At 58.6% G+C, this 223,790-nt stretch carries 212 protein-coding genes, 5 tRNA genes and 2 other RNA genes (2 of these 219 running past the window's edge); 137 read left to right on the top strand and 82 right to left on the bottom strand.

Annotated elements, in window-relative coordinates; all coding sequences use genetic code 11:
- Positions 1–1,436, bottom strand: partial view of a methyl-accepting chemotaxis protein McpU gene (gene mcpU / locus ACZ5A6_RS09245; RefSeq protein ID WP_065659165.1) — the 5' portion only. It extends 655 nt beyond the left edge of the window; the window shows 1,436 of its 2,091 coding nt (coding positions 1–1,436); its start codon is at positions 1,434–1,436; the stop codon falls past the left edge of the window.
- A 329-nt stretch (positions 1,437–1,765) separates the two neighbouring features.
- Here mcpU and ACZ5A6_RS09240 point away from each other — a divergent pair, with 329 nt between their 5' ends.
- A complete protein-coding gene (locus ACZ5A6_RS09240; RefSeq protein WP_174061048.1) occupies positions 1,766–3,163 on the top strand; it encodes an MATE family efflux transporter in 1,398 nt (465 codons plus the stop codon).
- 39 nt (positions 3,164–3,202) lie between these two features.
- Here ACZ5A6_RS09240 and carA read toward each other — a convergent pair whose 3' ends face one another.
- Positions 3,203–4,408, bottom strand: coding sequence for a glutamine-hydrolyzing carbamoyl-phosphate synthase small subunit (gene carA, locus ACZ5A6_RS09235; protein WP_003513375.1), 1,206 nt, complete (start codon positions 4,406–4,408; stop codon positions 3,203–3,205).
- Positions 4,409–4,747: 339 nt separating this feature from the next.
- Between carA and ACZ5A6_RS09230 the strand changes: the two genes are divergently transcribed.
- The 4 genes from ACZ5A6_RS09230 (at position 4,748) to ACZ5A6_RS09215 (ending at position 11,130) form a co-directional block, all read left to right on the top strand.
- Positions 4,748–5,197 (top strand): GatB/YqeY domain-containing protein, encoded by a 450-nt coding sequence (locus tag ACZ5A6_RS09230; RefSeq protein ID WP_174061144.1) that lies wholly within the window; start codon positions 4,748–4,750, stop codon positions 5,195–5,197.
- A gap of 382 nt (positions 5,198–5,579) precedes the next feature.
- Entirely contained in the window at positions 5,580–7,565 is a 1,986-nt protein-coding gene (gene dnaG / locus ACZ5A6_RS09225) for a DNA primase (protein WP_003513370.1), read from the top strand.
- 394 nt (positions 7,566–7,959) lie between these two features.
- A complete protein-coding gene (rpoD, locus tag ACZ5A6_RS09220) occupies positions 7,960–10,014 on the top strand; it encodes an RNA polymerase sigma factor RpoD (RefSeq protein WP_003513359.1) in 2,055 nt (684 codons plus the stop codon).
- A 195-nt stretch (positions 10,015–10,209) separates the two neighbouring features.
- Positions 10,210–11,130 carry a DUF930 domain-containing protein gene (locus ACZ5A6_RS09215; RefSeq protein WP_065687160.1) on the top strand — a complete coding sequence of 307 codons (921 nt, stop codon included), beginning with the start codon at positions 10,210–10,212 and terminating at the stop codon, positions 11,128–11,130.
- A gap of 178 nt (positions 11,131–11,308) precedes the next feature.
- Here the strand turns inward: ACZ5A6_RS09215 and ACZ5A6_RS09210 are convergent, their stop codons facing one another.
- Positions 11,309–13,861 carry an HWE histidine kinase domain-containing protein gene (locus ACZ5A6_RS09210; protein WP_003513355.1) on the bottom strand — a complete coding sequence of 851 codons (2,553 nt, stop codon included), beginning with the start codon at positions 13,859–13,861 and terminating at the stop codon, positions 11,309–11,311.
- Positions 13,862–14,113: 252 nt separating this feature from the next.
- On the opposite strand from ACZ5A6_RS09210, the gene ACZ5A6_RS09205 reads away from it, so the two are divergent.
- Entirely contained in the window at positions 14,114–14,539 is a 426-nt protein-coding gene (locus ACZ5A6_RS09205) for a secondary thiamine-phosphate synthase enzyme YjbQ (RefSeq protein WP_065687162.1), read from the top strand.
- A gap of 159 nt (positions 14,540–14,698) precedes the next feature.
- The gene (locus ACZ5A6_RS09200) at positions 14,699–15,076 is read left to right on the top strand and encodes a hypothetical protein (protein WP_065687163.1); all 378 of its coding nucleotides are present in this window, start codon (positions 14,699–14,701) and stop codon (positions 15,074–15,076) included.
- Between the two features lie 171 nt (positions 15,077–15,247).
- On the opposite strand, the gene ACZ5A6_RS09195 is transcribed toward ACZ5A6_RS09200, so the two are convergent.
- Positions 15,248–15,991, bottom strand: a complete 744-nt coding sequence (locus ACZ5A6_RS09195; RefSeq protein ID WP_003513348.1) for an SIMPL domain-containing protein — start codon at positions 15,989–15,991, stop codon at positions 15,248–15,250.
- Positions 15,992–16,169: 178 nt separating this feature from the next.
- Here ACZ5A6_RS09195 and ACZ5A6_RS09190 point away from each other — a divergent pair.
- Positions 16,170–16,245: transfer RNA gene (locus ACZ5A6_RS09190), tRNA-Ile, on the top strand.
- A 156-nt stretch (positions 16,246–16,401) separates the two neighbouring features.
- Here the strand turns inward: ACZ5A6_RS09190 and ACZ5A6_RS09185 are convergent.
- Together ACZ5A6_RS09185 and ACZ5A6_RS09180 are read right to left on the bottom strand one after the other, a co-directional pair.
- Complete coding sequence (locus tag ACZ5A6_RS09185) at positions 16,402–16,764, bottom strand: hypothetical protein (protein WP_003513347.1); 363 nt, start codon at positions 16,762–16,764, stop codon at positions 16,402–16,404.
- Between the two features lie 212 nt (positions 16,765–16,976).
- Positions 16,977–17,609, bottom strand: coding sequence for an outer membrane protein (locus tag ACZ5A6_RS09180; protein WP_003513345.1), 633 nt, complete (start codon positions 17,607–17,609; stop codon positions 16,977–16,979).
- 387 nt (positions 17,610–17,996) lie between these two features.
- Here ACZ5A6_RS09180 and ACZ5A6_RS09175 point away from each other — a divergent pair, with 387 nt between their 5' ends.
- Positions 17,997–18,449, top strand: coding sequence for a hypothetical protein (locus ACZ5A6_RS09175; protein ID WP_003513344.1), 453 nt, complete (start codon positions 17,997–17,999; stop codon positions 18,447–18,449).
- A 202-nt stretch (positions 18,450–18,651) separates the two neighbouring features.
- On the top strand, positions 18,652–19,212 hold the full coding sequence (locus ACZ5A6_RS09170) for a dual specificity protein phosphatase family protein (protein ID WP_003513343.1): 561 nt from the start codon (positions 18,652–18,654) through the stop codon (positions 19,210–19,212).
- Positions 19,213–19,311: 99 nt separating this feature from the next.
- Here the strand turns inward: ACZ5A6_RS09170 and ACZ5A6_RS09165 are convergent, their stop codons facing one another.
- Positions 19,312–20,571, bottom strand: a complete 1,260-nt coding sequence (locus ACZ5A6_RS09165; RefSeq protein ID WP_003513342.1) for an AGE family epimerase/isomerase — start codon at positions 20,569–20,571, stop codon at positions 19,312–19,314.
- Between the two features lie 179 nt (positions 20,572–20,750).
- On the opposite strand from ACZ5A6_RS09165, the gene metH reads away from it, so the two are divergent.
- Positions 20,751–24,524: a methionine synthase gene (gene metH, locus ACZ5A6_RS09160; RefSeq protein ID WP_019565253.1), complete on the top strand. Its 3,774-nt coding sequence runs from the start codon at positions 20,751–20,753 to the stop codon at positions 24,522–24,524.
- Positions 24,525–24,593: 69 nt separating this feature from the next.
- On the opposite strand, the gene ACZ5A6_RS09155 is transcribed toward metH, so the two are convergent.
- Positions 24,594–25,925 carry an MFS transporter gene (locus ACZ5A6_RS09155; RefSeq protein ID WP_174061049.1) on the bottom strand — a complete coding sequence of 444 codons (1,332 nt, stop codon included), beginning with the start codon at positions 25,923–25,925 and terminating at the stop codon, positions 24,594–24,596.
- Positions 25,926–26,004: 79 nt separating this feature from the next.
- Positions 26,005–26,781: an AAA family ATPase gene (locus tag ACZ5A6_RS09150; RefSeq protein ID WP_112496398.1), complete on the bottom strand. Its 777-nt coding sequence runs from the start codon at positions 26,779–26,781 to the stop codon at positions 26,005–26,007.
- 200 nt (positions 26,782–26,981) lie between these two features.
- Here ACZ5A6_RS09150 and ACZ5A6_RS09145 point away from each other — a divergent pair, with 200 nt between their 5' ends.
- Positions 26,982–27,626, top strand: coding sequence for a hypothetical protein (locus tag ACZ5A6_RS09145; RefSeq protein WP_174061050.1), 645 nt, complete (start codon positions 26,982–26,984; stop codon positions 27,624–27,626).
- A gap of 47 nt (positions 27,627–27,673) precedes the next feature.
- Here the strand turns inward: ACZ5A6_RS09145 and ACZ5A6_RS09140 are convergent, their stop codons facing one another.
- The 6 genes from ACZ5A6_RS09140 to ACZ5A6_RS09115 form a co-directional block, all read right to left on the bottom strand.
- Positions 27,674–28,717 (bottom strand): zinc-dependent alcohol dehydrogenase family protein, encoded by a 1,044-nt coding sequence (locus ACZ5A6_RS09140; RefSeq protein ID WP_112290469.1) that lies wholly within the window; start codon positions 28,715–28,717, stop codon positions 27,674–27,676.
- A gap of 75 nt (positions 28,718–28,792) precedes the next feature.
- Positions 28,793–29,851, bottom strand: a complete 1,059-nt coding sequence (locus ACZ5A6_RS09135; RefSeq protein ID WP_174061051.1) for an ABC transporter ATP-binding protein — start codon at positions 29,849–29,851, stop codon at positions 28,793–28,795.
- Between the two features lie 13 nt (positions 29,852–29,864).
- On the bottom strand, positions 29,865–30,647 hold the full coding sequence (locus tag ACZ5A6_RS09130; RefSeq protein WP_003513330.1) for an ABC transporter permease: 783 nt from the start codon (positions 30,645–30,647) through the stop codon (positions 29,865–29,867).
- Positions 30,644–31,528: an ABC transporter permease gene (locus ACZ5A6_RS09125; RefSeq protein WP_038491680.1), complete on the bottom strand. Its 885-nt coding sequence runs from the start codon at positions 31,526–31,528 to the stop codon at positions 30,644–30,646. The genes ACZ5A6_RS09130 and ACZ5A6_RS09125 overlap by 4 nt, the downstream gene beginning before the upstream one ends.
- A 202-nt stretch (positions 31,529–31,730) precedes the next feature.
- Positions 31,731–32,837 carry an ABC transporter substrate-binding protein gene (locus tag ACZ5A6_RS09120; RefSeq protein ID WP_003513325.1) on the bottom strand — a complete coding sequence of 369 codons (1,107 nt, stop codon included), beginning with the start codon at positions 32,835–32,837 and terminating at the stop codon, positions 31,731–31,733.
- Positions 32,838–33,125: 288 nt separating this feature from the next.
- Positions 33,126–34,004 carry a MurR/RpiR family transcriptional regulator gene (locus tag ACZ5A6_RS09115; protein ID WP_003513323.1) on the bottom strand — a complete coding sequence of 293 codons (879 nt, stop codon included), beginning with the start codon at positions 34,002–34,004 and terminating at the stop codon, positions 33,126–33,128.
- A 177-nt stretch (positions 34,005–34,181) separates the two neighbouring features.
- On the opposite strand from ACZ5A6_RS09115, the gene ACZ5A6_RS09110 reads away from it, so the two are divergent.
- The 9 genes from ACZ5A6_RS09110 (at position 34,182) to ACZ5A6_RS09070 (ending at position 43,890) form a co-directional block, all read left to right on the top strand.
- Positions 34,182–34,955: an N-formylglutamate amidohydrolase gene (locus ACZ5A6_RS09110; protein ID WP_013636542.1), complete on the top strand. Its 774-nt coding sequence runs from the start codon at positions 34,182–34,184 to the stop codon at positions 34,953–34,955.
- Positions 34,956–35,167: 212 nt separating this feature from the next.
- A complete protein-coding gene (locus tag ACZ5A6_RS09105; RefSeq protein WP_003513319.1) occupies positions 35,168–36,682 on the top strand; it encodes an amino acid permease in 1,515 nt (504 codons plus the stop codon).
- 64 nt (positions 36,683–36,746) lie between these two features.
- Positions 36,747–38,111, top strand: a complete 1,365-nt coding sequence (locus ACZ5A6_RS09100; protein WP_013636540.1) for a glutamine synthetase family protein — start codon at positions 36,747–36,749, stop codon at positions 38,109–38,111.
- Between the two features lie 18 nt (positions 38,112–38,129).
- Positions 38,130–39,518 carry an aldehyde dehydrogenase family protein gene (locus tag ACZ5A6_RS09095; RefSeq protein WP_013636539.1) on the top strand — a complete coding sequence of 463 codons (1,389 nt, stop codon included), beginning with the start codon at positions 38,130–38,132 and terminating at the stop codon, positions 39,516–39,518.
- Positions 39,515–40,660, top strand: coding sequence for an iron-containing alcohol dehydrogenase (locus ACZ5A6_RS09090; RefSeq protein WP_003513312.1), 1,146 nt, complete (start codon positions 39,515–39,517; stop codon positions 40,658–40,660). The genes ACZ5A6_RS09095 and ACZ5A6_RS09090 overlap by 4 nt, the downstream gene beginning before the upstream one ends.
- Positions 40,661–40,669: 9 nt before the next feature.
- Entirely contained in the window at positions 40,670–41,053 is a 384-nt protein-coding gene (locus ACZ5A6_RS09085) for a hypothetical protein (protein WP_464110915.1), read from the top strand.
- 161 nt (positions 41,054–41,214) lie between these two features.
- On the top strand, positions 41,215–41,931 hold the full coding sequence (locus ACZ5A6_RS09080; RefSeq protein ID WP_038491666.1) for a ParA family protein: 717 nt from the start codon (positions 41,215–41,217) through the stop codon (positions 41,929–41,931).
- 59 nt (positions 41,932–41,990) lie between these two features.
- Positions 41,991–42,638 (top strand): TetR/AcrR family transcriptional regulator, encoded by a 648-nt coding sequence (locus tag ACZ5A6_RS09075; RefSeq protein ID WP_211415288.1) that lies wholly within the window; start codon positions 41,991–41,993, stop codon positions 42,636–42,638.
- A gap of 46 nt (positions 42,639–42,684) precedes the next feature.
- Positions 42,685–43,890 (top strand): MFS transporter, encoded by a 1,206-nt coding sequence (locus tag ACZ5A6_RS09070; protein ID WP_019565262.1) that lies wholly within the window; start codon positions 42,685–42,687, stop codon positions 43,888–43,890.
- Between the two features lie 70 nt (positions 43,891–43,960).
- Here ACZ5A6_RS09070 and ACZ5A6_RS09065 read toward each other — a convergent pair whose 3' ends face one another.
- On the bottom strand, positions 43,961–45,352 hold the full coding sequence (locus ACZ5A6_RS09065; protein WP_003513302.1) for a L,D-transpeptidase family protein: 1,392 nt from the start codon (positions 45,350–45,352) through the stop codon (positions 43,961–43,963).
- 156 nt (positions 45,353–45,508) lie between these two features.
- Here ACZ5A6_RS09065 and ACZ5A6_RS09060 point away from each other — a divergent pair, with 156 nt between their 5' ends.
- The 3 genes from ACZ5A6_RS09060 to ACZ5A6_RS09050 all read left to right on the top strand — a co-directional run bounded on the left by ACZ5A6_RS09060 (position 45,509) and on the right by ACZ5A6_RS09050 (position 47,214).
- On the top strand, positions 45,509–46,342 hold the full coding sequence (locus ACZ5A6_RS09060; protein ID WP_112391989.1) for an aldose 1-epimerase family protein: 834 nt from the start codon (positions 45,509–45,511) through the stop codon (positions 46,340–46,342).
- 142 nt (positions 46,343–46,484) lie between these two features.
- Entirely contained in the window at positions 46,485–46,823 is a 339-nt protein-coding gene (locus tag ACZ5A6_RS09055; protein WP_003513297.1) for a protein tyrosine phosphatase family protein, read from the top strand.
- A gap of 49 nt (positions 46,824–46,872) precedes the next feature.
- A complete protein-coding gene (locus ACZ5A6_RS09050) occupies positions 46,873–47,214 on the top strand; it encodes a RidA family protein (RefSeq protein ID WP_003513295.1) in 342 nt (113 codons plus the stop codon).
- A 211-nt stretch (positions 47,215–47,425) separates the two neighbouring features.
- Here the strand turns inward: ACZ5A6_RS09050 and ACZ5A6_RS09045 are convergent, their stop codons facing one another.
- From ACZ5A6_RS09045 to ACZ5A6_RS09030, 4 genes are all read right to left on the bottom strand, one after another.
- Positions 47,426–48,190, bottom strand: a complete 765-nt coding sequence (locus ACZ5A6_RS09045; protein WP_464110914.1) for a HugZ family pyridoxamine 5'-phosphate oxidase — start codon at positions 48,188–48,190, stop codon at positions 47,426–47,428.
- Positions 48,191–48,257: 67 nt separating this feature from the next.
- The gene (locus ACZ5A6_RS09040; RefSeq protein WP_162701135.1) at positions 48,258–49,925 is read right to left on the bottom strand and encodes a thiamine pyrophosphate-binding protein; all 1,668 of its coding nucleotides are present in this window, start codon (positions 49,923–49,925) and stop codon (positions 48,258–48,260) included.
- Positions 49,922–51,124 (bottom strand): succinate--glutarate CoA-transferase, encoded by a 1,203-nt coding sequence (gene caiB / locus ACZ5A6_RS09035; protein WP_174061054.1) that lies wholly within the window; start codon positions 51,122–51,124, stop codon positions 49,922–49,924. Before caiB ends, ACZ5A6_RS09040 begins: the two co-directional genes overlap by 4 nt.
- 100 nt (positions 51,125–51,224) lie before the next feature.
- On the bottom strand, positions 51,225–52,196 hold the full coding sequence (locus ACZ5A6_RS09030) for an alpha/beta fold hydrolase (RefSeq protein ID WP_174061145.1): 972 nt from the start codon (positions 52,194–52,196) through the stop codon (positions 51,225–51,227).
- A 127-nt stretch (positions 52,197–52,323) separates the two neighbouring features.
- On the opposite strand from ACZ5A6_RS09030, the gene ettA reads away from it, so the two are divergent.
- The 3 genes from ettA to metF all read left to right on the top strand — a co-directional run bounded on the left by ettA (position 52,324) and on the right by metF (position 56,057).
- Entirely contained in the window at positions 52,324–53,973 is a 1,650-nt protein-coding gene (gene ettA / locus ACZ5A6_RS09025) for an energy-dependent translational throttle protein EttA (protein ID WP_003513287.1), read from the top strand.
- Positions 53,974–54,136: 163 nt separating this feature from the next.
- A complete protein-coding gene (locus tag ACZ5A6_RS09020) occupies positions 54,137–55,150 on the top strand; it encodes an ArsR/SmtB family transcription factor (RefSeq protein WP_097100608.1) in 1,014 nt (337 codons plus the stop codon).
- A gap of 1 nt (position 55,151) precedes the next feature.
- Positions 55,152–56,057 carry a methylenetetrahydrofolate reductase [NAD(P)H] gene (gene metF, locus ACZ5A6_RS09015; protein WP_013636527.1) on the top strand — a complete coding sequence of 302 codons (906 nt, stop codon included), beginning with the start codon at positions 55,152–55,154 and terminating at the stop codon, positions 56,055–56,057.
- A gap of 465 nt (positions 56,058–56,522) precedes the next feature.
- Here metF and ACZ5A6_RS09010 read toward each other — a convergent pair whose 3' ends face one another.
- From ACZ5A6_RS09010 to ACZ5A6_RS08980, 7 genes are all read right to left on the bottom strand, one after another.
- Positions 56,523–57,749 carry a lytic murein transglycosylase gene (locus tag ACZ5A6_RS09010; RefSeq protein ID WP_003513276.1) on the bottom strand — a complete coding sequence of 409 codons (1,227 nt, stop codon included), beginning with the start codon at positions 57,747–57,749 and terminating at the stop codon, positions 56,523–56,525.
- A gap of 122 nt (positions 57,750–57,871) precedes the next feature.
- A complete protein-coding gene (locus ACZ5A6_RS09005) occupies positions 57,872–58,651 on the bottom strand; it encodes a glycoside hydrolase family 25 protein (RefSeq protein WP_035251825.1) in 780 nt (259 codons plus the stop codon).
- Positions 58,652–58,916: 265 nt separating this feature from the next.
- Positions 58,917–59,633, bottom strand: coding sequence for a class I SAM-dependent methyltransferase (locus ACZ5A6_RS09000; RefSeq protein ID WP_003513272.1), 717 nt, complete (start codon positions 59,631–59,633; stop codon positions 58,917–58,919).
- Positions 59,630–60,880, bottom strand: a complete 1,251-nt coding sequence (locus tag ACZ5A6_RS08995) for a BtaA family protein (RefSeq protein ID WP_003513269.1) — start codon at positions 60,878–60,880, stop codon at positions 59,630–59,632. The genes ACZ5A6_RS09000 and ACZ5A6_RS08995 overlap by 4 nt, the downstream gene beginning before the upstream one ends.
- Positions 60,881–61,172: 292 nt before the next feature.
- On the bottom strand, positions 61,173–62,252 hold the full coding sequence (locus tag ACZ5A6_RS08990) for a transglycosylase SLT domain-containing protein (RefSeq protein ID WP_174061055.1): 1,080 nt from the start codon (positions 62,250–62,252) through the stop codon (positions 61,173–61,175).
- Between the two features lie 125 nt (positions 62,253–62,377).
- Positions 62,378–63,013, bottom strand: coding sequence for a LysE family translocator (locus ACZ5A6_RS08985; protein WP_464110913.1), 636 nt, complete (start codon positions 63,011–63,013; stop codon positions 62,378–62,380).
- Positions 63,014–63,064: 51 nt separating this feature from the next.
- The gene (locus tag ACZ5A6_RS08980) at positions 63,065–64,276 is read right to left on the bottom strand and encodes a pyrophosphate--fructose-6-phosphate 1-phosphotransferase (RefSeq protein WP_003513264.1); all 1,212 of its coding nucleotides are present in this window, start codon (positions 64,274–64,276) and stop codon (positions 63,065–63,067) included.
- Between the two features lie 318 nt (positions 64,277–64,594).
- Here ACZ5A6_RS08980 and ACZ5A6_RS08975 point away from each other — a divergent pair, with 318 nt between their 5' ends.
- The 6 genes from ACZ5A6_RS08975 to rnpB all read left to right on the top strand — a co-directional run bounded on the left by ACZ5A6_RS08975 (position 64,595) and on the right by rnpB (position 69,991).
- Complete coding sequence (locus ACZ5A6_RS08975; RefSeq protein WP_013636520.1) at positions 64,595–65,335, top strand: J domain-containing protein; 741 nt, start codon at positions 64,595–64,597, stop codon at positions 65,333–65,335.
- Complete coding sequence (locus ACZ5A6_RS08970; protein ID WP_174061057.1) at positions 65,332–66,111, top strand: N-acetylmuramoyl-L-alanine amidase; 780 nt, start codon at positions 65,332–65,334, stop codon at positions 66,109–66,111. Before ACZ5A6_RS08975 ends, ACZ5A6_RS08970 begins: the two co-directional genes overlap by 4 nt.
- Positions 66,112–66,358: 247 nt before the next feature.
- Entirely contained in the window at positions 66,359–66,898 is a 540-nt protein-coding gene (locus ACZ5A6_RS08965; protein ID WP_025594054.1) for a lytic transglycosylase domain-containing protein, read from the top strand.
- 186 nt (positions 66,899–67,084) lie between these two features.
- A complete protein-coding gene (locus ACZ5A6_RS08960) occupies positions 67,085–68,272 on the top strand; it encodes an NAD(P)/FAD-dependent oxidoreductase (RefSeq protein ID WP_174061058.1) in 1,188 nt (395 codons plus the stop codon).
- A gap of 66 nt (positions 68,273–68,338) precedes the next feature.
- Complete coding sequence (locus ACZ5A6_RS08955) at positions 68,339–69,529, top strand: FAD-dependent oxidoreductase (protein WP_464110912.1); 1,191 nt, start codon at positions 68,339–68,341, stop codon at positions 69,527–69,529.
- 56 nt (positions 69,530–69,585) lie between these two features.
- Positions 69,586–69,991, top strand: an RNA gene (rnpB, locus tag ACZ5A6_RS08950) — RNase P RNA component class A.
- Between the two features lie 26 nt (positions 69,992–70,017).
- On the opposite strand, the gene ACZ5A6_RS08945 is transcribed toward rnpB, so the two are convergent.
- The 3 genes from ACZ5A6_RS08945 to ACZ5A6_RS08935 are packed head-to-tail and all read right to left on the bottom strand — an operon-like array spanning position 70,018 to position 72,184.
- The gene (locus ACZ5A6_RS08945) at positions 70,018–71,175 is read right to left on the bottom strand and encodes a glutathionylspermidine synthase family protein (RefSeq protein WP_003513255.1); all 1,158 of its coding nucleotides are present in this window, start codon (positions 71,173–71,175) and stop codon (positions 70,018–70,020) included.
- Position 71,176: 1 nt separating this feature from the next.
- Positions 71,177–71,773 (bottom strand): DUF1190 domain-containing protein, encoded by a 597-nt coding sequence (locus tag ACZ5A6_RS08940; RefSeq protein ID WP_003513247.1) that lies wholly within the window; start codon positions 71,771–71,773, stop codon positions 71,177–71,179.
- 9 nt (positions 71,774–71,782) lie between these two features.
- Entirely contained in the window at positions 71,783–72,184 is a 402-nt protein-coding gene (locus ACZ5A6_RS08935; protein ID WP_003513245.1) for a DUF350 domain-containing protein, read from the bottom strand.
- A gap of 621 nt (positions 72,185–72,805) precedes the next feature.
- Here ACZ5A6_RS08935 and mraZ point away from each other — a divergent pair.
- From mraZ to ACZ5A6_RS08870, 13 genes are all read left to right on the top strand, one after another.
- Positions 72,806–73,246 (top strand): division/cell wall cluster transcriptional repressor MraZ, encoded by a 441-nt coding sequence (mraZ, locus tag ACZ5A6_RS08930; RefSeq protein WP_013636515.1) that lies wholly within the window; start codon positions 72,806–72,808, stop codon positions 73,244–73,246.
- A 14-nt stretch (positions 73,247–73,260) separates the two neighbouring features.
- Entirely contained in the window at positions 73,261–74,286 is a 1,026-nt protein-coding gene (gene rsmH, locus ACZ5A6_RS08925) for a 16S rRNA (cytosine(1402)-N(4))-methyltransferase RsmH (protein WP_026330778.1), read from the top strand.
- Between the two features lies 1 nt (position 74,287).
- Complete coding sequence (gene ftsL / locus ACZ5A6_RS08920) at positions 74,288–74,848, top strand: cell division protein FtsL (RefSeq protein ID WP_019565277.1); 561 nt, start codon at positions 74,288–74,290, stop codon at positions 74,846–74,848.
- Positions 74,848–76,590: a peptidoglycan D,D-transpeptidase FtsI family protein gene (locus ACZ5A6_RS08915; RefSeq protein WP_003513230.1), complete on the top strand. Its 1,743-nt coding sequence runs from the start codon at positions 74,848–74,850 to the stop codon at positions 76,588–76,590. The genes ftsL and ACZ5A6_RS08915 overlap by 1 nt, the downstream gene beginning before the upstream one ends.
- 59 nt (positions 76,591–76,649) lie before the next feature.
- Positions 76,650–78,110, top strand: a complete 1,461-nt coding sequence (locus ACZ5A6_RS08910) for a UDP-N-acetylmuramoyl-L-alanyl-D-glutamate--2,6-diaminopimelate ligase (protein ID WP_174061059.1) — start codon at positions 76,650–76,652, stop codon at positions 78,108–78,110.
- A complete protein-coding gene (locus ACZ5A6_RS08905) occupies positions 78,107–79,540 on the top strand; it encodes a UDP-N-acetylmuramoylalanyl-D-glutamyl-2,6-diaminopimelate--D-alanyl-D-alanine ligase (protein ID WP_026330779.1) in 1,434 nt (477 codons plus the stop codon). Before ACZ5A6_RS08910 ends, ACZ5A6_RS08905 begins: the two co-directional genes overlap by 4 nt.
- Before the next feature lie 23 nt (positions 79,541–79,563).
- Positions 79,564–80,664: a phospho-N-acetylmuramoyl-pentapeptide-transferase gene (gene mraY / locus ACZ5A6_RS08900; protein WP_003513226.1), complete on the top strand. Its 1,101-nt coding sequence runs from the start codon at positions 79,564–79,566 to the stop codon at positions 80,662–80,664.
- Positions 80,665–80,667: 3 nt separating this feature from the next.
- Positions 80,668–82,077 (top strand): UDP-N-acetylmuramoyl-L-alanine--D-glutamate ligase, encoded by a 1,410-nt coding sequence (gene murD, locus ACZ5A6_RS08895; protein ID WP_038491619.1) that lies wholly within the window; start codon positions 80,668–80,670, stop codon positions 82,075–82,077.
- A 4-nt stretch (positions 82,078–82,081) separates the two neighbouring features.
- Entirely contained in the window at positions 82,082–83,236 is a 1,155-nt protein-coding gene (ftsW, locus tag ACZ5A6_RS08890) for a putative lipid II flippase FtsW (protein ID WP_003513223.1), read from the top strand.
- A 6-nt stretch (positions 83,237–83,242) separates the two neighbouring features.
- Complete coding sequence (murG, locus tag ACZ5A6_RS08885) at positions 83,243–84,379, top strand: undecaprenyldiphospho-muramoylpentapeptide beta-N-acetylglucosaminyltransferase (RefSeq protein WP_026330780.1); 1,137 nt, start codon at positions 83,243–83,245, stop codon at positions 84,377–84,379.
- Complete coding sequence (murC, locus tag ACZ5A6_RS08880) at positions 84,376–85,791, top strand: UDP-N-acetylmuramate--L-alanine ligase (protein WP_038491615.1); 1,416 nt, start codon at positions 84,376–84,378, stop codon at positions 85,789–85,791. Before murG ends, murC begins: the two co-directional genes overlap by 4 nt.
- The gene (gene murB / locus ACZ5A6_RS08875; RefSeq protein WP_174061060.1) at positions 85,788–86,753 is read left to right on the top strand and encodes a UDP-N-acetylmuramate dehydrogenase; all 966 of its coding nucleotides are present in this window, start codon (positions 85,788–85,790) and stop codon (positions 86,751–86,753) included. The genes murC and murB overlap by 4 nt, the downstream gene beginning before the upstream one ends.
- 200 nt (positions 86,754–86,953) lie before the next feature.
- On the top strand, positions 86,954–87,796 hold the full coding sequence (locus ACZ5A6_RS08870) for a GGDEF domain-containing protein (protein ID WP_013636508.1): 843 nt from the start codon (positions 86,954–86,956) through the stop codon (positions 87,794–87,796).
- A 68-nt stretch (positions 87,797–87,864) separates the two neighbouring features.
- On the opposite strand, the gene ACZ5A6_RS08865 is transcribed toward ACZ5A6_RS08870, so the two are convergent.
- A complete protein-coding gene (locus ACZ5A6_RS08865; RefSeq protein WP_003513212.1) occupies positions 87,865–89,169 on the bottom strand; it encodes an MFS transporter in 1,305 nt (434 codons plus the stop codon).
- A 542-nt stretch (positions 89,170–89,711) separates the two neighbouring features.
- Between ACZ5A6_RS08865 and ACZ5A6_RS08860 the strand changes: the two genes are divergently transcribed.
- The 7 genes from ACZ5A6_RS08860 to recN all read left to right on the top strand — a co-directional run bounded on the left by ACZ5A6_RS08860 (position 89,712) and on the right by recN (position 98,744).
- Positions 89,712–90,638, top strand: a complete 927-nt coding sequence (locus tag ACZ5A6_RS08860; RefSeq protein WP_065659192.1) for a D-alanine--D-alanine ligase — start codon at positions 89,712–89,714, stop codon at positions 90,636–90,638.
- Positions 90,626–91,558 carry a cell division protein FtsQ/DivIB gene (locus ACZ5A6_RS08855; protein ID WP_003513210.1) on the top strand — a complete coding sequence of 311 codons (933 nt, stop codon included), beginning with the start codon at positions 90,626–90,628 and terminating at the stop codon, positions 91,556–91,558. The genes ACZ5A6_RS08860 and ACZ5A6_RS08855 overlap by 13 nt, the downstream gene beginning before the upstream one ends.
- The gene (ftsA, locus tag ACZ5A6_RS08850) at positions 91,555–92,886 is read left to right on the top strand and encodes a cell division protein FtsA (protein ID WP_003513208.1); all 1,332 of its coding nucleotides are present in this window, start codon (positions 91,555–91,557) and stop codon (positions 92,884–92,886) included. Before ACZ5A6_RS08855 ends, ftsA begins: the two co-directional genes overlap by 4 nt.
- A 92-nt stretch (positions 92,887–92,978) precedes the next feature.
- The gene (gene ftsZ / locus ACZ5A6_RS08845) at positions 92,979–94,724 is read left to right on the top strand and encodes a cell division protein FtsZ (protein WP_174061061.1); all 1,746 of its coding nucleotides are present in this window, start codon (positions 92,979–92,981) and stop codon (positions 94,722–94,724) included.
- Positions 94,725–94,995: 271 nt separating this feature from the next.
- Positions 94,996–95,952 carry a UDP-3-O-acyl-N-acetylglucosamine deacetylase gene (gene lpxC, locus ACZ5A6_RS08840; RefSeq protein WP_003513204.1) on the top strand — a complete coding sequence of 319 codons (957 nt, stop codon included), beginning with the start codon at positions 94,996–94,998 and terminating at the stop codon, positions 95,950–95,952.
- A gap of 236 nt (positions 95,953–96,188) precedes the next feature.
- Positions 96,189–97,055, top strand: coding sequence for an outer membrane protein assembly factor BamD (locus tag ACZ5A6_RS08835; RefSeq protein WP_003513201.1), 867 nt, complete (start codon positions 96,189–96,191; stop codon positions 97,053–97,055).
- Between the two features lie 15 nt (positions 97,056–97,070).
- Entirely contained in the window at positions 97,071–98,744 is a 1,674-nt protein-coding gene (gene recN, locus ACZ5A6_RS08830) for a DNA repair protein RecN (protein WP_112290509.1), read from the top strand.
- On the opposite strand, the gene ACZ5A6_RS08825 is transcribed toward recN, so the two are convergent.
- Positions 98,741–99,355 (bottom strand): LysE family translocator, encoded by a 615-nt coding sequence (locus tag ACZ5A6_RS08825; RefSeq protein WP_013636505.1) that lies wholly within the window; start codon positions 99,353–99,355, stop codon positions 98,741–98,743. The genes recN and ACZ5A6_RS08825 overlap by 4 nt on opposite strands.
- Positions 99,356–99,485: 130 nt before the next feature.
- Here ACZ5A6_RS08825 and ligA point away from each other — a divergent pair, with 130 nt between their 5' ends.
- Both ligA and ACZ5A6_RS08815 read left to right on the top strand, forming a co-directional pair.
- Complete coding sequence (ligA, locus tag ACZ5A6_RS08820; RefSeq protein ID WP_112682112.1) at positions 99,486–101,660, top strand: NAD-dependent DNA ligase LigA; 2,175 nt, start codon at positions 99,486–99,488, stop codon at positions 101,658–101,660.
- Between the two features lie 64 nt (positions 101,661–101,724).
- Entirely contained in the window at positions 101,725–102,618 is an 894-nt protein-coding gene (locus ACZ5A6_RS08815) for an aminoglycoside phosphotransferase family protein (RefSeq protein ID WP_113472953.1), read from the top strand.
- 4 nt (positions 102,619–102,622) lie between these two features.
- Here ACZ5A6_RS08815 and ACZ5A6_RS08810 read toward each other — a convergent pair whose 3' ends face one another.
- On the bottom strand, positions 102,623–103,147 hold the full coding sequence (locus ACZ5A6_RS08810; protein ID WP_113291175.1) for a GNAT family N-acetyltransferase: 525 nt from the start codon (positions 103,145–103,147) through the stop codon (positions 102,623–102,625).
- Between the two features lie 193 nt (positions 103,148–103,340).
- Positions 103,341–104,273 carry a DMT family transporter gene (locus ACZ5A6_RS08805; RefSeq protein WP_025594031.1) on the bottom strand — a complete coding sequence of 311 codons (933 nt, stop codon included), beginning with the start codon at positions 104,271–104,273 and terminating at the stop codon, positions 103,341–103,343.
- A gap of 196 nt (positions 104,274–104,469) precedes the next feature.
- On the opposite strand from ACZ5A6_RS08805, the gene gcvA reads away from it, so the two are divergent.
- The 3 genes from gcvA to ACZ5A6_RS08790 are packed head-to-tail and all read left to right on the top strand — an operon-like array spanning position 104,470 to position 106,562.
- Positions 104,470–105,372, top strand: a complete 903-nt coding sequence (gene gcvA / locus ACZ5A6_RS08800) for a transcriptional regulator GcvA (protein ID WP_003513188.1) — start codon at positions 104,470–104,472, stop codon at positions 105,370–105,372.
- Between the two features lie 43 nt (positions 105,373–105,415).
- The gene (locus ACZ5A6_RS08795) at positions 105,416–106,024 is read left to right on the top strand and encodes a 3'-5' exonuclease (protein WP_013636498.1); all 609 of its coding nucleotides are present in this window, start codon (positions 105,416–105,418) and stop codon (positions 106,022–106,024) included.
- 46 nt (positions 106,025–106,070) lie between these two features.
- Complete coding sequence (locus ACZ5A6_RS08790) at positions 106,071–106,562, top strand: CreA family protein (protein WP_003513184.1); 492 nt, start codon at positions 106,071–106,073, stop codon at positions 106,560–106,562.
- 213 nt (positions 106,563–106,775) lie between these two features.
- Here the strand turns inward: ACZ5A6_RS08790 and ACZ5A6_RS08785 are convergent, their stop codons facing one another.
- Positions 106,776–107,243 carry a chemotaxis protein CheW gene (locus ACZ5A6_RS08785; protein ID WP_003513183.1) on the bottom strand — a complete coding sequence of 156 codons (468 nt, stop codon included), beginning with the start codon at positions 107,241–107,243 and terminating at the stop codon, positions 106,776–106,778.
- An 85-nt stretch (positions 107,244–107,328) separates the two neighbouring features.
- Here ACZ5A6_RS08785 and ACZ5A6_RS08780 point away from each other — a divergent pair, with 85 nt between their 5' ends.
- The 3 genes from ACZ5A6_RS08780 (at position 107,329) to ACZ5A6_RS08770 (ending at position 109,342) form a co-directional block, all read left to right on the top strand.
- Positions 107,329–107,625, top strand: a complete 297-nt coding sequence (locus ACZ5A6_RS08780; RefSeq protein ID WP_236776079.1) for a hypothetical protein — start codon at positions 107,329–107,331, stop codon at positions 107,623–107,625.
- Between the two features lie 143 nt (positions 107,626–107,768).
- Positions 107,769–108,368: a cytochrome oxidase assembly protein Sco gene (gene sco / locus ACZ5A6_RS08775; protein ID WP_003513179.1), complete on the top strand. Its 600-nt coding sequence runs from the start codon at positions 107,769–107,771 to the stop codon at positions 108,366–108,368.
- Positions 108,369–108,463: 95 nt separating this feature from the next.
- On the top strand, positions 108,464–109,342 hold the full coding sequence (locus ACZ5A6_RS08770) for a 50S ribosomal protein L11 methyltransferase (protein WP_003513177.1): 879 nt from the start codon (positions 108,464–108,466) through the stop codon (positions 109,340–109,342).
- 150 nt (positions 109,343–109,492) lie between these two features.
- On the opposite strand, the gene ACZ5A6_RS08765 is transcribed toward ACZ5A6_RS08770, so the two are convergent.
- On the bottom strand, positions 109,493–109,666 hold the full coding sequence (locus tag ACZ5A6_RS08765) for a hypothetical protein (protein WP_003513176.1): 174 nt from the start codon (positions 109,664–109,666) through the stop codon (positions 109,493–109,495).
- A gap of 338 nt (positions 109,667–110,004) precedes the next feature.
- Here ACZ5A6_RS08765 and ACZ5A6_RS08760 point away from each other — a divergent pair, with 338 nt between their 5' ends.
- The gene (locus ACZ5A6_RS08760; protein ID WP_174061062.1) at positions 110,005–111,846 is read left to right on the top strand and encodes an aminopeptidase P family protein; all 1,842 of its coding nucleotides are present in this window, start codon (positions 110,005–110,007) and stop codon (positions 111,844–111,846) included.
- Here the strand turns inward: ACZ5A6_RS08760 and ACZ5A6_RS08755 are convergent.
- On the bottom strand, positions 111,843–112,157 hold the full coding sequence (locus ACZ5A6_RS08755; protein WP_112290522.1) for an AzlD family protein: 315 nt from the start codon (positions 112,155–112,157) through the stop codon (positions 111,843–111,845). The two genes, ACZ5A6_RS08760 and ACZ5A6_RS08755, sit on opposite strands and share 4 nt — an antisense overlap.
- Positions 112,154–112,873, bottom strand: a complete 720-nt coding sequence (locus tag ACZ5A6_RS08750) for an AzlC family ABC transporter permease (protein WP_065702360.1) — start codon at positions 112,871–112,873, stop codon at positions 112,154–112,156. Before ACZ5A6_RS08750 ends, ACZ5A6_RS08755 begins: the two co-directional genes overlap by 4 nt.
- Before the next feature lie 181 nt (positions 112,874–113,054).
- On the opposite strand from ACZ5A6_RS08750, the gene ACZ5A6_RS08745 reads away from it, so the two are divergent.
- The gene (locus ACZ5A6_RS08745) at positions 113,055–113,291 is read left to right on the top strand and encodes a DUF2164 domain-containing protein (RefSeq protein ID WP_174061063.1); all 237 of its coding nucleotides are present in this window, start codon (positions 113,055–113,057) and stop codon (positions 113,289–113,291) included.
- A 7-nt stretch (positions 113,292–113,298) separates the two neighbouring features.
- Here ACZ5A6_RS08745 and pncA read toward each other — a convergent pair whose 3' ends face one another.
- Positions 113,299–113,925, bottom strand: a complete 627-nt coding sequence (gene pncA / locus ACZ5A6_RS08740) for a bifunctional nicotinamidase/pyrazinamidase (RefSeq protein ID WP_013636493.1) — start codon at positions 113,923–113,925, stop codon at positions 113,299–113,301.
- A 455-nt stretch (positions 113,926–114,380) separates the two neighbouring features.
- Between pncA and ACZ5A6_RS08735 the strand changes: the two genes are divergently transcribed.
- On the top strand, positions 114,381–115,667 hold the full coding sequence (locus ACZ5A6_RS08735) for a DUF2778 domain-containing protein (protein WP_065662313.1): 1,287 nt from the start codon (positions 114,381–114,383) through the stop codon (positions 115,665–115,667).
- Between the two features lie 52 nt (positions 115,668–115,719).
- Here the strand turns inward: ACZ5A6_RS08735 and ACZ5A6_RS08730 are convergent, their stop codons facing one another.
- The 4 genes from ACZ5A6_RS08730 to choX form a co-directional block, all read right to left on the bottom strand.
- Entirely contained in the window at positions 115,720–116,145 is a 426-nt protein-coding gene (locus ACZ5A6_RS08730; protein ID WP_003513163.1) for a DMT family transporter, read from the bottom strand.
- Complete coding sequence (locus ACZ5A6_RS08725; protein WP_003513161.1) at positions 116,142–116,624, bottom strand: DMT family transporter; 483 nt, start codon at positions 116,622–116,624, stop codon at positions 116,142–116,144. The genes ACZ5A6_RS08730 and ACZ5A6_RS08725 overlap by 4 nt, the downstream gene beginning before the upstream one ends.
- Positions 116,625–116,734: 110 nt before the next feature.
- Entirely contained in the window at positions 116,735–117,565 is an 831-nt protein-coding gene (locus ACZ5A6_RS08720) for an alpha/beta fold hydrolase (RefSeq protein ID WP_038491582.1), read from the bottom strand.
- Complete coding sequence (choX, locus tag ACZ5A6_RS08715) at positions 117,562–118,500, bottom strand: choline ABC transporter substrate-binding protein (protein ID WP_464110911.1); 939 nt, start codon at positions 118,498–118,500, stop codon at positions 117,562–117,564. Before choX ends, ACZ5A6_RS08720 begins: the two co-directional genes overlap by 4 nt.
- Positions 118,501–118,601: 101 nt before the next feature.
- On the opposite strand from choX, the gene betI reads away from it, so the two are divergent.
- The gene (gene betI, locus ACZ5A6_RS08710; RefSeq protein WP_113157311.1) at positions 118,602–119,198 is read left to right on the top strand and encodes a choline-binding transcriptional repressor BetI; all 597 of its coding nucleotides are present in this window, start codon (positions 118,602–118,604) and stop codon (positions 119,196–119,198) included.
- Between the two features lie 163 nt (positions 119,199–119,361).
- Here the strand turns inward: betI and ACZ5A6_RS08705 are convergent, their stop codons facing one another.
- The 3 genes from ACZ5A6_RS08705 to ACZ5A6_RS08695 form a co-directional block, all read right to left on the bottom strand.
- A complete protein-coding gene (locus tag ACZ5A6_RS08705; protein WP_113157310.1) occupies positions 119,362–120,174 on the bottom strand; it encodes a glycosyltransferase family 25 protein in 813 nt (270 codons plus the stop codon).
- A 103-nt stretch (positions 120,175–120,277) separates the two neighbouring features.
- A complete protein-coding gene (locus tag ACZ5A6_RS08700; RefSeq protein ID WP_025594016.1) occupies positions 120,278–122,752 on the bottom strand; it encodes an ATP-dependent helicase in 2,475 nt (824 codons plus the stop codon).
- 101 nt (positions 122,753–122,853) lie between these two features.
- Positions 122,854–123,264 carry a carboxymuconolactone decarboxylase family protein gene (locus tag ACZ5A6_RS08695; protein ID WP_464110910.1) on the bottom strand — a complete coding sequence of 137 codons (411 nt, stop codon included), beginning with the start codon at positions 123,262–123,264 and terminating at the stop codon, positions 122,854–122,856.
- Positions 123,265–123,489: 225 nt separating this feature from the next.
- On the opposite strand from ACZ5A6_RS08695, the gene ACZ5A6_RS08690 reads away from it, so the two are divergent.
- Together ACZ5A6_RS08690 and ACZ5A6_RS08685 are read left to right on the top strand one after the other, a co-directional pair.
- Positions 123,490–124,656 (top strand): efflux RND transporter periplasmic adaptor subunit, encoded by a 1,167-nt coding sequence (locus tag ACZ5A6_RS08690; RefSeq protein WP_065659206.1) that lies wholly within the window; start codon positions 123,490–123,492, stop codon positions 124,654–124,656.
- Positions 124,653–127,802, top strand: a complete 3,150-nt coding sequence (locus tag ACZ5A6_RS08685; protein ID WP_174061065.1) for an efflux RND transporter permease subunit — start codon at positions 124,653–124,655, stop codon at positions 127,800–127,802. The genes ACZ5A6_RS08690 and ACZ5A6_RS08685 overlap by 4 nt, the downstream gene beginning before the upstream one ends.
- Positions 127,803–127,856: 54 nt before the next feature.
- Here ACZ5A6_RS08685 and ACZ5A6_RS08680 read toward each other — a convergent pair whose 3' ends face one another.
- Positions 127,857–128,759, bottom strand: a complete 903-nt coding sequence (locus ACZ5A6_RS08680) for a hypothetical protein (protein WP_174061066.1) — start codon at positions 128,757–128,759, stop codon at positions 127,857–127,859.
- A gap of 295 nt (positions 128,760–129,054) precedes the next feature.
- Here ACZ5A6_RS08680 and ACZ5A6_RS08675 point away from each other — a divergent pair, with 295 nt between their 5' ends.
- Both ACZ5A6_RS08675 and ACZ5A6_RS08670 read left to right on the top strand, forming a co-directional pair.
- Positions 129,055–130,467: an FAD-binding oxidoreductase gene (locus tag ACZ5A6_RS08675; RefSeq protein WP_065659209.1), complete on the top strand. Its 1,413-nt coding sequence runs from the start codon at positions 129,055–129,057 to the stop codon at positions 130,465–130,467.
- 91 nt (positions 130,468–130,558) lie between these two features.
- Positions 130,559–134,269: an AsmA family protein gene (locus tag ACZ5A6_RS08670; protein WP_174061067.1), complete on the top strand. Its 3,711-nt coding sequence runs from the start codon at positions 130,559–130,561 to the stop codon at positions 134,267–134,269.
- A gap of 120 nt (positions 134,270–134,389) precedes the next feature.
- Here the strand turns inward: ACZ5A6_RS08670 and ACZ5A6_RS08665 are convergent, their stop codons facing one another.
- The 5 genes from ACZ5A6_RS08665 to ssrA form a co-directional block, all read right to left on the bottom strand.
- Positions 134,390–134,719, bottom strand: coding sequence for a hypothetical protein (locus ACZ5A6_RS08665; RefSeq protein WP_141193292.1), 330 nt, complete (start codon positions 134,717–134,719; stop codon positions 134,390–134,392).
- 234 nt (positions 134,720–134,953) lie between these two features.
- A complete protein-coding gene (locus ACZ5A6_RS08660; protein WP_003513131.1) occupies positions 134,954–135,163 on the bottom strand; it encodes a ribbon-helix-helix domain-containing protein in 210 nt (69 codons plus the stop codon).
- A gap of 116 nt (positions 135,164–135,279) precedes the next feature.
- The gene (locus ACZ5A6_RS08655) at positions 135,280–135,483 is read right to left on the bottom strand and encodes a DUF4169 family protein (protein WP_038491548.1); all 204 of its coding nucleotides are present in this window, start codon (positions 135,481–135,483) and stop codon (positions 135,280–135,282) included.
- 44 nt (positions 135,484–135,527) lie between these two features.
- Positions 135,528–136,040, bottom strand: a complete 513-nt coding sequence (locus ACZ5A6_RS08650) for an SspB family protein (RefSeq protein ID WP_141193291.1) — start codon at positions 136,038–136,040, stop codon at positions 135,528–135,530.
- Between the two features lie 229 nt (positions 136,041–136,269).
- Positions 136,270–136,642: a transfer-messenger RNA gene (gene ssrA / locus ACZ5A6_RS08645) on the bottom strand.
- 141 nt (positions 136,643–136,783) lie between these two features.
- On the opposite strand from ssrA, the gene ACZ5A6_RS08640 reads away from it, so the two are divergent.
- The 7 genes from ACZ5A6_RS08640 (at position 136,784) to ACZ5A6_RS08610 (ending at position 143,339) form a co-directional block, all read left to right on the top strand.
- Positions 136,784–137,092 (top strand): DUF2853 family protein, encoded by a 309-nt coding sequence (locus tag ACZ5A6_RS08640; RefSeq protein WP_003513125.1) that lies wholly within the window; start codon positions 136,784–136,786, stop codon positions 137,090–137,092.
- A 93-nt stretch (positions 137,093–137,185) separates the two neighbouring features.
- Positions 137,186–137,980 carry a thymidylate synthase gene (locus tag ACZ5A6_RS08635; RefSeq protein ID WP_013636479.1) on the top strand — a complete coding sequence of 265 codons (795 nt, stop codon included), beginning with the start codon at positions 137,186–137,188 and terminating at the stop codon, positions 137,978–137,980.
- A complete protein-coding gene (locus tag ACZ5A6_RS08630) occupies positions 137,977–138,504 on the top strand; it encodes a dihydrofolate reductase (protein WP_019565314.1) in 528 nt (175 codons plus the stop codon). The genes ACZ5A6_RS08635 and ACZ5A6_RS08630 overlap by 4 nt, the downstream gene beginning before the upstream one ends.
- Positions 138,505–138,647: 143 nt before the next feature.
- A complete protein-coding gene (hflK, locus tag ACZ5A6_RS08625) occupies positions 138,648–139,769 on the top strand; it encodes an FtsH protease activity modulator HflK (protein ID WP_003513120.1) in 1,122 nt (373 codons plus the stop codon).
- A gap of 1 nt (position 139,770) precedes the next feature.
- Positions 139,771–140,694: a protease modulator HflC gene (hflC, locus tag ACZ5A6_RS08620; RefSeq protein WP_003513118.1), complete on the top strand. Its 924-nt coding sequence runs from the start codon at positions 139,771–139,773 to the stop codon at positions 140,692–140,694.
- Positions 140,695–140,955: 261 nt separating this feature from the next.
- Entirely contained in the window at positions 140,956–142,500 is a 1,545-nt protein-coding gene (locus tag ACZ5A6_RS08615) for a Do family serine endopeptidase (protein ID WP_174061068.1), read from the top strand.
- An 89-nt stretch (positions 142,501–142,589) separates the two neighbouring features.
- Positions 142,590–143,339, top strand: a complete 750-nt coding sequence (locus ACZ5A6_RS08610; RefSeq protein ID WP_080798197.1) for an SDR family oxidoreductase — start codon at positions 142,590–142,592, stop codon at positions 143,337–143,339.
- A gap of 24 nt (positions 143,340–143,363) precedes the next feature.
- Here the strand turns inward: ACZ5A6_RS08610 and ACZ5A6_RS08605 are convergent, their stop codons facing one another.
- Both ACZ5A6_RS08605 and serB read right to left on the bottom strand, forming a co-directional pair.
- Positions 143,364–143,936, bottom strand: a complete 573-nt coding sequence (locus tag ACZ5A6_RS08605; RefSeq protein WP_174061069.1) for a GNAT family N-acetyltransferase — start codon at positions 143,934–143,936, stop codon at positions 143,364–143,366.
- Positions 143,933–144,823, bottom strand: coding sequence for a phosphoserine phosphatase SerB (serB, locus tag ACZ5A6_RS08600; RefSeq protein ID WP_065659214.1), 891 nt, complete (start codon positions 144,821–144,823; stop codon positions 143,933–143,935). The genes ACZ5A6_RS08605 and serB overlap by 4 nt, the downstream gene beginning before the upstream one ends.
- On the opposite strand from serB, the gene miaA reads away from it, so the two are divergent.
- A complete protein-coding gene (gene miaA / locus ACZ5A6_RS08595) occupies positions 144,822–145,718 on the top strand; it encodes a tRNA (adenosine(37)-N6)-dimethylallyltransferase MiaA (RefSeq protein ID WP_174061070.1) in 897 nt (298 codons plus the stop codon). The genes serB and miaA overlap by 2 nt on opposite strands.
- Before the next feature lie 8 nt (positions 145,719–145,726).
- Here the strand turns inward: miaA and ACZ5A6_RS08590 are convergent, their stop codons facing one another.
- Positions 145,727–147,733: an ATP-binding protein gene (locus ACZ5A6_RS08590; RefSeq protein ID WP_081626695.1), complete on the bottom strand. Its 2,007-nt coding sequence runs from the start codon at positions 147,731–147,733 to the stop codon at positions 145,727–145,729.
- 381 nt (positions 147,734–148,114) lie between these two features.
- Here ACZ5A6_RS08590 and ACZ5A6_RS08585 point away from each other — a divergent pair, with 381 nt between their 5' ends.
- The 4 genes from ACZ5A6_RS08585 (at position 148,115) to ACZ5A6_RS08570 (ending at position 151,525) form a co-directional block, all read left to right on the top strand.
- The gene (locus ACZ5A6_RS08585; RefSeq protein ID WP_013636474.1) at positions 148,115–149,908 is read left to right on the top strand and encodes an acetolactate synthase 3 large subunit; all 1,794 of its coding nucleotides are present in this window, start codon (positions 148,115–148,117) and stop codon (positions 149,906–149,908) included.
- 19 nt (positions 149,909–149,927) lie between these two features.
- A complete protein-coding gene (ilvN, locus tag ACZ5A6_RS08580; RefSeq protein WP_003513099.1) occupies positions 149,928–150,500 on the top strand; it encodes an acetolactate synthase small subunit in 573 nt (190 codons plus the stop codon).
- Between the two features lie 133 nt (positions 150,501–150,633).
- On the top strand, positions 150,634–151,002 hold the full coding sequence (locus tag ACZ5A6_RS08575) for an ArsR/SmtB family transcription factor (protein ID WP_003513097.1): 369 nt from the start codon (positions 150,634–150,636) through the stop codon (positions 151,000–151,002).
- Positions 150,995–151,525, top strand: a complete 531-nt coding sequence (locus ACZ5A6_RS08570) for an SRPBCC family protein (protein WP_003513094.1) — start codon at positions 150,995–150,997, stop codon at positions 151,523–151,525. The genes ACZ5A6_RS08575 and ACZ5A6_RS08570 overlap by 8 nt, the downstream gene beginning before the upstream one ends.
- Positions 151,526–151,679: 154 nt before the next feature.
- Here the strand turns inward: ACZ5A6_RS08570 and ACZ5A6_RS08565 are convergent, their stop codons facing one another.
- The gene (locus ACZ5A6_RS08565) at positions 151,680–152,525 is read right to left on the bottom strand and encodes an aldo/keto reductase (RefSeq protein WP_013636471.1); all 846 of its coding nucleotides are present in this window, start codon (positions 152,523–152,525) and stop codon (positions 151,680–151,682) included.
- A 162-nt stretch (positions 152,526–152,687) separates the two neighbouring features.
- On the opposite strand from ACZ5A6_RS08565, the gene ACZ5A6_RS08560 reads away from it, so the two are divergent.
- The gene (locus tag ACZ5A6_RS08560; RefSeq protein ID WP_065659219.1) at positions 152,688–153,281 is read left to right on the top strand and encodes a LysE family translocator; all 594 of its coding nucleotides are present in this window, start codon (positions 152,688–152,690) and stop codon (positions 153,279–153,281) included.
- A 62-nt stretch (positions 153,282–153,343) separates the two neighbouring features.
- On the opposite strand, the gene ACZ5A6_RS08555 is transcribed toward ACZ5A6_RS08560, so the two are convergent.
- Genes ACZ5A6_RS08555 through ACZ5A6_RS08545 form a run of 3 tightly spaced genes read right to left on the bottom strand, consistent with a single transcriptional unit; the run spans position 153,344 to position 155,050 of the window.
- Entirely contained in the window at positions 153,344–154,132 is a 789-nt protein-coding gene (locus ACZ5A6_RS08555) for an anti-sigma factor family protein (RefSeq protein ID WP_174061072.1), read from the bottom strand.
- Positions 154,129–154,686 (bottom strand): RNA polymerase sigma factor, encoded by a 558-nt coding sequence (locus tag ACZ5A6_RS08550; protein ID WP_174061073.1) that lies wholly within the window; start codon positions 154,684–154,686, stop codon positions 154,129–154,131. The genes ACZ5A6_RS08555 and ACZ5A6_RS08550 overlap by 4 nt, the downstream gene beginning before the upstream one ends.
- Positions 154,670–155,050 (bottom strand): COG4315 family predicted lipoprotein, encoded by a 381-nt coding sequence (locus ACZ5A6_RS08545; RefSeq protein ID WP_075807749.1) that lies wholly within the window; start codon positions 155,048–155,050, stop codon positions 154,670–154,672. The genes ACZ5A6_RS08550 and ACZ5A6_RS08545 overlap by 17 nt, the downstream gene beginning before the upstream one ends.
- Before the next feature lie 133 nt (positions 155,051–155,183).
- On the opposite strand from ACZ5A6_RS08545, the gene ACZ5A6_RS08540 reads away from it, so the two are divergent.
- On the top strand, positions 155,184–155,543 hold the full coding sequence (locus tag ACZ5A6_RS08540) for an ArsR/SmtB family transcription factor (RefSeq protein ID WP_019565324.1): 360 nt from the start codon (positions 155,184–155,186) through the stop codon (positions 155,541–155,543).
- Positions 155,540–156,022 (top strand): SRPBCC family protein, encoded by a 483-nt coding sequence (locus ACZ5A6_RS08535; RefSeq protein ID WP_174061074.1) that lies wholly within the window; start codon positions 155,540–155,542, stop codon positions 156,020–156,022. Before ACZ5A6_RS08540 ends, ACZ5A6_RS08535 begins: the two co-directional genes overlap by 4 nt.
- A gap of 6 nt (positions 156,023–156,028) precedes the next feature.
- Here ACZ5A6_RS08535 and ACZ5A6_RS08530 read toward each other — a convergent pair whose 3' ends face one another.
- Positions 156,029–156,511, bottom strand: a complete 483-nt coding sequence (locus ACZ5A6_RS08530) for a DUF2269 family protein (RefSeq protein WP_035198571.1) — start codon at positions 156,509–156,511, stop codon at positions 156,029–156,031.
- Positions 156,511–157,797: an SDR family oxidoreductase gene (locus tag ACZ5A6_RS08525; protein ID WP_174061075.1), complete on the bottom strand. Its 1,287-nt coding sequence runs from the start codon at positions 157,795–157,797 to the stop codon at positions 156,511–156,513. Before ACZ5A6_RS08525 ends, ACZ5A6_RS08530 begins: the two co-directional genes overlap by 1 nt.
- Positions 157,798–157,921: 124 nt before the next feature.
- On the opposite strand from ACZ5A6_RS08525, the gene ACZ5A6_RS08520 reads away from it, so the two are divergent.
- Positions 157,922–159,049, top strand: a complete 1,128-nt coding sequence (locus ACZ5A6_RS08520; RefSeq protein ID WP_003513075.1) for an ATP-dependent DNA helicase — start codon at positions 157,922–157,924, stop codon at positions 159,047–159,049.
- 107 nt (positions 159,050–159,156) lie between these two features.
- Here ACZ5A6_RS08520 and ACZ5A6_RS08515 read toward each other — a convergent pair whose 3' ends face one another.
- Entirely contained in the window at positions 159,157–159,852 is a 696-nt protein-coding gene (locus ACZ5A6_RS08515; protein ID WP_026330785.1) for a MerR family transcriptional regulator, read from the bottom strand.
- Positions 159,853–160,085: 233 nt separating this feature from the next.
- Here ACZ5A6_RS08515 and ACZ5A6_RS08510 point away from each other — a divergent pair, with 233 nt between their 5' ends.
- Positions 160,086–160,841 (top strand): pyridoxine 5'-phosphate synthase, encoded by a 756-nt coding sequence (locus ACZ5A6_RS08510; RefSeq protein ID WP_003513071.1) that lies wholly within the window; start codon positions 160,086–160,088, stop codon positions 160,839–160,841.
- A gap of 71 nt (positions 160,842–160,912) precedes the next feature.
- On the top strand, positions 160,913–162,178 hold the full coding sequence (locus ACZ5A6_RS08505) for an NAD(P)/FAD-dependent oxidoreductase (protein WP_003513069.1): 1,266 nt from the start codon (positions 160,913–160,915) through the stop codon (positions 162,176–162,178).
- Between the two features lie 146 nt (positions 162,179–162,324).
- Here the strand turns inward: ACZ5A6_RS08505 and ACZ5A6_RS08500 are convergent, their stop codons facing one another.
- Complete coding sequence (locus ACZ5A6_RS08500) at positions 162,325–163,371, bottom strand: NAD(P)-dependent alcohol dehydrogenase (RefSeq protein WP_003513067.1); 1,047 nt, start codon at positions 163,369–163,371, stop codon at positions 162,325–162,327.
- Between the two features lie 187 nt (positions 163,372–163,558).
- On the opposite strand from ACZ5A6_RS08500, the gene ACZ5A6_RS08495 reads away from it, so the two are divergent.
- From ACZ5A6_RS08495 to ilvC, 3 genes are all read left to right on the top strand, one after another.
- A complete protein-coding gene (locus tag ACZ5A6_RS08495) occupies positions 163,559–164,467 on the top strand; it encodes an AraC family transcriptional regulator (RefSeq protein WP_174061077.1) in 909 nt (302 codons plus the stop codon).
- A gap of 152 nt (positions 164,468–164,619) precedes the next feature.
- Positions 164,620–165,273 carry a TetR/AcrR family transcriptional regulator gene (locus ACZ5A6_RS08490; protein ID WP_003513063.1) on the top strand — a complete coding sequence of 218 codons (654 nt, stop codon included), beginning with the start codon at positions 164,620–164,622 and terminating at the stop codon, positions 165,271–165,273.
- 44 nt (positions 165,274–165,317) lie between these two features.
- Positions 165,318–166,337 carry a ketol-acid reductoisomerase gene (gene ilvC, locus ACZ5A6_RS08485; RefSeq protein ID WP_003507583.1) on the top strand — a complete coding sequence of 340 codons (1,020 nt, stop codon included), beginning with the start codon at positions 165,318–165,320 and terminating at the stop codon, positions 166,335–166,337.
- Between the two features lie 73 nt (positions 166,338–166,410).
- Here the strand turns inward: ilvC and ACZ5A6_RS08480 are convergent, their stop codons facing one another.
- Both ACZ5A6_RS08480 and ACZ5A6_RS08475 read right to left on the bottom strand, forming a co-directional pair.
- A complete protein-coding gene (locus ACZ5A6_RS08480; protein WP_464110909.1) occupies positions 166,411–167,442 on the bottom strand; it encodes an endonuclease/exonuclease/phosphatase family protein in 1,032 nt (343 codons plus the stop codon).
- Between the two features lie 109 nt (positions 167,443–167,551).
- Positions 167,552–168,004, bottom strand: coding sequence for an RbsD/FucU family protein (locus ACZ5A6_RS08475; protein ID WP_003513061.1), 453 nt, complete (start codon positions 168,002–168,004; stop codon positions 167,552–167,554).
- Between the two features lie 265 nt (positions 168,005–168,269).
- Here ACZ5A6_RS08475 and ACZ5A6_RS08470 point away from each other — a divergent pair, with 265 nt between their 5' ends.
- From ACZ5A6_RS08470 to ACZ5A6_RS08450, 5 genes are all read left to right on the top strand, one after another.
- Complete coding sequence (locus ACZ5A6_RS08470) at positions 168,270–169,514, top strand: aminotransferase-like domain-containing protein (RefSeq protein WP_013636460.1); 1,245 nt, start codon at positions 168,270–168,272, stop codon at positions 169,512–169,514.
- Between the two features lie 309 nt (positions 169,515–169,823).
- On the top strand, positions 169,824–170,807 hold the full coding sequence (locus ACZ5A6_RS08465) for an ABC transporter substrate-binding protein (protein ID WP_174061078.1): 984 nt from the start codon (positions 169,824–169,826) through the stop codon (positions 170,805–170,807).
- Positions 170,808–170,816: 9 nt separating this feature from the next.
- Positions 170,817–172,511: an ABC transporter permease gene (locus ACZ5A6_RS08460; RefSeq protein WP_174061079.1), complete on the top strand. Its 1,695-nt coding sequence runs from the start codon at positions 170,817–170,819 to the stop codon at positions 172,509–172,511.
- Positions 172,499–173,527 (top strand): ABC transporter ATP-binding protein, encoded by a 1,029-nt coding sequence (locus ACZ5A6_RS08455; RefSeq protein ID WP_333703745.1) that lies wholly within the window; start codon positions 172,499–172,501, stop codon positions 173,525–173,527. Before ACZ5A6_RS08460 ends, ACZ5A6_RS08455 begins: the two co-directional genes overlap by 13 nt.
- Positions 173,528–173,694: 167 nt before the next feature.
- Positions 173,695–174,804: an endonuclease/exonuclease/phosphatase family protein gene (locus tag ACZ5A6_RS08450; RefSeq protein ID WP_112959361.1), complete on the top strand. Its 1,110-nt coding sequence runs from the start codon at positions 173,695–173,697 to the stop codon at positions 174,802–174,804.
- 18 nt (positions 174,805–174,822) lie between these two features.
- On the opposite strand, the gene ACZ5A6_RS08445 is transcribed toward ACZ5A6_RS08450, so the two are convergent.
- Positions 174,823–176,562 (bottom strand): GGDEF domain-containing protein, encoded by a 1,740-nt coding sequence (locus ACZ5A6_RS08445; protein ID WP_464110908.1) that lies wholly within the window; start codon positions 176,560–176,562, stop codon positions 174,823–174,825.
- 207 nt (positions 176,563–176,769) lie between these two features.
- Between ACZ5A6_RS08445 and ACZ5A6_RS08440 the strand changes: the two genes are divergently transcribed.
- A tRNA-Thr gene (locus ACZ5A6_RS08440) sits at positions 176,770–176,845 on the top strand.
- A gap of 55 nt (positions 176,846–176,900) precedes the next feature.
- On the opposite strand, the gene ACZ5A6_RS08435 is transcribed toward ACZ5A6_RS08440, so the two are convergent.
- Positions 176,901–177,254 (bottom strand): nuclear transport factor 2 family protein, encoded by a 354-nt coding sequence (locus ACZ5A6_RS08435; protein WP_013636454.1) that lies wholly within the window; start codon positions 177,252–177,254, stop codon positions 176,901–176,903.
- Positions 177,255–177,571: 317 nt separating this feature from the next.
- On the opposite strand from ACZ5A6_RS08435, the gene ACZ5A6_RS08430 reads away from it, so the two are divergent.
- Positions 177,572–178,174: a J domain-containing protein gene (locus ACZ5A6_RS08430; protein WP_003513049.1), complete on the top strand. Its 603-nt coding sequence runs from the start codon at positions 177,572–177,574 to the stop codon at positions 178,172–178,174.
- A gap of 19 nt (positions 178,175–178,193) precedes the next feature.
- Here the strand turns inward: ACZ5A6_RS08430 and ACZ5A6_RS08425 are convergent, their stop codons facing one another.
- Both ACZ5A6_RS08425 and ACZ5A6_RS08420 read right to left on the bottom strand, forming a co-directional pair.
- A complete protein-coding gene (locus tag ACZ5A6_RS08425) occupies positions 178,194–178,805 on the bottom strand; it encodes a DUF922 domain-containing Zn-dependent protease (protein WP_112752165.1) in 612 nt (203 codons plus the stop codon).
- A 157-nt stretch (positions 178,806–178,962) separates the two neighbouring features.
- Entirely contained in the window at positions 178,963–179,418 is a 456-nt protein-coding gene (locus tag ACZ5A6_RS08420) for a PRC-barrel domain-containing protein (RefSeq protein WP_003513045.1), read from the bottom strand.
- 140 nt (positions 179,419–179,558) lie between these two features.
- Here ACZ5A6_RS08420 and ACZ5A6_RS08415 point away from each other — a divergent pair, with 140 nt between their 5' ends.
- Entirely contained in the window at positions 179,559–179,993 is a 435-nt protein-coding gene (locus ACZ5A6_RS08415; protein WP_065660774.1) for a DUF1801 domain-containing protein, read from the top strand.
- Between the two features lie 12 nt (positions 179,994–180,005).
- On the opposite strand, the gene ACZ5A6_RS08410 is transcribed toward ACZ5A6_RS08415, so the two are convergent.
- Positions 180,006–180,974 (bottom strand): alpha/beta hydrolase, encoded by a 969-nt coding sequence (locus tag ACZ5A6_RS08410; RefSeq protein ID WP_065687214.1) that lies wholly within the window; start codon positions 180,972–180,974, stop codon positions 180,006–180,008.
- A 31-nt stretch (positions 180,975–181,005) separates the two neighbouring features.
- Positions 181,006–183,987: an excinuclease ABC subunit UvrB gene (uvrB, locus tag ACZ5A6_RS08405; RefSeq protein WP_003513042.1), complete on the bottom strand. Its 2,982-nt coding sequence runs from the start codon at positions 183,985–183,987 to the stop codon at positions 181,006–181,008.
- A gap of 241 nt (positions 183,988–184,228) precedes the next feature.
- Between uvrB and ACZ5A6_RS08400 the strand changes: the two genes are divergently transcribed.
- A complete protein-coding gene (locus tag ACZ5A6_RS08400; protein ID WP_003513041.1) occupies positions 184,229–184,582 on the top strand; it encodes a DMT family protein in 354 nt (117 codons plus the stop codon).
- Positions 184,583–184,643: 61 nt separating this feature from the next.
- On the opposite strand, the gene ACZ5A6_RS08395 is transcribed toward ACZ5A6_RS08400, so the two are convergent.
- On the bottom strand, positions 184,644–185,027 hold the full coding sequence (locus ACZ5A6_RS08395) for a winged helix-turn-helix transcriptional regulator (RefSeq protein WP_003513040.1): 384 nt from the start codon (positions 185,025–185,027) through the stop codon (positions 184,644–184,646).
- 154 nt (positions 185,028–185,181) lie between these two features.
- Between ACZ5A6_RS08395 and ACZ5A6_RS08390 the strand changes: the two genes are divergently transcribed.
- Positions 185,182–185,793 (top strand): NAD(P)-dependent oxidoreductase, encoded by a 612-nt coding sequence (locus ACZ5A6_RS08390; RefSeq protein ID WP_013636447.1) that lies wholly within the window; start codon positions 185,182–185,184, stop codon positions 185,791–185,793.
- Positions 185,794–185,805: 12 nt separating this feature from the next.
- On the top strand, positions 185,806–186,282 hold the full coding sequence (locus tag ACZ5A6_RS08385) for a nuclear transport factor 2 family protein (protein ID WP_065659230.1): 477 nt from the start codon (positions 185,806–185,808) through the stop codon (positions 186,280–186,282).
- Positions 186,283–186,458: 176 nt separating this feature from the next.
- On the opposite strand, the gene ACZ5A6_RS08380 is transcribed toward ACZ5A6_RS08385, so the two are convergent.
- From ACZ5A6_RS08380 to rlmB, 5 genes are all read right to left on the bottom strand, one after another.
- Positions 186,459–187,823 (bottom strand): PepSY-associated TM helix domain-containing protein, encoded by a 1,365-nt coding sequence (locus ACZ5A6_RS08380; protein WP_174061103.1) that lies wholly within the window; start codon positions 187,821–187,823, stop codon positions 186,459–186,461.
- A gap of 48 nt (positions 187,824–187,871) precedes the next feature.
- A complete protein-coding gene (locus ACZ5A6_RS08375) occupies positions 187,872–188,288 on the bottom strand; it encodes a DUF2946 family protein (RefSeq protein ID WP_003513036.1) in 417 nt (138 codons plus the stop codon).
- A gap of 99 nt (positions 188,289–188,387) precedes the next feature.
- Positions 188,388–188,981, bottom strand: a complete 594-nt coding sequence (locus tag ACZ5A6_RS08370) for a hypothetical protein (RefSeq protein ID WP_174061104.1) — start codon at positions 188,979–188,981, stop codon at positions 188,388–188,390.
- 6 nt (positions 188,982–188,987) lie between these two features.
- On the bottom strand, positions 188,988–189,380 hold the full coding sequence (locus tag ACZ5A6_RS08365) for an acyl-CoA thioesterase (protein ID WP_038491466.1): 393 nt from the start codon (positions 189,378–189,380) through the stop codon (positions 188,988–188,990).
- A gap of 76 nt (positions 189,381–189,456) precedes the next feature.
- Positions 189,457–190,344, bottom strand: a complete 888-nt coding sequence (rlmB, locus tag ACZ5A6_RS08360) for a 23S rRNA (guanosine(2251)-2'-O)-methyltransferase RlmB (protein ID WP_003513033.1) — start codon at positions 190,342–190,344, stop codon at positions 189,457–189,459.
- Between the two features lie 209 nt (positions 190,345–190,553).
- Between rlmB and ACZ5A6_RS08355 the strand changes: the two genes are divergently transcribed.
- Positions 190,554–190,638, top strand: a tRNA-Tyr gene (locus ACZ5A6_RS08355).
- 26 nt (positions 190,639–190,664) lie between these two features.
- A tRNA-Gly gene (locus ACZ5A6_RS08350) sits at positions 190,665–190,738 on the top strand.
- A 69-nt stretch (positions 190,739–190,807) separates the two neighbouring features.
- Here the strand turns inward: ACZ5A6_RS08350 and ACZ5A6_RS08345 are convergent.
- Both ACZ5A6_RS08345 and ACZ5A6_RS08340 read right to left on the bottom strand, forming a co-directional pair.
- The gene (locus tag ACZ5A6_RS08345) at positions 190,808–191,002 is read right to left on the bottom strand and encodes a hypothetical protein (protein WP_013636443.1); all 195 of its coding nucleotides are present in this window, start codon (positions 191,000–191,002) and stop codon (positions 190,808–190,810) included.
- 119 nt (positions 191,003–191,121) lie between these two features.
- Positions 191,122–191,448 (bottom strand): BA14K family protein, encoded by a 327-nt coding sequence (locus ACZ5A6_RS08340; RefSeq protein WP_174061105.1) that lies wholly within the window; start codon positions 191,446–191,448, stop codon positions 191,122–191,124.
- Positions 191,449–191,772: 324 nt separating this feature from the next.
- Between ACZ5A6_RS08340 and ACZ5A6_RS08335 the strand changes: the two genes are divergently transcribed.
- Positions 191,773–192,222, top strand: a complete 450-nt coding sequence (locus tag ACZ5A6_RS08335; protein WP_003513030.1) for a hypothetical protein — start codon at positions 191,773–191,775, stop codon at positions 192,220–192,222.
- 1,055 nt (positions 192,223–193,277) lie between these two features.
- Here ACZ5A6_RS08335 and ACZ5A6_RS08330 read toward each other — a convergent pair.
- Positions 193,278–193,910, bottom strand: a complete 633-nt coding sequence (locus ACZ5A6_RS08330; RefSeq protein ID WP_003513029.1) for a TerC family protein — start codon at positions 193,908–193,910, stop codon at positions 193,278–193,280.
- A 432-nt stretch (positions 193,911–194,342) separates the two neighbouring features.
- Between ACZ5A6_RS08330 and tuf (ACZ5A6_RS08325) the strand changes: the two genes are divergently transcribed.
- The 12 genes from tuf (ACZ5A6_RS08325) to rpoC all read left to right on the top strand — a co-directional run bounded on the left by tuf (ACZ5A6_RS08325) (position 194,343) and on the right by rpoC (position 209,293).
- The gene (tuf, locus tag ACZ5A6_RS08325) at positions 194,343–195,518 is read left to right on the top strand and encodes an elongation factor Tu (protein WP_013636434.1); all 1,176 of its coding nucleotides are present in this window, start codon (positions 194,343–194,345) and stop codon (positions 195,516–195,518) included.
- A 343-nt stretch (positions 195,519–195,861) separates the two neighbouring features.
- Complete coding sequence (locus ACZ5A6_RS08320; protein WP_174061106.1) at positions 195,862–196,668, top strand: glycosyltransferase family 2 protein; 807 nt, start codon at positions 195,862–195,864, stop codon at positions 196,666–196,668.
- Between the two features lie 241 nt (positions 196,669–196,909).
- Positions 196,910–196,985, top strand: a tRNA-Trp gene (locus ACZ5A6_RS08315).
- A 184-nt stretch (positions 196,986–197,169) separates the two neighbouring features.
- Positions 197,170–197,370 (top strand): preprotein translocase subunit SecE, encoded by a 201-nt coding sequence (gene secE / locus ACZ5A6_RS08310; RefSeq protein ID WP_003507689.1) that lies wholly within the window; start codon positions 197,170–197,172, stop codon positions 197,368–197,370.
- Between the two features lie 21 nt (positions 197,371–197,391).
- Positions 197,392–197,922: a transcription termination/antitermination protein NusG gene (gene nusG, locus ACZ5A6_RS08305; RefSeq protein WP_003519353.1), complete on the top strand. Its 531-nt coding sequence runs from the start codon at positions 197,392–197,394 to the stop codon at positions 197,920–197,922.
- Between the two features lie 144 nt (positions 197,923–198,066).
- On the top strand, positions 198,067–198,498 hold the full coding sequence (gene rplK, locus ACZ5A6_RS08300; protein WP_003519352.1) for a 50S ribosomal protein L11: 432 nt from the start codon (positions 198,067–198,069) through the stop codon (positions 198,496–198,498).
- 2 nt (positions 198,499–198,500) lie between these two features.
- On the top strand, positions 198,501–199,196 hold the full coding sequence (gene rplA / locus ACZ5A6_RS08295; RefSeq protein WP_464110907.1) for a 50S ribosomal protein L1: 696 nt from the start codon (positions 198,501–198,503) through the stop codon (positions 199,194–199,196).
- Between the two features lie 357 nt (positions 199,197–199,553).
- On the top strand, positions 199,554–200,072 hold the full coding sequence (gene rplJ / locus ACZ5A6_RS08290; RefSeq protein WP_003519348.1) for a 50S ribosomal protein L10: 519 nt from the start codon (positions 199,554–199,556) through the stop codon (positions 200,070–200,072).
- A gap of 59 nt (positions 200,073–200,131) precedes the next feature.
- Entirely contained in the window at positions 200,132–200,509 is a 378-nt protein-coding gene (gene rplL, locus ACZ5A6_RS08285) for a 50S ribosomal protein L7/L12 (protein WP_003519347.1), read from the top strand.
- Positions 200,510–200,538: 29 nt separating this feature from the next.
- Positions 200,539–200,706, top strand: a complete 168-nt coding sequence (locus ACZ5A6_RS08280) for a hypothetical protein (RefSeq protein WP_153793990.1) — start codon at positions 200,539–200,541, stop codon at positions 200,704–200,706.
- 64 nt (positions 200,707–200,770) lie between these two features.
- Positions 200,771–204,907 (top strand): DNA-directed RNA polymerase subunit beta, encoded by a 4,137-nt coding sequence (gene rpoB, locus ACZ5A6_RS08275; RefSeq protein WP_013636439.1) that lies wholly within the window; start codon positions 200,771–200,773, stop codon positions 204,905–204,907.
- Between the two features lie 180 nt (positions 204,908–205,087).
- Entirely contained in the window at positions 205,088–209,293 is a 4,206-nt protein-coding gene (gene rpoC / locus ACZ5A6_RS08270; RefSeq protein ID WP_003519344.1) for a DNA-directed RNA polymerase subunit beta', read from the top strand.
- Between the two features lie 100 nt (positions 209,294–209,393).
- Here the strand turns inward: rpoC and ACZ5A6_RS08265 are convergent, their stop codons facing one another.
- Together ACZ5A6_RS08265 and ACZ5A6_RS08260 are read right to left on the bottom strand one after the other, a co-directional pair.
- Complete coding sequence (locus ACZ5A6_RS08265; RefSeq protein WP_174068495.1) at positions 209,394–210,518, bottom strand: helix-turn-helix transcriptional regulator; 1,125 nt, start codon at positions 210,516–210,518, stop codon at positions 209,394–209,396.
- 263 nt (positions 210,519–210,781) lie between these two features.
- Complete coding sequence (locus ACZ5A6_RS08260) at positions 210,782–211,075, bottom strand: hypothetical protein (protein ID WP_003519341.1); 294 nt, start codon at positions 211,073–211,075, stop codon at positions 210,782–210,784.
- A 530-nt stretch (positions 211,076–211,605) separates the two neighbouring features.
- Between ACZ5A6_RS08260 and rpsL the strand changes: the two genes are divergently transcribed.
- The 21 genes from rpsL to rplF all read left to right on the top strand — a co-directional run.
- Positions 211,606–211,977 carry a 30S ribosomal protein S12 gene (gene rpsL, locus ACZ5A6_RS08255; protein ID WP_003507760.1) on the top strand — a complete coding sequence of 124 codons (372 nt, stop codon included), beginning with the start codon at positions 211,606–211,608 and terminating at the stop codon, positions 211,975–211,977.
- 77 nt (positions 211,978–212,054) lie between these two features.
- Positions 212,055–212,525, top strand: a complete 471-nt coding sequence (gene rpsG, locus ACZ5A6_RS08250; protein ID WP_003507761.1) for a 30S ribosomal protein S7 — start codon at positions 212,055–212,057, stop codon at positions 212,523–212,525.
- A gap of 34 nt (positions 212,526–212,559) precedes the next feature.
- Positions 212,560–214,659, top strand: coding sequence for an elongation factor G (gene fusA / locus ACZ5A6_RS08245; RefSeq protein WP_003519335.1), 2,100 nt, complete (start codon positions 212,560–212,562; stop codon positions 214,657–214,659).
- A gap of 66 nt (positions 214,660–214,725) precedes the next feature.
- The gene (gene tuf, locus ACZ5A6_RS08240) at positions 214,726–215,901 is read left to right on the top strand and encodes an elongation factor Tu (protein ID WP_013636434.1); all 1,176 of its coding nucleotides are present in this window, start codon (positions 214,726–214,728) and stop codon (positions 215,899–215,901) included.
- 313 nt (positions 215,902–216,214) lie between these two features.
- Complete coding sequence (rpsJ, locus tag ACZ5A6_RS08235) at positions 216,215–216,523, top strand: 30S ribosomal protein S10 (protein WP_003507767.1); 309 nt, start codon at positions 216,215–216,217, stop codon at positions 216,521–216,523.
- Positions 216,524–216,689: 166 nt separating this feature from the next.
- On the top strand, positions 216,690–217,331 hold the full coding sequence (gene rplC, locus ACZ5A6_RS08230; protein WP_003516149.1) for a 50S ribosomal protein L3: 642 nt from the start codon (positions 216,690–216,692) through the stop codon (positions 217,329–217,331).
- Positions 217,332–217,343: 12 nt separating this feature from the next.
- Positions 217,344–217,964: a 50S ribosomal protein L4 gene (rplD, locus tag ACZ5A6_RS08225; protein ID WP_003516147.1), complete on the top strand. Its 621-nt coding sequence runs from the start codon at positions 217,344–217,346 to the stop codon at positions 217,962–217,964.
- Positions 217,961–218,254, top strand: coding sequence for a 50S ribosomal protein L23 (locus ACZ5A6_RS08220; RefSeq protein ID WP_003495178.1), 294 nt, complete (start codon positions 217,961–217,963; stop codon positions 218,252–218,254). Before rplD ends, ACZ5A6_RS08220 begins: the two co-directional genes overlap by 4 nt.
- 43 nt (positions 218,255–218,297) lie before the next feature.
- On the top strand, positions 218,298–219,134 hold the full coding sequence (gene rplB, locus ACZ5A6_RS08215; RefSeq protein WP_003516146.1) for a 50S ribosomal protein L2: 837 nt from the start codon (positions 218,298–218,300) through the stop codon (positions 219,132–219,134).
- Between the two features lie 15 nt (positions 219,135–219,149).
- On the top strand, positions 219,150–219,428 hold the full coding sequence (rpsS, locus tag ACZ5A6_RS08210) for a 30S ribosomal protein S19 (protein ID WP_003507772.1): 279 nt from the start codon (positions 219,150–219,152) through the stop codon (positions 219,426–219,428).
- 2 nt (positions 219,429–219,430) lie between these two features.
- The gene (rplV, locus tag ACZ5A6_RS08205; RefSeq protein ID WP_003495184.1) at positions 219,431–219,820 is read left to right on the top strand and encodes a 50S ribosomal protein L22; all 390 of its coding nucleotides are present in this window, start codon (positions 219,431–219,433) and stop codon (positions 219,818–219,820) included.
- Entirely contained in the window at positions 219,820–220,551 is a 732-nt protein-coding gene (rpsC, locus tag ACZ5A6_RS08200; protein ID WP_003516138.1) for a 30S ribosomal protein S3, read from the top strand. The genes rplV and rpsC overlap by 1 nt, the downstream gene beginning before the upstream one ends.
- Before the next feature lie 38 nt (positions 220,552–220,589).
- A complete protein-coding gene (gene rplP / locus ACZ5A6_RS08195; RefSeq protein WP_003516136.1) occupies positions 220,590–221,003 on the top strand; it encodes a 50S ribosomal protein L16 in 414 nt (137 codons plus the stop codon).
- Positions 221,004–221,015: 12 nt separating this feature from the next.
- Positions 221,016–221,216: a 50S ribosomal protein L29 gene (gene rpmC / locus ACZ5A6_RS08190; protein ID WP_003495193.1), complete on the top strand. Its 201-nt coding sequence runs from the start codon at positions 221,016–221,018 to the stop codon at positions 221,214–221,216.
- Positions 221,217–221,227: 11 nt separating this feature from the next.
- On the top strand, positions 221,228–221,464 hold the full coding sequence (rpsQ, locus tag ACZ5A6_RS08185) for a 30S ribosomal protein S17 (protein WP_003495195.1): 237 nt from the start codon (positions 221,228–221,230) through the stop codon (positions 221,462–221,464).
- Between the two features lie 234 nt (positions 221,465–221,698).
- Complete coding sequence (rplN, locus tag ACZ5A6_RS08180; RefSeq protein ID WP_003495199.1) at positions 221,699–222,067, top strand: 50S ribosomal protein L14; 369 nt, start codon at positions 221,699–221,701, stop codon at positions 222,065–222,067.
- Positions 222,068–222,079: 12 nt separating this feature from the next.
- On the top strand, positions 222,080–222,388 hold the full coding sequence (rplX, locus tag ACZ5A6_RS08175; RefSeq protein WP_003516133.1) for a 50S ribosomal protein L24: 309 nt from the start codon (positions 222,080–222,082) through the stop codon (positions 222,386–222,388).
- Positions 222,381–222,935 carry a 50S ribosomal protein L5 gene (gene rplE / locus ACZ5A6_RS08170; protein ID WP_003495201.1) on the top strand — a complete coding sequence of 185 codons (555 nt, stop codon included), beginning with the start codon at positions 222,381–222,383 and terminating at the stop codon, positions 222,933–222,935. Before rplX ends, rplE begins: the two co-directional genes overlap by 8 nt.
- Positions 222,936–222,968: 33 nt before the next feature.
- Positions 222,969–223,274: a 30S ribosomal protein S14 gene (rpsN, locus tag ACZ5A6_RS08165; RefSeq protein ID WP_003495202.1), complete on the top strand. Its 306-nt coding sequence runs from the start codon at positions 222,969–222,971 to the stop codon at positions 223,272–223,274.
- A 12-nt stretch (positions 223,275–223,286) separates the two neighbouring features.
- Positions 223,287–223,685 carry a 30S ribosomal protein S8 gene (gene rpsH / locus ACZ5A6_RS08160; RefSeq protein WP_003516131.1) on the top strand — a complete coding sequence of 133 codons (399 nt, stop codon included), beginning with the start codon at positions 223,287–223,289 and terminating at the stop codon, positions 223,683–223,685.
- A 43-nt stretch (positions 223,686–223,728) separates the two neighbouring features.
- On the top strand, positions 223,729–223,790 hold the 5' end (the start) of the coding sequence (gene rplF / locus ACZ5A6_RS08155; protein ID WP_003516129.1) for a 50S ribosomal protein L6. It continues 472 nt past the right edge of the window; only the first 62 of its 534 coding nucleotides appear in the window; it begins with the start codon at positions 223,729–223,731; its stop codon lies off the right edge, out of view.

The following is a 223,790-nucleotide window of genomic DNA, read 5'->3' as shown; positions in this document are numbered from 1 at the left end:
GTGGTTATTTCCTCAAGTGCGGCCGCAGTCTCCTCGACAGAGGCGGCCTGCTGCTCGGTGCGCTTGGCCAGATCGTCGGCAGACTGGCGGATTTCTCCAGCACCGGCATCGATTGCGCGTGCATTCTGGCCGACTGTGCTCAAGGCAACGTTCAGCTTGGCGACGGAGTTGTTGAAGTCGTCGCGCAAGCGGTCGATGCGGGTCACGAAAGGTGTCTCGATCCGGTAGTTGAGGTCGCCGTTCGAAAGGTGCGTCAGTCCCTTTGCCAGCGAATCGACTGCGAACTGGATGTCGGCCGCGTCTTTCGCCGCCAGTCGTTCGCGGTCGTTGCGCTCCTGTTCGGAAAGCGTGCGGTTCTGTTCGGCGTCGCCTTCAAGACGCAGACGTTCCGTGGCGTTCGATTTGAATACGGCAACCGCCGCAGCCATCGAGCCGATCTGGTCACTGCGCTCCTGGCCGGGAATGGCGACATCGAGATTGCCGGCGGCAAGCCTTTCCATGGCAGCAGTCATCTGCGTGACGGGGCGAACAATGAAACGGCTGAGAACGGTTGCCAGAAGGGCGATCATGATCGCGGCGGCAAGGATCGTAGCGATGGTTGCCGCGAGGCGAAATTGGCCGATCGCGCTATAGGCGACGTCGGAATCGACAACGAAACCGAGATACCAATCGACCGAGGGCAGACCAGCGACGGGAATGAAGCTGGTGATCTTGCCCTTGCCGTCGATCTCGGTTTGCGAAATCGCGGAAGAAATTGCCGGTGTATCAACCTTGAAGAGATCGGTCAGCGGCTTGTCGACGAATTTCGCATCGGGATGCATGAGGATCTTGCCGTCCTTGCTGACGAGGAAGGCGTATCCATCCTTGCCGGCATCCACCGACTTGATCATCGTGACCAGCGAATCCAGCGAGAAGTCGCTACCCGTCACGCCGGCCAGCTTGCCGTCGATGGACACGGGAATGGCGGCAGTGATGATAAGGCCGCCGGTCGACGCATCGCTATAGGGCTCGGTCAGTACTGGCTTGCCGGCCTTGACGGCGTCCAGATACCAGGGGCGCTTGCGCGGGTCGTAGCCTTCCGGCAATGGCAATTTCGGGAAAGTCGTGAAACTGCCGCTTTCGGCATTGCCGAAATAGGTGGACATGAACTGAGCCGTCAGCACGTCGTTCTGGAGGAACTGCAGTTTGGCGTCGTCATCTGGGAGCTTGGCGAGCGTCTTCGCAACCGTTTCGGTCAGCATGATGCGGCCGTTCAGCCAGTTGGCGATGCTTTGCGCTGCCTGCTTGCCGGACGAATCGATATTTTCCGCCACGGCTTGCGTTGTCACCTGGTGCTGAAGACTGTCGATATAGAAGGAAAAGCCGGCAAAAGCGGCAACGACAAGCGATGATGCCGCAAACAGAATGCGCGTCATGAGATTGGTTTTTTTGGGCAAGCTACACGTCCTTGGAACCAGATGTGCCCATTCGGCTCATCTTGGAAAATAATGGGAAAGACATGCCTCAATGGCGGGAATATTCTGCGTCATGCAGCTTATGGTTTGAAAGAACTTCGCGATATTCTAATGCGTAAAGTGAAATGGTAAAATTCGGCTAAATTTGTTTTATGTCACGCCGTTTCGGCCCAAGTGGACGTAAAATTGCCGTTCTGCGTAAATTTTGATCATTGATCCGCAAAGGTTGCGTGCAGGAAGGGAATATTTTATTCATCACCTGCTGCCATTGCGCAATTCGCGGGCAATGGCCAAAATTCAGGTGAATTACAATGTCTTCGTCGGTTGTTGCAGAAACCGTTCCCTCTGGATCGGGGTCGTGGCTTTCGCATTTCAAGGCTACGCTTGCGCTTGGAATTCCGCTTGTCGGTGCGCAGCTCGCGCAGCTTGGCATCCACACTACAGATATGGTCATCGTCGGTCAGCTCGGAGCTGAGAAGCTGGCGGCCATGGTGCTGGCCGGGCAGTTCTTCTTCGTTGTCTTCATTTTCGGTTCGGGATTTTCCGTGGCCGTGGTGCCAATGGTAGCGCAGGCTTACGGGCAGGGCGATGCGACGGCTGCCCGCCGCTCGCTGCGCATGGGCATGTGGGTGGCAATCGCGTACTGGATTCTTGCCTTGCCGATATTCTTCAATGCTGAGCGCATTCTGGTCTATCTCGGGCAAAACCCCGAAGTTGCGGCGTTGACCGGCCATTATCTCACCATCGCCAAGTTCGGCCTTTTGCCGGCGCTGCTTTTTTACGTGCTGCGCGGGCTTGTCAGTGCCATCGGCCGTGCGGGCATCATTCTGTATGTCACCATCATCATGTTGGTGCTGAATGGCTTGATGGCCTATGCGCTGGTCTTCGGCCATTTCGGATTGCCGGTGATGGGCATGAACGGCGCGGCCGTCGTTGCCGTCATCGTCAATGCCTTCAGCTTCATCTTCATCGTCGCTTATGTGCAGACGCGTGAGGAAACCAGGAAATACGAGCTGTTCGTGCGCTTCTGGCGGCCGGACTGGCATGCGCTGTTCGAAGTGCTGCGCCTTGGCCTGCCTATCAGCATCACCATCCTTGCCGAAGTGACGCTGTTTGCGGCCGCTTCGATCCTGATGGGACAGATTGGCACCGTGCAGCTTGCGGCGCATGGAATCGCCCTGCAGCTTGCCTCCATCGCTTTCATGATCCCGCTCGGCCTGTCGCAGGCGGCGACCGTGAGGGTCGGTGTCGCGTTCGGTCAGGGTGATTTCAGGAACCTCGTGCGCGCCGCCATCATGGTCTACGCGATTGCCTGCGGCATTGCCGTTTGCGGCGGCATCCTGTTTGCGGCTGTTCCGGAATTTCTCGCGAAGTGGTTTCTTGACGCGAAGTTGCCGGAAGCGGCGGAAGTGCTTGCCTACGCAAGCAGCCTCGTGGTGATCGCCGGCATCTTCCAGTTGGTCGATGGTATCCAGGCTGTGACAGCAGGTTTGCTGCGCGGATTGAAGGATGCGCGCATTCCGGCGATGCTGGCGCTGATTTCCTATTGGCCGATCGGGCTGGCGCTGGCCTGGACCATGGCCTTTCCGCTCGGCTTTGGCGGACGTGGCGTCTGGTTCGGTTTCGTGATCGGCCTTTCGACGGCGGCCGTTCTCCTGACTATACGTTTCGTCATTCTGGTGAAGCGTGAAATGAAAACGGCCCGCTGAAAGCGGGCCGTATATTTTTCCTGATTTTCCGAAGATGTCTCAGCGCTCGGCGAGCGCTGCCTCACCTTGTCTCTCGCGCAGCAGGTTGACGAAGCGGCGGAAGAGATAGTGGCTGTCCTGCGGGCCTGGCGATGCTTCCGGATGGTGCTGGACGGAGAAGACCGGCTTGCCGACGATGCGCAGGCCGCAATTGGTGCCGTCGAACAGCGACGTGTGGGTTTCTTCGACGCCATCAGGCAGCGACTTGGCGTCAACCGCAAAACCGTGGTTCATGGAAACGATTTCCACCTTGCCGGTGGTGAAGTCCTTGACCGGATGGTTGGCGCCGTGGTGGCCCTGATGCATCTTTTCAGTCTTGGCGCCGACGGCCAGGCCAAGCATCTGGTGGCCGAGGCAGATGCCGAAGATCGGCAGGTCGCTGTTGATGAGGTTCTGAATGACCGGTACGGCATATTCGCCTGTCGCTGCCGGATCTCCCGGACCGTTGGAAAGGAAAACGCCATCCGGCTTCAATGCCAGAATGTCTTCGGCGGATGTCTGGGCCGGAACCACCGTGACCTTGCAATCGAGACCGGCGAAGAGGCGCAGGATGTTGCGCTTGACGCCGAAATCCACGCAGACGACATGGTACTTCGCATCGGCTTCATTCAGCGTGCCGTAACCCTCGTTCCAAACCCAAGGCGTTTCCGTCCAGGTGGAGGATTGGCCGGATGTGGCTTCGATGGCGAGGTCGAGGCCGACGAGGCCGCTCCATGCCTTGGCTTCCGCCTTCAGCGCCTCGATGTCGAACACGCCGTTGGGATCATGGGCGATCACCGCGTTCGGTGCACCGTTTTCGCGTATCCATGCCGTCAGCGCGCGCGTGTCGATGCCGCAAAGGCCGATGACGCCGCGGGCTTTCAGCCAGGCATCCAGATGTTTGGCGGCGCGGAAGTTCGAAGGGTCTGTGATGTCGGCCTTGAAGATGACGCCGACTGCGCCACGGCGGGCGGCTGGCGTCAGGTCTTCGATGTCTTCCTCATTGGTGCCGACATTGCCGATGTGCGGGAAGGTGAAGGTGACGATCTGGCCGAGATAGGACGGATCGGTCAGGATTTCTTCGTAACCGGTCAGTGCGGTGTTGAAGCAGACTTCCGCCTGTACCTTGCCGGTTGCGCCGATCCCCGTTCCCTCGATCACTGTGCCATCGGCAAGAACAAGCATTGCGGTCGGTTTGCGGGTAGTCCAGGGCGCTGTCTCGGTCATCTCGTTCCGTTTCTGCCGCTTCGCACCCCGCCTCTTGAAAGGCAGGGGGAGAGGGGCCATTTTTTGTCGCAGGCTTCGTGACATAAAGGGGCGCGCGAAAAACTCGCGTTTTGACCCTTCGTTAAAATCTCGTGCAGGTGCCGGAAAATAACGAAAGCTGCTTAAACGGTCAACCGCAGGCTCGAGATTTACGCGGAATTAAACCTTCGCACATTCAAAGGCTTATGCATTTGATTTGCTTGAGCGGGTTTGCTCGGTTATGTCGTTTCGAAAAATAAGGTGGAAAGTTTCCGTGTCGAGAAGCTGCGGAATGCACTTTCCCAAGGAGAAGAAGAAATGATGCGCGACACGTTCGCTAATACTCTGAAAGACGCGCTGAAGGCTCGTGACGCCCGGCGTACATCGACCGTGCGTCTCATCCAGGCGGCCATCAAGGATCGCGATATTGCCAATCGCGGCGTGGGCAAGGACCCCGTCACCGACGACGAGATCATGCAGATCCTGACCAAGATGGTGAAGCAGCGGGAAGAGTCCGCCAGCATCTATGATGGTGCCGGTCGCCCCGAGCTTGCCGCTCAGGAGCGCGAGGAAATCGTCATCATCAAGGAATTCATGCCGGAAGAGATTCCGGCCGAAAAGGTTCGCGAATTGTGCCAGGCCGTCATCAGCGAAACCGGCGCCTCCGGCCTGCGTGACATGGGCAAGTGCATGAATGCGCTCAAGGAGCGCTATCCCGGCCAGATCGACTTCGCGAAAGCCTCCGGCGTCGTCAAGGATTTGCTGAAGTAGGTTTCGCCCGTTCGGAAAAAGTAAAGGCAGGGCAGCCATGGCTGCCCTGCCTTTTTGCTGCCGACGAAGGCGCATTTCGGCGGATCAAAATGCGGTCACGCGCAGGCGTTTTTCGGGGGACGTGCCTGCGGGCGTCAGCAGCTTTATGAGAATGTCCGGGCGCTGCCTTTGAATATGTTTTATACCTCGGCGACGGTTGGCTCAAATTACAAAAACATAATTTTTTGTGATGATGCGCTGCCATAAATTTGCCCGAAGCGGGCGACAGCGGCGATGCGGTTTTAGTGCGATGGCCTGTGAATATCGGGTATTCCGGTTCTTTGGGTTTGGTACTGACCCCTTTCTGCGCTTATATGAAAGACTGGCCTCGAACAGGTAACCCATGCGATTTTCCAATTCTTTTCTCGATGAGATACGCGACCGCGTGAACATCTCCGATGTGATCGGCAGACGTGTGTCCTGGGATAAGAAGAAGACCAATACGCCGCGGGGCGATTATTGGGCCTGCTGCCCGTTCCATGGCGAAAAAAGCCCGAGTTTTCACTGCGAGGATCGCAAGGGGCGATACCATTGTTTCGGTTGCGGTGTTTCCGGCGATCACTTCCGGTTTCTCACCGATCTCGAGGGGTTGAGTTTCCCCGAAGCCGTTCAGCAGATCGCCGACATGGCCGGCATCTCCATGCCGCAGCCCGATCCGCAGGCTGAGAAGCGCGAGCGCGAGCGCACCTCGTTGCAGGACGTCATGGAAATGGCGACGCTGTTCTTTCAGGATCAGTTGCAGACCGCGCTAGGTGCACGGGCGCGGGCTTACCTGCGCGATCGCGGGCTGACTGGGCGCACCATCGAGACATTCAGGCTCGGTTTTGCACCAGATAGCCGCAATGCGCTGAAGGAGCATCTGGCGAGCAAGGGTGTGGCGCGCGAACAGATGGAAGCCTGCGGGCTGGTGGTGCATGAAAACGTGCCGGTTTCCTATGACCGCTTCCGCGACCGCATCATGTTCCCGATCCTGTCGTCGCGCGAAAAGGTGATCGCTTTCGGCGGCCGCGCCATGGCGGCGGATGCAGTGGCCAAATATCTGAACTCCAACGAGACCGAGCTTTTTCACAAGGGCAATGTTCTCTACAATTTCGCCCGCGCGCGGCGCGCCTCGCAGGCTTCCGGCGGCACCGTCATTGCCGTCGAAGGTTATATGGATGTCATTGCGCTTTATCAGGCGGGTGTCGAAAATGCTGTCGCCCCGCTCGGCACGGCGCTGACGGAAAGCCAGCTTGAGCTCCTGTGGAAAATGTCGCCGCAGCCGATCCTCTGCTTTGATGGCGACGGCGCCGGCATTCGTGCCGCCAACCGCGCAGCCGATCTCGCCCTGCCGCATATCAAGCCTGATCGTTCGGTGAGTTTTGCGCTTTTGCCCGACGGAAAAGACCCTGATGATCTCGTGCGGCTGGAGGGGCGTGCGCCTTTTGACCGTGTGCTTTCCGAGGCAAAACCGCTCGCGGCGATGATCTGGAGCCGCGAGACGTCTTCGGTGACTTTCGATACGCCTGAAAAGCGTGCCCAGCTTGAAAGCCGGCTGCGGCAGATCGTTGCCGTCATCGGCGACGAGGCGGTGCGGCGTTTTTACCAGCAGGATATGCGCGACAGGCTCAATGCCTTCTTCCAGCCACGTTTTCAGCAGGGCGGTTCGCAGGGTGGAAATTTCCGCCGCGATGGCCAGCAGGGTAATGGGCGCGGGTTCCAGAGGAACGCTTCCGGACGGGGTGGAGCCATGGCTGCGCCGGCCAGCAACATTTCCGACCGGCTTACCCAGTCCGGTCTGGTCAGGGGGCACCAGACCAAGCCTTCACTTCGCGAAAGCGTTCTCGCAATCACCATCGTCAACCATCCCGAACTGCTGCTTGAGGAATATGACGAGATCGCCGCGATCGATTACGAGAACCGCGATCTGCAACGCCTGTGGTCGACTGTGTTGACCTTTGCAGCGGAAAGTGCGGCCGAGATTTCGCGGGCAGGGCTGATCGAGCGCCTGTCGCAGCAGGGTTTCGAGGTGCTTTTGAAAACCATGGACCAGCAGGTGCGCAATGCGCGCCTGTGGACGGCCACGGAACAGGCGGCGCTGGAAGATGCGCGTGAGGGATATGTGCAGGCGCTTTCCCTGCACAAGAGGACGAAATCCCTGCTCTGGCAGAAGCGCGAGCTGGAACGGGAAATAGGCGAGGCGACGGACGACGAACGCGGCACGCTTCTGGTGCGGGCGCTGGCCGAAGTTCAGCTGGAAATTGGCCGAATGGAAAATCAGGAAGCGATCATCGATGGTTTCGGCGTCATGTCCGGCCGGGTAAAGGGTCCGGCTGTCGGCCATGGCTGAGGACTGCGGCCAAGAATAGAAAGACGTGTGGGGTTGCCTTTTGCTGCAAGCGCCCTAAATAGGGGGTAGTCTGGTGATAACTCGCAAAATGCGGCCCTTTTTATGAATTTCCGTGGCTGTCTCGCCCTCAAAGGCTTGACGGGGCGGGAAATAGCGGGAATCACCAATTCAGGAATAGTAAGGTGGAATGAGCCTTGGCGGATAGAAATTGCATGAGCAAGCATTTTCGGGTGCACTGTCTTTGCATTCTGCCTGAGGCTGCCGTGGTTAATCGGCAATTAAAGATCACTCCGTTAGGTGTCTGACAGTGATTCGCTGTTATCAGCCGGATGCTCTCAAGGCGAACGGCTATGCGGCGGAACAGGTGTTAGCGTCAGGGAAAGCGACGAGATAGATGGCAACCAAAGTCAAAGAAAACGAAGAAGCAGAAAACGAACGCGACGGTGCGACGGACGGTCCGCTTCTCGATCTTTCGGATGACGCGGTCAAAAAGATGATCAAGGCCGCCAAGAAGCGCGGCTATGTGACGATGGACGAGCTGAATTCCGTCCTGCCGTCCGAAGAAGTGACGTCCGAGCAGATCGAAGACACGATGGCGATGCTGTCCGATATGGGCATCAACGTTATCGAGGACGAGGATGCCGAGGAAGCACCGGGCGAAGCCGAAAGCGACGATTCCGATAACGAAGAGTCCGAAGGCGGCGAACTGGCACCTTCCGGCGGTACCGCGCTTGCGACCGCGAAGAAAAAAGAACCCACCGACCGTACCGACGATCCTGTGCGCATGTATCTGCGCGAAATGGGTTCCGTAGAGCTTCTGTCGCGCGAAGGCGAAATCGCCATCGCCAAGCGCATCGAGGCCGGCCGCGAAACGATGATCTCCGGCCTTTGCGAAAGCCCGTTGACGTTCCAGGCGCTGATCATCTGGCGCGACGAACTCAACGAAGGCACGACGCTGCTGCGCGAGATTATCGATCTCGAAACCACTTATTCCGGCCCGGAAGCCAAGGCTGCCCCGCAGTTCCAGAGCCCGGAAAAGATCGAGGCGGACCGCAAGGCCGCCGAAGAGAAGGAAAAGACCCGCAGACTGCGTGCGCCCTCCGGTGACGAGGATGTGACTGATGTGGGTGGCGATGGCCTGCCGCCGGAAGAGGAAGAAGAGGACGACGACGAGTCCAACCTTTCGCTTGCCGCGATGGAAGCCGAGCTGCGTCCGCAGGTCATGGAAACGCTCGACACCATTGCCGACACCTACAAGAAGCTGCGCAAGCTTCAGGACCAGCAGGTCGAGGCTCGCCTTGCCTGCACGGGGACCCTGTCTTCCGGTCAGGAGCGCCGCTACAAGGATCTCAAGGACCAGTTGATCACGGCTGTGAAGTCGCTGTCGCTGAACCAGAACCGTGTCGACAGCCTTGTCGAGCAGCTTTACGATATTTCCAAGCGTCTGATGCAGAACGAAGGCCGGCTGCTGCGCCTTGCGGAATCCTATGGCGTCAAGCGCGACAGCTTCCTCGAGCAGTATCACGGTGCGGAACTCGATCCGAACTGGATGAAGTCGATTGCCAATCTGGCCGCCCGCGGCTGGAAGGAATTCGCCCGCGAGGAAAGCAACACGATCCGCGAGATCCGTCAGGAAATCCAGAATCTGTCGACGGAAACCGGTATTTCCATCGCCGAATTCCGCCGCATCGTTTCCATGGTGCAGAAGGGTGAGCGCGAAGCGCGTATCGCCAAGAAGGAGATGGTCGAGGCCAACCTGCGTCTCGTGATCTCCATCGCCAAGAAATACACCAACCGCGGCCTGCAGTTCCTCGATCTCATTCAGGAAGGCAATATTGGCCTGATGAAGGCGGTGGACAAGTTCGAATATCGCCGTGGTTACAAGTTCTCGACCTATGCGACATGGTGGATCAGACAGGCGATCACCCGTTCGATCGCCGACCAGGCGCGCACGATCCGTATTCCGGTTCACATGATCGAGACGATCAACAAGATCGTTCGCACCTCGCGCCAGATGCTGCACGAGATCGGCCGCGAGCCGACCCCGGAAGAGCTGGCGGAAAAGCTTGCCATGCCGCTTGAAAAGGTGCGCAAGGTTCTGAAAATCGCCAAGGAGCCGATTTCGCTCGAAACCCCTGTGGGTGACGAAGAGGATTCGCATCTCGGCGACTTCATCGAGGACAAGAACGCGCTGCTGCCGATCGACGCCGCCATTCAGGCGAACTTGCGCGAGACGACGACCCGCGTTCTCGCCTCGCTGACGCCGCGTGAAGAACGTGTTCTGCGCATGCGTTTCGGCATCGGCATGAACACCGACCATACGCTGGAAGAAGTCGGCCAGCAGTTCTCGGTCACGCGCGAACGTATTCGTCAGATCGAGGCGAAGGCACTTCGCAAGCTGAAGCATCCGAGCCGCTCCAGAAAGCTCAGAAGTTTCCTCGACAGCTAAGCCTCTGCCTGCTTTAAAATTGAACCCGGTCAGTCACCTCTGGCCGGGTTTTTTGTTTCCCGCACTGGCGATCTCTGCGACAAGCCTTATGTGTGAAAACAAAGCGTTCCGCGTTTTCGGAAATGCTCAGGTTCGATTTGGCTCGATAACATGCAACAGGTTTCGGCAAGCAGATGGCGAGGGAAGGGATGGGCGGTGCCCGTCTCCGTGTTGCTGCATTTGGCTGTGGTCGCAATCTTTCTTTTTGAACTGCCCGAACGCATAGTCGAACCGCAGGAGCCGGAAAGCATCAGCGTCGATCTGGTGCCGCCGCCTGAGGAAAAGAAGCCGGAGGAAGCCAAGCCTCCCGCCGCCGAGCAGGCAAAGCAAGAAAAGCCGCAGCCTCCACCGCCGCCGCCCGCTCCGCCGGCAGAGGAGCCGAAACCTTCGCCGCCCTTGCAGGCGACGCTGCCGGCGATCGCCATGCGGCCGGAGGAGACGCAGGCGGACCCAGAGGACAAGCCGGGTAAGGCGGAGGAAGCGGACAAGGCCGAGCCTTCCAAGGAGCCTGAAAGCCAGCCTGAAAAGACGGCTGAGGACAAGCCCGCGCCATCTGCCGCCAACGGCGATCTCAAGGCGTCCGCCGAGCAGGGAGAAATTGCGGTTTCACCCGTCAAGCAAGAGGCTGAGCCGGAAAAGGCGCCTGTGCCGCAGGAGAAACCGGCTGACGAAAAACCTGCCGAGGTGGCAAAGGAGAAGCCCGCGAAACTTCCGGCCGCCAAACAATTATTGTCTTCGTCGCTGCTTTCTCCGGCCCAAAGACGCCAGATGTTTGGTGATCTGCCGCCCCGCCGCCGCATTGTTCAGCTTTGCAGCACGGAGGCTCTGGCGCAAATTCAGGGCGCGGGTTTTGCCGCCCGTGGCATGATACCCTATTCGGATACGGGCGGGAGGATATCGGGGAATTCGATTGATGCTTCCGGCGGCGCATTCAACACCGGCAATAGCTGGCACGATGTGTCTTTTCAGTGCGAGGTCGATCTGGATAACTACGCCGTAACGGCATTCCGGTTTAAGATTGGGAACGCCTTAACACCGGATGAGGCGAAAAAGCGGGGCTTCACTCGATTTCAATGAAGGCTAGTTTTTTTAAACTTTTGGTTTGCTGACGAAGGTTTCCGTCCGCCACTCCGTCGTCCTCGGGCTTGTCCCGAGGAGATGCAACCGACTGATTTTGTAGACGTGTTTAAATCCTTGGGACAAGCCCAAGGATGACGTCCAGTCTGGACATGTGTCGGTCAGCAGGGCTAGGAGCTTACACCCTCTCCGTATCCCCGACCAACAGCCCGATACCCGCCATCAGCGCATCTTCGTCGTACGGCTTCCTGATAACAGGCACGTTGCCGAAGTCGTCAGGCACCATGCTGGCATCGGCATAGCCGGTGGCGAACAGGAAGGGGATGCCGCGGCGGTGAAGCTCGCGTGCGACGGCGATGGAGGTGTCGGAACCGAGATTGATGTCGAGGATAGCCACATCCGGCACGTAGCTCTTCAGCTTCTCGATGGCCATTGCCGAGGAGGTCGCGGTTTCGATTGTCTTGATGCCGTTGTCTTCCAGCATGTTCTCCACATCCATGGCGATCAGCATCTGGTCTTCTACGAGCAATATTTTCAACGTTTCCTCCCGGTTGGACCGTCTGGGTTGTGGTACGGTGTCATCCTCCGTCTTCATCTCGGAAGCTGTCATGACTGCTGAGATATGGCGGGAGGGCAGGAGAATTTCCGCCTCCAGCCCATCAGGCAAATACCGAATGGTGCTGCGTCCGCCCAGATCGTAGGGGATGCTGCGGCTGATGAGCGCCGTGCCGAACCCGGAGCGTGATGGTGTGGGCAGCTTGGTAGGCAGAGTTTCGCGCCAATGTATCAGGCAATCGCGGTTTTCGTCGACTTCCCAGCGTAGATCCAGTTTTCCGCCGGTCTGAGCAAGCGCGCCGTATTTGGCAGCATTCGTCGCCAGTTCATGCAGTACGAGGGCCATGACGGAAAATGCGCGCGAATCGAGCGTGACCTGTGGTCCGGCGAGATCAACAATCGCCTCGGCTGAACGGTGCGGCGACAATTCGGCGTCCAGTAGGTCGCGCAATGACCCGCCGCCTTCACCGCGAATGATCTGGTCATGGGCAAAGGACAATGCCTGGATACGACCCTTTAGCGCACCGACATATTCCTGCAGGGTTTTACCCTCCTGCGAGGGATTGCCGACCAGCGATTTGATAATGGCGAGAACGTTCTTGACGCGGTGGTTGAGTTCCTCGTTCAGCATGCGCTGGCGCACTTCCGCGCGCTCCCTTTCGCCCGCCATAAGCTCGCTGTGATGGAATGCGACCTCGACCAACGCTATTCTTGCGGCTTCGGCAATTTCCCGGTCCGCATCTGACCATGGCTGCGCCTGCAGGCGCACGGTCTCCTTCCAGATCGCGAAGCTCTTGCGCGGGGTGAGACGATCGCCGAGCGGACCGGTCTCATAGGATTTTTCCGGGTTGCCGGCCCAGTTCAGGTTCTGCACGATCTCCCTGCGGAAAAACAGCAGATAGTCGTTTTTGACCTGCGACAGCGGAATGGCGAGCATTCCGGCAGCGATATCCGCATAAATCTCCGCTTCCGGTATGGCTTGCGAGATGGCATGGGTTGCCCAGACCCTTCCCTCACTGACAGAGGTTACGAAGCGGGCCAGCCTGGGAATGGCATCCGCGGGCGGCGTTGCGCCGTGGCCGTGCCAGTTGTTGTCCACCCAAAGCCCGACGCCGTCGCATGGCATCAGATCGGCAAAATCCTGGAAACTGTCGATCAGCAGTTCCTCGATGTGCGCGTGATGGGCGGCGAGCCGCAGGAAGCGGTCGAGAGCGGCGTGGGCGTGGTTGACGGTATCGAGTTTGCGCTTCTGCTTAAGGACCTGCAAATGCATGGAGAAAAACTCTCCAAACATTTCTGCGGCGATCCTGACTGACATCGTCAGAACGCGTGGCGAATAATGGTGGCAGGCGATAAGACCCCACAGGGCGCCATCGACGATCACCGAAATCGACATGGAGGCACCAACGCCCATATTGCGAAGATATTCGCAATGGATGGGAGAAACGCTGCGCAAATGCGCGAATGACAGATCAAGCGGTTCACCAGACACATCGATGGCGGGCAATACGGGAACTCGTATTCCGCTGGCGTCGGAGATGATGCGCAGTGTGTTTTTAAGATAGAGCGTGCGGGCCTGCTGCGGTATGTCGCTTGCCGGAAAATATTGTCCGAGAAAGCTTTCCAGTTCCGGCTGCTTTGCCTCCGACACGACCTTGCCTGCACCGTCATCCTCGAAACGGTAGATCATCACCCGGTCGTAACCCAAGGTCGCCTTTACCAGCCGGGTTGTTCTCGAAATCAGGCTTTCGACCGTGTCTGCCTCGCGAATGCGGTCCACCATCTTACGTGCGGTGCCAAGCGGCTGGGTCTCGCTCCCCGACGGTTCGAATTCGATGATCGTCGTGGATTTATAGCGGTGGAGCGCAATATCGAAGCTGCGACCATCGCGCAGTTCCATATTGGGCAGCATGGCAGGGCGGGTGGTTCTGCCAGTTACCGTGAGTGCGTTGCGAAGGTCATGGACGAGATTTTTACCAAGCACTTCTTCGGCGGTTCTGCCGTTGATATCGCCATCGACGCGCAAAATCTCGCGACAGTTTTCCGAGTGTCGCAGGACCATGCGCATGGCGTTATCGCAAGCGATCAGGCAGCCGTGCGATTGAATATAACCTGGAATGTGGATGGGTTCGCGGTCGCAATTTGTCAGGTCGACATTATAATCAGTGGATGCCATGAATCTATCTCTCGCACCCTCTGCCCGTCTTGCACTGAAAATAGTTTAGTCGTCCGCAGACGGGAAAGCCTGAATGGTTCATTCTGATAGTGCCAATCCTTCCCCGTTTTTTGCAACCGTGACGCCGGTATTCCGTTCTATTAAAGGCAGCCGCCATGTCATGGAAGCACGCCTTTTCGCCATCAGTTACAATTCGACATGGTCCAACGTTTGCAGTGCCTAATTTGTTCCGAATTTTCTAAAGGAAATAACGTGCCGCAGAAGAAAATGACCATTACCACCACCCACGGGCAGGGGCTCTACGAATTTACGTCCGAGGCCGAGCGCTTTGTGAAGGAGGCAGGGGTGGACGAAGGCCTTTTGACCGTCTTCGTCAGGCACACATCCTGCTCCCTGCTTATCCAGGAAAATGCCGATCCGGATGTCCGGCGCGATCTGGCGGTATTTTTTTCCCGCCTCGTGCCACCTTCCGACGATGTCTCCATGCGCTGGGTCGTCCACACGCTCGAAGGCCCTGATGACATGCCTGCTCACATCAAATCGGCCCTGACCGCGGTTTCCATCGGAGTACCGATCAGCGATGGCAGGCTTACCCTTGGCACATGGCAGGGCTTTTATCTTTTCGAACATCGCGACCGGCCGCACCGCCGTGAAATCGTTCTGCATATCTCCCCATGATTCCCGTCAAAAGCCCTGCCTTTTCCTTTCGTTTTCCCGTTAATGTCTCTGAACGTCTGCTGAACATGCGGTTCTGTCGGCGTTCAGGCGGGCGGGTCTAGGGTCTCGTCAATCGCCGGGGGACGTCCCTGCCGGCGCAGAAACAAACGGAGTGAGTTCATGTTCAGCACCTTCGCAAAAGCCGGCCTGGCTGCCCTCATCGCCCTCGGCGGAATTTCCGTCACCGCTCCAGCTGCTTCGGCTGGCCCGGATGTTCAGCTCAGAGTTCAGGTTCAGGATGGATACGGTCATGACAGAGGCCGCGGCCCGGGCTGGGGTCGTCCCGATCGTCCTGGTCCGGGTTGGGGCCGTCCTGACCGCCCGCGTTACGGTTGCTCGCCGCGGCTTGCGGAGGAAAAGGCTAGCCGCATGGGTCTTCGCCGCGCGCGCGTTGTCGATGTATCGTCGCGCCGTGTCGTGGTTGCAGGATTCGACCGTCGCGGCCCTGACCGCATCTTCTTCGCCAATGAGCGTGGTTGCCCGGTGATCCGTCGCTAAACGGCTGATATTGATCCGCGGAAATCCCCCGCCCTTCGCGCGGATCAAAAAAAATGCCCCTCGCTTGTTATGACAGGCGGGGGGCGTTTCTTTTTGTGGCCTCTCGGGTGGCGGTTACGCGCAGCCGTTCGGCAGATGCGGGCGGCGGGCAATGCCGCCGCTCCGACTGTTTTATTCGCCCAGGGCGAAGGTGACGTTGACCACCACGCTGTAGCTGTTCTCACCCGAAGCGATCGGCACGCTGTCGGCCTCCTTCGCCATCGAAGCGCGCATCATGGTCTGCGGCACCGGCATGGGGCGCTGCATGTTCTCGCTGATCTGGATCACGCGTCCAAGCTTCACGCCCGCCGCTTCCGTCAGCGTTTTCGCTTTGGCCAGCGCATCGGCAACGGCTTGCTTGCGGGCCTCGGTTACGGTTGCTTCCGGCTTGTCATTGGTAAAGGTAATATCGCCGCCCTGGTTGATACCGAGCTTGACGGAGGTATCGAGTATCTCGCCCAGCTTCTTCAGGTCGCGTACGCGCACGGTCAGTCCGTTGGAAACCTGATAGCCGGTAATTTCCGGTGCAACGTAAACGCCGTCTTTCGGCTCATAATGCTTGTAAAGCGGCTGTACGGAGAAATTGCTGGTCTGCAGGTCGCGGTCTTCGATGGCGGACGCCTTCAGCGATTTCAGAACCTCGGCGAGCGCCTTGGAATTCTCTGTCAGAGCCGCAGCCGCCGTTTCCGCCTGCTTGACGACACTGAATGACAGGATCGCCATATCGGGCGCGATTGCCGACTGGCCTTCGCCGGAAACACTGATGGTTGCTTCGCGCGGGGTGGCATCCTGCGCAAGAGCATTACCGGCAAGCGGCATCATTGCTGCTGCGGTCAATGCACTAAGTGCGAAAAGGCGGGCCTTTGTCGTCGTCATGGTGTTTCCTCGTTGATTGTGTCCCTTTGCAGGGTATTGCCTTAGATTGTGAAGCTAATACGGCAACGGCAGCTTGCGATAGCATCAATGGCTTGTCGGGCCGTAAAAATTACGTTAGAGCGTGACCCACCGGATTCGAACCATTGCGAAGCCGGTGTTTCGGATAATTTTTCCGAAAGGGCCTGTAGCTCAATGGTTAGAGCCGGCGGCTCATAACCGCTTGGTTGGGAGTTCGAGTCTCTCCGGGCCCACCATTTTCCTTATATTTTGAACGAGTTGGTGCGATTCCGTATAGCAAGTCGATACATCATCGATCATTGCGCATTCCTTGGTTTTTGCTCATCCAACAAAAAATCCGACCAGCCATTCAGACTGGTCGGATTGTTCATCACGGATTTTCAGCTATGGGGTCAGTCGCAGACCCGCATGCTTTCGGTGTGCCAGCCGCCATCATAGGAATTGGGAACGCGGCGGTCTTCGAACCAGCAGCGTGGGCGGGGCGGCGGTGGTGGCTCGTAGTAGCGGGGACCGCTGTTGCCGCCGTTGGCGATTGCGCCGCCGATCAGGCCGCCGATAACGCCTGCAGCCAGTCCGCCGGCAATCGCAGCACCATCATTGTGGCGGCGGTGTTCGCGATAGGGCGGTGGGGGCGGGCCGCCACGGTCGTAGCGCGGACGATAGGGATAGTCCTGCGCGGCAGCGGTGCCGTAGGACGCGAAGACGCTGCCGGTGGCAACCAGCGCGGCAAGGGTTGTAAGAATGATCTTTTTCATCGAGGGCTACTCCATAAGCCTGCTTCGGGAGATAGAGGCTCATTATGCCCGCATGATGGCACGGGCCGGCTGAACGGTCCGTGAATATCTCATTTTTGCGATGTTCACATTTTCCACGTTTTTAGAGTCTCAGGGCGAAGCTGGTGCGGCGTTCCGACAAAGAAAAAGCCCGGCACTTGGCCGGGCTCTTTTGCTGACGTTTGACGACGCTATCAGAACTTCACACCAAGGCCGACCTTGACGGTGCTCTGGTCGAAATCGGTGTTGACGCCGAAGATGTCCTTGTCGCCATAGTCATTGTAGCGATATTCAATTCTGCCGAACACATTGTCGGTGAAGGCATAGTCCAAGCCAGCGCCGACGGTGTAACCGTTGAACGTGGTGCTATCCTTGCCGGCGCCAGGCGTTTCGATGAAACCGCGCGTCGCTGTCCAGCCGGCGGTACCATAGATCAAGGCACGGTCGAAAGCGTAACCGACACGGCCACGAACAGAGCCCTGCCAGTCGGTGCCGATGTTCACGCCGGCATAGTCATTGTCGTTCCAGTTATAATCGACATCGCCTTCGATACCGAGGACGAAATTATTGTCGAACTGGTAATTGTAACCGGCAAAAGCGCCCAGAATGCCGCCATCGAAACTATCCGACGCGACGGGGCCGCCAGCCGAAAAATCGCCGTTCGCCCAGCCAGCGCCGCCTTGAATACCAAGATACGGACCAGACCAGGTAAATACCGGCAGGGTTTCCTGCGCGACCGGAGGCGCCGGGGTTTCGTAGACGGCATCCGCAGCCATCGCGGTGCTGGCGGACAGGGCCAAGAGTGACGTTACGATCAGCGTTTTCATCGTTTTTCTCCCTGAGCTGATTGACTTCTATAACATATATTAGGTGCATTTAATATGGGTTGGAGATCGGCGGTTCCAAGGGGCAGATTGTTCCCTCGAGTTGCCGGCCTTCCTTTGCCCAAATCGCGACGTTTTTTACCGCCCCGTCATGCTGTTCTGATGCGGCGAACGCCTTCAACGGCGTTTGGTTCCTTTCGCCGCCTTGTCAAAGCAACGGAAGCGGGGTCACGCTTGGTTGTCTTGACAGCGAGGGGCACGACCATAGAGTTGTGCCTGTCTGCGGCAATGCCGGTGCTTCGACACCTGGATAGGGCTGATGTTGCGGGCAGGAAGGGGCAAGGGAGGACAGGATCGCATGCGGGTTAGTTTTTATGGGGGAGGGGCGACGTGATTGTCGGAGCCGTTCTCAGTGCCATTCTTCTTCTCACCCTCATCGCGTTTCCGCGGCACCTCAAACCGGTCGTCATCTGCCTGCTGTTGATCTGGGGGACCACCGCCGCCTTTGTCATTTACGACTGGCAGCGCGGTAGCCAGCGGCTCGACCATGTCATTGCGACGGCTAGCTTCGATGCGGCGTGCACGGATGCGGCATTGCCGATCCGCGTCAGCTTCCGCAACGACAATAATGTTGCCGTGCAGCGCCTGACCTATACGCTTGAAGGGTTCGAGCCTGCCTTCCGCGCCTCCGTCGCCTTTGATCCCTATCAGGTGAGTGAAAGGCGGATCGAGGCTGGAGAGACATTTGCCGCGTGCCGCTCTTTCCGACTGCGCAACAATGAAACGGTAGATCCGCAACGGCTGGAATGGCGCGTCACCATCGTTTCTGCGGAATTCGATTGAACGGCTGTCGCTGCTTCCGACCCTCACGGTTTCTTGAACATTTTCGTGCTGTCGCCTGAACCCCTTGTTTCGCAAGGGGTTCGTAAAGGTGCCCGCGTCGTTGCCGGCCACGCCGAGGCCGCTTTCGCCGTTGCGGGACTTGTTTTCGCCGATTTGCAATGCCACCTGCCCACCCGTCCGATGAATGTTGCGGGTTTAGGTTTTGCGTATAGTTCTGAAGTTTCTGAAAATTGCCGCCATTGGCCTGGTGGCTCTGCCGGTTCTGGCCGGCGCGCATATGGGCATTGGCCAGCTGACCGGAAATTTTCACGAGGTCATCCCCGGCGAACTTTATCGTTCGGCCCAGCCGAGCGGTAAGGACATCACGGCCTATGCCAAGGCCTACGGCATCAAGACGATCATCAATCTGCGCGATGAAAAGCGTGAAGGCTGGTATGACGCCGAAAGCCAGGCAGCGAAAAACAACGGTGTCCGGCTTGTCGATTATCCGCTGAGTTCAAGCGAGAAGGTCTCGGTGGAGGAAGCGGAAACGCTCGTCGCCGTGCTGCGCAACGCTGAAAAACCGATCCTCATCCATTGCGAACACGGCGCCAACCGAACCGGGCTCGCCTCCGCGATCTATGTGAGCGCCGTTGCCGGCAAAAGCGAGGCTGCCGCCGAGTTCCAGCTTTCACCCTATTACGGACATGTGCCGATCCCGGGTATCGGCCGTTATGAAATGTACCAGTCCTGGGATGATTTCGAGGAAACTATCGGATTTTGAGGCGCCTCGATATGCCGACACCCCGGATTTGATCCGGGGTCCAGCATCATCACGTCCGGTATGACGGAGCGTGTCAGATGCTTCATTCTTGCAGCGGCCTCAATAGGAGCCGCCGCCTTCCTTGATCACTTTCGTCAAACTTCCCGTTGCCGGAAATAGCGGGATCAGGCAGGCCTGAAGCGCGTGGTAGATGTCGCCCTTGCCGGGGAAAAGCGTGTTGGCTGGAATCAGATTTTCCGTCAGCTCCTCGTGCCAGCCGCCATTGTCGTGGTCGATGAAATTGTTGGCGATCGTGCTCCAGATGCGGCGGTAGCTGTCTTCGTAGAATTCGTCCGCCGGCAGATTTTCGTTGAGGAAGTGGGCTGCACCTGCCGCCTCGCACATGGGCCACCAGAGCTTTGCCGTCTTGTCGGGATTGTCGTGCCAGTCGAGCGTATAAAAGAAGCCGCCTTTTTCGCGGTCCCAGCCAAGCGCCATGGATTGCACGAAGAGCGATTTTGCCGCCACCGGCATCCAGTCGTGGCGGCGTTCGCCCAGCACCCACAATTGCAGGATGAGGCGCGCCCATTCCAGCCAGTGGCCGGGAGTGGAGCCCGAGGGGCGGAACATTTCGTTGCCACGATACTCCTTGTCGAGCGTCCAGTTCTCGTCAAAATGCTCCGGCACGCGGAAATCCAGCTCACCGGCGCGGCGACGGATGACGAGATCGGCGATGCGTTCGGCCTTTGTCAGGTAATTGCTGTCGCCGGTCGCCTCATAGGCGGCCATCAGCGCTTCGGTCAGATGCATGTTGGAATTCTGGCCGCGATAATTGTCGATGGGTGACCAGTCGCGGTTGAATTCCTCGGCGATAGCGCCGTGTTTTTCTTCCCAGAAACGCGTTTCCAGAACCTCGGTGATGTCGGCCAGCATCTTGTCAGCAAGCGGGTGGCCGACAGTTTTGGCGGAGGAGGCGGCCAGAAGCACGAAGGCGTGGCCATAACCCTGTTTGGTGGCGTCCACCGGGCCGCCATCGTTGACCTGCCAGAAATAACCGCCGTGCTCGCTGTCACGATGATTGTTCCAGAGGTAGGTCATACCGTGGTCGACGATATCGCCGCAGCCCGGCCGTCCGAGCAGGTGGCCGATGGAGAAGCAATGCACCATGCGTGCCGAGGCATGGATGCCGCGCACAGGATCGTTTTTCTGCAGCGGCGCACCCTTGGCATCGAGATCGAAGAAGCCGCCGGCCGGATTGACGGCGCGGTACTGGAAGAAGTCGAAAAGCCCATCGGCCTGTTTGACCAGCCACTGGCGATGCCATGGCAAGGTGTTCCAGTTCCGGTTGTTGTGGTCGTCCTCGGGCATTTCGTCCTCCATACGGTTTGCTGCTTCGGCTTATATCCTTGCTGCATAAACCTGTCATCTGTCAGTGAAATTTCGTAGTCTGCCGCAACGACGCAAAGCCATACCTATACCTTGAAGATATATTGACATAAACATATCTTTATGTGACTTGACGGCTTGCGATCTTGCAAATCGAAATGAGGAGTGCGCCCGTGTTTGACGATCTGTTCGGCCCTGAAGGGGCAAAGCGCGACGGCGCGGAAATTTTGCGCGCGCTGCGCCAGGCCGCCAGCGAACGTATCCTCATTCTCGATGGCGCAATGGGCACGCAGATTCAAGGACTGGGGTTTGATGAAGATCATTTTCGCGGTGATCGTTTTATCGGCTGCGCCTGTCACCAGCAGGGCAATAACGACCTTCTGATCCTGACCCAGCCGGATGCCATCGAAGAAATCCATTATCGCTATGCGATGGCGGGTGCGGATATTCTCGAAACCAACACGTTTTCGTCGACGCGCATCGCGCAGGCGGACTACGAGATGGAAAATGCCGTCTACGATCTCAACCGCGAAGGGGCGCAGATCGTCCGCCGTGCTGCCCAGCGGGCTGAGCGCGAAGATGGCCGCCGCCGTTTCGTTGCGGGCGCTATCGGCCCGACCAACCGCACCGCCTCGATTTCGCCTGATGTCAACAATCCTGGTTACCGTGCCGTCAGTTTCGACGATCTGCGCATCGCCTATGGCGAGCAGATCGACGGTCTGATCGATGGCGGCGCGGATATCATCCTCATCGAGACGATCTTCGATACGCTGAACGCCAAGGCCGCAATCTTCGCCTGTGAGGAGCGTTTCGAGGCCAAGGGCATCCGTCTGCCGGTGATGATATCAGGCACGATCACGGACCTTTCCGGCCGCACGCTGTCCGGCCAAACGCCGTCTGCTTTCTGGAACTCGGTGCGACACGCCAACCCCTTCACCATCGGCCTCAACTGCGCTCTTGGTGCAGATGCCATGCGTCCGCATCTGCAGGAGCTTTCGGATGTGGCCGACACCTTCGTCTGCGCCTATCCGAATGCCGGCCTGCCGAACGAATTCGGGCAATATGACGAAACACCCGAGATGATGGCGCGCCAGGTGCAGGGTTTTGCCCGCGACGGTCTTGTCAACATCGTCGGCGGTTGCTGCGGCTCGACGCCCGAGCATATCCGGGCGATTGCCGAAGCCGTCAAGGATTACAAGCCGCGCCCCATTCCCGAGCACAAGCCCTTCATGTCGCTTTCGGGTCTCGAACCCTTCGTGCTGACCAAGGACATTCCCTTCGTCAACGTTGGCGAACGTACCAACGTCACCGGCTCGGCCCGCTTCCGCAAGCTGATCACTGCCGGCGATTACACGGCGGCGCTGGCTGTCGCCCGCGATCAGGTGGAAAACGGTGCGCAGATCATCGACATCAACATGGATGAGGGCCTGATCGACTCGCAAAAGGCGATGGTGGAGTTCCTGAACCTCATTGCCGCCGAGCCTGATATTGCCCGCGTGCCTGTGATGATCGACTCATCCAAGTTCGAAATCATCGAAGCCGGTCTGAAATGCGTGCAGGGCAAATCGATCGTCAATTCGATTTCGCTGAAGGAAGGCGAGGAGAAGTTTCTCCAGCAGGCGCGGCTCGTCCACAATTACGGTGCTGCGGTCGTGGTCATGGCATTTGACGAGGTCGGGCAGGCGGATACCTATCAGCGCAAGGTGGAAATCTGCACGCGCGCCTACAAGCTTTTGACTGAAAAGGCGGGCCTGTCGCCGGAAGACATCATCTTCGATCCAAACGTGTTTGCGGTAGCCACGGGTATCGAGGAGCACAATAATTACGGCGTGGACTTCATTGAAGCCACAAAGACCATCCGCGAAACCATGCCGCTGACGCATATTTCCGGTGGCGTTTCCAACCTGTCCTTCTCCTTCCGCGGCAATGAGCCAGTGCGTGAGGCGATGCATGCCGTGTTCCTCTACCACGCCATCCAGGTCGGCATGGATATGGGCATCGTCAATGCCGGGCAGCTTGCGGTTTACGACAACATCGATGCGGAATTGCGCGAGGCCTGCGAAGATGTGGTGCTGAACCGCCGCGACGACGCGACGGAGCGGCTGCTTGACGTGGCGGAGCGTTTCCGCGGCACGGGTGAAAAACAGGCGAAGGTGCAGGATCTTTCCTGGCGCGAGCTTTCCGTCGAAAAGCGGCTGCAACACGCGCTGGTCAACGGCATTACCGAATTCATCGAAGCCGATACGGAAGAGGCGCGCCAGCAGGCCGCCCGCCCGCTGCACGTTATCGAAGGGCCGCTGATGGCGGGCATGAACGTGGTCGGTGATCTGTTCGGTTCCGGCAAGATGTTTCTGCCGCAGGTGGTGAAATCCGCCCGCGTGATGAAGCAGGCCGTCGCCGTTCTGCTTCCTTACATGGAAGAGGAAAAGCGCCTGAATGGCGGTGAACAGAACAAGGCCGCCGGCAAGGTGCTGATGGCGACCGTGAAGGGTGATGTGCACGATATCGGCAAGAACATCGTCGGCGTCGTTCTTGCCTGCAACAATTACGAGATCATCGATCTCGGCGTGATGGTGCCGACGACGAAAATCCTTGAAACGGCGATTGCCGAAAAGGTCGATGTGATCGGTCTTTCCGGTCTCATCACGCCGTCGCTTGATGAAATGGTGCATGTGGCGGCGGAAATGGAGCGGCAGGGTTTCAACATCCCGCTGCTGATCGGCGGCGCAACAACGAGCCGCGTGCATACGGCGGTGAAAATCCATCCGCGTTACGAACAGGGCCAGGCGATCTATGTCACCGATGCCTCGCGTGCGGTGGGCGTCGTCTCCGCACTTCTCTCCGCCGAGCAGAAGCCAGCCTATATCGACGGCATCCGGGCTGAATATGCCAAGGTGGCGGAGGCGCACGCCCGCAATGAGCGCGAAAAGCAGCGTCTGCCGCTTTCCCGCGCCCGCGAGAATGCGCACAAGATCGACTGGTCGACCTATAGTGTCGTGAAGCCGCAATTCTTCGGCACCAAGGTGTTCGAGACCTATGACCTTGAGGAGCTGTCCCGTTACATCGACTGGACGCCGTTCTTCCAGACCTGGGAGCTGAAGGGCCGATATCCCGCTATCCTTGAAGACGAGAAGCAGGGTGAGGCTGCGCGGCAGCTTTATGCCGATGCGCAGGCGATGCTGAAGAAGATCATCGAGGAAAAATGGTTCCGGCCGCGGGCTGTTATCGGCTTCTGGCCCGCCAATGCGGTGGGAGACGACATCAGGCTGTTCACGGATGAAAACCGCTCCGAAGAACTGGCGACCTTCTTCACGCTGCGCCAGCAGCTTTCCAAGCGTGACGGACGCCCCAATGTGGCGCTTTCCGATTTCGTCGCGCCTGTCGATAGCGGCGTTGCCGATTATGTCGGCGGCTTCGTCGTCACGGCGGGTATCGAGGAGGTGGCGATTGCTGAACGCTTCGAGCGGGCTAATGACGATTATTCGTCGATTCTCGTCAAGGCGCTGGCCGACCGTTTTGCGGAAGCCTTTGCCGAACGTATGCATGAGCGGGTGCGCAAGGAATTCTGGGGTTATGCGCCCGAAGAAGCTCTTGCCGGCGATGAGCTGATCGGCGAGGCCTATGCCGGTATCCGCCCTGCGCCCGGTTATCCGGCCCAGCCTGATCATACCGAAAAGAAAACACTGTTCTCCCTGCTCGACGCTACCAACGCGGCGGGCGTGGAGCTGACGGAGAGTTATGCCATGTGGCCCGGCTCCTCCGTCTCCGGCCTCTATATCGGCCATCCCGAGAGCTATTATTTCGGTGTTGCCAAGGTGGAACGCGATCAGGTGCTGGACTATGCGCGTCGCAAGGACATGCCGTTGGTAGAGGTAGAGCGCTGGCTCGGACCGGTGCTCAACTACGTACCGGTAAACGGTGCCGAGGAGATCGACAGCGCGGCCTGACGTTTCGGCCACCGTTGTTGCAATAAAAAGCGCGGGTCCTGCCCGCGCTTTTTTGTGTCGTCGTTGGGCTTACGACCTGAAGGCCGCCAGTTCCTCTATGCCGACATGGCTTTCGATTTCGCTGCCGCGCAGATACAGGTAAACGCCGATGCAGAAGGCGAGGGCGGCGATGAACACCAGATACCACGCATGCGCCATTGGATTGACGGCTAGCGCCATCGTTACGCCAATCGGTGTCAGCCCGCCGAAGATGGCATAGGAGACGTTGTAGGCGAAGGAGAGGCCCGAGAAGCGGACCGAGGCCGGGAAGGCGCGCACCATGACATAGGGCACCGCACCCGCCATGCCGACCGACAGGCCCATGACGCCGTAAAGCACGAACATGGTTTCTAGCGATGTGCCGGCATAGCTGTAGAAAGTGAAGGTGGCGATGCCGAAGAAGATGCTGGCGGCCATGAAGAAAATGCCGGAGCCGACACGATCGATCAATGCGCCGGCGATGATGACGCCGAAGATAAGGAACAGCGTGCCGAAGCTGGTGCCTGCCAGCGCCTGGGTCGGTGTATAGCCATAGAGCTTCTGCAGGAAGGTTGCCGTCATCAGCGTGGTAACGACGATGGCTGCGGACAGAACCCAGGTCAGCAGCGCGGAAATGATCACGCCGCGCATATGGTGCTTGAGCACGAGGCCAAGCGGAAGCTTGTCCGTCAGCGACTTCGACTTTTTCATCTCCATGAAGATCGGAGTCTCTTCCAGCCAGCGGCGCAGATAGACGGCAATCAGGCCGAATATGCCGCCGAGCAGGAAGGGAATGCGCCATGCATAGGCCGCCACATCTTCTGCCGAGAAGAGGGAATTGATGGCAAAGGCAATGAGCGAACCGAGCATGATGCCGAAAGAGAGGCCGGACGTCAGAAAACCGCAGGCGAGCCCGACGCGGCGAAAGGGCACGTGCTCCGCAACGAAGGTCCAGGCACCCGGAACTTCGCCGCCAATGGCCGCACCCTGCAGCATGCGCAGGACGATGAGCAGGATGGGGGCCGCAACGCCGATGGTGGCATAGGTCGGCATCAGCGCCATGCCGAGCGTCGAAAGCGCCATGAGCAGGATGGAGAAGGCGAAGACGCGTTTGCGGCCATAACGATCGCCATAATGCGCGAGAACGATGCCGCCCAGCGGCCGCACCAGATAACCGGCGGCGAAGATGCCGAAGGTCTGGATCATCACCAGCCAATCGGGCATTTCCGGCGGGAAGAACAGATGGCCGATGACGGTGGCGAAAAACACGAAAATGATGAAATCGTAGAACTCCAGCGCGCCGCCGAGGGCCGAAAGGCCGAGAGTTCTGTAGTCCTGCCTGTCGAGGGGCCGGGCAGCTGCCGGTGTGGTGGTGGGAGACATAAGCCTGCTTCTTTTTCTAATTCACATGTTGCTAATGGGCATGAGGCAAGCGATGCGCGATTTCAAGCCTTATCAGCTCCTAATCGCTCATGAATTTTGATGGACGATCAAGAAAGCGCCGCAGGAAACTGATGTTTTCCAGCTCATCATAAAGACGCTCGGTGATGCCGCTCTCGTCGAAGTAATAAATCGTCGCTTCGGGAATGGCCAAGAGCACCGGCGAATGGGTTGCGATGATCAACTGCCCACCACTATCTGCCGTGTGACGGACGAGGGCTGCAAGCTCCAGCTGCTTTTGCGGTGAAAGAGGGCTTTCCGGTTCATCAAGAAAATAAAGGCCGGCGCCGTGCAGGCGCTGCTGCATGATATCGAGAAATCCCTCGCCATGCGAACGCCGGTCTATGACGTTGCTTCTGACGATATGCCTGAAAGTGTCCGGCGTTTCCTCGGGAAAATCTTCGCCTCTTTTCAGGGCTTTTTCCCGCTCCCAGCGAAAGTCATCTAGTGTCTCTTCATTCTGCTTGCGGATGTAGCCAAGCACGTCTTCGGCGCGCATGAACATGCGGATTTTCGGGTATTTCTTGCGGGCGAAATAGAATGCCTTCGCCACGGTTTCCGCATGCTGAAGATAGAGGTCGCCGGCAACCTGTCCATGATTGCCGATGGCATAGGCCGTCATTCCGGCCGCCAGCCCTTCCAGCAGCGTGGATTTGCCGGAGCCGTTATTGCCGGCGAAAAAGGTGATCGGCGTCTTGAATTCGAGGCGTTCCAGCTGGCGCAGCGCCGGAACGGTGAAGGGGTATTCGTCCCTTCGGTCCGGAGTTTCCTTCATGGTCACGCTGTCGAGAAACAGCATTTTCAATCCTCTTTATCGATGCTTCTTTTTCTGTGCGTCCGTTTGCGGCGGAAGAGGAGTATATTATATTGGTGTATATTATAAGTTTCAAACTCACATCTGTGTATTTTCAAAGTAATTAAATGAATAGTCATCGATTAAATTTTATATTAAGGCAATTGTAGAAATATACTCCGATATTTTTGTATTGCGGGGAAGATATGAATCAGATTGCGCTGGTTTACGTCGCCATGATATTTTTGTTCGCGTCTGCTGTGGATGCCGATGCCAAGCGTTTTCGGTTTTTTGCGGTGCCTGGCTTCAGTCGCGGTGAGACGATCGACAGGGTCTACGACTTGCCCAATCAAACGACTTTCGTGGTGGAAGGGAAGTTCTTTGACCTCGGCTATCTGAACAGCAGTAGTGGCGACGCTTATGTTCTTTATAATGGCGACCAATACGTGAAGTTGGACGAGGTGGGCCTTAAGGGCATTTCCAGTATGCTTGGATTTGACCCTACCGTCGAGGACCGCAAAAAACGTGCGGCGGCTTCGGAGGCGGCTGAGCCTATAGGGAGACTGATAGGTGGGTTTGTGCTGCTCGTGGGCCTGTTCGTGCTCCTGCGCAGGGGTATTCGCTGGTACTATCGGTCGGGTAGCAGAAACGCTCGTCTCGAGCGTGAAGATATCGAGGAGGTCGTCGAATTACCGGAACCCCGTCCGCCGACCATACGTCAGCAACGTGCTCCAGTTACCCAGGATTATACGCCCGCTCTCAATGAGGTTGCACCGCCGACCAGAAGACCGGAGGCCGCGCCAAATCGCGCGGGGATGGCAGTCCGGCCGTTCGGACGCAGGAATGCCTGATGCCGTCTAGACAAACGGCATTTTCCGGGACGTTCCGGCTGTGACTGTTATTCGAACCTGTCGATGATGCTGATGCCACTTTCCTGGAAACGGTCCATGGCGGGAAGGGCGGTGATGGCATCGGAAAGGGTGATGTGGCGGCCGATCAGTTTTTCGGGCGCGAGCTTGCCGCTCTCGATCATCGCCAGCATGTCTTCGTAGCGCCATGCCTGCATGCCGTGGCTGCCGTAAATCTCCAGCTCGTGGGCAATCACCCGGGCCATGGGGATGGCTGGCATGGCGTGATCGGCCAGCATCAGCCCTACCTGAACGTGGCGCCCGCGCCGGCGCAGGTTGCTGATGGAATTGCAGCAGGTCTGCGGGTGGCCAAGCGCGTCGATAGAGACATGCGCGCCGCCGCCGGTCACTTCGCGCACCGCCTCCGTGACGTCGGCAACCGAGCGGCTGTTGATGGTGGCGGTTGCGCCGAGTTGGCGGGCAAGTTCGAGCTTGTCTTCCGCAATGTCGATGGCGACGACCTGAGCGCCGAGGCCTGCGCCGATCATGATGGCGGAGAGGCCGACGCCGCCGCAGCCATGTACCGCCAGCCACTCGCCGCCTTTCAGGCGACCCTGGTCCGTCACAGCCCGGAAGGACGTGGCGAAACGGCAGCCGAGACCGGCGGCAGTGGCGTAGCTCATCGTATCAGGCAGATGAACAAGGTTCTGGTCCGCGTAATCGATGGCGACATATTCGGCGAAAGAACCCCAATGGGTGAAGCCGGGCTGGAACTGCGTCTCACACACCTGTTGATTGCCGGAGCGGCATTCATGGCAACGGCCGCAGCCGGAAACGAAGGGAACGGTGACACGGTCACCTGTCTTGAACCTGGTAACGTTCTTTCCGACCGCAGCGATAACGCCGGCGAATTCGTGGCCGGGGACATGCGGCAGGCGAATATCCGTATCGTGGCCCATCCAGCCATGCCAGTCGCTGCGGCAGAGGCCCGTCGCCTTCACCTCGATGACCACGCCGTCGTCGGTCGGCTCCGGATCAGGCAGGGATGCCACAATCGGGGTCTCGCCGAACAGTTCGTAAAAAAGCGCGCGCATCCTGGCCTCACATTGTCGGTAAGCAGATTTGAATTATACCTGCTCTATCTGCTTCCGACGCTGGAGAAAAGCCATTTAATCTTTGATCACCATAAGATCACCAGCCGCGAATTTAAGCGTTACTTGTTCGCCAAGGGCGGGCGGTGCGGTGCCGGGATCGTTGAACATGTCGAAAGACAAGGTCGAACCGCCGAGATCAAGACGGGTTCGGATGACCGAACCCAGGAACTGGCTTGAGGTGACGATACCGGAAATAGCGACGTCTCCCTTCGCGTCAGCGCCGAGAGCTCCTGCTTCCGGGCGCAAGGCGAGAGTGATTTTTTCACCGTTTGCAACATCGACCGGCTTGTGGAGCGTCACGTTCTGCTCCCCGACACGGATTGTGCTGGTAGAGGAATCGACGACGGTTGCGTCGATCAGGTTCAGCGTGCCGACGAAGGAGGCGACAAACCGGGTCGCGGGCTTGTTGTAGATATCGAAGGGCGAACCGATCTGGTCGGCGCGGCCGGAATTCATGACAACGATACGGTCGGAGATCGACAGGGCCTCTTCCTGATCGTGGGTCACGAAAATTGTGGTGATGCCGAGCTTTCTCTGGATCTGGCGGATTTCTTCGCGCAGCGATACGCGGATCTTGGCATCGAGCGCGGAAAGCGGCTCGTCCAGCAGAAGCACTTCCGGCTTCGGGGCCAATGCGCGGGCAAGCGCCACGCGCTGCTGCTGGCCGCCTGACATCTGGTAAGGGTAACGATCCGCCAAATGCTCCAGATGGATGAGCTGAAGCATTTCCTTCACGCGTGCATCGATCTCGGCTTTCGGCTTGCCGGCGACTTTGAGCCCGAAGGCGACATTTTCGTAGACGTTCATGTTGGGGAACAGCGCATAGGCCTGAAACACCATGCCGATATTGCGCTGGTTGGGCCTGAGCGTCGTCTGGTCCTTGCTGTTGATGACGATCGATCCGCCGGTCGGGATTTCGAAACCGGCGATCATGCGCAGCACGGTGGTCTTGCCGCAGCCCGACGGGCCTAGAAAGGAGACGAACTCGCCCTTTTCGATGGCCATGTTGAAATCATGGACGACCTGTACGGAGCCGAAGGATTTCTTGATATTGCTAAGTGTCAAAAAGCTCATGAAAATCTTGTCCTCAGGCCTTGGGAGGCGCGCCCTTCTGGTAGCGTGAAACGAGTTGGATCAACCCAAGGCAACCCCAGGTGATGCCGAAGGAGATCACGGCAAGTGCAGCCGGTTCATAGGCGCGGTTGGCGCCAAGTAGCTGCATATAGGGGCCAAAGGCCGGGCGGTTCAAAAGGGCGGCCATGGTGAATTCACCGATGACGATGGCGAAGGTCAAAAACGCACCTGATAGCACGGCGACCAGAACATTGGGCAGGATGATGCGCGACAGAATGGTCGTCCACCCCGCGCCAAGGCTCTGCGCCGCTTCCGTCAGCGTCGAGACGTCGATGGTCCTCAGACCAGTATCGACGGCGCGGTACATGTAGGGCAAGGCGAGCGTGGCATAACCGAACATCAAAAGCAGGTTGGTGCCGAAGGTCGTGCCGGTCAGCGGAAGCCAGCTGGAGGTGTTGTAAAGCCTGATATAACCGAACACGATGACGATGGCCGGGATGACCAGCGGCAGGAGCGTGATGAATTCGATATAGGGGCGCAGGCCCGGCAGTTTGAGGCGGACCCAATAGGCCGTGGGCACCACCAGCAGCACACCGAAAACGATGGTGAAGAGAGCCATCACCACCGAATAGCTGAAGGTTTCCTGAAAACGCGGGTCGGTGAGCACCTTGCCATAGGCGTCGAAGGAATATTCACCGCGGCGCATTTTCAGCGAGAAGTTGGTCATGCCGATGAGCGGCAGGGCGAAATAGAGCAGGCCAAAGATCAGCGCGCCCCAGGCGAAGAACTTCTTCATTTGAGCCACCTTTCGCTACGGGCGCGCAGCCAGATGTAAAGCGCATTGGCGATGCCGGTGACGACGATCATGCCGAAGGCGAGAGCGTAACCCAGATGCGGATTGCCGAGAACGTCGCCGCGGATCTGCGCGAAAAGCAGGATGGGCACGATGTTGAGCGACGAGCCGGTAAGCGCGATCGCGGTGGCCACCGCACCGAAGGCATTGGCAAACAGCAGCGACATGGTGCCAAGCAACGATGGCAGGAGGATGGGGAAGGCCACCATGCGCCAATATTGCACGCCGGTCGCGCCAAGGATTTCCGCAGCTTCGCGCCACTCGCGCTTCAATCCGTCAAGCGCCGGCGTGATGATGAGGATCATCAGCGGAATCTGGAAGAACAGATAGGTGACTGTCAGGCCCCAGAAGGACAGGATGTTGAAGCCGAGGAGTCTCAGATCAATGCCGATCTGCGTCTTCAAAAACACGGTGAGTAGGCCGACCGGGCCGAGCGTGGCGATGAAGGCGAAGGCGAGCGGCACGCCGGCAAATTGCGATGCGACGCCCGAAAATGTCAGGAGTGGTCCGCGAATGCGCTGCGGCAGACCGCCCAGAACCACGGCGGCGGCGACTGCAAAACCAATCAGGCAGCCAAGAGCCGCCGAGGCGAGGCTGATCTTGATCGAAATCCAGTAGGCCGCGAGGATGGACGAGGTGAAAAGCCCGGCGACGTTTTCCAGCGTCAGGCTGCCATCGGGACGCTGGAACGCACCGACCACGATTTTCATCGTCGGAAAAATCAGAAACAGCAGAACAAAAACAGCAAAAGGTACGACGCCTAACCAATGAAGCGGCAACTTTCTGCCCGCATCGGATGGTCCGCCGGAGTTGGTTGATGGCATGCCTGGTCCCCAAACGCCGTTTTCAAACGGTCTGTCTATAAAATTCTTTATTATCGCACGTCCGGTTAAAACGGAATCGTCAGACGCACTTTCGATCTTTGTTTTGTGCAATTTCCGGGGGTAAAACCTAGGGAGTTTTACCTGAAATGCTCTCAAAGAAGCACCCCGGCTTTTTGAAAAGCCGGGGTGTATTTTTCAAAGGTTACTTCACGTTCGCGCCGACGACGCTGTCCCAGCCGCCGGTAACGGCGGCCTTGTTGGCGTCGACGTCTTCGAGCGTCGGGAAGATTGCCTTTTCATAGGCTGCTGCCGGCGGCAGGCTGTCGATCAGTTCCTGCGGAACCTTGCCGGCCTTGACCATCGCGTTGAAGCGGATCGGGTGGCAATAACCCTTCAGCCAGCCAAGCTGACCGTCGTCGGAATAAAGGTGTTCCATCCAGAGCTTGGCAGCGTTCGGATGCGGGGCGTAAGCGGAAATGCCCTGAACGTAAACGCCGGCCAGAACGCCTTTTTCCGGAACCACGACTTCCGTGGGCGGGTTGTCGTTCAGCGTCTTCTTCCAGGAGAGCGCGTTATAGTCCCAGGCGACGATGATCGGGGTAGCACCCTGTGCCAGCGTGCCAGCCTTGCCGATGACTGGCAGGAAGTTGCCAGCCTTGTTGAGTTCGGCGAAATATTTCAGGCCTGCCTCACCGGCTTCCTTGCCGGACTTCGCACCGCTGGCAAGACCGGCGGCGAGAACGCCGAGGATAGCCTGGTTGGAAGCGCGCGGATCGCCGGCAAGCGCTACCTGACCGGAATATTCCGGCTTCTGCAGGTCGGCCCAATCCTTCGGCACGTTCTTGACGAGGTCCTTGTTCACGAAGAAGGACATCACGCCGTAATAGTCGCCGTACCAGTAACCTTCCGGATCCTTGACGTTGTCAGGGATTTCGTCCCAGGTGGAGACCTTGTAAGGCTGCAGCAGGCCTTCGGCCTTCATCTGCGGGCCGAAAGCGAGACCGACGTCGACAACGTCAGGAGCCTGCGGGCCCTTGTTGTCCTTGTTCGCCTTTACCGCTTCGACTTCATCGGCAGAGCCGGCGTCGGGGTTGAGTTCGTTGACGGTGATTTCCGGATATTTCGCCTTGAAAGCGGCGATGACGTCGCCGTAACCACACCAGTCGTGCGGCAGCGCGACGGTGGTCAGCATGCCTTCCTTCTTGGCGGCAGCGATCAGTTCGGCGCTTGGCGCAGCGGCAGCGATCGCGGTGGAGGCCATTACCAGAGCGGTGGTGGCAGCAAGCAGTCGACGGCAATGAGAGATCACTTTTTTCTCCTCTTCGTGTTCTCGTATTACGGACGCTGATACGGATTCTGGATGAAGCTAATGTGACGGCTGGATTGCAATTTATTTATCCGGATTCCGTCACTTTACGCCCATTTTCCGCCATCACCCGGCTTTGTGCCTGCAATCGCGGGGTAATCCCATCATCATTCGTGTTGGACAGATATGTTCCCCAGCTTGTTTTTATCCCGCTTTATCGCGCTGGTAGCGATTTCGGGTATCCAATCAGCCGGCGGTTTCCGCGTCAAGCACTGTGCCGGCTACTAATGTTCATGTCCGGTCCGGCCTGCGGAACAGACGCGTCTGCTCGAACAGGCCTTCCAGCGCGTTCATGCGCTCCTTGGTTTCATCCCAGGTGCTGCTCTGCACCGCTTCGATCAGCGCTTCGACGACAAACAATGTAACGACCGATGAATCCCATGCCGAGGGGGCTTCGATCTTCACACGGAAGGTGTGCAGCGCGTGGCGCGCCACCGGCGATGTCCACTGATCCGTGAAAAGAATGATCTGTACGCCGTTTGCCTTCGCCACCTCGGCAAGCGTCGTCATGTCGTGCTCATAGCGGCGGATGTCGAAGATCACCAGCACATCGCCGGCGCTCATATTCAACATATATTGAGGCCAGGCGCTGGAGTTGGACGACATCAGCGTCGTCTTTGGCCGGATCACCTGCATATGCGTGAAAAAATATTCGGCAATCGCGCCGGTGATGCGCCCGCCGACGAAATAGATGCTGCGTTTGCGGTCCGAGAGCAGCCTTGCGGCATTGTCGAAGACCGCGGTGTCGAGATCGCTCAAAGTGTCGCGCAGATTGCCCGTTATGGCGTCGGCGAAACGGTTGAGAATATGCAGACCCGGCGCATTGGTTGCCCAGCGGTCATGTTTGGCAACCGGGCCGGAGATCGTCGCTTCCAGTTCCTGGTGCAGATGGGCCTGAAATTCAGGGTAACCTTTGTATCCGAGCTTCTGCACCATGCGCGCCACCGTCGGCGTCGAAACACCGGCATTTTCGGCAATCGTGGTGATGCTGCCGAGACCCGAGACGGGGTAGTTGCCGAGAAGGCTCTCCGCCAGCCGTTTTTCCGAACGGGTCAGCGCGTCATAGTGGGCATGGATGACATCCGACACGGTGGCCGTCGTACTGCGCAAATCTTTCCCCTTCCGGTCTTTTTGCCGGTGTATTGGCGAATATAAGCATCTGTGCCAGCTATCGAGTCAATGGGGAAAATGAAGAGAAAATTTCAAAATTCCATTTGACACTCGCGATAATGTGAAGAATTCTTTTCGTCATCGGCGGGATGGCAGGTTTCGGGGCGGGATGCGTGCATGACGGTGCGTTCACGGTTTTTCACGGAAGCGGAAGGACAGGCTGTCGGCGTCGAGAACGCCGCAGCGAAGGGCGACGTCGTTCTGGTCTGCGAACATGCTTCAGCCACCATCCCGGAAAAACTCGGTACGCTCGGTCTTTCGCCGGACGTGCTTTCGAGCCATGCGGCCTGGGATCCGGGTGCCTTGGCGGTTGCAAGGCTGCTTTCGCAGAAGCTTGATGCCACGCTCGTCCATCAGCGGTTTTCGCGCCTGGTCTATGATTGCAACCGGCCGCCGGAATCGCCTTCTGCCATGCCGGTCAAAAGCGAGATTTACAATATTCCCGGCAATCTCGATCTGAGCGAGGCGGAGCGGTTTGCCCGTACCTCTGCGCTTTACGTGCCGTTTCACGACCGTGTCAGTGAGATTATTGCCGAGCGGCAGGACCGCGGCCGCAAGGTGGTGGTGGTGACCATTCACAGTTTCACGCCGGTCTATCACGGTCAGTTCCGTGAAGTGCAGATCGGCATCCTGCACGATACTGACAGCCGGCTGGCCGATGCGATGCTGGTGGGCGCCGAGGGTTCTGCGCTGACGGTAAAGCGCAACGATCCCTACGGTCCGGAAGACGGTGTAACGCATACATTGCGGCTGCACGCGCTGCCGGACGGACTTTTGAACGTCATGATCGAGATCCGCAACGATCTGATCGCCAATGAAGGAGACCAATCGGCAATTGCCGATTTTCTCCACGAGCTTATGGGGAAGGCGCTCTCATCAATCGATGAGTGAGGGAGCAATGGGGCGGCTTATGGTGAAAACACCGCAGCCGACCGTCAATGAGACTGCCGCAATCGACAAAAGCCGGAACGGCATGAAGCGGCAAGGGAACAGCAGATGCGTGCGGCGCAGTGCGGGAAACCTCCCGGGCGATGCCGGAAACTGGGGGCACAATCGGCCAATAACGGCTGGCTGGCTTTTTTTTCTATTAAGGAGAGAAGGGCATGGACGGTTCATCATCAGGCGTCAGCTACAAGAAGGCTGATGCATCCTATTTCGAAAAACGTGGACTATCCCGATACGCGGGCGTGTGGTCGCTGTGGTCGCTTGGCGTCGGCGCGGTTATATCAGGGCATTTTTCCGGATGGAATTTCGGCTTTTCCACCGGCGGCTGGGGCGGCATGCTGGTGGCGGGCATCATTATCGCCATCATGTATCTCGGGCTGACATTCTCGATTGCGGAAATGAGCCCGGCGCTGCCGCACACGGGTGCCGCCTATTCCTTTGCCCGCACGGCCATGGGCCCGTGGGGCGGTTTCGTCACCGGACTTTGCGAGAATGTCGAATATGTGCTGACGCCGGCGGTCGTCGTTACCTTCATCACCGCCTATGTGAACTCCATTCTCGGCCTCGATCCGGCCTATTCACCCTTCGTGTGGATAGCCTTCTACGCGATCTTCCTTGCTCTCAACGTCTTCGGACTTGAGCTTTCCTTCAAGGTCACCCTGGTCATCACGCTGATTTCACTCGGCGTTCTGGTGTTTTTCTGGGTCAGCGCCATTCCGAACATGGATTTTTCGCGTTACGCGCTTAATATCGGTGTCGGACCCGATGGCAAGGCTGTGGAGCTGCCGGAAGGCAACGGTTCCTTTTTCCCATTCGGTTTTTCGGGCGTTCTTGCCACGCTGCCTTTTGCGGTCTGGCTGTTCCTCGCCATCGAGCAGCTGCCGCTGGCGGCTGAAGAATCCGTTGATCCGAAACGCGATATGCCCAAGGGTATCATTCTCGGCGTCATCACGCTGATGGTTTCGGCCTTCATGATCGTGTTGCTGAACCCGTCACTACCGGGCGTCGGCGCCTTTCATCTCAGCTCGTCGCTTGAACCGCTGCTGGATGGCTTCAAGGCGATCTACGGCGATGGCGGCGTGGTGCTGCTCGGTCTCGTGGCATTGACCGGTCTGATTGCCAGCTTCCATACGATCCTGTATGCGCAGGGCCGCCAGATCTATTCGCTGTCGCGTGCGGGTTACTTCCCGACAGTGCTGTCGATCACTCATTCGAAATACCGGACGCCATACGTTGCCAATATTGCCGGCGCGCTCGTCGGCCTTGCGGTCATGCTCGTCATCTGGTTCTCGCTGGGTGCGGAACAGGGCGGCAGCATCATCGGCAGCGTGCTTTTGAACATGGCCGTGTTCGGTGCGATGTTCTCCTACATCCTGCAGGCGATTTCCTTCATCCTGCTCAGGAAAAATCTGCCGCATATCGAGCGGCCGTTCCGCTCGCCCTTCGGCATTCCGGGCGCGGTGTTGACAATCATCATCGCCATCGTGACGCTGCTCTATCAGATCCAGGATCCGAACTTCACCAAGGGTGTGCTGTGGGTAGCCGTATGGTTTGCGGTTGCCATTGCCTACTTCGCCTTTGTCGGACGCCATCGCCTCATCCTGTCGCCGGAAGAGGAGTTCGCGCTGGAGCACAAGCAGGCTGCCATGGCAGCGGCGGCTGCAAAGGCCTGATGCTCGAACTGACGGGCGGCCGCATACCGGCCGCCTGCTCGCCACATGAAAAGGGATGGACAAAATGACGAGCTATACATTCGACGCGCTGAAGATGGATGTGGCCGAAGGGCGCATCGACACGGTTCTGGCCTGCCTTGTCGACATGCAGGGGCGTCTGATGGGCAAACGGTTCCAGGCGGAGTTTTTCGTTGAAAGCGCCTTTGAGGAAACCCATAGCTGCAACTATGTGCTTGCCACCGACATGGAGATGGAAACCGTTCCCGGTTACAAATCCTCAAGCTGGGAAAAGGGCTATGGCGACTATACGCTGAAGCCCGACCTTTCGACGCTGCGGAAGGTGCCGTGGCTGGAAGGCACGGCGCTGGTTCTGTGCGATGTGCTCGATCACCACACCCATGAAGAAGTGCCGCATTCGCCGCGCGCGCTGCTGAAAAAGCAGGTGGCGCGGCTGGAGGCGATGGGGCTGAAGGCCTATATGGCCACCGAGCTCGAATTTTTCCTGTTTGACCAGACCTTCGATGCGGCACGCGCCAGCGGCTACAGGGACCTGAACCTCGCCAGCGGCTACAACGAAGACTATCATATCTTCCAGACGACCAAGGAAGAGGACGTCATGCGGGCGCTGCGCAAGGGCCTGCAGGGTGCGGGAATTCCGGTCGAGAATTCCAAGGGCGAGGCGTCTCCCGGTCAGGCGGAAATCAATGTGCGTTATGCCGAGGCGCTGACCATGGCCGACCGGCACGCCATCATCAAAAACGCCACCAAGGAGATCGCCTGGTCGAAGGGTAAGGCGGTGACGTTCCTTGCCAAGTGGAACTACAATGCCGCTGGCAGTTCCTCGCATATCCACCAGTCGCTGTGGAGCCTGGATGGCAAGCCGGCTTTCCTCGACAAGGATGGCGAACACGGCATGTCGGATGTGATGCGGCATTATGTTGCCGGGCTTCTGGCGCATGCCAGCGACATCACCTATTTCCTGGCGCCCTACATCAATTCCTACAAGCGGTTCATGGCTGGCACCTTCGCGCCGACCAAGGCGATATGGAGCCTCGACAACCGCACGGCAGGATACCGCCTTTGCGGCGCGGAAACCAAGGGCATCCGTATCGAGTGCCGTGTCGGCGGGTCGGATCTCAATCCCTATCTCGCCATGGCCGCTCTTCTTGCGGCGGGCATTGACGGCATTGAAAATAAACTCGAACTTGAGCCCGCTTTTGTCGGTGACGCCTATGGCGGGAAGGACGTGCGCGAGATACCCAAGACATTGCGCGACGCGACCGCCTTCCTGGACGGATCGAAAATGCTGCGTGAGGCCTTTGGCGACGACGTGGTCGATCACTACGTGCACGCCGCAAGGTGGGAGCAGGAAGAATACGACCGCCGCGTGACCGACTGGGAAGTGGCGCGCGGTTTCGAGAGAGCCTAATCATTACGGGAAAACATCATGACCATGATCCAGAATATCTCGCCCATCGACGGCTCGGTTTATGCCGAGCGGGAGGCGATGTCGCTGGAAGCGGCGCGCGCCGCCGTTTCGAAAGCGCGCAAGGCGCAGAAGGACTGGGCGCGACGTCCGCTTGAGGACCGCGTTCAGCTGGTTCTCAAGGGTGTGGCGCGCCTTAACGAAATGGTGGCCGAGGTGGTGCCGGAACTGGCGCATATGATGGGCCGACCGGTTCGTTATGGCGGCGAGTTCAAGGGCTTCAACGAGCGCTCCAATTATGTCGCCTCCATTGCGGCGGATGCGCTGGCGCCGCTCGTCATCGAGGAAAGCGGCAATTTCGAACGCCGCATCGAGCGCGAAGCACATGGCGTGGTCTTCGTCATCGCGCCGTGGAACTATCCCTACATGACGGCGATCAATACCGTTGCCCCGGCTCTGATGGCCGGCAACACAGTCGTCATCAAACATGCGGCGCAAACGCTTCTCGTCGGCGAGCGGATGGTGCGGGCTTTCGTAGAGGCCGGCGTACCTGACGATGTCTTCATCAATGTCTTCCTCGATCACGGCACGACCTCGGCGCTGATCTCCGAAGGCCTGTTCAATTTCGTCAACTTCACCGGTTCGGTGGAAGGCGGCCGAGCCATTGAGCGTGCTGCTGCCGGCACCTTCACCGGTCTCGGGCTTGAACTCGGCGGCAAGGACCCCGGCTATGTGATGGAGGATGCTGATCTCGACGCTGCCGTCGATACGCTGATGGATGGCGCGACCTATAACTCCGGGCAATGCTGCTGCGGCATCGAGCGTATCTACGTCAACGAAAACCTCTATGACGCATTCGTCGAGAAGTCCGTGGCGTGGGTGTCCAATTACAAGCTCGGCAATCCGCTGGAACAGGAAACGACACTGGGGCCGATGGCCAACAAGCGTTTCGCCAAGGTGGTGCGCGCACAGATCGCTGATGCCGTCTCAAAGGGCGCCAAGGCTTTGGTCGATCCCAAGCTTTTCCCTGCCGATGACGGCGAGAGCGCTTACGTCGCTCCGCAAGTGCTCGTCAATGTCGATCATTCCATGGAGTTCATGACCGAAGAAACCTTCGGCCCCGCTCTTGGCATCATGAAGGTGAAGAACGACGACGAGGCCATCGCCCTGATGAATGACAGTAAATATGGCCTCACCGCCTCGCTCTGGACGCAGGATGCAGCGCGTGCCGGGCGTATCGGCCGTGAGATCGAAACCGGCACCGTGTTCATGAACCGTGCGGATTATCTCGATCCCGCGCTCTGCTGGACAGGTGTGAAGGAAACGGGCCGTGGCGGCTCGCTCTCCGTTCTCGGTTTCCAGAACCTGACCCGACCGAAATCCTACCATCTGAAGAAAGTCACGAAATGAATATCGTCGCCAACTGGAGCTATCCCACCGCCGTCAAGCTTGGCCGTGGCCGGATCAAGGAACTGGCGGAAGCCTGCAAGACGCTCGGCATCAAGAAGCCGCTTCTCGTCACGGATCGCGGCCTTGCCAATATGGCGATTACCGCGCATGCGCTCGATGTACTGGAAGAGGCTGGGCTCGGCCGGGCGATCTTCGCCGATGTCGATCCGAACCCCAACGAAATCAACATGGAAGCCGGCGTAAAAGCCTATCGCGATGGCGGCCATGACGGCGTCGTCGCCTTCGGCGGTGGTTCCGGCCTCGATCTTGGCAAGACCATCGCCTTCATGGCCGGGCAGACGCGCCCGGTCTGGGATTTCGAGGATATCGGTGACTGGTGGACGCGGGCGGACGCCTCGAAGATTGCGCCCATCGTCGCGGTTCCGACGACGGCGGGCACCGGTTCGGAAGTTGGCCGCGCCAGCGTCATCACCAATTCGCAGACCCATGTGAAGAAGATCATCTTCCATCCGAAGCTTTTGCCCGGCGTCGTCATCTGCGATCCGGAACTGACGGTCGGCATGCCGAAGGTCATCACGGCAGGCACGGGCATGGACGCCTTTGCCCATTGCCTCGAAGCCTATTCGTCGCCGTTCTTCCATCCGATGAGCGCCGGCGTTGCGCTTGAAGGCCTGCGTCTGGTCAAGGAATTCCTGCCACGCGCCTATAAGGACGGCACGGATATCGAAGCGCGCACCAATATGATGGCGGCGGCTGCGATGGGGGCGGTTGCCTTCCAGAAGGGTCTCGGCGCCATTCACTCGCTCTCGCATCCGATCGGCGCTGTCTATAACACCCATCACGGCATGACCAATGCGGTCGTGATGCCGGCCGTGCTGCGTTTCAACCGCCCGGCCATCGAAGACAAGATTGCCCGCGCTGCCGCATATCTCGGCATTTCGGGCGGTTTCGATGGTTTCTATGATTATGTGCTGGAGCTTCGCAAGGAACTCGGCGTGCCTGATAACCTGACCGCCATGGGCATTAAGCCTGACCGCATTGACGAACTGGCGGCAGAAGCGATCAAGGATCCGAGCTGCGGCGGCAATCCGGTGCCGATGACGCTGGAGAATACCAGGAAATTGTTTGAGGACTGCTTTTAAAGGGTAGTTATGGCAGCCATGAGATTTTCAGTTTTTTCGCCATTGCTCGCAGTGGCGTTTCTAAGCCTGCCCCTTGTGGCGCAGGCCGCTTCTTTCAAGGAACTTTCCGGTCAAGGTTACAAAGTCGGAGCTCTGTCGAGCAATAAGGCGGGAATCGGGGGATGGAATTTGTCCAGAGGCTCAGACCGCTATTTCTGTGAAATGCGCGCGACTATGGCGTATTCTGGAAAGAACGGCATGGTGTCCTTCACCAGCGCCGGACGCATGATTACGCTTGATCGTGCAACCGTTGAGAAAAGGCTGGGCAGTTCCCTGAACTTGCCGAAGTACGAGGATCTAAAAGCCGGTCGCCTGCGTGCGGACGATGTGGGTTCCTGCCGAAAGCTGGCGTGATCAATCAGATGGCAAAAGCCCGCGATTTATCGCGGGCTTTTTGTTGTCCCCACAAACGATCTTAGTCTTTTCTTAACCATGTTCGTTAAGGTTATGGAAAGCACCATGATTGGTTCGGTGCATGAATGAGCATGAAACGGCTCTGATCATCAGGGGATATCATGCCTGTCATTACTTTTGCCAACACCAAGGGCGGCGCGGGAAAAACAACTGCCGTATTGCTTCTGGCAACCGAACTTGCCCGCAGCGGCCACCGCGTAACGGTTCTGGATGCCGATCCGCAATTGTGGATTTCCCGTTGGCACGAATTATCAGGCGAGATCGAAAATCTCTCGGTAATTTCGCATGTCACGATGGCGTCCCTCGAGGGGCATATCCGCGAAAACAATGCCAATACCGACTGTTTCATCATCGATCTGCCGGGAGCGAAAAACCCGCTTCTGACCATGGCGCTTGGTATTTCCGACCATGTGCTGATACCGGTGCAGGGCTGCGCCATGGATGCGCGTGGGGCTGCAGAGGTTCTTGACCATATCGAGTTCCTGAACCGCAAGATGGGCAAGGCGATCGCCCACTCCATCGTGCTGACGCGGGTCAACGCCATGGTGGCGACCCGCTCGCTGCTGCTCGTCAAAATGCTGCTGGCCGAGAAGAACGTTTCGGTTCTGAATACGCCGATTGTCGAAAGAGCGGCCTATCGCGATATCTTCGATTATGGCGGCACGCTTCTCTGTCTCGACAAGGACAAGGTCAGCAATATCGACAAGGCGGTGGAGAATGCGAAAGCATTCGCGAGCGAGGTGCTAGGCCTTTTGCCGAAACGCCTGTCGCGGTTCGGCACGCAACCCGCGCGCTTTTTCACCCGCAAGGCGGCTTGAAAACACTGCCAATGCCCGGACTGCTGGAGGTGCGGGCATTATTTTTGCTTGATTTGGAAATGATCATTTCCTATATTGTGAGCATGACCGATACCACCCACACCAATTCCCCGGAACAACGCCATCGCGGCAGGCCGCGCGAGTTCGATATCGACCGCGCGCTTGATGGAGCAATCCGTGTTTTTTCTAGGCGCGGGTATCACGCCACTTCTGTCGGTGATCTTACAGATGCGATGGAACTGGCGCAGGGCAGTCTCTACAAGGCTTTCAAGGACAAGAAATCCATCTTCATCGCGACGATGGAGCGCTACAGGACCTTGCAGACGGAGCGGTTTGAAGCCGCCGTTGCCGGTTATGATACCGGTTACGAGCGTTTGCGAGCCGGCCTGATGTTCTATGCGGAACGGTCGCACGGTGCCACCGGTTCGGATGGATGCCTCGTGGTTGGCGCTGCCGCCGATCTCGCCGCACTGGACGACGATATCGCTGTCGTGGTCGAGCGGGCGGTGAAGGCGAGGGAGCGGATCGTTGCCCGGCTGGTGGCTGAGGGGCAGAGGGATGGTTCCGTGCAGTCGAAGACTGATCCCGATGATCTCGCCAGAGCGATGTTGTGCATCATGTACGGCATGCGGGTGGTGGGAAAGACCGGGCGCAGTATGGAAGAGATGACGGCCGTGGTGGATATCGCCCTGAAACTTGCCGAATAATTTTGTGGCTATTTAGGAAACATTCGTTTCCATATTGGAGAAAATGATGACGACGCGTGTAGTTGAAGGGGAGGATGTTTACGAAACATCCATTTCCCCGGCCCTGACTTTTCTACTGGCTACCGCCTGCGGACTGATTGCGGCTAATCTTTATTATGGCCAGCCCCTTGCCGGCATCATCGGGGCGGAGCTTGGCCTGTCTGCCGGCGCAACCGGTCTGATCGTGACCCTGACGCAGATCGGCTACGGCGTCGGCCTGCTGTTCGTCGTGCCGCTTGGCGATCTGGTCGAGAATCGCAGGCTGGTCGTCAGCACCGTTTCGATGGCGGTGCTTGCGCTCCTCGCGGCGGCTTTTGCCCCGCATGCGGCACCTTTTCTGATTGCGGCCTTTCTGGTCGGTATTAGTTCGGTCGCGGTGCAGGTTATCGTTCCCTATGCGGCGCACATGGCGCCGCACGCTGTTCGAGGGCGGGTAGTCGGCAATGTCATGAGCGGATTGATGGCGGGTATCATGCTGGCGCGCCCGGTCTCCAGCCTCCTGTCGGAAGTGGTCTCCTGGCGCGGTGTGTTCCTGACGTCGGCTGGCGTCATGGCAATTCTCGCCGTTGTGCTCTATCGCCTTTTGCCCGTTCGTGTGCCTGAGGCAAGGCTGGGTTATGGGGCGTTGATGGCCTCCATGGGCAGGCTTGCCGCCCATACGCCTATCCTGCGGCGGCGGGCGATCTATCACGCCTTCCTGTTTGCTGCCTTCAGCCTTTTCTGGACAACGACGCCGCTTTATCTGAGCGGGCCGCATTTCAATCTCAGCCAGGGCCAGATTGCGCTGTTTGCCCTTGCCGGTGCAGCAGGCACCGTCGCCGCGCCGATTGCGGGGCGCATGGCTGACCGGGGCTGGACCTATGCCGCTACTTTTGCCGCGATGGTGGCAGCGGCGCTGTCATTCGCCGTCACGCATCTTGCGCCGGAAGGATCGCATCTGGCACTCGGCATTCTCGTGGTCGCCGCCATCGTTCTCGATTTCGGCGTCACCACCAATCTGGTGCTGGGTCAGCGCGCCATCTTCACGCTCGGCGCCGAATTCCGCAGCCGTCTGAACGGCGTCTACATGGCGACATTTTTCATGGGCGGTGCGATTGGCTCTGCCGTCGGCGGCTGGGCCTATTCCGTTGGGGAATGGGGTGCTGCGTCCTGGGTCGGCTTTGCTCTACCAGCGGCAGCGCTGCTTTACTTCCTGACTGAAAAGCGCGGATAACATTCAGCAACGAAAAAGCCCGGCGGAATGACATCCGCCGGGCTTTTGCAATTCGTCTTCGCGGTCAATCCTATTCCGCGAACTCAACCACGACGCCGGGTCGGACCATTTTTGCCAGCTCCGTCGCATCCCAGTTGGTGAGGCGGATACAGCCGTGGCTGTTGGTCTTGCCGATCTTCGAGGGTTCCGGCGTGCCGTGGATACCGTAGGTCGGTTTGGACAGGGCAATCCAGACTGTGCCAACAGGGCCGTTTGGACCGGGCGGAATTTGCAGGATCTTGTCGTTCTGGCCCTGCCTGAAGTTGATCTTCGGATTGTAGGTGTAACCCGGATTAAGCGCGACGCGCTCGACGGTGTGCGTGCCGCTTGGCGAGGGCGTGTCCGTAGAACCGATGGTGGCGGGATAGGCGGCGATCAGAGCACCATCCTCTCCATAAGCGAAGACCTGCTTGATGCCCTTATGCGCGACGATGCGGGCCACCTGTCCCTTTTTCGGTTCCCCCGGATTGACGACCTTGATGATGGTGCCGGGCACGGAAAAATCGATGCCGGGGTTCAGTTCTTTCAGATAGGTCTCGTCCATGTGGAAGCGTTCGGCCAACGCCTCCGACGTGGAGGTGAAGGAGAGGGCGGGTAGCTGCGACTTCTCGGCATAGTCATCCGGAATGGAGGCGACATAGGGGCCGGCTGCATCGGCTGCGGTGATCGTATAATCGACGATCGGCATGCCGCCGGAGGCGCGCAGACGCTCGAGAATGTCCTCGGAATTGTTCGGGTCGAGCTTTTCGCCGGTCATGTCCTGCCAGGCGGCAATCGCCTTGTTGACGTTGTCGCCCATCTTGCCATCGATCACGCCGGGCGAGATGCCTTCGCGGTCGAGGAAAGTCTGAAGTGCCACGATCTCCTGGCGGGACCGGTTGACCGGTGTGGTGACGGGCGTGTGGCGCTCGATCAGGTGCTGCGGCTGCGGAACGGCAGCCGTGGTGCTTTCTTCGGGCATCGGCTGGTTGAGCGGCGCGCTTTCGACAGCGCCCGGGCCGGGAACCGAGCCGGTATAGACATCGTCGCCGGAACCATTGCCGCGATATTCGCGGTAATCGCGCACGCTTCCATTATCCTGATAACCGTAATCGCGCTGCGGCTCACGATATTCACCGCCGGGGGCGGGGGGGTAATAGGTTGTGTCGCGCTGCTGTACCTGTTGCCGCTGCTGATAGCCTGACGGCATTTCAGTGGCCAGCAGGTTGCCGTACCGGTCATAAAATACCGTGCGGCCCATATTGTCGCGACTGATGACGATGTCGCCACGTTGGGGCACGAAATCGAGAACACGGCCATCCGGCGTCACCAGAACCGGCTGTTCCTGATAGCCATAACGCTGCTGCGCGCCAGCCTGTAGAGGCGCGCAAACCGCCGCCAAGGCAATCGCCAGACCCAGAGCTGCGTTAACAAACTGTTTCACGATTCTGCTATCCCTTACTTCGTTCACCGATAAACACACCGTAATCTTGACCCTATTGTGAAAAAGGTGAATTCACGGTTAAAGCAATCTTAATTTACGTCACGGTTAGTAGCGTTTCCGTGATTATTGCGCTTTTACTGCCACAGGGAGGTTGTCTTGCGTTCGTTTCAGGCCGGCAAATCGCCACGCATTTTCCTCGATGAAACCTCCGTTTTCGATATTGGCGCCTGTGTTGTCGATGGTATCGACATCGCGCCCGGCCGTGCCATTCCAGATGATGGCGATCCGCGCATTGACCATTCGCTGGAAGGCTTTCTGTTCACCTGCGGTCCCGATCATATCCGCCATCCCGAACCGATCGGCGGTGAGGGCGAGGGGCGTCGATATCCGTTGCATGGGTCCTTCTCCGCGCATCCCGCCAAGATAGTTGCCTTCGACGTTCATGAGTCCAATGCATTGGCGCGTGCCGAGGTTCCCGTGAACCTTGCCGATGGCGGCACGGCCCTTCTCGAGCGGACATGGCGCATCGATGGCGAAAGCGGAGAAGTGAGCCTCGATGACCGGATCGTCAATACGAGTTCGCGGCCGATCCCGGTCTTTCTGATGTACCACATGAATGTTGGCGCGCGGTTGTTTGACGAGGACGTTCGGCTGGAAGGTGCCATGCTCGATGGCGGTGGTCATGGCTGGCGCTTTGGCGAGGAGCCGGGCACGGTGTTCTGTGTTCCCGCCGGTCAGGACGAATGGGCGGAACTTGCGCTCGGTCCGATTGCTACAATTGGTGGCAAGACGCTGAAAGTACGTTTCGGCACGGAGACGTTGCCCTATCTGCAGATGTGGCGGAACCAGAAGGATCCGGCCAATGTGCTTGGCATCGAACCGGTTTCGCACCGCTGGGTGGGGCGCGGCGAGCTTGAGGCCGCCGGCGAGTTCAATATGCTGCAGCCGGGCGAAAGCCGCTCCTATGGTCTTCGCTTTTCCATCCTCTGAATAGGGGACTGAATGGCGTACCGAATGAAGGCGCCGCATCATTGACGCAAGGGTTTTGAGCCCTTACATCGGATGCGGATTTCAGACAGTGGCGACAGCGTGCCAGCGGCGCCAAGGCGCCGGTTTAAGCGGAGGCATTATTATGGATATCAGGCGCATAGACGACGAATATTCGGTCACGGGACAGATCAGCGTTGCCGATCTCGACGAGGTCAAGGCACTCGGCTTCAAGTCGATCGTCTGCCACCGCCCGGATGGCGAAGAAGAAGGCCAGCCGCTTTTCGCCGATATTGCCGAGCGTGCCGAACAGCTTGGCCTGACCATCGTGCATGTACCGGTTGGCCGCTACGGCGTCGATGCGGATGCGGTTACCGGCATGGTGGATGCGCTTGACGAATTGCAGCGCCCGATGCTCGGCTATTGCCGTTCCGGCGCGCGCTCGACCGCGATCTACGAAAAGACCCACCACCTGCGCGGCTGATTTTCCGCGGATAATTCGATTTTCTAAAGCCAATCAACAGGAGTTTTCCATGACCATCAAGCGTATCGAACCGGGCAAGCGCATGAGCGGCGCCGTCATCCACGGCAACACCGTTTATCTGGCCGGCCAGGTCGGTGAGGGCGTGTCCGTGACCGATCAGAGCAAGTCGGCGCTGGCTGAAGTCGATCGTCTGCTGGCCGCTGCCGGTTCCGACAAGTCGAAGATCCTGCAGACCATCATCTACCTCTCCGACATGTCCACCTTCGGCGAAATGAACGCCGTCTGGGAAGGCTGGATCGACCCGGCAAACCCGCCGGCCCGCGCCACCAGCGAAGCGGCGCTTGCTACTCCGGACTACAAGGTTGAGTTCATCGTTACCGCTGCTCTCTGAGTAACGGTTTGATTTTGAGAAAAGGCCGGGTTGCGGAATGCAGCCCGGCCTTTTTTGTTGGGAAAATTCGAAACGCTCGTTTTGTCATCCTCGGGCTTGCCCCGAGGATCCAATCACGTATCGCAAATTGATAGGTAGCAGATGCTCGGAACAGGCCCGAGCATGACGGAGGAGAGGCGATTGTCCCAGGTTTGTGAATCGCTTGCGCCCATCACTTCACTGGCTGGGCGAGCGCCTTCTCAAGCTGCTTCAACGTCCTCACCCGTTCTGCAAACCACAGCCGTGCGAGGTCGTTGGCTGAGGCGAGGTCGATACCATCAGGGTCTATGGAAGTGATTTTCCAGCTTGCGGTTTTCGCACCCGCAAGAGCGGCCAGCCGTGATGCCTCACCCTTGATGGCGTTGAGGCGCGCGGCCTCGTCCGCTGCCGCAGCCATCAGCTGTTCCGCGCCGGAAAGGTCACTGCGCAGATCGGCAGGTGTGATGTTGCTGGCGTTGCGGGCAGGGCCACCATTGATCTGCACGCCCTCTGTCCGCAGCCGGTAGAGCCTTGTATCGGGAAGAGAGAGGTAGAGTTTTGCCTTGGGATAGCGGTCGATGTAGCGCTGTCTGGCAAGCGGCACTTCTTTCGGATCGATCAGTTCCGCCTTGCCTACCAGTGTCAGCCGGGGCAGCGTCAGCGCGTCACCCTTGCCGAAGGGGGCAAGTGTCAACGACATACGCGGGTCGGCCTCCATGTTTCGGGCATGCAGCGTCAGGCCCGCCGCGAAGAAGAACGGCGTACCATCCGGCTCTATGCCGATATTGGTGGCGGTCGTATAGGGATAACCGCTGACCGGATCGAGGGTCGCGAGCGCCGCTGTGCGGGATGTGTGCAGGACATCGCGTGCCACGCGCACGGCCTCGAATGGCGCACCGGCCGAAGGTTCGATCTTTGCGCCGCGTGGGGTGATGACGGGAGGGGCTGCATCCGGCATGTCGTTTCCTAACCTGTATGTTCTAGTCAGGATTTACACCATGCCGGAGCCATGTCCATGCGCAATATCAGGTCCGGCTTCTGATCTGGGTCAGCGTGCGGGTTGGCGTGATCGCTTCGGCATCCAGCTTCACCTCGATAATGGCGGGCTTGCCGCTTGCCCGGGCGCGTTCGAAGGCGGCGGCGAAGTCTTGCGTCTTTTCGACCGTTTCGCCGTGGCCACCATAGGCCTTTGCGAAGGCCGCGAAATCCGGGTTGACGAGATCGGTGCCGCTGACGCGGCCGGGATATTCCCGTTCCTGATGCATGCGGATCGTGCCATAGGTGCCGTTATTGACCAGCACGGTGATGATAGGCAGTCCATACCGCACGGCGGTGATGAATTCCTGCCCATGCATCATGAAGCAGCCATCACCGGCAAAGCAGATCACCTCGCGCTCGGGAAACAGGTGCTTGGCGGCCACAGCCGCGGGCAGGCCGTAACCCATCGAGCCGGAGGTCGGCGCCGATTGAGTGTTGAAGCGGCGGAAGCGGTGGAAGCGGTGTACCCAGGTGGCATAGTTGCCCGCGCCATTGGTGAAGATGGCATCATCCGGCACGTTGGCCTCGATCCAGTCCATGATCGGACCCATCTGCACCGCGCCCGGACCGGTCTGCGGCGGTGTCGACCAGGTGAGGTAAGCCGAATGCATGGTGGCCGTGCGGTCCGCCCAGGCGGCGTTATCGGGGAGCGTTACGGAAGAAAGGGCGGCGACGAAATCATGCGGTGAGGCGCAGATTGCGAGATCGGGGCGATAGACGCGGCCAAGCTCTTCGGCTTCCGGGTAGATGTGCACAAGTTTCTGCGACGGGTAGGGAATGTCGATCAGCGTGTAGCCGGAGGAAGGCATTTCCGAGAGGCGACCGCCGAGCAGCACCACGAGGTCGGCTTCCTTGATTTCCTTCGCCAAGGCCGGGTTGATGCCGATGCCGACATCGCCCGCGTAAGATGGGCTCAAGTGATCGAACAGCATCTGGCGACGGAAGGAGCAGCCGACGGGCAGTTTGTTTCTTTCGGCAAAAGCCGTGAAGCTTGCGACGCTTTCTTCGGACCAGCGTGTGCCGCCGATGATGAAGATTGGCCGCTTGGCCTCGCCCAGCATTTTTGAGAAAGCGGCGATCTGCGACGGGCCGGGATGCGCTTCGACCGGCGTATAGGGCTTTGCCTCGGGGGCTTCAACCTCTTCAACCAGCATGTCTTCGGGTAACGTCAGCACCACGGGGCCGGGGCGGCCGGAGGTGGCGACGGCAAAGGCGCGGGTGACGAATTCCGGAATGCGGCGCGCATCGTCGATCTCGCCCACCCATTTGGCGAATTCGGTGAAGGCGCGGCGATATTCCACTTCCTGAAACGCCTCACGCTCGCGGGCTTCGCGCTGTACCTGGCCGATGAACAGGATCATCGGAATGGAATCCTGCCTCGCGATATGCAGGCCGGCCGAGGCGTTGGTGGCGCCGGGACCGCGCGTTACCATGCAGATGCCGGGTTCGCCGGTCAGCCTGCCCCAGGTGTCGGCCATCATGGCAGCGCCGCCTTCCTGGCGGCAGACCACGGTTTCGATGCCGCTTTCATAGAGCGCGTCCAGCACCGCCAGATAGCTTTCACCGGGAACGCAGGAAACGCGGGAGACGCCATTGGCTTTCAGCGCTTCGACGATCAGTTGTCCGCCTGTTCTTTTCATTCCGGTTGCTTTCATGGCGTCGTGGTCCTTTCGATGTTTTCCAGTTCGGCCAGCACTTGCGCCTGATGCTCGCCAAGCTTCGGGCTCGGGCGTTCGTAACGCAGCGGCGTCTGTGACATGATAATCGGTGTCCGCACACCGGGGATGACGGTGCCATCCTGCGCCTCGAGATCAACACGCAGGCCGCGTGCCTGAACCTGTGGATCGGCGAACATTTCCTCGATGGAGTTGATTGGCCCGGCCGGTACGGCGTTCTGCTCGCAGGCGGTCAGAAGATCGCGCTTCTGCCATTTCAGCGTTTCGGTGGAAACGATCCGCCGCACCTCTGCCTTATGCGCCACGCGCGCCTTGTTGGTGGCGAAACGTTCGTCATCGGCGGTCGCCTCGATTCCGAGGATCTTGCAGAGACGGCGGAACTGGCCGTCATTGCCGACCGCTAGGATCAGGAAACCATCAGCCGTCGGCACCACCTCATAGGGGGAAATATTCGGATGGGCGTTGCCGAGCCTGACGGGGGCATTGCCGGAAATCAGGTAATTCATATTCTGGTTGGCGAGCACGGCCGACTGCACGTCCAGAAGCGCCATGTCGATATGCTGGCCTTCACCTGACCGCATGGCGTGGATCAGCGCGGCCTGAATGGCTGTCACGGAATAGATGCCGGTGAAGATATCGGCAACGGCAACGCCCGCCTTCATAGGCTGACCGTCGGGTTCGCCGGTGATCGACATGAAACCGGACATACCCTGCACGATATAGTCGTATCCGGCGAAATCGGCATAAGGCCCGGTCTGGCCGAAGCCGGTGATGGAGCAATAGATCAGCTTCGGATTGAGAACCCTGAGACTCTCATAGTCGAGGCCATATTTGGCAAGCCCGCCGCGTTTGAAATTCTCGATGACAACATCGGCGGTTCGCACGAGCCGCCGCACCAGCGCACAGCCTTCCGCCGTCTTGAGATCGGCGACGATGGAGCGTTTGCCGCGATTGGTGGCATGGTAATAGGCGGCGGAGAGGTTTTCACCATCGGCGCTTTCGACAAAGGGCGGACCCCATGCGCGGGTATCGTCTCCACCTTCAGGGTTCTCGACCTTGATGACATCCGCACCCATATCGGCCAGCATCTGCCCCGCCCAGGGACCGGCCAGAACACGCGCCAGTTCAATGACGCGAATGCCTGATAGTGGCGGTTTCCTGTTCGGCGTTTCGGTCATTTGTCCCCCGGTGTTTTCTGCTTGCCGGTTTATAGACGTCTCCCCGCATTGCCGCATGTGATTTTATCTCATGGACTTATTCCGTTTCGGCAAAGGCTCGTCAGTTGCCAACGACGCGGCCGCACCAGGCGGCGAAATCCGCAGCCACGGCATGCCAGCCGATCTCGTTCAGGGTTTCGTGGCGCATGCCCCGATAGATCGTGTGTTCGACATGGCCGAAACCCGCTTCGCGGAAGCGTTCGGCAAGCCAGACGATCTCCTTGCCGTCATTGGTCGCGGCATCCTGATCGCCGCTGACAAGCAAAATCGGCAGCGTCTTCGGCAGGCGTTCGATGAGCCTCGGCGCACGATAGGACAATTCAAAGACATCCTGCCACAGGGAGACGCTGGCCTCGAACTGGCAAAGCGGATCCTCCACATAAGCGTCCACCGCTACCCTGTCATGGCTCAGCCAATCCGCATGAGTGCGTTTTTCCGGCATTCTGGCATTCCAGGCACGGAAGGTTGCTTTGGGCAGGATGGCGCTCGGCACATCAGAGCCTTTCAGCATCTTTTCAAGGCGCAGCACAATCTGTGCAAGACGGCCCATGACACCGGGATTGAGGTTGGAATTCCAGATGGACAGACCATCAAAGGCATCCGCATGGCTGACGGCGGTGTTGAGCGCCACAAGGCCGCCCATGGAATGGCCGAACAGGATGATCGGCAGGCCGGGATGTCTTTCGCCAACCATCATGCGCATCGCCATGACATCGGCGACGACCTTGCTGGCTCCGTCCTTCCAGGCGAAGCGACCGAGAGGCGCATCGGCAGCCTTTGTGCGGCCATGGCCACGATGATCGTGGGCATAGACCTCGAAACCCTGCTTTGCCATGACATCGGCAAAACGGCGGTAACGGCCGGCGTGCTCCACCAGGCCGTGGCAGATCATCAGCACGCCGCGCGCCGGAGAAATGGCAGAGGGCTGGTGGCGAAAGGCGATGGATGCGCCTGATGGAGCGTCGAGCCTCTCAATCCGGCTGAACGTCAAGTCATCCGTCGTCTCATTCATGCTTTCACCCGTGCCTGCCATGGTATCCCTTGTCATAATCATGGGGTCATAATCGTGCCAGAGGTTGCCCCAAGGTCCTATTTACCCTACATAGCGGCAAATTTCCCGATACGTACTCTTTAAAATCCGATGTGGAGCATTCGCTACAATGGCACGTCAATTCATCTATCACATGGCCGGGCTGAACAAGTCCTATGGCGCGAAGAAGGTTCTTGAGAACGTCCATCTCTCCTTCTATCCAGATGCCAAGATCGGTATCCTCGGTCCGAACGGTGCCGGTAAGTCGACCGTTTTGAAGATCATGGCCGGTCTCGACAAGGAATATACCGGTGAGGCCTGGCTCGCTGAGGGTGCGACGCTCGGTTATCTCGAGCAGGAGCCGAAGCTCGACGAAAACAAGACCGTGATGGAAAACGTCATGGAAGGTGTGGCGAGCAAGACGGCAATCGTCGACCGCTACAACGAGCTGATGATGAACTATTCCGACGAAACGGCGGATGAGGGCGCAAAGCTTCAGGACATCATTGACAGCCAGAACCTGTGGGATCTGGAAAATCAGGTCGAAATGGCCATGGATGCGCTGCGTTGCCCGCCTGGCGACTCGGCAGTAACCGGCCTTTCGGGTGGTGAGCGCCGCCGCGTGGCGCTCTGCAAGCTGCTGCTTTCGCAGCCTGACCTGCTGCTGCTCGACGAACCGACCAACCATCTTGACGCTGAAACCATCGCCTGGCTCGAAAAGCACCTGCGCGACTATCCCGGCGCCGTGATGATGATCACCCACGATCGCTACTTCCTCGACAACGTCACCGGCTGGATTCTCGAACTCGACCGTGGTCGTGGTATTCCCTACGAAGGCAACTATTCCGCCTATCTGCAGGCAAAAGCCAAGCGCATGCAGCAGGAATCCCGCGAAGACGCCTCGCGCCAGAAGGCCATCAGCCGCGAACAGGAGTGGATCGCTTCCAGCCCCAAGGCTCGCCAGACGAAGTCCAAGGCGCGTATCCGCGCTTATGACGAACTGGTGGAAGCCGCTGAAAATCGCCGTCCCGGCGACGCGCAGATCGTCATTCCGGTCGCCGAGCGTCTGGGCCGTGTCGTTATCGAGGCGGAAAACCTCACAAAGTCCTATGGTGACCGGGTTCTGATCGAAAACCTCACCTTCAAGCTGCCTCCGGGCGGCATCGTCGGCGTCATCGGCCCGAACGGTGCGGGTAAAACCACGCTGTTTCGGATGATCACCGGTCAGGAAAAGCCCGATAGCGGTTCGGTGACCATTGGTGAGACCGTGCACCTTGGTTACGTCGACCAGAGCCGCGATACGCTGGCGGGTGACAAAACCGTCTGGGAGGAAATCTCCGGCGGCAACGACATCATCAAGCTCGGCAAGTTCGAAACGAACTCCCGCGCTTATTGCGGCGCCTTCAACTTCAAGGGCGGCGATCAGCAGCAGAAGGTCGGCAACCTCTCCGGTGGTCAGCGTAACCGCGTTCACCTTGCCAAGATGCTGAAGGCAGGCGGCAACGTGCTGCTGCTCGACGAACCGACCAACGACCTTGATACGGAAACGCTGGCAGCGCTCGAAGAAGCGCTGGAAGCCTTCGCCGGTTGCGCCGTTATCATCAGCCACGATCGCATGTTCCTCGACCGTCTGGCCACTCACATCCTCGCCTTCGAGGGTGACAGCCACGTGGAATGGTTCGAAGGCAACTTCGAAGACTATGAAAAGGACAAGGTCCGTCGTCTCGGCCCGGAAAGCATCAAGCCCGGCCGCGTCAGCTACAAGCGCCTGACGCGCTAATCCTGTTCTCGGATCACTTCAGAAAGGCCCGCCCAAAAGCGGGCCTTTTTTCATGCAATAAATGGGGCTTGAGGGGAGAGCGTGGCAAATTGCGCTTGCATCTCGCGTGACGCCGACATAAAGATATCTTTATATGTTGATTAGATTGCAAGGTGCGGCAGACGTGGCGTTCGGTTTGGATAAATTGGTGGATCTCTTGAAGGCGGCCGGCGAGCCGACGCGCTTTCGCTTGCTGGCGCTTCTGGCGGCCGGCGATCTGACCGTCACCGACCTCACCGAAATTCTCGGCCAGTCGCAGCCCCGTATTTCCCGTCATCTCAAGCTTTTGACGGAAGAAGGGTTGATCGAGCGCTATCAGGAAGGCGCCTGGGCCTATTTCCGCCTGCGGCAGGATGGCGAGCCCGCCGTTGTTATCAGGCAGCTGCTGGGCGCCGCATCGCCCTCTGACGCCGTTCTCCAGCGCGACAGCGAACGCCTTGCCACCGTCAAGCGGGTGAGGGCGGAGCGGGCGCAGGATTATTTTAGCCGCAATGCCTCCGCCTGGGACGAGCTGCGCCGCCTGCATGTGAGCGACGAGGCCGTGGAAGGGGCATTGCTGAAGCTGGTCGGAACCACCCCAATCGATTCGCTGCTCGATCTCGGTACCGGGACGGGCCGCATCCTGCAGCTTCTGAGCGGCATCTATCGCCGGGCAATCGGCGTCGATGCCAGCCGCGACATGTTGTCGGTGGCGCGCTCCAATCTGGACAAGGCGGGCGTGGTCAATGCATCCGTTCGCCATGGCGATATTCTCAACCTGCCGCTGGAAGGCCAGGATTTCGATCTGATCGTCATCCATCAGGTTCTGCATTTTCTCGACCAGCCGGAGATCGCGCTTTCCGAAGCCGCCCGCATGTTGCGTCCCGGTGGCCGGCTGATCGTCATCGATCTTGCACCCCATTCCTTCGAGCATCTTCGCGACGAGCATGCGCATGTGCGGCTCGGCTTTTCGCATCCGCTTATGGATGAATGGCTGAAAAAGGCCGGGCTCGCGCTCGACCGCGCCGTCGATCTTCATTCTGAACGGGCGTCCGATGAATCCTTGGACGTCACGATATGGGTTGCCCGCGACCAGCGGCTGCTGATGGCAGACGATGTGGTGCAAGAGGCCGTTTTACTTGCTGCCGGGAGGGCATGATATGTTGAGGTCGGAAACCGCGCGCCACAATGGCGAAATCCGGGGCGATATCCGGTTATCTTTCGAGTTTTTCCCGCCCAAGAACCCCGAGATGGAGAACCAGCTCTGGGAAACGGTTGCCGAGCTGAAGAAATGGGATCCGGATTTCGTCTCCGTCACCTATGGCGCGGGCGGTTCCACCAAGGCGCCGACGCTGGATGCGGTGCGTCGGATGATCGGTGACAGTCATCTGCCGACCGCCGCGCACCTGACCTGCGTGGATGCCAGCCGTGACGACGTGCATCAGGTCGTTGAAGAGTTTCGCAATGCTGGCGTTCGCCATTTCGTGGCGCTGCGCGGCGATCCGTCGACCGGTATCGGCACGGATTACAGGCCGCATCCGCAAGGTTACGAGAATGCCGCCGCTCTGGTGAAGGGGCTACGCGATATCAGCGATTTCGAGGTTTCCGTTTCTGCCTATCCCGAGAAGCACCCGGAGAGCGCCAGCGATGCGGTCGATATCGATATGCTGAAGCGCAAGGCGGACAACGGCGCAACGCGGGCGCTGACGCAGTTCTTCTTCGATAATGACGTGTTCGAGCGCTACATGGAGCGGGTTACGGCTGCGGGCATCACCATTCCGGTCGTTCCGGGTATCATGCCGATCCAGAACCTGACCCAGCTCAAGCGGTTCGCCGGCCGCTGCGGTACCAGTGTGCCCAGTTTTCTGGATGAGCGTTTTGCAGGTTATGATGACGATCTCGAGGGACGCGCCCGCGTTGCGGCGGAAGTTGCTGCCGAGCAGATCGCCGATCTTCAACGGCGGGGTGTCAACGAGTTCCATCTCTACACCATGAACCGTGCGCCGCTGGTTGATGCGGTGCTTGAGAACCTCGGTCTTGAGCGTTTGCGCCGCAGCGCCGCCTGATTTCAGATATTCCATTTACGACAGGAAAAAAGCGCAGGCCCGACAGGACCTGCGCTTTTCAAACTCGTGTCATCTACGGTTCTTTTCTGCGTTTGGTCTTCACGTCTCGTCAGATGAAAAGCATCATCGCTACGAACAAAAACGCCAAACCGACTGCCAAGGCATTGAGAGATTTTGTAAGTCCCATGGGTGCCTCCTGTTGTTGACAGGTTCGATAATATGACCGTTTTGTGGCACTTGAAAAGCGGTTTCTGTGATGCGGTGCAGCATGCTTTGTCGCCGCTTAAAAAAGTAACTTCTGTAATTAATTGAAAATAAAAGATTATTTTCTCATCACGCAGTGCTTCATATCTTTAAAAAAAGTAAATGACCGGGGTGTTATCCCCAGTCATCCGGTCGAGATTAACAGTTTAAGCCTTGATTCCGGCCGATAGATTAAAGGCCCGAAGGTGCGATTAACACAGGTTAAAGCGCCTGGAGAAGTGCCTGGGTCGGCCATCCATCCGCAGGGATTCCGAGACGCTGCTGTTCCTTCTGGATGGCGACGCGGGTGCCGGAACCGAGAATTCCGTCCACCTTGCCAACATCGTGGCCGCGCGCTTCAAGCTTGGTCTGCAACTCTTTCATCGTCGCGTCATCGAAGCCCGGATCGGGATTGCCCTTGTTATAGACAGGGGCGCCCATCAGACGGTTGGCGAAATAGGCAGCCGAGGTCGTGTAGATGAACGACTGGTTCCATTCCAGATAGATGTTGAAGTTGGGATAGGTGAGGAAGGTCGGTCCCTTGCGGCCCTGCGGCATGATGAGGGCTGCGGGCAGGGAGGCGAAATTTTTGTTACCGTCGCGCGGGGTCACGCCAAGGGTAAACCAGTCACCGGCGGTAAGCGAACCGCCAAGGCCGGATTTTTCCCAGGGCAGGTTTTCCGGTACGGAAACTTCCTGCATCCAGGGTTCGCCCTTCTTGAAGCCGAGGTGCTGGATGAATTTCGCCGCCGTGAGGATCGCATCCGGTGCGCTGCTCTTGACGTTGACATGGCCATCGCCATCACCATCGATGCCGAAGGCGATGATGTCCTTGGGCAGCATCTGTACCTGGCCGATTTCACCGGCCCACGCACCCGTGTTGGACGTGGGGTCGAGATCGCCGTGCTGGACCATTTCGATGAGGGCCAGCAATTGCGGACGGAAGAGTTCCGGGCGGCGGCAATCGTGCGAGAGGGTCACCAGCGCGTTACGGGTGTTGAAATCGCCCTGGACGGCGCCGAAATCGGTCTCCATGGCCCAGAAGGCAGCAATGACGCCAGCCGGTATGCCGAATTCGTTCTCGGCACGGGCAAAGGTCGACGAGAGCTCCTGCAGCTTCTTGCGGCCGATATCGAGACGGGCCTGGCTGACGGTGCGCTGGGAAAATTCGAGGAAGGTCTGGCGGAAGACGCCCTGTGCGCGGTCACGCGAAAGCACTTTGGGGTCTATCTGCGCGCCGGCCAGCGCCTTTTCGATGGCAGCGGCCGGAACACCCTTGGCAGCGGCCTCAGCCTTCACGCCCTCAAGAAATGCGCCGAGATCACCGCCGCAGGCAACCTGCTTTGGATCGTCAGGCGAGGCCACAGGCGGTGTGGCAAGGGCGGAGCCGGTGGAGAGAAGCGACAGAGCGGCGGCAAAAATGATGCTGCGCGACCGAAAAGTGGGCATGGGAATTTCCTCGATAGGTTGTTAGCCCGCTTTACCCACATGTTTGCGACAAAAAAACGGGTCCAGCGATCTGCCGGTGCAGAAGAACGCCGATTTTTCGAATGTGTTGCTTCTTGGCCGTATTATTTGGCCGAAGCGATCCATTTCCGCCAGTTTTTCTCACTTCCGGCGAAGACATTGATGTCGGTTGGGCCGTTGACACCCGGCACGACGCCGGTGGCCGTATATTGCCAGAAGGCCCACTGCCGGTCTTCGTAAATCTTGGCGGGATGCGCGGCGACGGAGCGCACCCAGAAATGGTAATTCTTGAACTGGCCAACGAGGTTGTCGCGGTGGAAGTCGACCGAGGTGTAGATGATCGGGCGCTTGCCGTAATGGGCCTCGAGGCGGTCGAGGAAACGCTGCATCTCGGCACGGACGATGCCAGGAGCCGGGCGCGTCTTGCAGGTGGGGGAGGAGGGGTTCCATTCCACATCGAGAACCGGCGGCAGGGTGACGGCTTCCTTTGGCACGTTGCTGATGAACCAGTCGGCCTGAGCGTCCGCTGTCGAGCAGAAGTAGTAGAAATGGTATGGCGCGTGCAGGATATCTGCCGCCGCCGCACTGCGCCAATGGTCGCTGAATTTCGGATCGATGCGGTCTGAGCCTTCGGTGGCCTTGATGAAGACGAAGGAAACGCCGGATTTGCGAACGGTCCGCCAGTCGACGTCGCCATTCCATTTGGACACGTCGATGCCATGCACCTCGTGGCGATGCGGGTTGTTCGTGCCAAAATCCTGTGGGTCGGTATCGGAGAATTTCGGCTTGGAAACAGAAGCCGTTTCAAGCAGGTCATAGCTCGTGGACGTACAACCGCCGATCAACAACATAGCCGACAAAAGTGCCGATAGACGCAGCCGCATTGGAACCCTGATGAATTATTGTTGCCCATCCACGGCCGCAAAATGGCGCGCCGCATCTCCCGATTTACCCATAACATGGTAAACAAGCCGTTATGGCAAGAGGCAGTGGCCTTTTTTCGGCTCGCAAGTCGCTGGATTCCAAGAGATTTGCGGTCTTTCAGGCGAGCGAAATGCCTGAGCACCTCACTGGCGTATACTTGTAGGACCGTCGGCTGGCAGCGTCTCGCCCGCATTTGCAGAGGCGAGGCGCCGTAACCCTTGAAGATCAGGCGTCTGTCAGAATGCGGCTGACTTTTGGCTGCACTTCGGCGACCGGAAGCGTGATGACGGCCCGCCAGGCGTAACCCCGGGCAATCTCCTCGAATTCGAGATTACCGTCAAAACGGCCTGCCATGTTGGCCAGAACGTAACGGAGATTGGCGCGGGGCGCGACGTGGAAGCGGGTGAGCCATGCCTGCAAAAGTGCGCGGAACCACTTGGGCAATTGTTCCTGCTGGCCGAAATCGACGATGTGCAGCGAGCCGCCGGGCTTGAGAGCTGTCAGCGCCTGTTCGATCGCCTTTTCCCAGTCCGGTATCATCGAAAGCGCATAGGGGATCATGACTCGGTCGAAACCGTCCGGCTGACCGAATTCTGCGGCGCGGAAAGCGGTGGCGTCGGCCACGCGCAGAACGGGGCGTTCCGTCTTTCCGGTAAAATTCTCGGATGCGGTCAGCAGCATTTCGGCGGAGATATCGAGACCGAACAGTCTTGCTTCCGGAAACTTGCGGCTGGCCAGCAGCAGGTTGCGGCCGGTACCGCAGCCGACTTCAAGCAGCGTGCCACCCTTGGGCACGTCGAGGCCGGAAATGGTCCTGTCGCGGCCCAGAAGGTAATATTTGCGGGTAATATCGTAGATATGCCGCTGGTGGCGATACATGCGGTCCATCAGGCTCGCATGCGCCTCATCCGCAAGGCCGACATTCTCGCCGATGGTTTTCATGCCAGAGCCCTCTGATAGATATGGAAGCCGCCATAGATGGCCGAACGGTCCATGGCGTTGAGCTCATTGGAGCGTTCCTCGAGATAGATCCACTGGTTGCGGATATCGGCCGAGAGACGGCCTTCGATCACGCTCTTTTCGGCAGCGGTGCGGAAGATGACGCGGGCGCCGGGAGCGGCGGTGCGGCTGATCTGCGACCACAATTCGTTGAGCTGCACATCCGTCATCCAGTCCTGCGCATCGAGCAGAATGTAGCGATCGACGCCGTTTGCCGGCTTTTTGGAAAGCAGCTCGGTATAGGTGGCGTGGTGCACGGCAACGCGGGCGGTGTTGTTGCGGATCGTCTCGTAATATTCCCGCTTGAGATAAGCGGGCAGGGCACCCTCATGCGGCTCGGGATAACGGCGCGCGAAGGCCTGCCAGGCGAAATAATTGTCGCTGAGCGGAAAGTTGCAGGCAAGCTTTTCAAGCCGCTCCTTGAGGACGGAGGCGACTGTGCCGTCGTTGGAAAGGCTTGCCAGCTCGTCATATTGGCGGGGCGGAATGCCAAGGCCGAACAGCGAACTTTTTCGCTTTGTCAGCCAGCGCACCACCGGCTTGTCGAACAGCGGTGCGACCTTGCTGTCGAAGAATCGACGCTGTTCATCCAGCGTGCGGCTATTGGCCATTTCGGTCAGCTTGACGCCGTGCAGGCGCGCCATAAGGTGGCCGGCGCCGATGAAACGGCCGAGCAGACCGGTGCGGTATATGTTCCTGTCGAATACCGAGATGCGGCGACGGCCGGACAGGGTGCGCTTCGACCAGTAGGCCTTGGTCGTGTCGTCGAGATGGTCGGCGATGAAGCGGTCGTAGCCGTGACTATTGCTGCGCGTATTGGCGCGGCCGAACTGGCGAACCACATCCTGATGGGCCGGGAGATGGCGGAAGGCGGCAAGCTTCAGTTTGTTGAGGGCGATGTGATGCGGGTTAAGATCCACCACATCGATGCTGGCAGGGTTGCGGGAGAGGTAGGCCAGCATGTTGCAGCCACCCGAGCCGATGGTGACGATGCGGTGGCCTTCAGCAAGCTCCATCGCTTCCATATCGATTTCCGGGTCTTCCCAGATTTGCGGATAAACCAGACCGGAAAAGAGAACCCCGAAGAACCGTTCGGAAAAACCGCTTTTCGAGAGCGCCTTGTGCTGGAGCAATGCGGACTTCAGTTTCGTATTCTTGCTGAAGCCGGTCTTGGGTGCCGCACTCGTCATATGTTCACCTCTCAATAGATTGAGAGGCGTCTACAGTCACGACGCTACAGTTTGATGACAGGGGTTGTGGGCCGACGTAACGAATCGAAAAGGCGGTGTGAAACCACTCGGGTCTCAAGCTTTGATTTGGATGCGACGTCATCCTCGGGCTTGTACCGAGGATCCAGCCACATATCGTAAAATCAAAAGCTTGCAGATTCCAGGGACAAGCCCGAGGAGACGAAAGTGACGTGCTCGACGTTTTTAAGAAAAGCTGCTTTGCTGCATTGCAGTCCCGGCGCTGCTCAAAGGCTTACTTGCGCAGAACGTGCAGCATGCCCTTGCGCTTGGCGTCGTAATAATAACCGCGTGCATAAAGCCTGACAGCATTGTCCCGGTTGTTGTCGGCAACAAGCCAGGCGCCGCTCAGATATTTGACGGCATATTTGAGGTTGGTTTCGGCATCGAACAGGCCAGAGGCGGGGCCATCAAAGCCCATGGAGCGGGCCGTGGCGTGCTTGATCTGCATCAGGCCGAAGTGGCCGCCATTATAGGCGCCGGGATTGTATCTGCTTTCACGCTGCACCACGCGATGCACCAGATCTTCCGGCACATTATACATGACAGCGTATTTCGAAATAAGCCCGCTCAGCTTTTCACGTCCGGCCGGCGCGGATTTGTACGGCGCCGTCATCGTTTCGTTCTGCCGGATAGCGGCAAGGGCGGCGTTGGTCGGACCGGCCGCATAGGCCAGAACCGTGCTGTCCGGCTTCGGCAGGGGAATGACTTTCCGTTCCGCGGTCAGTTCGGTACCGATCGACGGCGTTCCGGGCGGCGGCGGTGCGGGCGGGAAGCTGCCCTTGACGGCAACCACCCGCGGCAGGTCGGCGGCAGAGTTGTGGGCCGCCGGTTTCGCGGCGGCACTTGCGGTTTCGATCGCTGCGGCTGCCGGCGTTGCGGCGTGCGGTGCAAGAGCCGCAGCCGTCGTCGGCGCGGCTGTCGTTACCGTTGCCTGCGCGACCTCTGTCTGTTGTTGCTGCGGCTGCATCTGGGTTGGGCTTGCCACTGCCGCTGCAATTTCGGCTGCCGGCGGCAGCGCCACGCGGCCACCCTTGACGGCGGCGACGGTTGGAAGCGATTCGGGCTGGGAAGAGGCTGCCACTTCAGTGGCATGTGCTGCCGGTGCGGCGGTATCAGCCGGGGTACCAGCCGTTTCCGACTGTGCGGAGGCTTGTGCCGGTGCGGTTTGGTTGACTGCAGCTATTTTCGGGCCGTTCGGCCCTTCCTTTGCGGCATATTCGACGCTGGTGCATCCGGCCAAAGCCAGTGCAAGGCCCACCGTGGAAGACAGAAGAAGTGCGCTTCTTCCGCGGAATTTTGCCGAATTTCGCATGTTGCCGCCTTCGTTATGCCTGTCTGTCGATACCCCCGCGTCGAGCGAAGCAGGCAGTGTCCCATCGAGCCTTCATTAACCTATTGTAAGGATAGCGGCAAGCCGGGACGTGGCGTCGCGGTTTTTCAGGCGGCGATGCGGCGGTATCCGGCGCTGACGGCACGGCCAGAAATGAAGTGAGTGCGGTATTTCGGCCGGATTTTTTTGTTGCCGGACATGCGGCGCACCAGTGCCAGCGTGGAGCCGGCAAAGAGTGCCTGCGCTGCCAGAATGCCAAGTGCCAGCAACAGGATTGCGGCCTGCGCTACGGCCAGCGTTTCGACCGCATTGCCGGAGGTGGAAACGAATTGCGGCAACAGTGCCAGGAAGAACATGAAATAGCGCGGACGCAACGCTGCAATGGCGTAGCAATCACGGAAAATGCCGCTGGATGATTTGCCGGGCAGATTGTCATTGTCTGCATTGGCTGCCTGGGCGGCGGGGGTGGCAAAGGTCCAAAACAGGAAAAGAATCAGCCAGCCGATACCCGTCCACTGAACGATTTCCACAAAGGCATGCGGCAGATAGGCAAGGCAAGCCGCTGGAATCGCGGATATCGTCATGGCTGTGACGATGCCAAGCGCGCCGCCAGTGACGGAGGCAAACACCGTTTTTCTGCCGCGGATAGCAGCATAGGAGGCGACAGAGAATACAAGGGGAGAGGGAAGTGCGAACACAACGGCACATGCTGCACAAAAAACCAGCCACGCCTGTCCAGACATTCTCTTCCTCCTTGCCCTCCCTGTCGCCGCTTTATCCAGCCTATCGTAAAATTAGGCCGCTGTGAACGGTTGACCGACGTGTTCCATCACTTCGGTAAACCATTTTGCAGACAGGTCGAAATGCTTTCCGCCCTTGATACGCGGAAACTCGATGGTCCGCAATTTACCCTTTTGATCTTCGTCGTGGCCGGTGACGCCCGAGACCTTGTTCAGCGCGCTTTCGACGGCAAGATCGACCATGCCCTGGATGAGGCGCAGATCGTCGCCATTGGCGGGAGCGGAGCGGGCGAAGTAACCGGATTTCTGGACCATGGAGCGTTCGGCGCCGATGAGGCCGGCGAATTGCTTCTGGAACCAGCCGCCGACATTGATGGTGTCGATCTTCACATGGCCGAAGGCATCGCGCTTGACGGCCTCACCGGCGGCTTCGCGTTCGGCAACGATGGAATCGAGCCCCGCACCTTCGGAAACGAACAACGTGACGTAGCCGTGTTTGTCCATGATCGCCTTCAGCCGTTCGGCTTCCGCTTCGATGTCAAACGCCATTTCCGGCAGGTAGATGCCGTCTATGTTCTTCATCTGCGTGTTCATCATCAGTCCTTCGACATATTCATTGCCGTTGGTCTTCTGGATGTAGGCGCGGGCGGTCGCAGCCGTCAGCCAGCCGCAATGGCGGCCCATGACTTCGTGGATGACAAAGGTCTTCGGCGCAGCACTCTGCTCGTTGCTGACATTGTCGAAGAAGGAAGCGCCCACTTCGGCCGCGGTCCATGCGCCGAGCGACTGCCTGATCGGAACCACGTCGTTATCCACGGTCTTCGGCAGCCCGACGACGGTCAGATCGTAACCGTTGGCGCCGAGATAGGCGGCAAGGTCGGCGGCCGTGGTGTTGGTGTCGTCGCCGCCGATGGTGTGGAGAATGGTGATGCCGTCGGCAGCCAGCCGTTCGGCGGCAACGCGCAGCGGATTTTCACCCTCTTTCACCAGCCCGCGCTTGGCGCAATCGGCAGCGTTGGTGAGCTTTACGCGGCTGTTGCCGATCGGCGATCCGCCATAACGGTGCAGCAGATGCGCCTTTTCGCGCATGTCCTTGTTGATCTCGATCCGGTCGCCCAGAAGCACCCCCTGATAGCCGGAACGATAGGCCACAATGTCAATATCAGGCGCGACGTCGCTATAACGCTCGATCAGGCCGCCAACGGCTGAAGAGAGACAGGGAGCAAGGCCACCCGCGGTCAGCATTGCGACTTTCTGTTTGGCCATTGTGGCTCTCCTTTGCTTGGATAGAAAGATATGTCTGGCAAATGGATGCGACAGCCACGTGTAGGTGTAAAGTGAATTTATCACGAAAAATGCCGATTTCTCGCGGTTTTTCAGCAGCTTGGGCAAAGAAGCCGAATATAATCGTTTCAATCGCCTCCAACCTTGCACCAGGCTTCGCCGTCTGTGGAAAACCGTTGCTCTCCCGTTTGCCGCCCCCTTGCTCCTGAAGAAAAACTGTCGCAAAAATGAATAAAAGTTAATGCCGCAGCGGCGCCGCGCATATTGCATTCACGGCGATATGCCGTCATGCTTGGCGTCATGATGTTCGATTTCGCCTGTTTGCATATTTCATCCCTGTGGGAACGGCTGCTCGGCGCGATCGGTGACGCGGCAGGCAGCACGCTCGGTCGCGTGGTAGAGGCGATCCGTACCCTTTTCGAGGGAGATCCGGAGACCCGCCGCAAGGTTTCTTTTTCCGTGGCCATTATCGCGCTGTCGGCAAAGATGGCAAAGGCCGACGGTGTCGTGAACGATGCCGAAGTGCGCGCCTTCCGGCAGATTTTCGATTTTCCTGAAGAAGAAGCCAGAAACGTTGCCCGCCTTTATAATCTCGCACGCCAGGACGTTGCGGGATACGAGGCCTATGCCGAACGTCTTGCCGGTCTTTGCGGCTCCGGCCATGACAATTGCGAGATGCTGGAAAGCGTCATCGATGGCCTGTTCCACATCGCCAAGGCAGACGGCTTGATACACGAGCGGGAACTGGCGTTTCTCGGCCGTATCGCGGAAATCTTCCATATTACCGAAGATCATTTCGAAACGATCATGGCACGGCACGTTCATATGGATGGGCGCGATCCCTATCGCGTGCTTGGCGTTTCGCCCTCGGACGACTTTCTGGATATTCGCAAGCGTTACCGTTCGCTGGTTGCCGAGCACCACCCGGACAAGCTCATCGCGCGCGGTGTGCCGATGGAATTGCACGCTGCCGCGAATGAGCGTATGGCGGCTCTCAATGCCGCCTATGAGGCCATCGAGAAAGAACGCCGCGTCGCATGAGTGAATTTCTGCCGGATTTCAACCCGGATTTCGGGGGCGCAACCGTTGCGCCTTCTCCCAACCATGGCGAAAGACAGGGCGTGGCGGGCCCGGATATCATTCTCCTGCACTATACCGGCATGACGACCGCCGATGGCGCCCTTTCTTGGCTCTGCAATCCCGCGAGCCAGGTCTCCAGCCACTATTTCGTTTTTGAAGACGGGCGTGTCATGCAGCTTGTTGCGGAAACTCGCCGCGCCTGGCATGCGGGCAAAAGCAGCTGGGCGGGGGAGGCGGACATCAATTCCCGCTCCATCGGGATTGAAATCGCCAATCAGGGCCATCCGGGCGGCCTGCCGGAATTTCCGGAAAAACAGGTAGCTGCCGTCATCGAATTGTGTCGCGATTGCGGCCAGCGGTGGTCTATCGCCCCTGAAAGGGTGCTTGCGCATTCCGATGTGGCGCCGATCCGCAAGGTTGATCCGGGTGAAAAATTCCCATGGGACATCCTGTCGCGGCACGGTGTCGGTCATTGGGTAGAGCCAGCGCCGATCCGCGGCGGACGTTTTTTTCAGCGCGGCGATCACGGCCAGCCGGTGGAAGCACTCCAGTCCATGCTATCCATTTACGGATATGGCGTTGAAATAACAGGCGCATATTGCGAAAAAACAGAAGGTGCCGTGGCCGCCTTTCAGCGGCATTTCCGCCCGGCGCTGGTGGATGGTATCGCGGATTTTTCCACGATCGACACGCTGCATCGGCTGATTGCCAGCCTTCCGAAATTTTCGGCCGTTTGAACGCCGTTTCTGGAAAAGCCTTCCCCGTTTCCCGGTCGCGCAAGTCGATTTTTTTGTTGTGCCACAGTTAATCCGCATTGAGGAAGTCTAAGAGCCGCAGTGGACGCGGTGCTGTTCTTCAGGGGAGCTTGCCGTCAATATCAATCAAGGAGACTGGACGGTAGAAGGTCGTAATCGACTTTCCGCGCGCTGGACGTTTTTATCGTTTCATTGTTCCGGTTATCCGATCTGGAGACTATTTCAACAGATGAACAGAGTTTTTGTTGCTGTCGCAGCGGGCGTTGCTATGCTCGTTTCGCAGGCGGGGATTGCTTTTGCCAAAGACGAGGACGTCAAGACCAAAACCGTGACGCTGGGGACCTTCTTCCGTACGCCCGGTTATCCCGTTCCCGAAAAGAGCCTGCCTTCGTCGCTCAAGAACGACTATTCCGATCTGATCGTCAAATATGCCAAGCGTTACGGCGTCCCCACCAATCTGGCCCATGCCGTCGTTTCTGTAGAAAGCAAGTTCAACCCTAGGGCTCGCGGCAGCGCGGGCGAGGTCGGGCTGATGCAGATCAAGCCGGCAACGGCGCGCATGATGGGCTTTCGCGGCACGACCAAAGCCCTCTTCGACCCCGAGACCAATATTCGCTGGGGCATGCAATATCTGGCAACCGCCCACCAGCTTGGCGGCGGTGAGGTTTGCAGCACGATCCTGCGTTACAATGCCGGCCACGCCGCCACCCGCATGAACCCGGTGTCCAAGCGTTATTGCGGCAAGGTCCAGGCGCTTCTGGCCAGCTGAGGTCTTTTGCTCAAGCGTGTCGTGATGTTTCAGATTGGCGATAAGCTTTAAGTCCTTGTTTTAACGCATCTCGTTATTGCAAAACCGCTGCACGCTCTTGCGCGGCATGTTTCGGACGTCACGAAAATCGATTCCGGTTTATGCGTGCATGCTGTAGTCAGGAGCAAACCTGATGCGGAGCATGACATGCCGGATTTCAAATATATCGTGGTCGGTGCCGGAATGATGGGTGCGGCGGCAGCGAGGCACCTTTCGGCGCAAACGGATGGCGTGGCGCTGATCGGGCCGGATGAACCCGCCGATCGCAAGACCCATACCGGTGTGTTTTCAAGTCACTATGACGAGGCGCGCATCACCCGTGGTTTCGATGGCGATCCCGTCTGGGCGGAGCTGGCGCAACGCTCCATCCGGCGCTATGCCGAGATCGAAGCAAAAAGCGGCATCCGTTTCTTCACCGAAGCGGGCTGTCTGTTTACCGGAAACGGCAAGGGGCTTGCTGGAGACTACGTTTCGCGAGCCTTGGTCTCGACTGACCGCCTTGGTCTTGGCGTGGAAACGATCGGCGGCGATGCGCTGGCTGGCCGGTTCCCGATGTTTTCCCTGCCGTCGGATCACGACGGTTACTTCGAGGCGCACAATGCCGGCCACGTCAATCCGCGTGCACTTGTGAGGGCGCAATCCACTATTGCTGCTGCGCAGGGCGCGCGACTGATCCGCGAGACGGCGGTGCATGTTCGCGATACCTCCCAAGGTGTGGAAGTTTCCACCAGGGAAGGGGCCGTACACACGGCCGAAAAGGTCATAGTGGCCGCTGGCGGTTTCACCAACATGGCTGATCTTCTGCCTTCCCCGGTCGATATGGCGGCAACGGGCCGCACCATCGTGTTTTTCGAACTCGACGAAGCAAGGCAGGCCCTCTTCGGCTCCATGCCCTCGACCATCGTGCTTGCGGAGACCGAGGACGATATCGTCTATATTCTGCCGCCTGTGCGTTACCCCGACGGCAAGGTCTATCTGAAGATCGGCGGTGAGAGCGAAAAGGGCAGGCTGGAAACGCTGGCCGAAGCAGTCGGCTGGTTTCATTCCGACGGCACGCCGGGCGAAGTGGAATTCCTGACGAAGCGGGCGCTATCGCTCATGCCGGAACTTGCGGGCTGCCCCGTGACCTCTGGTTCCTGCGTCGCATCCATTACCCGTAGCGGTTATCCATATATCGGCTATACGCAATCTTCCAATATCGCGGTTCTGACCGGTGGCAATTTCGTTTCCGCCAAGTCTTCCGACGAAATCGGGCGGCTAGGCGCGGTGCTGCTTCTGCATGGCCAGCTGACCGAGAGTGATTTTGCTGCCGAAATGTCGCCCGTTTTTATCTGACATTCAGCAGCGAAGCGGCTACAAAATCGCGGCTGTATTAGAGCGGGTTGAGGCGAAGAGGGCGGCATGTCGGGACATTTCAAATATATCGTTGTCGGTCGTGGCATGATGGGTGCTGCCGCCGCCCGCCATCTGGCGGAAAACACCGAAGGTGTGGCCCTGATCGGCCCCTGTGAACCTGCCGACATCAAGTCACATCCGGGTGTTTTCGCCAGCCATTACGATGAGGCGCGCATTACCCGCACCATTGATGGTGATGCGGACTGGGCACTGCTCGCCAACCGCTCGATCGCGCGCTACACCGACATCGCGGCAAGGAGCGGCGTGGAATTTTACGCTCCCGTCGGCTGTCTGATGGTTGGGCCTGAACGCGGTGGCGACAATCCCTTTGTCGACAACGTCTGTGAGGCAGCGGCGCGTCTGCGGGTTTCCACGGAAATGCTTGACGATGCAGGTCTGAAAAGCGCCTTTCCCTATTTCTCCTTCGAGCCGGGCTGCGAGGGCGTGTTCGAAAAGGACAACGCCGGTTACGTCAATCCGCGCGCGCTGGTGAAGGCGCAGAGCGTTCTGGCAGACAAAGCCGGCGTTACGCTCATCGACGATATAGTCGTCTCAACGCGGGAAGAGGCTGGCCGTGCACGCGTCGAGACGGCCTCGGGTGCGGTTTATACGGCAGACCGGGTGCTGGTCGCTGCGGGTGGCTTCTCGATCACGAAGGATTTGTTGCCGCAGCCCGTCGCTCTCAATGTTTATGCGCGCACCGTCGCCTTCTTCGAGGTAGACGAGGCGGAGCTGGGACAATATGCGGGCATGCCGTCGCTGATTTACGAGCCGCGCGACACGACGAAACATATCTATCTCCTGCCGCCCGTCCGTTATCCCGATGGCAGGTTCTATCTGAAAATCGGCGGCGATCCCGATGATAAGAAGCTCGATAGCGATCCCGAAATCCGCGCATGGTTCCGTTCCGGCGGGCGCGAAAGCGTTCGCGACCATCTCTCCGCCATCGTCGGGACCTTGGTGCCATCCATCGACCGGTCGCGCATTTCCATGGCCGCCTGCGTGGTGTCCAAAACGCCGGGCGGTTATCCGGCCATCGGCTTTACGACGTCACCGCGCATCGCGGTTCTGACTGGCGGCAACGGTACGGCAGCCAAGAGTTCCGACGAGATCGGGCGGTTAGGCGCCCTGTTGCTGCGGGATGGAAAAATTGGCAACGACGCCTATGCAACGGATTTCAAGCCTGCATTTCTTTGATCTTCCGTTACGCTTTTCGGTGGCTTTCGCCAAAGAACATGGGTATTGACGCCATGCCAGTTGGCTGGGCAGCCGCGCTTTACCAATGTCGAAAGACGGTAAGGTGAGGAAAGTCCGGGCTCCACGGAAATACGGTGCCGGATAACGTCCGGCGGGGGCGACCCCAGGGAAAGTGCCACAGAGAGCAAACCGCCATGCCTGGCATGGTAAGGGTGAAAGGGTGGGGTAAGAGCCCACCGCGCCGCTGGTGACAGTGGTGGCAAGGTAAACCCCACCGGGAGCAAGACCGAATAGGGATGACACGGGGCGCGGGCGAAAGCCTTCGTCTACAGCCGGTTTCCGGGCCCGTCATCCGGGTGGGTTGCGAGAGGCGGCATGCAAATGCCGTCCCAGATGAATGGCTGCCACGTTCCGGGTCATACCGGGGCCATACAGAACCCGGCTTACAGGCCAACTGGCGATTTTCCTGCCGCTTTTTTCGGTGGCGATCAGCCCTCGATGATATGGGGAACGTAGCGGGAGAGATTTGCGGTGATAGGTGACGCGTCCTCGCGAATCCCGAGCCCGCAGGGCCGATCGGCGACGATCCAGCTTCCTAACACGGCGTATCCGAAATCGCTCTTGAACAATGGTGCGTATGCCTGAAAAACATACCCCTCTTGGCCATAATTGCCGGGGGCCGATAAAATTTCGCGTCGGTTTCGGTAAAGGCTGACATTTTCGCCTTCACGCGAGAGAAGCGGCTTCACCACGTAATCCCGTAATTCATATATTTCAGGATCATCTGGGAAGAAACTCGGGAGCAGATTCGGGTGATTGGGATGCCGCTGCCAGAGCAAAGGCAGCAGGCCTTTGTTCGACAGCACGGCTTTCCAGGCCGGCTCGATGAAAATATCGCCTTGTGCAGGCAGATGCGTGGCAAAGGATTCTCGTAACATGTATTCCCAGGGATAAAGCTTGAAGCAGCGTTCGATGACGCGACTTTGAAGGTCAGCATAACGCCCGCACGCATCGATGCCGATGTCTCTGATATCGAGGAATTGGGCACGGTGGCCCGCCTGAATGGCGCAGTCCATGAGATAAATCGTCGTGCCGCAATCCTCGGCGTTGTCGCTCACCGCCGCGAAATGGAAAATCCTGTCTCGCGAGAATTGACCGAAGGCCTCAATCAAAGCTTCCTGAACCGAGTTGAACTGGTCGGTTTGCGGCGGGAGCGTTCCAAGGGCGACCTGATCGGTCAGCCAGTTATATTGGAAATATCCCGTTTCGAATACGGAAGTGGGCGTGTCGGCGTTGTATTCCAGCAGCTTTGCAGGGCCATGCCCGTCATAGGCAAGATCGAAGCGGCCATACAGGTGGCGGTCGCACCGCCGCCAAGAATTTCGAATGACATCATGGTGATCGCGGGGGATGGCAAGACGGGTTAAAGCCTCCTCACTGTGTACGATGTCGGCGACGAGATCCATGCACATGTCGTGCAGGATCTGGCTCGGTTCTTCGATGTCGCGCTCGATTTCAGCCAGTCCAAAGCAATAGGCTGCATCGTCCACCCAGTAAGGCTCGCCATGCATTTCATGGAAGGAGAAACCGACAGCATTGGCTTTCTCGCGCCAATCCGGGCGCGGCGGGACTGTGATGCGGCGCATGTCAGCTTCCTGAAAAGGAGTGGCCGCCGAATCCACCACGGCCCTTGACGTTCGTTTTGGCGTTGGACGTCTTCACGTCATTCGCTAGCGCGCCTCCTCCTGACGTGATTCCCCCGCCGCCTTGGTCCTGTTCACTGGCCGTCACATCCGGTATGACGAGGTCGCCGTTGCGTTTTCGATAGGCCGACATCGCACCGTTGGAACCCGACTCGCTGTTTTTCTGCCTGCGGCGATAGTTGCTGTAGTCTGCAAAGTTTTCGATGGACCGAGGCATAACAAAACCGGCGGGTGAGGGTGTGAAGACACCTATGCCGGTGGGGTTAGTGGAATTGAGATTTTGTTTCAGCTCAAAGCAGTTTCCCGCGCCGTATTCCATTTCACATGCGACCATATTGAGAAATTTAGGTGCAGTGGCGAGGTGATGTTGGCCGGCGTCTTCGGATGCCGCTTGGCAAGCCTTGGGATAGACACCGGAGGCAACGCATTTTTCAACTGAGGTATAAAGAACCTCTTCCTCCGATGAAAAAGCCATAAAAAGGCCTATTGCGGCAATCGTACCGAGGGCGAGACGCGGATGTTCTGTCACGTCCAAATACATGTCTGTTCCTCAATAGGCCATGCAGGCTGCGTTTAAAATCCCGATGACCACAGCGATGCCGCCGCTCCAGAGCCCGGCCGCAACGTTATCCTCGGTGATTTTCAGGTGCAGGTCGGTCATGGAGAGTTTGGCGATGTAGAATGCGAGAACCTGTACCAGCAGGCCGATCACTGCCCAGACGATATAGTCGGGGAGGCTGACGGAATTAGCCGCCGCCGAGGCGAGCGGCAGGCTGAAGCCGATCAGTGCCCCCAAAAAAGCGACGACGGCGGCAAAGTTGCCGGCCTTGATCAACTCCCCCTCGCGGTGGGGAGTAAGGCGGGTGTAAATAGCGGAAAAGGTTGCCAGGCAGAGCAGGCCGATCAGAAAATAACTTAAGAAGGCAGGTAAGCCTGCCACGTAATTCGGCATTATTGTCTCACAATGAAAAACACAACTTCAGAAATCAAAATCAATTGAAAGTTTAAAAAGTCAAGCGTCGCGGCGTTGTTGTTTGTTGAGAGTGACGGTTCTGGCTGAGCGCAACATGCGCATTGCTTCTGCGTCAAATCGAACCTCTGCAACTGGTCTATCGCTAAATCACACAGATAGCCGTAACGCCAACCAAGCTGGCATTCCCACGGCAGCATCAGAGCGCCTTTTGCGATTTAAGTGGCGCGTGTTCGGCGAGGGTCGCCAAGTGTCTGTTTCGCAAACAAAAAAATGGCATATCGACCCAAGTTTTATTTGTTCCCGCTGGCACATGAGTTCGCGCAGTAAACCATTCGTTAAACTTAACGGCTTATGAATTTCCGATGCGGAGTCGGTATCGTGCCGGCTTCTCCCATTGACGCCCATAGTGTCCCATGGTATCCCAAATGCACACCACACTGGGTCGTGTTTTTGACCCGCAATCGCTGAAACGAGTGAGGAGCCTGCAACGGGCTGCTGCAGGGCATGTCGCCCTGACGCTTGGCGATGTGTCGTGCGTACCGGTGTTGTCTGTGGGGCGGATGATTCGCTTTGCGGAATGCGGTTTTGGCGAGTTGAGTAATGGACCGCTTTTTATCGAACGTAACGAACAGGATCGACGCCAAGGGGCGCGTTTCGGTTCCGTCTCCGTTTCGTTCGGTGCTGGCACAGCGTGGGATTCAGGAGCTTTATTGTCTTCAGGATTTCGCGTTTCCGGCAATCAGTGTCGGCGGTCCGGATTTGCTGGAGCGCTACGAGCGGCAGATCGCGTCCATGGATGCCTTCTCGCCGGAGGCGAACGCAATGTCGCTGCTGGTACACGGCGGCGGCGTTTTCATGAAGCTCGATCAGGAAGGTCGGTTGACGGTGACGGATTTCGTCCGGGAATTTACCGGCATATCCACGGATGTCACCTTCGTTGGACGAGCGGATCATTTTCAGCTTTGGCAACCGCAGGCGTTTTTGGCGGCGCAGGCGGCAGCAAGAGCGGGGCGCGGTTTTTCGGCTGCACGCCCCGCATAGGACGGGGACACGGAATGGCGGCGAATTCTAGCGGGCGATCTTCTGATGCCGGTGAGGGACCTCAGCGTCACATCCCGGTCCTGCTTCGCGAAGTGATCGCTGCGCTCGAACCCGCATCCGGCAAGGTCATCCTCGACGGCACTTTCGGCGCCGGTGGCTACACCCAGGCAATTCTCGATCAAGGTGCCAATGTCATCGCGCTTGACCGCGATCCGAACGCGATCGCCGGCGGCCAGGCCATGGTTGCTGCAAATGGCGGCAGGCTTACCCTCATTCAATCGCAATTTTCCGATCTGGCAAGGCACGCGCCGGAAGGCGGTCTTGACGGCGTGGTTCTCGATATCGGCGTTTCCTCCATGCAGATAGACGAGGCCGAGCGCGGTTTTTCCTTCCAGAAGAACGGTCCTCTAGACATGCGCATGTCGAGCTCCGGCGTTTCGGCGGCGGATGTCGTCAATCGCGCCAAGGTCGGCGATCTCATCCGCATCTTCGGTTTTCTTGGCGAGGAAAAGCAGCCGGGCCGCATCGCCCGCGCCATTGAAAAGAGGAGGGCGGAAGAGCCCTTCCGCACCACGCGTGATCTGGCGGGCCTCATTGAAATCGTTACGCCGCGCAAGGCTAAAGACAAGATCCATCCCGCAACACGGGTGTTTCAGGCGCTGCGCGTTTTCGTCAATGACGAACTCGGCGAATTGGCGCAGGCGCTGTTTGCAGCCGAGCGGGCTTTGAAGCCCGGCGGCCGGCTGGTTGTCGTCACGTTCCATTCGCTCGAAGACCGCATCGTCAAAAAATTCTTCTCCGAACGTTCCGGAAAGGCGGCGGGTTCCCGCCATCTGCCGATGGTGGAAGACAAGCCCGCCATTTTCGAAAATATCGGCAAGCCGATGGTCGCTGCAAGCGACGAGGAGGCGGAGATCAATCCGCGGGCCCGTTCGGCCAAGCTGCGCGCCGGCCTGCGCACGGCGGCACCTGCCCGGGCGGCAGATTTTTCAATTTTCGAACTTCCCGATCTCGCCAGCCTTGAAAAGATGGGAGGCTGATATGCTGCGCACATTCGATGTCGTGTTGATGGGGGTCATGGTCGCTGCGGCGGTGGTGACCTATTCGATCAAGCACAAGACCGATCTCAAGCTGGAACAGGTCCGCAAGCTCGAGACCGAAATCAAGCTCGAAAAAGACACGATTGATCTTTTGCGGGCCGACTGGGCACTGCTGACCCAGCCGAACCGCCTTCATCGTCTCGTGAATGCCTATCAGGACGAGCTTGGCCTTTCGCCGACGCTGCCGACACAATTGGCGCAGCCGCGCGAATTGCCGATGCTGCGCTCGCAATTGCCGCAGCCGCCCGAGCCGGAAGGCATGAGCGTTGCGGATGTCATCGCCGCTGCCGTCAACGGCTCCAAGCCGGGCGCCACGCTTGGCGGAACTGCCAAGAAGAAATCACCGCCCGCCGGCCAGATTGCCGCCAATGGCGCTCCTGTTCCAACACCGCGGGCGCGTGTTTCCCGTCCCACGGCGGCTCCGGCTCCTGCCGTCGCCGCTGTCGCAGGCGATGAAGATGGCGAAATGGATGAAACCATAACTGGATCGGTGGACCGCTGATGTCTTTTCTCTCCCGCGTCATGGTTCTGAAGAGCAAGGCTCACTTTTCCGCCAGCACCACCGGCATTCATACTGACCATGCTGCTTTCGAGGGCGCTCGCAAGAAGAGGGCGGCCCAGGCGAAAAGCCGCGTCGGTCTCATCATTTTCGGCTTCATCGCCTTTTACGGCGTCGTGGGCGGCCGTCTGGTGCAATATGGCCTTGCCGAGCAGGAAACGGTTTCGAGCATTGCCCCTGCCGACCGGCTGATGGCGTCGCGTCCCGATCTTCTTGATCGTAACGGCGAGGTTCTGGCGACTGATATCCGCACCGTGTCGCTGTTTGCGGAGCCGCATCGCATCGTCGATATCGACGAAGCCATCGAGAAGCTGCGCACTGTATTGCCGGATCTCGACCAGCGCGGCACCTATCAGAAGCTTTCCTCCAATTCGCGCTTTCAGTGGCTGCGCCGTCAGTTGACGCCGAAGCAGCAGAGCCAGATCCTGGCGCTCGGCATTCCCGGTGTCGGTTTCCGCCCGGAAAAGCGCCGCTTCTACCCTGGCGGGCCAACAGCTGCCCATGTTGTCGGTCACGTCAATATCGACAATCGCGGTGTTGCCGGAATGGAACGTTACGTCGACAGCCAGGGACTGGCCGATCTGACGGCGCTCGGCATGACCAGCGATCAGCCGCTGGAGCCGGTGAAGCTTTCCATCGATCTACGCGTCCAGTCCATCGTGCGTGAAGTCGTGACCTCGGCCATTACCAAGTTCCAGGCGATCGGCGCGGGGGCTGTGGTTCTGGATGTGCATACCGGCGAAGTGCTCGCTATGGCCTCCGTGCCGGATTATGATCCGAACAACCCGGCAGAAGGCGCCAAGGAGGGATGGCTCAACCGCATGTCGAACGGCACGTTCGAAATGGGCTCCACCTTTAAATCCTTCACCATTGCCATGGGTCTCGATTCGGGTCGCGTCCGCCTGGGCGATATGTTCGACGCGCGTTATCCGATCCGCATCGGTGGCTTCACCATCAAGGACTTCCACGGCAAGGGCCGCATGCTCTCGGTGCCGGAAATCTTCCAGTATTCGTCGAACATCGGTACGGCAAAAATCGCCGACACCGTGGGGACCGAAGGACACAAGGAATTCCTGACGCGGCTTGGCCTTCTGACGCGCATGCAGACCGAACTGCCTGAAGTGGCGCTGCCTTCACAGCCCCGCGAATGGAAGAAGATCAACTCGATCACCATTTCATTCGGCCACGGCGTTTCAACAACGCCGTTGCAGACAGCAGTTGCCGGTGCCGCGCTCGTCAATGGTGGGAAGTTGATCGAGCCGACATTCCTGCCGCGCACGCGCGAACAGGCGGATCAGGTGGCAAAACAGGTGCTGAAGCCCGGCGCCAGCAAGGATATGCGCTTCCTTTTCGAATGGAACGGTGTCAACGGTTCTGGCCGTAATGCGCGCGTCGACGGTTTCAATGTCGGCGGCAAGACCGGTACGGCTGACAAGGTCGTCAATGGCCGTTATGTGCATGACAAGAACTTCAATGCCTTCCTTTCGGCATTCCCGATGGACGACCCGCAATATGTGGTGCTCTCCTTCATCGACGAACCGAAGACGGACAAGGGCAATGGCGCGGCACTTGCAGGCACCTCGGCTGCGCCGATGGTGCACGATATCATCAGCCGCACAGCGGCAGTGCTGGGCGTGAAGCCGAAGTTCGGCAAGGATGGCTCGGCCTTGCTCGTGTCTTATTGATTGTTAGAGCTTATGGTGTTCCGGCGAATCGCGCCGGGGGGACAAGACGGACACAGTCGATGAATTTGCGAGATATATCCGGGACGGCGTTTCCGGAATTGAATGAATTGCTCCTGTCTGAGATAGGGGCAATCGAAATCGGGGGAATTACCGCAGACAGCCGCAAGGCTGCGCCCGGCTGCCTGTTCGTGGCGGTTGCGGGAACCAAGGCGGATGGCGCGGCCTATGTGAAGGACGCGGTCGCCAAGGGTGCGGTTGCCGTCGTTTCCGGGCATGCGGTGGATGCCGATGTGCCGGTCCTTGCTGTCACTGACCCGCGCCTCTACCTTTCGCTCGCCGCTTCCCGTTTTTATGGAAAACAGCCGGAAACCATGGTCGCCGTTACCGGCACCGCGGGAAAGACCTCCGTTGCCTCCTTCGTGCGGCAAATCTGGGCTTTCGCTGGCCATGCCGCCGCCCAGATCGGCACGACGGGTGTCATCGCTCCCGGCCGCGAAGATTATGGCGCGCTTACCACACCGGATCCGGTGACGCTGCATGCGCTTCTCGCCGAGCTTGCTGCCGAAGGTGTGACTCATGCAGCCATGGAAGCTTCGAGCCACGGCCTCGACCAGCGTCGACTTGATGGCGTGAAGCTCGCTGCGGCCGGCTTCACCAATCTCGGCCGTGATCACATGGACTATCACCCGACCATCGAGGACTATATGGCCGCGAAGATGCGGCTGTTTGACACGCTGATGGAAAAGGGCGCGCCAGCCGTCATTTTTGCCGACGACCCTTGGTCGGATAAGGCCATTCGCGCCGCCGCGGATGCAGGCCTCAATGTGCGCACCGTTGGCCGGAAGGGCGATTATCTGACGCTGAAGCGTGTAGAGCATTTCCGTCACAAGCAGCTGATCGAAGTGCACCATGACGGCGTGATCCACGAAGTCGACATTCCGCTGGCCGGCGATTTTCAGGTAGCCAATGCTCTCGTCGCCGCCGGTCTTGCCATGTCCACCGGCGTTTCCGCCGCAACGGCCATGAAGGCGCTTGAAAAGCTGATCGGTGCTGCCGGTCGCCTGGAACTTGTGGGCCAGACGAAGAACGGCGCGCTTGCCTATGTGGATTATGCCCACAAGCCGGATGCGCTTGAAAATGTTCTGACCTCGGTCAGGCCCTTCACCTCCGGCCGCATCATCACCGTCTTCGGCTGCGGCGGCGACCGTGACAAGGGCAAGCGCCCGATCATGGGCGAAGTGGCGACACGTCTTTCCGACATCGTCATCGTTACCGACGACAATCCGCGTTCGGAAGACGCTGCAACGATCCGTTCCGAAGTCATGGCGGCTGCGCCGGGTGCGTTGGAAATTGGCGATAGGGCAGAGGCGATCCGTCATGCGGTGTCGCTGCTTTCGAACGGCGATACGCTGATCGTCGCGGGCAAGGGGCATGAAGAGGGGCAGATCGTCGGTTCCGTGACGCTGCCGTTTTCCGATCATGAACAGGTGCGTACCGCGCTGGAAGGATTGAAGATTTGAATTGGTTATGGACAGTCGCCGACATGATCGCCATCACGGCAGGGCGTCCCGTCGGGAACCTGCCGACCGGTATCACCGGCATTTCCATCGACAGCCGGACTGTGAAGGCTGGTGAAGCATTTTTCGCCATCAAGGGCGATAGGGTCGACGGCCATGACTATACGAGTTTTGCTGTCGCCAATGGTGCGGGCCTGCTGGTCGTCGCCGAAGGCAAGCTGCCGGCCCTCGGCCGCCTGACCGTGCCCATGATCGTCGTGGAGGATGTCCTCGCGGCGCTTGGCAAGCTCGCCATTGCGGCGCGTGAAAGGACCACGGCGCGGATCATCGCGGTGACCGGTTCTGTAGGCAAGACGACGACGAAGGAAATGTTGCGGCAGGCTCTGGCGCCTTCGGGCCGGGTTCATGCGGCGGTGGCGTCCTTCAACAATCACTGGGGTGTGCCGCTGACGTTGGCGCGCATGCCCGCCGATACTGAATTCGGCGTTTTCGAAATCGGTATGAACCACTCCGGCGAAATCCGTCCGCTGGTCAAGATGGTACGTCCGCATGTCGCGATCATTACCACCATCGCGCCAGCTCATTTGGGCAATTTCAAGAACATAGAAGAGATCGCGAGCGCCAAGGCGGAGATATTCGAAGGGTTGGAGGAGGGCGGCTTCGTCATCCTCAACCGTGACAACGCCCAGTTCGAGCAACTTGAAGAAGCGGCGCAGGACCAGGGTATCGAGCATATCCTGACCTTCGGGCAGCATGCCAAGGCCGATTTCCGGCTGGCCGATTTCGAAAGCACGTCCACGGGCTCGACCATCTGGGCGATCCTGAACGGCGAAACGAGCGAATTGCACCTGAACATTCCCGGCAGGCATATTGCCGACAACGCCATGGCGGTGCTTGGCGCTGTTGCCGTCACCGGCGCCAATCTCGACCGCGCTTTCGAGGTGCTCGGAACGCTCGAGGCAGTCAAGGGGCGCGGACAGCGCCATCGACTGACGATTGAAAGCGGTTCCTTCCTGCTGATCGATGAGAGCTACAACGCCAACCCCGCCTCCATGCGGGCGGCGATTGCCGTGCTTGCGGAAACAGAAACGCAGGGTTATGGCCGTCGCGTTGCCGTTCTCGGCGACATGCTGGAGATGGGTGAATTCTCAGCCCAGCTACATGAGGAACTGGCGGGGCCGCTGCTAGCCGGTGGTATCGAACATGTCTGGCTGGCTGGGGAGGCGATGGCCGCCCTTCGCGATGCGCTTCCGGACAGTGTAACTGTCATCTGGTTCCCAACGACAGCTGAACTTGCAGATTTTGCCCTGCAATGGGTGCAACCGGGCGATGCGCTGATGGTAAAATCGTCACTTGGGCTGGGTTTCGGCAAGATTGTCGCGGCACTGCTTGACAAGTATCCGGCATTCCCCGAGACGGAACGCCAAGTCTGAAATAGCCTTTTGAAAGGGCAATTATGCTGATCTGGCTCGTCGAACTGTCGGATAAAATTCAAGTCTTCAACCTCTTCCGGTACATCACCTTCCGGGCGGGTGCGGCGATGTTCACCTCTGCGTTGATCGTCTTCCTTTTCGGACCGGCGATCATCAATTCGCTGCGCGTGCGCCAGGGCAAGGGCCAGCCAATCCGCGCCGACGGGCCGCAGACGCATTTCAAGAAGGCTGGCACGCCAACCATGGGCGGGCTGATGATCCTCGCCGGTATTCTCGGCGGTTCGCTGCTCTGGGGTGACCTGTCGAACGTCTACGTCGTCGCCGTTCTGATGGTGACGCTCGGCTTCGGGGCTATCGGCTTTTACGACGACTATCTCAAGGTGACGAAGCAGAGCGACAAGGGCTTTTCCGGCAAAGCCCGTCTCGGCATCGAATTCCTGATTGCGGCGATTGCCGTGTTCTTCATGATGAAGGTGGCGCTTGCTTCCGCACCGCATGGCGGCACGCTCGGAAGCTCCATCGCCTTTCCGTTCTTCAAGGAACTCGTGATCAATCTCGGCTATTTCTTCGTGCTGTTCGGTGCTTTCGTGATTGTCGGCGCCGGCAATGCGGTTAACCTGACCGACGGTCTCGATGGTCTCGCCATCGTGCCTGTCATGATTGCAGCCGCCACCTTCGGCGTGATTGCTTATCTCGCCGGTAACGCGGTTTTCGCCAATTACCTGCAGATCAACTTCGTGCCCGGAACGGGTGAGCTCGCTGTCATCGTCGGCGCGGTGGTCGGGGCTGGCCTCGGCTTCCTGTGGTTCAACGCGCCGCCCGCCGCCATCTTCATGGGTGATACGGGTTCGCTGGCGCTCGGCGGCCTCATCGGCTCCATCGCTGTCGCCACCAAGCACGAGATCGTCATGGTCATCGTCGGCGGCCTGTTCGTGATGGAAACACTCTCGGTCATCATCCAGGTTTTCTGGTTCAAGCGCACCGGCAGGCGCGTTTTCCTGATGGCGCCCATCCACCATCATTTCGAGAAAAAAGGCTGGACGGAAAGCCAGGTGGTCATCCGTTTCTGGATCATTTCCGTCGGTCTGGCGCTGCTCGGCCTCGCTACGCTGAAGCTGAGGTGAGCGATGATCCCGGTCTCGTCGTTCAGAGGTAAGAAGGTCGCGCTTTTCGGGCTTGGCGGTTCGGGCCTCGTCACGGCCCGGGCACTGGTTGCCGGCGGCGCGGATGTCGTTGCTTTCGACGATAATCCCGACAGCGTCGCCAAGGCTGAGGCCGAAGGGATAACGACGGCTGATCTTCGAACGATAGACTGGCATTCCTTTTCGTCTTTCGTGCTCGCACCCGGCGTGCCGCTAACGCATCCGAAGCCGCACTGGTCGGTCGATCTTGCCCGGGCGGCGGGTGTCGAGATTATCGGCGATATCGAGCTTTTCATTCGCGAGCGCCGGGCGCATGCGCCGGATTGCCCCTTCATCGCCATCACCGGCACGAACGGCAAATCCACGACGACCGCACTGATTGCCCATATCCTCAAGGCTTCGGGCCGCGATACACAACTCGGCGGCAATATCGGCACTGCCGTGCTGAGCCTCGATCCGCCGAAAGCGCAACGTTTCTATGTCGTTGAATGCTCGTCCTACCAGATCGATCTGGCGCCGACGATCAATCCGACGGCCGGCATTCTGCTCAATCTGACGCCCGACCATCTCGACCGGCACGGCACCATGCAGCATTATGCCGATGTCAAGGAACGGCTTGTGGCCGGTAGTGGCACGGCAATTGTCGGCGTTGATGACAGCTATTCCACGCTGATCGCCGACCGCATCGAGCGTGCCGGCGTGAAGGTGGAGCGCATTTCCAAGCGCAATGTCGTTTCCGAAGGTCTTTACGCCGAAGGCAGCCGCATCCTGCGGGCGCATGGGGGCAAGTCCTCGCTGCTGGTCGATCTCGACGGCATCCAGACGCTTCGCGGCAGCCACAATGCCCAGAATGCAGCGGCTGCAATTGCCGCATGCCTTGCCGTCGGCGTTTCCGAAGAGGACGTTCGCGCAGGTCTCAAGTCCTTCCCCGGCCTAAAACATCGCATGCAGCCGGTCGGTCGGCGCGGCAATGTCACTTTCGTCAATGACAGCAAGGCTACCAATGCCGATGCAGCAGCACCCGCCTTGTCGAGCTATGAGCGCATCTATTGGATCGCGGGCGGTCTGCCAAAGGCCGGCGGCATTGCCAGCCTTGCGCCCCTGTTTCCGCGCATCGCCAAGGCCTATCTGATCGGCGAGGCCGCGGCGGAATTTGCAGCGACGCTCGGCGAAGCCGTGCCTTATGAAATATCCGGCACGCTGGACAAGGCGGTGCAGCATGCGGCGGCGGATGCGGAAAAAGATGCGACGGCCGGCAATATCGTGATGTTATCCCCGGCTTGCGCAAGCTTCGACCAATATAAGAACTTTGAAATCAGAGGTGATTCGTTCGTCGCGCAGGTTGCGGCGCTCGATGGCGTGACGATGCTCGTTCACTCTGGAAAAGGGGGCTGAGGCCATGGTAAGCCGAGTTGATCGCGGTCCGGTCGCGGAATGGTTCTGGACCATCGACCGTTTCTTTCTGGCGGCGTTCATCGCGCTGATGGGCATCGGCCTGATGCTGTCATTTGCGGCATCGCCGGCGGTTGCCGAACGCATCGGTCTCAACAGCTTCTTCTTCGTGGAACGTCAGGCGATGTTCATGGTGCCTTCGCTGGCGATCATGATCGGTCTTTCCTTCCTGTCGCCGCGTCAGGTCCGGCGCGTGGCGGTGATGATGCTGATCGCGTCGCTGCTGATGATGATTTTCGCGCTGTTCTTCGGTATCGAGGTCAAGGGCGCACGGCGCTGGATTTCCATCGGCAGCTTCTCGATCCAGCCATCGGAATTCATGAAACCCGCCTTCGTCATTGTCTGCGCCTGGCTGTTTGCCGAACGCGCGCGTCACCCCGAAATTCCCGGTAACCTCTTTGCCATCATCACCTTCGGTATCGTGGCGGCACTTCTGATCGCCCAGCCCGACTTTGGCCAGACCATCCTGACATCGGTGGTGTGGGGCGGCATGTTCTTCATGGCCGGTGTTCCGTGGTTCTGGATCATCGTGCTCGGCGGCCTCGGCGTTCTCGGCATCGTCTCCGCCTATCTGCTCCTGCCGCACGTCGCCGGCCGTATCGACCGTTTCTGGACCGGTGAGGGTGATACCTTCCAGGTGGATACGGCGCGCGAGGCGATCATTCGTGGCGACTGGTTCGGTCGCGGCCCGGGTGAGGGCATCGTCAAGCGTATCATTCCCGACAGCCATACCGACTTCATCTTCTCGGTGGCGGCGGAAGAATTCGGCATTGTTTTCTGCATGTTCCTTGTGGCGATCTTCGCCTTCATCGTGTTGCGCGGCCTCTCGCACGCCTTCAGGGAAAAAGACGATTTCTGCCGCTTTGCCGTGGCCGGTCTGGTCCTGCAGATCGGCATGCAGTCGATGATCAATATCGGCGTTAATCTGGAGCTGATGCCCGCCAAGGGCATGACGCTGCCGCTGATTTCCTATGGTGGTTCGTCGATGATGGCGATCTGCGTCACGGCAGGCTTCCTTCTGGCGCTGACACGCCACAGGCCGGAAAAGAGGGCGCAGGAGCGCAGCTTCTTCCGCGTCGGTTCCGGCGTTCCTGCGGAGTAAATGATCATGAGCAAGGGTATTGTTCTGCTCGCCGCCGGGGGTACCGGCGGCCATGTCTTTCCAGCCGAGGCCTTGGCGCACACGCTGAAAGCGCGCGGTTATCAGGTGCATCTGGTCACCGACAGCCGTGCCGAGCGTTATGCGGGAAAGTTTCCGGCGGAAGAAATTCACGTCGTTCCATCCGCCACCATCGGTTCGAAAAACCCGATTTCCGTGGCGCGTTCGCTGTGGAAGCTGTGGACAGGGCTGCGTTCAGCGCGCCGGCTGATCTCGAAGCTGAAGCCGGTTGCGGTCGTCGGCTTTGGCGGTTATCCCACCGTGCCGCCGCTGCTTGCCTCGACCGGGCTTGGCGTGCCATCGATCATTCACGAGCAGAATGCGGTGATGGGTCGAGCCAACAAGGCGCTGGCGGCCCGTGTGAAGGCGATTGCCGGTGGTTTTCTGCCGCCCGCCAACGGCCAATATTCCGACAAGACGGTTGCGACCGGCAATCCCGTGCGCCCGGCGGTGCTGGCGGCGTCAGAGATACCCTATACGCCTTCGCAGACCGGCGAGACGTTCCAGCTCGTGGTTTTTGGCGGCAGCCAGGGAGCGCAGTTCTTTTCCAGCGCGGTTCCGGCGGCGATCTGCCTGTTGAAGGATGAACAGCGCAAGCGCATCGTCGTGACCCAGCAGGCGCGCCCCGAAGACAAGGACAGTGTGATCTCCTCGTATCAGAAGCTGGGCGTGAAGGCGGATGTCTCGCCTTTCTTCGGCGACATGGCCTCCCGCATCGGTGAGGCCGATCTGGTCATCAGCCGTTCGGGTGCGTCGACGGTATCGGAGCTTTCGGTCATCGGCCGACCCTCGATCCTCGTGCCTTATCCGCATGCGCTGGATCACGATCAGGCGGCCAATGCGGCAGCGCTTTCGGCAGCCGGCGGTGCAAGCGTCATCAAGCAGGCGGAACTGTCGCCGCAGAAGCTCTCCGGCCTTCTGTCCTCGGCGCTGTCCGAGCCGGATCGGTTGTCCGCAACGGCGGCGGCGGCCAAGGCGACAGGAAAACCGCACGCGGCAGATGTACTGGCCGATCTGGTCGAGGCGATTGCGAGCGGAAAGTCCGTACAGGAATTCAAGAAGAACATTGAAGGAGTTGAGGCATGAAGATGCCGAAAGCCATAGGCCTTGTCCATTTCATCGGCATAGGCGGGATCGGCATGAGCGGCATTGCCGAAGTGCTTCACAATCTCGGTCATCGCGTACAGGGCTCCGACCAGGCCGACAGCGCCAATGTGCAGCGCCTGCGCGACAAGGGCATCGAGGTCTTCGTCGGCCATACGGCGGATAATCTAGGTGATGCCGAGGTCGTGGTCGTTTCCACCGCGATCAAGAAGAACAATCCGGAGCTGATCGCCGCGCGGGAAAAACACCTGCCGATCGTTCGCCGTGCCGAAATGCTGGCCGAGTTGATGCGTTTCCGCAACGCCATTGCCATCGGTGGCACGCACGGCAAGACCACGACAACTTCGATGGTCGCGACCCTGCTGGAAGCCGGCAATCTCGACCCGACCGTGATCAACGGCGGCATCATCAACGCCTATGGCACCAACGCCCGCATGGGCGAGGGCGAGTGGATGGTGGTGGAGGCCGATGAATCCGATGGCACATTCCTGAAGCTTCCGGCCGATGTGGCCGTGATCACCAATATCGACCCGGAACATCTTGACCACTACGGCAATTTCGACGCCGTGCGCGCTGCTTTCCGGCAATTCGTGGAGAATGTTCCGTTCTACGGCTTCGGCGTCATGTGTCTCGACCATCCCGAGGTGCAGGCTTTGGTTGGGCGTATCGAAGACCGTAAGGTCATCACCTATGGTGAGAACCCACAGGCCGACGTGCGGTTTTCGAATGTGCGCATCGATGGCACGCGGTCTATCTTCGATGTGGAAATTCGCCGGCGCCGCACCGGCAAGATATTCTCCTTCACCGATCTCGTCCTACCGATGCCCGGTCGCCACAATGTTTCGAACGCAACGGCTGCGATTGCCGTCGCCAATCGTCTCGGTATTTCGGAAGCGGACATCAAGAAGGGCCTCGCCTCCTTTGCCGGCGTCAAGCGTCGTTTCACGCTGACGGGCGAAGCCAATGGCGTGCAGGTCTTCGACGATTACGGCCACCATCCGGTTGAGATCAAGGCTGTGCTCGCGGCTGCGCGCGAAGCCTGCAAGGGCCGCATCATCGCCGTGCATCAGCCGCACCGCTACAGCCGCCTTTCCAGCCTGTTCGATGATTTCGCGCATTGTTTTAACGATGCCGATACGATTATTCTTGCTCCGGTCTATGCAGCGGGCGAAGATCCGATCGAGGGCGCAAGCTCGGAAGCGCTGGTCTCCGCAATCAAGGCTGCCGGCCATCGCGATGCCCGTTTTCTCGAAAAACGGGAAGATCTCGCGTCAGTGGTTGCAGGCATTGCGAATCCGGGCGATTTCGTGGTTCTCTTGGGGGCCGGAAATATCACGCAATGGGCGGCAGCGCTGCCTTCGGAATTGAAGAGCATATCAGGAAAGTCTGAATGAGACAGGTCGATGGGGTTAAATTGCTGGGGAGGCTCGGCGACGGGGTAAAGGAATTGCGGGGACGTCTGACACCGGATGCGCCCATGGACCGCGTGACGTGGTTCAGAGCCGGCGGTCTTGCGGAAGTCATGTTCCAGCCGCACGATACCGACGATCTGGTTACATTCCTGAAAATCCTTCCGGAGGACGTGCCGTTGACCGTGGTCGGTGTCGGCTCGAACCTTCTGGTGCGCGATGGCGGCATTCCAGGTGTCGTCGTCCGTCTTTCCGCCAAAGGTTTCGGCTCGGTGGAGCTTTCGGGTGAAAACCGCATCAAGGCAGGTGCGATCTGCCCGGACAAGCATATTGCCGCGATGGCCATGGATAATGGCATTGGCGGTTTCCATTTCTATTACGGTATTCCCGGCTCCATCGGCGGCGCTCTGCGCATGAATGCGGGCGCCAACGGCGGTGAAACGTGTGAGCGTGTCGTGGAGGTTTATGCGGTGGACCGTCAGGGCAACCAGCATGTGCTCTCCAATGCGGATATGGATTACAGCTATCGCCACTCCGGCGCCGATGCTGGTCTGATCTTCACCGGCGCCCTGTTTGAGGGTTATCCGGAAGACCGCGCGAAGATCCGCGCCGATATGGACGCCGTGCGTCACCACCGCGAAACCGTGCAGCCGATCCGTGAACAGACCGGTGGATCAACCTTCAAGAACCCCGAAGGTCATTCCGCCTGGGAGCTGATCGACGAAGCGGGCGGTCGCGGTCTGGTCATCGGCGGTGCGCAGATGTCATCGCTGCATTGCAATTTCATGATCAATACCGGCCATGCGACCGGTTACGATCTGGAATATCTGGGCGAGACCATTCGCAAGCGCGTGTTCGAGAAGTCGGGCATTCGGCTGGAGTGGGAAATCAAACGGCTTGGCCTATTCATGCCGGGTCGTGAAGTGGAGCCCTTCCTCGGCGCCTGAAAATTGCGATGCCTCGCGATTGCCATGAGCAACTGCGTTAGCCGTTTTATATCTCTCCTGGCAGCACCAAGCGGCCAGGAGTTTTTGTTTCATATCACCCTTGGCGACGGGTAACGGTCGATCAATAGTTTTTATCTATAAGCAGTATTTAGATTACGGGAGAGGCAGCGTTGCGCCACTCTACTGCTTGGGTGATATTTATGAGCATTTTCATTGCCGATCGCGTAAGCGGACAGCTGTCACGTTTTTTAAGCGAACTCGTCGCGATAACGACTTTCACCGTGGCGACACCGGATGGATGGCGTCGGCTTGACCCGGTACAGTCATCATTTCGATTGGCTTGCCTGATCGCTTCCATAGCCGCCGTTATCTGTGTCGTTGCGATCCTGACGATGGCGCAGTTGGACCTGGTCTCGGACTTGAGCAATGGGCTCACAATCGGCCTGGTCCTTAGTACGACAATCTCTTTCACCGTCGGTTTTTTAATTTGCTGGCTCAATGCTAGGCAGATGCAGTTACTGATCCAGTCACACGAGCGTTTTGCGCAGCTCAGCCAGACTGATGCTCTGACAGGTCTTCACAACCGGCTAGGTCTTTATTCGAATTGCGTTCACCTGAGCACGCCGTATTGCGTCGCATTTATCGACATTGATCATTTTAAGTCCGTGAATGACAGGTATGGCCATTTGGCTGGTGACATGGTTATCTCCAGTGTTGCCAAGACAATTCGGGAAGGTTTCGATGAAGCCGCTCATGTGGCGCGGATGGGCGGTGAAGAGTTTGTCGTCGTCCACACCCTTGCCCCGGACCGGTTCCTGGAACTGTGCGAAGGCGTCCGTGAGAAGATCGCGACGACAACGGTTCATTTTCAGGATTTGCAGATCAGTACCACCATCTCGATAGGTGTGGCCTTGCGCGGGAACAGGGAGATTTTCGAGAAGGTCATGCACAGTGCGGATATGGCGCTCTACGAGGCGAAACGTAGCGGGCGTAATCGCATCTGTTCGTCGGGCGCGAAAGGTGGCCGTCAAATTATCGCCTGAGGATCATCACAGACGAAAAAGGCCGCGAAAGGTGATTTCGCGGCCTAGATCTTTTAGTGGCCTGTCGCTCAGACTTCATCCTTGCGGGACAGAAGAATGCAGGCGAGCGTGATGAGGGCGGATACGCAGAGGTAATATCCGACATATCCCATGCCGTAATTCACCTGCAGCCATGTGGCGATGTAGGGTGCCAGCGATGCGCCGAAGATGCCTGCCATGTTGAAGGTGATGGACGAGCCGGTGTAGCGCACCCTTGTCGGGAAGGGGGCGGCAAGCGCCGTTCCAATCAGGCCGTAGGTCATGCCCATCAGCGTCATCGCAAGAGCCGCGAAGATGAAGATCGAACCTTCGCCGCCTGTCATCAGGGTAGGCAGCAGGAACGAGAACAGGCCGATCAGCACCGTCGTCAGGATCAGGATTTCGCGACGGCCGAAGCGCTCAGCGAGCTTGCCGGCGATCGGGATGAAGATGCCGAAAACGATGGAGCCCATGATCTGCACTTCGAGTGCGTCGAGGAACGGGATTTTCAGAACCTTGACGTTGTAGGACAGCAGATAGGCGGTACCGATATAGAACAGCACGAAGGTAGCCAGCGCCACGAAAGTGCCGAGCGCGAGGCTGCGCTTGTGGTTGCGGAACAGTTCCACGACCGGCACGGCAACACGTTCTTCCTTTTCGATCGCCTTCTGGAAGGCTGGCGTTTCCGTGATCGACAGACGAACCCACATGCCAACCGCGATCAGGATGATCGAAGCGACGAAGGGAATGCGCCAGCCCCAGCTCAGAAGCGCTTCCTGCGACATGAAGTGCAGCAGGATCCAGAAGACGCCGGAGGAGAGGAACAGACCGACGGGCGCGCCGAGCTGCGGAAACATCCCGTACCAGCTGCGCTTGCCGGGAGGAGCGTTTTCCGTGGCCAGCAGGACCGCGCCGCCCCATTCTCCGCCAAGACCGAAGCCCTGACCGAAGCGGCAAAGCGCCAGCAACAGAGGTGCCAGAACACCGGCTGTCTCATAGGACGGCAGAAGGCCGATCACGACCGTCGATACGCCCATGGTCAGCAGAGCGGCGACAAGCGTAGCTTTACGGCCGACGCGGTCACCATAATGGCCGAAAACGACGGCGCCGAGCGGGCGGGCGAAAAAGGCGATGGAGAAGGTGGCGAAGGATGCCAGAAGTGCCGTCATCGGATCATTGTTCGGGAAGAACAATGTCGGAAACACGAGCACTGCGGCCGTGGCGTAAACGTAAAAATCGAAAAACTCGATGGTCGTGCCGACCAGGCTGGCAGTGAGAACTCGTGCAGGCGAATTTGTCTTTACAACGTTCGAATTGCCAGCTGTCGGCGATACCGGAGATATCGCGTCAGTCATGGTTTTGGTCCCATTTTTGGATGATTGCATGTCATGCCTTGGGAGGCATTGACTGCGTTAACGCAATTTTTGTTCTTTTGGAATGCTAAAAAAGAAATAATGCGGACAATGTGATCGGCTGGTACGACAGGGACCGCAGCGTGTGCGAGGACGCAGTCTCAAGATTGAGAGACTGATTCAGGCGACGGATTTAAAATGCTGAAACGTCAGATAATTTTCGCTGGGGAAAAGCGTCATCCGTTAACGTTTTCGCCTTGTCTTTATCAGGGATAGAAGTGTGCGGCACCCTCGTTGTATTTCCGATCATTGAAAACCTGCATGTTGCAATCCGTCCAACTCTCTGATTCCAAGGAGGTAATTCGGATCGATGCTGATTCTTTAATGGAACTGGCATGTTGGGCGCGGCGGTTAACGAAAGTAAACGATTCATTAACCTTAATGGCGTTTAACTGATCTCAAGGATCATGTGCCAGAATCACCGTTCGTCAAATTCGGTTGGTTCCGGTGCGGTTCGTAGCGGAGATTTGGTGTCAGAGGTATCGATGGGCGGCAAGCACGTAGCTGTTCTTTTGGGTGGGTTTTCGTCGGAGCGGCCGGTCAGCCTCTCGTCCGGGAACGCTTGCGCGCTCGCCCTTGAGGGCGAGGGGTACAAGGTCACCCGGGTCGATGTGGGGCGCGATATCGCCGCCGTACTCGGCGAGCTGCGCCCGGATGTCGCCTTCAATGCGCTGCATGGCCCCTTCGGCGAAGACGGCACCATTCAGGGCATTCTCGAATATCTCGCCATTCCCTATACCCATTCCGGCGTGCTCGCTTCTGCACTTGCCATGGACAAGGCGCAGGCCAAGAAAGTGGCTGCGGCTGCCGGCATTCCGGTGGCTGACGAACGCGTCATGAACCGGTTCGAATTCACCAGCGAACATCCGCTTGCGCCGCCCTACGTCGTGAAGCCGGTGCGCGAAGGCTCGAGCTTCGGTGTGGTGATCGTCAAGGAAGACCAGTCGCATCCGCCGCAAATCCTTACTTCGTCCGAATGGCGTTACGGCGACCAAGTCATGGTCGAGCGTTACATCCATGGTCGCGAACTGACCTGCGGCGTGGTCGACGGCGAGGCGCTAGGTGTGACGGAAGTGGTGCCGCTGGGTCACAATTTCTATGATTATGACGCTAAATACGCAGCCGGTGGCTCAAAGCATGTCATTCCGGCAGAAATTTCACCAAAAATTTACCAAAAAATTCAAACACTGGCGGTTATGGCGCATCGGGCGATCGGGTGCCGTGGCGTAAGCCGTTCAGACTTTCGTTACGACGACCGCTTCTCAGAAGATGGCGAAGTTATCTGGCTTGAAGTGAATACGCAGCCGGGCATGACGCCGACCTCCCTGGTGCCGGAAATGGCGGCCCATGCTGGCCGCTCCTTTGGTAACCTTGTCAGCTGGATGGTGGAGGACGCTTCGTGTTTGCGGTGACCGGCAAAAAGTCGACGGCAAAAAAGCGCGAGCAATTCGTGGCGACGGCAAATGCCGACGATCGCAGGGTGCTGCCGCGTCCGCTGCGTCGTTTCGTGCGTTTCGGTGTCAGCCTTGCGACCGGACGCATCCACATTCCCGCCCATACCGGCACGATTTCGGCTGTTGCCTTTTACGCGGTGATCGGGCTTTACGGCATGTCGCTTGGCGGACATACGAATATCGTCACCCAGACCACGACATCGGCCGCCGGTTTTGCGGTCGAGGACGTCAAGGTATCCGGCAATTTGCAGACATCGGAAATCGAAGTCTTCCAGCTTCTCGGCCTTGACGGCAGCACCTCCCTGATTGCGCTTGATATCGATGCGGCACGCCGCAAGCTCGTCCAGCTTCCCTGGGTCGAAGATGTCGATATCCGCAAGGTCTATCCGAAGACGGTTGAGGTTCGCCTGAAGGAGCGTGAAGCTTTCGGCATCTGGCAGCATGGCACGGAACTGTCGCTGATCGAAAAAAGCGGGAGCGTGATCGCGCCGCTGCGTGACAATAAATTTGCCGCCCTGCCGCTTTTCGTCGGACGTGACGCGGAAACGGGTGCTGCCGGTTTCGTCGCGCAACTGGCCGATTGGCCGGAAATTCGCAACCGCGTTCGCGCCTATGTTCGCATTGCCGGCCGCCGCTGGGATCTGCATCTCGACAACGGCATCGTCGTCAAGCTGCCGGAAGAGAACCTGCCGCAGGCACTGCAATTGCTGGCACGGCTCGATCTCGAGGAAAAGGTTCTGTCGCGTGATGTCGCTGCCGTCGATCTGCGTCTGACGGACCGCACAACGATCCAGTTGACCGAAGGTGCAGCAGAGCGCCGCCAGACGGCGGTAGATGCACGCACGAAGGCACTCAAGAAAGCGGAGAAGAACACATGAGCTTTTTTGGTTCTTCCCATTTCGGCCTGCCTCGTCTGAAGCCGCTGTCTTCCAAACGCAGCCACATCGTCTCGGTGCTCGACATCGGCTCGACCAAGGTCGTTTGCATGATCGGACGGCTGACGCCGCGCCAGGAAAGCGAAATCCTGCCGGGTCGCACCCACAAGGTGGAAATCATCGGCATTGGTCACCAGCGCTCGCGCGGTGTGAAATCCGGCGTGATCGCCGATCTTGACGCGCTCGAAGGCGTGATCCGTCTTTCGGTGGATGCGGCCGAGCGCATGGCAGGCCTGACCGTCGACAGCCTGATCGTCAATGTCTCCGCCGGCCGGCTGGCAAGCGACATCTATACCGCGAGCATCGATCTCGGCGGACAGGAAGTCGAAGCAAGCGACCTGCGCAAGGTTCTGGTGGCGGCGAGCCAGCAGTCCATGCGTCAGGACCGGGCGATCCTGCATTCGCTGCCAACAGGCTATTCGCTGGATGGCGAGCGCGGCATTCGTGATCCGCTGTCGATGTATGGCGATCTTCTCGGTGTCGACATGCATGTGGTGACTGTCGAACGCACGGCGCTGAAGAACCTCGAGCTTTGCGTCAATCGCGCGCATCTCTCGGTCGAGGGCATGGTGGCGACGCCCTATGCCAGCGGTCTTGCGGCATTGGTCGATGACGAGGTCGAGCTTGGCTGTGCGGCCATCGACATGGGCGGCGGCACCACGACGATCTCGGTTTTCGCCGAAGGCCGTCTCATTCATACCGACGCGATCGGCCTTGGCGGTCATCACGTTACGACAGATCTTGCACGAGGCCTCTCGACACGAATCGAAGATGCGGAGAGACTGAAGGTGGTGCATGGTTCGGCTTTGCTGAATGGCGCGGATGAGCGCGACATGATTTCGATCCCGCCGATTGGCGAAGATGATCGCGATCAACCATCGCAAGTTTCAAGGGCACTTGTTACCCGCATCGTGCGGGCGCGTATCGAAGAGACGCTGGAATTGATCCGTGATCGTATCCAGAAGTCCGGCTTCAGCCCCATCGTCGGCAAACGTGTTGTCCTGACGGGCGGCGCGAGCCAGCTGACGGGGCTGCCGGAAACGGCACGGCGCATTCTTGCCCGCAACGTTCGTATCGGCCGCCCCATGGGGGTTGCGGGTCTTCCGGTTGCGGCAAAGGGACCGGCATTTTCAACCGCATGCGGACTGATGATTTATCCGCAGGTGGCGGACATCGAAATTCATGCGGCGCAAGGCGGAATGTTCTCGCCGTTTGGTACGGGTAGCGGCCGGATAGCCCGGGTAGGGCAATGGCTGAAAGAGAGTTTCTGAGTGGCCTCGTGGCGTGAGCCTGAGGTTTCCAAGTTGAGTTTTCAAGAATCGGCCAGCGGGGCGATGCGGCCAGAGAAAGAAGGAATGGTAAAATGACGATACAGCTGCAAAAGCCTGATATCACCGAGCTGAAGCCACGCATCACTGTTTTCGGTGTCGGCGGCGGTGGCGGTAACGCTGTCAACAACATGATCACGGCTGGCCTCCAGGGTGTCGATTTCGTCGTCGCCAACACGGATGCACAGGCTCTGACCATGACGAAGGCAGACCGGGTCATCCAGCTCGGCGTCAACGTCACCGAGGGTCTCGGTGCCGGTTCCCAGCCGGAAGTCGGACGCGCCGCCGCTGAAGAATGCATCGATGAGATCATCGATCACCTGAACGGCACCCACATGTGCTTCGTCACTGCCGGCATGGGTGGTGGTACAGGCACCGGTGCTGCACCTGTCGTTGCACAGGCTGCCCGCAACAAGGGCATCCTGACGGTCGGCGTCGTTACCAAGCCTTTCCATTTCGAAGGCGGTCGCCGCATGCGTCTTGCCGAACAGGGCATCGAGGAACTGCAGAAGTCCGTCGATACGCTGATCGTCATTCCGAACCAGAACCTCTTCCGCATTGCCAACGACAAGACGACCTTTGCCGATGCCTTCGCCATGGCTGACCAGGTTCTCTATTCCGGCGTTGCCTGCATTACCGATCTGATGGTGAAGGAAGGTCTCATCAACCTCGACTTCGCTGACGTTCGCTCGGTCATGCGTGAAATGGGCCGCGCAATGATGGGTACTGGCGAAGCTTCCGGTCCGGGCCGTGCGATGCAGGCTGCGGAAGCGGCAATCGCCAACCCGCTGCTCGACGAAACCTCGATGAAGGGCGCACAGGGCCTCCTGATCTCCATCACCGGCGGTCGCGATCTTACCCTGTTCGAAGTCGACGAAGCGGCTACCCGTATTCGCGAAGAAGTCGATCCGGATGCGAACATCATCCTCGGCGCAACCTTCGACGAGGCACTTGAAGGTCTCATCCGCGTCTCCGTCGTCGCGACCGGCATCGACCGCGTTGCGGGCGTTGGCGAACAGAACGTTGCCGATATGCGCGCCGCAGCCGCCAAGCCGCTTATCCGTCCTTCCGCGGCCGTTGCTCCCGCTCCGGCCGCAGTTCAGCCTGCACAAGCAGTATCGCAGGCACCAAAGACCGTAGACCAGATCGCCCAGACCATCCGTTCGGCGGAAGCCGAAATGGAACGTGAACTTGGTTTCGCAGCACACCAGCAGCCCTCTCAGGATTTCCGTCCGCAGAGCAAGCTGTTTGCATCCGCTCCGGCTGAAGCACCGGCAGCTCTCCGTCCGGCCCAGCCGGTTCAGCAGGCTGCTCCGGCACCTGTTGCCCCGGCACCGGTTTATCATGCGCCGGAACAGGTTGCCGCTCCGCGTCTGCAGCAGCCGCAGGCTCCGGTCTATCAGGAGCAGGCTCCTGTTGCCCGCCAGCCCGAGCCTGTCCGCATGCCGAAGGTTGAGGACTTTCCGCCGGTCGTGAAGGCCGAGATGGATCACCGTGCCCACGCAGCTCCTGCAGCCCAGGAAGAGCGTGGTCCGATGGGTCTTCTGAAGCGCATCACCAACTCGCTTGGCCGACGCGAAGAGGAAGAAGTTCCTTCCGAAATGATGGATGCGCCGAGCATGGCGCCGCAGCAGCGCCGCGCACTTTCGCCGGAAGCCAGCCTCTACGCTCCGCGTCGTGGCCAGCTTGACGATCACGGTCGTGCGACGCCTTCTTCGTCAAGCCACCATGACGACGACCAGCTGGAAATTCCGGCGTTCCTGCGTCGCCAGTCCAACTAACAGCGATTCCGTTCGCCTCTCCAAACGCCCGGGTCACACGACCCGGGCGTTTTGTTTTATTGTGCGTTATTAACAGTAAATTAATTCATCTTTTCAATGGCTTGTGCGTGTAACAATCCGAAACGAACAGTGATTTGTCCTGGCACTTTCATGTGCGTATGTATGAGGCTGGGTAAGGGAAAACATTGACCTCGCCGGTTGTTGAAACCGGCTTGAAAAACTTGAACGGCGCTGAATATACGGCGCGGTTTTCAAAACAAGGCATATACGCATGACTATCGGACTGCTCGGATTTCAGACGACTATCGCAAATGCTGTTCAGCTCAAGGGCATTGGCGTGCATTCCGGCAATCCGGCTTCGATGACGTTCCAGCCCGCAGAAGCCGGAACGGGCATCGTGTTTCAGCGCCTTCATGAAAATGGCAGCGTAACCGAGTTGAAGGCGGTGTCTTCCAATGTCGGCAATACCGATCTGTGCACCGTGCTCGGCCGCTCGCTATCCCAGTCAGTGGCAACGGTCGAGCACGTCATGGCCGCCATCTACGCCATGGGCCTCGATAACCTCGTCGTTGAGGTCGACGGTCCGGAAGTGCCGATCATGGACGGCAGCTCTGCGCCATTTATCGATGCGATCGAATCGGCTGGCATCAAGAACCTTGGTGTGAAGCGCCGCTATATCCGCGTCATCAAGCCGGTGCGCATCGATTCGGGTGCGTCCTGGGCGGAGTTCCGCCCTTACGACGGCACGCGGTTCGAGGTCGATATCGATTTCGACACGCCGCTAATCGGCAAGCAGTCCTGGAAGGGCGACCTGACGGCGGATACGTTCAAGAACGAGCTTTCGCGCGCCCGCACCTTCGGCTTCATGCGTGACGTGGAGCGCCTGTGGGCTGCCGGTTACGCACTCGGCTCCTCGCTTGAAAACTCTGTTGTCATTTCCGACGACAACAGCGTCATCAACATGGAAGGCCTGCGTTATGCCAAGGACGAATTCGTTCGCCATAAGACGCTGGACGCCGTGGGCGACCTGGCACTTGCCGGTGCACAGTTCATCGGTTGCTATCGCTCCTATCGCGGCGGCCACAAGGTCAATGCCAACGCGCTGAAGGCTTTGCTGAGCGACCGCTCGGCCTATGAGATCGTGGAGGCTCCGGCCGCCCGCAACCAGGTACGTGCCCGCGAATTCGTTCCGGTCAACATGCCGGAATTTGCACCCTGGTCCGCTTGAGTTTGTTTGCAGGCTATTGATTGACAGGAAAAGCCGCTCCGTTTCGGGGCGGCTTTTTCACGATGAGGGGCGGGATGTTTTGTCATACCGCCTGATATTCATGCGATTGCATGGGCCGATGCCATAAAAATGCGTTAATGCATCATCATTGCGTTGCCCTGCAGATGCTTTTATGGCTAGAAACGCCAGTGCAAAGCCGATGCTTATGTATTTGCGCGGGAAGTGGGAACTGTCGAATGAAGCATGTAGGGTCTGGTGCAATGAAGGGTACGATGCGGGGGATCGCCGTTTCGTTGATGTTGGTCGGTGCGAGTGTTGCCGTCACGGCCTGCCAGTCCGATCCGGATATCGACATTACCAAGCTCGGCGTCGAGACCGATCCGCCAGACGTTCTGTACAAGCAGGGGCTTGCCAACATGAACGCCGGCAACATGACGGAGGCCTCGCGCAAGTTCGAGGCGATCGACAAGCAATATCCCTTCACCGAATGGGGCCAGAAGGCGCTTGTGATGCAGACCTTCATCGCCACGCGCACCAACAAGAACGACGTGGCCATCGCGTCGGGCAGCCGCTTCCTGCGCCAATATCCGCGCTCCAAGGATGCCGCCTACGTTCAGTACATGATCGGTCTTGCCTATTCGAAGCAGATTTCCGACGTGACGCAGGACCAGCGCGCCGCGCAGCGCACGGTCGAGGCGATGAGCAAGGTGGTCAACGACTACCCTGATTCGGAATATGTCGCTGACGCGCAGGCCAAAATCCGTTTCGCCCGCGACCAGCTCGCTGGCCGCGAAATGCAGGTCGGCCGTTATTACCTTGAGCGCAAGGAATATCTCGCCGCCGTTTCGCGTTTCCGTATCGTCGTCGAGCAATACCAGAACACCAACCAGATCGAGGAAGCGCTGGCCCGTTTGACGGAATCCTATTATGCGATGGGTCTTTCCGACGAGGCGCAGACTGCTGCCGCCGTTCTCGGCAACAACTATCCCGACAGCCAATGGTATGCGGATTCCTACAAGCTGCTGAAGGGCGGTGGGTTGGAGCCGCGTGAAAACAAGGGGTCCTGGATTTCGCGCGCCGGCAAGAAGCTTATCGGCGCCTGAGACAGGGCATAGGCCATGCTGGTCCAGCTCTCGATTCGTGACATCGTTCTGATTGAAAGGCTCGACCTCGGCTTTGAGGCGGGCCTTTCCGTGTTGACGGGTGAGACGGGCGCGGGCAAATCCATTCTGCTTGACAGCCTGTCGCTGGCCCTCGGCGGCCGCGGCGATGGCGGTCTGGTGCGCCACGGGGAAGAGAAGGGGCAGGTCACTGCCACTTTCGAAGTTCCGAACAGCCACCCCACACGGCATCTCCTGCGCGAAAACGGTCTGGATGACGATGGCGACCTGATTTTCCGCCGCGTGCAATCCGCAGACGGACGCACCAAGGCCTATATCAACGATCAGGCCATCAGCGTGCAGATGATGCGTCAGCTGGGGCAGCTACTGGTCGAAATTCACGGCCAGCACGACGACCGCGCCCTTGTCGATACCGATGCCCACCGTACGCTGCTGGATGCTTTTGCCGGGCTGAGCGAAGATGCCCGTGCCGTTCAGGGTTTCTACCGCACATGGAAGGACGCCGAGCGGGCATTGAAAACCCATCGTGCCAAGGTTGAGGCTGCTGCCCGAGAGGCGGACTATCTGCGTTCCTCCGTCGAGGAGCTTGAGGTGCTCTCGCCGCGCGACGGCGAGGAGGAGGAGCTTGCCGAACGTCGGGCGGTGATGCAGAAATCCGAACGTATTGCCGGTGATATCGCCGAAGCGAGCGAGTTCCTGAACGGCAACGCCTCGCCAGTGCCCATGATCGCATCCATGATGCGGCGCCTGGAACGCAAGAGCCACGAGGCGCCGGGATTGCTGGAAGACACTGTGCAATTGCTGGATGCCGCGCTCGACAGCCTTTCCAACGCGCAGATGGAAGTGGAAGCCGCACTTCGCCGCACCGAGTTCGATCCACGCGAGCTGGAGCGGGTGGAGGAACGGCTGTTTGCGCTACGCGCCGCCGGACGCAAATATAATGTCGCGGTGCCTGATCTACCGGCGCTTGCGGAAAAAATGGTCGCGGATCTCGCCGACCTCGATGCGGGCGAAGAAAAGCTCGGCAAACTTGAAGCCAATCTCGGCGTTGTGAAAGCCGATTTCGACCACGCGGCCAAATCGCTTTCCGAAAAACGCCGCAATGCGGCAAATGCGCTTTCCGAAGCTGTCATGGCTGAGCTTCCGGCGCTCAAGCTGGAGCGGGCACGTTTTACCGTCGAAGTCAGCTCCGACCCGGAGCAAGCGACGGCTGACGGTATCGACATCGTGGAATTCCACGTTCAGACCAATCCTGGAACGCGGCCCGGCCCGATCATGAAAGTCGCTTCTGGCGGCGAATTGTCCCGTTTCCTGCTGGCGCTTAAAGTCGCGCTGGCTGATCGTGGATCGGCACCGACACTGGTGTTCGACGAAATCGACACGGGCGTTGGCGGCGCTGTGGCAGATGCCATTGGCCAGAGGCTGCGTCGTCTGTCGAAAACCGTGCAGGTTCTGTCCGTCACCCACGCGCCCCAGGTGGCCGCGCGGGCGGCCACACATCTTCTCATTTCCAAAGGCCCCTCCGGCGACGGCACCGAGCGCATCGCCACGCGTGTCGCTACCATGGAGCCGAAACATCGCACCGAAGAAATCGCCCGCATGCTTGCCGGTGCCTCGGTGACAGATGAGGCGAGGGCTGCCGCCGCCCGCCTGCTTGCCGCCAAGGATTAACGGCTGACGGCCACCGCCACGCCGGAGCCGATCATGACGCCGCCCGCCGCCCGGTTCACCCTGCGGACGATTCTTGGCTCACGAAGCAGCTTTCTTGCCCGCACAGCCAGAACCACATGAGCGCCGATCACAACCGCCTCCACCACGACGATGACGGATGCCAGCGCCAGAAGGTGATCGACCGTCAGCGAGGCGCCGACAACGTTCGGTAACAATGCCACGTAAAAGAGCGGCATTTTCGGATTTCCGAGATTGAGCGCGGTTCCCGTGGCGAATATCGAAAGAAGGCTATGGCGGCCATTCATGGGTTGCAGACCGGGAACCACAGGTTCCGCTGTCCAGAGTTTGAAGCCCATCCAGATGAGATAGGCCGCGCCGCCATAGCGCAGCACCGCCATCACCGTTCCCATTTCGGCGGCGAGGATCGACAGGCCGAAGGCTGCAAGCGTGAGGAATATCAATATTCCTGCCACGGTTCCGGCCCCATAGGCGAGGCCGGAGGCGGCACCATGGGTGATGGTGCGGGCGACGATCGTCATATTGTCCGGGCCGGGGCTGGCCGCGAACACGAAGAAGGCTGCTGCAAAGGCAATGAGGGTGGTGAGTTCCATGGGGGCTCCGGCTTCTGTTTCATCCGGATGCTCAGAATAGCGGATTACCGCCTGTTGAAAAGCGAGGATGGTTTTGCGTTTGCCAATAATTCGCTAAAAGCATTGCAGATTCATCCGTGAGGCTTCTTCCATGTCGAAAGACCAGATTCCCGTCGAAAACCTGACCGAGCTTGAGGCCTCTTCCGAGCTGGCATTTCTGGCAGCCGAGCTTGCCCGCCACGATGCGCTTTATCATGGCAAGGACGCGCCGGAAATTTCGGACGCGGACTACGATGCGCTGAAGCGGCGCAACGATGCCATAGAGGCGGCTTTCCCGGCGCTGGTGCGGGCCGACAGCCCGTCGAAGAAAGTCGGCTTCACGCCGCTTCCCACCTTCGCGCCCATCGTGCATGCGCGGCCGATGCTTTCACTCGACAATACGTTTTCTGAAGGTGATCTGCGCGATTTCGTCAGTTCGGTCTATCGCTTCCTCGGGCACCTGCCGGATGATTCGATTGCCTTTACCGCCGAGCCGAAGATCGACGGACTTTCCATGTCCATCCGCTACGAGAACGGCAAGCTTAAGACGGCGGCAACACGTGGCGACGGCACGACGGGCGAGAACGTCACCGCCAATATCAAGACCATCAAGGAAATTCCGAACCAGCTGCCTGCCGATGTACCCGATGTGGTGGAGGTGCGCGGCGAGGTCTATATGGCCAAGAGCGACTTCATGGCGCTCAATGCCCAGATGGAGGCCGATGGCAAGCAGACCTACGTGAACCCGCGCAACACGGCCTCCGGTTCGCTGCGCCAGCTTGACGCCAATGTGACGGCGAAACGCAAGCTGCGGTTCTTTGCCTATGCGCTTGGCGAGGTTTCCAATGGCGGCCAGCCGACGCGGATTGCCGACACGCAATATGGTATCGTCGAGAAATTCCGGGAATGGGGTTTCCCTGTCAATCCGCTGATGAAGCGATTCACCTCTGCCGAACAATTGCTTGAACATTATAATGAAATCGGCGTCGCGCGACCCGATCTCGATTACGATATCGACGGCGTGGTCTACAAGGTCGACCGGCTGGACCTTCAGGAACGGCTTGGTTTCCGTTCGCGCAGCCCGCGCTGGGCCACCGCTCACAAGTTCCCGGCCGAGCAGGCCTTCACCACGGTCGAGAACATTGAAATCCAGGTAGGGCGCACCGGCGCGCTGACACCGGTTGCGCGTCTCACCCCGATTACCGTCGGCGGCGTCGTCGTCACCAATGCGACGCTACACAATGCCGATTACATCGAGGGTATCGGCAATAGCGGCGAGCGCATTCGGCCCGAGGATCATGATATCCGCATTGGCGATACTGTCATCGTGCAGCGTGCAGGCGATGTCATTCCGCAGGTGCTGGATGTGCTTCTGGAGAAGCGCCCGGCTGAGGCGGTGAAATATGCGTTTCCGGAGAAATGTCCTGTGTGCGGCAGCCATGCGGTGCGGGAGCGCAACGAAAAAACCGGTAAGCTCGATTCGGTCACGCGCTGCACCGGCGGTTTCGTCTGCCGGGCGCAGGCGGTCGAGCATCTGAAACATTTCGTTTCGCGCAATGCCTTCGATATCGAGGGATTGGGTACCAAGCAGATCGATTTCTTCTTCGAAAGCGAGGATCCGGCCTTTTCCATCAAGACCGCGCCTGATATTTTCACGCTGAAGGCGCGGCAGGAGGCATCGCATCTTACCAAGCTCGAAAACATAGATGGTTTCGGCAAGGTCAGCGTCAAGAAACTGTTCGATGCCATCGATGCCCGCCGCGAGATCGATCTGCATCGGCTTATCTTCGCTCTCGGCATTCGTCATGTCGGTGAAACCACGGCGAAGCTTCTGGCGCGTTCCTATGGCACCTATGAGCATTTCGAGGAAGCCATGAAGGCGGCAGCCGACCCGGCGAGCGATGCCTGGGCCGAACTCAACAGTATCGATGGCATCGGCGAGGTCGTGGCGCGCGCCATCATCGAATTCTACAAGGAACCGCGCAATCTCGATGTCATCGACCGGCTGATACGGGAGCTGCGGCCGAAGGAGGCCGAGAAGCCCTCGACCGAAGGCAGCCCGGTGGCGGGCAAGACGGTGGTCTTTACCGGGTCTCTGGAAAAATTCACGCGCGACGAGGCCAAGGCCCGTGCGGAAAGTCTGGGCGCGAAGGTGGCCGGTTCCGTATCGAAGAAGACGGATATTCTGGTGGCCGGGCCGGGGGCAGGTTCCAAGCTTGCCAAGGCGGCGGAGCTGGGCGTTCAGACCATGGACGAGGACGAGTGGCTGGCGCTGATCGGTGGCTGAAGCACCGTCATCGCCTCGTTGTTTTGCGCCGCTATGGGTCTTATCCTGAAACGGGGAACGGGACATGGATGACCGCATCGTTATCTCGGCGCAGCAGGTGCGGGCTCTGATCGCGAGCCAGTTTCCGCAATGGGCGGGGCTTGATCTCAGGCCGGTGGAACTGAGCGGCTGGGATAATCGCAGCTTCCGCCTTGGTGATGATATGCTCGTTCGCCTGCCGAGCGCTGGCCGCTATGTGGCACAGGTGGAGAAGGAGCATCGCTGGCTGCCGAAGCTTGCGCCTCTTTTGTCTCTTCCGATCCCAAAGCCATTGGCGATTGGTGAGCCGGGACAAGATTATCCGTTTCCATGGTCCGTTTATGGCTGGCTTGATGGCGAGCCTCTCGCCCTGCATCTTGGGCATATAAATCTCGCAACAATAGCCGTCGACGTAGCAGCGTTTTTGAAACCCCTGCAGGGCATCGATGCGACGGATGGTCCAATTGCGGGCGAGCACAATTTCCACCGCGGTGGGTCGCTTGCAGTCTATGACCGCGAGGCGAGGGCGGCGACGTTGCGCCTTGCCGATGAGGTCGATCAGAGGCTGGCCATGGAAATATGGCAGCTTGCTCTTTCGAGCAGCTGGCAGGGCCAGGGCGTTTGGGTGCATGGCGATATTGCCGAAGGCAATCTGCTGGTGAGAGATGGCCGCCTCTCAGCCGTCATAGACTTCGGCAGTTCCGGCGTCGGAGACCCCTCTTCCGATCTCATTCTGGCATGGAACGTGCTCGACGCCGAAAGCCGGAACGTCTTTCGCCTGGCGATGGATCTCGACGATGCCACATGGCAACGCGGGCGCGGCTGGGCGCTGTGGAAGGCGTTGATCACGCTTGAGGCTCAACGTGGACGTGATGAGAAACTGGCCGAATGGTCACGTCGGACCATTCGGGAAGTGATTGCCGATCATTTGTCCGCCTGAAACATCAGCGCAGACGTGCCATGACGTAGGCGTCGACATATTTGCCGTCGCGATAGGCATCGTTGCGCAAGGTGCCCTCGCGTTCGAAACCGAGTTTCTCATAGAGCCGGAGGGCGGCGAGATTGTCGGTGAAGACATTCAGTTCGATGCGGCGGATATCATGCCAGTTGTCGGCCGCGTCGATGAGTGCCGTCAGAAGCCTTGAACCGACGCCCTTTCCGGCGAAATCGTCGTGAACGGACATCGCAAGATCGGCGACATGGTACTGTCTGCCCGCTCTGCGGTATAATCCGGCGTTACCAACGAGTTTTCCGTGCCACTCCGCGACGATGACGATGTCGGTAGGGGCTCGGTTTTCTATCGATTTTCTCGTCTTTTCAATCGTCTGGAAAGGCTGCCGAAGGGTGCCGTGCCGGACGCCGGGAAGGTTGAGCATTTCCGTCAAGGCTTCGACGTCTTCAAGCCGGGTCGCACGCAGGACAACGTCCTTCAGATCAAATGGCTTGTTTGTAATATCCGCTGGTTTCATGTTCAGGCCTGTCTCCTTGTGGCGCGTTCGGAGCAGGCGTGACACCCCTGCTCTTATCGGCAGGGGTGGATGTTGATCGCTCAGTGCGCGGACATGTCTTTCCCTGCCGGTTGACCGGTCATCGTCATATGGCGGGTGGTCGTCGTTTTGATAGCGATCATGATGGCGAGAATGCTTTTACGAACTGTCACTGTCAAGCGGGTGCCTTGCGCAGGAAATCTCTTAGTTTTGCCGGCAGCCTGCCGTCAATCGCGGCAAGGCCGGCGGCAATCATCGCCATTCCAGCGAAGTGCTTGATTTCCAGCTGTTCTCCGAGAATGAGCGAACCGAGAAGGATGGCGCTGACGGGAATGAGGAAGGTGACGAGCGCGAGATTGGTGGCGCCGGCAGTTGCAAGGATGCGAAAGAAGATGAGGTAGGCCAGGGCCGTGGACAAGAGCGCGATACCAATGAGTGCGCCCCAGGTGCCGAGGCTCGGCATGGCAAGCGTCCAAGGCTTGTCAATGAGGAGCGCGGCGGGGATCAGCATCAGTGTCGAGGACGATATCTGGCCGGTGGCGGTCATCAGTGGCGGCACGCCCATGGCCTTGAAGCGGCGGCCGAATATGCCCGCGAAAGAATAGGAGATAGCTGCGCCGAGAATGGCAATCTGACCCCAGAGGCCGGAGATCGCACCGCCAAAGGCTGCCGGGCCGATCATCGTCGCCACGCCGGCAAAACCGATGAGAACACCCGCCAGCTTGTTGCCCGTCATCTTCTCGTCGGCTGTGAGGAAATGGGCGACGATGACGGTAAAGAGCGGCGTCGTCGCATTGAGGATCGAGGCTAACCCGCTGGCAATATGGGTCTGGCCCCAGACGATCAGGCAGAAGGGAATGATGTTGTTGAGCAGGCCCATGCCGAAAAAGGCGCGCCATACGGCCCATTGCCGTGGCAGATGAAGGCCCATGATGCGGCAGACGATCAGCAGTGCCGTGGCAGCGAGGCTGACACGCAGCGTGACGATGGTGACCGGCGGCAGTTCCTTGACGGCAATGCCGATGAAAAAGAACGATCCGCCCCACAGCAGCGAGAGCGCCACAAGCATCCCCCATTCGCTGGCATCCATCTGTTTTTGTATTGCCACTTTGTATCTCCCACCGCTGGAAAATTGAAATAGTCACAGAGAACGCCACGTTCAGCCACCCGATATCGGTTGAGTTTATCTCAATCAGTCGTCTGGCAATCTTGGTTCCGTCTGCGCCCGTTGCATCTATTTACTCCTCATATTATGCTGTTTTCAAACGATAGTTTCTCGTCGGATAATTGAGCTCAGCTAAACCATGGTTGCAGAACTCCCTTCCTTGAAAGGATTGCAGGCCTTTGAGGCTGCGGCGCGCTATCGCAGTGTCACGCTTGCCTCCAACGAGTTGAACGTCACCCCCGGCGCGGTCAGCCTGCAAATCCGGGAGCTGGAAGCCCGCCTTGGCGTGCAGCTGTTTGTCCGCAAGCCGCGCAGCATCCAGCTGACGAGGGAAGGGGAGCGGTATTACGGTTCCCTTCGCACCGCATTCCGGATGATGCGCGAGGCGACGGCGGAACTGACGGCGCGATCAGAGATTACGGTCTTGACGTTAAGCTGCACGCCAACTTTTGCGGTGCAATGGCTGATGCCGAGATTGCCCGGCTTTCAGCAACAACATCCGCAAGTGGATGTTCGTATCAGCGTGACGAACCGGCTGGTGGATTTCTCAAGGGACGATGTCGATCTGGCCGTGCGTCACGGTTTTGGTCGCTATGAAGGGTTGGAAAGCATCCGATTCATAGACGACAGCACCTTGCCGGTCTGCTCACCACAACTTTTTGAAAAATATGGCCCGCTTCGGGTGGCCGGTGATCTGAAATGCGTGCCGCTTCTGCACGATGAAAACCGCAACGAGTGGCGGCGCTGGCTGGAAACGGCGGGGGCTACAGAGGTCGATGCTTCCGGGGGCACCGTGTTCATCGACAGCAACGGCGCGCTGGATGCGGCCAAGGCCGGGCATGGTGTTGCGCTGACGCGGCGATCGCTTGTTTCCCGCGAACTTGCCGAGGGAGCGCTGATAGCTCCCTTCGGCACGGACATTGCCAGCACGCTTGCCTATTTCCTGGTTTATCCACGGCGCATGCTTGATAATCCCGATCTTGTGAGGCTGCTTGACTGGATGCTTGCGGAAGCGGGGTCTACCGAAGCCGGTTCTCTTTGACGCCAATCCGGTCTATGCCGGAATGAAACAACGGGAATCACTCTTGAAAACCATCGCCATTGATTTCGAGACCGCCAATGAGGAACGGGGTAGCGCCTGCTCCATCGGGCTTGCGTGGATAGAAGACGGTGAGATCGTTCGCGTCGAGGAACGGCTCATCCGGCCGAAGGACATGCGGTTCTCGCCCTTCAATATTGCCGTGCACGGTATTCGCCCTGCCGATGTAGAGGATGCGCCGGAATTCCCTGATGTGATGGAAGAATTCATCGACGATTTCCACGGCGCCACGATGATTGCCCACAATGCCGCCTTCGATTTCAGCGTCATGCGGGCTTCCTTCGATAAATACCGGCAGTCCTATCCTGATCTTTCCTATCTGTGCAGCGTCAAGATTGCCCGCCATGTCTGGCCGCAGCTGGCGTCGCACAAGCTGAATGTGATTGCCCATCACCTACAGCTGCGTTTCGTGCACCATAACGCCGCCGAAGATGCCGTCGTCTGCGCTGCGGCATCGATTGCGGCGGCCAGGGCGTTGCGCGTTGACCATATCCGCGACCTGCCGGAAAAGATCGGCATGGTTGCCGGCCGTCTCACTTCCACGGGCTATCAGCCTTGCAGCATGAAAAAACGTGTTGTCTCGCGGGTTGCGTAACCGTTCCCGGCACTTATGTTTGAAGTAGCATAACGGAGAACATGCGATGACGATGAAAACGCTCTCGGGTTTATTTGCAGGCTTTCTGGTGTTGTTTCCGGTGACGGTTGCGCATTCGGAGGTCGTCGGTAAGGTCGGTGTCGATTGGATCGGCAACGATATCGTCATCGAGGCTATTGCCGATCCCAAGATCAAGGGCGTGACCTGCCATGTCACTTATTTCGATCGTGGCGTCATCGACCGGCTGAAAAATGGCAATTGGTTTGAGGACCCTTCCAACAACGCCATTTCGTGCAGCCAGACGGGACCGGTCGAAATCGGTGATATCGATCTGTCGAAGGGCGGCGAAGAGGTTTTCCGGCAGGGCATGTCGCTGGTGTGGAAGAAGCTGGTCGTCAGTCGCGTTTACGACAAGGCGAATGACACGCTGATCTATCTGGTCCATGCGCGCGAGCTGAAGGATGGCTCGGCCAAGATGGCGATTTCGACGGTGCCTCTCTATAACCAGCAGGTGACGTGGGAAAAGGGCAAGCCTTGAGGCTTTGCCCTTGGTACTGCTGACACCATAATTCACCTGCGGCGTCATCCTCTGGCCTGTCCCGAGGATCCAGTCACGTATCGTAAAATCGATAGGTTTTAGATGCTCGGAACAGGCCCGAGCATGACGGAGGAGAGGTTTCCGACCCTGCCGTGCCCCTCAGGGCAAGCTGTGGAACCTGCGCGTTATATTATCAAAACCTCACCGGCTCTATTAAGCCGCTTCGCGCGCCAGCTCGTCGGCAATCACGGTGTCGAGGTTGAGGAAGCACACCATGCTCTTTTCCAGCGCCACGATGCCGCGGCAGAAGTTGCGCTGTTCTTCGGGAATGATGTCGGGCGCGGGCTGCAGGTCTTCGGAGCGGATGGTCATCATGTCGGAGACCTGTTCCACCAGAAGTCCGACCAGCTTGCCGCCGATATCGGTGACGATGATGGCGGAGCGCTCGGAGGGTTCCGTCATTTTCATGCCGAGGCGGCCTGCCATGTCGATGACGGGGATGACGGCGCCGCGCAGGTTGATGAGGCCGAGAACATAAGGCGGCGTGTGCGGCATCGGGGTAACCGGTGCCCAGCCGCGGATTTCGCGGATCGCCATGATGTCGATGCAGAATTCCTGACCGCCGAGATGGAAGGAAACGATTTCGAGATATGCGCCGGATTGCTTGATGGCGTTGGACATGACGGCAGGTTTCCTCTGGCGGCTCTTAGGCAGGCCCATGCATGATTGAGCTTTATGCGGTGGCCGGAATGGACCGGGAGACATCATGTCGGAACTTAAAAACCGCTATGGCCATATTGCACAGCAAGATTTTAAACTTTCCCTAACAATTGGCGGTGCCGCGCTCGCAAAACCCAGTATTTTGGCGGTTTTCGTGCCGGTGCAAACAGGTTATAACAGACGCATGAACGCACTCGTTGCCAATCCGCTGAAGTTTATTCTTGCAAGCCTTGCGGTAGCGGCCTCGCTTACCGTCGTGCTTCTTGCCTTCGATGGCTGGGTGCGACACGGCACGGATATTTTCCTCTCCGCCGTGCAAAGCGGCATCGCCTGGTGTCTGTAATCTGCCGTCCCGTCCCGGCTTTGTGACAAATCAGCGCGGTTTACGCAAATACGCCCAGTTGATTTGCCGTCGCCACCGCTGTTCGTTATCAGACGATGGAGGCCCACGTCATGCGGCCGGCCTTCGGGGGTAGGATTAGGACAATGAGAAATATTCGCATCGTATTGTGGGCCGTGGTTGTCGTTCTTGTCGGTGTCGTCAGCTGGTTGACGCTCGAAATGACGAAGACCCGTGAGGAAATGGTGGAAACGGCCTATGGCGTGCCGTTCGAACTCACGGCGCAGAACGGTCAGCCGATCACCGAAAAGGCGTTTCAGGGCAAGCCCACGGCGCTCTTTTTCGGTTTCACCCATTGCCCGGAAGTCTGCCCAACGACGTTGTTCGAGCTGAACGGCTGGATGGAGAAGGTAGACCCGGCCGGCGACAAGCTGCAGGCCTATTTCGTATCCGTAGACCCCGAGCGCGATACGCCTGAGCTCATGCAGCAATATGTCTCCAACGTCTCGAAGCGGATCACCGGCATCACCGGTCCGGCCGACAAGATTGCCGAAACGCTGAAAGGCTATCGCATCTATGCCAAGAAGGTGCCGGTCGATGACAAGGATCCGAATGGTGACTACACCATGGATCACACGGCTTCCGTCATCCTGCTTGACGCCAATGGTCGTTTTTCCGGCACCATCGCCTATGGCGAGAACCCCGATGTTGCCGAGCAGAAGCTCCAGAATCTGCTGAAGGGTTGAACGAGACGGCATAATTGTGCCTGGCTTATTGGACTGGCGGAGGTTTTGTGGCAAATGCAAGCCTTAAGAACCTTAGCTAGAGAGAGCAGCCTGCCGTGAGCGAAATCCGACTTTACGTCACCACGACCGAAATCAAGGCCGGTGAAATCCTCGATCTCATGTCGGACTATTTCGGCGAGGAGGATGTTGCGATCGCCACCACCGAGGTGGATGAGAAACGCGACATCTGGGAAGCTTCGGTTTACCTGATGGCCGAGCAGGAAGACGAATTCCGCGAGCGCATCGACACCTTGCTGGCACCGGCCTTTCCCGGCCTCGCCATCGAAAAGGAGATCGTTCCCGACATCGACTGGATCGCCAAGTCGCTCGAGGGGCTGAAACCGGTACGGGCAGGGCGCTTCATCGTTCACGGCGCGCATGATCGCGATAAGATCAAGCCCAACGATCTGGCCATCGAGATCGAGGCTGGTCAGGCTTTCGGCACCGGCCATCATGGCACGACGGCGGGCTGCCTTGAGATGATCGAGGATGTTCTGCGGGCGCGGACCGTACGCAATGCGCTCGATCTCGGCACCGGCAGCGGTGTATTGGCAATTGCCGTGCGCAAGATGCGCCATATTCCGGTACTCGCAACGGACATTGATCCCATCGCGGTTCGCGTGGCCAGGGAGAATGTGCGGCTGAACGGCATCGTCTCCGGGCTGGCGCTTGAAACCGCTCCGGGTTTCCACTCCGACGCTTTCCGCAAATACGGCCCGTTCGATCTCATCATCGCCAATATTCTGGCGCGGCCGCTCATCAAGATGGCGCCGCAGCTTGTCACGCATCTGGCGCCCGGCGGCACTGTCATCCTGTCGGGAATTCTCGCATCGCAGCGCTGGAAGGTGCTTGCGGCCTATAATGGCGCGCGGCTCTCCCACGTCCGCACCATCTGGCGCAATGGCTGGGTCACGCTGCATCTGCGCAAGGACTGACGCTTTAGCAGCATCCGTTTCCGGACAAAGAAAAGGCGGCGCTTTCGCGCCGCCTGAAAACCCGCGAGCATATTGGAGGAGAATCGCTCAAGCGGGTCGACGTATTCCTGTTCCTGCGCGGTGGAGGGAGGATCGCCGCGCCCGAAGTGATCAGAATACGTAGCTGGACTTTGCGGTGCGGCGAAGTTCGGCGCGGTTCATGCCGAGCGCTTCGAGCGACTTGTCGTCGAGGTTAAGCAGGGCTGCGTTGACATGACGGCTGACCTGACGCTCGCGTGCTTCAATGACGCGATCGAAAGCGGTGCGGAGGAAAGATTTTGCCATTGCTTCAAATCCTTGTTTGCCAGGAGAGTGTGTCTCTCGCTGTGTTGGCTTGAAGATAAGCGATGTGTTTTTGTTTGGTTAGGGGTCTTGCTTCAAGGTAGGTATGCGTTTTTCACATGTCTTCGGCTTTTCAATATTACTTATTTTGGGAAAATTGCTCAATTAAGCGGCGTCTTGTCTCGGCCTTTGGGGTAAATGGCAGCGCACGTGCCTGTCGTAATGGTTGATGGCACATATGGCTTGAAACCGGGTTTGCCGGCATGGCATTGTCGTTGCGCGCCAATGATTTGACGGCGTTATCGACCAGCTTTCCTCATGACAGTTCCCGAAAGATGCCCATGTTCCAGACCTTCGAAAACAAATCCGCGCCGCAATTCGGCAAGGCCCGCGTCGAGGCGCTGCGTGCCAGTTTCGACGCCCTTGGTATCGATGGTTTCCTGGTGCCGCGTGCCGATGAATATCAGGGCGAATATGTACCTGAATCATCTGAGCGTCTGTCATGGCTGACCGGATTTACCGGCTCTGCGGGCATTGCGCTGGTAACGCGCGCAGAGGCGGTGGTGTTTGTCGATGGTCGCTATACCACGCAGTTGAAGTCGCAGGTCGATCAATCGGTGTTCAGCGGTGGTGATCTGGTCGGTGCCCCGCCTTCCGTCTGGTTGTCGGAGCACGGGGCTGCGGGCTTTCGGCTCGGGATCGATCCATGGCTGCATACCGGCGCTGAATTGAAGCGGTTGGAAAAGGCGCTTGCGGGGAAGGGCGGTTCCGTCGTCCTGCTCGAAAACAACCCACTCGATGCCCTGTGGCACGACCGCCCGTCCGAACCGCTGGAGCCAGTCGTCATCCAGCCGGAAGCCTTCACCGGCAAGCTGGCGAAGGAAAAGATCGCCTCGCTGGCAGAGACGGTGTCTGCCAAGGGAGCCGATGCCCTGCTGGTGACAGATCCGTCTTCCATTGCCTGGATTTTCAATATTCGCGGCAACGATGTGCCGCACACGCCGCATCCGCTTGCCCGCGCCATCATCTATGCGGATGGCAAGGCCGATATTTTTCTCGATAAACGCAAGACCGGTATCGAGGCCGAGGCCTATCTGGCACAGCTGGCGACGCAATTGCCTCCATCGAATATCGCCGATCGTCTGCACGCCATTGCCAGCGCCAAGGGCCGCGTCATGGTGGACGCCGATCTGACGCCTGTGGCGCTGACAGGGGCGATTACAGCGGCGGGTGGCACCTTGATCGAGGAGGCCGATCCCGTCCGCTTGCCGCGCGCGTGCAAGAACGCGGCGGAGCTTGCCGGCTCGGCAGCGGCACATGTGCAGGACGGCGCGGCTATGGTTGAATATCTGTGCTGGCTGGATCGTCAGCAACCGGGCAGCGTTACCGAAATCGCGGCCGTGAATGCGCTGGAGGCTGCGCGCGCCAAAGTGGGGCAGTCTCTCCAGAATCCTCTGAAGGACGTGTCTTTCGATACGATTTCGGGCGCTGGCGAACATGCCGCCATCATCCATTATCGCGTCACCACCGATACGGACCGGACACTTGGCGATGGTGAGATGTTCCTCGTCGATTCCGGCGCGCAATATGTCAACGGCACCACTGACATCACCCGCACCGTGGCAATCGGCAATGTCCCGGAAGATCAGCGGCGTTTCTTCACGCTGGTGCTGAAGGGCGTGATCGCCATCGGCGACGCACGGTTTCCCAAGGGAACGCGCGGTTGCGATCTCGATCCCCTGGCGCGTATCGCGCTGTGGAAGGCCGGTGCGGATTATGCTCATGGCACCGGCCACGGCGTCGGCTCCTATCTTTCGGTGCATGAAGGGCCGCAGCGTATTTCTCGGCTTTCGACGCAGGAACTTCTGCCGGGCATGATTCTGTCGAATGAGCCCGGTTATTACCGCCCCGGCGCTTTTGGCATCCGCATCGAAAACCTGATCTATGTGCGCGAGGCGGCGGAAGTCGCGGGCGGCGATCAGCCGATGTTGTCCTTCGAGACCCTGACCTGGTGCCCTATCGATCGCAGGCTGGTCGTCACGGCACTTTTGACCGACGACGAACTGGACTGGCTGAATGCCTATCACGCCGGCGTTCTGGAAAAGCTCTCGCCTTTGATCGCGGATGAAGAGGTGAAAGCGTGGCTTGTTGCGGCCACGCAGCCTCTGGCGCGGAACGCTTAAAGGAGAGAAAAGTGCCTGATGGCGACGACGATGGCCCAGCCAATGGCCAGCATCGTCAGGCCGGGGAAACGCAGGCAGACCAGAAGAGCGGCCACCATGGCGATCTTCACCTCGTATCCGCCTTCAAAAAAGGCGGGTGCGACAAGGGTCGTCAAAACCGCCACGGGAACGGCGTTCAATCCCGCCTCCATGCGCGGCGGGATGGATTTCATCCGCGTCATCAGAATATAACCGCCGATGCGGGTAAGATAGGTGGCGACGGTGGCGAGCGCGATCAGGATCAGCGTGTCGGCGTGCAGCAGATCGCTCATGGCGTTTCCACCTTGCTTTCAGAATTGGCCTCGCCGGTTGGTTTCGGCGGATAGACGACTGCGACGAAAATGCCGGCAAGCGCGCCGAGGCTGACATGCCAGGGCGAGCCGACGATGTGATAGGCAACGGTTGCGCCAAGAGCGCTTGCCAGCATCACCGGGTAAAAATTCTCCCGCTGGCGGAAGCTCAAAACCATGCCCATGAAATAGATCGGCAACAGCACATCAAGGCCGATGGCTTTCGGGTCGCCGACGAGATTGCCGAGCGATGCGCCGACAATGGTCATCACCAGCCACAGAATATAGATCGGCGTGGCGAAGCCCATGTACCAGGCAAAACCGACCACGCCAGTGTTTTCGTATTTCCTGACCGACTCGGCGAATTGTGGATCCACCAGCACGAAGAACCCGATGGCCTTTTGCAGGAAAGTCCAGTTGGTTATCATTCTGGCAATGGCGGCCGAATAGAGAATATGGCGAAAATTGACGGCAAAGACCGATAGAACGATCAGCCAGGGGGCTACTTTCTGGCCGAATAATTCGATGCCGACCAGCTGGCTGGCACCGGCATAGACGGTGCCGCTCATGATCGTCGCTTCGGCGACGCTCAGCCCGTTATCGACCGCGACCGCGCCGAACAGCGCGCCGAAGGGAGCGGCGGAAAGGGCGATCGGAAAGCCGCTTTTGAGGCCTTCGCGGAAATCTGCATTGGACATTGTTCAGGAACTCCTTGCCCGCCGCTCTATCGCCGTCCCGGCCAGCTGGCAAACAAATTGCATGAATGGATCGATTGATTCCCTTGAAGCTTCCGTTACGGTAACGCCGATACGCGACGTCGGACGGAAGGCCTCACCCGGTTTTTGCTCCCCGCCCAAACGATTGAATAATGGAGGATCAATGCTGGAGAAGCAGGACAGGGCCGAGCTGGCCGCGCGTGTTCGGGAGTATCTGGCCCGGGAGACCGAAACCGAGATCGGCTTGCTGCAGGCGGAAATCTTCGTCGACTTTCTGGCCGAAGAAGTCGGATATGTCTTCTACAATCAGGGGCTCAAGGATGCGCATGCCGCGATCCTGCGGCGTCTGGAGGATGCGGCAGGCGATATCGACGTGCTGGAGAAGCCGAGGCTGCGATGACCGGCCCTCAGTCGCGCAAAATGTCGCGGCTTTTGAGGATGGTCGCGCCTTTTTCCCGCATGGCCGCAATCGACGCCTGTATACCTTGGGGATCGATGCCGCGGCTGGCATCCTCGATGAAACGGACCTTGACGCCAGGCAGCATGTCGAGGGCATCGAGCACCGAGAAACTGACGCAATAATCGGTGGCGAGCCCGCATATGTCGAGCTGGGTTACGCCTTGGCGCGTCAGATAATCGGCAAGACCTGTCGTTGCCCCCTGATCATTGTCGCGAAAGGCGGAATAGCTGTCGACGGCGGGATTTTCGCCTTTCTGCTGGATATAGTCGAAAGCCTCCGTCTTGAGGTCGGGATGGAATTCCGCATCCGGCGTGCCCTGCACGCAATGGTCCGGCCACATCATCTGCGGTTTGCCGGAGAGTTCACCCATATCGAACGGCTTCTTGCCGACATGCTGCGAGGCAAAGCTACCGTGATTTTCCGGGTGCCAATCCTGCGAGGCGACGATCAGATCGTAACCGCCATTGTCGATCAGGGCATTGGCGACGGGCACGATCCGGTCGCCATCGGCGACAGCCAGATTGCCGCCCGGACAAAAGCCGTTCTGGATATCGATGAGCAGCAGCGCCTTCATGATTTGCCTCCCTTATTTCCGGCAGGATGCCAAGCCGGCAGCAACGGATCAAGTGCCCTTACCAGCTTTGTATGTGCTTGACGGCTGATGGCATAGATTTGCTCCGTCGCAGTCCTGCCGCATTTACAGCAAATTTCCGGCAAAGTCGGAATTTACCTGACGATGCGGCGACGTAAACTTTAAAGGCCGATGACGCCCTGCGGGGTATTTTCCGGGAAAAGGCGATGCAGATGCATGGCCAGCCCGCGCAAGTCATTGTTTTGCCTTCGCCCGATAATGCGCAGACCTTAACGAATTATTTTTGCAGGGACTCGTAAACACTTTGGTTACCATAATTCGTCATGCTTCGAACCAGTCAGTTCCGAAATCGGCCGGGTGTCCACCCGCTTTTCGGATGCCCCAAAATCCCTCCGGCTTTGCCCGGGTGTGCGTGAACGGTTCGAGTAACGAGTATCATGGCGTATTCTGCTGCGGCTTATAATGGCGCCGGTCTTGCCGGTTCGTCTTGCCTCAAGAGAGGCAAATCCTTTTCTCTTGGCCGAATGTCCGCTCTGCTTGGCGGTGGTGCCTTTGCCGGTCTGTTCGCCTTCGCTGCCTTCGCCTCGCTTCACACGATGGCGGCCGCGTCGCATGGTGTCGGGCAGTTTGAGAAGACGCTGGTGGCGAGGCTGGAGTCTGGCGAGGCTGCGATTTCCGGCGCAGCCGCACGCGATATTCACGTCCGCAAATTTTCCCGTCTGAGCGACCACAGCCATCGCCCGCAGAAGGCAGTTCGCCTTGCCGGCATCATGCCCGAAATCGGCGAGAAGGAGTTCCGTGAGCGTTTTGGCGCGGCTGCGAACGCGAAGGGGCAGGCGACAGTCAAGGAACTTGCAGCGCTGCGGCCCTCCGCCATCGTCGATTCGGCGCTTGGACGCACCACAGAGGTCGCCTATCAGAGCGCCGCATCGCAACATCCGGCATTTGAAGTGGCATTAGGGCGCCCGCAGATCGAGGAAGAGGCGAGCAGCCTGCTTCCGGACGACGTCCCTTTGCCAAGCTTCCGGCCCGAGGTTGCGGCTGCCGAAACGGTGGAGCCATCACCCCGCCCCGCCGTTCTAGCGAAGACCGATGAACATCCGGCAGCCGTTGCTTCCGCACCTGTTTTCGATGCGCCGGTGCCTGCGCGTGCACCCCAGCAGCCGCGGCAGGGCACGGCCGGCATGCTCGCCTTTGCAAAACCTGATAATCCGGTGCGCGAGCCGAGCAAGATGGATGCGGTTCCGTGGCCGGATCGCGGCAACGGCACGGCGATCTACGATATTTCCTCCGGCCTGGTTCATATGCCGAACGGCGAAAAGCTTGAGGCACATTCGGGCATCGGCAAGATGCGCGACAACCCCGACTATGTTCATGTGAGAATGCGCGGCTCGACGCCGCCCTCCAGCTATCGTCTGACGATGCGCGAGGCGCGGTTCCATGGCGTCGAAGCAATCCGTCTGACGCCGGAAAATGGCGTCAATCCGCATGGCCGCGACGGTCTTCTCGCCCACACCTACATGCTGGCGAAACGTGGTGAATCGAATGGCTGCGTTGTGTTTCGGGATTACTCCCGGTTCCTTGCGGCCTTCAAACGTGGCGAAGTCAAACGCATGGTCGTGGTGCCGAAGCTGAATGGTGGTCGCCCGACGCTCGCAAGCAGCGGTGGCAAGAGTGGCGGCAAGACCCTGCTGAGCATGTTCTCACGCGATAGCGATACCTGATTTACGCTTTCCCGGACGTAAAACCGCTGCACATTTTTACTGGAGAAATGCCCTAGCGGCCGCGTCGCTGGGTCAGCACCATGCCGGCGAGAATCAGCAGAATGCCGAGTGCGCTCGCCCAGAGTTTCGGCGGCTGATCGCTGAAAAAGTCGAGCACGACGCTTGAGACCATCTGGCCGCTGATGACGAGAAGTGCGGTATTGACCGCGCCGATGCGGGGGATGAGCCAGCTTCCCGAAGCGATGAAGACAACACCGATGGGGCCACCGATGAAGGCAAGCCACGGCGCGTCGGCCGCGCCCGGCGGAATGAGGCCGCCGACGATGAGGCCGATGACGGTCAATACCCCGAAACCGACGATATGGTTCCAGAACGAGGCAATCAGCGGTGAGTTCGACAGGCTGAGGCGGCCGTTGACCTGACGGCTCAGTGCCACGAAGACGCCGCCGGTAAACGCCATGGCTATCCAGACGATCATGCCGTTCTCCCGACAAGGATAATAAGTGCGCTGCCACAGAGAATCAGTGCCACCGCCGCCATGTCACGCAAATCCGGCCGCCGTTTGGGCAGGCCAAACAGGCCGAAGAAATCGGCCAGAAGGCTGAAGATCACCTGTCCGCCCAACCCGAGCGCGATGGTGCCGGAGAGGGCAAGCGGCGAATTGACGGCGGTGGAGGTGAGGATGACGATGGCCGCACCAATCACTCCACCGCAATAGGCCCAGAGCGGCGCCTTCGGTTTGGCCAGCGCACCCGCCTCCGTCTTCGGGCGCATGATCGCGAGATAGATCAGCGCCGCCACCGTGCCGGTGCCGTGTGCAGTCCAGGAGGAGAAAAGTGCGTTACCGTAGTGCGCAAGCTGGCCGTTGAAATGAACCATCAATGTCAGAAGACAACCGCTTGCGAAGGCGGCGGCAAGGTGCAACGGGTTCAGGCGGGGATGGGTCGTTTCTGTCATGGCCAGCCAAAATATGATTATTCAGCGAAGCGTTACAACATCGGCACCTGAATCGAAATCGATTTGTCAGTTGTTTCCAGAAACATGTGCAACCAGCGCACCCCACCCTCTTACTTAGCGCAGTCTGACATAACATCTGCGAAAAAATCGGCGATCAGCGTGGATACGCCCTTCGGGTTTTCCCAATGCGGATTGTGGCCATGCCCATCGAGCGTAACGGTTTGAGCCTCGGGAAAGGCGGCGGCCAATTTTCGACGATGCGACGCGCCGAAAAGGGGGTCTTCGAAACCGGCGAGGCACAGTACCGGTTTTTTTATTCTGGACGCGCTGTGATGCAGGTTTGTATCCGCAAAGCGCTCAACGACGCCATGCCAGATGGCAGCCGGCATGTTGGCGGCATCCTGTTTCATTTTCGACAAAAAATCATCGTCGACTGGCTGACTGCACGAATACCAGCCGCGCAGAAAGCCGCTATTGGGTCCGATCGGGTCCCGAAGTGCGAGAATATCTCTGGTCAACTGGCTTTCCGCGCCAAAATCCGGCTCAAGCGTTGCCGAGATGAGGGCAAGAGCCCGGATCGTGTCGCCTCGCCGGGCGGCAAGTTCGATAGTGGTCATCGCACCCATGGAGTGGCCGAGCAGAAACAGCCGTGAAATACCCAGGAGCGTTAGAAACCGATCGACCGTTTCGGCGAAATCAGCGACATGCAGGCTCTGTCCCGCCGAGGAAACACCGTGTCCGGGCAGGTCAGGGACGATGAGCCTGTATTCGCTGAAAAAAGGCTCCAGCATGGAGAAGCTGCGGCTGGTGTCCGAAAAACCATGCAGCATCAGCAGGACTGGGCCCGGACCGCCGGTGTCGATGAAAGCCAGCTGGCGACCGCGGGGCAATTCTACATATTGCTTCCGCTTCTCCCAATCGTCCTGCAATATTGCTGTCACAGGCCGATCCCCGCCTTTACGGCAGTGAGGCCATCCTGCCCGTCGAACGTCGGTACGCCCTTCAGCCAGGCGTCCAGTCGTTGCGGCTCATCCTTGATCGCCTGCCTTGCCGCGTCTTCCGGGGACATTCCACCGTTCATGATATAGTCCATGCCCTTGTTCGCGTACTCCACGTCGAATGCGAGATTGTCGAGCAGCTTCGCCACATTCGGGCATTCCTGCAGGTAGCCTTTGCGTACCTGCGTATCGACTGTTGCAGCGCCGAAGTCGGGCCCGTAAAATTTATCACCGCCCGTCAGGTACTTGATGTCGAATTTGCTGTTCATCGGGTGCGGCGCCCACCCCTGGAAAACAATGAAGGACTTGTTGCGGGCGAAACGGGTTACCTGCGAAAGCGTGCCCTGTTCGCTGGATTCGACCACTTCCCAATTGTGCAGTCCCAGTGCCGGATCGTTGACGGCATCCAGCATCAACTGGTTGGAGCCCGGTTCGATGCCGTAGAGCTTGCTGTCGAACTTGTCCGCGAATTTTTGCAGGTCGGAGAAATCCCTGACGCCGGCATCCCAAACATAGGTCGGAACCGCGAAAGTGTATTTGGCGCCTACAAGATTGGTTCGGACTTTTTCGACCGATCCGTCTTCCTTGTAAGGCTTGTAGTAGTTCACCATTGCCGGGTTCCAATAGCCCAGAAAGACGTCGAGATCCTTGCTCTTCAGGCTCGTGTAGATGACGTCGATCCCAAGAAGCTGGCTTTGCGGCTCATATCCCAGTGATTTCAACAGCGACATGGCGATGCCGGTGGTGAAAGCAAGATCGTTCCAGCCGGGTTCAGCTAGTCGCACAACCTTGCAAGTTTCAGCATCCGATGCGAGCGCGGAAGTGCCGACGGTTGTCAAAACCATCGCGGCCGAAAAAACACCTGCCCATTTTTTCATTGTTCCACCTTTTTTGTCTATTGGGTCATTAGATTGACCGGTGGGACAATAATTGATCTTTACGGAAAATTTGTCAATATTGCTCACGCAAGGAGACAAAGATGCGACTGACCAAGATAAGCGATATTCGCCGGGCGGAGCTGAGGCGGGCTGCATTCGAAGTCCTTCAACGTGAGGGAATGTCGGGTGCCACGCTTGAAAGGGTGGCGGCGCAGGCAGGCGCCTCAAAAGGCATCGTGCTGCATTATTTCGCCAACAAGCAGGAACTGTTCGAGCACGCGATGCGCGAAGCCAATGTGAAGCTGAAGGAGGCCGTGGTGGCGCGCCTCAATCGGGCGGTCAGTCCGCGTGAACGACTCGATGCGATTATCGAGGCGAATTTCGACGAGAGCTTCTTTCAGCCCTCGATCTGCCACGCCTGGCTGTCGCTTTGCGCCGAGGTTCCGCGCGAGCCGCAGCTCGCCAGGATTCAGAAGGTGATCCATGCGCGGATGCGCTCCAATCTTTTGTCGGCTTTGGTGCATCTCGTGCCGAGGCAAGACTGCGCAACTGTCGCGCTCGGGATCACTTCGCTTATCGACGGCCTCTGGTTGCGCTCAGGATTGCAGTCCGGCGGTTTGACGCGCGAGGAGGCAATGGAGCAGATGCGGGATTACCTGTCTCACAGGTTACCGCACGCAAAAGCTGGCAATCCGTAGGGAACCAGTACGCGCGCTTCGCATTATTCCACCATGAAGAAAACGACGCGCAAACCCTTGAACCGGATGACGATTTTCGTCATTTCGATTTTCACTCTCGCAGCTGTGATCGCGGCGGTCTATCTGGTTGGGTTCACGCCCGGCGAAGTGTAGGCCAGCGCAGTCAATTGCCGGTGGGAACGGTCTTGCCCTTACCGCGCTCCAGCGCAACGGTCAGCTTGGCAACGGCAAACCGGAGGCTGCGCATGAGGAAACGGCTGGTTTCCAGAAAAGTGCGGTAGGGCAGCACGGTGAAGTAGCGCCAGCGGGGCAGACGGTATATCCGCAGATTGTTCTGGATCTGGCTTTCCCCGTCCGCATCCTGCGTGGCGCAGAGTGGGTAAATGAAGGCTGCCTTCAGGCCGGCGAGATATTCCAGGTCGAAGGCAATATCGTAGGCAAGCCGCATGGGGATCAGCTTCGAGATCCATTTGCCGGCGCGGCGGTTGACGAGATATGCGCCCGAACCCTTTTCCCGCGTCAACGCAATTGCGAGTGAGCGCCCGCCAACGAGCTTGCGGAACGGAAACTTGCGACCGTTGCTGACCGTGGTCAGCCGAAGCAGATCCCAGTCGCTCCCGTTCACTATCGCCTCGTCGATTGCTTCCAGGAAATCCTTTTCGAAGATGACATCGTCTTCAAGAATGAGCGCGATATCGGCATCGCTGCCCATGAACCTGTTGGCACAGGCGACATGGCTGAGATAGCAGCCGATTTCCGGCGGCGAGGTGCGGCGGCCATGCATGAGCATGTAGGAAAGCTCGCTGAATTCCGGGATAGGATAATTCAGTTCACGGCCATTGACGCCCGGGACCCGCTCTGCCTTCAGGCCGATGGCGTCGAGGCGTGCGTTCATGTCCTCGAGGCGCTTGGTGGCGCTGTCCATATTGATCAGGAAAACGGCAAGCTTGCGCCCGCTTTTCGGTAAAATATGCACAGCAGTCCTCGCCCGGTTTCTGCACCCTGTTGCAACTCCTTTATTGCAACGGCGTGACGGGGGCTATGGAAAAAACTGCATTCGCACACTCATAGTTGCCGAATCAAACCTTTTCCACAAATCCATCCAGCACACGTTTTTGTCCGGCGCGGTCAAAATCTATGGTCAATTTGTTACCCTCGATGGCGGAGATGTTGCCATTGCCGAATTTGATATGGAAAACGCGGTCTCCGACCACGAATTTCGAAGGTGTGTCGGCAACCGATTTGGCCACCAGTTCGCCGTCGATCGTGCGGGCGCGGGGCCCGCTTTCGCCATACCCAATCCGCTCGACCGCATGGCCGGAGCGTGTGCCCCAGTTATCGCGGGTCGCGTCGGACTTGTTGGCCTGGGCACGTTTCCAGCCGGGGGTGGAGTAGTTGTTGGCGAAGGGCTCCGCCTTGTCGAAACGGGACTGGCCATAACCGCCGCGTCCGCCGTAACCACCGTAATTGCTGTCGGATGCCGCGACATCCACGTGCGCTGGCGGCAGTTCATCGAGAAAACGCGAGGGCAGGGTGGATTGCCACAGACCATGGATACGCCGGTTCGATACGAACCAGATATGGCATAGCTTCTTGGCGCGGGTGATGCCGACATAGGCGAGACGACGTTCTTCCTCCAGACCGGAGCGGCCGCCTTCGTCCAGCGCCCGCTGGTGCGGGAACAGACCTTCTTCCCAACCGGGAAGGAAGACGGTGTCGAATTCCAGCCCCTTGGCGGAATGCAGCGTCATGATGGAGACGGCATCGAGATTTTCGTTCTGCTCGGCATCCATGACGAGCGCGACATGCTCGAGGAAACCGCGCAGGCTTTCGAAGGCCTCCATCGAGCGGATGAGTTCCTTCAGGTTTTCCAGCCGACCGGGTGCTTCCGCCGTCTTGTCGGCCTGCCACATGGCAGTATAGCCGCTTTCGTCAAGGATCTGCTCGGCAAGCGTGGTGTGTTCGGTGTTTTCCAGAAGCCCCTGCCAGCGGCGGAAATCCTGCACCACGTCGAACAGCGCCTTGCGCGCTTTCGGTTTCAGCTCGTCGGTCTCGATGATGTCGGTCGCTGCCGCCAGCATCGGAATGTCGCGGGCGCGGGCGTAATCATGCAGATTGCGGATGGTCGTGTCGCCCAGGCCGCGCTTGGGGGTGTTGACGATGCGCTCGAAGGCCAGATCGTCGGCCGGCTGGCAGACAAGGCGAAAATAGGCCATGGCATCGCGGATTTCGAGACGCTCGTAGAAGCGCGGACCGCCGATGACGCGGTAATTGAGGCCAAGCGTGACGAAACGGTCTTCGAACTCGCGCATCTGGAAGGAGGCGCGGACGAGAATGGCCATGTCGTTCAGCTTGTGGTTCTTGCGCTGAAGCTGCTCGATTTCTTCACCGACGGCGCGGGCTTCCTCTTCGGAATCCCAGGCCGCATGCACCACGACCTTCTCATCGTCGGGGCTGCTGCGCTCGGTGAACAGGGTCTTGCCGAGACGCCCTTCATTATGGGCGATCAGATGGCCGGCGGTGCCGAGAATATGCTCGGTGGAGCGGTAGTTGCGCTCCAGCTTGATGACCTTGGCACCGGGAAAATCCTTGTCGAAGCGCAGGATGTTGTCCACTTCGGCGCCGCGCCAGCCATAGATCGACTGGTCGTCGTCGCCGACGCAGCAGACGTTTTGCGGCTCGCCTTTGGGGCGCTGGGCAAGAAGCCTGAGCCACATATATTGCGCCGTATTGGTGTCCTGATACTCATCCACCAGAATATAGCGGAATTTCTGGTGGTACTCCTTCAGAATATCGGGATTGCGGCGGAAGATGCTGATGGGGTGCAGCAGAAGATCGCCGAAATCGCAGGCGTTCAGCGTTTTCAGCCGGTTCTGATAGGCCGTGTAAAGTTCGCGGCCCTTGCCATTGGCAAAGGCGCGGGAATCGCCCTCGGGAATATCCGGCGGTGTCAGCCCCTTGTTCTTCCAGCCGTCAATCATGCCGGCGAATTGTTTGGCCGGCCAGCGCTTGTCATCAAGACCTTCGGCCTGGATAAGCTGTTTGATCAGCCGCACCACATCGTCGGTGTCGAGAATGGTGAAATCAGACTTCAGGCCGATGAGTTCGGCATGGCGACGCAAGAGCTTGACACCGATGGAGTGGAAGGTGCCGAGCCAGGGCATGCCCTCAACCGCGCCGCCGACCAAAACGCCAATACGTTCCTTCATCTCGCGCGCGGCCTTGTTGGTGAAGGTCACGGCCAGAATCTGGCTGGGATAGGCGCGTCCGGTCGCCAGAATATGGGCGATGCGGGTGGTGAGAACGCGGGTCTTGCCGGTGCCGGCGCCCGCAAGCACCAGAACCGCGCCGTCCAGTGTCTCCACGGCTTCGCGCTGTTCCGGGTTAAGACCGGACAGATAGTCGGGCGTGGGCCGGGCCTGATCGCGTGCCGCCATGGCGCGCGCGGCAATGCCAAGCCCGCCGGCGTTGCCTGCATCGGCATTGTTCGTCGCCTTGCGCGGCGCCTCAGGTTCTTCGTCGAAGAACGGCATATCGTCAAAACTGTTGCTCATGCGGCCCAATGTAGTGATTCGGGATATAAAGGCTAGAACCGTGTTCTGCTTTTATTCCGGTATCATCCGTCAAAACGCCTATTCCAAGACGTTTTTTCGTCTCAGGCCCGCCTGTCGGCATCAAAAGCCGTGTTCACCGGCAATTGCAGCGCCACGGCCAGTTGGTTGGTCTTGGCGGCAAGGGCGATGACGCGCATGAGATCGGCATGCTGTTCGCCCGTCATGCCCTTGGCTTTTGCAGCTGCGGTATGGGAGTGGGCGCAGTAGGAGCAGCCATTGGTGACGGAAACGGCGATATAAAGCATTTCCTTCACCAGCGGATCGAGCGCTGAAGGTGTGGCCATCACCGCCTTGACCTCGGCCCAGGTCTTTTCCAGAAGATCGGGGTCGAAGGCGAGGTAGAGCCACATATTGTTGATGAAATCCGATTTCCGCGTTGTGCGGATATCGTCGAATACAGCCTTGACGCGCGGGTTGGCTTCGGGATTTTCGGCTTTCGTTACGGTGCTCATGCATTCCTCCGGTCATGGCTATTTCAGCTGCAGATTACCGGATTGGCGAATGTTTGCGACAGAAATGGCCGTCAGTGCGCTTTTGACGACAATTCATCACAAATTACAATTATGTAAGGAACGGATTTGTGCGTTGCCTTCGTTAAGGCATGCGGGAATACTTCTACCGTTCCGAAAAGCTCTTTTCGGGGCGGGTTTATGCTGTGCGGATAATCGGAGAATTGTATGCGGGTGTGGAAACAGGTGGGTGTCTGTCTTGCTGTGGCGGGAGCAGGACTCTGTCTTTGGGGGTTTTATTCACCCGAAGCGCGGAATCTGCTCGCGGGTATCGGCATCGGCAAAACACCTGTTGGCGCGGTCGAGGTTGCCGCATCCGGTGCCAGAACACCCGGTTCGTCATCCGGCCAAAATGCCGGCGCTGCACGCCGCGATGGCAATGCGACCCTGGTGGCGATGGCCCCGGTCAAGCAGGGCACGGTCAATGACAGGCTGAACGCCATCGGCAGTGGCGAGGCCATCCAGTCGGTCGTCGTCATGCCGCAGACATCAGGCACGCTTTCGGAAATCCGCATTTCATCCGGCGCCCGCGTCGTAAAGGGGCAGGTGCTCGCGCGGCTCGATGACGAGGAGCAGGTGATCGAGCGGGACAAGGCGCAGGTTGCGCTACGCAGCGCCGTCGAAAAATCGAGTTCCTACAGTAACCTGAAATCCGTATCCCGCCTTGATGTGCTGGATGCGCAGATTGCCGAGGAAGCCGCCAAGCTTGCACTGAGCACCGCCGAGCTGAACCTCAGGCGCCGCGACATCGTCGCACCGATTGAGGGTGTTGTCGGGATCGTGGCCGCCAATATCGGCGACAATGTCACCACGCAATCAACGATCGTCGGCATTGATGACCGTTCTCAAATTCTGGTCAATTTCTGGGCGCCGGAACGGTTCGTAACTGCAATTACCGTCGGAATGCCTGTAGAGGCCACCTCGATTTCACGCCCCGGCGAGACGTTCAAAGGTGAGGTCGAGGCCGTCGACAACCGTGTCGACGCCGCAAGCCGTACCATCCGCATCCGGGCACGGTTTGCTAACGACAAGGATGAGCTTCGGGCCGGTATGTCCTTTGGCGTCACCATGCGTTTTGCCGGAGAGACCTATGCCTCCGTCGATCCGCTTGCCGTGCAGTGGGATGCCGAAGGTTCCTATGTCTGGCGCGTGACCGACAATAAATCGGCCAAGGTGCGGGTGCAGATCGTGCAGCGTAACCCCGACGCCGTTCTCGTGAAAGCGGAACTGGCGGAAGGCGATCAGGTCGTGACCGAAGGATTGCAGCGGGTGCGGGAGGGGGGTGCCGTCCGTGTCGCAAGCCAGCCGAAGCCCGAGGAGGTTGCCAGCCAATGACGACTCAGTCGCCTTCGGGTCAGGATTCCAAGCTCGCCTTCACCGCACTGTTCGTTCGCCGGCCCATTCTGGCAGCGGTTCTCAATACGTTGCTTGTGGTTGCCGGCCTTGCCGCGCTGGTTGGCGTTGAGGTGCGCGAGTTGCCGGATGTGGACCGGCCGTCCATCAGCGTCAGGACGACCTATGAAGGTGCGGCGCCCGAAACCATCGATCAGGAAGTGACGCAGACCATTGAGGGGGCTGTTGCGCGCGTCAGTGGCGTCAAGTCCATCTCCTCCAATTCGCAATTCGGCACCAGCCGCGTAACGATGGAATTCGGCGACAATGTCGATATGGCCGTTGCCGCAAACGATGTTCGCGATGCCATTGGCCGCGTAACCAACCAGTTGCCAGACGATGCTGACGAGCCGCAGATCATCAAGGCGGATTCCGACAGCCAGCCGATCATGCGTCTTGCCGTCACTTCGTCTACGCTCAGCATGGAAGATCTGACCAAGCTGGTGGATGACGAAGTCATCGACCGCCTTGCCGCCGTCGATGGCGTGGCGGATGTGGAGCTTTACGGCGATCAGGAAAAAGTCTTCCGTGTCGATCTCAATCAGGCCGCACTTGCCAGCCGTGGTCTGACGGTGACGGATATTTCCACCGCGCTGGCCAGTGCCGCGCTGGATGTGCCGGCGGGATCGCTGAAAAGTTCGACGCAGGACATCGTCGTGCGCGCGACCGCGAGCCTCACGAAGCCTGAGGATTTTTCCAACCTTCTGATCAAGGACAATATCCGCCTGCGCGATGTGGCAACCGTGATGCTGGGTGCGGATGACGAATCCACCTCGCTGCGGTCCAATGGTGTGCAGGGCGTGGGTCTCGGCGTCATCCGGCAGGCGCAGTCCAATACGCTGAATATCTCCACCGGCGTGAAGGCTGCCGTCGAGGCCATGTCGGCCAACCTGCCGCAGGGTACGCGCATCGTGGTGACCAGTGACGACGCCGTCTTCATTGAAGGCGCGTTGCACGAGGTGGAACTGGCGCTTGGTCTTTCCGCGCTCATCGTTGTTGTGGTGCTCTACCTGTTCCTGCGTGACTGGCGGGCAACCCTCATTCCGGCGATCACCATGCCGGTGGCTTTGATCGGCACGATCATCGCCATCTACATGGTCGGATTCTCGATCAACATCCTTACGCTGCTCGCCATCGTTCTGGCGACGGGTCTGGTGGTCGATGATGCGATCGTGGTGCTGGAGAATATCGTACGCCGCCGTGCGGAGGGCATGGGGCCGCGCGCTGCCGCTGTTCTCGGCACGCAGGAAGTGTTCTTCGCAGTGATTGCGACGACGGCGACCCTTGCCGCAGTGTTCATTCCGCTCTCCTTCCTGCCGGGCCAGCTGGGTGGCCTTTTCCGTGAATTCGGTTTCGTTCTCGCCTTTGCTGTCGGTCTTTCCTCCATCGTGGCTCTGACGCTTTGTCCGATGCTCGCTTCGCGGATGCTGAAAGACGGATTGAAGGAACCCACGGGACCGCTGGCGTGGTTCGGCAATGTCTTTGCCTCCACCTACAAGAAGACGCTTTCCGCCTGCCTCAACAACCCGCTCATCGTCATCATCGTTGCGCTCGTCTTTTCGGGCCTGTCTTGGATTGCCTTCGGCATGATCCAGAACGAACTGACGCCGCGCGAGGACCGCGCCTCGGTGATGATGCGTGTGACGGCGCCGCAGGGTGTCAGCCTCGACTATACGCGCGACCAGTTGCAGCGGATCGAGGAAAATCTCCAGCCACTGCGCGATAGCGGTGAAATCCGCAATATTTACTCCATCACCGGTATGAACGGTTCCTCGAACACCGGTTTTCTGGTGCTGACGCTGGCGCCGTGGGCTGATCGCGACCGCACGCAGAACCAGATTGCCGCCGATGTTACCGCTGCCGCCAACAAGGTGCCGGCGCTGCGCGGCAACGCCATGCAGCCGAACAGCCTGCGCATTCGCGGTGCGGGCAACGGCCTGCAGGTGGCAATGGTCGGCAGCAATTATCAGGCACTGACGGCTGCGACGCAGAAACTACTGCTTTCCATGGAGGAAAGCGGCCTGTTCGAAACGCCGCGTTTGGACAATGAGCCCAACCAGGCGCAGCTATCCGTCTCCATCGACCGTGAGCGCGCCTCCGATCTCGGCATTGATATCACCGGCCTGTCACGCGCCATGCAATCGCTGCTGGAAGGACGTTCGGTTGTCGACGTCTTCGTGGATGGGGATGCAATCCCGGTCCGGCTGCTGTCCTCCACCCGGCCGATCAACGACCCGACCGATCTCGAAAACGTCTTCCTGAAAACGGGTGACGGCAAGATCGTGCCGATGTCGGTCATTGCCACCCTGAAGGAAAATGCGGTGGCGCCGCAGCTAAACCGCGAGCAGCAACTTCCCTCCGTCGGCTTTACCGCCAATCTCAAGGACGGCGTTTCGCTCGGTCAGGCTTTGGAAAAGGTGAACGAGCTCTCACAATCCCTCCTGCCGCCCGGCGCCCGCCTTTTGCCGCTCGGCGAGGCGGCGACGCTTGAGGAAAATTCGAGCGGCATGCTGCTGACCTTCGGTTTTGCCATCGCCATCATCTTCCTGGTCCTAGCCGCGCAGTTCGAAAGTGTCCTGAGTTCGATCATCATCATGTCGACGGTGCCGCTCGGTCTTGCCTGCGCCGTCATCGCGCTGCTCGTCACCGGATCGAGCCTCAATGTCTATAGCCAGATCGGGCTTGTGCTTCTGGTGGGCGTGATGGCGAAGAACGGCATTCTCATCGTGGAATTCGCCAACCATCTGCGTGACCAGGGCGCCACCGTGCGCGAAGCCATCGAAAAAGCCACCAGCATCCGCCTGCGTCCGGTGATGATGACAATGGTCGCGACCATTTTGGGCGGCGTGCCGCTGGTGCTGGCGCAGGGAGCAGGGGCTGAAGCACGCATCGCGCTCGGCTGGGTCATCGTCGGCGGTCTGGGTTTTGCGACGCTGGTGACGCTTTACATCACCCCGGTCTCCTACCTGCTGATTGCCCGTTTCGCCAAACCGCAAGCCGATGAGGAAATCCGCCTCCACCGCGAACTGGAACTTGCCGCGCGTCGGAAGGCGCTGGAGGAGGACAAGCAGCTGCTTGCGGCGGAATAAAAATTTATGGGCAAGCCCGAGAGCGCGACGCGCTAAGCAGATCGTGGCAGCTGATTAACTCCTGTTCGGGCTATAAATCTGGACGCCTTTATACGATAGTTCAAAGGTTCCAACGCTTACCCTGCCGTTCGCGTCCGTCTCAATCAGGTTTCCTGTTCTGTCATAACTATTGAACAGGCTGGAAATCGTCTGGTCGAGTTGATCTTTGGCGCGCTTTTTCCAGTAGTTATTGGTGTCTTCGAACATTTTAAGAACTACCCGCTGTTTCTCGGTCAGGGTTTTCGGATCGACTCCTTTGGCTTCGATTTTGTGTGTGCTGTTATAAAAATCGATCGCATTCTGTAAGGACTGTATGCTCCCCGGAATGCCCATGGCGGCATAGCCGGGGCTATCAAAATTAGCCCAGTAGGTATCATAGTCGATACCAGCGAGTGCCCAACTCTCTCTCTGTTCTCGCACGGAAGCATTGTGGTATGCTTTACTTAGCTCAGCCTGATATGCCTCCGGTGTTAGGTCATACACGCTTTCTTTCGTCATGCCCTCGGGAACGAAATTGCGAACAATGTCTTCAGGCCGTACACCTGGGGTATGCATGGCCCGGCCGAACCGCAATTCCTCCCCCAACAAATCCCGAGTGCTGGAGGCCGATGAAACATTGAGGCTGGTGGTTCGAATAACTTCTGCTGCCCAGTCTATAGCCATCTCTGGGCCTGAGCTGTTCTTTGCTTTGTCAACATCGTCGGCACCTTTCTCCGACATCCCGTCGATCCTGCCTCTCATGTCGTAGGTAAGGTCGCCCGTTTCGTCGTCCGCGCTGGAGGCAAGCAGTGCGGTCAGAGGATCAACACCATTCGTGGCGCCGGAAGGGCTACTTGCTAGGTTTTTTTCGGGAATGTTTTCGGTCAGCAGTCGAAAATAATTCGATCCTGCAAAGGGCTGACTTATAATTGTAGTCATGTTGAAACCTTGATGTTTGAATACGGACCCGTTTCTAGCCCGGCTCCGCATTCCGGTTGTAATTTATATGCATTTATGAGCATCAATGAAGAAATTCACGTATAAGGTGTATACAAGCTGGAGCTTGCTCAGGGCTGGCAGTATGTGCATGCGGAAGGCCATGTGAGAGGAGGTTGTTCCTACCGTTCGGGCGGCTGACCGGCTGGACAAAGCCTTAACCTTATCCCATACCACCCAACGGAATTTCGTAACGGATCGAGTCCGTTACGGCGGTATCTTGCGGTGGAGATGGACGATGGCGCTGAAAGATGTGGTTGCGGGAAAACGCAACGAGGAAGGCATCGCGTCGGTGCTTGCAGCGCTGAAGCAGCAGCTCGGTGACAAGCTACAGACTGGGCAGGCGTTTCGCGAGCAGCACGGCCATACCACCACCTATCTGACCTTGCAGGCGCCTGATGGTGTCGTCTTTGCCGAAAACGCAGATGATGTGAAAGCTGTGGTGAAGGCTTGTGCGCAGTATAAGGTGCCGGTCATTCCCTTCGGAACTGGCTCTTCACTGGAAGGGCAGGTCAATGCGCCTGATGGCGGAATATGCATCGATTTCAGCCGGATGAATCGCATCATTGAGGTAAACGCCGAAGATCTTGACGTGACGGTGGAGCCGGGTGTGACGCGCGAGGACCTTAACGTCTATCTGCGTGATACCGGCCTGTTCTTTCCGATCGATCCGGGTGCCAATGCCTCTATCGGCGGCATGGCCTCGACGCGGGCGTCGGGCACCAATGCCGTGCGTTACGGCACGATGAAGGACAATGTGCTGGCCGTTACCGCCGTTGTTGCCAATGGTGAGGAAATCCGCACTGCTCGCCGTGCCCGCAAGTCGTCGGCCGGTTACGATCTGACGCGGCTTTTCGTCGGCGCCGAGGGCACGCTTGGGGTTCTGACCTCGGTTACGCTGCGGTTGCAGGGCATCCCGGAAAAGATCGCCGGTGGCGTCTGCACCTTCGACAGTATTCAGGCGGCCTGTGACGCCGTTATCATGACGATCCAGATGGGTGTTCCGGTTGCGCGCATCGAACTGCTTGATGAAGTACAGGTGCGGGCCTGCAATGCCTATTCGGGCCTGAACTACGCGGAAAAACCGACGCTGTTCGTGGAGTTCCACGGCACCGAAGAGACGGCGGCCCTGCAATCGCAGCAATTTGCAGAGATCGCGGCGGAATGCGGCAGCGTCGATTTCCGCTGGACCAGCGATGCGGCCGAGCGCAACAAGCTGTGGAAGGCCCGGCATGACGCTTATTGGGCCTCGCGGGCGCTCGCGCCGCATCTCGACGGTTTGTCCACCGATGTCTGCGTGCCGATTTCGCGGCTGGCGGACTGCGTGGTGGAAACGCAACGGGATATCAAGGAAAACGGCTTTCTGGCTCCGATCGTCGGCCATGCCGGCGACGGCAATTTCCATGTACTCATCCTGTTCGATGGCAAGGATGCCGAAAGTGTCGCCAAAACCGAAGCTTTCGTTGCGCGTCTCAATCGCCGGGCTATCGCCATGGACGGCACCTGCACCGGAGAACACGGCATCGGCCAGGGCAAGATGAGTTTTCTGGCCGAAGAAGCGGGAAATGCGCTGGATGTGATGCGCGCCATCAAAACGTCGCTCGACCCCGATAACATCTTCAATCCAGGCAAACTGTTCCGTCTTGTCTGATCATTCTCACAATTGATTGGTACAAAAGGCTGCTTGCCGTTAAGGCAAATAAGAATAGGTTTGCAGCGTTCGCGAAGGGAGAAGCAGTTCAGTGCTCGGGCGTATTCTGGTTTTTCTGGGCGGACTGCTGGCCGTGGTGCTGTTTTCAGCGCTGCTCATTCCCTATTTCGTTGACTGGACGGATTTCCGCCGCGATTTCGAAGATCAGGCAAGCCGCATTCTGGGCAAGAAGGTGGTGGTGCACGGTCGCGTCGAAGCCCGGCTTCTCCCTTTCCCTTCGGTGACGCTGCATGACGTGCGCGCCGGAACGGATGCGGACGGATCGCCGCTCATTCAGGTGGCGCGTTTTTCCATGGATGCCGAGCTGGCGCCTTTCCTTTCCGGTGAAGCGCGTATCTTCGACATGCGCATCGAGGAACCCAAGGCAAAGATCCGGCTTTTGAAAGACGGCACTCTGGACTGGATGCGCGGCAGCCGGGCGGAAATTCCAGCCCGCACCGTGGTTCTGGAAAGTGTGCAGATCGAAGGCGGGCAGATCGAATTCATCGATGAGCAATCCGGCCGCAACCGTGTTGTGACGGGTCTTAACGCCGACATGTCCGCCAATTCGCTGGCCGGACCATGGAAGGCGGAAGGGCGCGCTGCCGTTGACGGGCATCCAGGCTCGTTCTCGCTGTCCAGCAGTGAGCCGGATTATACCAACGGGCGCATGGGCCTGCGGATTCGCGTGGTGCCGGATGAACATCCGGTCGAGGTCGATCTGGACGGTGCGATTGCCGCGACTGCGGGAAAACCCGCCTATAGCGGTTCCTTCGCCTTCAGTTTCCGTGAAGACCAAAAACAGAAGCAGCAGGCCGGGCAATCGCTGTTCTCGTCGCCGCGCACCCGCGGCAGCTTCGAACTGACGAATGAAAGCGTGCGCATACCGAGCTACCGCATGGAGCTCGGCGGCAACGAAAATCCTTACGTCGTGACCGGCGAGGCAACGCTGGATACCGGGGCCAAGCCGGAATTCCTGCTGACGGCGGATGGCCAGCAGATTGACGTCAATCGTTTCGCACCGCCCGTCGTGCAGACCGGCAAGACCTCGCGGCAGCCCACCGCCTCCGTGCGCCAGCGCATCGAGGCATTTGCCGCCATGGTCGCCCGCATTCCGGTTCCGCCGGTGCCGGGCAAGGCCAGCATCAGCCTACCGGCGCTGGTTTCCGACGACACGACAATTCGTGACATCCGGCTGGACGTGCGCCCTGATGGCAGCGGCTGGCAGGTGGTTAACGCCGTGGCAACGCTGCCTGGCAGGACGCAGCTGGAAGCCAAAGGTTCCCTGACGCTGCTGGATGGTCCCGCTTTCAACGGCAATCTGCTCGTTGCCTCCAACCAGCCATCCGGGCTGGCAAACTGGCTTTCCGGTTCTGTCGATCCGGCGATCCGCCAGCTCAATGCAGCCGGTTTTTCCGCCGACGTCTCGCTGACCACGCTGAACCAGCGTTTCGACAATCTCGAGCTTGCCATTGGCGACGCCTCTCTGAAGGGGAAGCTGGAACGGCGCTCTGACGGCAAGGCCTCCAATCTTTCGATCGATCTTGCCGGTAACGAGATCGATCTCGACGCCCTGAAGGCGCTTGGTAGCCTGGCGCTCGGCGATCAGGTCGGAAGTTCTGTTCTCGACCATCGCATCGACGCCAAGTTCAAGGCCGACCGGTTCAACATGGCCGGTGTGACTGCAAATCATGTGGAAACCGCCTTCACCATGGCGGGCGGCGTTCTCTCGCTTGAAAAGATGACGGCTGGCGATATCGCCGGTGCCGAAGTCAAGGCGAAAGGGCAGTTGCAGGGGTCGTTGCTGAAATATGCGGGCAAGGGCACGGTGAACCTGCATGCGACAGACATGCAGCCGTTCTTCGCCATGCTGCAGCAGAAATTGCCTGGTCATCCGTTCCTCAGCCGTCTGGCGGCGAGTTCGCCGTGGTACGCCAATTCCGACCTTGCCATGGATGTTTCGGTCAACAGCGAAAATGGCGGCGCCAATGTCGCCGTTTCCGGCACAGTCAACGGCAGCCGTCTGTCTGCCGTGGCTAAGATGCCGGATTTCCTGTCCATCACCGATGATACGGCGATGTCGCTGGAAGGGGTTTTGAAAAACCAGTCGACGGCGATCCTGTTCGGGCAGGCAGGGCTTGATCCCCTGCCGTTCGATGCCGACGGCGAAGGGCTGCTTTCCGTGAAGCTCAACGGCACGCTCGGTTCTCCCGTCCAGACCGATATCCGTTTCTCGACGGAGCGCACGCATTTCTCGATGATCGGATCCTTTGCCGTTGCCGCCGCCAATTTCGGCGAGGGTAGTGCGGATCTGGCGCTCGAAAGCGCTGATATCGAGCCCTATCTCATCATGAACGCGGTTGGCCTGCCGCAGCTTGGTGGTGGCATGGCGCTGAAGGCGAACGGAAAAATGGCGGTGGATGCGCAGAAGATTGCGTTTTCCGCCCTCGGCGGGCAGGCGGGCGGCAACCCCTTCTCGGGCAGTCTGGCGTTCCAGCGCGCGGCCCCCCATTCCGTCACCGGTGATCTTGCCCTTCGGACCGTCGATCTTGCCTGGCTCGGAGATGCGATCTACGGACCGGTGATCGACCCGGAGACGGGCACGCTCAACGCCAAGCCGCTGGCCATGCCGGCTTTCCCGCAACTCAAGGCCGCGCTGTCGCTGAAAGCGGAGAGTTTCGAGGCCGGTCCCTTCGGCACGGTCACGGGTCTGTCGACCAAGGTCACGCATGATGATGGCAATCTCGCGCTTGATGATATCGCCGGCACCTTCATGGGCGGAAAGCTGACCGGGCGGCTTGCCATGTCCACAGGCGAGGGAGCGGGCATTTTCCGCACCAAGATTGCGGTGAACGACGCCAATCCCGAGTCGATATTGTGGGCGAATGCCAACGGCCCGGTCGCGACGGGCCGGGTGGCTATCGATCTGACCGCCGAATCGACGGGCAAAAGCGTTGGTGAAATTTTGAAATCGGCAGGTGGCTCGGGGGAAGTGCGCGCCAGCGGGCTTGTGCTCAAAGGGCTTAATCCCGGCGCCTTTCCGCCGATCCTGCAGGCGGCGGAAGGCTTGCAGCAGCCGATCGACGCGCCAAAGGTTCGGCCGCTGGTGGATCAGAGCCTGTGGCAGGGCGAAATACCGCTCGGCAACGTAGCCCTGCCATTCACCCTGAATGGCGGCGCGCTGCACTTCCAGAATTTGCGCGCCGGGATCGATCCAGTGACGCTTACCGGAGATGCGACGGTCGATATTGCAGCATCGACCGTTAATGGCGATCTCGATCTTATCTTCAATCCCGGCACCGAAGTGGTTGCTGGCGCCGAACCCTCGCTGCGTCTCAACTATAACGGTCCGCTCGCCGCACCGGCTTTGACGACCGATGTTTCGGCGCTCGGCAATTATCTGTCACTCCGGGCTTTTGAAAAGGAACGCCGTCGCGTCGAGGCCATGCAGGCCAGCGTTCTCGAAAAGCAGCGCCTGCGTCGTGAAACGGCGCTTTATCGTTCTCAGGCGGCTGAACGTCAGGCTGAAAAGGAACGGGTGGAGGCGGAAGCCAAGGCCAAGGCCGAAGAGGAGGCGCGCCTTAAGGCGGCGGCAGAGGAGCGTCTGCGGCAGGAAAAGGAACAGCAGGAGCGGTTGCAGCAACAGCAGCAGCAGCAGCAGCAACCTGTTCCCGAGCGGCAATCAACGCCGGCCCTGACGGTGCCTCCAACGGAAGATGCGATCAGGCAACTGGCGCCCGAAAACGCTCCGGCCAATCCGTAAGTTTGCTGCGACGACGGCGCGTTTTTGGGGAGAGGTTAGAGCCCGTGTCTCAGGGCGAATTTTGACGCGGTCCGGACAGCTGCCGCTTCGACCACTTTGCCAAAATTATCCGTTAGCCTGTTAAATCCAGGCTTCACGCTCGCCGAAGGGCGTGTCGGCATCAAAATTCTTGGTACCGATCCTGCTGCTTTCCCCCGACAGGCTGGACTTGTCCGCGCTGTTGCTTGAGGAAGCCGATTTGTCGGAGCTGTTTTCGAGTGCCTCGAGCTGCGCTTGCAGCGATGCAATAGTACTCTTCAGTTCTTCCTGTGCTTTCGCTTCGGAGGTCTGGGCGAGTTCTGACTGCTTTTCGGCAATCTGCGATTTCAGTTCGGCAACGCTTGAAGACGAGGTGGATGAAGAGGAGAGGACGGAAACAGCGATGCTCGTTCCCGAAGCGGCGGAAACCATGGGTCGCCTCGTGGCGTGCGGATGGAGGAAAAGCTTGAAATACAAATCTGGAAGCAAGGCTACGCAGTACTGAAGCGCCTTGCAGTACAAATTAGCGCGCTAATGTTTAATGAATGCTTTCACGACATTATGAGTTTTCGGCAAGAATGTTTGTATTCGGAGAATGGCTGGATATGAGCCGGCGCATATGCGCGCCGCTGCAGTATCATCTTTCGATGCCACCTTGCAGCAAGCTCACCTGCTCTTCAGCCAATTCAGAACATGGACCCGAAGGGATGAGGACAGATTGCTGTCGGCTGGCCGGTTGTCATCTATCTCCGCAAGCAGGGCGGCGAAACTGATCTTGCGCTTTTCGGCGATGATTTTCAGCTCGTCCCAGAAGGCATCCTCGAGTGAAATGCTGGTGCGGTGGCCGTGCAATGTCGTGGAGTGCTTGCGGATCATCAGATCAATCTCTCCGGCTGGTCCGGTTGGGAATCTGAATCATGTCGTGCCTGCAAGCCTCTGTTTAGCGGTGTTTTTTCCGGTCTTCCGAAAGCTTGCCCGGGCAGGCCGGCTCTTCAATCCCTGTCGGTCCTGTCATCGTCCTTTTCAAGCCGCCCCTGATCGAGCGCCTTTTCGGCTTTTTCGTTTAGGGCCGATGTGAGGTTTTTTTCCGCTTTGGTGCGACCGAAATACAGGCGGTTCTGATCCGCCTGTTTTTCTTTTTCGCTACGGGCTTTCTGCTTCCGGAACTGACGCAGATTGACGATATCGGCGGCCATGCGGATATGTCTCCTTGAGCTTCGCGCGGTCGGGCAAAAAGCCGTTATTGCTTCTTGCGGAAGGCATCCAGAGAAACGACAGAGCCTTCCTTCTTTTCCTCGCCGGACTTGGGTGTCTCGGACGTTGTAGCCGGCTTTGCCTCATGGGAAACGGGATAGGCGGTGATTTCGGCATCTTCCAGCTCTTCCTCGTCTGCCAGGGGCACATCGAACTCAAGCTCGAAATTGACGGAAGGATCGTAGAAACCTCTGATGGCGTTATAGGGAACAACCAGCTTTTCCGGCGTATCCGAGAAGGACAGGCCGATTTCGAAGCCGATCTCCGTCACCTTCAGGTCCCAGAACTGATGCTGGATGACGATGGTCATCTGCTCGGCATATTTGGACTTGAGGTGCTGCGAAATCCGCACACCGGGCGCGCCGGTCAGAAATGTTATGAAGAAATGGTGGTCGCCGGGCAGGCGGCCGGTTGCGGCCACTTCACCCAAAACTTTGCGAATAACGCCGCGAAGGGCATCCTGTGCGAGAATGTCGTAACGGATATGATCCTGCCCCATGCGGTCCTGTCTTTCCCTTATTCGAACGTCTTTTAAAGCGCTGCGCACCAAGTGCGCCAAGGACGCTGTAACACTTTGAATCTTTGCGTAATCCGCAAGCCGGGATCAATTTCGATCCTGGCGGCTACGCATTACCCAAGTATACGCAATGTCCTGAACGGCAGCAACGGAAAAGCCGATGCTGTGTGCAAGTCAGCTATCATATAACCAATTCAGGCAAAATGGAGAAGGTGGAGGTTTCTGTTGCCAGGTACCTCCGAACCCCGCCTCACGGGGCTAACCGTGAGGACTTTAGAGCGGAATTCCCGCACCGCCATTAGGCAGCGAGAGCGTATTCCTTAGCGTTGTTGTCATTTGCAACTACACTTGTGACCCGATAACGGCGGTATCATGCCGAGCAAAAGTTCGATCTTTACGCCCTTGTCGATCCTATTTCGCCCCCATCAAAAGCCGGCCTTCATCTTGAAAAGCCGCCGGTTTTTGGTGGAGGCGCCGGGTACCGCCCCCGGGTCCAATAGGTTTATTACACCGACCGTTTATCGCCATAGCCGGGTTGCCCCGGCAAGGTTCATATAGGCGTTTCCCTTGGCCGAGAAAAGGGGCCGATGACAATTCCATGAAAAGATTTCGTGTTTGCCGCCCACAATTTAGACAATTCTTGACGACGAGGGATTGCTGACACATTCTCCCTACAACCGGTCACCACAAGCAACACCGGGCCGGGGACACACGAAGGAGTGGACATGACTGACTATCTCGCAGATGTGAAGAAATACGACGCAGCGGCCGACGAAGCGATTGTCGGCAAGATCGTCAAACATCTCGGCATTGCCCTGCGCAACCGGGATTCATCGCTGGTGTCCGCTTCCGATCCGGAAGAGCTTGCACGTGTGAAGGCGAACTGGTGCGGCAAGAAGCTTGGCGTGACCGATGACAGCGCCGACAAGGCGATCGATGCAACCGCGAAGGCCATGGCCGCAGACCGCTCCAAGTCGCGTGTGACCTTTTATTATCTGGTGGCCAAGGAACTGGGCAAACTCCAGTCGCTCTGATTTTTTCGCGGGGATAAGCGACCCGCTGGTGATTGGTTCTGTCGCCCTGTGTTATTATATTCCCTTGATATCAGGGAATCGGCGGCAGAACACATGAAACAATATCTCGATCTTCTCCGGCATGTGATGGACACCGGCTCAGACCGCGGAGATCGCACCGGCACGGGCACGCGTTCGGTCTTCGGTTACCAGATGCGTTTCGATCTTGCGGAAGGTTTTCCGGTTCTCACCACCAAGAAGCTGCATCTGCGCTCCATCATCCATGAACTCCTGTGGTTCCTGAAGGGCGATACCAATATCGCCTATCTCAAGGAAAACGGCGTTTCCATATGGGACGAATGGGCCGATGAAAATGGTGATCTGGGTCCGGTTTACGGAGCACAGTGGCGTTCCTGGCCGGCGCCCGACGGCCGCCACATCGACCAGATCGCGCTTTTGATCGAGGCCCTCAAAACCAATCCCAATTCCCGCCGCCACATCGTTTCGGCCTGGAACCCGGCGCTGGTGGACGAGATGGCACTGCCGCCCTGCCATTGCCTGTTCCAGTTCTATGTTTCGGATGGAAAGCTGTCCTGCCAGCTTTACCAGCGCTCGGCCGATATTTTCCTCGGCGTGCCTTTCAATATTGCTTCCTACGCGCTTCTGACGTTGATGGTGGCGCAGGTCACGGGGCTGAAGCCCGGCGATTTCGTCCATACGCTTGGTGACGCGCATATCTACGCCAACCATTTCGAGCAGGCGAAATTGCAGATGACGCGGACCCCCAAGGCCCTGCCGACGATGCGCCTCAACCCGGATGTACGAGACCTCTTCTCCTTTAAGTTCGAAGACTTTACGCTGGAGAACTACGAGGCGGATTCAACCATCAAGGCACCGATCGCGGTATGAGCGAGCCGCGCATCACCATCATCGTCGCGGTGTCGGAAAACGGCGTTATCGGCCGCGATCTCGATATGCCTTGGAAGCTTTCCACTGACCTCAAGCGCTTCAAGGCGATGACGATGGGCAAACCGCTCATCATGGGCAGGAAGACATTTCTCTCGGTGGGCGAGCGTCCTTTGCCGGGCCGGCCGCACATCATCGTCAGCCGAAATGCCGATTACAGGCCTGATGGCGTGGATGTCGTGTCATCGCTTGAAGATGCCCTCGCGCTTGGCAAAAGCAAGGCTGCGGAACTGGGTGTGGACGAGGTTTTCGTGGCCGGTGGCGGGGAAATCTACCGTCAGGCCATGCCGTTTGCCGATCAACTTTCCGTCACCCATGTGGCCGTAAAGCTTGATGGCGACACTTTTTTTCCGGAAATCGATCCCGCCGTCTTTGAAAAAATCGAGGAAAATGCCGTTCCCGCCGGGGAAAAGGACAATTATCCGGTTCTGTTCACCACTTATTTGCGCAGAGCCGCGTCAAAGTGAACTATTTACCCTGATTGGGTATTTAGTTACCACCTCTGCGTTGAAACGCACGCTTCTCCTTCTTATAACGGGTCCATATTCCCGCCGCACGCGAGCAATCGCTTTCGAACGGGATCGGGAGAGGCTTTTATAAAGAGGTATTGATGCCCTGGAGCAATCAGAATGGCGGCGGCGGCCCTTGGGGCGGCGGCGGTGGTGGCGGAAACAACCAGGGCGGCGGTGGCGGCCCATGGGGGCAGGGACCTAACCGGCCTCGCGGCGGTGGCGGCGGCAATGGCGGCCCGCCCGATCTGGAAGAGATCATCCGGCGCAGCCAGGACCGCTTCAAGAATGTCCTGCCGGGCGGTTTCAATGGCGGCGCGATTGCGATCGTCGCTCTCGTCGTTCTGGTTTTCCTCGGCATTCAGTCCATCTACACCGTCCAGCCGGACGAGCGCGGCGTGGAGCTGCGTTTCGGGCGTCCGAAGGATGAGATTTCGATGCCCGGCCTGCATTTCCATCTGTGGCCGATCGAGACGGTTGAAATCGTCAAGGTGACCGAACAGCAGCAGAATATCGGTTCGCGCGCTTCGTCTTCCTCCGCGAACGGCGTGATGCTGACCGGTGACCAGAACATCGTCAACGTGCAGTTCTCGGTGCTCTATACGGTTTCCGATCCGAAATCCTACCTGTTTAACGTCGACAGCCCGGCTGAGACCTTGCAGCAGGTTTCCGAAAGCGCGATGCGCGAAATCGTCGGCCGCCGTCCCGCACAGGACATTTTCCGTGATAACCGTCAGGCGATTGCGGCGGATGTGCGCACCATCATCCAGTCCACCATGGACGGATACGGGGCCGGCATCTCCATCAATGCTGTCGCCATCGAAGACGCGGCGCCGCCGCGCGAAGTGGCCGACGCCTTCGACGAAGTGCAGCGTGCCGAGCAGGACGAGGACCGCTTCGTGCAGGAAGCCAACCAGTACGCCAACCAGAAGCTGGGTGCCGCACGTGGTCAGGCAGCACAGATCATCGAAGAGGCGAACGCCTACAAATCTCGTGTCGTTAACGAGGCAGAGGGTGAGGCACAGCGCTTCATCTCCATCTACGATCAATATCGCACGGCACCTGACGTGACCCGCCAGCGCATGTTCCTGGAAACGATGGAACAGGTCCTGAAGGGTTCCAACAAGGTCATCATCGACGAAAAACAGGGTGTGGTGCCTTATCTGCCTCTGAACGAGATCATGCGCGGCAATCCGGGCGCGGCACAGCAGGGAGGCAACTGATATGAGCAACCGTCTTACGGCCGTTCTCGTCGGTCTCGCCGCCGTGCTTTTCCTGGCCTATTCGTCGATCTTCGTCGTCACCGAGCGCCAGCAGGCCATCGTTGTGCGCTTCGGTCAGATCCAGGACGTGAAAACGGCGCCGGGCCTCTACTTCAAGCTGCCCTTCGCCTTCATGGATGCCGATCGGGTGCAATATATCGAGAACCGGGCGCTGCGCTTCGATCACGACAACATCCGTGTTCAGGTTTCCGGCGGCAAGTTCTACGAGGTTGATGCCTTTGTGGTCTATCGCATCACGGATGCCCGCCGCTTCCGGCAGACGGTCTCCGGTGACCAGATGTCGGCGGAATCGCGTCTACGCACTCGTCTCGACGCGTCGTTGCGCCGGGTCTACGGTCTTCGCGGCTTCGAATCGGCGCTTTCGGATGCGCGTGCATCGATGATGCAGGAAGTACGTGACGATCTGCGCCCCGATGCGGAATCGCTTGGCGTCAGCATCGTGGATGTCCGTATCCGCCGCACCGATCTCACGCAGGAAGTCTCGCAGCAGACCTTCGAGCGTATGAAGTCGGAACGTCTGGCCGAAGCCGAACTGATCCGCGCCCGCGGTAACGAGGCGGCACAGCGTCGTCGCGCTATTGCCGACCGTCAGGTCGTGGAATTCGAATCCGATGCCCAGCGTCAGTCCGAAGTCCTGCGCGGTGAAGGCGATGCGGAGCGTAACCGGGTCTTCGGCGAAGCCTTCCAGCGCGACCCGAGCTTCTTCGAGTTCTATCGTTCCATGGCGGCCTATTCCAGCGCGCTGTCTGGAACCGGCACGACGCTGGTCCTGTCTCCCGACTCGACCTTCTTCCGTTATTTCAACGACATCAACGGTGCTCCATCCACGGCTCCGGCCGCACCTGCCGCACCGCCGGCAAATTGATAACGGATCGAATGATTTTGGAGGGGCCGGTTTTAACCGGCCCTTTCTTTTTGAGTGAATGGCTGGGTGGCAGCAAAACGAAAAGGGGCAAAATCCTGTTGTCTCGCGCCCGGAAAGGGATATCCGTTTTCGCGCCGATGCTGTAGGCAGTGAGCAAGGCAGCCGGTGCTGTTCACGAAAAGGTATTTTTACACTTCATCATTCCGCCTTATGCTTTGACGATATATGCAGGGAATGACGATTTGAAACGCGAGGACGCTTATGGCCGTGACCCTTCTTTCGCCTTTTCGCAGCAGCATTGCCGCAGTCGCGGGCTTCGCACTTGTGGCGGGTAGCCTTTCGGCACCGGTTGCGGCATGGGCGCAGAGCCATGGGCCGGCATCGGTCGCCGATCTTGCCGCGCCGCTTCTTGATGCGGTGGTGAATATTTCGACGTCGCAGAACGTCAAGACCGAAGGCAAAGGGCCTGTGCCGCCGAAACTGCCGGAAGGTTCGCCTTTCCAGGAGTTCTTCAAGGATTATTTCGACAACCAGAAACCGGAAGGCGGCGACAAGGTCAGTTCGCTGGGATCCGGCTTCGTTATCGATCCGGCTGGCTACATCGTCACCAACAATCACGTCATTGAGGGCGCAGACGCCATCGAGGTGATTTTCCCGAATGGTTCGAAGCTGAAGGCAACGCTGGTCGGCACTGATACCAAGACCGATCTTTCCGTTTTGAAGGTAGAGCCGAAGGCTCCGCTGAAGGCAGTCAAGTTCGGCGATTCGCGCAGCATGCGCATCGGTGACTGGGTCATGGCCGTTGGCAATCCCTTCGGCCTCGGTGGATCGCTGACTGTCGGCGTCGTTTCCGCGCGCGGGCGCAACATCAATGCCGGCCCCTATGACAACTTCATCCAGACGGATGCGGCAATCAACAAGGGTAATTCCGGCGGTCCGCTCTTCAACATGAAGGGTGAGGTGATCGGCATCAATACGGCGATCATTTCGCCGAGCGGCGGTTCGATCGGTATCGGTTTCGCGGTTCCGACGGAACTCGCCCAGAATATCGTTGAGCAGCTCATCCAATTCGGCGAAACCCGCCGTGGCTGGCTCGGCGTGCGCGTCCAGCCGGTTACCGACGACGTGGCCGCAAGCCTTGGCATGGAAGCGGGAAAGGGTGCCTTGATTTCCGGCGTGGCCAAGGGTGGCCCGGTGGAAAACGGCCCGATCCAGGCCGGCGATATCGTGCTGAAATTCGACGGCAAGGATATTCACGAGATGCGTGACCTCTTGAGGATCGTGGCGGAAAGCCCGGTCGGCAAGGAAGTCGATGTCGTGGTCTTCCGTGACGGAAAGGAAGAGACCGTCAAGGTAAAGCTTGGCCAGTTGCAGGATGCGCCCGATGAAAAGGCCGCAACCGACGATCCGCAGGCCGAGGACGGTGACGGCGGCATGGTCGTGCCTGATGACAAGGGCGGTTCCGACGATCAGGCGCAGGACCAGACGCCGGAGGTGCGCGAAGCGCCGCAGCGCGTGCTCGGCATGAACCTCGTAGTGCTGAGCAACGAGTTGCGGACGGAGAAGGGCATTGCCGAAAGCGTCGAAGGCGTGCTTGTCGCTAGCGTCGATCAGGGTTCGCCTGCCGAACAGAAGGGCATGAAGGCGGGTGATGTCATCGTCGAGGTTGGACAGGACTTCATGGAGGTTCCGGGCGACGTGCTTGTGCGTGTCAACGGCCTGAAATCCGAGGGTCGCAAGAATGCGCATATGATGGTTGCCGATGCACAGGGCAATCTGCGCGTCGTGGCGCTGCCGCTGGAGTAAAGCTTCTTTCGCCCGGTTCGGCAGGAATCGGGTGGCTGTGGTTCGGCTTGCTCTCTATTCCTCGGTCTCCGCCAAAGGAGGCCAAGGATATGAAATTATTAGAAAACAAGGTTGCGATCATCACTGGCGCGTCATCCGGCATCGGCCGGGCGACGGCAAGGCTGTTTGCCGAACAGGGCGCGGCCGTCATTATCAACGCGCGTGGTGCCGAGGCACTCGAGGATGTGGCTTCCGCCATTCGCCAGGCCGGCGGTCGCGTTCACCCTGTCGTGGGTGACGTCACAGTTGCGGAAACCCATGCCCGTCTGACGGATGCGGCCATGACCGTCTTTGGCGGTCTCGATATCGCCGTCAACAATGCCGGTGCCGTTGGAGCAACAAAACCGCTTGCGGAGATTTCGGTAGAGGAATGGGATCACGTGATCACCGCCAACCTCACTTCCGCATTTCTCGGCGTGCGCAGCCAGATCCCTGCGATGTTGAAGCGGGGAGGCGGTTCGGTCGTCTTCATCTCCAGCTTCGTCGGCACCAGCGCCGGCATACCCGGCATGGCAGCCTATGGCACCGCCAAGGCGGCGCTGATGGGGCTGGTGAAGGGCATTACTGCCGACTACGCCTTCAAGGGAGTTCGCGCCAATGCGCTGCTTCCCGGCGGAGTCGATACGCCGATGGCGGGAGATGCGGCCCAGAAGGAGTGGGCTGCGGGGCTGCATGCGATGAAGCGCATTGCGGAACCGGAAGAACTGGCGCAGGCCGCCCTTTTCCTCTCCAGCCCGATGTCGAGCTTTGTTGCCGGATCGGCCCTGTTTGCCGACGGCGGAAATGCGGCGGTGAAGTAATTGCCTAACTGGCGGGCGAGGGCGCTACTGCGCCCGTCGTTCCCGCCACTCCGCGAGCGTCAGCGCATAGGTCACATGCGGGCGCAGATGCGGATGGGTGTCTTTCGGGACGCGCGGATGGTCGAAGTCTCGTGACGGGTCACGCTTGAGGCCGATACGTTCCATCACCCGCGTCGAACGCTGGTTGTCATGGACGGCAAAGGAGACGATTTCCGGCGTTTCCTTTTCGTCAAAAGCCATGACGAGCAGCGATTGCGCGGCCTCGGTGACATAGCCGTGACCCCAGAAACGGGTGGCGAGCCGCCAGCCGATTTCCATGGTTCCGAGCGGGAAGGGCGGATCGAGGTTCATGACCGGCGATATGCCGCAAAATCCCATAACCTCACCGGTTTCGCGCAGTTCCATGGCGTAGAAGCCGTAACCGCTGCCGCGGATCATGCCATTGATGGTTTCGAGAACCGCATCCGCTTCCGCATGGCTGCGGCGGAAGGGAAAAAATTCCATGACCTTTTCGTCGGCGTTGATTTCGCGGAACAGATTGCGGTCGCTCTCCTTCCACTCGCGCAGAATGAGCCTTGATGTTTCGCGGATGATCATGGAACGACAAAATCCGTCTTGCGGTAACCCTGAATGTAAAGGAGTGCGGTCAGGTCGCCATGGTCGATGCGCATCTGCGCCTCGGCGGCGACGGCGGGCTTGGCGTGCAGGGCAACGCCCGCGCCAGCCAGATGCAGCATGCCGAGATCGTTGGCGCCATCGCCGACCGCCATTGCCTCGTCCGGCGAGATGCCGAGCTTTGCGGCGATATCGTTCAGCGCATCCACCTTGGCCTGTTTGCCGAGGATCGGTTCGGCAACGGTGCCATCCAACTGGCCATCGGCCTCGCCGAGAAGATTGGCGCGGTTCTCGTCAAACCCCAGCATCGCCGCCACCCGGCCGGTGAAGACCGTGAAACCGCCAGAAACGAGGGCGGTATAGTAGCCTTTCGCCTTCATGGTGGCGATCAGCTCCTTGCCGCCTGATGTCAGCGTGATGCGCTTTTCGATGACGTCATCGATGACGGAGACCGGCAGGCCCTTCAGCAGCGCCACGCGCTCGCGGAGCGCCGGCTCAAAAGCGATTTCGCCATTCATGGCGCGAGCGGTAATCGTGGAAACCTTGTCCTTCAATCCTACTTCGGCGGCCAGCTCGTCGATGCATTCCTGACCGATCATGGTCGAATCCATATCGGCGATCAGAAGCTTCTTGCGGCGCTTGTCCTGTTCCTGAACGACGATATCGATCGGCTGGCCCGAAAGCACGCCGGCAATCGCGTCACGTGCCTGTTCGGCATCGGTGCCGGAGGGCAGGGCAATATCGCAGGCGATGCCATCGGCCAGCCAGTAGAGACCGGATGCGTTTACGGCATTGGCGGCCGCTTCGCCGAGGGCCGGTGTCAGAACAGGATTTGACGGATTGGCGATAAGCGTGGCAACGAAAGCCATGATGAAAAACCTTGATGAGAATTTTGATGCGATCCTGATAACCGGCCCGACGGCAAGCGGCAAGTCCGCGCTTGCGCTTCGTATGGCGCGGGAGCGGAACGGTGTCGTGATCAATGCCGACAGCATGCAGGTTTATGACACGCTGCGGGTGCTGACCGCTCGGCCATCCGAGGAAGAAATGGCAGGCGTGCCACATCTGCTATACGGCCATGTGCCGGCAAGCAGTTCCTATTCAACGGGTGAATGGCTGCGGGACATTTCCGCCCTGCTTGTGGAATTGCGCAGGCAGCAGCGTTTTCCGGTCATCGTTGGCGGTACGGGGCTTTATTTCAAGGCACTGACGGGCGGCTTGTCCGATATGCCCGACATTCCTGACGACATACGCGAGAGGCTGCGCGCCCGGCTGATCGAAGAGGGGTCAACGGTCCTGCACGCGGAACTGTCGCGGTGCGATCCCTTGATGGCACAGGGGCTTCAGCCGGGGGACGGCCAGCGGATCGTTCGGGCGCTGGAAGTCATGGAGGCGACCGGAAAGTCGATCATGGAGTTCCAAAAAGCCAGTGGTCCGATGATAGTTGATCTGGACCGAGCGGAGAAATTCGTGGTCCTGCCGGAACGGCCCGTGCTGCACGACCGCATCAATCGGCGGTTCGAAACCATGATGGAGAGTGGTGCTGTGGAAGAGGTGAAAGCTCTTCTCGCCCTGAACCTTGCGCCTGACGCCACAGCGATGAAGGCGATCGGCGTTTCCCAGATCGCCGATATGCTGGCTGGCGGTATGAGTGAGGCAGAGGTCATCGAAAAATCGGCGGCCGCGACCCGCCAATATGCCAAGCGGCAGATGACCTGGTTCCGCAACCAGATGGGGCCGGACTGGGCACGTATCCAGCCGTAAGGGCGCGCTCAGTCCTTGCGGTAAAGGCTGCCTAGCGGCTTTTTCATCAGGCTCTCCCGCAGCGAAGGACGTGTCTCTGATGGAGGCGGGCCACTCTGTGCCTGCATCTGGAAGCCGACTTTGCGCAATTCGTTGACAGCGCTGGTATCCGTTGCCGTTGCGGGCGACTGTGGCGCGAGGGTTGTGCGTCCGGGCAGCATGTCGGGGCGGTAGGGTTCGTATCCTTCTGTCGCCGCCGTCCCCAGTTCGCGTTTCCAGCGATCGACGTCGTCCGCTTCCCTGGGAGCTGACATCGGTTCCTGCATATCGGAGAAGGCCGCTTCGACGCTTTGCTGGAAGCCGGTGATGACCGGCTTGGCTACCGCGCGCATGCGGCTGACGATGGTGTTTAGATCCACCGTATCGGGCGTTTCGTGGGGCGTATGGCTGACTGCGCCGTTCGCCTTCGGCAATTTTGCCGTGGAGACGCGGTCGAAGCGCATGCGCATCGGTACGCCCACCGCCTCGCCAAAGGCGATTGCCTCGCCATTGCCGATGGACGAGAGGAAACTGGTGGTCGAGGTTGAGGCGTTCGGTACGGCGGACAGAATGATCTTCTGGTCGATCTCGTTCGTCAGCCGCATGGCAAAAACGGTCGAGCATTGTGACAGGATGGTCTGGTCCAGCTCACTCGGACGCTGGCTGATGACGCCAAGCGAAATACCGTATTTGCGGCCTTCCTTGGCGATCTGCGCGATCGCCTGCCGGGTCGGGAAAAATCCGCGCTCAGGGTCTGCCGGAACATAACGGTGCGCTTCTTCGCAGACGACAAGCATATGAAGCGAGCCGCGCGCCAGCACCGCGAGTTCGAAGGACATACGGCAAAGGACGGAGACGACCGAGTTCACCACTTCCGAGGGGATACCGGACAGCTGGAAAACCGAAATCGGCTTGCCTTCTCCTGGAATACGGAAGATATGCGCCACCGTTTCCAGAATGGTGTCGCTGATCGTATTGCTGGAGAACATGAAGTTATAGCGCGTATCGTTGATGGCCGAGAGGATGCGGCCCTTGAGGGATCGCAGTGTCGGCTTTTCGCCGCGCCCTTCCAGCCGCCCGATGCGCTCGTCGATGAGGGCGAGAATATCGGCCATGCGGTAAGGCACCGGCGTGTCGGGCGTGATCGCGCTCTTGTCGGACGTGCGGCGAACGGCGGAGCCATCTGTGCCGCGAAATGCCTTTTTCGCTTCCGGAATGATGTCGCGAAGGACGTCCATCTCTTCCGGTACGGGCTTGCGTCCGCGGAAAATCACTTCCGCGAATTCTTCAAGGCGCATCAGCCAGAAGGGAAGGTCGAGCGTGTCGGTGTCGATGACGACAGAATGATCAGGAAAGGCGGCCGCAAATTCATTGTGCGGATCGAGAATGAGGACACGCAGCTTCGGGTCCGTCTCGATCGCCTTGTTCAGAAGAAGGGAGACGGCGGTGGTTTTGCCCACGCCCGTCGAGCCGACGACGGCGAAATGTTTCGCCAGCATCTGCTGGATGTTGATGGCCGCGCCAATCGTGTCGTCCTGCGTCAGCTTACCAATGACGCATGTGTCTCGCTTGCCGCTGTCATAGATCTTGGAAAGGTCTCCCGTGCGGATGCGATGCGCAACCGCGCCCAGGTAGGGGTAACGGGAAATGCCGGTGGAAAAACGTTCGCTGCCATCTTCGGTGCGGTAGACTTCTCCAACGAGTTCCACGTCGATCAGCAGCCGGTTCGGCTTGTCCGACGACCAGTGTTCTTCGCCCGTGCGCATGGCATATACCAGTGCGGCGACACGGCTCGTTCCCATTTCGATCGAGATCAGGCGTCCGACGGACCAGAGCTGCGCGACATCGGTTGAGCCGATTTCCGTTTCTGCGGCGATTGTCGCATGGGCGCCATCACAGGCGATGACGCGGCCGAGCATGCGGTTAGCCGGCTGCTGGCCGGATCGCCGTTCGGTTTCGTCCATGCGGGACGCTCTATGAAACTCGTCACTATTCACGTCTTATCCCGGTACATGCGGATGATCGCGGTGGTTCGGGCATTATCTGCATCTTTGATTGTAAAAGATTATATTTAACAACCTGTGTATCTGTTGCGTTCGAAAATTTCGTCCATGGCGCCTTACGGGTAATAAAAGAAGCGGACGCCGATTTTTTCCGCAATATGCGTTGACGACTGGCGCTTTTCTGGCTAACACTCCGGCCCATGAAAAATCTTAACGTACTTATCGTGGTGGGACGGCGCATGGGCAGGATGGTGTAACCATCCGGCGAAAGCACCCATGCGCTGAACGAGGCTCCTCTAGGGGCCTTTTTTTATGTCTTCAAACAGGCCCTCGGGCTCCTCGATATCCAAAGCCAAAGCGGGATGGAAACAGGCAATGACGGATAAGGATAATACGGAAAACAGCAATAGCATGACAGGTGCGGAGATTGTTCTGAAGGCGCTGAAGGACAACGGCGTCGAGCACATCTTCGGTTATCCCGGTGGTGCCGTGCTTCCGATCTACGACGAGATTTTCCAGCAGGAAGACATTCAGCATATTCTCGTGCGTCACGAGCAGGGTGCCGGCCATGCTGCCGAAGGTTATGCCCGCTCCACCGGTAAGGTCGGTGTCATGCTCGTTACCTCCGGCCCCGGCGCCACCAATGCGGTCACCCCGCTGCAGGATGCGCTGATGGATTCCATTCCGCTCGTCTGCCTTTCCGGCCAGGTTCCGACATCGCTGATCGGCTCCGACGCATTTCAGGAATGCGATACCGTCGGCATTACGCGCCCCTGCACCAAGCACAACTGGCTGGTAAAGGACGTCAACGAACTGGCGGGCATCATCCATGAGGCCTTCCGCATCGCACAGACCGGTCGTCCCGGCCCCGTCGTCGTCGATATTCCGAAGGACATCCAGTTCGCCACCGGCACCTATACGCCGCCTTCCGCTGCCATTCAGCAGAAGAGCTACAAGCCGAAGGTTCAGGGCGATCTCAACGCCATTCACGCGGCCATCGAATTGATGTCTAAGGCAAAGAAGCCGGTTTTCTACACCGGTGGCGGCGTCATCAACTCCGGCCCGGAAGCGACACGGCTGCTGCGCGAACTGGTAGAGCTGACCGGTTTCCCGATCACCTCGACGCTGATGGGTCTCGGCGCCTATCCGGCTTCCGGCAAGAACTGGCTCGGCATGCTGGGCATGCACGGTTCATACGAAGCCAATATGACAATGCATGATTGCGACGTGCTGGTCTGCATCGGCGCGCGTTTCGACGACCGTATTACCGGGCGCCTGAATGCGTTTTCGCCGAACTCCAAGAAGATTCACGTCGATATCGATCCGTCCTCGATCAACAAGACCGTGCGCGTCGACGTTCCGATCATTGGCGACGTCAGCCATGTTCTGGAAGATATGGTTCGCCTGTGGCGCGCTTTGCCCAAGAAGCCGGAAAAAGCGCAGACCGCGGACTGGTGGCTGCAGATCGAGCGCTGGCGCGCCCGCAACTCCTTTGCCTACAAGAATTCCAACGATGTCATCATGCCGCAATATGCATTGCAGCGTCTTTACGAGGCATCGAAGGGGCGCGAGACCTTCATCACCACCGAAGTTGGCCAGCACCAGATGTGGGCGGCGCAGTTCTTCGGCTTCGAGGAGCCGAACCACTGGATGACCTCGGGCGGTCTCGGTACCATGGGATACGGCCTGCCGGCAGCTATCGGCGTTCAGGTCGCGCATCCGGAAGCGCTGGTTATCGACATTGCCGGTGATGCCTCGATCCAGATGTGCATTCAGGAAATGTCCTGCGCCATCCAGTACGGTCTGCCGGTGAAGATTTTCATCCTCAACAACCAGTATATGGGCATGGTGCGGCAGTGGCAGCAGTTGCTGCACGGCAACCGCCTGTCCAACTCCTATACCGAAGCCATGCCTGACTTCGTCAAACTGGCGGAAGCCTATGGCGCGGTTGGCATGTATTGCGACGATCCGAAGGAACTGGACGACAAGATCGCCGAGATGATTGCGGTCAACAGGCCGGTCATCTTCGATTGCCGCGTTGCCAATCTCGCCAATTGCTTCCCGATGATCCCATCTGGTAAAGCCCATAACGAGATGCTGTTGCCGGACGAGGCGACGGATGAAGCTGTTGCCAACGCCATCGATGCCAAGGGCCGTCAGCTAGTCTGAGCCGGGAGAGGAAAAGGACATGAACGCACACCTACAACCCACCGGCTCCGCCTATTTCATCCAGAAAGAAACGGCTGCCGTCGAAAATCACACGCTGTCGGTTCTCGTCAGCAACGAGCCGGGCGTTCTCGCCCGGGTCATAGGCCTGTTTTCCGGCCGGGGTTACAACATCGAAAGCCTGACGGTTTCGGAAACCGAGCATGAGGCGCATCTGTCGCGTATCACGATCGTGACGCGCGGCACACCGATCGTGCTGGAGCAGATCAAGGCGCAGCTGGAACGCATCGTTCCTGTGCACCGGGTGCTCGATCTCACCGTTCGCGCCCGCGAACTCGGGCAGGAACGGCCGATCGAGCGTGAAGTAGCGCTGATCAAGGTCGCCGGTTCGGGTGAAGCCCGCGCCGAGACGCTTCGTCTTGCGGATGCGTTTCAGGCCAAGGTGGTGGACGCGACAGTCGAGCATTTCATCTTCGAAATCACCGGCAAGTCGTCCAAGATCGACCAGTTCGTGGCCATCATCAAACCGCTCGGCCTGATCGAGATCTGCCGCACGGGTATCGCAGCGATGAACCGCGGTTCGCAGGGGATGTGATCCTCCGCCTTTCGAATATCCTTGTAATACCAAGCCCGCGGTTCGCCGCGGGTTTTTTTATGGGCTGCGCTCCGGTGAATTGATATTCAACCATATGGTTGACTTTTAAGTCTGGTGGCCTATATTCAACAACATGGTTGAATTATCTGTTCCACATCTCGACACTGTCTTTCATGCCCTTGGCGATGCGACGCGGCGCACGATGCTGCGCGATCTATCCCGTGGCGAGCGAACGGTGAGCCAGCTGGCCGAGCCGTTCGACATATCGCTGGCTGCGGCATCCAAGCACATCAAGGCGCTGGAAAACGCCGGGCTTATTCGTCGTGAGGTGAGGGGGCGTACCCATGTCTGCCGCCTTGCGCCGGAACGGTTGGCAGAGGCGCATGAATGGCTGGATTTCTACCGGCAGTTCTGGAACAGCCGCCTCGATATTCTTGAGCAGATGCTCAGGGAGGATGATCAGGGAAAATCCCCTGCAGATGGAGGAAATGACAATGGCTGATATTGCAATGCCTGACGCCTATGGCCGGCTCGTCGAGCCGACAACCCTGAAGATAGAACGGCTCCTGCCGGGACCAATCGAGCGGGTCTGGGCCTATCTGACACAGAGCGAACTTCGCCGCCGGTGGCTGGCGTCCGGCGAGATGCGGCTTGCGCCCGACGCACCATTTGAACTCGTCTGGCGCAACGACGAGCTTTCCGACCCGCCGGGCAGCCGCCCGGAAGGTTTTTCCGAAGAGAACAGGATGACCTCACGCATCATCACCGTCGTTGCACCGCACCGCCTCGTCTTCACCTGGGGTGAGAGCGCAGAAGTGTCGATCGAGCTTCAGGCTCTGGGCAAGGATGTGCTTCTGACACTGGTTCACCGCCGGCTTGCGGATCGCACGACCAAGCTCAATGTCAGCGCCGGCTGGCATGCGCATCTCGACATTCTCGCCGCCCGTCTTCAGGAAAAGGAGCCGGGGCCTTTCTGGGATAGCTGGCTGGGGCTTAAAGAGGAATATGAGCGCCGCATACCGTAACTGGGTGCAGCATGTCTGGCAGACTGACGGCGCGGTTCGCTGCGCCGTTATTGAATTAAAATGTTGCAGCCCAAAGCATCAGTTCGCAGGGCTCACATTTCGATTCAATTGCTTGAGTGCCTGATTCCGAAAAACATCTTAATGCTTTGTTAAATCAAAGCATTTCCAGCGCCGTCTTGCGTGTCGGTGGAGGGAAAGCGGCATCCAGCGCGGCCCAGTCCTCATCGGTGATTTCGAGATCGGTGGCACCTCGGTTCTCCTCCACGCGTGCGGCGCTGGCGGATTTTGGAATGGCGATGACGCCTTCTCTTTCCAGAAGAAAGGCCAGTGCCAGTTGCGCAGGCGTAGCCTGATAGGCCTTGGCGATGCGGATGAGTTCGTGGTTGTTGAGGATGCGCCCCTGTTCGATTGGCGAATAGGCCATCAGCGGCACGCTGTGCCACTGACACCAGGGCAGAAGCGAAAATTCCGGTCCGCGCCGGGAGAGATTGTAGAGCACCTGATTGGCGGCGCAATTCTTACCGTCGGGAACAGCGAAAAGCTCCTCCATGTCGTCGGTGTCGAAATTCGAGACGCCCCAGTCGCCGATCTTGCCGGCTTTTTTCAGCTTTTCGAAAGCGGCCACCGTTTCTTCCAGCGGGTGATCACCACGCCAATGCAGCAGATAGAGATCGAGCCGGTCGGTGCCGAGCCTTGCGAGGCTGCGCTCGCAGGCCTCAATAGTGCCTCGGGCGCTGGCGTTCCAGGGATAGACCTTGCTGACCAGAAACACCTCGTCGCGCCGGCCGGCAATCGCCGTGCCCACCACCTCTTCGGATCGGCCGTCTGCATACATTTCGGCCGTGTCGATCAGCGTCATGCCGAGATCGATCGCCTTGCGAATGCTCTCGACTTCCTGCGGAGCCGATGATCTCATCTCGCCCATGTTCCAGGTGCCGAGGCCAAGGGCTGGTATCTCTTTTCCGGATGGCAGGGTGACGGAAGGAATGTCGTCATACATCGGTTCGCTCCAGCGGTTGTTGACGGAGAATAGCCCTTTGTTCCGACTTCTCAAACCCGGCATGGAAAGGATCGATCCATCAAAAAATTTGACTACGCCTATCGGTTGATCGGACTGGTTTGATGGTGGTTCGGCGGATAGGGTCTTTTCACAGGAGAGATCATGACTGTCGAAACCCTCGTTGCGCTGGTGCTGTTTGCCTTCACAACCTCCATTACGCCCGGCCCGAACAATATGATGCTTTTTGCCTCCGGCGTGAATTTCGGTTTCCGCCGCACGATCCCGCATATGCTGGGCATCGGGGCGGGGTTCCTGTCATTGCTGATCGGCGTCGGATTTGGGCTTGGCGCGCTGCTGCACTCCGTGCCCTTGCTCTATACCGTGCTGAAATTCGCGGGCGGACTTTATCTCGTCTGGATAGCGTGGAAGATCGGCACGTCCCGCAGCCTGAACGAGGGTGCTGCCGCATCGGTGCCGATGAGCTTTCTTGCCGCCGCAGCCTTTCAGTGGGTCAATCCCAAGGCTTGGGTAATGGCCGTGACCGCGATGGCGACCTATACGGATGAGGGGCAATATCTCGTCACCGTTTTGATCGTCGGCGTGGTTTTCGCCGCCGTCAATCTTCCCAGCGTTTCGACCTGGGCGGGCTTCGGCTCGGCCCTGCGCGACTGGCTTTCCGTTCCCGTGCGGCTCAAATGGTTCAACATCACCATGGCCGTCCTTCTCGTCGTCAGCCTCTGGCCGATGTTGAAATAGGTGTTCTCCCTTCGTCATCCCTGTGCCTGTCGCATGGATGTGGGGTGGGGGTATAGGTTATTCTACGCAGGGAACTGGCGGTAACATTCCTCGGCGATCTTCTGCACCTCGGCGCGCGTCAGTTCGGCAGAAACCGCATAGCCGAGTTCGTTGTCGATCCAGTAAAAGGTCTCGACGCCATCGGCGCTCGCCATGCGGAAGCTGGTGGTGCGGTTTTCCTCGTTGTGGCCGACCAGCACCGTTACCCGGCGGCCGGTCTTGTCCTGATACATCAGCATCGCCCCTGGCTTGCCGCTGACGGGGATCAGGCGCCCGCCGACGAGATCATATCCGATCTTGGAAAGATCGGGGATGGCGAAGGGATAACCGAGCCTTTTGCCGAGCCATGTTGCAAGGTGCTGCTGCTGTTCGGCTCCAACTTCAACGGGGTGGCGCACCTCGCTTGCATAGATGAGATAGGCCGATTTCGCCTGCGCGGGAATGTCAGTCGTCAACGACGCCAGAACCACGTCCTGCTGCGTGGCGAGCGGCGACGGCACAAGCCTGCCGGCTGCCGCACCCGCCGCGAAGATCAGCAACACAGCTGCCGTTCGCAGAAGAACCGGTTTCAGCCGCCACGCGGGCGCGTGTTTTCTTTCGGCAAGCATCGCGGTGTCGTGCGGATGTTCGGCGGCATAGGCGGCGAATGCGGCTCGCAGGGTTTCAGCCTGTTTTTTCCAGTCTTCCACACGCTCCCGCTCCTGCGGCCTTTCGGTCAGCCAGGCCTCGACAGCCGCGCGGTCGTCGTCCGACAAAAGCCCATCGACATAAGCGTGCAGATCGTCTTCGGTAATGGCATCGGGCCTTTTCATCGTGGTCTCCGCAGGGGAATGATATTGTCCGCCGCCAGGTGCTGGCGCAGGGTTTCGCGGGCGCGGGAAAGTCTGGACATGACGGTACCCACCGGGATCGACAATGTCTCGGCTGCCTCCTGATAGCTATAGCCTTCCACCGTCACCAGCATCAGCACCGCCCGCATCTCTGGCGAAAGCAGCCCGAGCGCGACGTGCAGCCTATCGTTTTCCAGCGTGTCGCCGAGTGTGTCGGCAACGGCCAGGCTCTCATGGCCGTCGAGACTTTCGGACGGGTGACGTCTCGCGGCGCGGTGGCGGTTGCGATAAAGATTCGTCATTATCGCGTAAGCCCATGATTTCAACGCCGTTCCGTGCCATTGCCTCTTGTTGGTCAGCGCCTTTTCCACGCAGTCCTGCAAAAGGTCCTCACCATCGGCGTCGGAGCGGGAAAGGCTGCGGGAATAACGCCGCAGCATGGGTATCAGCGCTAGCATCTCCGCCTCGAAGGAGCCGGCTGCGGGGGAGAGGCTCCCCCGCGTCTTGCCATTCATGCCATCATGGTTTTGCGGCATCCCATACACCGTTCATACCGTCGCCGGTTGCATCGCCTTTTTTCATGTCCTTGGCCCAGTAGTAGAGCGGCATGCCGTCCTTTGCCCACTGCATCTTGCCGTCCTTGCGCGTCACAAGAGAATAGGCGCCTTCGGCCTTGTCGCCAGTGGCCGCGAAGAACGGCGGCCAGTTGGTGGCGCACTTGTCATAACAATTGGATACGCCCTTCTTGTCGTTCTTGAAAGTGTAGAGCGTCATGCCTTTTTCGCCCGCGAGCACATTGCCTTTGGCGGTCTTGACCGTTTCGACCGCGGGTGCCGCATAGGCCGTTCCGGCAAATGCCAGAACGAGGGCGGGAACGATAAAGCGGATTTTCATGGACATATCCTCCTTGGTTCGGGCGGCTTCTGCCGCCAGCACATCAAAAGACACCGCAGGTCACCACTTTATTCCCTCCGCCGGTGCGATTTTTAAACTTATCCGTTGAGCTAACTGTTTCGCCGTGATAGTTAGTCTTATGGATAACTATTCAGCCCCACTTGACGATATCTTCCAATCCCTTGCCGATCCGACACGAAGGGCCGTGCTTTTGCGGTTGGGCAGCGGGGATGCGAGCGTCGGCACGCTTGCCGAACCTTTCGCCATGGCCCTGCCGTCGTTCATGAAACATATCCGCCAGCTGGAAGGAGCGGGGTTGATCGTGACGCGCAAGCAGGGCCGGGTGCGGTTCTGCTCGCTGGAGAAACAACGGTTTTCGATGATTGAGGGCTGGCTTTCGCAACAGCATGCCATCTGGGAAGGCCGGACGGACCGGCTTGAACAGTTCGTCATGGCGCAACAGGACAGAACCTCCGATAAAGGGGAGAATGACAAATGACCGACACTTTCAATCCCGATCTCGACCTGAAGATTTCAAGGATCATCAGGGCGCCGCGCCAGCTGGTCTGGAACGCCTGGGTCGACAAAAACAGCCTCGAACAGTGGTGGGTGCCGCATCCCGGCAAATGCCGTGTCGAGAAAATGGAGCTTTTCCCCGGCGGCGCTTTCGAGACCCGCTACAGCGAAGACGGTAAGGCATTTGGCGATCACATAAGCGGTTGTTTCCTGGCGGTGGATCATGAGGAGCGTCTGGTCTTTACCGATGCACTGACTTCAGGCTTTCGCCCGTCCGCGCGCCCATTCCTCACCGCGGTGATGAGTTTTCGCGATCATCCTGAAGGAATGGAGTATGTGGCCTATGCCATGCACAGAAACCCTGAAGATCGCGACAGGCACGCGGAGATGGGCTTTTTCGACGGCTGGAACACGGTTGCCGAGCAACTGGCGCAGCTTGTCGAAAGACAGGCGATCAATTGAGGCGCATCAACCGAACAGGGCAATATCCGGCTTGGTCAGCATCAGCCAGATGATGCCGAGAACCGCGAAGAAAGCCGGAAAACCGCAGGCAAACCAGATGCGATAGAGGCGGAACCATTGCGGCGGCAGGGGCTCGTCCGCAGCGACACAATCGCGGGCGATGTCGCGCAGTTTGATCTGGATCCACACCACCGGCAGCCAGAAAATGCCGGTGAAGACATAAAGGCAGAGCGAAAGGGCGATCCAGCCTTCGCTCAGCGGCCAGCCGATGATGCGCGCCAGAAAATAACCGGTAACCGGCTGGATGATCGCCGCCGTGGCGGTGAAGATGGTGTCGGCGATGACGACCGTGCCCGATACATGGGCGATCAGCGCCGGGTTTGCCGTCCGCCGCGCCATCACCATGAAAAACGCTATGCCAGCCCCGGTGCCGAACAGCACGGTTGCGCCGATGACATGGGCGAGCCGCAGAAGGTCTTCAGGTGTCATCAGCGTTCATCCAGTGTGGCAAGGGTGACAAGTGTCAGGGCGATGGAGGGCAGGACCTTGACGAGGGGGCCGAGCGGATCGAGCCACAGACCCGGCTCCAGCAGACTGCCACCAGTCAGATAGGCGGCGGTGACCAGGAGCATGGCGACGAGTGCTTTTCTGGCAAGTGGTCTTATCAGTACGGTGACGCCCAAGGCGATATCGATGAGGCAGGTGGCGAGTGTGAGGGCGACGGCTGGCACTTGCGGCATGAAGGGCAGGAAATGCGCGGCCGAGCTGTCGATATCAAGCAGCGGGACGAGGCCGGACAATAGCCAGAACAGCGACAGGCAGAGAATGAGGACGGGTTTGAGCAGATATGATCTGGCAAACCACAGGTCCTGCACGCCGGAAGGGTGAGCTGCCAGCGTGTCCCTCAAGCTCTTGAGCGACGTCGTCGCTTTTGGCGGGCTGTTCTCCGTCACGATACCTTCCGACATCACCGTCATGGCGGTTGAGCGCAACGGCGACCGCCAGCCGAGCTTTCCCGCAATATCCGCCGTGAGGGCGACGGGGCGCATGAAGGCAGCCGGAAGATTTAGCGCGGGAGCAGGGGCGAGGCCGAGCCATTGCCGGTGCGCAGCGACCACGCCTTGCAATGTCAGCGTTTCGTTTGCTGCCAGCTCGATATCGCTACCTGACGGGATTTCGCCATCTATTGCCGCGCTGACTGCCAACGCGACATCTTCGACTGCTACGGTCTGTACAGGCATCTTGCCGTTTACGAGCGGCACAGCGAAGGGGAAGCTTGCAAGCGCGCGCACGAGTGCTGTGCCGCCATGGGCGTTGCGGCCGACAACCAGTGCGGGGCGGAGAATGACAAAGCGCAGACCGCTTGCGGCAAGTGCCATATCGGCTCGGCGTTTGGTGGCGAGGAAGGGCAGTTGGGAAGCGGCTCCGGAAGTGCGAGCCGATATCTGGATCACCAGCTTGCCGCCCGCATTTACCGCTGCCTGGTAGAGCGCGAGCATCGCTTTTTCCTGCGTCGCGGCAAGATCATCCGACAGGCCGTCCTGAAGCGCACCTGCGCAATTGACGATGGCGTCATGGTCGCTAACGAGTGCCGCCCAGTTGGCTGCGCTGGTCATACGCGAGAGATCGGCCGGAACCCAGCTGGCGAAAGGCCATTTATCTTTAGCTCGCGCAATGGTGCGAGCCAGCCCAGTAACGGTGTGACCTTTGCCGTGAAGGCTGCGGATCACTTCGGAACCGATGAAACCCGTTGCGCCCAGAATCAATATCTTCATGCGCGGCATGATACCCGCCATGGTTTAAAAACCAGCCGTGTTTTATTGCCGCATTCTGATGGTGTGATTCATCTTTCGTTCTTTTTCTGTTGCGCACGGTGCTCGAATCCTGCGATGAGGGCGCATGTTATTTTCACCGCAACAGGACGAAGCGCTCAAGGCTGTTTCCCGCTGGCTGAAGGAAGGCCGGACGCCGGTTTTTCGGTTGTTCGGTTATGCCGGAACCGGAAAGACAACGCTTGCCAAACATTTCGCGGAAAATGTCGATGGCGAAGTGCTGTTTGCGGCCTTCACCGGCAAGGCGGCGCAGGTGCTGCGCTCGCGCGGGGCGACCAATGCCCGCACCATCCATTCGCTGATCTACCGCCCGCGCGGCGAAGAGACCGTGGAAGACGAGGAAACCGGCAAGACCTCGGTCGCGCCAATGTTTTCCATCAACCGCCAGAGCCCGCTCGCCAAGGCGGCACTCATCATCATCGATGAATGTTCGATGGTGGATGAGCAGCTCGGCAAGGATCTGATGAGCTTCGGCACGCCGATTCTCGTGCTCGGCGATCCCGGGCAGTTGCCGCCGGTTTCAGGCGGTGGCTTCTTCACGGAGCAGGAGCCTGATTACCTGCTCTCCGAAATTCATCGGCAGGCCAAGGACAATCCCATCATCCATCTTGCCATGGATGTGCGGGAAGGCCGCGAGATCATGCGTGGCGATTACGGTGCCGCTCAGGTGATTTCCAAGTCCGAGGTGACACAGTCGCTCGTGCTCGATGCCGATCAGGTGCTCGTCGGCACAAATCGCACGCGCCGCCGTTATAACCAGCGGCTTCGCGAGCTGAAGGGATTTACGGCCGATTATCCGCAATCCGGCGACAAGCTGGTTTGCTTGAGGAACGATCCGGCCAAGGGCCTGCTGAACGGCTCGCTCTGGCAGGTCATGAGTTCTTCGCGCGAGACGGTGAAACCCGGCATCAACCTGATGATCCGGCCTGAAGACGACGATATGGATCGCGGCGCGGCCAAGATCAAATTGCTGAAGGCGGCTTTCGAGGATGTGGAAACGGAAATTCCGTGGACCACCCGCAAGCGTTATGACGAGTTCGATTTCGGCTATGCGCTGACCGTGCACAAGGCGCAGGGTTCGCAGTGGAACAATGTGGTTCTCTTTGACGAGAGCTATGCCTTCCGCGATTCGCGCGAGCGGTGGCTTTACACCGCCATCACCCGCGCCGCAGAAACACTCACAATCGTTCGCTGAGATAGAGCATTTCCGGTGAATAGCGGGACACCTTCAATGCTCCAATTCTTTTGTCTGCGCATTGTCCGGACGGAAAACCGCTGTGCAGTTTTCGTGGAAATGCTTTGTCAGGCGCGGATGACACCGAGCAGAACCGCTTTGGCAACCGCCTGAAAGCGGTTGCTGGCACTGAACTTGCCGATGATCTTCGCCTCCAGTTCGTTGAGGTCGTTACCTGAAAGGCCGAGAGCGCGCGCGAGCCTTACCGGGGCGTACCCCTCCGCCATCAGTTCCAGGCATTTTCGCTCGTTGTCTGTCAGCGCGATATCCTTGCCCGGTCCCCGCTCAGCCGCGTCGAGGCCATCAGCATCGTTATCGGTGGCGAGCAGTTCCTCGATCTGCTGGGCCTGGCGCTGAAGCGTGGAGCGTTCCGCGGTCAGTTCTCTTTTTCGCTGCCGCAGCGCGGAGTGGAATATCTCGTCCGCTTCTTCCTGCGAGAGAGAGCGGGCAAGTTTTTCCATGATGTCTGTAATGGCTGCGACGGAAATGCCAACTTCGCGACAGACATTTATCACCGCCATGCGTTGCACGTTGCGGTGGGAATAAACCCGCATCTGGCCGATGCGTTTTGAGGTCAGCAGCGCCTTTTCTTCGTAAAAATGCAGGGTCCGGTGCGTTACGCCGAAAATGTTGGCCATGTCGGCGATGGGAACCGGTTCGGCGGGCAGGGAGGAGGGCAGGCTTATATCCGGTAAAAAGCTGCTGATCCTTAGATTGGGTTTGTCCTCGTCGCCGTGTTCAAACGGCATCCTGCCATTCTGCATCGTTTCCCCCTTCGCGCGTTTTGACAGTGTGCCTGCTTTTTATGGCATTCGTTACTTGTTCCCCACCGCAGATCTGTCTTCTGATCAAGACATTTTGCCGATGCTGCATGAGAACCGTAACCTGTATTGCCTGCTTTCGTTCCCGTATCCTTAAAAAATTTTATCGGCCTCCTTGCGGTCGGCGTCAACCTGCGTGAAACAGGATGTCAATTCCGAACCGGAGCCTCGATGTCATGCCCGCAAAACTTTCCGTCAATCTGAACGCAATTGCCATGCTGCGCAACCGTCGCGATCTCCCATGGCCGGATGTCGCGCATTTCGGGCATATTGCACTTGCTGCGGGTGCTAGCGGGCTGACTGTACACCCTCGGCCGGACCAGCGCCATATCCGCTTTTCGGACCTGCCGGTGCTGCGTGCGCTCATCGATGACAGTTTCCCAAGCGCGGAATTCAACATCGAAGGTTATCCGACCGAGGATTTTCTCGTTCTGTGCGAACAGACACAGCCTGAGCAGGTGACGCTGGTGCCCGACGATCCGTCGCAGGCGACATCAGACCATGGCTGGGATTTCCGCAAGCACGCGGTTTTCCTGAGAGAAGCCGTTGGGCGCCTCAAGGCCGGCGGTATGCGGGTTTCGCTTTTTGCCGATGGTGACGGCGAGCGCGAAGCGGTGGAGCTGGCGGCTGAGACGGGTGCTGCCCGCATCGAGCTCTATACCGGTCCCTATGGCGGCTGTTTTGACGATCCGCAAAAGGGTGACGCGCTTCTGGAAAAACTCGGACAGACGGCGGATTACGCCGCAGCGCTCGGGCTTGCCGTCAATGCCGGGCACGACCTGACTGTAGCAAACCTGCCCAAGCTTATGAAACGCATACCTTATCTTGCAGAGGTCTCCATCGGTCACGGGTTGACGGCGGATGCGCTGGAATATGGCATGGCTGAAACAGTCCGGCGTTTTTGTCGCGCCTGCGGTCAGGCTATTTCATAACCAAAGTCAATTTTTTTGCCTATAATCTGCTTGCGCATGCTCCGTGCGCGAGCTTTTAAAGGCAGAGACACATGCAAGAACATCACGTTGTCGTCGTGGGTGGAGGCTTCGGCGGCTTACAAATGGTACACGGGCTGGAGGGGGCCCCTGTCCGCATCACATTGATTGACCGCCGCAACCATCATCTATTTCAGCCATTGCTTTATCAGGTTGCGACGACGGCTCTTGCGACATCCGAAATCGCCTGGCCGATCCGCCATCTTTACCGCGACCGCAAGGAAGTGACGACGCTGCTTGCGGAAGTGAACGGCGTAGACCGTGACGCGCGCACCGTGCATCTGAGTTCCGGTCAGGTCATCGGCTTCGATACGCTGGTGCTGGCCACCGGCGCCCGTCATGCCTATTTCGGCCGTGACGAATGGGAGCGTGCCGCTCCCGGCCTCAAGACGCTCGAGGATGCAACGACGATCCGCCGCCGCCTGCTTCTGGCTTTCGAGCGCGCGGAACTTGCCACCAGCGAAGAGGAACGGCAGGCGCAGCTGACCTTCGTCATCATCGGGGCAGGCCCGACGGGTGTGGAAATGGCGGGCATGATCGCCGAGCTTGCCCACAAGGCGCTGCCGCCGGAATTCCGCAATGTGGATACCAGAAAGAGCCGCGTGCTGCTTGTCGAGGCAGGTCCGCGCGTTCTGCCGGTTTTTACGGACGATCTTTCGGCCTATGCCAAGCAGGCGCTTGAAAAGCTCGGCGTCGAGGTTCTGCTCGGCACACCGGTGACGGCCTGCACCGATGAGGGTGTGACGGTGGGTGAGACCTTTTATCCGTGCCGCACGGTGGTCTGGGCCGCCGGCGTGCAGGCGTCTCCCGCTGCAAAGTGGCTGAATGCTGCTGCCGACAGGGCGGGACGCGCTATCGTCGGGCCGCATCTCAATCTGGAAGACGACCCCAATATCTTCGTCATCGGCGATACGGCCGCCGTCAATCAGGAAAACGGCAAACCGGTGCCGGGCATTGCACCTGCAGCCAAGCAGCAGGGCGCCCATGTGGCAAAGGTCATCAAGGCGCGGCTATCCGGAGAGCCGGAGCCCGCGCCGTTCCGCTACAGCCATCAGGGTAATCTGGCGACCATCGGCAAACGCGCGGCGGTGATCGATTTCGGCAGGTTCAAGCTCAAGGGCGTGCTTGCTTGGTGGATCTGGGGGCTTGCCCACATCTACTTCCTGATCGGAACGCGCTCGCGGCTGGCCGTGGCGTGGAGCTGGCTGTGGATTTACCTCAGCGGCCAGCACAGCGCGCGGCTTATCACCCAGAAAGAGACGTTGAAGGACGAGGCCTGAGGGCAGGGCGGGTAAAGGAAAGCGCGGGAAGCATTGGCTTCCCGCGCTCGCATTTACGGTCAGTGCGCCAAACCATTCCTCCGTCACGCCGTATTAAGTCCGGGGTGACGGAGTGCGGATGTGGCGAGCTTGTGCCAATCCAAGGCTCAAGCGTCGAGCGATGCCATGTCGATGACGAAGCGGTAGCGAACGTCGCTCTTCAGCACGCGCTCATAGGCTTCGTTGACATCCTGGATGTTGATCGTTTCGATCTCCGAGACGATGTCATGCTCACCGCAGAAATCCAGCATTTCCTGGGTTTCCTTGATCGAGCCGATCATCGAGCCGGAGAGGCTCTTCGCACCGATGATGAGCGAGAAGGCGTGGACCGGGATCGCATGTTCCGGTGCGCCGACCACGACCATGCTGCCCTTGGGCTTCAGGAGGCCGAGATAGGCGTTCCAGTCGATTGCGACACCTGCCGTGCAGATGATCAGGTCGAAGGTGCCGGCCAGCTTTTCGAAGGTCGAGGCGTCGCTGGTGGCGTAATATTCCTTCGCGCCGAGCTTCAGTCCGTCTTCCTTCTTCGACAGGGTCTGGGAAAGAACTGTGACGTCCGCGCCCATGGCAGCGCCGAGCTTGACGCCCATGTGGCCAAGACCACCCATGCCGACGATTGCGACCTTCTGACCGGGACCGGCGTTCCAGCGGCGCAGCGGCGAGTAGAGCGTGATGCCTGCGCATAGAAGCGGCGCGGAAGCGTCGAGCGGCAGGTTGTCCGGGATCGACAGGACATAACCTTCCTTGACGACGATCGAGTCGGAATAACCGCCATGGGTGGCTGTCTTCGTATTCGGATCGACATCGTTATAGGTCTGGACGAGGCCGGGCATGTAGTGTTCGTTGTCGAGGTCGCGGGTGGCGCAACCGACGCAGGAATCGACGAAGCAGCCAACGCCGACATGATCGCCGACCTTGAATTTCGTGACCTTGGAGCCAACGGCTTTCACGACACCGGCAATCTCATGGCCGGGAACGATCGGGAAGACGGCATTCTTCCATTCGTTGCGGACGGTGTGGATGTCCGAGTGGCAGATGCCGGCATATTTGATATCGATGACAACGTCGTCATCGTTAGGCTCGCGGCGTTCGAAGGTGAACGGGGTAAGCGGCTTCGACGCATCGGTCGCAGCATAACCTCTTGCAATGGCCATCTGAATATCCTTTCGGGAGTTGGGGACGGCGGAATATGCAATGGATGGGTGCCGGGGCGTTAGAGCGATCCTCCGAGCTTCTTGCACGATCCTGCAAAAAATTGCGGTGGGCTATTTGCGGAAACTGGCCCGGCTTTCTAGATAATGCAAACAGACACGCTGCTTCCTTCCCTAAAGGGTTTCCCAGATGACCATGCCGTTCAATCTCTATCAGGAGATCGCCTCCATCGCCGCACGGCATGCCACCCGCGATGGCGAGGTCCAGACGGCAATCGAAACCCTCGGCATCAGCCGGCGGTCCACACCCAGCGCGCCGTGCCACGGCAGCTATCGTCCCTGTTTGGCAATGGTGATCCAGGGGTCGAAAAGCGTGCAGCTGGGAACGGACACCATCAATTACGGGGCCGGCGACTATCTTCTGACCTCGCTCGACCTGCCGGTTGCCTGGCGTGTGGTGGAAGCGAGCGAGGAAGTACCGCATTTTTGCATCGGGCTTGCGATCGACAGCGAAAAGCTGCTCGACCTTATGAGCCGCATGCCGATCGAGCGCCCTCAGGAGCCGGTAAGCGGCCAGCGCGGCATCGTGGTGAACGCCGCCACACCGGAGCTGCTTGATGCGGCCATCAGGCTGATGCGCCTGCTTGACCGCCCGGCGGATATTGCGGCCATGGCGCCGCTGATCGAGCAGGAAATCCTCTATCGAATCCTGACGGGACCAGCGGGTGGGCAGCTGATGAACATCGTCGCTGCCGGAAGCCATGGCAATCGGATCGCCCGCGCCATCTCCTGGCTGCGCGAGAATTTCGCGCGCCAGCTGCGTATCGAGGAACTTGCGGAGCATATCGGCATGAGCGTGTCGTCTTTCCATCACCATTTCAAGACGATCACGGCCATGACCCCCATTCAGTACCAGAAGCAGTTGCGGCTGCATGAGGCGCGCCGGCTGATGCTGCTGGAGCGCCTGGATGCAGGCACGGCCGGCCATCGCGTCGGTTACCAGAGCCCTTCGCAGTTCAGCCGGGAATACAGCCGCTTTTACGGGATGTCGCCCTCACGCGACATCGACGCCTCGCGTGAGATAAGCGCGGCCGGATAAAGCGGCATTATGGTGCGGCGCATCCTGCTGCCGCATCGCGTCAATTCGTACATCACTGTGAAGAAAGCGCTTGACGGGCAAGCTGCCTCCGCTTAAATGGCGCTCGAACCGTACCGTACGGTACATTAATCGAGCCTCTGGAGTGGAAATAAGTGGCCTCCGACCCGATCACAGCGCAGGAATTTTCGCCGCGCCAGAACGCCGTTCTGGATCAGGCATTGCGTCTTCTGGTCGAGGGTGGCGAGAAAGCGCTGACGACCTCCGGTCTTGCGCGTGCGGCCAACTGTTCCAAGGAAAGCCTCTACAAATGGTTTGGCGACCGGGACGGCCTGCTGGCTGCGATGATCACCTTCCAGCAGAGCAAGGTTCGCACTTTCGAGAAGGCGGGCGATCGCGTGTCTGCGCCGCAGCTTGCCGATCATCTCGAGGTTTTCGCACATGATCTGCTTGATGTGCTGGCGGGCGATGTGTCGCTGGCGCTCAACCGTCTGGCGATAGGGCAGGCGAGCCGTGATGGTTCCAAGCTTGGCGATCTTCTTCTGGAACGTGGCCGTCGCCAGATCGACCGCCGCGCCCGCGGGTTGATCGAGGCGGGTCGCCGTTCGGGTTACCTGCGTTTCGATGACGCCGAAGAGGCGTATCGCAGTTTTTACGGCCTCATCGTTTCGGATCTGCATGTGCGCATGCTGCTGGGCGAGGCGCCTGACAAGGATTTTTCCGCCCGGGCAAAGAAGGCGGTGGTCGCCTTTCTAACACTCTACGGCACGGAAAAGGTACATTCGGAACTGGGCGGCAAGGTCGCCTGAGGTTCCGGTTCACACAGAGACAAGCATTAGGGAAGGACCATAAAATGCGCGTTTATTATGATCGTGATGCGGATCTCAATCTCATCAAGTCCAAGAATGTCGTCATCGTCGGCTACGGTTCCCAAGGCCGCGCCCATGCGCTGAACCTCAAGGATTCCGGCGCCAAGAACGTCGTCATTGCTCTGAAGGCCGGTTCGCCGACCGTCAAGAAGGCGGAAGCCGACGGCTTCAAGGTCATGACCGTTGCCGAAGCCGCCAAGTGGGGCGACCTTTTGATGATGGCGACGCCTGACGAATTGCAGGCCGACATCTACAAGGCCGACATTGCCGGCAACATCCGTGACGGTGCGGCGATTGCTTTCGCACACGGCCTCAACGTTCACTTCGGCCTCATCGAGCCGAAGGCTTCGCTCGACGTCGTCATGATCGCACCGAAGGGCCCCGGCCACACGGTTCGCGGCGAATACCAGAAGGGCGGCGGCGTGCCCTGCCTCGTTGCCGTTCACCAGAACGCTTCCGGCAACGCACTTGAACTCGCTCTCTCCTACGCCTGCGGCGTTGGCGGTGGCCGTTCTGGCATCATCGAAACCAACTTCAAGGAAGAGTGCGAAACCGACCTCTTCGGCGAACAGGTCGTTCTGTGCGGCGGTCTCGTAGAACTCATCCGCGCCGGTTTCGAAACCCTGGTCGAAGCCGGTTACGCACCGGAAATGGCCTATTTCGAATGCCTGCACGAAGTGAAGCTGATCGTTGACCTGATCTATGAAGGCGGCATCGCCAACATGAACTACTCGATCTCCAACACGGCCGAGTGGGGCGAATACGTGACCGGTCCTCGCATCATCACCGCTGACACCAAGGCTGAAATGAAGCGCGTTCTTCACGACATCCAGACCGGCAAGTTCACGACCGAGTGGATGCAGGAATGGAAGGCCGGCGGCGCACGCTTCAAGGGCATCCGTCGCAACAACGACGCCCACCAGATCGAAGAAGTCGGCGCAAAGCTGCGCGGCATGATGCCCTGGATCGGCAAGAACAAGCTGGTTGACAAGGCCGTCAACTAAACTTCATTGCTTGACAGAATATTGGAAGGCCGGGGCGGGAGCTCCGGCCTTTCTGCATTGGGCCTGGCTAGGATCACACGATGGCGTCGGCTTCCTCGATAATGACCGATACGGGAAAGTGATCGGAGAAACCACCGAGATTGACGTTTTTGACTGCATCGCCTTTCGACAGGCCGAAGCGGATCGGCCCCTCATTCTTGCTGTGGCTGACCATGGAGGCAATGGCTTCAATTTTCGCGGTTTCCTCGCGCACCGCGAAGCCGCTGCTCCCGTTCAGAAGCGATCTTGAGACGAGGATCTGGTCGAAGATATTGGCGTCGCCGTTGAAATAGAGCGTGCCATAGATCGTTCTTGCCGAACCGACTGAATCCACTACCTGCTGGCGCAGGTAGTTCCAGGTGAGATTGTAGAACATAGCCGATTGCGAGCTTTCGACATCGTCGCGCTCGCGGGTGGAATTGGCGTGATAGCGCAGCGATGCATCGGAAGGGTCGTCGTTGAAATCGCCGAAGGCGACGACGGCGATGTCGTTTCCTTTTTCTTCCCTGATCCGCTGGTGCCAGTAGCCAAGCGTCTCACCGGCGGTCATGCGAAAACCGGCGCTTTCCACCGCGCCGCCGGAGCGCGACGGCCAGTGATTGGAAAGGGCGATAAGCTGGCGTCCGCCCTTGGTGATGAAGGTGCATTGGGTAATGTCGCGGGTACCGGTGCGGCGCATCACGAAATGGCTGAAAATCTCGGTTTCGTTGATCAGTAGCTTCTTGCTGTCATAGATGAAGGCCGTATCGATGCCGCGCTGGTCCTTGCTGGAATCTGCATGCACCACACGGTAGGCGCGCTCAGGCATGAGGTCGTTCAGATGTTCCGCAAGCGTCTCCAGAACGAAACGGTTCTCGACTTCGCACACGCCGAGAAGATCCGGCCCGGCGCCGCCGATCTGCCTTATGATCAAACCGAGTTGCCTGAGCTTGGTCTTGAACAGATCTTCGGTCCAGCCTTTCAGATCGTTCTTCAGCCGCTCGGCAATCCAAGGTTCGCGCGCCGGATACCCTTCCGGCGCAAACAGGTTTTCGACATTCCAGAACGCCAGGACATATTGGGTCATGATACCTCACACCTCCGGTTGGTTTTACAAAACCTAGTGGAAGTTTTTGCCACAACAACTTGAAATTGTCATGACGGGTTTAGCACGCGACCCAATTTGCCGTTCGATCTTATTTGCCCGGCGGGATGACGCCCTTCGTCAGCAGGAAGCAACCGTAAAAACGGGTCTCGCCTGTTGTGATGACGCAATATGCTTTTTTGGCCTGTTCATAGAAGGCGAAGCGTTCGATACCATACATGGGGGCGGATTTTCCCTCCGCCGCGTCTATTTCCTTCTGCACTTCGACCTGTACGGGTTCCAGCTGGTCCGGCGCGCCCATCACTTCCATGCGTCCGACCGAAGGCTGCAGCGGCGTGTCGAGTGGCAGCACCGAGAGGATCGCCTGCATGGCGCGGGCGGCGGAAATGTTGTCCATGCGCAGCACCTTGCCGACCGTTGTCTGGCGAGCCACCGAATCGGAAGGGAAGTTGGTGTCGGAAATCACCAGCGTATCGCCGTGACCCATGGCGCGTAGGGCGTGAAGAACATCGGCATTCAGCGCCGGGTCGATATTTTTCAGCATGTCGTCAAACTCCCATGATGCTTTCGCCGTGTCGCGGCGCGTGGCCGCAATCCAGCCGGAAAACCTTGCCGCGTCAATCGCAAACGGAAGATTGTGAAGCTTTGCGCAAGGGTGTATTTGGCTTTGTCCGCCAAAGGCGGGCCCAAATGCGGGTAACATGCAGGGAGGCAGAAATAATTCGAAAAACTGATAAGTCAGTATTGCTGACGTATCGACATTTCTGTAAAGATGCACGCATAAAAACGACACAAGAGGAAACGTACCCATGCTTGATTGGGAACAAATTTTCGCCACGCGCTCTTCGCGCATGAAAGCGTCTGAAATCCGCGAGCTGCTGAAGCTGCTCGAGCAGCCCGATATCATTTCCTTTGCCGGTGGCATCCCGGACCCGGCTCTTTTCCCCGCAGAGGAGTTTCAGCAGGCTTATGCGGAAATTTTTTCGGGTTCGCAGGTTAACTCGGCGCTGCAATATTCGGTGAGCGAAGGTTACAAGCCGCTGCGCGAATGGCTGGCGGGCGAAATGGCCGAGATCGGCATTGAATGCACTGCCGACAACGTCTTCATCGTTTCCGGTTCGCAGCAGGGTCTCGACTACCTCGGCAAGCTGTTCCTGTCGCCGAAGGATACCGCGCTGGTAACCTGGCCGACCTATCTCGGCGCACTTTCCGCCTTCAATGCCTATGAGCCGAATTACGACCAGCTCAATCCCGGCGGTAACCGCACGCCCGAAGCTTACCGCGAAACCGCGGCAAAGCTCGGCGGCGCGGTGAAGTTCGCTTATCTCTCTGCCGATTTCTCCAATCCGACCGGGGAAACCGTTGATCTTGCCGGTCGCGAAAAGGTTCTGGCGCTGGCCGACGAGCTGGATATCGCCGTCATCGAAGACGCCGCCTATCAGTCACTGCGTTATGATGGTGAAGCGGTTCCGCCGATCATGGCGCTGGATATTGCCCGCTCGGGCGGCATCGAGAACACCCGCACCATCTATTGCGGCAGCTTCTCCAAGACGCTCGCACCCGGCCTTCGCGTCGGTTACATCGTTGCGTCTGCGCCTGTTATCCGCAAGCTGGTGCTGATGAAGCAGGCCGCAGACCTGCATTCCTCGACGATCAACCAGATCGCCATCGAACGTGTCGCTTCGCGCGGCTTCGACAAACAGGTCGCCAAGATCAAGGCTGCCTACAGCGCCCGCCGCGATGCGATGCTGGCTGCGCTCGACAAATACATGCCGAAGGGCACGCGCTGGACCAAGCCGGAAGGCGGCATGTTCATCTGGGTCACCCTGCCGGAAGGCATGGATGGTGCCGCACTGCTGGCAAAATCCATCGCAACGGAGAAGGTCGCCTTCGTTCCGGGTCGCGCCTTCTTTGCGGATGGCTCGGGCACGAACACGCTGCGCATCAGCTTCTCCTGCGCCAATGAGGCGATGATCGAGGAAGGCATGAAGCGGCTTGGCCGGTTGATCGCGACGGCGCAGGCGGAGACGACCGAAGTGGTTCCGGCGATTTGAGGGTTGCGAGGTTTTCGGCAGCGACGGGGAGGCGGCTTACCCCCCTCTGTCCTGCCGGACATCTCCCCCACAGGTGGGGAGATCGACCCGTGGTGAGGTTTCGCCCATCTCAACGTTTGAAAATTAAGTGACGAAAGAGCGTCTTGCCGATCTCCCTCCTTGTGGGGGAGATGCCCGGCAGGGCAGAGGGGGGTAGGCCCCGGTCTCCACCTTGGCCACCGAGATCACCCCCCCCTAAAATCCTGCCTGTCACATACATGTTATGCAATCATGTTTTAGCGGTCCCACGAAACAACAGGGACTGGACCTATGAAAACGCTGCTTTCCGCTTTTACCGCCATCGTATCGCTCGGCTTCATCGCCACCGCTGCCAATGCTGCCGACCTGGTGCTTTATACCAGCCAGCCGAACGAGGACGCGCAGGCGACCGTTGATGGTTTCAAGGCCGCCAATCCCGGTATCGAAGTCGAATGGGTGCGTGACGGAACGCCGAAGATCATGGCCAAGCTGATGGCTGAGATCAGCGCCGGCAATCCGGTTGCCGACGTGCTCTTGATCGCCGACACCGTCACACTCGAGCGCATGAAGCAGGCTGGCCAGCTTATGGCCCACAAGTCCCCGGAAGCGAAGAACATCGACGCCTCGCTCTACGATGCGGACGGCTATTATTATTCCACCAAGCTCATCACCACCGGCATCATGTATAACACTGCCGTTGCGATGAAGCCGACGAGCTGGAAGGATCTTGCCAAGGCGGAAGCCAAGGGTCTCGTGACCATGCCGAGCCCGCTGACCTCTGGTGCGGCGCTGATCCACGCGCAGACGCTGGCCGCTGCCAACGGCCTCGGCTGGGACTATTACAAGCAGCTGAAGGCCAATGAAGCCATTTCCGGCGGCGGTAACGGCGCGGTGCTGAAGTCGGTTGCATCAGGTGAGAAGGCTTACGGCGTTGTCGTCGACTACATGCCGATCCGCGAAAAGGCGAAGGGCGCCCCGGTGGAGTTCGTCTTCCCGGAAGAGGGCGTTTCGGCCGTGACCGAACCGGTCGCGATCCTCAAGGGTACCAAGCATGAGGAAGCCGCTAAGAAGTTCGTCGACTACGTGCTTTCGGAAAAAGGCCAGCAGGGCTTCGTCAAGCTCGGTTACATCCCCGCGCGCGCTGACGCTGGCATGCCGGAAGGTTTCCCCGCCCGCGACAAGCTCAAGGTCCTGCCGCTGAACGCCGCGGACGCGCTGAAGAATTCCGAGCAGGATCTGAAGACCTTCTCCGATATTTTCGGCTCCAAGGGCTGATATAGCGGCATGTCCCGATCAAGTGCCTATGGAAACAGCCAGCCGCGCTGGCTGTTTCCTTTTGTGGTGAGCGTCGTTTTTGCGCTGAGCGCCCTGCCGCTCGGGCGGCTCGCCTATGCCGGCATTGTTTCGTCACTCAATGGTGACATATGGCGATTGCTGGCTGATCCCGCCCTTTGGGATGCGGCGCTGAACACGCTCTCGACCTCGTTTTTCGGCATGCTGATTTCACTCATGATCGGCGGGGGCTTCGCGCTGGCGCTGACGCTCTGCGACATACGCGGCAAGTCGATCTTAAGCTTCCTCTTCATGCTGCCTATGATGATCCCGCCGCAGGTGACGGCGCTGTCGTGGATCGGCATGACCGGCCCGTCGAGCACGCTTTTAAAGGCCATCGGCCTTGCGCCGCCCATGGGCTCGCCGCAGCCGCTCTATTCCATTGCCGGTATCGCGCTTTTGCTCGGCGTGCAGCATGCGCCGCTTGTCTATCTGTCGCTGCGCGCTGGTTTGCTGGCCTTGCCGCAGGATGGCATCGAGGCGGCCAAGCTTTCCGGTGCTTTGCCTCGCCGCGTGCTGTTCGATATCATCCTGCCGCTTTCGACGCCGGGATTGATCGCCGGGGCGGCGATCTCGTTCGTATCGAATGTCGGTAATTTCGGTATTCCGGCGATCCTCGGTATTCCGGCCTCGATCTTCACCCTGCCGACGCTGATCTACGGCCGCTTCGCCAGTTTTGGTGCGAGCACCTTCGGCGATATCGCCATTCTCTCGACCATGATCGCCATCATCTCCGTGGCCGGTCTTGCGCTGCAAGAGCGGGCAATGAAGGGCAGGGACTATCGCATCATCGGTCTTTCCGGCAAGGCCGCGACTTTCAAGCTGTCGCGCTGGCGTGTAGTGGCTGAGCTTGTCCTTTGGCTCGTGCTGTTCTTCATGCTGGTTGCACCACTTGCTGCGCTGGTGGCAAGCTCGCTTGCCCCCGCCTATGGCGTGCCGCTCAGTCTCAAGACCGCTACGATGCACGCCTATGACGAGCTGCTCTACCGGCAGAGCGTAACCCGCACAGCATTCCGCAACTCGCTGTTTCTGGCGACGGTCACATCCCTTTGCCTGCTTGCGGTGACGGTGTTGACCGCCTATTTCCTGGTGCGCGGCAAAAGCCGCTTCATGTTCCTGCTGTCGGCGCTGGTGGATATTCCCTATGCGCTGCCGGGTGTGGTGATTTCCGTATCCTTCGTCCTGTTGTTCGCGGCCCCCATTCCGCTGCTCGGCATCACGCTTTACGGCACGATCTGGATCATTCTGCTCGCCTATTTTTCCTCCTTTTTCGCCGTCAGCCTCAAACCGATGGTCAGCGCCTTCCTGCAATTCGATCCGTCGCTGGAAGAGGCGGCAAGGCTTTCGGGCGCCGGTTTCTGGCGGCGGTTGAAGGACATCATCCTGCCGCTGGTCGGGCCTGCGGCTGGCGCTTCCGTCATCCTCGTTTTCCTGATCGCCTGTAATGAGCTGACGGTTTCGGCGCTCCTTTGGTCCGCCGGCACGCAGACGCTCGGTGTGCTCATCTATAACCTCGATGACAGCGGCAGCTTCGATCTTGCCTCCGCACTTTCGGTGCTTGTCGTCATCATGGTGATTTTCCTCATGCTGCTGCTCGAAATTCTGGGGCGCTATCTGCCGAAAGGAGTGGTCCCTTGGCGAAACTGATCCTCAATCGTCTGACGAAAAGCTTTGGGGCCGGGTCGAAACCCGCCGTTGACGACGTCTCGCTCACGGTGCGTGAGGGAGGTTTCCTCGCGTTGCTCGGGCCTTCCGGCTGCGGCAAGACGACGGTGCTGCGCATGATCGCCGGTTTCGAGCAACCGACTGATGGCTCCATCCTGCTCGGCGAGCGGGTGCTGGCCGATGCCGGCAGCATGGTGCCGCCGGAGCGGCGCAACATGGCGATGGTGTTCCAGTCCTATGCGCTCTGGCCGCACATGTCGGTTGCTGACAATGCCGGCTATCCCCTGAAAGTTCGCGGCATTTCCGGAGAGAAATATCGCGAGAAGGTGGCCCAAGCGCTGGCAGCCGTACGCCTTGATGGCTTTGCGGACCGCCGTCCCGCCGAGCTTTCCGGTGGCCAGCGGCAGCGCGTCGCTTTGGCCCGCTGCCTCGTCACCGAACCCGATGTAGTGCTGCTCGACGAGCCACTCGCCAATCTCGACCGGCATTTGCGGCAGGAGATGGAGGAGACCTTTCGCGAGTTCCACATCCGATCCGGCGCGACGATGATCTATGTTACCCACGATCAGGCGGAAGCCATGGCGCTGGCAACCGATGTCGCCGTGATGTCTCAGGGCAAGCTGCTTCAGGTCGCGCCGCCCGCCGAGCTTTATGCACGACCCGAGGGGCGTCTTGTCGGCTCGCTGGTGGGGCAGGGCGCCATTCTCTCCGTGCCGATGCCGGAAGGTTCTTCGCGGGATATTGACTGGGACGCGCTCCGCACAGCGATGGATAACGGTGGGCAATTACCACGGGCGGATATTCTCGTGCGGCCGCAGGACGTGGTGCGGGATGCGGATGGAATCACCTGCACCGTGACCTCGGTTCTCTACGAGGGCGAGCGTTATGCCTTGCGTCTCGACCTGCCGGACGGGCAGGCGCTTCGGGCTTATTCTCGAGAATCGGTTGCGGTCGGTGACCGGTTGCCGGTTGCAATTCGTGCGGCGTGGCGTCTTTAGCATTTGCTTGCACCCTCATCCCTGTGACGGGCACAGGAATGAGGGTGGGGAATATCCCCGCACATAAAATCCGACATCGTGAATAGGGAAATCTGATCGACGCGACTGGCCACTGGCGAGACCGAACGGGAGCGGCTAAGCTCCCATTCCAGCAACAGGAATGAAACATGTCGCTTCGGCTCGCCACCTTCAATATCGAAAATCTTCTCACCCGTTTCGACTTTACCGGTTTTCGCAACCAGACGCGGCGCGACAGGGCGATCCAGCTTTTCGATATCAGGGACGAGGCGACCTATCAGGCGCTGGAAAGTGCGCGGGCAGTCTCTTCCACAGACGATACGCGGCAACTTTCGGCGCTGGCCATTGCGGATGCGGATGCCGACATTCTCTGCCTGCAGGAAGTCGACAACATGGCGGCCCTGCAGGCTTTCGAATATGGCTATCTCTACCGCATGGTCGGCAACGGCTATCTGCAGAAATATCTGGTGGAGGGCAATGACAGCCGCGGCATCGATGTCGCCGTCGTCATGCGCGAGCAGACCCGAGACGGCGACAAGATCGAGGTCATCGACATCAAGAGCCACGCCGCGCTAACCTACCGCAATCTCGATCTCTTCAATCCCGCACTTGCCGCGACCAACCAGATAGACGACAAGATTTTCAAACGCGATTGTCTGGAAATCGATCTGAGGATCGGCGGCAAACCGCTGACGCTTTACGTCACGCATTTCAAATCCATGACCAATGTCCGTGACGCCATAGATGCCCGGCTCGCCACCATGCCGATTCGCGAGGCGGAAGCCATGGCGGTTCGCCGCATCATCGAAAACCGCTGGGGCGCAAACAATACCCGCAACAAGAATTTTGCCATCTGCGGCGACATGAATGATTATCAGGAACGCATTTCGATTTCCGGCGACCGGCGCAGCGGCTACAGCTTTACGCCGGTGGAAGAGGAGCGGAGCGCGCTCGATATCTTCACGGCGGATGATTTTGTGACCAATCCGATGTCGCGCCGTGACGTCATGGATCGCTGGACGCTCTATCATTCGCGCGGGCCACAGGAACAGCATCTCTGCCAGCTCGATTATATCTGGCTTTCCCCACATCTTGCGCAGATCAATGCGACAAGGGTTCCTGAAATCATCCGCGCTGGCCAGCCTTACAGGACGGTCTTTCCGCCGGGGCAGGAGGTGGATCGTTATCCGCGCACCGGCTGGGACCGCCCCAAGGCTTCCGACCATTGCCCTGTCGTTATGACGCTCGATCTGATCTGACCTGCTGCTCCGGGCCGCCTAGCCGTTGGCTACCTTGGGGAAATAGGTCGCCCACACCCGGTTGCGGCCCGCACGCTTGGCCTCATAAAGCCGGTCGTCGGCAATTGCGATCAGCTCGTCCCAGCTGTTGATCGCCCGTGCCTCCTGCCAGACCACGCCGAAACTTGCCCTCAGCGACAGCCCGCTTTGTTCATCAATGACCTGGGCTTCAATCAGCCGGCGCAGGCGGTCGGCGGTGGCGGTCGCCGTCGCGTGGCTGACATCCTGCAACACGACCACGAATTCCTCGCCGCCATAGCGCGCCAGAATATCGTTTTTACGGAGAGCGCCTCTTAAAAGAGTCGCTGTCTTCTGTAGCGCGAGGTCGCCCATGGCATGGCCATAACGGTCGTTGATGGATTTGAAGTGGTCGATGTCGACAATCATCACGCCAAGCGCCTGCAACTGCTCCTCGCCGCTCAATATGGCACGAACGGTCTTTTCCAGCGCACGGCGATTGGACACACCGGTCAAGGCATCTGTTTCTGAAAGCGTGCGTAATTGTTCGGCCAGCGCAGACTGCTGCTTTTCCATTTCTTCCTTCTGGCGAAGCTGCTCGCGCAGGAAATCCAGTTCCTTGAACATTTTCTTCACTTCCGGAGCAGCCTTGTCCTGATACAGGGCTCCTGAAAGATCACCAGCAGCGATTGCGGCGATCTGCGTCTGGACGGATTGCATGGGGCGGAACAGTGCCGTTCTGTAAACCGATGCAAGCCGCAGCAATACCAGAACCGCGATGAGAGCGAGGAGGAGAGACGTTCCACCATAGATCAACGCCTGTTCCTTGTTCCTTTCTATCCTTGCCCGTGTTTCGGCGAGAATAAGGTCGCGCAATGTGCTCGAGGAACGCATGCCCTTGATGTAGTTTTCGGAGAATTCGCGAACGCTTGGCTGCGCGGACGGCACCACCATCGCAATCGTATTCTGCGCATAGGGAAGTGCCTGGCCGAAATAGAAGATTTCAATATCGCGAAACGCTGCATCGACGCGTGGTGTGGACAGGTAAGCGGCGGTGTAGTTCGTCAGCGACGATTTCAGCAGTGTGAGGCTCTGTATTTCCGTGTCGAATTTGGCGCGGAGGCTCAGCTTGTCCTGCCTGTTCGCCCGCAGGCTCATGACCACGTAGGAACCGAGGCGACCGATTCGGTCCCGCATCACTCCGGCAGTGCCGGTCATGGCGATGTCGATCGCTACATTGGGCGTTACCTTGATGATCGCGCGGGCGGTCTTGCCGCGCAGCATGTTGACGCTGTCCGCCGCCTTGAACATCGCAAAAATTGCGTTGGACATTGCCGTGTAGCTACGCGCGGATTCCGGAAGTGCAGCAACCTGATCGACCGCTTCTCGGGATTGCGCCAGTTTTCGGCGTGTATCGACCAGCGATTTTGCCAATTCTGGCTGCGCCCTGATTTCCGCGGCAAAAGAGTTTTCGAGTTCCACCAGCTTGTCGTCCGTCGCCTTGCGCGCTGCGGCAAGCTCCTGGACCAGTTTTGCATCGGGGGAAGACGCGCCCATCAAATTATTGGCGGGACCACGCTCGGCCGATACCAGCCATGCGGACTGGAGGGCCGTTTCGAAGCGGCTGAGTTGCTGCGCATTGGTCCGGTAGCGTAAGTAACTGGAAACGCTCGGCAGGGCGGCAAGGGTTGCCAACAAGATGGAACTTACCGCTATGACGATCGTACCGGTTAGTTGGATTTTCTGTATGCTTGCGCGCATGCGATGCGTTATTCCCGGTGGGATGGTTATGAATTATCGCCATTTTAGCTACATCGCGTAAATACTTCGCTTATTTTGCAGGCCTTTTGCCGCGACCTGGTGATTGAAACCCACAGGTACGGTGTGGAAAAGAGGTCTCCCAACGGCGCGCAATCAATTTTTGCTTTACACGAAGTGAGAATCTGATAGTTGGCAAGTCACTGGATTGCCCTTGTAGCTCAGTTGGTAGAGCACCTGATTTGTAATCAGGGGGTCACGAGTTCGAACCTTGTCGGGGGCACCAGTATTTTCATTGGCTTGGCCATTTCCCCGCTATTATTCCTGCATTCGCACAACGCCTATTGCTTGATGTGATATAGCTTGTGCACGATTGCCCAGTTGCCATCGCGCTCCAGCAAGGACAGGTATTCGCTAAAATCCATGCCGTCGAAACGGGTCGTCAGCTTCACGGACGCGCTGTCGCCTTCCTTGTCGATGCCGAGGATTTCGAAGACGGGGTCGTGATCGGGCAGGCCGCGTTCGCTTTTCCGTATCTGCTCGGCGAAGTCCTCCAGTGAGAGCCATTCCGTTTCACCCTGAAACGTCCCGACGATGCTGGCGCGCGGATCGAAAACATCACGCATCAGGCCTTCATCCGCATAGGCCATGGCGTGCACATAATCCGTCACTGTCTGGGTAATGGTTTGCGGCATCGGATCGTCCCTCCCTTCAGATCCAAAAGCCAAGCTTACACCCGTTGGAGCCGTTCCACCATAAGCACCGTAAAACCTGCGGGTTGCACGGTTTTCCGCATGGGTAGACAGCTTGGCCGGGCGTGTTTTGTCATGACTTTCCACAATTTTGTCCCGCCCGTGATTATAGTCGCCATGGGTCCGACAAATTTGAGGATCAAGGGCTTTTGCGCCGGCGCGGGGGTGCCGCGCGGGCGGAATTCGCTTATGATCTGTGCGCGAGCCGCACGGGGGTGGCGTATGGCATGCGGTAACAGTTTGCGTTTGAAGGTGTTTTAGTGATCGATCCCTATGTGTTGCTTGGCGTGGAGCGTGATGCCGACGAGGCGGCGATCAAGTCCGCTTACCGGAAGGTGGCGAAAGCCGCCCATCCCGACAGCGGGGGCGATACCGACCAATTCGCACGCCTGCAAACCGCTTACGAGCTTTTGAAGGATCCGGTGCGCCGCAAGGTGTTCGACGATACCGGTTACGATCCGCAGCTTGCCGATGCCAAGGACCTCAAAGGCCTGCTGATGCTGGAAACTCTGGTCAACGAATTCATTCTGGACGAGCGTGAGCCAGGCAGCTTCGACCCAGTGGCCGCCATGCGCCGCAAGCTGACCGACGATATCCTGAAAAGCCGCTTTCACATTCTGGAACTGGAGCGTCACCGCACGCGGGTGCGCAAACATATGGACCGGCTGGGCAGAAAGCCGGAGACCGATGTTTTGAGTTCCATGTTGCGTGCGCGCAGCCAGTCCATCGCCGAAGCCATCCGCAATGCGGAAGCGCAGATAGAGGCGATCGAGCAGGCCTATACGATGCTGGAAGGCTATTCCTACGAGCTGGAAAGCATATCGCTCTCCGAACCGCTGCTGAAAGGTGAGGCGGCGGAATAGCCGTTTCTCCCTGGAGTTCTCAGGGACCGTTGACGAGCGCCAGAATGAGCTGATGCACGCGGCCACCGGGCGAAAGCTCGTCCCGGTCGAAATCGCGTCCGCGCTGGCGTTGCTCGTTGGATAGCTCACCAAGCCGCTGTTGCAGGACAGCGCGCACTTTCTGGCATTTCGGATCGTTTTCCGCTCTCAGACCGGTGCTGAATGCCTCGATCTTCTGCACCATGTCGAGAATGTGCTCGCCATGAACGCGCTCATGGGTTTCCACACCGGAAATGAAGGTTTTCCAGCTGGCGGCCACCGCGGGCGGCAATCTGGCCGGTGCTTTCGGCCAGGTATAGATGATTGTGAGATTGGGCTTGGCGGTGGCCAGTACGCAGGCACCGTCCGGTTGCGGACGATAATCGCGCCGCCATGTCAGCTTGAAGGTGGTGTGGGCGATGGCCTGAACACCGGCGGTCGGGCCGCGCTCGCCTATGGACTGGTAAAGCGCTCCGCCCGTATCACCGCTGATCGCATAGGTTTTTATCTGCTCGGCTGGTTTCCAGCCGGCTGACTGTGCTGATAGCGGAAGGGTGCTCAGCAATATCGTCATAGCGCTGATGGTGAGGGAAGAGAGAGTTTTGGCGGGCACGCATCGATCCTTGGTGTCTTGCGCGCCGAAGATAGGCGAGAGCCGGGCTGCTAGGCAAGCGTCGTGAGAGAGGGATTGTCGGATACTGCGCCGAAATTCCACACACGAAAAACCCCCGCGACGTATCGCGGGGGTCAAGCTTGCGACTGCAGGGGAATCAGTCGTCCAGCTTGTCGTAGTCGAGCTTCGGTGCGTTCTGCAGCGCTTCCTTGGTGGTATCGACATAGGCCTTCCAGGTGCCGTTGTCGTTGTGGACTGCAACCGAGGCAGGGTCGAGCACCACATAGCTCTTGTCGATGCCGAGGAAACCGCCGACGCTGGCAACAAGGCCGATCACCGATTTGCCATCGCCGATGACGACATCCTCGATTTCGCCGATGTTTTCGTTCTGGGCGTTATAGATATCCAGACCGTCGAGCTGGGAGGCGGTGAGGTCGGTTTTCTGGACATTGACGAACTTCAGCGGGCCGTTAGCCTTGGTGCCCATGGTGATGCCGGGACCGGACAAAGTCGCATCGGCGCCAACAGCAGGCGCAGTCGCAGCCGTCTGGGCAAAAGCCACGGAAGAGGAGAGGGCTGCTGCGGCAGCGAGAGCGATGACGTTGATTTTCATGATGTTTCTTCCCTTTGTATGCTGAACGTTTCGTTCGGGGAAGAAACGGTGAAGGCCGGATTTGGTTCCGCGTGGGAGCGCAGGAAATTTTGGTTTATGCTGGTAGCGGGAGCACTGGCACGCCAAATCGGGAGGACGTTATGGCAAAAAACACTGACAGCAAGGAAGCGGAGGAGAATGCACCGTCGGTTCTCATCGATCGAAAGATTGCGGAGCTTGGCGACTGGCGTGGCGAGACGCTTGCTCGCATCCGGACGCTGATCAGGAAGGCCGATCCGGATGTGACGGAGGAGGTTAAATGGCGCGGCGTGCCCGTCTGGGAACATGCCGGTATCATCTGCACGGGCGAAACCTACAAGACAGCCGTGAAGATGACGTTTGCGAAGGGCGCATCGCTTGAAGACCCGGCCGGCCTGTTCAATTCGAGCCTTGAGGGCAATACGCGGCGCGCCATCGACTTTCACGAGCGAGATGAGATCGACGAGGAGGCACTGGTGGCGCTGATCCGCGCGGCGGTGGCGTTAAATGTGGCGGGGAAGGCTGGAAAGAAACGCACGGGGAATAAGGCTGGGTAATCGAGTAGGCAGTCAATCTTTCGCAACGTCCGTTGCCTTGTCCCATTCCCCATCGATGAACTTCAGCGCGTCGATAATTGACACTTTCCACACCGACCAGACATGATCACCGTCGGTCACTCGTAATTCGGATTTGCGATTGTCGGCCTGAAGCGTTTCGTGCAGGGCGATCGCGCCGCGCCAGAGGAAGAAGCCGTCGTCGTCGCCAACTGTCAGATAGGTGGCGGGCAATTCTTGGCTTTCGGCGACGTGCTGTGCAACAAGGGTGAAGACGTTCTTCTCATTGAAAAGTCTGGCATCGAAGGGCGTGCCGAAGGCGCCGGAGAAGTGATCGCCGGTGGAGGGCAGCACGATGCCGCTGGTGACGGTAGTGCGGTCGACGCGGTGGAAGAAGGCGCTGTCCTGAATGAGCTTGAGTTCCGCGGGCGTTTTGTCGAGATCGGAGGCGGGCACGTTCTGCCAGATCGCGCCGGACAGGCTGGCGACTGCGCCATAGAGGTCTTCGTGGCCATAAGCCAGATGCAATGCGCCGAAACCGCCCATGGACAGCCCGGCGATGGCGCGCCCTTCGCGATCTTTTCGCACCGGCAGCGTTTTTTCCACTTGATGGCGCAGATCGCCAGTCAGGGCCGTCTCGTAATCGCCGGGACCACCGACAGCGGCCGAATCCACATACCAACTGTTTTTAACGCCTGGCATGACGACAACCAGCGGGCGGATGGCGCCAGCCGCAATCAGCGTGTCCAGCGTCTTTTCGATATTGCCGAGGTCTCGCCAGCTGTTCTGGTCACCATCATGGCCGTGCAGGAGATAAAGCACCGGCCAGCCGTTTTCCGGCGGCGTGCCATCCGGTCGGTAGATGTTGACGGGCAGCGGTGCGTTCAGGGTGGCGCTGTGGAAGGTGGCGTCCTCAATCTGCCCGGCAAGGACTGGGCTTGAGAAAAAGACGAGGCATAAGGCCGCCAGATTTTTTCGATGCATGCGGTGTCTATCCAGATTGCGCCGTTGCGCGTCAGCGACCGGGACGGCCGGTCTTCCCCTTCGTCCGGCTTTTGCGCTTCTGTTCGCCGGCATCCTCATAGGAACCCGCTCCGATCTTGCCGCGCACGAGGGGGCGGGGATCGTCCTTGGTTCGCTCAGGCTGGCCTTCCATGAGCGGTGAGAAACGTTTGCCGGTTTCCGTCTCGGGTTTGCCGGGAACTTCGCCACGCACCGGCTTCTCGGTGCGGCCAACGGTCATCTCGTCCAGCGTGTTCCTGCGGAACAGCGGCTTGCCCGTGTCCGAGCCGGGACCCATTTCGTCCAGCGAAGGTTTGGCGAAGAGAGATTTTCCACTTTCGTTTGCGGAAGCGGCACCGTCCTCTGTCACGCCCGATATGTCTCCTGCAAGAGGGGAGATCGACCCGTTGCGGGCGCTCGTTTCTTTTTTCTTGCTTCTGCCGCCACCCTCAAGCGATTTCGCCTCTTCCTTCGCCATCGGGTCGTCCATGACGGCGAGTTCGGTGGCCTTGAGGCGCTTGATTTCGTCACGCAGGCGGGCGGCTTTTTCAAAGTCCAGATCGGCTGCGGCATCGCGCATGGATTTTTCCAGCGCGTTGAGATGGGACTGCAGATTGTTGCCAACCAGATGGCCGCCATCGGCGAAGCCTTTGCCGGAAACGCCTGAAATATCGGCCCTTACGTGATCACGCTCATAAACTGAATCAAGAATATCGGAGATCTTCGCCTTGACCGATTCTGGCGTGATGCCGTGTTCGGCGTTATAGGCCATCTGCTTTTCGCGGCGGCGGGAGGTTTCCTCCATCGCCCGCTTCATCGAGCCAGTGATATTGTCGGCATAGAGGATTACCTTGCCGTCGACGTTACGGGCGGCGCGGCCGATGGTCTGGATAAGCGAAGTTTCCGAACGCAGGAAGCCTTCCTTGTCGGCATCGAGGATCGCGACGAAACCGCATTCGGGAATATCGAGGCCTTCGCGCAGAAGGTTGATACCGACAAGCACGTCGAAGGCACCAAGGCGCAGGTCGCGGATGATCTCGATGCGTTCCAGCGTGTCGATATCCGAGTGCATGTAACGCACGCGAACGCCCTGTTCGTGCAAATATTCGGTCAGGTCTTCAGCCATGCGCTTGGTCAGCACGGTGCAGAGCGTGCGGTAACCCTTAGCGGCGGTCTCGCGAATTTCGCCGAGAACATCGTCCACCTGGCTGCGGGCGGAGCGCACCTCGACCGGCGGATCGATGAGTCCTGTCGGGCGGATGACCTGTTCGGCGAAGACGCCGCCGGCCTGTTCCATTTCCCACGAGCCAGGGGTGGCCGAAACTGCGACCGTCAGCGGCCGCATCGCATCCCATTCCTCAAAGCGCAACGGGCGGTTATCCATGCAGGAGGGAAGGCGGAAGCCATATTCGGCCAGCGTCGCCTTGCGCCTGAAGTCGCCGCGATACATGCCACCGATCTGGCTAACCGAGACGTGGCTTTCGTCGATAAAAAGCAGCGCATTATCAGGGATATATTCGAACAGCGTCGGCGGCGGTTCACCGGGATTGCGGCCCGTGAGATAACGCGAATAGTTTTCGATACCGGCGCAGGAGCCGGTCGCCTCCAGCATTTCGATGTCGTAACGCGTGCGCTGTTCCAGCCGCTGGGCTTCCAGCAGACGTCCCGCCTTTTCCAGCTCGGCGAGGCGGACCCTCAGCTCTTCCTTGATCGACTTGATCGCGCCGTTCAGCGTCGGGCGCGGGGTGACATAGTGCGAATTGGCGTAGATCTTGACGGATTGCAGATCGCCGGTTTTCTGGCCGGTCAGCGGGTCGAATTCGGTAATGGAATCGATTTCGTCGCCGAACATCGAGATGCGCCAGGCGGCATCCTCAAGGTGGGCAGGGAAGATTTCGATGGTATCGCCGCGCACGCGGAAGGAGCCGCGCTGGAAATCCATATCGCGGCGCTTGTATTGCTGGGCCACAAGGTCGGCCAGAAGCTGGCGCTGGTCCAGCCGGTCGCCCACCTGCATCTGGAAGGTCATGGCTGTATAGGTTTCCACCGAGCCGATACCATAGATGCAGGAAACCGAAGCGACGATGATGCAGTCGTCGCGTTCCAGCAGCGAGCGGGTCGCGGAGTGACGCATCCGGTCGATCTGTTCGTTGATCGAGGATTCCTTCTCGATGAAGGTGTCGGAGCGCGGCACATAGGCTTCCGGCTGATAATAATCGTAATATGAGACGAAGTACTCTACCGCATTGTCGGGGAAGAAGTTCTTGAACTCGGAATAGAGCTGTGCGGCCAGCGTCTTGTTGGGCGCAAGGATGACGGCCGGGCGCTGGGTTGCCTCGATCACCTTGGCCATGGTGAAGGTTTTGCCGGAGCCGGTGACACCGAGCAGGACCTGGCTGCGCTCGCCGGAATTGATGCCTTCCACGAGATCGGCAATCGCCGTTGGCTGGTCGCCTGCCGGTTGATACTCCGAGTCCATGCGGATTGTAACGCCGCCTTCGGATTTAGGCGGACGGGCCGGCCGGTGCGGCGTCCACATCTTGCCGTCCTTGAACAGCGGATTGCCGCTCTCGATAAGCGCCGATAGCGCCTCGACGGTGGCGGTGACGGCACCCGGTGCGAGATTGGCCGCCTCCTCTAGGGAAACGTCCATGCCAGCCACTGGATTGAGACCGGCGGCGGCGCGGGTTTTCGGATCGCTCGACGCACCGATGGAAACGCCGCGCGCTGTCTTGGAAGCCGTGGTGTTTTTAGCCGTTTTGTTGGCCGCTTTTTCCGCTTCCTTGCGCGCTTCGATCTCGATCTTCTTGCGGTGCTTGCCAGCTTTCGAGGCGACTTCGCGCTGGGTTTCCACCGAGCCGGCTTCGGCTTCCGCCTCGAGCTGCTTTACCCAATCGGCAACGCTGCCGCTGAGCGGCGCGCCTTCGAACGACGATTGCGGAGCTTCCTCGAAGCCGGAATTCGAGGGTTTGGAATTTTTGGGTGATCTGGCCATGCGCGAAATATGGAGGGAGTCACGCGCAAAGGGAAGGGGAGGCCAAGAAAAAATGAGTACAAAAAGGAAACGAAGCGCGGGGAACAAAATTTGGCCGGATACGTTGCATAGCGGCCGAATACGCTTTGATAGAAACCGGTTCCGTTTCATACGGCGGTAAGTTAAAGCAAAGACAAAAATGACGGTTGCGTTTTCAAACTGCCTTTCGTGACATCCCTCCCTTCTTCATTCAGGAACAATCATGCCGTTCTCGATCAGCCCTGCCCACATCTGGCCTGTCCTGATGCTCATCGTCTCCAATGTTTTCATGACTTTCGCCTGGTATGGGCATCTCAAGCACAAGGGCAGCGCACTCTTCCTTGCGATTGTCGCAAGCTGGGGCATCGCTTTCTTCGAATACATGCTCGCAGTCCCCGCGAACCGCATGGGATCGGAGGTCTATTCGACCGCGCAGCTCAAGACCATTCAGGAAGTTATCACGCTTGCGGTCTTTGCGCTGTTCTCGGTCTTCTGGCTGAAGGAAAGTATCACGATCAACCACGTGATCGGTTTTGCGCTCATCGCTTTCGGCGCTTCCTTCATCTTCCGCTCCTGATTGCCATAGTGCCTTTCTATTGCCGTGGCGGACAGGTTTCGCCACGGCACGAGGAACGGTATTACGATCCCGTTCCACCATTGGCATAGTCCAACCGTGCCGTACAAATGCGGACGTGGTTCTCGTCCGCCCACTGCACCAGCAATTGCATCGGCACCAGAAACGAACGGCCGAGATTGGTCAGTTCGTATTCCACGCGCGGCGGCACCTGCGCATAGAGCGTGCGGCGAATGAAACCGTCTTCCTCCAGCCGTTTCAGCGTGCGTGACAACATCTGCTTGGAAATATCGTCGATCTTGCGGTTCAGTTCGTTGAAACGCAGCACCCCGCCCTGAAGCGCTTCCAGAACCAGCAGGCTCCATTGATCGCCGATGCGATCCAGCACGTCGCGGATGGGGCAGGGCTGGTCGAAGGCGAAGATTTCCTTGGTTTGCGTATCCGGCATTTTCCCTGCTCTTTCCATTTTCGTGCCCTTTCAGGTCATCGCCGTGTGACCTGATCAGCGTCGGCTGACTTCTTGCAGCCGGGGCTGCGATACCATAGCTTCCCCTAGCGGTCTATTATCTAGACCTACAACGATGCCTATGAAGGAAAAAGCCATGGCTAAAATCGCGCTCATCGGAGCCTCCGGCAATGCCGGATCCCGTATTCTGAAGGAACTTTCCGACCGGGGGCACCAGGTGACGGCGATCGCCCGCAACCCTGAAAAGATCGCCAGCCTGCCGAACGTAGTGGCAAAAAAGGGCGATGTCTTCGATCAGGCAGGGCTTTCGGAACTGCTTAAGGGTCACGATGCCGTGATCAGCGCCGTGCACTTCACTGCGAGCGATCCGGTGACGCTGATCGAGGCCGTCCGTGCCTCGGGCGTTTCCCGTTATCTCGTCGTGGGTGGCGCCGGCAGCCTTGAAATTGCGCCGGGCCAGCGCGTGGTTGACCTGCCGGACTTCCCGGCCGCCTACAAGGCAGAGGCGACCAAGGGAGCGGAGTTTCTAGACCGTCTGAAAGGGGAAAAGCAGCTCGACTGGACCTTCCTGTCGCCATCGGCCGAATTTGTGCCGGGGGAAAGAACGGGCAAATTCCGTATCGGCAAGGACAGCCTTTTGAGCAACGAAGCTGGCAGCCGCATTTCCTTTGAAGACTACGCCATCGCGCTTGTCGACGAAATCGAAAAGCCGCAGCATTCCCGCCAGCGTTTCACCGTCGGTTACTGAGAGGTCTCATCCATGAATTTCATGACACGTCGTCTTGCCATCGCTGCTCTTGCCCTCGCGCCCGCGCTGATGGCCGCGCCCGTTCTGGCGGAAACCGCCAAGCGCGATCTGGTTCAGGAAGAAGCCAACCGCAAGCTGGTGATCGATTTTTACGACACCGTCTTCAACAAGCACGAGGTGGCGAAGGGCGCTGCCGTTATCGTCGACAGCTACAAACAGCACAATCCGATGGTGCCTGATGGCAAGAAGCCATTCGTCGACTATTTCACCGGCTTCTTCAAGGAAAACCCGCAGGCGAAATCCCGGATCGTGCGCAGCGCCACGGATGGAGATCTGGTTTATCTGCACATCCATTCCACGGATAAAGAGGGTGCTCGCGGAGCCGCCATCGTCGATATTTTCAGGGTCACCGACGGCAAGATCACCGAACATTGGGACGTGATCCAGCCGGTTCCGGAAAAGGCTGCAAACAATAATACGATGTTCTAGAGCATTTCCAGTAGAAGTGCGTAGCGGTTTTACGTCCGGAAAATTCGTAGAAACAAACAGTTAGAGCACGTCAAACAATTCTGTTTCAACAGGACGTGCTCTAAGGCCAAGCTTCTGCCAACCGCGCGGAATTCAGAAGGACACGGCCGGGGGATATCTCCCGGCCGTGTTTTTTGTCAGGCAGCGCGTTGCTTTTCGCGGGACTGCACGATCAGATCCAGAACAAGCATCACCAGCAGGCTTGCGCCAACCAGCGGGAACAGGATGCCACCGATGGCGAGCAGCGCCAGCAGGCCGCGCAAGACGCGTTTATCCTGCGGCAATGGTGGCACGCCGAGCGAACCTCTGGGGCGTCGTTTCCACCACATGATGCCGGCGGAAACGGCAAGCAGGACGATGCCGACACAGGCTGCCAGCAACACGATCTGGTTGGCGACGCCGAATTGCTGGCCCATATGCACGTTGATCCCCCATTCCAGCGCCTTTCCAAGCGGACCGTAGTCGGCATAGCTCATGTCGATCAGCGGTTTGCCGCTATATTGATCGAGATGGACGACGCGCTGCTTTGAAAGGTCATCGGGATAGACGGAGCCGCTATAGACGCCTGTCGGTTTGGTCGGCAGCACGACGGTATAACCAGGGGCAAGACCGAGCCCGTCGAAACGCGCGATGGCCGCATCTATGCCGATTGGTTGCCCGGTTGCGGATGCGGTGGATTCCGGGACTTTCGCCTGCTCCAGCGACCAGCTGGTCTTGGCCATGTGATCGAGATGTTCGCCGGACATTGGAACATCGGTGCGCACGCCTGCCGGATATCCGAAATTGCTGCCATTTGCCCATTCGTTGACCTTGGCGCCCCACACGCCCGACCAGGGCATTCCGGTGACTGCGAGAAATACGATGAAAAAGCCAACGAAAATGCCGGTGACGGCATGGGTATCGCGCCAGAAGACGCGTTTTTTCGGCGTGCCGCGCACGGTCAAAACACCGCCGCTCTGCTTCCTAGGCCACCACAGATAGATGCCGGTGGCGACGAGCAGGATGGACCAGCCGGCGGCGATCTCGATCAGATAGCGGGTATAGGCGCCGAAATATTTCAGGCTGTGGATGTAGCGGATCGTCCACATGATGGTGCCGCGATCTGGCAGTGAACCGGCAACCTGCCCGGTATAGGTGTTGACGTAGACGGCGCGTTTCCCTTCGGCCGTACTGACGGTAATTTCCGTCGAGGCACCCGGATCGCCTGGCGTGGTGTATTTCACAGCAGTGCCGGGAACTGCCGCAACGGCTGCGGCGAGAATATCGGAGGGGAGTGCTTTCGGCACGTTCTGCGCCACTTCGATGCGCTTCAGGTCCGAATGAATGAGATTGTCGAATTCGTCCCGGAACAGATAGAGCGCACCGGTGACGGCCAGCGATATCAGAAAGGGCAGTACAAAAAGGCCAGCGTAGAAGTGCCAGCGCCATACGGCGCGGTACAGGTTGACGGACGAGGATTGCGCAGGCGCGCGCTCGCCCTCGAAAGAGGTCGTAAGGGACATGGATGTCTCCGCAGAAAAGTTGATTTTCCAGCAGGGCCGGATCGCTCTTCACATTTGCAGAGAGGGAGGCGGTGCGCGTGGGCGCGATTCCAGATTGGGTGGTGGCGGCGGCAATGCCGTGTCGCGGTCGAGAAAGTCGACTTCGACGACCCGGACGATGCCGTCCGCACGCTCCACGGGAGTAACCGGAAGAGCGGCGATGGTAACGGAGGCCAGACGGCAGAGCGTGCCGCAGCAATTGTCGGCGAGCTTGCCCGCAGGGTTGGAGGCCGGGTTCGGTTTGCCCGAACCGCCTTCGGGCATGTGGCTGGAACAGATGATCTCACCGGTCGCCAGCGCGGCTGAGGCCATATTGCCGCTGGTCAGGCCATTCACGAGCCCTTGCAGGAGAAAAAGCAGGACCGCCAGCGTGGCGATGGCGCCAGCCGAACTTCTGTCCTGCATTATCCTGCGAATGAATCCCATTGCAGCGAAATGCCATATTTATCGGGCCGTGTCACCGCGACACGATGGCGAAAGACGAGGCCTGTTTTCAATTATCACCCGACCTCGGGATGGCAATGTTCAGGCCAGCAGGTCGTAGGTCCGGAATATCCAGACTACCTGATAAATCAGGGCGAAAATGACGAGAAACCTGTGAAAGCGTCGGTTGCCTATGAAAGCCGCCAGTGTGAACAGAATAACGTAAATAGCTGTGCGGATGAGATATTCAGCGCCCAGCGAGGAAAGGTAGTCCTGTCCCTTCAGCAATGTATCGCCGATATCCGTGACGAAAAGTGCGGCGAGAAACGCGAAGAACCAGCTTTTACGGGAAAAGAAATAGTCCTCGTATCCCTTGTATTCCTTCATGTCTGAGGGGAACAGCAACACGCACAGGAAATAGAACAGCGAGCAGAACAGGATGAGGAACAGGAACGCGCCGAAGCCGAGGACGTGGCTGGTGGCGGAAAGCCGGTGTTCCCACCACCAGAAATGCACGAGCATCAGAAACAGGAACGCCACCCAGCCGATATGCAAGGGATAGATGCGCTCCTTCTTGGGATGCTGCACGAAACCGGCAAGGCCGGTCAGCAAGCGGGCGAGGCTAAGGCCAACCACCATGCCCATGACGGCGCGGATATGCGCATAGGCTTCCGCGGCGTTGACGGCGGCCTCCATCGCATCCTACTCCGCCGGAGGGATGGGCGTCGGCTGCCCGTTTTCGTCCATCGCCACCATGATAAAGGTTCCGGCGGTGACTTTTTCCAGCTTGTCGTAACGGGAGCGCTGCGCCCAGGCCTCAACCGTCAGCGTGATGGAGGTGCGGCCGAGCCGGGCGATATCGGTGTAGATGGACAGGGTGTCGCCGATCTTCACCGGCAACTCGAAAGCCATTTCCTTGACCGCCGCAGTGACTACGCGACAGCGAGACCGCTCCGCGGCGCGGATGCCGCTGGCCAAGTCCATCTGGGACATGACCCAGCCGCCGAAAATATCACCGGCCGGATTGGCGTCGGCCGGCATTGCGAGCGTCCGCAGCGTCAGCTCGCCGGTCGGTTTGATGGGCAGGTCGGTCATGTCGAGATTTGCTCCTTGCGAATGTCAAAGGCGCAGCATGCGTTGCGCTTTGTGATTTCGCAAGGAAGGGTAAGCGTCAGGACGACGCTTTGCCCAGAAATTGCTGCGTTGCATAAAGGGCGATGGCTGCCGCATTCGATACGTTGAGCGATTTGATCTCGCCCGGCATATCGAGACGGGCGAGCGCCGAAACGGTTTCGCGGGTCTTCTGGCGCAGCCCCTTGCCTTCGGCTCCCAGCACCAGGGCGATCTTTGCGCCGGTGAAGGTTTGCTCGATGGGGGCGGGGCCTTCCGAATCCAGACCGACCGAGAAGAAGCCAAGCTTGTGCAGCTCGCCCAATGTATCGGCGAGGTTGGTGATCTGGATATAGGGAATGAGTTCCAGTGCGCCGGACGCAGACTTCGCAAGCACGCCTGACTCCGTCGGGCTATGGCGAATGGTGGTGATGACGGCGCCGGCGTTGAAGGCGACCGCCGAGCGCATGATGGCGCCGACATTGTGCGGGTCGGTAACCTGATCGAGCACGAGGATCAGCGGGCTTTTCTTCAGCGCATCGAGTTTCTTGACCGGAAGCGGCCTTGTTTCCAGCATCACGCCTTGATGGATCGCCTCGGGGCCGAGCACCTTGTCGATATCCTGCGGTGAGACAATCTCTACCGGGAAGGGCTGCGCATCCGCTTCGCCGATATCCAGACGCGCAAAGGCATTCAGGGTAACCGACAGCTTGATGAGTTGCCGTTCGGGATTGGAAAGCGCCGCACGCACGGTATGCAGGCCGTAAAGGTGGACCTGATCCGGCGCAAGCTGCGGGGGCTTCCAGTCTTCCGCGCCACGATTCCGGCGCTTCGGCTGCTGCGGGGTCGGAATTTCGCCCCTCTCGCGTTTTGCATCGCGCACGGCACGGCGCAGGGTGGCGTAGTGCGTGTCGCGGGTGGATTTGTCGTTTGGATCGTCTTTGCTCATGGCGCCTTATATCTCCGGGACGCGACGCACACCAGCCCCCGCGATAATCCACAGGCCTGCAAAGAGGTTTGAATTTTTTCCCGAAAATTCGTGAAACGGCGTGTTGACAGAAGCGAACGAGGCCGTCATATACGCGCCACAGACGACGCAACGGCGCTTCGCCGGAGAGAAATCTGAAGAGCTTGGTTGCTCGATCCTAGCAGATAGCTGGAGGGATGCCCGAGTGGTTAAAGGGGACGGACTGTAAATCCGTTGGCTACGCCTACGTTGGTTCAAATCCAACTCCCTCCACCATTCTGCGCAGGATCAAAATCACCACCGCGGGTATAGCTCAATGGTAGAGCAGCAGCCTTCCAAGCTGAATACGCGGGTTCGATTCCCGCTACCCGCTCCAAAACTTCTCAAAAAGATCGATAATTTTGCCTCGCGCCGATGTGCAGCCTCCAATCAGCGTTGGCTGTTTTCAGCTCGCCTCCAAGGCCGACTGAATCCGCATTTTCTCTGCGTCGAGCTCGCTTAACCTCACCATATGCGCCGTAATTTTCTCAAAGATCGAGGTGCGATCCGCTGTCGACAGGCGTTCAGTGTGGCGCAGGGCAGTAATGACCTCGATCAGATCAAGTCGCTCTTGCTCAAGTTTTTCAAGATTCCACATCATCGCGTTTCCTCGCTGGCACGCGCTTCAAACGGCCAACCCGGATAAAGGTTCAGGTCAATAGAATTTAAAGTAAATTTTATCTTATTGACTGGGACGCGGTGCGCTGCGGCACGGCTGAATCAATCCGGAGAACGACATTGCGTCCGTATGCCGGCGGTTGCCATATAGCTGTTGTCGGTCGGATGGTATGATGCGTAACGCGCTGCACACCATTTTACGTGGTTTATTTCCGACTCTGATAGGGCGTAACCGTTGGATGAGGCCTGTTCACCCTTGCCCGCGGCAAAGGCGGATGCGGGATAGCCGCGACCGTCGGAATTCTGCGCCTGCTCCTGCTGTTCGTAGGCCGGCTGTATGAGGCTCAGTGCACTGGCGGGCACGGTAAAAGCGGTAGATATTGCGACGCCAAGAGCGAGCGCGGAGATAGTCTTCGGCATCCTCAACATCGATAAATCCTCGTTATTCGTTCGAGATGCTAACGAAAATTAAGGAATTTCGTTCCGACGCAGGGTTGACGTCACACGAATACGTGATTCGTTGTGCGGTGCTTGCCGTCGTTCGCGTGGCAAGGCGGCGATGCCCCCGGCGGCGGGCTGATTGTGGATATCCATGGTCACTGTGTGATGCCGTCCTCACCGCGAAAACGCCACGCCCGATGAGCACATTTTGCTCCCCGCCAATTCGACTTTGAGTGCTTGTTGCACTGCTCGTTGACAAGCGGAAAGTCCGGTCGGATAGTCTGCCGGCAATCATGCACACGGGAGTCTTCGATGATCAACAGGGTTGTAATTCTCTCATCCTTAGCGCTGCTCGCATCGGCGGCGTTCGTCTCCCCCGCAGCGGCGCTCACCATGAAAGAGTGCAGCGTGAAATACCAGGCGGCGAAAGCCGACGGGTCCGCGAAGGACGTCAAGTGGAACGACTATCGCGCCAAGTTCTGCGGTAGCGATGCTGCTGCCGAAAGCGCGGCCGACGACAAGCAAGTTGCGGCTACCACCGACAAAGAACCAGAAAAGGCGACGATAAAGGCTCCTAAGAGCGTCGTATTTCCGAGTGCTGTCGATAAGAAATATTCAAGCGAGACTCCTGGCAAGGCCCGCCTGAAGACCTGCGTCGATTCTTATCGTAAGAACAAGGATGACGGCACGCTCGGCGATCTCAAGTGGATTCAGAAGGGTGGCGGTTACTGGAGCCTGTGCAATACGGCTTTGAAGAGCTGACGCGCTTTTTTGGGGCGGCGGCTGAACGCCGTTGCCCCAGCAATGACGCGTCATCAGACATCATACCGAAGGAATTAATTTGTCGATTCGGTTGACCGGAGCGTGTCTGAGCCACGTCCAGAAAGACATGCGGTTTTTCCTGTGCCCTGCAAATCCTGCGGCAAGCGTGGCCTAACGTTTTCACGCTTACCGGCGGGTTGATATTCACATGGTCAGGCAACCCCGTTTTCGGGCGGGTAAAATCTCCGAATGGTTTGCGATTCAGCATCTTGATAGAAAGAGTTGATCTTGCGGCTTGATCCGCATCCAGCAATTAAACGGTTACGGCTGTCCCTTGGCGGCTGGCCGGCAATGTGGGCGGATGACCAGACGATTTCGAAACTACCTCGCCGTACTCGCCATATCACTACTGATGTGGACGTTGGTGCTTGGCGTCATTTATTGGCTGTTTCGATAGGTCTTGCCGCAGCTTCAGAGCCGAAATGAACCCGCTTCAATGCATATGTTTGGCGGCGTATCCACGACATGTCTTCGCGGCTGATATTCGGCAAATATTGCCAAAAAAGAATGGACATTGCCCCCGAAGGAGCGGCGGCAGGGCGGTTTTGGGAAACCTTGCCATGCCGCCGGTCAGCGTTGAATTGCGCGCAGCGCGTTCAGCCCAGAACGAGCGCTGTTAAGAGCGCCAGCAGGATTAGTGAGCTTGCAACGGCGCCCAGCTTCATCCTGCGAAGGCGGCGGGTGCGACCGCCGGTCCAGTCATAAGCCATTGGCAGCTTTACCTTTCTTTTTATTTTTATGACTTATTAACTAGCTCACTAGGCTTGCCCGTGGCTGACCTCAATTGCCAAAATCCATAGGCAAAAAATCACGATTTCCCTGTCTTATCCGAATGTTGCAGCGGACGCGGAGACCGATTCCCCTGTGCGCCGATTTCACCTGCGCGTGCGCTTGCAATGCTGTGCAGGCAAGGGTGCATTTGTATGGGTATGAAAAGAAAAGGCCCGGAAACTCTCGTTTCCAGGCCTTTCGGGACGAATATGTGACTGCCAGTCTCAGCCGAAATAAGGCTTGATGTAGGGCAGGACCTCGATCACGCCGTGATACAGCATGTTGAGCGCCACATAGATGATGACCATCAGGCCAAGATACGAAATCCAGCGGTAGCGGTGCAGCAACTTGGCGACGAAATTGGCGGCCAGTCCCATGAGGGCGATCGAGACGACGAGACCGATGATCAGCACCGTGACATGGTCCTGCGCGGCACCGGCGACGGCAAGCACGTTGTCCAGCGACATGGACACATCGGCGATGACGATCTGGGTTGCGGCCTGAAAGAAGGTCTTGTGACCTTTGGTCAGGTCAGCCTCTTCGTCCGTCACCTCGTCTTCGATGGAGCCTGCGGCTTCGCGCAGTTCGGACCACATCTTCCAGCACACCCAGGCAAGCAGAAGCCCGCCGAAGAGTTGCAGCCCGACAATGGAGAGAAGCTGCACGGTGACGGCGGCAAAGCCGATGCGCAATACGGTGGCGGCGATGATGCCGACCAGGATCGCCTTGCGGCGAAGATGGGCGGGAAGACCGGCGGCGGCAAGGCCGATGACGATGGCATTGTCGCCTGCGAGAACGAGATCGATCGCAATGACTTGCATGAATGCCGTGAAGCCGGCGGCTGTGAAGATTTCCATTGAGCGGTCCTGAAACGGATGTAATTTCGCGCCGGAGAGCGCGGCTGATCAATATGTGGCATAGAGGTTTTGCGCCTGGGCGCATCGTCCCGCTCGCCCGTCTCCCCCCGGAGATGAAATTTCCTTAAGCCATGATGAGGGTCCAGGTAAAGAAGTTGTGATAAAGAAAAAGCTTATTTAACGATCCGATTGTGCGAAGAGGGGTGCAGGCAGGGTCCCGTCCGTGCGTCCCGTCTTGCCGTCGCGTGGGAAGGCTGAGCCAGCTTTGAATATCGCGCGGAACGCACCATATATGCACCTTGAGGCGCGCCTTAGGCGTGCGCGACCGTGCTTTGACAATTAAGTCTTGCGCATTCGCTTACAAAGCCTTAAACGGCGACACCAAACCGGTTCGCCGGGAAAACTACTTCACGTTCACAGGAAGCAATTCACATGGCAAAGAGCAAGTTTGAGCGCAATAAGCCGCACGTCAACATTGGCACGATCGGTCACGTCGACCACGGCAAGACGTCGTTGACTGCTGCGATCACGAAGTATTTCGGCGAGTTCAAGGCGTACGACCAGATCGACGCTGCTCCTGAAGAAAAGGCTCGCGGCATCACGATCTCGACGGCGCACGTCGAATACGAAACGCCGAACCGTCACTACGCACACGTCGACTGCCCCGGCCACGCCGACTACGTGAAGAACATGATCACCGGTGCTGCCCAGATGGACGGCGCGATCCTGGTTTGCTCTGCAGCTGACGGCCCGATGCCGCAGACGCGCGAGCACATCCTGCTTGCTCGCCAGGTTGGCGTTCCGGCGATCGTCGTGTTCCTCAACAAGGTTGACCAGGTTGACGACGCCGAGCTTCTCGAGCTCGTCGAACTGGAAGTTCGCGAACTTCTGTCGTCCTACGACTTCCCGGGCGACGATATCCCGATCGTCAAGGGTTCGGCACTTGCTGCTCTTGAAGATTCCGACAAGAAGATCGGTGAAGACGCAATCCGCGAGCTGATGGCTGCTGTTGATGCCTACATCCCGACGCCTGAGCGTCCGATCGACCAGCCGTTCCTGATGCCGATCGAAGACGTGTTCTCGATCTCTGGCCGTGGTACGGTTGTGACGGGTCGCGTTGAGCGCGGTATCGTCAAGGTTGGTGAAGAAGTCGAAATCGTCGGCATTCGTCCGACGTCGAAGACGACGGTTACCGGCGTTGAAATGTTCCGCAAGCTGCTCGACCAGGGCCAGGCTGGCGACAACATCGGTGCTCTGGTTCGCGGCGTTACCCGTGACGGCGTTGAGCGTGGCCAGATTCTGTGCAAGCCGGGTTCGGTCAAGCCGCACAAGAAGTTCATGGCAGAAGCCTACATCCTGACGAAGGAAGAAGGCGGCCGTCATACGCCGTTCTTCACGAACTACCGTCCGCAGTTCTACTTCCGTACGACTGACGTTACCGGTATCGTTTCGCTTCCAGAAGGCACGGAAATGGTTATGCCTGGCGACAACGTCACTGTTGAAGTCGAGCTGATCGTTCCGATCGCGATGGAAGAAAAGCTGCGCTTCGCTATCCGCGAAGGCGGCCGTACCGTCGGCGCCGGCATCGTCGCTTCTATCGTCGAGTAATTTTCGACAGACGGCGGTTTCGCCGGAATTAAAAATCTAGTTCTAAAACGGCGGTGTCTTCGGCACCGCCGTTTTTTTATGTAAAAATCCATTTTTGTAAATTTATATAGTTGAAAGATTCGTATACTTTTATTATGTGAGTATAAATTCTGATATTTTACTTATTTTATGCGTATATTATGCGCTATATTTAAGATAATTGTAATTTAAGATTTATTCTTATGTAATTCTCTTTGTATTTTGCGACGTAATTCGCCTGTAACTCGTTTGATGTAGATAAAACTATATTAATTGGCGCTTGGCTGGCTTTTTTTACCGGCCAGTTTTATTCCGAGACGACTTCATGTCCGATTTAACTGTTGTGCTCACCAGCTGCCGCCGTCCTGATCTTCTCATCGGAACTCTCGATAGCTTCTTCTCTACTAGTGATTACCCGCTACGGGAATTTATCATTATCGAGGACTCTGACGACGAATCGGTGTGGGCGATTCCGGCGCGGTATCCAGAGCAACCGATCCGCGTCATTTTGAACGGCGTCAACATTGGGCAGCACCGCTCTATCGACCGGGCATATTCGGAAGTGCAAACCCCTTACATCCTGCATCTCGAAGACGACTGGGCATTTCCTGTTTCTAAGGTTGTGGGCAGGGGCATCGAAATACTGAAGCGGGACCCGCAAGTGGCGCTCGTTCAACTCAGAACCGATGACGACATGCCCCGTGATATTCGGCGTAAGGCGCAGGCAGTTGAAGATTTAGGGTATTGGCGAATACCGCCGACCGCGCATCGTGTCTGGCATAGCTTCACCTTCAATCCGACCGTCAAGCGGTTGTCCTGCTATAAAAAACTACCGCAAGGTTATGCCGGTTTCCGGACAGAGGCGGAGATTAGTATCTTTTATAAGGATCAGGGCGCGATCATGGCGTGGTTGGCCGAAACCGGCGTCAGCCATTCGGGATTTGGCCGCAGCAATTATGGCTTTAAGAAACGCCGTGGTTGGCGCGGTGTGGCGCAAGAACTCGACAGATTCTTTTCGCTGGCGACAATCCGTAAATGGCGGCGTTCGGTGACGCGCAACGTCGCACACTTCAAGCGCAAGTATCGGGAGCGTCAGTTGATCAGGTCCAATCGCAGTGCGCTTGAGCCGTAATAGATTAAAGGTCGGTTGCGAAAGGTATCAAACCAGCGCATTTGGATGTCGCAGAGGGGTTCGTTGAAGTGACGGGCTTGGGGGTAACCGGTTAAGAGGCCGAGGAAAAAACGTGGCGGGGAGGGTGTCAACAGTTTCTTCCGAAAGCGAATAAAAAGCGCTTGCCATTCTTTTCCGTGCGCCTTAAAGGGAACGCATACCGAAGCGGCCAAGTGATTTTCGTGGTCGGCTAAGGTGTTAAAGGGGTATAGCTCAGTTGGTAGAGCGGCGGTCTCCAAAACCGCAGGTCGTAAGTTCGAGCCTTACTGCCCCTGCCACTTTCCATCCGCAAGCGCGGTCTTCGCTGCATGGCAGATGGGTGCCGGTTTTCCGGCGAATTTCGCCGAATGTCGATTTCCTCTTGTTAAAACTGGAATCGGTGTTTATGTAAGGTCAAAACAGACACGCGGTGCGTGGGGCTGATTAGTTCGGCTTTACGCGCCGTAATTGCGTGGGCAGTCAATGGCATCCAAAACCAATCCGTTTACGTTTCTGCAGCAGGTTCGCGCCGAAGCGTCTAAAATCACTTGGCCGTCGCGCCGCGAGACCATGATTTCGACGGCTATGGTGCTTGTGATGGTCATTTTTGCGGCTCTGTTCTTTTTTGCTGCTGACCAGCTCATCGGCTGGGTGCTTAGCCTCGTGCTGAACGTCGGCCGGTAACGGATTGAACGGAGAATAAAAATGGCAGCGCGCTGGTATATCGTTCACGCATATTCGAATTTCGAAAAGAAGGTCGCTGAGTCGATCGAAGAGAAGGCTCGTCAGAAGGGTCTTGATCATCTTTTCGAGAAAATCCTCGTTCCGACCGAAAAGGTTGTCGAGGTGCGTCGTGGCCGCAAGGTCGACAGCGAGCGCAAGTTCTTTCCAGGTTACGTGCTTGTGCGCGCCAACCTGACGGATGAGGCCTATCACCTCATCAAGAACACGCCGAAGGTGACCGGTTTCCTCGGTTCGGACAATAAGCCTGTTCCGATTCCGGATTATGAAGCCGATCGTATCCTCGGTCAGGTTCAGGAAGGTGTCGAGCGTCCGAAGTCTTCGGTTTCGTTCGAGGTCGGCGAGCAGGTTCGCGTTTCCGATGGTCCGTTCGCGTCGTTCAACGGCGTTGTTCAGGATGTCGACGAAGAGCGTTCGCGCCTGAAGGTGGAGGTTTCGATTTTCGGCCGCGCTACGCCGGTCGAGCTGGAATACAGTCAGGTCGAGAAGGTCTGACTGGAGGGGTGAAACCCCAATCGCGTGGAAGGCAAACGTGCTCCCATAGCCGGGGCAGGGCGCCGCACCACGCAACCGCAGCCGCCGGAGCGATCCGGCTAGAGAGAAGCCGGGAAACCGGTTTGAATTGAAAGGCAGAGAGATATGGCTAAGAAAGTTATGGGCCAGCTCAAGCTGCAGGTGAAGGCAGGGTCGGCCAATCCGTCCCCGCCGATCGGTCCTGCACTTGGTCAGCGCGGCATCAACATCATGGAATTCTGCAAGGCGTTCAATGCCGCCACGCAGGAAATGGAAAAGGGTATGCCGATTCCGGTCGTCATCACCTATTACCAGGACAAGTCCTTCACCTTCGTCATGAAGCAGCCGCCGATGACCTATTGGCTGAAGAAGGAAGCGAAGATCACCTCCGGCTCCAAGACGCCTGGTAAGGGCGCCAAGGTTGGCTCCATCACCAAGGCTCAGGTCAAGACGATCGCTGAAGCCAAGATGAAGGATCTGAATGCTGCCGATATCGAAGGCGCAATGGCAATGGTTGAGGGCTCTGCCCGCGCCATGGGCCTGGAAGTAGTAGGTTGATCATGGCCAAGGTAGCAAAGCGTATTCAGAAGATCCGCGAAGGTGTGGATCCTAACAAGCTCTACGTTCTCACCGACGCCATTTCGATGGTCAAGGAACGTGCAGTCGCCAAGTTCGACGAAACCGTTGAAGTTTCGATGAACCTCGGCGTTGACCCGCGCCATGCGGACCAGATGGTTCGCGGCGTTGTCAACCTGCCGAACGGCACGGGCCGTGACGTTCGCGTCGCCGTTTTTGCACGTGGTGCCAAGGCTGATGAAGCCACGGCTGCTGGTGCTGACGTTGTTGGCGCAGAAGAACTGGTTGAAATCGTTCAGGGCGGCAAGATCGAGTTCGATCGTTGCATCGCGACCCCGGACATGATGCCGCTCGTCGGCCGTCTCGGCAAGGTACTCGGCCCGCGTGGCATGATGCCGAACCCGAAAGTCGGTACGGTGACGATGGATGTTGCCGGCGCCGTCAAGGCGTCCAAGGGCGGCGCTGTTGAGTTCCGCGTCGAAAAGGCCGGTATCGTACACGCTGGTATTGGCAAGGCTTCGTTCGACGCCAAGGCTCTTGAAGAAAACATCAAGGCTTTCGCCGATGCGGTCATCAAGGCAAAGCCGACGGGTGCCAAGGGCAACTACGTCAAGCGCGTTGCCATCTCCTCGACCATGGGTCCGGGCGTCAAGATCGAACCTTCGTCGGTTACGGCTTAATCAATTCTCGTGCTTCCCTGTCGGGGAGCGTGATTAAAAGAATTTCCGGCTCTCAGGGAGCCGGAGATTTCCGGGGAAACCCGGAACTCCTGTCCGAGATTGCGGGTGGCCATGTCCTTCGGGGTTTGGCCTTAATCATTCAACCTGCATGAGACGGGTGAGGCTGGATTTGAGGCATCGCAGATGCCTGACTGTCCGGTTCGAACCTGGTGTGCCTGTGCCTGAAGCCGTTTGCGGCGACAGAGCGGGGGACAGGATCCTCGAGCGTCGCTCGGGATCTTTGTAAAAAGGTCCCTTGGGGCAAAGGCAAACCCGACGGGTTCACACTTATGTGGCCCCGTCTACTGGAGACAGACAGTGGAAAGAGCGGAAAAACGCGAATTCGTCACGGAGCTGAACGAAGTCTTCAAGGCTTCCGGTTCGGTTGTCGTGGCCCACTATGCTGGTGTCACCGTTGCGCAAATGAACGACTTCCGTTCGAAAATGCGCGCTGCCGGAGGCACCGTCAAGGTCGCGAAGAACCGCCTGGCCAAGATCGCTCTTCAGGGCACGGAGTCGGAAGGGATGACAGATCTCTTCAAGGGCCAGACGCTGATTGCATACAGCGTCGACCCTATGATTGCTCCGAAAGTCGTCATGGATTTCGCAAAGACCAACGATAAAGTCGTTGTTCTCGGCGGTTCCATGGGCGCAACCACGCTCAACGCCGAAGCAGTCAAGTCGCTTGCGACCCTGCCTTCGCTGGACGAGCTGCGCGCAAAGCTGCTGGGCCTACTCAACGCCCCGGCAACTCGCGTCGCCACGGTTGTCGCAGCACCTGCAAGCCAGCTTGCACGGGTGTTCTCGGCTTACGCCAAGAAGGACGAAGCCGCTTAAGGCGGTTTTTCGCTGTAATTATTCAAACTGGTTCGAACTGAACAAAAGGAACTATCAAAATGGCTGATCTCGCAAAGATCGTTGAAGACCTCTCCACCCTGACCGTTCTGGAAGCTGCAGAACTGTCGAAGCTTCTCGAAGAAAAGTGGGGCGTTTCCGCCGCTGCTCCGGTAGCTGTTGCTGCTGCTGGCGGTGCTGGCGCTGCTGCTGTCGTTGAAGAAGAAAAGACCGAATTCGACGTGATCCTGGTTGACGCTGGCGCCAACAAGATCAACGTCATCAAGGAAGTCCGCGCTATCACGGGTCTCGGCCTGAAGGAAGCTAAGGACCTCGTTGAAGGCGCTCCGAAGGCTGTCAAGGAAGCTGTTTCCAAGGCTGAAGCTGCTGACCTCAAGAAGAAGCTTGAAGACGCTGGCGCCAAGGTCGACGTTAAGTAATCTTGCGATTGCTGGCGGGAAGGGGCTTCATGCCCCTTTCCGTCGTCATCGTTTTAAAACTTATTACCCAAAAGCCGCGTGAAAATGGCTTTTGGGTAATGGGTTCTTCAAGAGAATGGTTCCGAACCGGCTCATCTAGGCAATCCGGCCTGATCGATCCGGGATGTGGAACGAGATTGATGACACCCATTGCTTGACGGGATCGACTGGCCATCGGTTCCCGTCCGTTGCAGGCCCGGATGCAATTTTAAAGGAGCGACGATGGCTCAGACCCTTTCGTTTAACGGTCGCAGGCGCGTACGCAAGTTTTTCGGCAAAATTCCAGAAGTAGCGGAAATGCCGAACCTCATCGAGGTTCAGAAGGCTTCGTATGACCAGTTTCTCATGGTTGACGAGCCCAAGGGTGGCCGTCCCGACGAGGGATTGAATGCCGTATTCAAATCCGTATTCCCGATCACCGATTTTTCCGGCGCATCCATGCTCGAATTCGTATCTTACGAATTCGAAGCGCCGAAGTTTGACGTCGAGGAATGCCGTCAGCGCGATCTGACCTATGCAGCGCCGCTGAAAGTGACGCTGCGCCTCATCGTGTTCGATATCGACGAGGATACAGGCGCGAAGTCCATCAAGGACATCAAGGAACAGTCCGTATACATGGGCGACATGCCGCTCATGACCAATAACGGCACGTTCATCGTCAACGGTACAGAGCGCGTCATCGTTTCGCAGATGCACCGTTCGCCGGGCGTATTCTTTGACCACGACAAGGGCAAGAGCCATTCTTCCGGCAAGCTTCTGTTCGCTGCCCGCGTCATCCCGTATCGCGGTTCCTGGCTCGACATCGAGTTCGACGCCAAGGACATCGTCTATGCGCGTATCGACCGTCGCCGCAAGCTGCCCGTGACCTCGCTCCTGATGGCGCTTGGCATGGATGGTGAAGAAATCCTGTCGACGTTCTACAGCAAGGCTTCCTACGAGCGCTCCGGCGATGGCTGGCGCATTCCGTTCCAGCCTGAAACGCTGAAGAATGCCAAGGTCATCACCGACATGATCGACGCCGACACCGGCGAAGTCGTTGTCGAAGGTGGCAAGAAGCTGACTCCGCGTCTTATCCGCCAGCTCGTCGACAAGGGCCTGAAGGCACTTAAGGCGACTGACGAAGACCTCTACGGCAACTTCCTTGCCGAAGACATCGTCAACTACTCGACGGGTGAGATCTATCTCGAAGCCGGCGACGAAATCGACGAAAAGACGCTTGGCCTCATTCTTCAGTCCGGCTTTGACGAGATTCCGGTCCTCAACATCGACCACGTCAATGTTGGCGCCTATATCCGCAACACGCTGCATGCGGACAAGAACCAGAACCGCCAGGAAGCGCTGTTCGACATCTACCGCGTCATGCGTCCGGGTGAGCCGCCGACCATGGATTCGGCAGAAGCGATGTTCAACTCGCTGTTCTTCGATGCAGAACGTTATGATCTCTCGGCTGTTGGCCGCGTAAAGATGAACATGCGTCTCGACCTCGACGCGGAAGACACCGTGCGCACGCTGCGCAAGGAAGACATCCTCGCTGTCGTCAAGATGCTGGTCGAACTGCGCGACGGCAAGGGCGAAATCGACGACATCGACAACCTCGGCAACCGCCGTGTGCGTTCGGTCGGCGAGCTGATGGAAAACCAGTACCGCCTCGGCCTTCTGCGCATGGAACGTGCGATCAAGGAACGTATGTCCTCGATCGAAATCGACACCGTGATGCCGCAGGACCTGATCAATGCGAAGCCGGCAGCTGCCGCCGTTCGCGAATTCTTCGGTTCCTCGCAGCTGTCGCAGTTCATGGACCAGGTGAACCCGCTTTCGGAAATCACCCACAAGCGCCGTCTTTCGGCTCTTGGACCGGGTGGTCTGACCCGTGAGCGCGCCGGCTTCGAAGTCCGCGACGTTCATCCGACCCACTACGGCCGTATTTGCCCGATCGAAACGCCGGAAGGCCCGAACATCGGTCTTATCAACTCGCTTGCCACCTTTGCCCGCGTCAACAAGTACGGCTTCATCGAAAGCCCGTACCGCAAGATCATCGACGGCAAGGTGACGACCGACGTTATCTACCTCTCCGCCATGGAAGAGGCCAAGTATTACGTCGCACAGGCCAATGCCGAGCTCGATGGCGAAGGCGCCTTCACTGAAGAGTTCGTTGTTTGCCGTCACTCGGGCGAAGTTATGCTCGCACCGCGCGACAACATTAACCTGATGGACGTTTCGCCGAAGCAGCTCGTTTCGGTCGCAGCGGCTCTCATTCCGTTCCTGGAAAACGACGACGCCAACCGCGCTCTCATGGGCTCGAACATGCAGCGTCAGGCCGTTCCGCTTCTGCGGGCGGAAGCGCCGTTCGTCGGCACAGGCATGGAACCGATCGTCGCCCGTGACTCCGGCGCTGCCATCGCGGCTCGTCGCGGCGGTGTCGTCGACCAGGTGGATGCGACCCGTATCGTTATCCGCGCTACGGAAGAACTCGATGCCGGCAAGTCGGGCGTCGATATCTACCGTCTGCAGAAGTTCCAGCGTTCGAACCAGAACACCTGCGTCAACCAGCGTCCGCTGGTCGCTGTCGGTGACATCATCTCCAAGGGTGACATCATCGCTGATGGTCCGTCGACCGACCTCGGCGATCTGGCGCTCGGCCGTAATGCGCTCGTCGCGTTCATGCCCTGGAACGGCTACAACTACGAAGACTCGATCCTGATGTCGGAACGTATTGTTTCCGACGACGTGTTCACCTCCATCCACATCGAAGAATTCGAAGTGATGGCGCGTGACACGAAGCTTGGTCCGGAAGAAATCACGCGTGACATTCCGAACGTTTCGGAAGAAGCGCTGAAGAACCTCGACGAAGCCGGTATCGTTTACATCGGTGCGGAAGTTCAGCCGGGCGATATCCTCGTCGGCAAGATCACGCCGAAGGGCGAAAGCCCGATGACGCCGGAAGAAAAGCTTCTGCGCGCCATCTTCGGTGAAAAGGCTTCCGACGTTCGCGACACCTCCATGCGCATGCCTCCGGGCACGTTTGGTACCGTTGTGGAAGTCCGCGTCTTCAACCGTCACGGTGTGGAGAAGGATGAGCGCGCGATGGCAATCGAGCGCGAAGAGATCGAACGTCTGGCAAAGGACCGCGACGACGAACAGGCAATTCTCGACCGTAACGTCTACGGCCGCCTGATCGACATGCTGCGTGGTCACGTTTCCATCGCCGGTCCGAAGGGCTTCAAGAAGGGCGTCGAGCTTTCCAACGCCGTCGTCTCCGAATATCCCCGCTCGCAGTGGTGGATGTTTGCAGTCGAAGACGAGAAGGCCCAGTCCGAACTGGAAGCACTTCGCGGCCAGTACGACGAATCCAAGTCGCGCCTTGAACAGCGCTTCATGGACAAGGTCGAGAAGGTCCAGCGCGGCGATGAAATGCCTCCTGGCGTCATGAAGATGGTCAAGGTCTTCGTCGCTGTGAAGCGCAAGATCCAGCCGGGCGACAAGATGGCCGGCCGTCACGGTAACAAGGGCGTCGTCTCGCGTATCGTTCCTGTCGAGGACATGCCGTTCCTCGAAGACGGCACGCATGTCGACATCTGCTTGAACCCGCTCGGCGTGCCTTCGCGCATGAACGTCGGCCAGATCCTCGAAACCCACCTCGCATGGGCATGCGCAGGTATGGGCAAGAAGATCGGCGAGATGCTCGAAGAGTATCGCAAGACGATGGACATCAGCGAGCTTCGCACGGAGCTTACCGAAATCTATGCGAGTGAATCGCATGACGAGGTAAAGCGCTTCGACGACGAATCGCTGGTCAAGCTTGCCGAAGAAGCCAAGCGCGGTGTTTCCATCGCGACCCCGGTCTTCGACGGTGCGCATGAACCCGACGTTGCCGCGATGCTGAAGAAGGCAGGTCTGCATGAATCCGGTCAGTCCGTTCTTTATGACGGTCGTACCGGCGAGCCGTTCGACCGCAAGGTCACCGTCGGCTACATGTACATGATCAAGCTGAACCACCTTGTTGACGACAAGATCCACGCTCGCTCGATCGGTCCTTACTCGCTCGTTACCCAGCAGCCGCTGGGCGGCAAGGCGCAGTTCGGCGGACAGCGCTTCGGGGAAATGGAAGTCTGGGCTCTGGAAGCATACGGCGCGGCTTACACGCTGCAGGAAATGCTCACCGTCAAGTCGGACGACGTGGCGGGCCGCACCAAGGTCTACGAGGCGATCGTCCGTGGCGACGATACCTTCGAGGCCGGTATCCCCGAGAGCTTCAACGTTCTCGTCAAGGAAATGCGGTCGCTCGGTCTTTCGGTCGAACTGGAGAACTCGAAGGTCGAGACCCAGCCCGAGGATCAGCTGCCCGACGCAGCGGAATAAAGATGAGAGAGGCGGGCGCCGTGTTGGCGCCTGCCGGTTCCCCGGCGACCAATGGTTGCCGCGGGACACTTTCGCCGCATTGTGCGGTTAATCCGTATTTAAAGCTCTGGACGGTGACCCGGGAAGAAGCCGGTCCAGATGCAAACAGGGGCAGCAGCTAGCCTCTCAAGGAGACAAGGCATGAACCAAGAGGTCATGAATCTTTTCAATCCTCAGGTGCCTGCGCAGCATTTCGATTCCATCCGGATTTCGATCGCTTCGCCGGAAAAAATCCTGTCGTGGTCCTACGGCGAGATCAAGAAGCCGGAAACCATCAACTATCGTACGTTCAAGCCGGAACGCGATGGTCTCTTCTGCGCGCGCATTTTCGGACCTATCAAGGACTACGAATGCCTGTGCGGCAAGTACAAGCGCATGAAGTACAAGGGCATCATCTGCGAAAAGTGCGGCGTTGAAGTTACGCTGTCGCGCGTTCGCCGTGAGCGCATGGGCCATATCGAGCTCGCAGCGCCCGTTGCCCATATCTGGTTCCTGAAGTCGCTCCCGTCGCGTATCTCGACCTTGCTCGACATGACGCTGAAGGATGTCGAACGCGTTCTCTATTTCGAGAACTACATCGTCACCGAACCCGGCCTCACCTCGATGAAGCAGAACCAGCTTCTGTCTGAGGAAGAGTACATGATCGCCGTTGACGAGTTTGGCGAAGACCAGTTCACCGCCATGATCGGCGCTGAAGCCATCTACGAGATGCTGGCTTCGATGAACCTCGAAAAGATCGCCGGCGACCTGCGTGCCGAGCTTGCCGAGACCACCTCGGATCTCAAGCAGAAGAAGTTCATGAAGCGTCTCAAGATCGTTGAGAACTTCATGGAATCCGGCAATCGTCCGGAATGGATGATCATGAAGGTCGTTCCGGTTATTCCGCCGGACCTTCGTCCGCTGGTTCCGCTGGATGGTGGCCGTTTCGCGACGTCCGACCTCAACGATCTCTATCGCCGCGTCATCAACCGTAACAACCGTCTGAAGCGCCTGATCGAGCTTCGCGCGCCTGGTATCATCATCCGCAACGAAAAGCGTATGTTGCAGGAATCCGTCGATGCGCTGTTCGATAACGGCCGTCGTGGTCGCGTCATCACGGGTGCGAACAAGCGTCCGCTGAAGTCGCTGTCCGACATGCTCAAGGGCAAGCAGGGCCGCTTCCGCCAGAACCTTCTCGGCAAGCGCGTCGACTATTCAGGCCGTTCGGTCATCGTGACCGGTCCGGAGCTGAAGCTGCACCAGTGCGGCCTGCCGAAGAAGATGGCGCTCGAGCTGTTCAAGCCGTTCATCTATGCCCGCCTCGACGCCAAGGGTTACTCCTCGACCGTCAAGCAGGCCAAGAAGCTGGTTGAAAAGGAAAAGCCTGAAGTTTGGGATATCCTCGACGAGGTCATCCGCGAGCATCCGGTCCTTCTGAACCGCGCACCGACGCTGCACCGTCTGGGTATCCAGGCCTTCGAACCCATGCTGGTTGAAGGCAAGGCCATTCAGCTGCATCCGCTCGTCTGCACGGCTTTCAACGCCGACTTCGACGGCGACCAGATGGCCGTTCACGTGCCGCTGTCGCTTGAAGCCCAGCTTGAAGCCCGCGTGCTGATGATGTCGACCAACAACATCCTGCATCCGGCAAACGGCCACCCGATCATCGTTCCTTCGCAGGACATGGTTCTCGGCCTGTATTACCTGTCGATCATGAACCAGAATGAGCCCGGCGAAGGCATGGCCTTCTCGGACATCGGCGAATTGCATCACGCGCTTGAAAACAAGGTCGTGACGCTGCATGCCAAGATCCGTGGTCGTTTCAAGACCGTGGATGCTGACGGCAAGCCGGTTTCCAAGATCCATGAAACGACGCCTGGCCGTATGCTGATTGGCGAACTTCTGCCGAAGAACGTCAACGTGCCGTTCGACGTCTGCAATCAGGAAATGACCAAGAAGAACATCTCCAAGATGATCGACACGGTCTACCGTCATTGCGGCCAGAAAGACACGGTCATCTTCTGCGACCGGATCATGCAGCTCGGCTTTGCTCACGCTTGCCGCGCCGGTATCTCGTTCGGCAAGGACGACATGGTCATTCCGGACAGCAAGGTTAAGATCGTCGGTGACACCGAAGCCTTGGTGAAGGAATACGAACAGCAGTATAACGACGGTCTCATCACCCAGGGCGAAAAGTACAACAAGGTTGTCGACGCCTGGGGTAAGGCAACCGAAAAGGTCGCCGAAGAAATGATGGCGCGCATCAAGGCTGTGGAATTCGACCCGGAAACGGGCCGCCAGAAGCCGATGAACTCCATCTACATGATGAGCCACTCGGGCGCCCGCGGTTCACCGAACCAGATGCGTCAGCTGGGCGGCATGCGCGGCCTGATGGCCAAGCCCTCGGGCGAAATCATCGAGACGCCGATCATCTCGAACTTCAAGGAAGGCCTGACCGTTAACGAGTACTTCAACTCGACCCACGGTGCCCGTAAGGGTCTTGCAGACACCGCCTTGAAGACGGCGAACTCGGGTTACCTTACCCGCCGTCTCGTCGACGTGGCACAGGATTGCATCGTCAACTCCGTGGATTGCGGCACCGACAAGGGCCTCACCATGACCGCCATCGTTGATGCCGGTCAGGTCGTTGCCTCGCTCGGCGCACGTATCCTCGGCCGTACGGCTCTTGATGACATCGACAATCCGGTAACTGGCGAGAACATCGTCAAGGCCAGAACGTTGATCGACGAAGCCGACGTTGCAATCATCGAGAAGGCTGGCATCCAGTCCGTCCGTATCCGCTCGGCACTGACCTGCGAAGTGCAGGTCGGCGTTTGCGGCGTCTGCTACGGTCGTGACCTTGCTCGCGGTACTCCGGTCAACATGGGCGAAGCCGTTGGCGTCATCGCCGCACAGTCGATCGGTGAACCGGGCACGCAGCTCACCATGCGTACCTTCCACCTTGGCGGTACGGCAAACGTGGTCGACCAGTCGTTCCTGGAAGCTTCGTATGAAGGCACGATCCAGATCAAGAACCGCAACATCCTGCGGAACTCCGATGGCGTTCTCATCGCAATGGGCCGTAACATGTCGGTCACCATTCTCGATGAGCGCGGCGTGGAACGTTCCTCGCAGCGTGTCGCTTATGGTTCGAAGATCTTCGTTGATGACGGCGACAAGGTAAAACGCGGCCAGCGTCTTGCAGAGTGGGACCCCTACACCCGTCCGATGATGACGGAAGTGGAAGGTACCGTTCACTTCGAGGACCTCGTCGACGGTCTTTCCGTTCTGGAAGCCACCGACGAATCCACCGGCATCACCAAGCGTCAGGTCATTGACTGGCGTTCGACGCCGCGCGGTTCGGACCTCAAGCCCGCGATCATCATCAAGGATGCTTCCGGCGCTGTTGCAAAGCTTAGCCGCGGTGGCGAAGCTCGCTTCCACCTCTCCGTGGACGCGATCCTGTCGGTTGAGCCTGGGTCGAAGGTCTTCCAGGGTGACGTGCTTGCACGTTCGCCGCTGGAAAGCGCCAAGACCAAGGACATCACCGGTGGTCTGCCGCGCGTTGCCGAACTGTTCGAAGCACGTCGTCCGAAGGATCATGCTGTCATCGCTGAGATCGATGGTACGATCCGCCTCGGTCGCGACTACAAGAACAAGCGTCGCGTGATGATCGAGCCTGCGGAAGACGGCGTCGAGCCGGTCGAATACCTGATCCCGAAGGGCAAGCCCTTCCATCTTCAGGAAGGCGACTACATCGAGAAGGGCGAATACATTCTCGACGGCAATCCGGCACCGCACGACATTCTGGCAATCAAGGGCGTAGAGGCTTTGGCTTCCTACCTCGTGAACGAAATCCAGGAAGTCTACCGACTGCAGGGCGTTGTGATCAACGACAAGCACATCGAGGTGATCGTTCGCCAGATGCTGCAGAAGGTCGAGATCACCGATGCGGGCGACAGCCACTACATCGTTGGCGACAATGTCGATCGTATCGAGCTTGACGACAACAACGACCGCCTGATCGAAGAAGGCAAGAAGCCCGCTTATGGCGATCCGGTTCTTCTCGGTATCACCAAGGCATCGCTGCAGACGCCGTCCTTCATCTCGGCCGCATCGTTCCAGGAAACCACCAAGGTTCTCACGGAAGCTGCGATCGCCGGCAAGACGGACACGCTGCAGGGCCTCAAGGAAAACGTCATCGTCGGCCGCCTCATCCCGGCCGGTACCGGCGGCACCATGACGCAGATCCGCCGCATCGCCACCTCGCGCGACGACCTCATTCTCGAGGAACGCCGCAAGGGTACGGGTGCAGGCTCTGCAACACAGATGCTGCAGGACATGACGGATCCGGCTCCGGCCGAATAAGGTCTGCGCAAGGGCAGGGGCTTTACGAAGCCCCGCCAAAGTTCAGTAAAAAAACGCCCGGAGCAATCCGGGCGTTTTTTGTTTTGGTCGGGTTAGAAGGTCAGATCTGGTCCTTCATATGGCCAGTCCCGTCTCGGGGTCTTTCCTGCTCACCGATGGTGTAGCGCGTCAAAACGGAAAGCCGGCGAACGAGATCGGTCTGGCCCGTACTGCCGGTCTTTGCATAGATAGACTTGGCGTTGCTGCGAACCGTTTCGTGCGAGATTTGAAGTTGCTTTGCCACGGAGGGAAGTGAAAGGCCCTTCAGGATTTCCAGCGCGACACGGGCCTCGCCCTTGGTGAGATCGTATAACCCCTTCAGAAGCGGCGTGACGTCGGCAACGGTGTCCGATGGTTGCGATATCAGCACAATGGCGCTGCCGTTAGGGGATAAATCCAGCGCGTCCTTGCGCAGCGGTATGACGTGAAGGATGCACACCCTGTCTTCGCTTGTCGGCAGGGGTAGGGAACTGACACTGCCGCCGGCTAGCGCCTTGTAGAGCAGCCGGTTTATTCTCTCGTCCAAGATCAAGATCCTGTCGCGGGCGCGGGTGGAAATACACTTTTTGGTCGCCTCGAACAGGGTGTTTGTGGAAAGAACGCGTCCGCTCGCCTGGAGCACCGCCGCCGGCGCACCGATGGCGTTGAGGCCGAGCGTGATGGCATCTGCTTTCTGGCGTTGCAGCCCTGTTGCGAGGGTGAGGCTGCGGGCGATATGCGGCCTCAGCCGGCCAAGTGCCGCCATGGTTTCCGGACCAATGATTCCTCTGTCGAGCTTGCGTTCGAACAGGAGAGTCATTTCGGGATGATCCGGCGGCGCAACCTGCGTTACTACCCCATATCCCAGTCCACGCGGCATCAGGAAATCGCGCACGATTGGCAGCCCCGCCCATTCGTCAGGGGTAAAGATATCGAAATCACGCACGAAGGAAAATTGGCCCTCGCGGACAGCGCGTGTGAGGCGATCGTTGCGGTGGTTCCAGCCGCCCTTCATGAAGGCTTGCATGAGTTCCTGGAAATTGGGCGGATAGAGCCATGCTTCATCCTCGCCTTTGCCCCAGGTGAGCGCGCCGCCCCAGAAATCGAGCCGTTGGCCGATTGCGGCTATCACGTTCGCCCAGCGATCGGGAAAAAGTGCTGCCTCGTAAATGTCATCTATAATGTCTGCCGAAGATATATTATCCAACCCGCCACCGAAATCATGCGTCGGGATCAATTTAATCTTATATCTTCGTATATTTCAACGGAAATACAAATAATACTATTATATTTAAAGTATATAATCTATCAGTGACTTAATATATTGACATTTACCAAGGTCTTTTGCAGGAAAAGGTGGCTGCACGCAAGATTTCGGCCTTGGCATCAAGTCCTGGAAGACAACCGCCCTGGTGTGGGCGGGTGCCGTTTTATCGGTGGCGGCGCATTTGTCGCGGTGAGGGCGGTCCCTCAGGCGAAACGGATGATGGCGACTTCGCCCTCCAGGGCGCCCTGATAGGCGGAAGCGTGCGGCTCTTCGTCTGGAACTTCAGTCAGCATGCCGATCTGGTCGAGGTCGGCTTCGATGAAACCTTCCTCCGAAAGCGCGTTCAGCGTTTCGCGTACGGCGGTGTCGTCGTCCGGCGCCCGCAGAATGACGTGGATGTCGATGCCTTCGGAATTGTCGTGTTCGTAAGCCTTGCCGATGACGATGAAGACCATCGGCTCGTCGCGTCCGTTGTCGTTGTCGGGGAGGTTTGTCATGACGCGGTTCCTTGATATGTCGTTGTGGAGTATGCGGGCCGGACGGAATCGGTCTTGCGCGCGGCGGTGCCAGCTCCGGCCCGCTTGAGGGAATCAATAGACGGATTTTGTGAAAAGCCAAAGGCCGGAGGTCAAAATCGCTGTTGCCGGCTGTGACTTATGTTAGAAGGAGAGGGCAAAGGGCCTGTGCGCAGGCTTTGTGGCCGCGGGTGCCAGCGCAAAATGCGGATTCGCCCTTGACGAAAGCTGGCTAAAACAGTAGTACGCCCGCCATCGGAGCCTCTATCTGTGCTGGCCGTTCGGAAACGTTTTTCCCGGACATCATCTCAAATGAAGCTTCATTGCACGTAGAAGACACGAATGTTGCACGCAAGACGCCTCATCCGGCGTCCTCTGCTCTTGGTGGTCCATCCGTGAAAACGGATCGGGCCACGTTTTGCGCATGAGGATATATGCGTGCTTCGTCGCCGGAAACGGCATAGCCGCCACCCGTGAGGGTGGCTAAAGTAGTTTTTGCAAGGGATGGTTATATGCCTACCGTAAACCAGCTGATCCGTAAGCCCCGCCAGGCACAGGTAAAGCGCAACAAGGTTCCTGCACTTCAGGAAAACCCGCAGAAGCGTGGTGTTTGCACCCGCGTTTACACGACGACCCCGAAGAAGCCGAACTCGGCTCTGCGTAAGGTTGCCAAGATCCGTCTCACCAACGGCTTCGAAGTCATCGGCTACATTCCCGGCGAAGGTCACAACCTTCAGGAACACTCCGTGGTCATGATCCGCGGCGGCCGCGTAAAGGACTTGCCGGGTGTGCGTTACCACATCATCCGCGGTGTTCTCGATACCCAAGGCGTCAAGAACCGCAAGCAGCGCCGTTCGAAGTACGGTGCGAAGCGTCCGAAGTAATTTTCGGCAACAACAATCAGGCGCTGCGCGAGGTTCTCCGCGTGGTTTAGCGTCAATAACATTGAGAGACAAAGAATATGTCCCGTCGCCATAGTGCAGAAAAGCGTGAGATCAACCCGGACCCGAAGTTCGGCGATCTGGTCGTCACCAAGTTCATGAATGCCATCATGCTTCACGGCAAGAAGTCCGTCGCGGAAAGCATCGTTTACGGCGCGTTCGACGTCGTTCAGGGCAAGACGAAGCAGGAGCCGCTCGGCGTGTTCCACTCCGCCCTCGACAACGTTGCTCCGCACGTTGAAGTGCGTTCGCGTCGCGTTGGCGGTGCTACGTATCAGGTCCCGGTCGACGTTCGTCCGGAGCGCCGTCAGGCTCTCGCCATCCGCTGGCTGATCACTGCTGCTCGCAAGCGTAACGAAACGACCATGGTCGATCGCCTTTCCGGCGAACTCATGGACGCTGCGAACAACCGCGGTTCCGCCGTCAAGAAGCGTGAAGACACGCACAAGATGGCCGACGCAAACCGCGCATTCTCGCATTACCGCTGGTAATCTTAAACGGTCGCATATCGAAAGGCAGTCCATTATGGCTCGCGAATATAAAATCGAAGACTACCGCAATTTCGGTATCATGGCGCATATCGACGCCGGTAAGACGACGACCACCGAGCGTATTCTTTATTACACCGGTAAGTCGCACAAGATCGGCGAAGTTCATGATGGCGCTGCCACGATGGACTGGATGGAACAGGAGCAGGAACGTGGTATCACCATCACGTCCGCTGCGACCACGACCTTCTGGAAGGGTCGCGATGGCAAGATGCGCCGTTTCAACATCATCGACACCCCCGGCCACGTTGACTTCACCATTGAAGTCGAGCGTTCGCTGCGCGTTCTCGACGGTGCCATCGCTCTTCTCGACGCCAACGCCGGTGTAGAGCCGCAGACGGAAACCGTCTGGCGTCAGGCTGAGAAGTACAACGTTCCGCGTATGATCTTCTGCAACAAGATGGACAAGACCGGTGCTGACTTCTACCGCTCGGTAGAAATGATCAAGACCCGTCTCGGCGCTACCGCCGTTGTCATGCAGCTGCCGATCGGCGCTGAGACCGAGTTCAAGGGCGTTATCGACCTGATCGAGATGAACGCACTCATCTGGCGCGACGAATCGCTCGGCGCTCAGTGGGACGTCGTCGAAATTCCTGAAGACATGAAGGCCAAGGCTGAAGAATATCGCGAAAAGCTGATCGAGACCGTTGTCGAGATCGACGAAGAAGCGATGGAAGACTACCTGAACGGCATCATGCCCGACAACGAGAAGATCCGTTCGCTCGTTCGCCGCGGCACCATCGACGTGAAGTTCCACCCGATGTTCTGCGGTACCGCGTTCAAGAACAAGGGCGTTCAGCCGCTTCTCGACGCCGTCGTCGACTACCTGCCTTCGCCGCTCGACATCCCTGCGATCAAGGGCATCGACTTCAAGACCGAAGCCGAAATCGAGCGTCATGCCGATGACAGCGAGCCGCTTTCCATGCTCGCGTTCAAGATCATGAACGACCCCTTCGTCGGTTCGCTGACCTTCGCCCGCATCTACTCCGGCAAGCTCGAAAAGGGCACGTCGGTCATCAACACGGTCAAGGACAAGCGCGAGCGCGTCGGTCGTATGCTGCAGATGCATTCCAACAGCCGTGAAGACATCGAAGAAGCCTTTGCCGGCGACATCGTTGCTCTGGCTGGCCTCAAGGAAACCACCACTGGCGATACGCTCTGCGATCCGCTGAAGCCGGTTATCCTCGAGCGCATGGAATTCCCCGAGCCGGTCATCCAGATCGCCATCGAGCCGAAGACCAAGGGCGACCAGGAAAAGATGGGCCTCGCGCTCAACCGCCTGGCTGCTGAAGATCCTTCGTTTCGCGTCAAGACGGATGAAGAATCCGGTCAGACGATCATCGCGGGTATGGGCGAACTTCACCTCGACATCCTCGTTGACCGTATGCGTCGCGAGTTCAAGGTTGAAGCAACCGTCGGTGCTCCGCAGGTTGCCTACCGCGAAACCATCACGCGTCAGCACGAAGAAGACTACACGCACAAGAAGCAGTCCGGTGGTACCGGTCAGTTTGCTCGCGTGAAGATCATCTTCGAACCGAACCCTGAAGGCGAAGAATTCAAGTTCGAATCCAAGATCGTCGGCGGTGCTGTTCCGAAGGAATACATCCCGGGCGTTCAGAAGGGTATCGAAAGCGTTCTGTCTTCCGGTCCGCTTGCTGGCTTCCCGATGCTGGGCGTCAAGGCGACCCTGATCGACGGCGCATACCACGATGTCGACTCCTCGGTTCTGGCGTTCGAAATCGCATCGCGTGCCTGCTTCCGTGAAGCAGCAAAGAAGGCTGGTGCACAGCTTCTCGAGCCGATGATGAAGGTCGAAGTCGTTACCCCTGAAGATTACGTCGGTGACGTGATCGGCGATCTGAACTCGCGTCGCGGTCAGATCCAGGGTCAGGAATCGCGTGGCATCACCATCGTGATCAGCGCACACGTTCCGCTCGCGAACATGTTCAAGTACGTCGACAACCTGCGCTCCATGTCGCAGGGCCGCGCGCAGTACTCGATGACGTTCGATCACTATTCGCCGGTTCCGTCGAACGTGGCGCAGGAAATCCAGGCAAAGTACTCCGGTCAGAAGTGATCGGGGTGCGCCCCATCAGAGATTTGAAGATTATTCCCCTCAAGGGACAAGAATGGAGAGCCACTAATGGCAAAGAGCAAGTTTGAGCGCAATAAGCCGCACGTCAACATTGGCACGATCGGTCACGTCGACCACGGCAAGACGTCGTTGACTGCTGCGATCACGAAGTATTTCGGCGAGTTCAAGGCGTACGACCAGATCGACGCTGCTCCTGAAGAAAAGGCTCGCGGCATCACGATCTCGACGGCGCACGTCGAATACGAAACGCCGAACCGTCACTACGCACACGTCGACTGCCCCGGCCACGCCGACTACGTGAAGAACATGATCACCGGTGCTGCCCAGATGGACGGCGCGATCCTGGTTTGCTCTGCAGCTGACGGCCCGATGCCGCAGACGCGCGAGCACATCCTGCTTGCTCGCCAGGTTGGCGTTCCGGCGATCGTCGTGTTCCTCAACAAGGTTGACCAGGTTGACGACGCCGAGCTTCTCGAGCTCGTCGAACTGGAAGTTCGCGAACTTCTGTCGTCCTACGACTTCCCGGGCGACGATATCCCGATCGTCAAGGGTTCGGCACTTGCTGCTCTTGAAGATTCCGACAAGAAGATCGGTGAAGACGCAATCCGCGAGCTGATGGCTGCTGTTGATGCCTACATCCCGACGCCTGAGCGTCCGATCGACCAGCCGTTCCTGATGCCGATCGAAGACGTGTTCTCGATCTCTGGCCGTGGTACGGTTGTGACGGGTCGCGTTGAGCGCGGTATCGTCAAGGTTGGTGAAGAAGTCGAAATCGTCGGCATTCGTCCGACGTCGAAGACGACGGTTACCGGCGTTGAAATGTTCCGCAAGCTGCTCGACCAGGGCCAGGCTGGCGACAACATCGGTGCTCTGGTTCGCGGCGTTACCCGTGACGGCGTTGAGCGTGGCCAGATTCTGTGCAAGCCGGGTTCGGTCAAGCCGCACAAGAAGTTCATGGCAGAAGCCTACATCCTGACGAAGGAAGAAGGCGGCCGTCATACGCCGTTCTTCACGAACTACCGTCCGCAGTTCTACTTCCGTACGACTGACGTTACCGGTATCGTTTCGCTTCCAGAAGGCACGGAAATGGTTATGCCTGGCGACAACGTCACTGTTGAAGTCGAGCTGATCGTTCCGATCGCGATGGAAGAAAAGCTGCGCTTCGCTATCCGCGAAGGCGGCCGTACCGTCGGCGCCGGCATCGTCGCTTCTATCGTCGAGTAATTTCACGACGTTGAAATTCAGACCGGCGGCGGTGTTACCCACACCGCCGCCGGGCTTTTAGTAAAAAAGCCTGGCGGCGTTGCATTTTTAGTGCTTGAAAAATTCGGTGAAAGCGCGTAAACGCGCATTCACACTCACCCGCTGGATTCGCAAGCAATTGCGGAGCGCGGTGTTTTAGCAATACAGACTACTGAAATGATTGGGGTGCGACGCGCATCCCTCTCGATTTTTGAAAATCTGCGGCGCCACGATCAATAGAAGTTCATGTGTTTCCGCGTGCGGAAACGAATAACAAAGAACAAGGACAAGACGAATGAACGGCCAGAATATCCGTATCCGCCTCAAGGCGTTCGATCACCGGATCCTCGATGCCTCTACCCGTGAAATCGTGTCGACCGCAAAGCGCACCGGCGCCAGCGTTCGCGGCCCGGTTCCGCTCCCCACCCGCATCGAAAAGTTTACCGTCAACCGCTCTCCTCACGTTGATAAGAAGAGCCGTGAACAGTTCGAAATGCGGACGCACAAGCGTCTTCTCGATATCGTTGACCCCACCCCGCAGACCGTCGATGCTCTGATGAAGCTCGACCTGGCTGCCGGCGTTGACGTTGAAATCAAGCTCTAAGACTGGCCTGACCTCATCCAAGTGAGGGCCATATAACAAGGAAGGTACGTGGAGAAATCCAACGGCTTCCAATCCGGAGACCGGAAACATCGTGAGATGTCGAAGGGCACTCCTTAACAAAGGCCAAAAAGGGTTTTCCCTTCAAGGCTCGCAAGAGGATGAACCAATGCGTTCAGGTGTGATTGCACAGAAAGTGGGTATGACCCGCGTCTACAACGACGCTGGTGAACATATTCCAGTAACAGTATTGCGGATGGATAACGTACAAGTCGTTTCCCAGCGCACGGAAGACAAGAATGGCTACACCGCAGTTCAGCTCGGTGCCGGCCAGTCCAAGGTCAAAAACACGACGAAGGCGCTTCGCGGTCATTTTGCCGCTGCCAACGTCGAACCGAAAGCAAAGCTCGTCGAGTTCCGGGTTTCCCCCGAGAACCTGATCGATATCGGTGCAACACTGACCGCAACTCATTTTCAGGCCGGCCAGCTGGTCGACGTAACGGGAACCACGATCGGTAAGGGTTTTGCCGGTGCTATGAAGCGTCACAACTTCGGTGGTGGTCGCGCTTCGCACGGTAACTCCGTATCGCACCGTGCGCACGGTTCGACTGGTAACAACCAGGATCCGGGCCGCGTGTGGAAGGGCAAGCGCATGGCTGGTCATATGGGCCAGACGCGCGTTACGACCCAGAACCTCGAAGTCGTTTCGACCGATGAAGACCGTGGCCTGATCCTCGTCAAGGGTGCAGTTCCCGGTTCCAAGGGCGCCTGGATCATCGTCCGCGACGCCGTCAAGTCGGCCGCGAAGTAAGGGAGCCTTATCATGGAATTGAACGTCAAGACCCTCGAGGGAAAAGACGCCGGCAAGGTTTCTCTGTCGGACGAGATTTTCGGCCTCGATCCCCGTCAGGATATCCTGGCCCGTATGGTTCGCTGGCAGCTTGCAAAGAAGCAGCAGGGAACGCACAAGACCAAGACCCGTGCGGAAGTTTCCCGTACTGGTGCGAAGATGTACAAGCAGAAGGGTACGGGCCGCGCTCGTCACCATTCGGCTCGCGCACCGCAGTTCCGCGGCGGCGGCAAGGCCCACGGCCCGGTCGTTCGCAGCCACGCACACGACCTTCCCAAGAAGGTTCGCGCGCTTGCTCTGCGTCACGCCCTGTCTGCAAAGCTGAAGGCTGAAGATCTGATCATCGTCGATCAGCTCGTCGCGTCCGAAGCAAAGACCAAGGCTCTGCTGGGCAGCTTCGCTTCGCTTGGCCTGACCAACGCTCTCGTTATCGGTGGCGCAGAACTTGATGGCAACTTCAAGCTCGCAGCTCAGAACATCCCGAACGTGGACGTTCTGCCGGTTCAGGGCATCAATGTTTACGACATCCTGCGTCGTGGTAAGCTCGTGCTTTCCAAGGCTGCTGTAGAGGCTCTGGAGGAGCGGTTCAAATGACGGATCTTCGCCACTACGATGTGATCGTATCTCCTTCGATCACGGAAAAGTCGACGCTGGTATCCGAACAGAACCAGGTCGTATTCAACGTCGCCAAAAGCGCTTCCAAGCCTGAAATCAAGGCTGCCGTGGAAGCTCTCTTCGGCGTCAAAGTCACGGCTGTGAACACGCTTATCCGCAAGGGTAAGACCCGTCGTTTCCGTGGGTTCGCCGGTAAGCTGAAAGACGTCAAGAAAGCCGTCGTTACGCTCGCCGAAGGTCAATCCATCGACGTGTCCACCGGACTCTAAAGGTTAGGCCCAAGCGGGCAAAGACCCAAAAGGGAACAAGAATATGGCATTGAAAAGTTTCAATCCGACCACGCCAAGCCAGCGTCAGCTGGTTATCGTGGACCGCGCTTCGCTCTACAAGGGCAAGCCGGTAAAGGCTCTCACCCAGGGCCTCAGCTCCAAGGGTGGCCGCAACAACCAGGGCCGGATCACCGTCCGGTTCCAGGGTGGCGGTCACAAGCGGACCTACCGTCTGGTGGACTTCAAGCGTCGCAAGTTCGACGTTGAAGGCACCGTTGAACGTTTGGAATACGACCCCAACCGCACCGCGTTCATCGCGCTGGTTACGTATACCGACGGCGAACAGGCTTACATTCTCGCGCCACAGCGTCTCGCTGCCGGTGACAAGGTGATCGCCTCCGACAAGGCAGTGGACGTGAAGCCCGGCAACACCATGCCGCTTCAGTACATTCCGGTCGGTTCGATCATCCACAACGTCGAGATGAAGCCAGGTAAAGGCGGTCAGATTGCCCGCTCCGCCGGTACGTACGTCCAGCTCGTCGGCCGCGATGCCGGTATGGCTATCCTGCGTCTCAACTCGGGCGAACAGCGTCTGGTGCACGGCTCCTGCCTCGCATCGATCGGCGCAGTTTCGAACTCCGATCACGGCAACACCAACGACGGCAAGGCTGGTCGTTCGCGTTGGCGTGGCAAGCGTCCGCACGTTCGCGGCGTCGTCATGAACCCGGTCGACCACCCGCACGGTGGTGGTGAAGGTCGCACGTCGGGTGGTCGTCACCCGGTTACTCCGTGGGGTAAACCCACGAAGGGCAAGCGCACCCGTTCGAACAAGTCGACCGACAAGTTCATCATGCGTTCGCGCCATCAGCGCAAGAAGTAAGAGGAGAAGTCTCAAGTGGCTCGTTCAGTTTGGAAAGGTCCGTTTGTTGACGGCTATCTTCTCACTAAGGCTGAGAAGGTGCGCGAAAGCGGACGCAATGAAGTAATCAAGATCTGGAGCCGTCGCTCCACGATCCTGCCGCAGTTCGTCGGATTGACGTTTGGCGTCTACAACGGCAGCAAGCATGTGCCCGTCTCTGTCAATGAAGACATGGTCGGACACAAGTTCGGTGAATTCTCTCCGACCCGTACCTATTACGGTCACGGCGCGGACAAGAAGGCAAAGAGGAAGTAATCATGGCGAAGGCTAAGACCGAACGCCGGCTGAAGGACAATGAGGCTCAGGCCATTGCCCGTACGCTCCGCGTCAGCCCCCAGAAACTGAACCTGGTTGCCGCTCTTATCCGTGGCAAGAAGGTTGATCGCGCTCTCGCCGAGCTCGAATTCTCCCGCAAGCGCATCGCAGGGACCGTCAAGAAGACGCTCGAATCTGCGATTGCCAATGCGGAAAACAACCATGACCTCGACGTCGACGCTCTCGTCGTCGCCGAGGCCTATGTTGGCAAGTCCATCACCATGAAGCGTTTCCACGCTCGTGGCCGTGGTCGTGCATCCCGCATTGAAAAGCCGTTCTCTCACCTCACGATCGTTGTTCGTGAAGTTGAGGAAAAAGGGGAGGCCGCATAATGGGTCAGAAAATCAATCCGATCGGCTTCCGCCTCGGCATCAACCGTACCTGGGATAGCCGCTGGTACGCTGACACCGCTGAATACGGCAAGCTGCTGCATGAAGACCTGAAGATCCGGGCTTACTTGATCAAGGAACTCAAGCAGGCCGGTATCGCCAAGGTGGTCATCGAGCGTCCGCACAAGAAGTGCCGCGTTACGATCCATTCGGCTCGTCCGGGTCTCATCATCGGCAAGAAGGGCGCGGACATCGAGAAGCTTCGCAAGAAGCTTTCCGAGATGACCAACTCCGAAACGCACCTCAACATCGTTGAAGTGCGCAAGCCGGAAATCGACGCGACTCTCGTCGCCCAGTCGATCGCCCAGCAGCTCGAGCGCCGCGTGGCTTTCCGCCGTGCGATGAAGCGTTCGGTTCAGTCCGCAATGCGTCTTGGCGCCGAAGGCATCAAGATCACCTGCGGTGGCCGTCTCGGTGGCGCCGAAATCGCTCGTACCGAATGGTACCGCGAAGGACGCGTTCCGCTGCACACGCTGCGTGCGGACATCGACTACGGCACAGCTGAAGCGGAAACCGCGTTCGGCATCTGCGGCATCAAGGTCTGGATCTTCAAGGGCGAAATCCTTGAGCACGATCCGATGGCTTCTGAGCGTCGTGGTCTCGAAGGCGATGCTCAGGGCCCTGCAAGCCGTGAGCGTGGCGATCGTCCCGATCGTCGTCGCGAAAACGCTTGATTGACGCTGGCGAAAGATAAGCTCGGAGAAGTAAGAAAATGTTGCAGCCAAAGCGTACTAAGTACCGCAAGCAGTTCAAGGGACGCATCAAGGGCGTCGCCAAGGGCGGCTTTGACCTGGCATTCGGTGAATTCGGCTTGAAGTCGCAGGAACCGAACCGCGTGAACGCACGCGAGATCGAAGCGGCCCGCCGCGCGATCACGCGTTACATGAAGCGCGCAGGTCGTGTGTGGATCCGCGTATTCCCAGACGTTCCGGTAACGGCAAAGCCGACCGAAGTTCGTATGGGTAAGGGCAAGGGTTCGGTCGAATACTGGGCATGCAAGGTCAAGCCCGGTCGTATGATGTTCGAGATCGACGGTGTGTCCGAGGAGATCGCCCGCGAGGCGCTTCGTCTCGGCGCTGCCAAGCTCTCGGTCAAGACGCGCTTCGTACAGCGCATCGCAGAGTAAGGAGCAAGGCACATGAAAGCCGATGAAGTTCGCGGCCTCAGCGCCGACCAGCTCAAGGACAAGCTCGCCGATCTGAAGAAGGAGCAGTTCAACCTGCGCTTCCAGAAGGCGACTGGCCAGCTGGAGAAGTCCTCGCGCATCAACGAAGTCCGCAAGGACATCGCCCGCGTTAAAACCATTGCCCGCCAGAAGGCGGCAGAAGCCAAGGCCTAAGGAAAAATAATATGCCGAAACGCATTCTGCAGGGCGTCGTAGTGTCCGACAAGAACGAGAAGACTGTTGTAGTCCGGGTTGAGCGCCGATTCGCTCACCCGCTGCTCCAGAAGACCGTTCGCCGTTCGAAGAAGTACAAGGCACACGACGAAAACAATCAGTATAAGGTCGGCGATGTCGTTTCCATCGAGGAATGCGCACCGATCTCCAAGGACAAGCGCTGGACGGTCGTTTCCGCCCAGGCTTAATTTCATCAGAATCGCGCCAGGTCTCTTGTACTTGGCGCGAAATACTGTATGAAGCACCGCAAGGACGCTCGTGAATCGAGCGTCTTTTGCTTTGATGCGCACGGAAGGTCCTTCGGGAAACCACCCTGTCACGACATTTCCGCGCAAAAAAAGAGACATTCATAAGCTGGGGCAGGGGGCTCACTCGGGAGAGTTTGCCCAACCGTTCCGGTAACAACAAGAAGGCGACCTGACATGATTCAGATGCAAACAAACCTCGACGTGGCGGATAATTCCGGCGCACGTCGTGTCATGTGCATCAAGGTGCTGGGCGGCTCGAAGCGCAAATATGCTTCTGTTGGCGACATTATTGTCGTTTCCATCAAGGAAGCTATTCCGCGCGGCCGCGTCAAGAAGGGCGATGTGATGAAGGCGGTTGTCGTTCGCACCGCCAAGGACATCCGTCGCGCTGACGGCAGCGTCATCCGTTTCGATAACAACGCAGCCGTTCTTATCGACAACAAGAAAGAGCCCATCGGCACCCGTATCTTCGGACCGGTTCCGCGCGAACTTCGCGCCAAGAACCACATGAAGATCATCTCGCTGGCTCCGGAAGTACTGTAAGGAGCGTATGCGATGCAGAAAATTCGTAAAGGCGACAACGTTGTCGTATTGACCGGTAAGGACAAGGGCCGTACCGGCGAAGTAATCCAGGTTTTGCCGAAGGAAGATCGGGCCGTTGTGCGTGGCGTTAACATGGTGAAGCGTCACCAGCGCCAGACCCAGGCTCAGGAAGCTGGCATCATCAACAAGGAAGCGTCCTTGCACATCTCCAACATTGCCATCGTCGATAAGGATGGCAAGCCGACCCGCGTTGGCTTTACTGTTGTAGACGGCAAGAAGGTCCGCGTGGCCAAGCGTTCGGGAGAAGTGATCGATGGCTGATAAGTACGAGCCGCGTCTCAAGACGGAGTACGTTTCCCGTATCCGTGGCGCCATGCAGGAGAAGTTCTCCTACGCCAACGTGATGATGATCCCGAAGCTTGAAAAGATCGTGATCAACATGGGTGTTGGCGAGGCAACTGCCGACTCCAAGAAGCCAACCATTGCTGCCGGTGACCTGGCTGCGATTGCCGGCCAGAAGCCGGTTGTTACCCGCGCTCGCAACTCGATCGCTGGTTTCAAGGTTCGCGAAGGCATGCCGATCGGTGCGAAGGTTACCCTTCGTGGCGCCCGCATGTATGAATTCCTTGATCGCCTGGTCAACATCGCGCTGCCGCGCGTTCGCGACTTCCGGGGTCTGAACCCGAAGAGCTTTGACGGCCGTGGCAACTTCGCCATGGGCATCAAGGAACACATTGTGTTCCCTGAGATCAACTACGATAAGGTTGATCAGATGTGGGGCATGGACATCATCGTTTGCACGACGGCGACGTCGGACGACGAAGCACGGGCTCTGCTTACAGAGTTCAACTTCCCGTTCCGTCACTAACCGTAACGACGAGCGTAGAAAAGGAACTCCGATATGGCGAAAACAAGCGCAGTTGAAAAGAACAAGCGCCGCCGCAAGTCGGTCGCCCAGCAGGCCACCAAGCGGGCTGCACTGAAGGCGATCGTGATGAACCAGTCCCTTCCGATCGAAGACCGGTTCAAGGCCACTCTGAAGCTCGCTTCGCTGCCGCGTGACGGCTCGAAGACGCGTATCCGCAACCGCTGCGAAGTAACGGGCCGTCCGCGCGCGTTCTATCGCAAACTCAAGATGTCGCGTATCGCGCTTCGTGAGCTGGGCAATTCCGGCAAGGTGCCGGGCATTGTCAAGTCGAGCTGGTAAGGAGACGGGCACATGACCATGACTGATCCTTTGGGTGATATGCTCACCCGCATCCGCAATGGTGCTGCTCGCCGTAAGTCTTCGGTAAGCACGCCTGCTTCCAGCCTCCGCGCACGCGTTCTCGACGTGCTGCAGGCTGAAGGCTACATTCGCGGTTATTCCAAGGTCGATTTCGAAAACGGCAAGGCCGAATTCACGATCGAACTGAAGTACTACGAAGGCGCGTCCGTGATCCGTGAGATCGGCCGCGTTTCCAAGCCGGGCCGCCGAGTTTATGTCTCGGTTAAGTCCATTCCGCAGGTCGCGAACGGCCTCGGCATCACCATCCTTTCGACCCCGAAGGGCGTGATGGCCGATCACCAAGCTCGCGAACAGAACGTTGGTGGCGAGGTTCTTTGCTCGGTCTTCTAAGACCCGAGCACGGATCTCCATAACGAACAGACAGGATTGAACAATGTCTCGTATCGGTAAAAAGCCCGTTCAGGTTCCAGCAGGTGTTACGGCCAATGTCGACGG

It is taken from the genome of Agrobacterium sp. 6Ca8 (genome assembly GCF_055382765.1).
Note: the sequence above shows the minus strand (reverse complement) of the source record. Positions and strands in the feature narration are given on the sequence as shown.

What these genes read in the sequence shown, in the direction of transcription:
- ACZ5A6_RS09240 (WP_174061048.1), top strand. Translation starts at nt 1,766, where the DNA reads ATGTCTTCGTCGGTTGTTGCAGAAACCGTTCCCTCTGGATCGGGGTCG.
- carA (WP_003513375.1), bottom strand. Translation starts at nt 4,408, where the DNA reads ATGACCGAGACAGCGCCCTGGACTACCCGCAAACCGACCGCAATGCTT.
- ACZ5A6_RS09230 (WP_174061144.1), top strand. Translation starts at nt 4,748, where the DNA reads ATGCGCGACACGTTCGCTAATACTCTGAAAGACGCGCTGAAGGCTCGT.
- dnaG (WP_003513370.1), top strand. Translation starts at nt 5,580, where the DNA reads ATGCGATTTTCCAATTCTTTTCTCGATGAGATACGCGACCGCGTGAAC.
- rpoD (WP_003513359.1), top strand. Translation starts at nt 7,960, where the DNA reads ATGGCAACCAAAGTCAAAGAAAACGAAGAAGCAGAAAACGAACGCGAC.
- ACZ5A6_RS09210 (WP_003513355.1), bottom strand. Translation starts at nt 13,861, where the DNA reads ATGGCATCCACTGATTATAATGTCGACCTGACAAATTGCGACCGCGAA.
- ACZ5A6_RS09200 (WP_065687163.1), top strand. Translation starts at nt 14,699, where the DNA reads ATGTTCAGCACCTTCGCAAAAGCCGGCCTGGCTGCCCTCATCGCCCTC.
- ACZ5A6_RS09195 (WP_003513348.1), bottom strand. Translation starts at nt 15,991, where the DNA reads ATGACGACGACAAAGGCCCGCCTTTTCGCACTTAGTGCATTGACCGCA.
- ACZ5A6_RS09185 (WP_003513347.1), bottom strand. Translation starts at nt 16,764, where the DNA reads ATGAAAAAGATCATTCTTACAACCCTTGCCGCGCTGGTTGCCACCGGC.
- ACZ5A6_RS09180 (WP_003513345.1), bottom strand. Translation starts at nt 17,609, where the DNA reads ATGAAAACGCTGATCGTAACGTCACTCTTGGCCCTGTCCGCCAGCACC.
- ACZ5A6_RS09165 (WP_003513342.1), bottom strand. Translation starts at nt 20,571, where the DNA reads ATGGAGGACGAAATGCCCGAGGACGACCACAACAACCGGAACTGGAAC.
- ACZ5A6_RS09155 (WP_174061049.1), bottom strand. Translation starts at nt 25,925, where the DNA reads ATGTCTCCCACCACCACACCGGCAGCTGCCCGGCCCCTCGACAGGCAG.
- ACZ5A6_RS09150 (WP_112496398.1), bottom strand. Translation starts at nt 26,781, where the DNA reads ATGCTGTTTCTCGACAGCGTGACCATGAAGGAAACTCCGGACCGAAGG.
- ACZ5A6_RS09145 (WP_174061050.1), top strand. Translation starts at nt 26,982, where the DNA reads ATGAATCAGATTGCGCTGGTTTACGTCGCCATGATATTTTTGTTCGCG.
- ACZ5A6_RS09140 (WP_112290469.1), bottom strand. Translation starts at nt 28,717, where the DNA reads ATGCGCGCGCTTTTTTACGAACTGTTCGGCGAGACCCCGATTGTGGCA.
- ACZ5A6_RS09135 (WP_174061051.1), bottom strand. Translation starts at nt 29,851, where the DNA reads ATGAGCTTTTTGACACTTAGCAATATCAAGAAATCCTTCGGCTCCGTA.
- ACZ5A6_RS09130 (WP_003513330.1), bottom strand. Translation starts at nt 30,647, where the DNA reads ATGAAGAAGTTCTTCGCCTGGGGCGCGCTGATCTTTGGCCTGCTCTAT.
- ACZ5A6_RS09125 (WP_038491680.1), bottom strand. Translation starts at nt 31,528, where the DNA reads ATGCCATCAACCAACTCCGGCGGACCATCCGATGCGGGCAGAAAGTTG.
- ACZ5A6_RS09110 (WP_013636542.1), top strand. Translation starts at nt 34,182, where the DNA reads ATGACGGTGCGTTCACGGTTTTTCACGGAAGCGGAAGGACAGGCTGTC.
- ACZ5A6_RS09105 (WP_003513319.1), top strand. Translation starts at nt 35,168, where the DNA reads ATGGACGGTTCATCATCAGGCGTCAGCTACAAGAAGGCTGATGCATCC.
- ACZ5A6_RS09100 (WP_013636540.1), top strand. Translation starts at nt 36,747, where the DNA reads ATGACGAGCTATACATTCGACGCGCTGAAGATGGATGTGGCCGAAGGG.
- ACZ5A6_RS09095 (WP_013636539.1), top strand. Translation starts at nt 38,130, where the DNA reads ATGACCATGATCCAGAATATCTCGCCCATCGACGGCTCGGTTTATGCC.
- ACZ5A6_RS09090 (WP_003513312.1), top strand. Translation starts at nt 39,515, where the DNA reads ATGAATATCGTCGCCAACTGGAGCTATCCCACCGCCGTCAAGCTTGGC.
- ACZ5A6_RS09085 (WP_464110915.1), top strand. Translation starts at nt 40,670, where the DNA reads ATGGCAGCCATGAGATTTTCAGTTTTTTCGCCATTGCTCGCAGTGGCG.
- ACZ5A6_RS09080 (WP_038491666.1), top strand. Translation starts at nt 41,215, where the DNA reads ATGCCTGTCATTACTTTTGCCAACACCAAGGGCGGCGCGGGAAAAACA.
- ACZ5A6_RS09075 (WP_211415288.1), top strand. Translation starts at nt 41,991, where the DNA reads ATGATCATTTCCTATATTGTGAGCATGACCGATACCACCCACACCAAT.
- ACZ5A6_RS09070 (WP_019565262.1), top strand. Translation starts at nt 42,685, where the DNA reads ATGACGACGCGTGTAGTTGAAGGGGAGGATGTTTACGAAACATCCATT.
- ACZ5A6_RS09055 (WP_003513297.1), top strand. Translation starts at nt 46,485, where the DNA reads ATGGATATCAGGCGCATAGACGACGAATATTCGGTCACGGGACAGATC.
- ACZ5A6_RS09050 (WP_003513295.1), top strand. Translation starts at nt 46,873, where the DNA reads ATGACCATCAAGCGTATCGAACCGGGCAAGCGCATGAGCGGCGCCGTC.
- ACZ5A6_RS09045 (WP_464110914.1), bottom strand. Translation starts at nt 48,190, where the DNA reads ATGCCGGATGCAGCCCCTCCCGTCATCACCCCACGCGGCGCAAAGATC.
- ACZ5A6_RS09040 (WP_162701135.1), bottom strand. Translation starts at nt 49,925, where the DNA reads ATGAAAGCAACCGGAATGAAAAGAACAGGCGGACAACTGATCGTCGAA.
- caiB (WP_174061054.1), bottom strand. Translation starts at nt 51,124, where the DNA reads ATGACCGAAACGCCGAACAGGAAACCGCCACTATCAGGCATTCGCGTC.
- ACZ5A6_RS09030 (WP_174061145.1), bottom strand. Translation starts at nt 52,196, where the DNA reads ATGGCAGGCACGGGTGAAAGCATGAATGAGACGACGGATGACTTGACG.
- ettA (WP_003513287.1), top strand. Translation starts at nt 52,324, where the DNA reads ATGGCACGTCAATTCATCTATCACATGGCCGGGCTGAACAAGTCCTAT.
- metF (WP_013636527.1), top strand. Translation starts at nt 55,152, where the DNA reads ATGTTGAGGTCGGAAACCGCGCGCCACAATGGCGAAATCCGGGGCGAT.
- ACZ5A6_RS09010 (WP_003513276.1), bottom strand. Translation starts at nt 57,749, where the DNA reads ATGCCCACTTTTCGGTCGCGCAGCATCATTTTTGCCGCCGCTCTGTCG.
- ACZ5A6_RS09005 (WP_035251825.1), bottom strand. Translation starts at nt 58,651, where the DNA reads ATGCGGCTGCGTCTATCGGCACTTTTGTCGGCTATGTTGTTGATCGGC.
- ACZ5A6_RS09000 (WP_003513272.1), bottom strand. Translation starts at nt 59,633, where the DNA reads ATGAAAACCATCGGCGAGAATGTCGGCCTTGCGGATGAGGCGCATGCG.
- ACZ5A6_RS08995 (WP_003513269.1), bottom strand. Translation starts at nt 60,880, where the DNA reads ATGACGAGTGCGGCACCCAAGACCGGCTTCAGCAAGAATACGAAACTG.
- ACZ5A6_RS08990 (WP_174061055.1), bottom strand. Translation starts at nt 62,252, where the DNA reads ATGCGAAATTCGGCAAAATTCCGCGGAAGAAGCGCACTTCTTCTGTCT.
- ACZ5A6_RS08985 (WP_464110913.1), bottom strand. Translation starts at nt 63,013, where the DNA reads ATGTCTGGACAGGCGTGGCTGGTTTTTTGTGCAGCATGTGCCGTTGTG.
- ACZ5A6_RS08980 (WP_003513264.1), bottom strand. Translation starts at nt 64,276, where the DNA reads ATGGCCAAACAGAAAGTCGCAATGCTGACCGCGGGTGGCCTTGCTCCC.
- ACZ5A6_RS08975 (WP_013636520.1), top strand. Translation starts at nt 64,595, where the DNA reads ATGATGTTCGATTTCGCCTGTTTGCATATTTCATCCCTGTGGGAACGG.
- ACZ5A6_RS08970 (WP_174061057.1), top strand. Translation starts at nt 65,332, where the DNA reads ATGAGTGAATTTCTGCCGGATTTCAACCCGGATTTCGGGGGCGCAACC.
- ACZ5A6_RS08965 (WP_025594054.1), top strand. Translation starts at nt 66,359, where the DNA reads ATGAACAGAGTTTTTGTTGCTGTCGCAGCGGGCGTTGCTATGCTCGTT.
- ACZ5A6_RS08960 (WP_174061058.1), top strand. Translation starts at nt 67,085, where the DNA reads ATGCCGGATTTCAAATATATCGTGGTCGGTGCCGGAATGATGGGTGCG.
- ACZ5A6_RS08955 (WP_464110912.1), top strand. Translation starts at nt 68,339, where the DNA reads ATGTCGGGACATTTCAAATATATCGTTGTCGGTCGTGGCATGATGGGT.
- ACZ5A6_RS08945 (WP_003513255.1), bottom strand. Translation starts at nt 71,175, where the DNA reads ATGCGCCGCATCACAGTCCCGCCGCGCCCGGATTGGCGCGAGAAAGCC.
- ACZ5A6_RS08940 (WP_003513247.1), bottom strand. Translation starts at nt 71,773, where the DNA reads ATGTATTTGGACGTGACAGAACATCCGCGTCTCGCCCTCGGTACGATT.
- ACZ5A6_RS08935 (WP_003513245.1), bottom strand. Translation starts at nt 72,184, where the DNA reads ATGCCGAATTACGTGGCAGGCTTACCTGCCTTCTTAAGTTATTTTCTG.
- mraZ (WP_013636515.1), top strand. Translation starts at nt 72,806, where the DNA reads ATGGACCGCTTTTTATCGAACGTAACGAACAGGATCGACGCCAAGGGG.
- rsmH (WP_026330778.1), top strand. Translation starts at nt 73,261, where the DNA reads ATGGCGGCGAATTCTAGCGGGCGATCTTCTGATGCCGGTGAGGGACCT.
- ftsL (WP_019565277.1), top strand. Translation starts at nt 74,288, where the DNA reads ATGCTGCGCACATTCGATGTCGTGTTGATGGGGGTCATGGTCGCTGCG.
- ACZ5A6_RS08915 (WP_003513230.1), top strand. Translation starts at nt 74,848, where the DNA reads ATGTCTTTTCTCTCCCGCGTCATGGTTCTGAAGAGCAAGGCTCACTTT.
- ACZ5A6_RS08910 (WP_174061059.1), top strand. Translation starts at nt 76,650, where the DNA reads ATGAATTTGCGAGATATATCCGGGACGGCGTTTCCGGAATTGAATGAA.
- mraY (WP_003513226.1), top strand. Translation starts at nt 79,564, where the DNA reads ATGCTGATCTGGCTCGTCGAACTGTCGGATAAAATTCAAGTCTTCAAC.
- murD (WP_038491619.1), top strand. Translation starts at nt 80,668, where the DNA reads ATGATCCCGGTCTCGTCGTTCAGAGGTAAGAAGGTCGCGCTTTTCGGG.
- ftsW (WP_003513223.1), top strand. Translation starts at nt 82,082, where the DNA reads ATGGTAAGCCGAGTTGATCGCGGTCCGGTCGCGGAATGGTTCTGGACC.
- murG (WP_026330780.1), top strand. Translation starts at nt 83,243, where the DNA reads ATGAGCAAGGGTATTGTTCTGCTCGCCGCCGGGGGTACCGGCGGCCAT.
- murC (WP_038491615.1), top strand. Translation starts at nt 84,376, where the DNA reads ATGAAGATGCCGAAAGCCATAGGCCTTGTCCATTTCATCGGCATAGGC.
- murB (WP_174061060.1), top strand. Translation starts at nt 85,788, where the DNA reads ATGAGACAGGTCGATGGGGTTAAATTGCTGGGGAGGCTCGGCGACGGG.
- ACZ5A6_RS08870 (WP_013636508.1), top strand. Translation starts at nt 86,954, where the DNA reads ATGAGCATTTTCATTGCCGATCGCGTAAGCGGACAGCTGTCACGTTTT.
- ACZ5A6_RS08865 (WP_003513212.1), bottom strand. Translation starts at nt 89,169, where the DNA reads ATGACTGACGCGATATCTCCGGTATCGCCGACAGCTGGCAATTCGAAC.
- ACZ5A6_RS08860 (WP_065659192.1), top strand. Translation starts at nt 89,712, where the DNA reads ATGGGCGGCAAGCACGTAGCTGTTCTTTTGGGTGGGTTTTCGTCGGAG.
- ftsA (WP_003513208.1), top strand. Translation starts at nt 91,555, where the DNA reads ATGAGCTTTTTTGGTTCTTCCCATTTCGGCCTGCCTCGTCTGAAGCCG.
- ftsZ (WP_174061061.1), top strand. Translation starts at nt 92,979, where the DNA reads ATGACGATACAGCTGCAAAAGCCTGATATCACCGAGCTGAAGCCACGC.
- lpxC (WP_003513204.1), top strand. Translation starts at nt 94,996, where the DNA reads ATGACTATCGGACTGCTCGGATTTCAGACGACTATCGCAAATGCTGTT.
- ACZ5A6_RS08835 (WP_003513201.1), top strand. Translation starts at nt 96,189, where the DNA reads ATGAAGCATGTAGGGTCTGGTGCAATGAAGGGTACGATGCGGGGGATC.
- recN (WP_112290509.1), top strand. Translation starts at nt 97,071, where the DNA reads ATGCTGGTCCAGCTCTCGATTCGTGACATCGTTCTGATTGAAAGGCTC.
- ACZ5A6_RS08825 (WP_013636505.1), bottom strand. Translation starts at nt 99,355, where the DNA reads ATGGAACTCACCACCCTCATTGCCTTTGCAGCAGCCTTCTTCGTGTTC.
- ligA (WP_112682112.1), top strand. Translation starts at nt 99,486, where the DNA reads ATGTCGAAAGACCAGATTCCCGTCGAAAACCTGACCGAGCTTGAGGCC.
- ACZ5A6_RS08815 (WP_113472953.1), top strand. Translation starts at nt 101,725, where the DNA reads ATGGATGACCGCATCGTTATCTCGGCGCAGCAGGTGCGGGCTCTGATC.
- ACZ5A6_RS08810 (WP_113291175.1), bottom strand. Translation starts at nt 103,147, where the DNA reads ATGAAACCAGCGGATATTACAAACAAGCCATTTGATCTGAAGGACGTT.
- gcvA (WP_003513188.1), top strand. Translation starts at nt 104,470, where the DNA reads ATGGTTGCAGAACTCCCTTCCTTGAAAGGATTGCAGGCCTTTGAGGCT.
- ACZ5A6_RS08790 (WP_003513184.1), top strand. Translation starts at nt 106,071, where the DNA reads ATGACGATGAAAACGCTCTCGGGTTTATTTGCAGGCTTTCTGGTGTTG.
- ACZ5A6_RS08785 (WP_003513183.1), bottom strand. Translation starts at nt 107,243, where the DNA reads ATGTCCAACGCCATCAAGCAATCCGGCGCATATCTCGAAATCGTTTCC.
- ACZ5A6_RS08780 (WP_236776079.1), top strand. Translation starts at nt 107,329, where the DNA reads ATGTCGGAACTTAAAAACCGCTATGGCCATATTGCACAGCAAGATTTT.
- sco (WP_003513179.1), top strand. Translation starts at nt 107,769, where the DNA reads ATGAGAAATATTCGCATCGTATTGTGGGCCGTGGTTGTCGTTCTTGTC.
- ACZ5A6_RS08765 (WP_003513176.1), bottom strand. Translation starts at nt 109,666, where the DNA reads ATGGCAAAATCTTTCCTCCGCACCGCTTTCGATCGCGTCATTGAAGCA.
- ACZ5A6_RS08760 (WP_174061062.1), top strand. Translation starts at nt 110,005, where the DNA reads ATGTTCCAGACCTTCGAAAACAAATCCGCGCCGCAATTCGGCAAGGCC.
- ACZ5A6_RS08755 (WP_112290522.1), bottom strand. Translation starts at nt 112,157, where the DNA reads ATGAGCGATCTGCTGCACGCCGACACGCTGATCCTGATCGCGCTCGCC.
- ACZ5A6_RS08750 (WP_065702360.1), bottom strand. Translation starts at nt 112,873, where the DNA reads ATGTCCAATGCAGATTTCCGCGAAGGCCTCAAAAGCGGCTTTCCGATC.
- ACZ5A6_RS08745 (WP_174061063.1), top strand. Translation starts at nt 113,055, where the DNA reads ATGCTGGAGAAGCAGGACAGGGCCGAGCTGGCCGCGCGTGTTCGGGAG.
- pncA (WP_013636493.1), bottom strand. Translation starts at nt 113,925, where the DNA reads ATGAAGGCGCTGCTGCTCATCGATATCCAGAACGGCTTTTGTCCGGGC.
- ACZ5A6_RS08735 (WP_065662313.1), top strand. Translation starts at nt 114,381, where the DNA reads ATGGCGTATTCTGCTGCGGCTTATAATGGCGCCGGTCTTGCCGGTTCG.
- ACZ5A6_RS08730 (WP_003513163.1), bottom strand. Translation starts at nt 116,145, where the DNA reads ATGATCGTCTGGATAGCCATGGCGTTTACCGGCGGCGTCTTCGTGGCA.
- ACZ5A6_RS08725 (WP_003513161.1), bottom strand. Translation starts at nt 116,624, where the DNA reads ATGACAGAAACGACCCATCCCCGCCTGAACCCGTTGCACCTTGCCGCC.
- choX (WP_464110911.1), bottom strand. Translation starts at nt 118,500, where the DNA reads ATGAAAAAATGGGCAGGTGTTTTTTCGGCCGCGATGGTTTTGACAACC.
- betI (WP_113157311.1), top strand. Translation starts at nt 118,602, where the DNA reads ATGCGACTGACCAAGATAAGCGATATTCGCCGGGCGGAGCTGAGGCGG.
- ACZ5A6_RS08700 (WP_025594016.1), bottom strand. Translation starts at nt 122,752, where the DNA reads ATGAGCAACAGTTTTGACGATATGCCGTTCTTCGACGAAGAACCTGAG.
- ACZ5A6_RS08695 (WP_464110910.1), bottom strand. Translation starts at nt 123,264, where the DNA reads ATGAGCACCGTAACGAAAGCCGAAAATCCCGAAGCCAACCCGCGCGTC.
- ACZ5A6_RS08690 (WP_065659206.1), top strand. Translation starts at nt 123,490, where the DNA reads ATGCGGGTGTGGAAACAGGTGGGTGTCTGTCTTGCTGTGGCGGGAGCA.
- ACZ5A6_RS08685 (WP_174061065.1), top strand. Translation starts at nt 124,653, where the DNA reads ATGACGACTCAGTCGCCTTCGGGTCAGGATTCCAAGCTCGCCTTCACC.
- ACZ5A6_RS08680 (WP_174061066.1), bottom strand. Translation starts at nt 128,759, where the DNA reads ATGACTACAATTATAAGTCAGCCCTTTGCAGGATCGAATTATTTTCGA.
- ACZ5A6_RS08675 (WP_065659209.1), top strand. Translation starts at nt 129,055, where the DNA reads ATGGCGCTGAAAGATGTGGTTGCGGGAAAACGCAACGAGGAAGGCATC.
- ACZ5A6_RS08665 (WP_141193292.1), bottom strand. Translation starts at nt 134,719, where the DNA reads ATGGTTTCCGCCGCTTCGGGAACGAGCATCGCTGTTTCCGTCCTCTCC.
- ACZ5A6_RS08660 (WP_003513131.1), bottom strand. Translation starts at nt 135,163, where the DNA reads ATGATCCGCAAGCACTCCACGACATTGCACGGCCACCGCACCAGCATT.
- ACZ5A6_RS08655 (WP_038491548.1), bottom strand. Translation starts at nt 135,483, where the DNA reads ATGGCCGCCGATATCGTCAATCTGCGTCAGTTCCGGAAGCAGAAAGCC.
- ACZ5A6_RS08650 (WP_141193291.1), bottom strand. Translation starts at nt 136,040, where the DNA reads ATGGGGCAGGATCATATCCGTTACGACATTCTCGCACAGGATGCCCTT.
- ACZ5A6_RS08640 (WP_003513125.1), top strand. Translation starts at nt 136,784, where the DNA reads ATGACTGACTATCTCGCAGATGTGAAGAAATACGACGCAGCGGCCGAC.
- ACZ5A6_RS08635 (WP_013636479.1), top strand. Translation starts at nt 137,186, where the DNA reads ATGAAACAATATCTCGATCTTCTCCGGCATGTGATGGACACCGGCTCA.
- ACZ5A6_RS08630 (WP_019565314.1), top strand. Translation starts at nt 137,977, where the DNA reads ATGAGCGAGCCGCGCATCACCATCATCGTCGCGGTGTCGGAAAACGGC.
- hflK (WP_003513120.1), top strand. Translation starts at nt 138,648, where the DNA reads ATGCCCTGGAGCAATCAGAATGGCGGCGGCGGCCCTTGGGGCGGCGGC.
- hflC (WP_003513118.1), top strand. Translation starts at nt 139,771, where the DNA reads ATGAGCAACCGTCTTACGGCCGTTCTCGTCGGTCTCGCCGCCGTGCTT.
- ACZ5A6_RS08615 (WP_174061068.1), top strand. Translation starts at nt 140,956, where the DNA reads ATGGCCGTGACCCTTCTTTCGCCTTTTCGCAGCAGCATTGCCGCAGTC.
- ACZ5A6_RS08610 (WP_080798197.1), top strand. Translation starts at nt 142,590, where the DNA reads ATGAAATTATTAGAAAACAAGGTTGCGATCATCACTGGCGCGTCATCC.
- ACZ5A6_RS08605 (WP_174061069.1), bottom strand. Translation starts at nt 143,936, where the DNA reads ATGATCATCCGCGAAACATCAAGGCTCATTCTGCGCGAGTGGAAGGAG.
- miaA (WP_174061070.1), top strand. Translation starts at nt 144,822, where the DNA reads ATGATGAAAAACCTTGATGAGAATTTTGATGCGATCCTGATAACCGGC.
- serB (WP_065659214.1), bottom strand. Translation starts at nt 144,823, where the DNA reads ATGGCTTTCGTTGCCACGCTTATCGCCAATCCGTCAAATCCTGTTCTG.
- ACZ5A6_RS08585 (WP_013636474.1), top strand. Translation starts at nt 148,115, where the DNA reads ATGACGGATAAGGATAATACGGAAAACAGCAATAGCATGACAGGTGCG.
- ilvN (WP_003513099.1), top strand. Translation starts at nt 149,928, where the DNA reads ATGAACGCACACCTACAACCCACCGGCTCCGCCTATTTCATCCAGAAA.
- ACZ5A6_RS08575 (WP_003513097.1), top strand. Translation starts at nt 150,634, where the DNA reads ATGGTTGAATTATCTGTTCCACATCTCGACACTGTCTTTCATGCCCTT.
- ACZ5A6_RS08570 (WP_003513094.1), top strand. Translation starts at nt 150,995, where the DNA reads ATGGCTGATATTGCAATGCCTGACGCCTATGGCCGGCTCGTCGAGCCG.
- ACZ5A6_RS08565 (WP_013636471.1), bottom strand. Translation starts at nt 152,525, where the DNA reads ATGTATGACGACATTCCTTCCGTCACCCTGCCATCCGGAAAAGAGATA.
- ACZ5A6_RS08560 (WP_065659219.1), top strand. Translation starts at nt 152,688, where the DNA reads ATGACTGTCGAAACCCTCGTTGCGCTGGTGCTGTTTGCCTTCACAACC.
- ACZ5A6_RS08555 (WP_174061072.1), bottom strand. Translation starts at nt 154,132, where the DNA reads ATGAAAAGGCCCGATGCCATTACCGAAGACGATCTGCACGCTTATGTC.
- ACZ5A6_RS08550 (WP_174061073.1), bottom strand. Translation starts at nt 154,686, where the DNA reads ATGCCGCAAAACCATGATGGCATGAATGGCAAGACGCGGGGGAGCCTC.
- ACZ5A6_RS08545 (WP_075807749.1), bottom strand. Translation starts at nt 155,050, where the DNA reads ATGTCCATGAAAATCCGCTTTATCGTTCCCGCCCTCGTTCTGGCATTT.
- ACZ5A6_RS08540 (WP_019565324.1), top strand. Translation starts at nt 155,184, where the DNA reads ATGGATAACTATTCAGCCCCACTTGACGATATCTTCCAATCCCTTGCC.
- ACZ5A6_RS08535 (WP_174061074.1), top strand. Translation starts at nt 155,540, where the DNA reads ATGACCGACACTTTCAATCCCGATCTCGACCTGAAGATTTCAAGGATC.
- ACZ5A6_RS08530 (WP_035198571.1), bottom strand. Translation starts at nt 156,511, where the DNA reads ATGACACCTGAAGACCTTCTGCGGCTCGCCCATGTCATCGGCGCAACC.
- ACZ5A6_RS08525 (WP_174061075.1), bottom strand. Translation starts at nt 157,797, where the DNA reads ATGAAGATATTGATTCTGGGCGCAACGGGTTTCATCGGTTCCGAAGTG.
- ACZ5A6_RS08520 (WP_003513075.1), top strand. Translation starts at nt 157,922, where the DNA reads ATGTTATTTTCACCGCAACAGGACGAAGCGCTCAAGGCTGTTTCCCGC.
- ACZ5A6_RS08515 (WP_026330785.1), bottom strand. Translation starts at nt 159,852, where the DNA reads ATGCAGAATGGCAGGATGCCGTTTGAACACGGCGACGAGGACAAACCC.
- ACZ5A6_RS08510 (WP_003513071.1), top strand. Translation starts at nt 160,086, where the DNA reads ATGCCCGCAAAACTTTCCGTCAATCTGAACGCAATTGCCATGCTGCGC.
- ACZ5A6_RS08505 (WP_003513069.1), top strand. Translation starts at nt 160,913, where the DNA reads ATGCAAGAACATCACGTTGTCGTCGTGGGTGGAGGCTTCGGCGGCTTA.
- ACZ5A6_RS08500 (WP_003513067.1), bottom strand. Translation starts at nt 163,371, where the DNA reads ATGGCCATTGCAAGAGGTTATGCTGCGACCGATGCGTCGAAGCCGCTT.
- ACZ5A6_RS08495 (WP_174061077.1), top strand. Translation starts at nt 163,559, where the DNA reads ATGACCATGCCGTTCAATCTCTATCAGGAGATCGCCTCCATCGCCGCA.
- ilvC (WP_003507583.1), top strand. Translation starts at nt 165,318, where the DNA reads ATGCGCGTTTATTATGATCGTGATGCGGATCTCAATCTCATCAAGTCC.
- ACZ5A6_RS08480 (WP_464110909.1), bottom strand. Translation starts at nt 167,442, where the DNA reads ATGACCCAATATGTCCTGGCGTTCTGGAATGTCGAAAACCTGTTTGCG.
- ACZ5A6_RS08475 (WP_003513061.1), bottom strand. Translation starts at nt 168,004, where the DNA reads ATGCTGAAAAATATCGACCCGGCGCTGAATGCCGATGTTCTTCACGCC.
- ACZ5A6_RS08470 (WP_013636460.1), top strand. Translation starts at nt 168,270, where the DNA reads ATGCTTGATTGGGAACAAATTTTCGCCACGCGCTCTTCGCGCATGAAA.
- ACZ5A6_RS08465 (WP_174061078.1), top strand. Translation starts at nt 169,824, where the DNA reads ATGAAAACGCTGCTTTCCGCTTTTACCGCCATCGTATCGCTCGGCTTC.
- ACZ5A6_RS08460 (WP_174061079.1), top strand. Translation starts at nt 170,817, where the DNA reads ATGTCCCGATCAAGTGCCTATGGAAACAGCCAGCCGCGCTGGCTGTTT.
- ACZ5A6_RS08450 (WP_112959361.1), top strand. Translation starts at nt 173,695, where the DNA reads ATGTCGCTTCGGCTCGCCACCTTCAATATCGAAAATCTTCTCACCCGT.
- ACZ5A6_RS08445 (WP_464110908.1), bottom strand. Translation starts at nt 176,562, where the DNA reads ATGCGCGCAAGCATACAGAAAATCCAACTAACCGGTACGATCGTCATA.
- ACZ5A6_RS08435 (WP_013636454.1), bottom strand. Translation starts at nt 177,254, where the DNA reads ATGCCGCAAACCATTACCCAGACAGTGACGGATTATGTGCACGCCATG.
- ACZ5A6_RS08420 (WP_003513045.1), bottom strand. Translation starts at nt 179,418, where the DNA reads ATGAAAATCAACGTCATCGCTCTCGCTGCCGCAGCAGCCCTCTCCTCT.
- ACZ5A6_RS08415 (WP_065660774.1), top strand. Translation starts at nt 179,559, where the DNA reads ATGGCAAAAAACACTGACAGCAAGGAAGCGGAGGAGAATGCACCGTCG.
- ACZ5A6_RS08410 (WP_065687214.1), bottom strand. Translation starts at nt 180,974, where the DNA reads ATGCATCGAAAAAATCTGGCGGCCTTATGCCTCGTCTTTTTCTCAAGC.
- uvrB (WP_003513042.1), bottom strand. Translation starts at nt 183,987, where the DNA reads ATGGCCAGATCACCCAAAAATTCCAAACCCTCGAATTCCGGCTTCGAG.
- ACZ5A6_RS08400 (WP_003513041.1), top strand. Translation starts at nt 184,229, where the DNA reads ATGCCGTTCTCGATCAGCCCTGCCCACATCTGGCCTGTCCTGATGCTC.
- ACZ5A6_RS08395 (WP_003513040.1), bottom strand. Translation starts at nt 185,027, where the DNA reads ATGCCGGATACGCAAACCAAGGAAATCTTCGCCTTCGACCAGCCCTGC.
- ACZ5A6_RS08390 (WP_013636447.1), top strand. Translation starts at nt 185,182, where the DNA reads ATGGCTAAAATCGCGCTCATCGGAGCCTCCGGCAATGCCGGATCCCGT.
- ACZ5A6_RS08385 (WP_065659230.1), top strand. Translation starts at nt 185,806, where the DNA reads ATGAATTTCATGACACGTCGTCTTGCCATCGCTGCTCTTGCCCTCGCG.
- ACZ5A6_RS08380 (WP_174061103.1), bottom strand. Translation starts at nt 187,823, where the DNA reads ATGTCCCTTACGACCTCTTTCGAGGGCGAGCGCGCGCCTGCGCAATCC.
- ACZ5A6_RS08375 (WP_003513036.1), bottom strand. Translation starts at nt 188,288, where the DNA reads ATGGGATTCATTCGCAGGATAATGCAGGACAGAAGTTCGGCTGGCGCC.
- ACZ5A6_RS08370 (WP_174061104.1), bottom strand. Translation starts at nt 188,981, where the DNA reads ATGGAGGCCGCCGTCAACGCCGCGGAAGCCTATGCGCATATCCGCGCC.
- ACZ5A6_RS08365 (WP_038491466.1), bottom strand. Translation starts at nt 189,380, where the DNA reads ATGACCGACCTGCCCATCAAACCGACCGGCGAGCTGACGCTGCGGACG.
- rlmB (WP_003513033.1), bottom strand. Translation starts at nt 190,344, where the DNA reads ATGAGCAAAGACGATCCAAACGACAAATCCACCCGCGACACGCACTAC.
- ACZ5A6_RS08345 (WP_013636443.1), bottom strand. Translation starts at nt 191,002, where the DNA reads ATGATGTGGAATCTTGAAAAACTTGAGCAAGAGCGACTTGATCTGATC.
- ACZ5A6_RS08340 (WP_174061105.1), bottom strand. Translation starts at nt 191,448, where the DNA reads ATGTTGAGGATGCCGAAGACTATCTCCGCGCTCGCTCTTGGCGTCGCA.
- ACZ5A6_RS08335 (WP_003513030.1), top strand. Translation starts at nt 191,773, where the DNA reads ATGATCAACAGGGTTGTAATTCTCTCATCCTTAGCGCTGCTCGCATCG.
- ACZ5A6_RS08330 (WP_003513029.1), bottom strand. Translation starts at nt 193,910, where the DNA reads ATGGAAATCTTCACAGCCGCCGGCTTCACGGCATTCATGCAAGTCATT.
- tuf (WP_013636434.1), top strand. Translation starts at nt 194,343, where the DNA reads ATGGCAAAGAGCAAGTTTGAGCGCAATAAGCCGCACGTCAACATTGGC.
- ACZ5A6_RS08320 (WP_174061106.1), top strand. Translation starts at nt 195,862, where the DNA reads ATGTCCGATTTAACTGTTGTGCTCACCAGCTGCCGCCGTCCTGATCTT.
- secE (WP_003507689.1), top strand. Translation starts at nt 197,170, where the DNA reads ATGGCATCCAAAACCAATCCGTTTACGTTTCTGCAGCAGGTTCGCGCC.
- nusG (WP_003519353.1), top strand. Translation starts at nt 197,392, where the DNA reads ATGGCAGCGCGCTGGTATATCGTTCACGCATATTCGAATTTCGAAAAG.
- rplK (WP_003519352.1), top strand. Translation starts at nt 198,067, where the DNA reads ATGGCTAAGAAAGTTATGGGCCAGCTCAAGCTGCAGGTGAAGGCAGGG.
- rplA (WP_464110907.1), top strand. Translation starts at nt 198,501, where the DNA reads ATGGCCAAGGTAGCAAAGCGTATTCAGAAGATCCGCGAAGGTGTGGAT.
- rplL (WP_003519347.1), top strand. Translation starts at nt 200,132, where the DNA reads ATGGCTGATCTCGCAAAGATCGTTGAAGACCTCTCCACCCTGACCGTT.
- ACZ5A6_RS08280 (WP_153793990.1), top strand. Translation starts at nt 200,539, where the DNA reads ATGCCCCTTTCCGTCGTCATCGTTTTAAAACTTATTACCCAAAAGCCG.
- rpoB (WP_013636439.1), top strand. Translation starts at nt 200,771, where the DNA reads ATGGCTCAGACCCTTTCGTTTAACGGTCGCAGGCGCGTACGCAAGTTT.
- rpoC (WP_003519344.1), top strand. Translation starts at nt 205,088, where the DNA reads ATGAACCAAGAGGTCATGAATCTTTTCAATCCTCAGGTGCCTGCGCAG.
- ACZ5A6_RS08260 (WP_003519341.1), bottom strand. Translation starts at nt 211,075, where the DNA reads ATGACAAACCTCCCCGACAACGACAACGGACGCGACGAGCCGATGGTC.
- rpsL (WP_003507760.1), top strand. Translation starts at nt 211,606, where the DNA reads ATGCCTACCGTAAACCAGCTGATCCGTAAGCCCCGCCAGGCACAGGTA.
- rpsG (WP_003507761.1), top strand. Translation starts at nt 212,055, where the DNA reads ATGTCCCGTCGCCATAGTGCAGAAAAGCGTGAGATCAACCCGGACCCG.
- fusA (WP_003519335.1), top strand. Translation starts at nt 212,560, where the DNA reads ATGGCTCGCGAATATAAAATCGAAGACTACCGCAATTTCGGTATCATG.
- tuf (WP_013636434.1), top strand. Translation starts at nt 214,726, where the DNA reads ATGGCAAAGAGCAAGTTTGAGCGCAATAAGCCGCACGTCAACATTGGC.
- rpsJ (WP_003507767.1), top strand. Translation starts at nt 216,215, where the DNA reads ATGAACGGCCAGAATATCCGTATCCGCCTCAAGGCGTTCGATCACCGG.
- rplC (WP_003516149.1), top strand. Translation starts at nt 216,690, where the DNA reads ATGCGTTCAGGTGTGATTGCACAGAAAGTGGGTATGACCCGCGTCTAC.
- rplD (WP_003516147.1), top strand. Translation starts at nt 217,344, where the DNA reads ATGGAATTGAACGTCAAGACCCTCGAGGGAAAAGACGCCGGCAAGGTT.
- ACZ5A6_RS08220 (WP_003495178.1), top strand. Translation starts at nt 217,961, where the DNA reads ATGACGGATCTTCGCCACTACGATGTGATCGTATCTCCTTCGATCACG.
- rplB (WP_003516146.1), top strand. Translation starts at nt 218,298, where the DNA reads ATGGCATTGAAAAGTTTCAATCCGACCACGCCAAGCCAGCGTCAGCTG.
- rplV (WP_003495184.1), top strand. Translation starts at nt 219,431, where the DNA reads ATGGCGAAGGCTAAGACCGAACGCCGGCTGAAGGACAATGAGGCTCAG.
- rpsC (WP_003516138.1), top strand. Translation starts at nt 219,820, where the DNA reads ATGGGTCAGAAAATCAATCCGATCGGCTTCCGCCTCGGCATCAACCGT.
- rplP (WP_003516136.1), top strand. Translation starts at nt 220,590, where the DNA reads ATGTTGCAGCCAAAGCGTACTAAGTACCGCAAGCAGTTCAAGGGACGC.
- rpmC (WP_003495193.1), top strand. Translation starts at nt 221,016, where the DNA reads ATGAAAGCCGATGAAGTTCGCGGCCTCAGCGCCGACCAGCTCAAGGAC.
- rpsQ (WP_003495195.1), top strand. Translation starts at nt 221,228, where the DNA reads ATGCCGAAACGCATTCTGCAGGGCGTCGTAGTGTCCGACAAGAACGAG.
- rplN (WP_003495199.1), top strand. Translation starts at nt 221,699, where the DNA reads ATGATTCAGATGCAAACAAACCTCGACGTGGCGGATAATTCCGGCGCA.
- rplX (WP_003516133.1), top strand. Translation starts at nt 222,080, where the DNA reads ATGCAGAAAATTCGTAAAGGCGACAACGTTGTCGTATTGACCGGTAAG.
- rplE (WP_003495201.1), top strand. Translation starts at nt 222,381, where the DNA reads ATGGCTGATAAGTACGAGCCGCGTCTCAAGACGGAGTACGTTTCCCGT.
- rpsN (WP_003495202.1), top strand. Translation starts at nt 222,969, where the DNA reads ATGGCGAAAACAAGCGCAGTTGAAAAGAACAAGCGCCGCCGCAAGTCG.
- rpsH (WP_003516131.1), top strand. Translation starts at nt 223,287, where the DNA reads ATGACCATGACTGATCCTTTGGGTGATATGCTCACCCGCATCCGCAAT.